At 70.2% G+C, this 229,845-nt stretch carries 201 protein-coding genes, 1 pseudogene and 2 riboswitches (1 of these 204 cut by a window edge); of the genes and pseudogenes, 77 read left to right on the plus strand and 125 right to left on the minus strand.

Annotation, left to right across the window (positions count from 1 at the left end; translation table 11 throughout):
* Positions 1-207: 207 nt before the first annotated feature.
* From pepN to J7I98_RS01220, 3 genes are all read right to left on the minus strand, one after another.
* Positions 208-2,700, minus strand: coding sequence for an aminopeptidase N (gene pepN, locus J7I98_RS01210; protein ID WP_214914672.1), 2,493 nt, complete (start codon positions 2,698-2,700; stop codon positions 208-210).
* Positions 2,701-2,824: 124 nt separating this feature from the next.
* Positions 2,825-3,130 carry a chorismate mutase gene (locus J7I98_RS01215; protein WP_214914674.1) on the minus strand — a complete coding sequence of 102 codons (306 nt, stop codon included), beginning with the start codon at positions 3,128-3,130 and terminating at the stop codon, positions 2,825-2,827.
* An 11-nt stretch (positions 3,131-3,141) separates the two neighbouring features.
* Entirely contained in the window at positions 3,142-4,029 is an 888-nt protein-coding gene (locus tag J7I98_RS01220; RefSeq protein WP_214914676.1) for an AraC family transcriptional regulator, read from the minus strand.
* Between the two features lie 164 nt (positions 4,030-4,193).
* Between J7I98_RS01220 and J7I98_RS01225 the strand changes: the two genes are divergently transcribed.
* Both J7I98_RS01225 and J7I98_RS01230 read left to right on the plus strand, forming a co-directional pair.
* The gene (locus J7I98_RS01225; RefSeq protein ID WP_214914684.1) at positions 4,194-6,071 is read left to right on the plus strand and encodes a beta-galactosidase family protein; all 1,878 of its coding nucleotides are present in this window, start codon (positions 4,194-4,196) and stop codon (positions 6,069-6,071) included.
* Positions 6,072-6,196: 125 nt separating this feature from the next.
* Positions 6,197-7,399, plus strand: a complete 1,203-nt coding sequence (locus J7I98_RS01230) for a GDSL-type esterase/lipase family protein (protein ID WP_308377648.1) — start codon at positions 6,197-6,199, stop codon at positions 7,397-7,399.
* A 65-nt stretch (positions 7,400-7,464) separates the two neighbouring features.
* Here the strand turns inward: J7I98_RS01230 and J7I98_RS01235 are convergent, their stop codons facing one another.
* Together J7I98_RS01235 and J7I98_RS01240 are read right to left on the minus strand one after the other, a co-directional pair.
* Positions 7,465-10,554, minus strand: coding sequence for an endo-alpha-N-acetylgalactosaminidase family protein (locus tag J7I98_RS01235; protein ID WP_214914690.1), 3,090 nt, complete (start codon positions 10,552-10,554; stop codon positions 7,465-7,467).
* 134 nt (positions 10,555-10,688) lie between these two features.
* A complete protein-coding gene (locus J7I98_RS01240; protein WP_214914693.1) occupies positions 10,689-11,468 on the minus strand; it encodes a trypsin-like serine protease in 780 nt (259 codons plus the stop codon).
* Between the two features lie 257 nt (positions 11,469-11,725).
* Here J7I98_RS01240 and J7I98_RS01245 point away from each other — a divergent pair, with 257 nt between their 5' ends.
* Complete coding sequence (locus tag J7I98_RS01245) at positions 11,726-12,619, plus strand: hypothetical protein (RefSeq protein ID WP_374225051.1); 894 nt, start codon at positions 11,726-11,728, stop codon at positions 12,617-12,619.
* Between the two features lie 23 nt (positions 12,620-12,642).
* Positions 12,643-14,163, plus strand: coding sequence for an ankyrin repeat domain-containing protein (locus J7I98_RS01250; protein WP_214914699.1), 1,521 nt, complete (start codon positions 12,643-12,645; stop codon positions 14,161-14,163).
* Between the two features lie 33 nt (positions 14,164-14,196).
* Here the strand turns inward: J7I98_RS01250 and J7I98_RS01255 are convergent, their stop codons facing one another.
* Entirely contained in the window at positions 14,197-14,592 is a 396-nt protein-coding gene (locus J7I98_RS01255; protein ID WP_214914709.1) for a ribonuclease domain-containing protein, read from the minus strand.
* Positions 14,593-14,733: 141 nt separating this feature from the next.
* Here J7I98_RS01255 and J7I98_RS01260 point away from each other — a divergent pair, with 141 nt between their 5' ends.
* A complete protein-coding gene (locus J7I98_RS01260; RefSeq protein WP_214914711.1) occupies positions 14,734-14,922 on the plus strand; it encodes a hypothetical protein in 189 nt (62 codons plus the stop codon).
* A gap of 108 nt (positions 14,923-15,030) precedes the next feature.
* Here J7I98_RS01260 and J7I98_RS01265 read toward each other — a convergent pair whose 3' ends face one another.
* Together J7I98_RS01265 and J7I98_RS01270 are read right to left on the minus strand one after the other, a co-directional pair.
* The gene (locus J7I98_RS01265; RefSeq protein WP_214914725.1) at positions 15,031-15,942 is read right to left on the minus strand and encodes an SDR family oxidoreductase; all 912 of its coding nucleotides are present in this window, start codon (positions 15,940-15,942) and stop codon (positions 15,031-15,033) included.
* A 1-nt stretch (position 15,943) separates the two neighbouring features.
* Positions 15,944-16,708 (minus strand): SDR family oxidoreductase, encoded by a 765-nt coding sequence (locus J7I98_RS01270; protein ID WP_214914727.1) that lies wholly within the window; start codon positions 16,706-16,708, stop codon positions 15,944-15,946.
* A 56-nt stretch (positions 16,709-16,764) separates the two neighbouring features.
* Between J7I98_RS01270 and J7I98_RS01275 the strand changes: the two genes are divergently transcribed.
* Genes J7I98_RS01275 through J7I98_RS01295 form a run of 5 tightly spaced genes read left to right on the plus strand, consistent with a single transcriptional unit; the run spans position 16,765 to position 21,146 of the window.
* Entirely contained in the window at positions 16,765-17,514 is a 750-nt protein-coding gene (locus tag J7I98_RS01275) for an enoyl-CoA hydratase family protein (RefSeq protein WP_214914730.1), read from the plus strand.
* The gene (locus tag J7I98_RS01280) at positions 17,511-18,362 is read left to right on the plus strand and encodes a CoA transferase subunit A (RefSeq protein WP_214914733.1); all 852 of its coding nucleotides are present in this window, start codon (positions 17,511-17,513) and stop codon (positions 18,360-18,362) included. The genes J7I98_RS01275 and J7I98_RS01280 overlap by 4 nt, the downstream gene beginning before the upstream one ends.
* Positions 18,359-19,102 (plus strand): CoA-transferase subunit beta, encoded by a 744-nt coding sequence (locus J7I98_RS01285; RefSeq protein WP_214914736.1) that lies wholly within the window; start codon positions 18,359-18,361, stop codon positions 19,100-19,102. Before J7I98_RS01280 ends, J7I98_RS01285 begins: the two co-directional genes overlap by 4 nt.
* A 5-nt stretch (positions 19,103-19,107) precedes the next feature.
* Positions 19,108-20,175, plus strand: coding sequence for a nitronate monooxygenase family protein (locus J7I98_RS01290; RefSeq protein WP_214915631.1), 1,068 nt, complete (start codon positions 19,108-19,110; stop codon positions 20,173-20,175).
* A gap of 29 nt (positions 20,176-20,204) precedes the next feature.
* Entirely contained in the window at positions 20,205-21,146 is a 942-nt protein-coding gene (locus J7I98_RS01295; protein ID WP_214914739.1) for a tyrosine-protein phosphatase, read from the plus strand.
* Positions 21,147-21,401: 255 nt separating this feature from the next.
* Here the strand turns inward: J7I98_RS01295 and J7I98_RS01300 are convergent, their stop codons facing one another.
* The 5 genes from J7I98_RS01300 to J7I98_RS01320 form a co-directional block, all read right to left on the minus strand.
* Positions 21,402-23,132, minus strand: a complete 1,731-nt coding sequence (locus J7I98_RS01300; RefSeq protein WP_214914742.1) for a DEAD/DEAH box helicase — start codon at positions 23,130-23,132, stop codon at positions 21,402-21,404.
* Positions 23,133-23,220: 88 nt separating this feature from the next.
* The gene (locus tag J7I98_RS01305) at positions 23,221-23,424 is read right to left on the minus strand and encodes a cold-shock protein (RefSeq protein ID WP_015607926.1); all 204 of its coding nucleotides are present in this window, start codon (positions 23,422-23,424) and stop codon (positions 23,221-23,223) included.
* 297 nt (positions 23,425-23,721) lie between these two features.
* The gene (locus J7I98_RS01310; protein ID WP_214914745.1) at positions 23,722-24,879 is read right to left on the minus strand and encodes an acetyl-CoA C-acetyltransferase; all 1,158 of its coding nucleotides are present in this window, start codon (positions 24,877-24,879) and stop codon (positions 23,722-23,724) included.
* Positions 24,880-24,915: 36 nt separating this feature from the next.
* Positions 24,916-25,527, minus strand: a complete 612-nt coding sequence (locus J7I98_RS01315; protein ID WP_214914748.1) for a TetR/AcrR family transcriptional regulator — start codon at positions 25,525-25,527, stop codon at positions 24,916-24,918.
* Between the two features lie 22 nt (positions 25,528-25,549).
* Positions 25,550-26,332, minus strand: coding sequence for an SDR family oxidoreductase (locus J7I98_RS01320; RefSeq protein ID WP_214914751.1), 783 nt, complete (start codon positions 26,330-26,332; stop codon positions 25,550-25,552).
* Positions 26,333-26,421: 89 nt separating this feature from the next.
* Here J7I98_RS01320 and J7I98_RS01325 point away from each other — a divergent pair, with 89 nt between their 5' ends.
* From J7I98_RS01325 to J7I98_RS01340, 4 genes are all read left to right on the plus strand, one after another.
* A complete protein-coding gene (locus J7I98_RS01325; RefSeq protein WP_214914754.1) occupies positions 26,422-27,567 on the plus strand; it encodes an acyl-CoA dehydrogenase family protein in 1,146 nt (381 codons plus the stop codon).
* On the plus strand, positions 27,567-28,553 hold the full coding sequence (locus tag J7I98_RS01330; RefSeq protein ID WP_214914757.1) for an acyl-CoA dehydrogenase family protein: 987 nt from the start codon (positions 27,567-27,569) through the stop codon (positions 28,551-28,553). Before J7I98_RS01325 ends, J7I98_RS01330 begins: the two co-directional genes overlap by 1 nt.
* Before the next feature lie 49 nt (positions 28,554-28,602).
* Positions 28,603-28,983: a VOC family protein gene (locus J7I98_RS01335; RefSeq protein ID WP_214914760.1), complete on the plus strand. Its 381-nt coding sequence runs from the start codon at positions 28,603-28,605 to the stop codon at positions 28,981-28,983.
* A gap of 108 nt (positions 28,984-29,091) precedes the next feature.
* Positions 29,092-30,594 (plus strand): FAD-dependent oxidoreductase, encoded by a 1,503-nt coding sequence (locus J7I98_RS01340; protein ID WP_214914764.1) that lies wholly within the window; start codon positions 29,092-29,094, stop codon positions 30,592-30,594.
* Positions 30,595-30,685: 91 nt separating this feature from the next.
* Here the strand turns inward: J7I98_RS01340 and J7I98_RS01345 are convergent, their stop codons facing one another.
* Positions 30,686-31,243, minus strand: a complete 558-nt coding sequence (locus J7I98_RS01345; RefSeq protein ID WP_214914767.1) for a HutD family protein — start codon at positions 31,241-31,243, stop codon at positions 30,686-30,688.
* A complete protein-coding gene (locus tag J7I98_RS01350) occupies positions 31,240-31,956 on the minus strand; it encodes a VWA domain-containing protein (protein WP_214914770.1) in 717 nt (238 codons plus the stop codon). The genes J7I98_RS01345 and J7I98_RS01350 overlap by 4 nt, the downstream gene beginning before the upstream one ends.
* Positions 31,957-32,144: 188 nt before the next feature.
* On the opposite strand from J7I98_RS01350, the gene J7I98_RS01355 reads away from it, so the two are divergent.
* On the plus strand, positions 32,145-32,873 hold the full coding sequence (locus J7I98_RS01355; protein ID WP_214914773.1) for an SDR family NAD(P)-dependent oxidoreductase: 729 nt from the start codon (positions 32,145-32,147) through the stop codon (positions 32,871-32,873).
* Positions 32,874-33,164: 291 nt separating this feature from the next.
* Here the strand turns inward: J7I98_RS01355 and J7I98_RS01360 are convergent, their stop codons facing one another.
* The gene (locus J7I98_RS01360) at positions 33,165-34,346 is read right to left on the minus strand and encodes a hypothetical protein (RefSeq protein WP_308377649.1); all 1,182 of its coding nucleotides are present in this window, start codon (positions 34,344-34,346) and stop codon (positions 33,165-33,167) included.
* A gap of 4 nt (positions 34,347-34,350) precedes the next feature.
* On the minus strand, positions 34,351-34,575 hold the full coding sequence (locus J7I98_RS01365; protein WP_214914775.1) for a hypothetical protein: 225 nt from the start codon (positions 34,573-34,575) through the stop codon (positions 34,351-34,353).
* 138 nt (positions 34,576-34,713) lie between these two features.
* Here J7I98_RS01365 and J7I98_RS01370 point away from each other — a divergent pair, with 138 nt between their 5' ends.
* A complete protein-coding gene (locus J7I98_RS01370; protein WP_214914778.1) occupies positions 34,714-36,249 on the plus strand; it encodes an MFS transporter in 1,536 nt (511 codons plus the stop codon).
* On the opposite strand, the gene J7I98_RS01375 is transcribed toward J7I98_RS01370, so the two are convergent.
* A complete protein-coding gene (locus J7I98_RS01375) occupies positions 36,219-42,086 on the minus strand; it encodes a TIR domain-containing protein (RefSeq protein WP_214914780.1) in 5,868 nt (1,955 codons plus the stop codon). The two genes, J7I98_RS01370 and J7I98_RS01375, sit on opposite strands and share 31 nt — an antisense overlap.
* 26 nt (positions 42,087-42,112) lie before the next feature.
* Between J7I98_RS01375 and J7I98_RS01380 the strand changes: the two genes are divergently transcribed.
* Positions 42,113-43,309 (plus strand): SLC13 family permease, encoded by a 1,197-nt coding sequence (locus tag J7I98_RS01380; RefSeq protein WP_308377650.1) that lies wholly within the window; start codon positions 42,113-42,115, stop codon positions 43,307-43,309.
* 23 nt (positions 43,310-43,332) lie between these two features.
* On the opposite strand, the gene J7I98_RS01385 is transcribed toward J7I98_RS01380, so the two are convergent.
* The 3 genes from J7I98_RS01385 to J7I98_RS01395 are packed head-to-tail and all read right to left on the minus strand — an operon-like array spanning position 43,333 to position 45,793.
* Complete coding sequence (locus J7I98_RS01385) at positions 43,333-44,181, minus strand: inositol monophosphatase family protein (protein WP_214914783.1); 849 nt, start codon at positions 44,179-44,181, stop codon at positions 43,333-43,335.
* Positions 44,162-44,821 carry a hypothetical protein gene (locus J7I98_RS01390; protein ID WP_214914786.1) on the minus strand — a complete coding sequence of 220 codons (660 nt, stop codon included), beginning with the start codon at positions 44,819-44,821 and terminating at the stop codon, positions 44,162-44,164. The genes J7I98_RS01385 and J7I98_RS01390 overlap by 20 nt, the downstream gene beginning before the upstream one ends.
* A gap of 21 nt (positions 44,822-44,842) precedes the next feature.
* Entirely contained in the window at positions 44,843-45,793 is a 951-nt protein-coding gene (locus J7I98_RS01395) for a hypothetical protein (protein ID WP_214914789.1), read from the minus strand.
* 124 nt (positions 45,794-45,917) lie between these two features.
* On the opposite strand from J7I98_RS01395, the gene J7I98_RS01400 reads away from it, so the two are divergent.
* Positions 45,918-46,880, plus strand: coding sequence for a hypothetical protein (locus J7I98_RS01400; RefSeq protein ID WP_214914792.1), 963 nt, complete (start codon positions 45,918-45,920; stop codon positions 46,878-46,880).
* Between the two features lie 100 nt (positions 46,881-46,980).
* Here J7I98_RS01400 and J7I98_RS01405 read toward each other — a convergent pair whose 3' ends face one another.
* The 14 genes from J7I98_RS01405 to hisI form a co-directional block, all read right to left on the minus strand.
* Positions 46,981-48,441, minus strand: coding sequence for a glutamate synthase subunit beta (locus J7I98_RS01405; protein WP_214914795.1), 1,461 nt, complete (start codon positions 48,439-48,441; stop codon positions 46,981-46,983).
* Positions 48,434-53,017, minus strand: a complete 4,584-nt coding sequence (gene gltB, locus J7I98_RS01410) for a glutamate synthase large subunit (protein ID WP_214914798.1) — start codon at positions 53,015-53,017, stop codon at positions 48,434-48,436. Before gltB ends, J7I98_RS01405 begins: the two co-directional genes overlap by 8 nt.
* 292 nt (positions 53,018-53,309) lie before the next feature.
* A complete protein-coding gene (locus J7I98_RS01415; RefSeq protein WP_214914801.1) occupies positions 53,310-54,041 on the minus strand; it encodes a VIT1/CCC1 transporter family protein in 732 nt (243 codons plus the stop codon).
* 191 nt (positions 54,042-54,232) lie between these two features.
* Positions 54,233-55,171 carry a prolipoprotein diacylglyceryl transferase gene (gene lgt, locus J7I98_RS01420; RefSeq protein ID WP_214914803.1) on the minus strand — a complete coding sequence of 313 codons (939 nt, stop codon included), beginning with the start codon at positions 55,169-55,171 and terminating at the stop codon, positions 54,233-54,235.
* An 81-nt stretch (positions 55,172-55,252) separates the two neighbouring features.
* Entirely contained in the window at positions 55,253-56,116 is an 864-nt protein-coding gene (locus J7I98_RS01425) for a thioredoxin domain-containing protein (RefSeq protein ID WP_214914806.1), read from the minus strand.
* A 72-nt stretch (positions 56,117-56,188) separates the two neighbouring features.
* Positions 56,189-57,013, minus strand: a complete 825-nt coding sequence (gene trpA / locus J7I98_RS01430) for a tryptophan synthase subunit alpha (RefSeq protein WP_214914808.1) — start codon at positions 57,011-57,013, stop codon at positions 56,189-56,191.
* A complete protein-coding gene (gene trpB, locus J7I98_RS01435) occupies positions 57,010-58,302 on the minus strand; it encodes a tryptophan synthase subunit beta (RefSeq protein ID WP_214914811.1) in 1,293 nt (430 codons plus the stop codon). Before trpB ends, trpA begins: the two co-directional genes overlap by 4 nt.
* Positions 58,303-58,423: 121 nt before the next feature.
* Positions 58,424-58,642: a tryptophan biosynthesis modulator TrpM gene (gene trpM, locus J7I98_RS01440; RefSeq protein WP_251019926.1), complete on the minus strand. Its 219-nt coding sequence runs from the start codon at positions 58,640-58,642 to the stop codon at positions 58,424-58,426.
* Between the two features lie 10 nt (positions 58,643-58,652).
* Complete coding sequence (trpC, locus tag J7I98_RS01445) at positions 58,653-59,462, minus strand: indole-3-glycerol phosphate synthase TrpC (RefSeq protein ID WP_214914815.1); 810 nt, start codon at positions 59,460-59,462, stop codon at positions 58,653-58,655.
* Between the two features lie 116 nt (positions 59,463-59,578).
* Positions 59,579-60,058 (minus strand): DUF2752 domain-containing protein, encoded by a 480-nt coding sequence (locus tag J7I98_RS01450; RefSeq protein WP_214914817.1) that lies wholly within the window; start codon positions 60,056-60,058, stop codon positions 59,579-59,581.
* Positions 60,059-60,125: 67 nt separating this feature from the next.
* Positions 60,126-60,374 (minus strand): HGxxPAAW family protein, encoded by a 249-nt coding sequence (locus J7I98_RS01455; protein ID WP_214915653.1) that lies wholly within the window; start codon positions 60,372-60,374, stop codon positions 60,126-60,128.
* A gap of 86 nt (positions 60,375-60,460) precedes the next feature.
* Entirely contained in the window at positions 60,461-61,117 is a 657-nt protein-coding gene (locus J7I98_RS01460; RefSeq protein ID WP_214914819.1) for a TIGR02234 family membrane protein, read from the minus strand.
* A gap of 32 nt (positions 61,118-61,149) precedes the next feature.
* Positions 61,150-62,628 (minus strand): anthranilate synthase component I, encoded by a 1,479-nt coding sequence (locus J7I98_RS01465; RefSeq protein WP_214914824.1) that lies wholly within the window; start codon positions 62,626-62,628, stop codon positions 61,150-61,152.
* Between the two features lie 11 nt (positions 62,629-62,639).
* Entirely contained in the window at positions 62,640-63,008 is a 369-nt protein-coding gene (gene hisI / locus J7I98_RS01470; RefSeq protein ID WP_251019927.1) for a phosphoribosyl-AMP cyclohydrolase, read from the minus strand.
* A gap of 105 nt (positions 63,009-63,113) precedes the next feature.
* Here hisI and J7I98_RS01475 point away from each other — a divergent pair, with 105 nt between their 5' ends.
* Complete coding sequence (locus J7I98_RS01475) at positions 63,114-63,752, plus strand: TIGR03085 family metal-binding protein (RefSeq protein WP_214914826.1); 639 nt, start codon at positions 63,114-63,116, stop codon at positions 63,750-63,752.
* Between the two features lie 110 nt (positions 63,753-63,862).
* Here the strand turns inward: J7I98_RS01475 and hisF are convergent, their stop codons facing one another.
* Genes hisF through hisD form a run of 8 tightly spaced genes read right to left on the minus strand, consistent with a single transcriptional unit; the run spans position 63,863 to position 69,624 of the window.
* Positions 63,863-64,618, minus strand: coding sequence for an imidazole glycerol phosphate synthase subunit HisF (hisF, locus tag J7I98_RS01480; protein ID WP_214914829.1), 756 nt, complete (start codon positions 64,616-64,618; stop codon positions 63,863-63,865).
* Positions 64,615-65,016, minus strand: coding sequence for a RidA family protein (locus J7I98_RS01485; RefSeq protein ID WP_214914834.1), 402 nt, complete (start codon positions 65,014-65,016; stop codon positions 64,615-64,617). The genes hisF and J7I98_RS01485 overlap by 4 nt, the downstream gene beginning before the upstream one ends.
* On the minus strand, positions 65,013-65,741 hold the full coding sequence (gene priA / locus J7I98_RS01490) for a bifunctional 1-(5-phosphoribosyl)-5-((5-phosphoribosylamino)methylideneamino)imidazole-4-carboxamide isomerase/phosphoribosylanthranilate isomerase PriA (RefSeq protein ID WP_214914835.1): 729 nt from the start codon (positions 65,739-65,741) through the stop codon (positions 65,013-65,015). The genes J7I98_RS01485 and priA overlap by 4 nt, the downstream gene beginning before the upstream one ends.
* Positions 65,741-66,382, minus strand: a complete 642-nt coding sequence (hisH, locus tag J7I98_RS01495) for an imidazole glycerol phosphate synthase subunit HisH (RefSeq protein ID WP_214914837.1) — start codon at positions 66,380-66,382, stop codon at positions 65,741-65,743. The genes priA and hisH overlap by 1 nt, the downstream gene beginning before the upstream one ends.
* Positions 66,379-66,546 carry a hypothetical protein gene (locus tag J7I98_RS01500; protein WP_214914840.1) on the minus strand — a complete coding sequence of 56 codons (168 nt, stop codon included), beginning with the start codon at positions 66,544-66,546 and terminating at the stop codon, positions 66,379-66,381. The genes hisH and J7I98_RS01500 overlap by 4 nt, the downstream gene beginning before the upstream one ends.
* A complete protein-coding gene (gene hisB, locus J7I98_RS01505) occupies positions 66,543-67,136 on the minus strand; it encodes an imidazoleglycerol-phosphate dehydratase HisB (RefSeq protein WP_214914843.1) in 594 nt (197 codons plus the stop codon). Before hisB ends, J7I98_RS01500 begins: the two co-directional genes overlap by 4 nt.
* Positions 67,133-68,278: a histidinol-phosphate transaminase gene (locus J7I98_RS01510; protein ID WP_214914845.1), complete on the minus strand. Its 1,146-nt coding sequence runs from the start codon at positions 68,276-68,278 to the stop codon at positions 67,133-67,135. The genes hisB and J7I98_RS01510 overlap by 4 nt, the downstream gene beginning before the upstream one ends.
* Positions 68,275-69,624, minus strand: coding sequence for a histidinol dehydrogenase (hisD, locus tag J7I98_RS01515; RefSeq protein ID WP_214914848.1), 1,350 nt, complete (start codon positions 69,622-69,624; stop codon positions 68,275-68,277). The genes J7I98_RS01510 and hisD overlap by 4 nt, the downstream gene beginning before the upstream one ends.
* Before the next feature lie 204 nt (positions 69,625-69,828).
* Between hisD and J7I98_RS01520 the strand changes: the two genes are divergently transcribed.
* From J7I98_RS01520 to ybaK, 4 genes are all read left to right on the plus strand, one after another.
* The gene (locus tag J7I98_RS01520) at positions 69,829-71,376 is read left to right on the plus strand and encodes an oxidoreductase (RefSeq protein ID WP_374225058.1); all 1,548 of its coding nucleotides are present in this window, start codon (positions 69,829-69,831) and stop codon (positions 71,374-71,376) included.
* Positions 71,377-71,529: 153 nt separating this feature from the next.
* Complete coding sequence (locus J7I98_RS01525; protein ID WP_214914854.1) at positions 71,530-72,567, plus strand: hypothetical protein; 1,038 nt, start codon at positions 71,530-71,532, stop codon at positions 72,565-72,567.
* Between the two features lie 5 nt (positions 72,568-72,572).
* Entirely contained in the window at positions 72,573-73,367 is a 795-nt protein-coding gene (locus tag J7I98_RS01530) for an LON peptidase substrate-binding domain-containing protein (protein WP_214914857.1), read from the plus strand.
* A 17-nt stretch (positions 73,368-73,384) separates the two neighbouring features.
* Complete coding sequence (ybaK, locus tag J7I98_RS01535) at positions 73,385-73,879, plus strand: Cys-tRNA(Pro) deacylase (RefSeq protein ID WP_214914859.1); 495 nt, start codon at positions 73,385-73,387, stop codon at positions 73,877-73,879.
* Between the two features lie 197 nt (positions 73,880-74,076).
* On the opposite strand, the gene J7I98_RS01540 is transcribed toward ybaK, so the two are convergent.
* The 4 genes from J7I98_RS01540 to J7I98_RS01550 form a co-directional block, all read right to left on the minus strand.
* Entirely contained in the window at positions 74,077-74,823 is a 747-nt protein-coding gene (locus tag J7I98_RS01540; RefSeq protein ID WP_214914862.1) for an ABC transporter permease, read from the minus strand.
* 89 nt (positions 74,824-74,912) lie between these two features.
* On the minus strand, positions 74,913-75,728 hold the full coding sequence (locus J7I98_RS01545) for an ABC transporter permease (protein WP_251019929.1): 816 nt from the start codon (positions 75,726-75,728) through the stop codon (positions 74,913-74,915).
* 68 nt (positions 75,729-75,796) lie between these two features.
* The gene (locus tag J7I98_RS40725) at positions 75,797-76,819 is read right to left on the minus strand and encodes an ABC transporter ATP-binding protein (protein ID WP_308377651.1); all 1,023 of its coding nucleotides are present in this window, start codon (positions 76,817-76,819) and stop codon (positions 75,797-75,799) included.
* Positions 76,820-76,916: 97 nt separating this feature from the next.
* Positions 76,917-78,293 (minus strand): NYN domain-containing protein, encoded by a 1,377-nt coding sequence (locus J7I98_RS01550; RefSeq protein ID WP_214914866.1) that lies wholly within the window; start codon positions 78,291-78,293, stop codon positions 76,917-76,919.
* Between the two features lie 289 nt (positions 78,294-78,582).
* Between J7I98_RS01550 and J7I98_RS01555 the strand changes: the two genes are divergently transcribed.
* Positions 78,583-78,762 carry a hypothetical protein gene (locus J7I98_RS01555; RefSeq protein WP_214914869.1) on the plus strand — a complete coding sequence of 60 codons (180 nt, stop codon included), beginning with the start codon at positions 78,583-78,585 and terminating at the stop codon, positions 78,760-78,762.
* A gap of 102 nt (positions 78,763-78,864) precedes the next feature.
* On the opposite strand, the gene dnaE is transcribed toward J7I98_RS01555, so the two are convergent.
* Positions 78,865-82,404 carry a DNA polymerase III subunit alpha gene (dnaE, locus tag J7I98_RS01560; RefSeq protein ID WP_214914871.1) on the minus strand — a complete coding sequence of 1,180 codons (3,540 nt, stop codon included), beginning with the start codon at positions 82,402-82,404 and terminating at the stop codon, positions 78,865-78,867.
* 202 nt (positions 82,405-82,606) lie between these two features.
* On the opposite strand from dnaE, the gene J7I98_RS01565 reads away from it, so the two are divergent.
* From J7I98_RS01565 to J7I98_RS01590, 6 genes are all read left to right on the plus strand, one after another.
* Positions 82,607-83,956 (plus strand): DUF2252 domain-containing protein, encoded by a 1,350-nt coding sequence (locus tag J7I98_RS01565; RefSeq protein ID WP_214914874.1) that lies wholly within the window; start codon positions 82,607-82,609, stop codon positions 83,954-83,956.
* Positions 83,957-84,009: 53 nt separating this feature from the next.
* Positions 84,010-84,708 (plus strand): hypothetical protein, encoded by a 699-nt coding sequence (locus J7I98_RS01570; RefSeq protein ID WP_214914879.1) that lies wholly within the window; start codon positions 84,010-84,012, stop codon positions 84,706-84,708.
* 41 nt (positions 84,709-84,749) lie between these two features.
* Entirely contained in the window at positions 84,750-85,568 is an 819-nt protein-coding gene (locus J7I98_RS01575; RefSeq protein WP_214914881.1) for a thioredoxin domain-containing protein, read from the plus strand.
* Between the two features lie 85 nt (positions 85,569-85,653).
* Positions 85,654-87,297, plus strand: coding sequence for an alkaline phosphatase (locus J7I98_RS01580; RefSeq protein WP_214914883.1), 1,644 nt, complete (start codon positions 85,654-85,656; stop codon positions 87,295-87,297).
* Positions 87,298-87,581: 284 nt separating this feature from the next.
* Entirely contained in the window at positions 87,582-88,589 is a 1,008-nt protein-coding gene (locus tag J7I98_RS01585; protein WP_308377652.1) for a zinc metalloprotease, read from the plus strand.
* 25 nt (positions 88,590-88,614) lie between these two features.
* Entirely contained in the window at positions 88,615-90,240 is a 1,626-nt protein-coding gene (locus J7I98_RS01590) for a serine/threonine-protein kinase (protein ID WP_214914885.1), read from the plus strand.
* A 30-nt stretch (positions 90,241-90,270) separates the two neighbouring features.
* On the opposite strand, the gene J7I98_RS01595 is transcribed toward J7I98_RS01590, so the two are convergent.
* Positions 90,271-90,840: a dienelactone hydrolase family protein gene (locus tag J7I98_RS01595; RefSeq protein WP_214914886.1), complete on the minus strand. Its 570-nt coding sequence runs from the start codon at positions 90,838-90,840 to the stop codon at positions 90,271-90,273.
* 30 nt (positions 90,841-90,870) lie between these two features.
* Between J7I98_RS01595 and J7I98_RS01600 the strand changes: the two genes are divergently transcribed.
* Positions 90,871-92,082, plus strand: coding sequence for a mechanosensitive ion channel family protein (locus J7I98_RS01600; protein ID WP_214914892.1), 1,212 nt, complete (start codon positions 90,871-90,873; stop codon positions 92,080-92,082).
* Between the two features lie 13 nt (positions 92,083-92,095).
* On the opposite strand, the gene J7I98_RS01605 is transcribed toward J7I98_RS01600, so the two are convergent.
* From J7I98_RS01605 to J7I98_RS01630, 6 genes are all read right to left on the minus strand, one after another.
* Complete coding sequence (locus tag J7I98_RS01605; protein ID WP_214914895.1) at positions 92,096-93,322, minus strand: DUF418 domain-containing protein; 1,227 nt, start codon at positions 93,320-93,322, stop codon at positions 92,096-92,098.
* A 262-nt stretch (positions 93,323-93,584) separates the two neighbouring features.
* A complete protein-coding gene (locus J7I98_RS01610) occupies positions 93,585-94,619 on the minus strand; it encodes a glycoside hydrolase family 5 protein (RefSeq protein WP_251019930.1) in 1,035 nt (344 codons plus the stop codon).
* A gap of 168 nt (positions 94,620-94,787) precedes the next feature.
* The gene (locus J7I98_RS01615) at positions 94,788-95,258 is read right to left on the minus strand and encodes a GNAT family N-acetyltransferase (RefSeq protein ID WP_214914898.1); all 471 of its coding nucleotides are present in this window, start codon (positions 95,256-95,258) and stop codon (positions 94,788-94,790) included.
* Positions 95,255-96,196, minus strand: a complete 942-nt coding sequence (locus J7I98_RS01620) for an RluA family pseudouridine synthase (protein WP_214914900.1) — start codon at positions 96,194-96,196, stop codon at positions 95,255-95,257. The genes J7I98_RS01615 and J7I98_RS01620 overlap by 4 nt, the downstream gene beginning before the upstream one ends.
* A 17-nt stretch (positions 96,197-96,213) precedes the next feature.
* A complete protein-coding gene (gene lspA / locus J7I98_RS01625; RefSeq protein WP_214914903.1) occupies positions 96,214-96,810 on the minus strand; it encodes a signal peptidase II in 597 nt (198 codons plus the stop codon).
* 67 nt (positions 96,811-96,877) lie between these two features.
* Positions 96,878-97,753 (minus strand): histone H1-like repetitive region-containing protein, encoded by an 876-nt coding sequence (locus tag J7I98_RS01630; protein ID WP_214914906.1) that lies wholly within the window; start codon positions 97,751-97,753, stop codon positions 96,878-96,880.
* A gap of 566 nt (positions 97,754-98,319) precedes the next feature.
* Here J7I98_RS01630 and ileS point away from each other — a divergent pair.
* Complete coding sequence (gene ileS, locus J7I98_RS01635) at positions 98,320-101,496, plus strand: isoleucine--tRNA ligase (protein ID WP_214914914.1); 3,177 nt, start codon at positions 98,320-98,322, stop codon at positions 101,494-101,496.
* Positions 101,497-101,568: 72 nt separating this feature from the next.
* Here the strand turns inward: ileS and J7I98_RS01640 are convergent.
* The 17 genes and pseudogenes from J7I98_RS01640 to rsmH form a co-directional block, all read right to left on the minus strand.
* Positions 101,569-102,788, minus strand: a pseudogene (locus tag J7I98_RS01640) (IS30 family transposase).
* A gap of 180 nt (positions 102,789-102,968) precedes the next feature.
* The gene (locus J7I98_RS01645) at positions 102,969-104,165 is read right to left on the minus strand and encodes a DivIVA domain-containing protein (protein WP_214914917.1); all 1,197 of its coding nucleotides are present in this window, start codon (positions 104,163-104,165) and stop codon (positions 102,969-102,971) included.
* A gap of 49 nt (positions 104,166-104,214) precedes the next feature.
* The gene (locus J7I98_RS01650) at positions 104,215-104,499 is read right to left on the minus strand and encodes a YggT family protein (RefSeq protein ID WP_214914921.1); all 285 of its coding nucleotides are present in this window, start codon (positions 104,497-104,499) and stop codon (positions 104,215-104,217) included.
* Between the two features lie 69 nt (positions 104,500-104,568).
* On the minus strand, positions 104,569-105,174 hold the full coding sequence (locus J7I98_RS01655) for a cell division protein SepF (RefSeq protein WP_214914923.1): 606 nt from the start codon (positions 105,172-105,174) through the stop codon (positions 104,569-104,571).
* A gap of 141 nt (positions 105,175-105,315) precedes the next feature.
* Complete coding sequence (locus J7I98_RS01660; protein WP_214914925.1) at positions 105,316-106,035, minus strand: YggS family pyridoxal phosphate-dependent enzyme; 720 nt, start codon at positions 106,033-106,035, stop codon at positions 105,316-105,318.
* 3 nt (positions 106,036-106,038) lie between these two features.
* The gene (pgeF, locus tag J7I98_RS01665) at positions 106,039-106,770 is read right to left on the minus strand and encodes a peptidoglycan editing factor PgeF (protein ID WP_214914927.1); all 732 of its coding nucleotides are present in this window, start codon (positions 106,768-106,770) and stop codon (positions 106,039-106,041) included.
* Positions 106,767-107,978 carry a cell division protein FtsZ gene (gene ftsZ, locus J7I98_RS01670; protein WP_214914929.1) on the minus strand — a complete coding sequence of 404 codons (1,212 nt, stop codon included), beginning with the start codon at positions 107,976-107,978 and terminating at the stop codon, positions 106,767-106,769. The genes pgeF and ftsZ overlap by 4 nt, the downstream gene beginning before the upstream one ends.
* Positions 107,979-108,253: 275 nt before the next feature.
* Positions 108,254-109,057, minus strand: a complete 804-nt coding sequence (locus J7I98_RS01675) for an FtsQ-type POTRA domain-containing protein (protein WP_214914931.1) — start codon at positions 109,055-109,057, stop codon at positions 108,254-108,256.
* 37 nt (positions 109,058-109,094) lie between these two features.
* Complete coding sequence (gene murG / locus J7I98_RS01680; RefSeq protein WP_214914934.1) at positions 109,095-110,189, minus strand: undecaprenyldiphospho-muramoylpentapeptide beta-N-acetylglucosaminyltransferase; 1,095 nt, start codon at positions 110,187-110,189, stop codon at positions 109,095-109,097.
* 6 nt (positions 110,190-110,195) lie between these two features.
* The gene (gene ftsW, locus J7I98_RS01685; RefSeq protein WP_251019931.1) at positions 110,196-111,590 is read right to left on the minus strand and encodes a putative lipid II flippase FtsW; all 1,395 of its coding nucleotides are present in this window, start codon (positions 111,588-111,590) and stop codon (positions 110,196-110,198) included.
* Between the two features lie 60 nt (positions 111,591-111,650).
* Positions 111,651-113,084, minus strand: a complete 1,434-nt coding sequence (gene murD / locus J7I98_RS01690) for a UDP-N-acetylmuramoyl-L-alanine--D-glutamate ligase (protein WP_214915665.1) — start codon at positions 113,082-113,084, stop codon at positions 111,651-111,653.
* Complete coding sequence (mraY, locus tag J7I98_RS01695; protein ID WP_214914940.1) at positions 113,066-114,136, minus strand: phospho-N-acetylmuramoyl-pentapeptide-transferase; 1,071 nt, start codon at positions 114,134-114,136, stop codon at positions 113,066-113,068. The genes murD and mraY overlap by 19 nt, the downstream gene beginning before the upstream one ends.
* Complete coding sequence (gene murF, locus J7I98_RS01700; RefSeq protein ID WP_214914943.1) at positions 114,133-115,563, minus strand: UDP-N-acetylmuramoyl-tripeptide--D-alanyl-D-alanine ligase; 1,431 nt, start codon at positions 115,561-115,563, stop codon at positions 114,133-114,135. Before murF ends, mraY begins: the two co-directional genes overlap by 4 nt.
* Complete coding sequence (locus J7I98_RS01705) at positions 115,560-117,251, minus strand: UDP-N-acetylmuramoyl-L-alanyl-D-glutamate--2,6-diaminopimelate ligase (protein ID WP_214914946.1); 1,692 nt, start codon at positions 117,249-117,251, stop codon at positions 115,560-115,562. Before J7I98_RS01705 ends, murF begins: the two co-directional genes overlap by 4 nt.
* Before the next feature lie 13 nt (positions 117,252-117,264).
* On the minus strand, positions 117,265-119,238 hold the full coding sequence (locus tag J7I98_RS01710; RefSeq protein ID WP_214914949.1) for a penicillin-binding protein 2: 1,974 nt from the start codon (positions 119,236-119,238) through the stop codon (positions 117,265-117,267).
* A 4-nt stretch (positions 119,239-119,242) separates the two neighbouring features.
* Positions 119,243-119,842: a septum formation initiator family protein gene (locus J7I98_RS01715; RefSeq protein WP_214914952.1), complete on the minus strand. Its 600-nt coding sequence runs from the start codon at positions 119,840-119,842 to the stop codon at positions 119,243-119,245.
* Positions 119,839-120,795, minus strand: coding sequence for a 16S rRNA (cytosine(1402)-N(4))-methyltransferase RsmH (gene rsmH / locus J7I98_RS01720; RefSeq protein WP_214914963.1), 957 nt, complete (start codon positions 120,793-120,795; stop codon positions 119,839-119,841). The genes J7I98_RS01715 and rsmH overlap by 4 nt, the downstream gene beginning before the upstream one ends.
* Positions 120,796-121,197: 402 nt before the next feature.
* Here rsmH and J7I98_RS01725 point away from each other — a divergent pair, with 402 nt between their 5' ends.
* The 4 genes from J7I98_RS01725 to J7I98_RS01740 all read left to right on the plus strand — a co-directional run bounded on the left by J7I98_RS01725 (position 121,198) and on the right by J7I98_RS01740 (position 126,902).
* The gene (locus J7I98_RS01725) at positions 121,198-121,761 is read left to right on the plus strand and encodes a carbonic anhydrase (protein ID WP_214914965.1); all 564 of its coding nucleotides are present in this window, start codon (positions 121,198-121,200) and stop codon (positions 121,759-121,761) included.
* A 202-nt stretch (positions 121,762-121,963) separates the two neighbouring features.
* On the plus strand, positions 121,964-123,046 hold the full coding sequence (locus tag J7I98_RS01730) for a MoxR family ATPase (protein ID WP_214914968.1): 1,083 nt from the start codon (positions 121,964-121,966) through the stop codon (positions 123,044-123,046).
* The gene (locus tag J7I98_RS01735) at positions 123,046-124,476 is read left to right on the plus strand and encodes a DUF58 domain-containing protein (protein ID WP_214914971.1); all 1,431 of its coding nucleotides are present in this window, start codon (positions 123,046-123,048) and stop codon (positions 124,474-124,476) included. Before J7I98_RS01730 ends, J7I98_RS01735 begins: the two co-directional genes overlap by 1 nt.
* On the plus strand, positions 124,473-126,902 hold the full coding sequence (locus J7I98_RS01740; RefSeq protein ID WP_214914974.1) for a DUF3488 and transglutaminase-like domain-containing protein: 2,430 nt from the start codon (positions 124,473-124,475) through the stop codon (positions 126,900-126,902). The genes J7I98_RS01735 and J7I98_RS01740 overlap by 4 nt, the downstream gene beginning before the upstream one ends.
* Before the next feature lie 129 nt (positions 126,903-127,031).
* On the opposite strand, the gene J7I98_RS01745 is transcribed toward J7I98_RS01740, so the two are convergent.
* The 3 genes from J7I98_RS01745 to J7I98_RS01755 form a co-directional block, all read right to left on the minus strand.
* Positions 127,032-127,433 (minus strand): DUF3040 domain-containing protein, encoded by a 402-nt coding sequence (locus J7I98_RS01745; protein ID WP_214914977.1) that lies wholly within the window; start codon positions 127,431-127,433, stop codon positions 127,032-127,034.
* Positions 127,434-127,716: 283 nt separating this feature from the next.
* The gene (locus J7I98_RS01750; protein ID WP_214914980.1) at positions 127,717-128,487 is read right to left on the minus strand and encodes a bifunctional 2-polyprenyl-6-hydroxyphenol methylase/3-demethylubiquinol 3-O-methyltransferase UbiG; all 771 of its coding nucleotides are present in this window, start codon (positions 128,485-128,487) and stop codon (positions 127,717-127,719) included.
* A 115-nt stretch (positions 128,488-128,602) separates the two neighbouring features.
* Positions 128,603-129,139, minus strand: a complete 537-nt coding sequence (locus J7I98_RS01755) for an SAV_6107 family HEPN domain-containing protein (protein WP_214914983.1) — start codon at positions 129,137-129,139, stop codon at positions 128,603-128,605.
* A 156-nt stretch (positions 129,140-129,295) separates the two neighbouring features.
* On the opposite strand from J7I98_RS01755, the gene J7I98_RS01760 reads away from it, so the two are divergent.
* The 4 genes from J7I98_RS01760 to J7I98_RS01775 all read left to right on the plus strand — a co-directional run bounded on the left by J7I98_RS01760 (position 129,296) and on the right by J7I98_RS01775 (position 134,790).
* On the plus strand, positions 129,296-130,147 hold the full coding sequence (locus tag J7I98_RS01760; protein WP_214914986.1) for an ATP-binding cassette domain-containing protein: 852 nt from the start codon (positions 129,296-129,298) through the stop codon (positions 130,145-130,147).
* Positions 130,119-132,287: a YhgE/Pip family protein gene (locus J7I98_RS01765; RefSeq protein ID WP_214914988.1), complete on the plus strand. Its 2,169-nt coding sequence runs from the start codon at positions 130,119-130,121 to the stop codon at positions 132,285-132,287. The genes J7I98_RS01760 and J7I98_RS01765 overlap by 29 nt, the downstream gene beginning before the upstream one ends.
* 11 nt (positions 132,288-132,298) lie before the next feature.
* Positions 132,299-132,907, plus strand: coding sequence for a TetR/AcrR family transcriptional regulator (locus J7I98_RS01770; protein WP_214914990.1), 609 nt, complete (start codon positions 132,299-132,301; stop codon positions 132,905-132,907).
* A gap of 368 nt (positions 132,908-133,275) precedes the next feature.
* Positions 133,276-134,790, plus strand: a complete 1,515-nt coding sequence (locus tag J7I98_RS01775; protein ID WP_214914997.1) for an NAD(P)/FAD-dependent oxidoreductase — start codon at positions 133,276-133,278, stop codon at positions 134,788-134,790.
* Between the two features lie 49 nt (positions 134,791-134,839).
* Here the strand turns inward: J7I98_RS01775 and J7I98_RS01780 are convergent, their stop codons facing one another.
* The 6 genes from J7I98_RS01780 to J7I98_RS01805 all read right to left on the minus strand — a co-directional run bounded on the left by J7I98_RS01780 (position 134,840) and on the right by J7I98_RS01805 (position 139,541).
* Positions 134,840-135,658, minus strand: a complete 819-nt coding sequence (locus J7I98_RS01780; RefSeq protein ID WP_251019932.1) for a hypothetical protein — start codon at positions 135,656-135,658, stop codon at positions 134,840-134,842.
* Positions 135,659-135,712: 54 nt separating this feature from the next.
* Positions 135,713-136,636 (minus strand): methylenetetrahydrofolate reductase [NAD(P)H], encoded by a 924-nt coding sequence (metF, locus tag J7I98_RS01785; RefSeq protein ID WP_214914999.1) that lies wholly within the window; start codon positions 136,634-136,636, stop codon positions 135,713-135,715.
* A gap of 99 nt (positions 136,637-136,735) precedes the next feature.
* Positions 136,736-137,392, minus strand: coding sequence for a thiamine phosphate synthase (gene thiE, locus J7I98_RS01790; RefSeq protein ID WP_214915001.1), 657 nt, complete (start codon positions 137,390-137,392; stop codon positions 136,736-136,738).
* A gap of 77 nt (positions 137,393-137,469) precedes the next feature.
* Positions 137,470-137,835, minus strand: a complete 366-nt coding sequence (locus J7I98_RS01795) for an Rv2175c family DNA-binding protein (RefSeq protein WP_214915003.1) — start codon at positions 137,833-137,835, stop codon at positions 137,470-137,472.
* A gap of 57 nt (positions 137,836-137,892) precedes the next feature.
* Positions 137,893-139,107, minus strand: a complete 1,215-nt coding sequence (locus J7I98_RS01800; RefSeq protein ID WP_214915004.1) for an NAD(P)/FAD-dependent oxidoreductase — start codon at positions 139,105-139,107, stop codon at positions 137,893-137,895.
* An 83-nt stretch (positions 139,108-139,190) separates the two neighbouring features.
* Positions 139,191-139,541, minus strand: a complete 351-nt coding sequence (locus J7I98_RS01805) for a hypothetical protein (protein WP_214915006.1) — start codon at positions 139,539-139,541, stop codon at positions 139,191-139,193.
* A 93-nt stretch (positions 139,542-139,634) separates the two neighbouring features.
* Positions 139,635-139,747, plus strand: a riboswitch (TPP riboswitch).
* Between J7I98_RS01805 and thiO the strand changes: the two genes are divergently transcribed.
* The 6 genes from thiO to J7I98_RS01835 all read left to right on the plus strand — a co-directional run bounded on the left by thiO (position 139,745) and on the right by J7I98_RS01835 (position 145,854).
* On the plus strand, positions 139,745-141,007 hold the full coding sequence (gene thiO, locus J7I98_RS01810; protein WP_214915008.1) for a glycine oxidase ThiO: 1,263 nt from the start codon (positions 139,745-139,747) through the stop codon (positions 141,005-141,007). It overlaps the preceding riboswitch by 3 nt.
* Complete coding sequence (gene thiS / locus J7I98_RS01815) at positions 141,004-141,204, plus strand: sulfur carrier protein ThiS (RefSeq protein ID WP_214915011.1); 201 nt, start codon at positions 141,004-141,006, stop codon at positions 141,202-141,204. The genes thiO and thiS overlap by 4 nt, the downstream gene beginning before the upstream one ends.
* A 3-nt stretch (positions 141,205-141,207) precedes the next feature.
* On the plus strand, positions 141,208-142,002 hold the full coding sequence (locus J7I98_RS01820) for a thiazole synthase (RefSeq protein WP_214915014.1): 795 nt from the start codon (positions 141,208-141,210) through the stop codon (positions 142,000-142,002).
* Between the two features lie 288 nt (positions 142,003-142,290).
* A complete protein-coding gene (pknB, locus tag J7I98_RS01825; RefSeq protein ID WP_214915016.1) occupies positions 142,291-144,252 on the plus strand; it encodes a Stk1 family PASTA domain-containing Ser/Thr kinase in 1,962 nt (653 codons plus the stop codon).
* A gap of 67 nt (positions 144,253-144,319) precedes the next feature.
* Positions 144,320-145,195: a deoxyribonuclease IV gene (locus J7I98_RS01830; protein ID WP_214915018.1), complete on the plus strand. Its 876-nt coding sequence runs from the start codon at positions 144,320-144,322 to the stop codon at positions 145,193-145,195.
* 89 nt (positions 145,196-145,284) lie between these two features.
* Positions 145,285-145,854: a DUF4396 domain-containing protein gene (locus tag J7I98_RS01835; protein WP_214915022.1), complete on the plus strand. Its 570-nt coding sequence runs from the start codon at positions 145,285-145,287 to the stop codon at positions 145,852-145,854.
* Positions 145,855-145,877: 23 nt separating this feature from the next.
* Here the strand turns inward: J7I98_RS01835 and J7I98_RS01840 are convergent, their stop codons facing one another.
* Positions 145,878-146,510 (minus strand): sulfite oxidase-like oxidoreductase, encoded by a 633-nt coding sequence (locus J7I98_RS01840; protein ID WP_214915025.1) that lies wholly within the window; start codon positions 146,508-146,510, stop codon positions 145,878-145,880.
* A 155-nt stretch (positions 146,511-146,665) separates the two neighbouring features.
* On the opposite strand from J7I98_RS01840, the gene bfr reads away from it, so the two are divergent.
* Positions 146,666-147,145, plus strand: a complete 480-nt coding sequence (bfr, locus tag J7I98_RS01845; protein ID WP_214915028.1) for a bacterioferritin — start codon at positions 146,666-146,668, stop codon at positions 147,143-147,145.
* A 32-nt stretch (positions 147,146-147,177) separates the two neighbouring features.
* On the opposite strand, the gene J7I98_RS01850 is transcribed toward bfr, so the two are convergent.
* The 3 genes from J7I98_RS01850 to J7I98_RS01860 all read right to left on the minus strand — a co-directional run bounded on the left by J7I98_RS01850 (position 147,178) and on the right by J7I98_RS01860 (position 149,894).
* Positions 147,178-147,438, minus strand: coding sequence for a bacterioferritin-associated ferredoxin (locus tag J7I98_RS01850; protein WP_214915031.1), 261 nt, complete (start codon positions 147,436-147,438; stop codon positions 147,178-147,180).
* Between the two features lie 158 nt (positions 147,439-147,596).
* The gene (locus tag J7I98_RS01855) at positions 147,597-148,949 is read right to left on the minus strand and encodes a class II 3-deoxy-7-phosphoheptulonate synthase (RefSeq protein WP_214915035.1); all 1,353 of its coding nucleotides are present in this window, start codon (positions 148,947-148,949) and stop codon (positions 147,597-147,599) included.
* A gap of 18 nt (positions 148,950-148,967) precedes the next feature.
* Positions 148,968-149,894: a DUF2867 domain-containing protein gene (locus J7I98_RS01860; protein ID WP_214915038.1), complete on the minus strand. Its 927-nt coding sequence runs from the start codon at positions 149,892-149,894 to the stop codon at positions 148,968-148,970.
* Between the two features lie 45 nt (positions 149,895-149,939).
* Between J7I98_RS01860 and J7I98_RS01865 the strand changes: the two genes are divergently transcribed.
* From J7I98_RS01865 to J7I98_RS01875, 3 genes are all read left to right on the plus strand, one after another.
* Positions 149,940-150,545 (plus strand): TetR/AcrR family transcriptional regulator, encoded by a 606-nt coding sequence (locus J7I98_RS01865; protein ID WP_214915041.1) that lies wholly within the window; start codon positions 149,940-149,942, stop codon positions 150,543-150,545.
* A 10-nt stretch (positions 150,546-150,555) separates the two neighbouring features.
* Complete coding sequence (locus J7I98_RS42820) at positions 150,556-150,612, plus strand: trp operon leader peptide (RefSeq protein ID WP_214915676.1); 57 nt, start codon at positions 150,556-150,558, stop codon at positions 150,610-150,612.
* A gap of 113 nt (positions 150,613-150,725) precedes the next feature.
* Complete coding sequence (locus J7I98_RS01875; protein WP_214915044.1) at positions 150,726-152,612, plus strand: anthranilate synthase family protein; 1,887 nt, start codon at positions 150,726-150,728, stop codon at positions 152,610-152,612.
* Between the two features lie 53 nt (positions 152,613-152,665).
* Here J7I98_RS01875 and J7I98_RS01880 read toward each other — a convergent pair whose 3' ends face one another.
* The 4 genes from J7I98_RS01880 to J7I98_RS01895 form a co-directional block, all read right to left on the minus strand.
* Positions 152,666-153,694 (minus strand): 6-phosphofructokinase, encoded by a 1,029-nt coding sequence (locus J7I98_RS01880; protein ID WP_214915047.1) that lies wholly within the window; start codon positions 153,692-153,694, stop codon positions 152,666-152,668.
* A 111-nt stretch (positions 153,695-153,805) separates the two neighbouring features.
* Complete coding sequence (locus tag J7I98_RS01885; RefSeq protein ID WP_214915056.1) at positions 153,806-154,480, minus strand: response regulator transcription factor; 675 nt, start codon at positions 154,478-154,480, stop codon at positions 153,806-153,808.
* Positions 154,477-155,718: a MacS family sensor histidine kinase gene (gene macS / locus J7I98_RS01890; RefSeq protein WP_374225052.1), complete on the minus strand. Its 1,242-nt coding sequence runs from the start codon at positions 155,716-155,718 to the stop codon at positions 154,477-154,479. Before macS ends, J7I98_RS01885 begins: the two co-directional genes overlap by 4 nt.
* Positions 155,719-155,740: 22 nt before the next feature.
* Positions 155,741-156,496 (minus strand): 1-acyl-sn-glycerol-3-phosphate acyltransferase, encoded by a 756-nt coding sequence (locus tag J7I98_RS01895; RefSeq protein ID WP_214915680.1) that lies wholly within the window; start codon positions 156,494-156,496, stop codon positions 155,741-155,743.
* Positions 156,497-156,687: 191 nt separating this feature from the next.
* On the opposite strand from J7I98_RS01895, the gene J7I98_RS01900 reads away from it, so the two are divergent.
* Together J7I98_RS01900 and J7I98_RS01905 are read left to right on the plus strand one after the other, a co-directional pair.
* Positions 156,688-157,467 carry a carboxylesterase gene (locus J7I98_RS01900; RefSeq protein ID WP_214915683.1) on the plus strand — a complete coding sequence of 260 codons (780 nt, stop codon included), beginning with the start codon at positions 156,688-156,690 and terminating at the stop codon, positions 157,465-157,467.
* Positions 157,460-158,119: a hypothetical protein gene (locus J7I98_RS01905; RefSeq protein ID WP_214915059.1), complete on the plus strand. Its 660-nt coding sequence runs from the start codon at positions 157,460-157,462 to the stop codon at positions 158,117-158,119. The genes J7I98_RS01900 and J7I98_RS01905 overlap by 8 nt, the downstream gene beginning before the upstream one ends.
* A gap of 40 nt (positions 158,120-158,159) precedes the next feature.
* Here the strand turns inward: J7I98_RS01905 and J7I98_RS01910 are convergent, their stop codons facing one another.
* The 6 genes from J7I98_RS01910 to J7I98_RS01935 all read right to left on the minus strand — a co-directional run bounded on the left by J7I98_RS01910 (position 158,160) and on the right by J7I98_RS01935 (position 163,190).
* Entirely contained in the window at positions 158,160-158,915 is a 756-nt protein-coding gene (locus tag J7I98_RS01910) for an endonuclease/exonuclease/phosphatase family protein (protein WP_214915073.1), read from the minus strand.
* A 63-nt stretch (positions 158,916-158,978) separates the two neighbouring features.
* Positions 158,979-159,920, minus strand: a complete 942-nt coding sequence (locus J7I98_RS01915) for an ROK family glucokinase (protein ID WP_214915076.1) — start codon at positions 159,918-159,920, stop codon at positions 158,979-158,981.
* Between the two features lie 57 nt (positions 159,921-159,977).
* The gene (locus J7I98_RS01920) at positions 159,978-160,454 is read right to left on the minus strand and encodes a DUF5304 domain-containing protein (RefSeq protein WP_214915078.1); all 477 of its coding nucleotides are present in this window, start codon (positions 160,452-160,454) and stop codon (positions 159,978-159,980) included.
* Between the two features lie 116 nt (positions 160,455-160,570).
* Entirely contained in the window at positions 160,571-161,890 is a 1,320-nt protein-coding gene (locus tag J7I98_RS01925) for an ArsA family ATPase (RefSeq protein WP_214915080.1), read from the minus strand.
* 7 nt (positions 161,891-161,897) lie between these two features.
* A complete protein-coding gene (locus J7I98_RS01930; protein ID WP_214915081.1) occupies positions 161,898-162,347 on the minus strand; it encodes an SRPBCC family protein in 450 nt (149 codons plus the stop codon).
* 93 nt (positions 162,348-162,440) lie between these two features.
* Positions 162,441-163,190: a metallophosphoesterase gene (locus tag J7I98_RS01935; protein ID WP_214915685.1), complete on the minus strand. Its 750-nt coding sequence runs from the start codon at positions 163,188-163,190 to the stop codon at positions 162,441-162,443.
* Between the two features lie 289 nt (positions 163,191-163,479).
* Here J7I98_RS01935 and J7I98_RS01940 point away from each other — a divergent pair, with 289 nt between their 5' ends.
* Entirely contained in the window at positions 163,480-165,276 is a 1,797-nt protein-coding gene (locus J7I98_RS01940; protein ID WP_214915083.1) for a long-chain fatty acid--CoA ligase, read from the plus strand.
* Positions 165,277-165,346: 70 nt separating this feature from the next.
* Here the strand turns inward: J7I98_RS01940 and J7I98_RS01945 are convergent, their stop codons facing one another.
* Positions 165,347-166,501 (minus strand): glycosyltransferase family 4 protein, encoded by a 1,155-nt coding sequence (locus J7I98_RS01945; RefSeq protein WP_214915088.1) that lies wholly within the window; start codon positions 166,499-166,501, stop codon positions 165,347-165,349.
* A 99-nt stretch (positions 166,502-166,600) separates the two neighbouring features.
* Here J7I98_RS01945 and J7I98_RS01950 point away from each other — a divergent pair, with 99 nt between their 5' ends.
* Positions 166,601-167,860 carry a glycosyltransferase 87 family protein gene (locus tag J7I98_RS01950; RefSeq protein ID WP_214915696.1) on the plus strand — a complete coding sequence of 420 codons (1,260 nt, stop codon included), beginning with the start codon at positions 166,601-166,603 and terminating at the stop codon, positions 167,858-167,860.
* Positions 167,861-168,030: 170 nt separating this feature from the next.
* On the opposite strand, the gene J7I98_RS01955 is transcribed toward J7I98_RS01950, so the two are convergent.
* The 5 genes from J7I98_RS01955 to J7I98_RS01975 all read right to left on the minus strand — a co-directional run bounded on the left by J7I98_RS01955 (position 168,031) and on the right by J7I98_RS01975 (position 173,566).
* Positions 168,031-169,266, minus strand: a complete 1,236-nt coding sequence (locus J7I98_RS01955) for a hypothetical protein (RefSeq protein ID WP_214915090.1) — start codon at positions 169,264-169,266, stop codon at positions 168,031-168,033.
* Positions 169,267-169,299: 33 nt separating this feature from the next.
* Positions 169,300-170,334, minus strand: coding sequence for an NlpC/P60 family protein (locus J7I98_RS01960; RefSeq protein ID WP_214915092.1), 1,035 nt, complete (start codon positions 170,332-170,334; stop codon positions 169,300-169,302).
* Between the two features lie 254 nt (positions 170,335-170,588).
* The gene (locus J7I98_RS01965; protein WP_214915095.1) at positions 170,589-171,617 is read right to left on the minus strand and encodes a C40 family peptidase; all 1,029 of its coding nucleotides are present in this window, start codon (positions 171,615-171,617) and stop codon (positions 170,589-170,591) included.
* 311 nt (positions 171,618-171,928) lie between these two features.
* On the minus strand, positions 171,929-173,287 hold the full coding sequence (locus J7I98_RS01970) for an NYN domain-containing protein (protein WP_374225053.1): 1,359 nt from the start codon (positions 173,285-173,287) through the stop codon (positions 171,929-171,931).
* Positions 173,288-173,323: 36 nt separating this feature from the next.
* Positions 173,324-173,566, minus strand: coding sequence for a hypothetical protein (locus J7I98_RS01975; RefSeq protein ID WP_028811405.1), 243 nt, complete (start codon positions 173,564-173,566; stop codon positions 173,324-173,326).
* A 135-nt stretch (positions 173,567-173,701) separates the two neighbouring features.
* Between J7I98_RS01975 and J7I98_RS01980 the strand changes: the two genes are divergently transcribed.
* Both J7I98_RS01980 and J7I98_RS01985 read left to right on the plus strand, forming a co-directional pair.
* Positions 173,702-174,412, plus strand: a complete 711-nt coding sequence (locus J7I98_RS01980; protein ID WP_214915098.1) for a rhomboid family intramembrane serine protease — start codon at positions 173,702-173,704, stop codon at positions 174,410-174,412.
* On the plus strand, positions 174,409-174,690 hold the full coding sequence (locus J7I98_RS01985; protein WP_005318592.1) for an Lrp/AsnC family transcriptional regulator: 282 nt from the start codon (positions 174,409-174,411) through the stop codon (positions 174,688-174,690). Before J7I98_RS01980 ends, J7I98_RS01985 begins: the two co-directional genes overlap by 4 nt.
* A gap of 13 nt (positions 174,691-174,703) precedes the next feature.
* On the opposite strand, the gene J7I98_RS01990 is transcribed toward J7I98_RS01985, so the two are convergent.
* The 6 genes from J7I98_RS01990 to J7I98_RS02015 form a co-directional block, all read right to left on the minus strand.
* Positions 174,704-176,065 (minus strand): aminotransferase class V-fold PLP-dependent enzyme, encoded by a 1,362-nt coding sequence (locus J7I98_RS01990; RefSeq protein ID WP_214915100.1) that lies wholly within the window; start codon positions 176,063-176,065, stop codon positions 174,704-174,706.
* Between the two features lie 162 nt (positions 176,066-176,227).
* Positions 176,228-176,344: riboswitch (SAM riboswitch) on the minus strand.
* Positions 176,345-176,441: 97 nt separating this feature from the next.
* Positions 176,442-177,506, minus strand: a complete 1,065-nt coding sequence (gene trpD, locus J7I98_RS01995; protein ID WP_214915107.1) for an anthranilate phosphoribosyltransferase — start codon at positions 177,504-177,506, stop codon at positions 176,442-176,444.
* A gap of 133 nt (positions 177,507-177,639) precedes the next feature.
* Positions 177,640-179,265 (minus strand): cytochrome bc complex cytochrome b subunit, encoded by a 1,626-nt coding sequence (locus tag J7I98_RS02000; RefSeq protein WP_214915110.1) that lies wholly within the window; start codon positions 179,263-179,265, stop codon positions 177,640-177,642.
* The gene (locus J7I98_RS02005) at positions 179,262-180,314 is read right to left on the minus strand and encodes a ubiquinol-cytochrome c reductase iron-sulfur subunit (RefSeq protein WP_214915113.1); all 1,053 of its coding nucleotides are present in this window, start codon (positions 180,312-180,314) and stop codon (positions 179,262-179,264) included. The genes J7I98_RS02000 and J7I98_RS02005 overlap by 4 nt, the downstream gene beginning before the upstream one ends.
* Positions 180,311-181,120, minus strand: a complete 810-nt coding sequence (locus J7I98_RS02010; RefSeq protein ID WP_214915116.1) for a c-type cytochrome — start codon at positions 181,118-181,120, stop codon at positions 180,311-180,313. The genes J7I98_RS02005 and J7I98_RS02010 overlap by 4 nt, the downstream gene beginning before the upstream one ends.
* A 67-nt stretch (positions 181,121-181,187) precedes the next feature.
* A complete protein-coding gene (locus J7I98_RS02015) occupies positions 181,188-181,808 on the minus strand; it encodes a heme-copper oxidase subunit III (protein WP_214915119.1) in 621 nt (206 codons plus the stop codon).
* Between the two features lie 178 nt (positions 181,809-181,986).
* On the opposite strand from J7I98_RS02015, the gene J7I98_RS02020 reads away from it, so the two are divergent.
* Positions 181,987-182,388, plus strand: coding sequence for a hypothetical protein (locus J7I98_RS02020; protein ID WP_214915122.1), 402 nt, complete (start codon positions 181,987-181,989; stop codon positions 182,386-182,388).
* A 16-nt stretch (positions 182,389-182,404) separates the two neighbouring features.
* On the opposite strand, the gene J7I98_RS02025 is transcribed toward J7I98_RS02020, so the two are convergent.
* From J7I98_RS02025 to coxB, 4 genes are all read right to left on the minus strand, one after another.
* On the minus strand, positions 182,405-183,661 hold the full coding sequence (locus J7I98_RS02025; RefSeq protein WP_214915124.1) for an Ig-like domain-containing protein: 1,257 nt from the start codon (positions 183,659-183,661) through the stop codon (positions 182,405-182,407).
* 129 nt (positions 183,662-183,790) lie between these two features.
* A complete protein-coding gene (locus J7I98_RS02030; protein ID WP_214915126.1) occupies positions 183,791-184,189 on the minus strand; it encodes a cytochrome c oxidase subunit 4 in 399 nt (132 codons plus the stop codon).
* A complete protein-coding gene (gene ctaD, locus J7I98_RS02035; RefSeq protein WP_214915128.1) occupies positions 184,186-185,922 on the minus strand; it encodes a cytochrome c oxidase subunit I in 1,737 nt (578 codons plus the stop codon). Before ctaD ends, J7I98_RS02030 begins: the two co-directional genes overlap by 4 nt.
* Complete coding sequence (gene coxB / locus J7I98_RS02040) at positions 185,919-186,887, minus strand: cytochrome c oxidase subunit II (protein ID WP_214915130.1); 969 nt, start codon at positions 186,885-186,887, stop codon at positions 185,919-185,921. Before coxB ends, ctaD begins: the two co-directional genes overlap by 4 nt.
* A 338-nt stretch (positions 186,888-187,225) precedes the next feature.
* Between coxB and J7I98_RS02045 the strand changes: the two genes are divergently transcribed.
* Positions 187,226-188,608 (plus strand): cysteine desulfurase/sulfurtransferase TusA family protein, encoded by a 1,383-nt coding sequence (locus tag J7I98_RS02045; RefSeq protein WP_214915134.1) that lies wholly within the window; start codon positions 187,226-187,228, stop codon positions 188,606-188,608.
* A gap of 58 nt (positions 188,609-188,666) precedes the next feature.
* Here the strand turns inward: J7I98_RS02045 and J7I98_RS02050 are convergent, their stop codons facing one another.
* Positions 188,667-189,641, minus strand: coding sequence for a carbohydrate kinase family protein (locus tag J7I98_RS02050; protein ID WP_214915136.1), 975 nt, complete (start codon positions 189,639-189,641; stop codon positions 188,667-188,669).
* Between the two features lie 181 nt (positions 189,642-189,822).
* On the opposite strand from J7I98_RS02050, the gene J7I98_RS02055 reads away from it, so the two are divergent.
* Together J7I98_RS02055 and J7I98_RS02060 are read left to right on the plus strand one after the other, a co-directional pair.
* The gene (locus J7I98_RS02055; protein WP_214915139.1) at positions 189,823-190,032 is read left to right on the plus strand and encodes a hypothetical protein; all 210 of its coding nucleotides are present in this window, start codon (positions 189,823-189,825) and stop codon (positions 190,030-190,032) included.
* Between the two features lie 131 nt (positions 190,033-190,163).
* Positions 190,164-191,654, plus strand: coding sequence for a hypothetical protein (locus J7I98_RS02060; RefSeq protein WP_214915140.1), 1,491 nt, complete (start codon positions 190,164-190,166; stop codon positions 191,652-191,654).
* A 95-nt stretch (positions 191,655-191,749) separates the two neighbouring features.
* Here J7I98_RS02060 and J7I98_RS02065 read toward each other — a convergent pair whose 3' ends face one another.
* Positions 191,750-192,106: an iron-sulfur cluster assembly accessory protein gene (locus J7I98_RS02065; RefSeq protein ID WP_214915142.1), complete on the minus strand. Its 357-nt coding sequence runs from the start codon at positions 192,104-192,106 to the stop codon at positions 191,750-191,752.
* A gap of 252 nt (positions 192,107-192,358) precedes the next feature.
* On the opposite strand from J7I98_RS02065, the gene nadA reads away from it, so the two are divergent.
* Together nadA and J7I98_RS02075 are read left to right on the plus strand one after the other, a co-directional pair.
* Positions 192,359-193,543, plus strand: a complete 1,185-nt coding sequence (gene nadA / locus J7I98_RS02070; protein WP_214915144.1) for a quinolinate synthase NadA — start codon at positions 192,359-192,361, stop codon at positions 193,541-193,543.
* A gap of 119 nt (positions 193,544-193,662) precedes the next feature.
* Positions 193,663-194,064 carry a YciI family protein gene (locus tag J7I98_RS02075; RefSeq protein ID WP_251019936.1) on the plus strand — a complete coding sequence of 134 codons (402 nt, stop codon included), beginning with the start codon at positions 193,663-193,665 and terminating at the stop codon, positions 194,062-194,064.
* Positions 194,065-194,151: 87 nt separating this feature from the next.
* Here J7I98_RS02075 and J7I98_RS02080 read toward each other — a convergent pair whose 3' ends face one another.
* The 5 genes from J7I98_RS02080 to J7I98_RS02100 all read right to left on the minus strand — a co-directional run bounded on the left by J7I98_RS02080 (position 194,152) and on the right by J7I98_RS02100 (position 200,640).
* Positions 194,152-197,304, minus strand: coding sequence for an efflux RND transporter permease subunit (locus tag J7I98_RS02080; RefSeq protein WP_214915156.1), 3,153 nt, complete (start codon positions 197,302-197,304; stop codon positions 194,152-194,154).
* A 170-nt stretch (positions 197,305-197,474) separates the two neighbouring features.
* Complete coding sequence (locus J7I98_RS02085) at positions 197,475-198,173, minus strand: response regulator transcription factor (protein ID WP_214915159.1); 699 nt, start codon at positions 198,171-198,173, stop codon at positions 197,475-197,477.
* A complete protein-coding gene (locus tag J7I98_RS02090) occupies positions 198,170-199,402 on the minus strand; it encodes a sensor histidine kinase (RefSeq protein WP_214915162.1) in 1,233 nt (410 codons plus the stop codon). The genes J7I98_RS02085 and J7I98_RS02090 overlap by 4 nt, the downstream gene beginning before the upstream one ends.
* A gap of 140 nt (positions 199,403-199,542) precedes the next feature.
* Positions 199,543-199,821 carry a hypothetical protein gene (locus J7I98_RS02095; RefSeq protein WP_214915164.1) on the minus strand — a complete coding sequence of 93 codons (279 nt, stop codon included), beginning with the start codon at positions 199,819-199,821 and terminating at the stop codon, positions 199,543-199,545.
* Between the two features lie 39 nt (positions 199,822-199,860).
* On the minus strand, positions 199,861-200,640 hold the full coding sequence (locus tag J7I98_RS02100; protein ID WP_214915167.1) for a PspA/IM30 family protein: 780 nt from the start codon (positions 200,638-200,640) through the stop codon (positions 199,861-199,863).
* Between the two features lie 262 nt (positions 200,641-200,902).
* Between J7I98_RS02100 and J7I98_RS02105 the strand changes: the two genes are divergently transcribed.
* The 3 genes from J7I98_RS02105 to J7I98_RS02115 all read left to right on the plus strand — a co-directional run bounded on the left by J7I98_RS02105 (position 200,903) and on the right by J7I98_RS02115 (position 203,494).
* On the plus strand, positions 200,903-201,502 hold the full coding sequence (locus J7I98_RS02105) for a DUF3043 domain-containing protein (protein ID WP_214915170.1): 600 nt from the start codon (positions 200,903-200,905) through the stop codon (positions 201,500-201,502).
* A gap of 71 nt (positions 201,503-201,573) precedes the next feature.
* Positions 201,574-202,326: a class I SAM-dependent methyltransferase gene (locus J7I98_RS02110; RefSeq protein ID WP_374225055.1), complete on the plus strand. Its 753-nt coding sequence runs from the start codon at positions 201,574-201,576 to the stop codon at positions 202,324-202,326.
* 82 nt (positions 202,327-202,408) lie between these two features.
* Complete coding sequence (locus J7I98_RS02115) at positions 202,409-203,494, plus strand: S1C family serine protease (protein ID WP_214915178.1); 1,086 nt, start codon at positions 202,409-202,411, stop codon at positions 203,492-203,494.
* A 314-nt stretch (positions 203,495-203,808) separates the two neighbouring features.
* On the opposite strand, the gene J7I98_RS02120 is transcribed toward J7I98_RS02115, so the two are convergent.
* On the minus strand, positions 203,809-204,018 hold the full coding sequence (locus J7I98_RS02120; protein ID WP_214915181.1) for a hypothetical protein: 210 nt from the start codon (positions 204,016-204,018) through the stop codon (positions 203,809-203,811).
* A 100-nt stretch (positions 204,019-204,118) separates the two neighbouring features.
* Between J7I98_RS02120 and J7I98_RS02125 the strand changes: the two genes are divergently transcribed.
* The 4 genes from J7I98_RS02125 to J7I98_RS02140 all read left to right on the plus strand — a co-directional run bounded on the left by J7I98_RS02125 (position 204,119) and on the right by J7I98_RS02140 (position 209,335).
* Entirely contained in the window at positions 204,119-205,318 is a 1,200-nt protein-coding gene (locus J7I98_RS02125; RefSeq protein WP_214915184.1) for a bifunctional adenosylcobinamide kinase/adenosylcobinamide-phosphate guanylyltransferase, read from the plus strand.
* Between the two features lie 399 nt (positions 205,319-205,717).
* Positions 205,718-206,782 carry a nicotinate-nucleotide--dimethylbenzimidazole phosphoribosyltransferase gene (gene cobT / locus J7I98_RS02130; protein WP_214915194.1) on the plus strand — a complete coding sequence of 355 codons (1,065 nt, stop codon included), beginning with the start codon at positions 205,718-205,720 and terminating at the stop codon, positions 206,780-206,782.
* Between the two features lie 76 nt (positions 206,783-206,858).
* On the plus strand, positions 206,859-208,625 hold the full coding sequence (locus J7I98_RS02135; RefSeq protein ID WP_214915197.1) for a phosphatidylglycerol lysyltransferase domain-containing protein: 1,767 nt from the start codon (positions 206,859-206,861) through the stop codon (positions 208,623-208,625).
* Positions 208,622-209,335 carry a hypothetical protein gene (locus J7I98_RS02140; RefSeq protein WP_214915199.1) on the plus strand — a complete coding sequence of 238 codons (714 nt, stop codon included), beginning with the start codon at positions 208,622-208,624 and terminating at the stop codon, positions 209,333-209,335. Before J7I98_RS02135 ends, J7I98_RS02140 begins: the two co-directional genes overlap by 4 nt.
* Here J7I98_RS02140 and J7I98_RS02145 read toward each other — a convergent pair.
* Positions 209,257-210,039, minus strand: coding sequence for a hypothetical protein (locus J7I98_RS02145; RefSeq protein ID WP_214915202.1), 783 nt, complete (start codon positions 210,037-210,039; stop codon positions 209,257-209,259). The genes J7I98_RS02140 and J7I98_RS02145 overlap by 79 nt on opposite strands.
* Before the next feature lie 68 nt (positions 210,040-210,107).
* Here J7I98_RS02145 and J7I98_RS02150 point away from each other — a divergent pair, with 68 nt between their 5' ends.
* Complete coding sequence (locus J7I98_RS02150) at positions 210,108-210,896, plus strand: adenosylcobinamide-GDP ribazoletransferase (protein WP_214915205.1); 789 nt, start codon at positions 210,108-210,110, stop codon at positions 210,894-210,896.
* Between the two features lie 85 nt (positions 210,897-210,981).
* On the plus strand, positions 210,982-213,612 hold the full coding sequence (locus tag J7I98_RS02155; RefSeq protein WP_214915211.1) for a hypothetical protein: 2,631 nt from the start codon (positions 210,982-210,984) through the stop codon (positions 213,610-213,612).
* Between the two features lie 15 nt (positions 213,613-213,627).
* Here the strand turns inward: J7I98_RS02155 and J7I98_RS02160 are convergent, their stop codons facing one another.
* The 5 genes from J7I98_RS02160 to J7I98_RS02180 are packed head-to-tail and all read right to left on the minus strand — an operon-like array spanning position 213,628 to position 220,116.
* The gene (locus J7I98_RS02160; protein WP_214915213.1) at positions 213,628-214,425 is read right to left on the minus strand and encodes an endo alpha-1,4 polygalactosaminidase; all 798 of its coding nucleotides are present in this window, start codon (positions 214,423-214,425) and stop codon (positions 213,628-213,630) included.
* Positions 214,422-215,054, minus strand: a complete 633-nt coding sequence (locus tag J7I98_RS02165) for a spherulation-specific family 4 protein (RefSeq protein ID WP_214915215.1) — start codon at positions 215,052-215,054, stop codon at positions 214,422-214,424. Before J7I98_RS02165 ends, J7I98_RS02160 begins: the two co-directional genes overlap by 4 nt.
* An 8-nt stretch (positions 215,055-215,062) precedes the next feature.
* On the minus strand, positions 215,063-216,520 hold the full coding sequence (locus J7I98_RS02170; RefSeq protein ID WP_214915217.1) for a hypothetical protein: 1,458 nt from the start codon (positions 216,518-216,520) through the stop codon (positions 215,063-215,065).
* Entirely contained in the window at positions 216,517-218,067 is a 1,551-nt protein-coding gene (pelF, locus tag J7I98_RS02175) for a GT4 family glycosyltransferase PelF (RefSeq protein WP_214915219.1), read from the minus strand. The genes J7I98_RS02170 and pelF overlap by 4 nt, the downstream gene beginning before the upstream one ends.
* Before the next feature lie 33 nt (positions 218,068-218,100).
* Complete coding sequence (locus tag J7I98_RS02180; RefSeq protein WP_251020039.1) at positions 218,101-220,116, minus strand: hypothetical protein; 2,016 nt, start codon at positions 220,114-220,116, stop codon at positions 218,101-218,103.
* Positions 220,117-220,438: 322 nt separating this feature from the next.
* Here J7I98_RS02180 and J7I98_RS02185 point away from each other — a divergent pair, with 322 nt between their 5' ends.
* The 6 genes from J7I98_RS02185 to J7I98_RS02210 form a co-directional block, all read left to right on the plus strand.
* The gene (locus J7I98_RS02185; RefSeq protein WP_214915227.1) at positions 220,439-222,010 is read left to right on the plus strand and encodes a leucyl aminopeptidase; all 1,572 of its coding nucleotides are present in this window, start codon (positions 220,439-220,441) and stop codon (positions 222,008-222,010) included.
* Positions 222,011-222,287: 277 nt separating this feature from the next.
* Entirely contained in the window at positions 222,288-223,676 is a 1,389-nt protein-coding gene (gene lpdA / locus J7I98_RS02190) for a dihydrolipoyl dehydrogenase (protein WP_214915235.1), read from the plus strand.
* A gap of 53 nt (positions 223,677-223,729) precedes the next feature.
* A complete protein-coding gene (gene sucB, locus J7I98_RS02195; protein ID WP_214915238.1) occupies positions 223,730-225,502 on the plus strand; it encodes a 2-oxoglutarate dehydrogenase, E2 component, dihydrolipoamide succinyltransferase in 1,773 nt (590 codons plus the stop codon).
* 99 nt (positions 225,503-225,601) lie between these two features.
* Positions 225,602-226,225: a GntR family transcriptional regulator gene (locus J7I98_RS02200; protein ID WP_214915241.1), complete on the plus strand. Its 624-nt coding sequence runs from the start codon at positions 225,602-225,604 to the stop codon at positions 226,223-226,225.
* A 236-nt stretch (positions 226,226-226,461) separates the two neighbouring features.
* Positions 226,462-229,170, plus strand: coding sequence for a pyruvate dehydrogenase (acetyl-transferring), homodimeric type (gene aceE, locus J7I98_RS02205; protein WP_214915245.1), 2,709 nt, complete (start codon positions 226,462-226,464; stop codon positions 229,168-229,170).
* A gap of 50 nt (positions 229,171-229,220) precedes the next feature.
* Positions 229,221-229,845, plus strand: partial view of a YafY family protein gene (locus J7I98_RS02210; RefSeq protein ID WP_214915258.1) — the 5' portion only. Its footprint extends 341 nt past the window's final position; only the first 625 of its 966 coding nucleotides appear in the window; its start codon is at positions 229,221-229,223; the stop codon falls past the right edge of the window.

Consider the following 229,845-nt stretch of genomic DNA (forward strand, 5'->3'; position numbering starts at 1 on the left):
CTGTGACATTTTTGCGGCTGCCGCCGCGTGGGGGCTCGGCACCGGACCCCGCTCCTCGAACTCCCCAGGACTACGTCCAGGGGACCCCCAGGGGCTGGTAATCCAGCCCCTGGGGGTCTGGGGGCTTGCCCCTCACGCGGCGGAGCCGCCCAATGGTGCAGCCGGGAAGGGGCGGGGTGGGGAAAGGGTCCGGGCCTCTAGGGCGTGTCAGTGCCCCCGTACCGCCAGCGCGCGACGCAGGTCGTCGAGTTGGTCTGCGAGTTTGCGGTGCAGGGCCGGGATCAGTTCGTTGTCGCGTACGAAGTCCTCGCCGTGGCACAGGGATTCCGGGTCGACGGCGAACGCGGGGAATGCGTAGCGGCCTGCTGCTTCGGCGATGGCAGGGCCTCGGCGGTCGGCGACCGCGGTCGCGTCGCGGTAGTAGCGGGTGACGTAGGGCCGTACGAGATCAGCCTGTTCGGGCTGCCAGAAGCCCTGGGCCGTGGCGGTGAAGAGGTAGTTGGAGAGGGTGTCGTCCTCGAACATGCGGGCCCAGGCGGCGGCTTTGGTCGCGGCGTCCGGGAGCGCGGCGCGGCAGCGGGCGGCGCCTTCCTGGCCGGTGGCACTGGGGTCGCGGTCGAGTTCGGCGGCGATGGCGGTTTCGTCGGTGGCGCCGAGGACGGCGAGGCGGCGCAGGATGCGCCAGCGCAGTTCGGGGTCGAGTTCGGGGCCGCCGGGGATGCTGCCGGAGGTGAGCCAGTCGTGGATGGCTTCGGGCTGGGTGGCGGCGTCGATGAAGTGGCGTACAGCGGTGAGGCGCAGGCCCGGTGCGTTGCCGTCCTCTGTGCGGCGGATGAGGTCGCGGCAGATGGAGGTGAGGGTGGCGAGGGCGGCGGGGCGCTCGGTGGCGTCGAGGTAGCGGTCGGTGATCTGGGTGGCGGCGAAGCCGAGGACGCCCTGGACGATGGCGAGGTCCGTCTCGTGCGGGAGGTGGGCGCCGGCGGTGGCCAGGTAGGCGGCGGGTTCGAGTTCGCCGTCGCGGACCATGTCGCGCAGGCAGTTCCATACGACAGCGCGGGTGAGGGGGTCGGGGACGCCGGAGAGGGTGCGCAGTACCCGTTCCTCGGATGCGTCGTCGAGGCGGATCTTGGCGTAGGTGAGGTCGCCGTCGTTGAGGACGACGAGGGCGGGGCGGCGGCCGGGGCGTACGGTCACGGACTCGCCCTGGGGTACGTCGATTTCGAATCGTTCGCGCAGGACGAGAGTTTGGCCGTCGACCATGTCGTGGTCGTAGGCGCCGACGGCGATGCGGTGGGGGCGGTTGCCGTCCTGGTCGACGGTGAGGTGCCAGTAGCCCTCGGATTCGACGGGCCGGGGGGTGAGGGTGTCGACGCCGGTGGTGCGCAGCCACTGCTCGGCCCAGGCGTGGACGTCGCGGTCGGTGGCGGAGGCGAGGTTGTCGATGAAGTCGGCGAGGGTGGCGTTGGCGAACTTGTGGCGGGCGAAGTGGGTGTTGATGCCGGCCAGGAAGTCCTTTTCGCCGAGCCAGGCGACGAGCTGGCGGAGGGCGGAGGCGCCTTTGGCGTAGGAGATGCCGTCGAAGTTGAGCATGGCGGACGCGGTGTCGGGGACGGCGTCCGGGTCGGGGGCGACGGGGTGGGTGGAGGGGCGTTGGTCGGCGTCGTATCCCCAGCCCTTGCGGGCGACGGCGAAGTCGGTCCAGGTGTCAGTGAAGCGGGTGGCTTCGGTGAGGGTCTGGTAGCCCATGTATTCGGCGAAGGACTCGTTGAGCCAGATGTCGTCCCACCACTGGAGGGTGACGAGGTCGCCGAACCACATGTGGGCCATCTCGTGGGAGATGACCATGGCGCGGGTCTGGCGTTCGGTGTCGGTGACGGCGGAGCGGTAGATGAATTCGTCGCGGAAGGTGACGAGGCCGGGGTTTTCCATGGCGCCCGCGTTGAATTCGGGGACGAAGGCCTGGTCGTAGGAGTCGAAGGGGTAGGGCTCTTCGAACTTCTCGTGGTAGCGGTCGTAGCAGGCGCGGGTGATGTCGAGGATTTCGTCGGCGTCGATGTTCATGTACGGCGCGAGGGAGCGGCGGCAGTGGATGCCGAAGGGCAGGCCGCGGTGTTCGGTGCGTACGGAGTGCCAGGGGCCTGCGGCGACGGCGACGAGGTAGGTGGAGATGAGGGGGGTCGGGGCGAGTGTCCAGCGGCCTGCGCCGTGGTGTTCGGCGTTGCCGTTGCCGAGGACGGTCCAGCCTTCGGGGGCGGTGACGGTCAGGGCGAAGACGGCCTTGAGGTCGGGCTGGTCGAAGGCGGCGAAGACGCGCTGGACGTCTTCCATGAAGAGCTGGGTGTAGACGTACGTTTCGCCGTCGGTGGGGTCGGTGAAGCGGTGCATGCCTTCGCCGGTGCGAGAGTAGTGCATGTCGGCTTCGATGCGCAGCTCGTGTTCGCCCGGGGTGAGTCCGGTGAGGGCGAGGCGGTTTTCGACGAGCGCTTCGGGGTCGAGCGGCTGTCCGTCGAGAGTGACGTTGCGCAGGGCGGCGGGCTTGAGCTCGACGAAGGTGTCCCCGGCGGTGTGTGCGGAGAACTGGATGACGGTGCGGGAGTCGAAGGTCTCGTCGCCGCGGGTGAGATCGAGTTCGATCGTGTACCGGTGGACTTCGAGGAGCTGGGCTCGGGTCTGCGCTTCGTCGCGCGTCAGTACGGACATGGGGACATGCTGCCTGATGGCTTGCGCGTGGCACAGCGGGCGTGTGTACGCGGTCTCTCGGCCGGGCAGTGGCGGTGCATGTCCCGTTCCGGCCCCCCCGGGTGCGCCGGTCAGGGGCCGGGATCTATGACTTCGCGATCGTTTCGTGGTGGCGGATGACCTCCGCAATGATGAAATTGAGCAGTTTCTCCGCGAATGCCGGGTCCAGTTTGGCGTTCTCGGCCAGTTCGCGCAGGCGGACGATCTGGCGGGCCTCGCGGGCCGGGTCGGCCGGGGGGAGTTTGTGCTGTGCTTTGAGGTGGCCGACCTGCTGGGTGCATTTGAAGCGCTCGGCGAGCATGTGGACAACGGCGGCGTCGATGTTGTCGATGCTGTCGCGCAGCCGGCTCAGTTCGGCGATGACGGACTCGTCGATTTCGCTGGAGGTCATGGTCAGGGAGCTTACGTCGGTCCCGTCGCGATGGTGGGCGGGTGTTCGGGATCTGGGATCTGGTGGCTCCAGCCGCCGTGGACGGTGCGTCCCTGCTGTGCGCGGAAGCGGACGGGGGCCATGCCGACGCGGCGGGTGAAGAGGCGGGAGAAGTACGCAGGGTCGTCGTAGCCGACGCGGCGGGCGACGGCCGCGACGGGGAGTTCCGTGGCGGCGAGGAGTTCCTTGGCGCGGCCGAGGCGGATGCCGAGGAGGTAGTCCTTGGGGCTGCAACCGGCACCGCGGCGTACGGCGGCGCGCAGTTCGGCGGGGGTCATGCCGTGGCGGGCGGCGTGTTCGGCGACGGTCAGGGGCTGGAAGGCGTCGCGGGCGAGGGCTTGGAGTACGGGGTCTCCGTCGGCTCCGACGTCGGCGCGGGCGCGGCGCAGGGCGACGAGGAGTTCGTGGACGGCGGCGCCGGTCTCGACTTCGAGGAGGGGGTTGCCCCGGCGTGCGGCGCGGGCGATGCGGCCGACGGCGGCGCGGGCGGCGGCGGTGTCGGCGAGGGGGACGACGGGGCGGTCGGGTTCTATGTAGCCGAGCTCGGTGTACGTCGCGGTGGCCGGGCCGGTGAAGTCGACGAAGCTCTCGTCCCAGCCGGTGGCCGGGTCGGGCCCGTAGTGGTGCGGGGTGCCGGGTATGAGCCAGATCAGTGCGGGTGCGGTGACTGCGGTACGGCGCCCGTCCGCGCCGCGGAACCAGCCGCTGCCGGCGCTGACGACGACAGCAACGTGGTGGTCGAGGGTGCGTGGGCCGACGGTGGGCAGTGTGCCGTGCTGGAGGCCCACACCGAGGCAGACCAGGCCGAGGCGGTGGTGGGCGGGGCTGGGGGTGAAATAGCGCATCCAGGTGTGATACATCCGCTTTTCTTCCTTCCCGCTCGCCCGGGTGGCATTCAGGTGGCGTCCCGTTGGCTTTCGCCGGCGTTCCGTTGCGTCCAAACAGCGCTGATCTTTGTCCATGGACCGCTCTGCCGCCAGAGGGTGAAGTGGAGACGCTGTTGGTGGAGCGAGAGGCGGGGACCGTGGCTGACTTCACGGTGGGTGAGACGGATTTTCTGCTGGACGGGCGGCCGGTGCGGCTACTGTCGGGGGCGTTGCACTATTTCCGGGTGCATGAGGGGCAGTGGGGGCACCGGCTCGCGATGCTTCGGGCGATGGGGCTCAACTGTGTGGAGACGTACGTCCCGTGGAATCTGCATGAGCCGGAGCCTGGCCGGTTCCGTGATGTGGAGGCGCTCGGCCGGTTCCTGGACGCGGCGCGGGAGGCGGGGCTGTGGGCGATCGTGCGCCCGGGTCCGTACATCTGCGCCGAATGGGAGAACGGTGGGCTGCCGCACTGGCTGACAGGGCCGCTGGGTACGCGGGTACGGACGCGCGACGCGGAGTATCTGGCGCATGTGGAGCGGTGGTTCGGGGTGTTGCTGCCGCAGGTGGTGGAGCGGCAGATCGACCGGGGCGGCCCGGTGATCATGGTCCAGGTCGAGAACGAGTACGGCAGTTACGGCTCCGACCAGGTCTATCTGCGGCGTCTGACGGGGCTGCTGCGCGAGTGCGGTGTCACGGCGGCGCTGTTCACCTCCGACGGGCCCGAGGACCACATGCTGAGCGGCGGTTCGGTGCCGGGGGTGCCGGCGACGGCCAACTTCGGTTCGGGGGCGCGGGAGGGCTTCGATGCGCTGCGGCGGCATCAACCGTCGGGGCCGCTGATGTGCATGGAGTTCTGGTGCGGCTGGTTCGATCACTGGGGCTCGGAGCATGTCGTACGGGATGCCGCCGACGCGGCGGCCACGCTGCACGAGATCCTCGAGTGCGGTGCCTCCGTCAACATCTATATGGCACACGGGGGCACGAATTTCGCGGGCTGGTCGGGGGCGAACCGGTCCGGGGTTCTGCACGACGGGGAGCTCCGGCCGACTGTCACGTCGTACGACTACGACGCGCCGATCGACGAGTACGGCCGCCCCACGGAGAAGTTCTGGCTGTTCCGGGGCATCCTGGCGCTCCACCGGGACGGCGCCGAAGACGCCCCGCTGCCCGACGTGCCGCCCGCGCCCCCCTCGCTGGGTGAGCCGGCCCGGGTGGAGTTCACCGGGTGGGCGCCGCTCGGTGACGTCATCGAGGTGCTCGGGGGTACGGAGACGGAGGGCGCGATGCCGGCGACGTTCGAGGAGCTGGGCGTGGACCGGGGGCTGGTCCGCTACCGCCTTGACGTGCCGGGGCCGCGGCAGGCGTACCCGCTGGGTGTGACGGGCCTGCGGGACCGGGCTGTGGTGTACGTCGACGGGGTGCGGGCGGGCGTACTGACCGGGGAGGCCGGGGCCGGGTCGTATACGGCGCTGGAGGAGCCGGTGGCGGGGCCCGCTTCGGTGGAGCTGTGGGTGGAGTCGCTGGGCCGGGTCAACTACGGGCCCCGTTTCGGCGAGCCGAAGGGCATCACGGGCGGCGTACTGCACGAGCGGCAGTACGTGCACGGCGTACGGGCCCGGGGGCTGAGCCTGGGCGCATTCGACGACGCGGGCGCGGTGGCGAAAGTGGCCTTCCGGACGCTGGAGGAAGGTGCGGGGGCGGGCGCCGGTACAGAGGCCGCTCCAGACGCCGGTACAGGCGGGCTTTACCGGGGCGTGTTCCAGGTTCGTGGCGTGGGGGATGCGTCGGTCGTGCTGCCGGGCTGGGAGCGGGGCTTCGTCTGGGTGAACGGCTTCTGTCTGGGGCGGTACTGGGCTGCCGGGCCGCAGAAATCGTTGTACGTACCCGGTCCTGTGCTGCGCGAGGGCGTGAACGAGCTCTGGGTCCTGGAACTGGAAGGCGGGGGCGGCGGCCGCGTGGAGCTGAGCGAGCACCCCACCCCGCCCCCCACCCCCGGCAGCAAGCCCAGCTCCGCGCTCGGCGACGTGACATAACCGAGACGTGCAGCTACCTAGCGGTAACAAACCGCGGCGTGTCAGATTCCGCATGCCACCGGCCGGCGGCCCACCCTCATCGACACGCCATACCGCCAGGCATGGCCGACCGCAGGAGTTCCGTCGTGACCGGATTCCGCACGTCCACACGCACCTCCGGCCCACTCAGACCGAGCCGCAGCAAGAGCCGCAGCAAGAGCCGCTGCCTCGCCGCCGCGGCACTCGCCCTCACCGCCCTGGTCACCACGGGCGCAGGCACCTCGGCCGCCAGCCCCACCTCCGGGCCCACCGCGATCGTCTCCATGGGCGACAGCTACATCTCCGGGGAGGCCGGCCGCTGGCAGGGCAACAGCCTCACCAACAGCGGCAGTCGTGACGGCACCGACCGGGCCTGGACCGGCAGCGGATACGACCCGAGCCGGGTGTACGGCACGACGGCCGCGAACGGCTGCCACCGTTCCGACTCCGCCGAGGTACGCAGCGCCACCGGCACCACGCAGGCGCTGGTCAACATCGCCTGCTCGGGCGCCACCACCGCGAACGTCTTCCGGTCCTCGAACGGCGGCCAGTCGTACAAGGGCGAGGCCCCGCAGGCCGACCAGCTCGCGGCCGTCGCCGCCGCGAACAACGTCAAGACGATCGCACTGTCGATCGGCGGCAACGACCTCGGCTTCGCCGACATCATCACGAGCTGCGCGACGGACTACATCGTCTGGTACTCGTACTGCCACGACGACCAGCAGCAGGCCGTGGACGCGAAGATCGACACGGCGATGGCGAATGTCGGCAAGTCGATCGACGAGATACGCGCGGTGATGTCCGGCGCCGGCTATGCGGCCGCCGACTACCGCATCGTCCTGCAGTCCTACCCCTCCCCCATCCCGCGCGCCGCCGACAACCGCTATGCCGAGTCCGGCTGGAGCCGCACGAACACCGGCGGCTGCCCGTTCTGGAACAAGGACTCCGACTGGGCGCGCGACTCACTCGTCCCGCAGATCGCCAACCGTCTCAAGGGCGTCGCCGCCGCCAAGGGGGCACAGTTCCTGGACCTTCGCGACATGCTGCAGGGCCGCGAGGTCTGCGCCAAGGCAGCGAAGCAGGTGAGTGCCACGCAGCCGGCGTCGGCGACGACCAGCGAGTGGGCGCGCTGGATCGACAGCAACGGAACCCAGGGCCCCGTACAGGAGTCCGTGCACCCCAATTACTTCGGACAGCTCGGTCAGGGCCGCTGCCTCGCCCTGATCTACGCCAAGCCGACCGGCAACTACACCTGCCGCAACACGGCGGGCTCCGGCGCATCCGGGATGTACCTGACGGCGGTCTCCTGACACCGGCCCGCACATAGCCGACGCCACGCCCCCTGTCCCGGGGGCGTGGCCGCTCCGGCCGCGAGCTACCGCTCTCGTACCTCGAAGGTGTCCAGTACGAACTCCGCCACCCCGTCGTCGCCCACCTTCCGCAGGCCGACCCATGGCTCACCCTTCGGGGCTGCCGTGAACTCGTAGGAGAACACGGTGGGTTCCGTCGCTATCGGCAACAGCACGCTGGACAGGTCCCGGTCGTCCACTCCCGTGATCCAGGCGTACTGCCCGGCCTTCTCGTTCTCGTAGCGGAAGGACACCCCGTAGCGCTTGCCCGCCTCGAAGCGGACGGTGTGCTGCACAGTCCGGTAGACCAGGCCCTTGTTCTCGCCGCGCGACTTGAGCGATTCGGAGCCGTCGATGACGTCGTCGATCGCCTTGCCGTTCCAGCCGCGCTGCGTGAAGGGGGCATGCCGTTGCGCGATGTGGGTGCGCGGGTCGGTGGAGCCGCCCGCGTCGCCCTTCACAAATACGCCCCACCCCTGCGGCACGTGCTGGAAGTCCTCGAAGGCCACCGTGCCGGCCTTGGTGGACCGCGTTGCGGCGACGATCCGTACGTTGTCGAAGCGCACCCGCGCGTCGCCCGCCTCGGCCCGCAGAGTGAGGTCGACCGGGCCCCCGCCCTCCGGCACGGTGAAGTACGTGAACATCCGCTGGAAGCGGGTGTCGTGCTTACGGTCGGCGGCGACGAGGTTGACGGCCGTGGACGTATCGGTCCAGTTCTCTGCCGTGGCTCCGTCGGCGGTCCGTACCGTGAGCGCGGCCCGTCGCCGCTCGCCCGCCTTCGCCCCCACCTCGACCTGTACGGAGGCGGCGTACGTCCCGGGCGCGAGGCGCACGAGGCGCTGGCCGACGGCTGCCGCCCCGCCGGCGCCGATGACCAGCTCGTAGTCGCCGATCCGGCTCAGCTCCACCGAGGCGGGACCGCTGACCGTCCACCCCTCCAGGGAGCCGGAGTTGAAGCCCGGGTCGTGCAACGGGGTGGCCTGCCCCCAGTCCGGGGCACCGGGCGCCGGCACCTGGGTGCGGTAGAGGACGTACGGCTGCTTCGCCTCGGCGTCGACGGTGACCTTGCCGGAGCGGACCGGCAGCTCGCGGACGTACACCCGGCCCTGGTCGGTGAGCTTGTACAGCGCCACCTTCGACGAGCCCGCCCAGCCGCGCGGCAGCTGCCAGCTGCTGCTGCCGCCCGCCGGGTTGTAGTGGTAGAGCTTCGCCGGGTCCGTGGCTCTGCGCGGCTCCCACGGCAGGAGATAGCGGCCGCCGTCGTATACGAGCCGTCCGTCGGTGGTGATGCGCCGGGTGCCGTCCGCGTCGCCCACCACCGTCCTGGTCGGCCCGAAGAAGGTGATCTCGTGTGCGCCCCATGTCTTCACCGGGTACGCCTGGAGGTACTTGGCGGGCAGGCTGTCGGTCCAGATCAGCTGGTGGAAGGTGTTCCAGTCGGTCTTGTTGACCCAGCCCTCGAAGTTCCCGGTGCGCGGAATGCCGAGCAGAGTCGGCCACTTGTCGGCGAAGACGTCCTTCTGGTGGTTGCGGATGAAGCGGATCAGCTGGGAGTTGATGCCGCGTGAGGTGTCGCCGCCGTAGTCGACCTCGGTGGCCCAGTGCGACCACAGGGACGAGCGCTCCAGGCCGTGTCCCCACTCGGTGGTGATCTGCCAGCCCTGCTCGCGCAGTGCCCGCTGGAGCCGGTCCGAGGTCCAGCCGGACTCGCGGAACACGTCGATGTAGAGCATGTTGAGGGCAGGATCGGTCTCGTCGCGCAGGTCCTTGAAGCGCTTCACGATGTCGCCGGAGACCAGGTCGCGCCGCTGGTCGATGCGGTAGCTCTGGTCGAGCCAGTCCCACTGCTCGTTCGCCTTGTCGACGAGGGTCTCGGAGAAGGCGTTGGCGACGGGGTAGGACTCGGTGGCGTTCACATGTACGCCGAAGTCGCTCCCCCACTTCCTGCCCTCCCTGACGAGGGTGTTGAGGTCGTCGAGCCCGCCCGCGCGCTTGTTGTGGTTGCCCGCGTAGTCGGGGTGGGCGGAGTCGTGTCCCTCCGACTGATAGCCCTTGAGCAGCGTGTACTGGCGCAGTCCGTCCGTCGCGAGAGAGATCCGCTTGACGTTGTCGAGCGTGGCGAGGAAGGGGTTGGTGGCCTGGCTGGCGAAATTGAAGGGGATGTGCGGGACGACGCGCAGGTGCTGTTCGTCCGCGCCCAGCGGGGTGACCATGATGTCGCGGAAGGCGATGGCTGCGTCCTGCCAGTCGACGACGCCGTCGCCGTTGCGGTCACCGGTGATGATCACGGTGGCGTACGGGAGGGGTTCGGTGGCACCGGCGGGCGCGGTCGCGGCCCGGTGGGTCCACTGGCCGCACGCCAGTTGCGCCTTTACGTAGCCGTCCGTGCGGACAGTGGTACGCCACAGGCGGCCGTTCTCCCAGGTGGTCCCGGCCGCGCTGTCGGGCTTGTCGTACGACGTGTTGGTCTCCAGCGCCCCGCCCAGCCTGTCGTGCGCGACGACGGCGTACGCACAGCCGGTCGCCGCCTCGGTGGCCGTGTCCGGGGCGACCTTGACGAGGGTGTCGCCACTCTTGGACTTGTCCAGCTGGATCCTCGCGGCGAGCAGGGCGGCGCCGGGCTGGTCGCTGCGTACCGACAGGAAGGCCAGGGAGGGGATCTGGAGGGTGCCGACGGGCAGTGCGGCCGTGTCGGCGATCCTGGTGACCCGCCAGTCGACCTGGCGGCCGGTGACCCGGATCTCCGCATGGATCTCGGTGCCGCCCTCGAAGGCCAGGACGTACGCGATGCGGTCGCCGTCGGCGCGGGCGGTCACCCGGGGCGTACGGGCGGTTCCGTCGATCAGTACCGAGGTGACCGGATCCTCCTGCCCGTACAGCTTCGCGCCGGTATACCGATCGGTGTACGAGACGATGCGCGGGAAGCCGGGGTCGACGCGCACCTCCAGCTCACGGGAGCGCAGCACTGTCACTGTCCCGGCGGCTCCGGCCGCTCCCGACGACGCGGCGCCGAACGCGGCGCCCGGTGTGGCCACGACCGCGCCGAGTCCGATCAGTGCGGTGGCAGTCGTCACGGTCCTGCGACTCGGCCCACGGCCCTGTACGTACGAATCCACGCTCGCTCCTCCTGGTGACGGTTAACCGTGACCGTCACGATGCGCCGCGTGGTGCGAGGGGGCCTATGGACAAAGAAGGGGCGGGTGTTGGACTAACGCGTCCGACGCCCGCCCCTTCACCGCTCATGCGAGGGTCAGAGACCTGCGGCAGCCGACTTGATGGCCGCGGCGAAGGTCGACACCTCGGTGTACACACCGGGGTAGTTGGGGCGTGCGCAGCCATTGCCCCAGCTGACTATCCCGACCTGGATCCAGGCGTTGTTGTTGTCCTTGCGGAACATGGGGCCGCCCGAGTCGCCCTGGCACGTGTCGACACCGCCCTGGGTGAAGCCGGCGCAGATCTCCTCGCCCGCCACGAGGTCGGAGTACGACCGCTTGCAGCTGGTGTCGGAGACGAACGGGACCTGGGCCTTGAGCATGTAGCGCTGCTGGCTGCCGCCCTCGCGGTTGGCGCCCCAGCCGGCCACGGTGAAGGTGCCCTTGTTGTACGCCGTCGTGTCGGCGATCTTCAGGGTGGGCAGGTCGATCGGCTTGGCGAGCTTGATCAGCGCCCAGTCCTTGCCGGTGCCGTTGTAGCCGGGTGCCTGAAGGACCTTGGTGGACTTGACCTTGATGGCGCTCGGGCTCTGGAGGTCGACCACTCCGGCGGTGGCGGTGATGCTCGTGTTGTTGCCCGAGCCGTCCACGCAGTGGGCGGCGGTCAGGACGATGTCCTTGGCGTAGAGCGCGCCGCCGCAGCCCATGGAGAGCCGGACCATGAACGGGAATTCACCCTGGGCGGCCTGGGTTCCGCCGACGACGGGCGGCGGTGCGGCGGAGGCGGTGGATGCGCCCGCGGGCTGGAGGCTGATCGCGGCGAGGGCCACGGCACTGGCGGCCGCACATCTCTTGAGGACACGCAGAAGGTTCTTCAACGAACTGCCTTTCGTGGGGGGTTTCGCTGGCTTGCTGCTGTGCGCGCGCACGACGGCCACCACACCGGCACACCAATGGCATGAGCCCGTCAACTCGCCGTTGGATTATGTGGAGTTGCCCGCCCGGACGACAAGGGACGCTTCCAGCCACACCCGCCACACCGAGGCCGTATTCATCCGCACCGCGGTCCGCCGGATCCGCTTACAGTGGAGATCTGTTCACCGTCGTGTGAGGACGTGTGGGGGTGAGTGCGGGCGTGAGTGGCGACAGCGCGGTCGTGCACGGCTTTCCGCACCTGACCACCGTGCGGTCCGCCCTCACGGCGCTCCACAAACGGCTCTCGTACGACGGCGTGCACACCTACGCCCCGAGCGTCTTCCCCGTCGACGTCGCCTTCTCCGACCAGGACGATCTCCACCTCGGCACCCAGCGCGTGGCGCGCGCCCTCGTCCACCATCTGCATCTGCCGGACGCCCGCATGATCGTGAGCTTCCGCGAGATGGAGCACGCCGCGAGCGTGGAGCTCGCCGCCGGTCCCGAGTACTTCATCGAGCTCAACTCACGTTTCAGGACCCACCGCAACGACATCGGGGCCGCCCTCGCCCACGAGATCACCCACGTCCTGCTGCACCGGCTCGACCTCGCCTTCGCCGGCACCCGCGACAACGAGATCCTGACCGACACCGTGACGACGTATCTGGGCGCGGGCTGGCTGCTGCTCGACGCCTTCCGCGAGGACGGCGCGTCCAGCCAGAAGCTCGGCTATCTGACGCCGGAGGAGTTCGGTTACGTCCTGGCGAAGCGGGCGATCGCCTTCGGCGAGGACCCGGCGCCCTGGTTCACCAGCGCGCAGGCGTACACGGCGTACACCAAGGGCCTGGCGCAGGCCCGCCGTGACGAGCGGCAGCCGCCGCTCACGGCCGCGGGCTGGGCGGGCCGCCGCCGGTACGCCAAGGAGCGGCGGTATGCCCAGGAGAACGGCGGCCGGACCGACCCCGGCTTCTCGTACGCCTTCGAGGGCGGCGGCCGCGAGCCGCTGCGCGTCTCCTTCCCCTGCCCGACCTGCCACCAGCGCATCCGTGTCCCGGTAAGCGGCCGGGCGCGGGTCCGGTGCGCCCTGTGCCGGACGATTCTCGAATGCGATACGTGAAGGGGCACACGTAGGGTCGAAGCATGACGAATGATCCGACAGCGGACGCGCAGGCCCTGGTCGAAGCGGTGTACAACAGCGAGGACGATGCCGTCGTACGGCTACTGCGGTCGGGCATCTCGCCGGAGACCCCCGACGAAGAGGGCACGACCCCGCTCTACGAGGCGGCCATGCAGAACCGGCCCAGCATCGTACGGCTGCTGCTCGCCGCGGGTGCCGACCCCGACCGGGCTAGCGGTCCGGAAGCCGGTGACCTGCCGCTGTGCGGCGCCGCGGTGGGCGGCCATACGGAGGTCGTGGAGGCGCTGCTCTCGGCGGGCGCGACGCCGGATCTGCGCGAGGAGTTCGAGTTCACCGCCATGGCCTGGGCCGTACGGCAGGGAAACTCGGACACCGTGGAGGCGCTTTTGGAGTACGGCGCGGACCCCGACCTGCCGGGACCCGGCACCGAGCCGCCCCTGGTGGTCGCGGCGCACCGTGGATCCACCGAGACCGTACGGGCCCTGCTGCGGCACGGCGCGTCCGCGCGCGAGGAGGCGCTGGCGGAGGCGCGGCGATGGCTCGAAGTAGACGTGGAGCAGGAGCTGCGCGAGGAGCTGCTGAAGTCCTTCGGAGCCGGGGACGGGAGCGGTGGCGCGAAGGTCGAGACCGTCACCCGCCGCATCGTGGAGGACGGCGGCGTAACGGTCGTGGTCGAGCTCGTCCAGGACGGCGTGCCGCGGGCCGGCAAGGAGCGGCAGACCGGGCACGCCGCGATCGTCACCCTCCTGGAGCAGGAGCTCGGCATCCGTACCCCCTTCGAGGAGCTCGCCGAGCGGGCCCTGCGCGGCGCGGACCCCGACCGGGACGACTGGATGGAGGCGCTGGCCGCGCTGTGGCGGCGCGGTGACGAGGAGACGTTCCAGGCGGCGGCCGCTTGGTGCACGAGCGGAGAACCGTTGCGGCAGGCCTTCGCCGCCGACGTACTGGCGCAGCTCGGTTTCGAGCAGGACGGCAAGCCCTTCGCCGCCCGCGCCCTGCCGCTGCTGCGGCAGCTGGCGCGCGAGGCGGAGGACCCCGAGCTGATCCAGGCGGCCGTCCTGGGGCTGGGGCACCACGCCGCCCCGGCCGCGCTGCCGGAGATTCTTCGCCACGCGGATCACCCCGACACGGAGGTGCGCCACCGGGTGGCGATCTCCCTCGTCGGCCTCGTCCCCGCCGGCCACGACGAGGGTGCGGCGGCCCTGATCGCGCTCAGCCGCGACACCGACGACGAGGTACGGGACTGGGCGACGATGGCGCTGGCCGGCATCGAGGCCGACACCCCGGAGATCCGCGAGGCCCTGGCGGCACGTCTGGAGGACCGCGACCCGGACACGGCGGCGGAGGCGGCCCGTGGCCTGGCGGCACGCCAGGATCCGCGCGCGGTGGAGGCGCTGGCACGCCTGCTCGCCCACGAGGACCCGGAGGGGTACGCCTACTCCACTGCCGCGGAGGCGCTCGAACACGTGACGGACGAGACGGTGAGGCGTCAGTTGGAGCAGACGCCGCCGCGCCACCGCTGACAGTGGAGTGGAGGAAGTGCGGGCAGGAGCCGTTCAGCAGTCGTAGTCGACGAGGTCGAACGACGCGTAGTGATCGGCCGTGTAGTAGTCCTCCTGTGCCGAGTCGCCGGTGACAATGCGGCGCGCGCCGCGGGTGGGGGAGCCCGGCGTGATGACGGTGTACTCGTGGTAGTACCCGGCGTTCTGGTTCGGCAGGAGCTGCTCGCGGTTCTGGAAGACGGTCCCGTCCTGTTCGTACGGGAAGGGCCCGCCGGCCTCTATGAGGTCGAGGGTGTCGTGCGCCTGGGACGGCAGGGCGGAGTAACAGATGTCGCCAACCGCGGGTACGGGGGCGGCACTTGCGACGGCCGTTACCGGGCCGCCGACGATGAGGGTAGAGACGAGAGCGGCGATGCCGCTGATGACGGAGATTCGTGGGGGGATCCGCATGGGCACCATGATGACGCGCGTAGAGCATGGCGCGTCAATGCCAACTCCCGTGAATTTTCCGTGCGTTAACCTGACCGGAGGGCGGGGGGATACGCCGCGCGGCATGTCCGGCATGGCGAGCGCGTCGAGCGCGTCGAGCGCGTGAAGCGCGTGAAGCGCGTGAAGCGCGTGAAGCGCGTGAAGCGCGTGAAGCGCGTGAAGCGCGTGAAGCGCGTGAAGCGCGTGAAGCGCGTGAAGCGCGTGAAGCGCGTGAAGCGCGTCTGCGCAGCCAGCACGTCTGCACATCCAGCACGTGAAGCACTTCTGCACGTCCAGCACGTCAGCGCGTGAAGCGCTCTCGGAGCGCTCCAGCGCCCCCCAGCAGCGCTCCCCAGCCCCTCAGCCCCCAGTGGCACTCTCCGCCCCCTCTCAGCACCCCCGCACCCAAGCGCGCCCCCGTCACCCCGCCCCGTACACCGCCCGTACCGGCCCCGCGTCCGCCAGCAGTTTCAGTGCCGCCTCCCCCGCCTCCGCCGGCGCCCACCGCGCCCCCTTGTCCGCGGTCGGCCCCGCTCGCCAGCCCTCCATGACCGTGATGCGGCCCGCCTCCGCCTCGAAGACCCGCCCGGTCACGCCCGCGCTCGCCGCCGACCCGAGCCACACGACGAGTGGCGAGACGTTCTCGGGGGCCATGGCGTCGAACTGCCCCTCCCCCGGCGCCGTCATCGTTTCGGCGAAGGTCTGCTCGGTCATGCGGGTCCGGGCGGCCGGCGCTATCGCGTTGACCTGGACCCCGTACCGCCCCATCTCCGCCGCGGCGACCAGCGTCAGACCGACGATCCCGGCCTTGGCCGCGGAGTAGTTACCCTGCCCGACGCTGCCCAACAGGCCGGCCCCCGAGCTGGTGTTGACGACCCGCGCGTCCACCGGCCGCCCCGCCTTCGCCTCCGCCCGCCAGTGCGCCGTCGCGTGCTTCAGCGGCAGAAAGTGCCCCTTCAGGTGCACCCGCATGACCGCGTCCCAGTCGTCCTCGTCCAGGTTGACCAGCATCCGGTCACGCAGAAAGCCCGCGTTGTTGACCAGGGTGTCGAGCCGCCCGAAGGTCTCCACCGCCGCCGTGACCAGCGAGGATGCCCCGTCCGTCGTAGCGATGTCGCCGCCGTGCGCGACCGCCTCGCCCCCGGCGGCGGTGATCTCGTCGACGACCTGCTGGGCGGGGCCCGAGGACATCCCCGCGCCGTCGAGTCCGACCCCCAGGTCGTTGACGACCACCTTCGCGCCCTCCGCCGCGAAGGCCAGCGCATGGGCCCGTCCGAGTCCCCGCCCCGCGCCCGTCACAATGACCACACGTCCGTCGCAGATTCCCGTCATCTCACGTCTCCTTATTGGCAGTTGCGGCGTCGAGGAAAGCGGGGCGCTCCCCACCCCCGTGCACGAGCAGCGAGGCGCCCGTGATGTACGCGGCCCGCTCGGAGGCCAGGAAGACGGCGGCGTCACCGACCTCCGAGGGTTCGGCGAGCCGCCCCAGCGGTACGGTCCGGCCGACCGCCGCGACTCCACCCTCGTCTCCGTAGTGCAGATGCGACAGCTCGGTACGGACCATGCCGAGGACCAGCGTGTTCACCCGGACATCCGGTGCCCACTCCACCGCCATGGACCGCGCCAGATTCTCCAGCCCCGCTTTGGCCGCCCCGTACGCCGCCGTGCCCGGCGAAGGCCGCGTCCCGCTGACGCTGCCGACCATCACGACTGCCCCGCCGGCCGCCCGAAGGTGCTCGTACGCGGCCAGTGAGGCGTTCATCGGCGCGACCAGGTTGAGCTCGACCACCCGCGCGTGCCGCTCGGCCTCGCCCTCTCCCAGCAACCGGTACGGCGTCCCGCCCGCGTTGTTGACCAGCGCGTCCAGCCGCCCGTACGCATCCACCGCGTCGGCGAAGAAGGCCCGTACGGCCGCCGGGTCCCGCAGGTCGACGGGCCGGAACTCGGCCTCCAGGCCGCCCACTTCCACCGGCTCCTCCGGGGGACGGCGGGCGCAGACCACCACCCGCGCCCCGGCGGCGAGGAACGCGCGGGCGATTCCGGCACCGACGCCGCGGGTGCCGCCTGTCACGACGACGACCCTCCCGTCCAGTTGCATTCGCTGCTACCTTCCCTGCCTAACAAATGTTTGGTGGAAAGGTAGCTGATCCGTCCATGGGTGTCTCCACCGCAAGCCCGGACAAGGGCATTTCCGTCGTTACGGTCGACTTCCCGCCCGTCAACGCACTTCCCGTACAGGGCTGGTACGACCTCGCCGACGCCATCCGCGGGGCCGGTCGCGACCCAGAGGTCCGCTGCGTCGTCCTCGCCGCCGAGGGCCGCGGCTTCAACGCCGGCGTCGACATCAAGGAATTGCAGCGCGACCCAGGCCACGCCTCCCTCATCGGCGCCAACCGCGGCTGCGCCGAGGCCTTCGCCGCCGTCTACGAGTGCGAGGTCCCCGTCGTCGCGGCAGTGGGCGGCTTCTGCCTCGGCGGCGGCATCGGCCTGGTCGGCAACGCCGACGCGATCGTCGCGTCCGACGACGCCACCTTCGGCCTGCCGGAGCTGGACCGGGGCGCGCTGGGCGCCGCCACCCACCTCGCACGCCTCGTCCCGCAGCACCTCATGCGCACGCTGTACTACACCTCGCGCACCGCCACCGCCGCCGAACTCCACGCCCACGGCTCCGTCTGGAAAGTCGTCCCGCGCGACGAACTCCACGACGCGGCCATGGGCCTGGCCCGCGAGATCGCGCAGAAGGACGGCTGCCTCATCCGGCTGGCCAAGGCCGCCATCAACGGCATCGACCCCGTCGACGTACGCCGCAGCTACCGCTTCGAGCAGGGCTTCACCTTCGAGGCCAACCTCGGCGGCGTCGCCGACCGTGTCCGTAACACCTTCGGCAAGGAGGCCGGGAAGTGACCGACAAGACCATGACCCCGGAGCAGGTCGTCGCCCACCTCCGCAGCGGCATGACCCTCGGCATCGGCGGCTGGGGCTCGCGCCGCAAACCCATGGCCCTCGTCCGCGCGATCCTCCGCTCCGGTCTCACGGACCTCACCGTGATCTCGTACGGCGGCCCGGACGTCGGCCTCCTCGTCGCCGTCGGCAAGGTCCGCAAGGTGGTCGCGGCCTTCACCACACTCGACTCGATCCCCCTCGAACCGCACTTCCGTACCGCCCGCCAGAGCGGCGCGGTCGAGCTCATGGAGATCGACGAGGCGATGTTCATGTGGGGGCTGCACGCCGCCGTGAACCGGCTGCCGTTCCTTCCCGTACGCGCCGGAATCGGCTCCGACGTGATGCGGGTCAACCCGTCCCTGAAGACGGTCACTTCGCCGTACGGGGACGGGGAGCGGTTCGTCGCGATGCCGGCCCTGCACATGGACGCCGCTCTTGTCCACATGAACCGCGCCGACCGCCTCGGCAACGGGCAGTACCTGGGGCCCGACCCCTACTTCGACGACCTCTTCTGCGAGGCGGCGGACGCGGCGTACGTCTCCTGCGAGCAGCTGGTCGAGACCGCCGAGCTGACGAAGACCGCCGCCCCGCAGACCCTCCTCCTCAAACGCCACTCCGTCACCGGCGTGATCGAGACCCCGAACGGCGCGCACTTCACCTCCTGTGCCCCCGACTACGACCGGGACGAGGCCTTTCAGAAGGCGTACGCGACGACTCCCTGGCCGGAGTTCGCCGAGCGCTTCCTGTCGGGCGGCGACGAGAAGGCCTACCAGTCCGCCGTACAGACCTGGCACGAGGAGCAGAAGTGACCACCGCGACGACGGTCAGCCGCGCCGAGTACTGCCTGATCGCCTGCGCCGACGCATGGCGCGACAACGGCGAGGTCCTCGCCAGTCCCATGGGTACGATCCCCGCGTTCGGCGCGCGCCTCGCCAAGCGCACCTTCTCCCCCGACCTCCTCCTCACGGACGGCGAGGCGATGCTCGTCGGTCTCGACGGGACGCCGGAAGGCTGGCTGCCGTACCGCCAGCACCTCACCATGGTCAGCGGCGGCAAGCGCCACGTCATGATGGGCGCAAGCCAGATCGACCGCTTCGGCAACCAGAACATCTCCTGCATCGGCGACTGGTCACAGCCCACCCGCCAGCTCCTCGGCGTACGGGGCGCTCCGGTCAACACGCTCAACAATCCGACCAGTTACTGGGTCCCGAAGCACTCCGCCCGGGTCTTCGTGGAGAAGGTCGACATGATCTGCGGGGTCGGTTACGACAGCGCGGCCGCCGCAGGGCCCTCCGCTACCCGCTTTCACCGCATCCCGCGCGTTGTCAGCAACCTCGGCGTCTTCGACTTCTCGACCCCGGGCCACTCCATGCGGCTTGCGTCCCTCCACCCCGGCGCCACCGTCGAAGAGGTCCGCGACTGCACCGGATTCGCCCTCGTGATCCCCGACGACGTCCCGTACACCCGGGAGCCGACCGCCGAGGAGCTCCGCCTGATCCGTGAGGTCATCGACCCCGGGGGCGTGCGCGACCGTGAGGTCAGGGCCTGATGGAGATGGAGACGGCACTCACCCGCCTTGTCGGCGTCAAATACCCCCTTGTCCAGACCGGTATGGGCTGGGTCGCGGGCCCCCGTCTCGTATCGGCGGCCGCCCGCGCGGGAGCCCTCGGAATCCTCGCCTCCGCGACGATGAGCACCGAGCAGTTACGCCGCGCCGTACGCGAGGTCAAGTCCCGTACGGACGCCCCTTTCGGGGTCAATCTGCGCGCCGATGCGGGGGATGCGCGAGAGCGTGTACGGATCGTCGTCGAGGAGGGCGTGAAGGTCGCCTCCTTCGCGCTCGCCCCGTCCAGAGACCTGATCGCGGAGCTCAAGGACTCGGGCGTCGTCGTCATCCCCTCCATCGGGGCACGCCGTCATGCCGAGAAGGTGGCGGACTGGGGCGCGGACGCGGTCATGGTCCAGGGCGGTGAGGGCGGCGGCCACACGGGCGAAGTCGCAACCACTGTGCTGCTCCCCCAGGTCGTCGACGCGGTGGGCATCCCTGTCATCGCTGCGGGCGGCTTCTACGACGGGCGGGGACTGGTCGCGGCGCTCGCGTACGGCGCGGCGGGCATCGGCATGGGGACCCGCTTCCTCCTTACGTCCGATTCGACTGTCCCGGACGCGGTGAAGGCGAAGTACCTGGCGGCGAGCGTCAAGGAGGTCACGGTCACCAGGGCCGTCGACGGCCTCCCGCACCGCATGCTCCGTACTGAACTCGTCGACTCCCTTGAGCGGGCGGGACGTACGAAGGCGCTGGTGCAGGCCGTGCGCCGGGCCGCCGGTTTCAAGAAGATCTCCGGCCTGAGCTGGGCCGGGATGGTCCGTGACGGCCTCGCCATGAAGCACGGCAAGGACCTCAGCTGGAGTCAGGTCCTGCTGGCCGCCAACACGCCGATGCTGCTCAAGGCGTCCATGGTCGACGGCCGCACCGACCTCGGGGTGATGGCGTCCGGCCAGGTGGCGGGGCTGATCGACGATCTGCCCTCCTGTGCGGAGCTGGTGGCACGGGTCATGGCCGAGGCGAACGAAACGCTCGAACGAATCCATGCGCTCGGCACCCTGCCGACACCAGGGTGATCCCCTTCTCCCTCACAGGAGTTGACCAGATGAGCCGTGCTCGAATCTGTCTGGCGACCGGAGTGGTCGTCTCGGCGCTCGCCGTCGGGGGCCTGCCTGCGGCAGCCCTGGCCGAGTCCCCGGCGAAGGCCACCGTTGCCGCTGCCGCCACCCATCCGTACCGTCACAGCGACAGCGTCCGTCAGATCCAGCTACAGGGGGCGACCAACGTCCGCGACCTGGGCGGCTATCGCACGTACGACGGGGACACTGTCCGCTACGGGCAGGTCTACCGCGCCGACGCGCTCGGCAAGCTCACGGACGCGGACGTCACCACGCTCGGCCGCCTCGGCCTCGGGAAGGTCATCGATTTCCGGGTCCCTGTGGAGGTGCAGTACGACGGCGCCGACCGCCTGCCGTCCGGTCTCACGGCGACGTCCCGTCCGGTCACCGACAACGGTCTGTACGCGCAGTTGTTGACCGCCATCGGCTCCAGGGATCCGGTCAAGCAGGAGGAGATGCTGGGCGGCGGCAAGGCGGAGGCCTTCATGAAGGACGTCTATCGGACGTTCGTCACGAACCCGGAGAACCGGGCCCGGTTCGCGGAGACTCTGCGCGACATCACAGACGGTGACCGGCGTTCGCCGCTGCTGTACCACTGCACGTCGGGCAAGGACCGTACCGGCTGGATGAGTTACGTCCTGCTGCGCGTGCTCGGCGTCCCTTCGCGCACGGCCGAGAGCGACTACTTGGCGTCCAACGACTACAGGGCGGCGTACGACGCCAAGGTCCGGGCGGGCCTGAAGCAGTCCGGGCTGATGCAGAACCCGGACCTGCTGATCCCGCTCCAGGAGGTCCGTACGGACTACCTGGGTGCGGCGCTGGCCGAGATGGAGAAGGACTACGGCAGCCTCCACGGCTACCTCAGGGAGGGCCTGGGCCTGGACTACAGGACGCTGGCGAAGCTCCGGGGGAGGCTGGTGGGGTCGTAGGGGTGCGGGGCTGGTGCCTGCGGCGCTTTCCCTTCCCGCCCTTCCCGCTGTGACATTTCGCGGCTGCCGCCGCGTGGGGGGGGCGCCCCAGACCCCGCTCCTCAAACGCCGGAGAGGCTGAACATTCAGCCCGTCCGGCGATTGAGGACACTGCCCCAGGCTTCGTCCGGGGGGACCCCGAAGGGCGTCCGGGGGGGCTGGGGGCTTGCCCCCAGTTACGGGAAGGGGCGGGTAGGGGAAACAAGCCCCACAGCGCTACGCCGCAGCGCTACGGCTTCCGCCCTGCGCACCGTTCCCAGAGCGGCCACCCCGCCCACGGCCACGGCTGCCCGGCGCACGCTCGCCCTGGCTACGACCGCCACCCTGCGCGCGAACGCCGCCCGACGCACGGCCGCCGGCCTGGGCACGCTCGCCCGACGCACGGCCACCGCCCTGCGCACGCTCACCCTGCGTACGACCACCAGCCTGCGCACGCTCACCCTGACCGCGACCGCCGCCGCCCTGGGCACGCTCGCCCTGGCCACGACCGCCCGTCTGGGCGCGCTCGCCCTGAGTACGGCCACCGCGCCCACCACCCTGCGCCGCCCGGCGCTTCGGCTTTGCGGAAGCCTGCTGCTGCTGCGGGACCTCGATCACGACGGCGACCCCCGAAGGCTCGCGTGCTCCGGTGATCCGGGTCAGTTCGTCGTCGCTCGACTTGACCCTAGCGGTCTGCGGGACGATGCCCGCGTCCGACATCAAGCGGGTCATCTCCCGCTTCTCGTCGGGCAGTACGAGCGTGACCACGCTGCCGGACTCACCCGCACGGGCGGTACGGCCGCCACGGTGCAGGTAATCCTTGTGGTCGGTCGGCGGGTCGACGTTGACGACGAGATCGAGGGAGTCGACGTGAATGCCGCGGGCCGCGACATTGGTGGCCACCAGCGCGGTGATCTGCCCGGTCTTGAACTGGTCGAGCGTACGGTTGCGCTGCGGCTGCGAACGGCCGCCGTGCAGCGCCGCCGCGTGCACACCGCTGGCCAGCAGCCGCTTGGCGAACCGGTCCGCCGCGCGCTTGGTGTCCACGAAGAGGATCACCCGGCCCTCGCGAGCCGCGATGCGCGTGGCGACGGCCTTCTTGTCGGTCTCGTCGGCGACGTACAGCACGTGGTGTTCCATCGTGGTCACCGCACCGGCCGACGGGTCGACGGAGTGGACCACGGGGTCGGTCAGGAACATCCGGACGAGCCGGTCGACGTTACGGTCCAGGGTCGCCGAGAACAGCATCCGCTGCCCGTCCGGCTCGACCTGCTTGAGCAGCGCTGTGACCTGGGGAAGGAAGCCCATGTCGGCCATCTGGTCGGCCTCGTCGAGGACGGTGATCGACACCTGGCCGAGGTCGCAGTCGCCGCGCTCGATGAGGTCCTTGAGGCGGCCGGGAGTGGCCACGAGGACCTCGGCGCCACGGCGCAGCGTGTTCGACTGCTTGGTGATCGACAGGCCGCCGACGACGGTGGCGAGACGCAGGTTCACGGCCGTCGCGTACGGCGTGAGGGCGTCGGTCACCTGCTGCGCGAGCTCGCGCGTGGGTACGAGGACCAGCGCGAGCGGCATGCGCGGCTCGGAGCGCCGGCCGGCGGTACGCGCCAGCAGTGCGAGACCGAAGGCAAGGGTCTTACCGGATCCGGTACGCCCGCGGCCGAGTATGTCGCGGCCCGCGAGCGAGTTCGGCAGGGTCGCGCCCTGAATGGGGAAGGGCTCCGTCACACCCTGTGCCGCCAGCGTCTTGAGCAGAGCTGCGGGCATGTCGAGATCGGCGAAGCTCTCGACGGCCGGCAGCGCCGGGGTAATGGTCTCCGGCATCGCGAATTCACCCTGCACAGGCGTGGCCCGGCGGCCATTGCCCTTTGCGGGGGCTTTGCCGCGGGCCTGCGACTGGGACTGTGCGGAGCGATTGCGGACGGGACGTGCTGAGCGGGCGGCGGCGGGGCGTTCGGAGCGGGTCATTCGGGTTTGCCTTCCTGAGGACAAGCACAAGCCGGGGCCCGCACCTTCACGGTGCGGGCCCCGGCCGGCGAGGTATCGCGTCGGCTGATTAGGCCGGGACGATGTTCTCCGCCTGCGGGCCCTTCTGGCCCTGCGTGACGTCGAAGGAGACCTTCTGGCCCTCCTGGAGCTCACGGAAGCCCTGGGTGGCAATGTTCGAGTAGTGGGCGAAGACGTCAGCGCCGCCACCGTCCTGCTCGATGAAGCCGAAGCCCTTTTCCGAGTTGAACCACTTCACGGTTCCAGTAGCCATGTCATTCTCCTAAAAAACTGGGGCAGATCCGGAAATCCGCACTGTACGGATTCCACGTCGCCGCAATGAGCCCCATCCGGAGAACCGGAAAACAAAATGCGCCTGAGGAAGCATTCCCGTCAGGCGCACATAATGTTTATGGGTACCAAAACTGCAACTCGCCTACTCTAACACGATGGCGCCGAAGCGCCAGCCCTTCGCGGCAGGAAGATCGTGGCCTGCGCGGGGCGTTCATGCGCGCGCCACTTCCCGTTCCCGGCGATTCCGAATTCATGGCATGGACACCGCAAGTGCGCGCTACAGCCGCTCGATGATCGTGACGTTCGCCTGGCCGCCGCCCTCGCACATCGTCTGGAGGCCGAACCGGCCCCCCGTCCGCTCCAGCTCGTGCAGCAGCGTCGTCATCAGCTTCACGCCGGTCGCACCCAGCGGGTGTCCGAGAGCGATGGCGCCGCCGTTGACGTTGACGCGGTCCGGGTCCGCGCCCGTTTCCTTCAGCCATGCGAGTACCACCGGGGCGAACGCCTCGTTGATCTCGACCAGGTCGATGTCGCCGATCGACATGCCGGCCTTCTTCAGTGCGTACGCCGTCGCAGGAATGGGGGCGGACAGCATCCGGATCGGGTCCTCGCCCCGTACCGACAGGTGGTGGATGCGGGCGCGCGGCGTCAATCCGTGCTCGGCAACGGCCCGTTCGGACGCGATCAGCATCGCCGCGGCGCCGTCCGAGACCTGTGAGGAGCAGGCGGCGGTGATCGTGCCGCCCTCCATGACCGGCTTGAGGGCCTCCATCTTCTCCAGGGTCGTGTCGCGGCGCGGGCCCTCGTCCGCCCTCACGTCGCCGTACGCGACGGTCTCGCGCTCGAAGCGGCCCTCGTCGATCGCGCGGATCGCCCGCTGGTGGGAGCGGAGTGCGAACTCCTCCATGTCGCGGCGCGAGATCCCCCACTTCTCGGCGATCAGCTGCGCGCCGTGGAACTGGTTCACGGGTGCGTCGCCGTATCGCGCACGCCAGCCCTCGGAGCCGAGGAACGGGCCGTCCGTGAGGCCCAGTGGCTCCGCCGCCTGCCTGGACGCGAAGGCGATCGGGACCTGCGTCATGTTCTGCGTACCGCCCGCGACCACCAGGTCCTGCGTGCCGGACAGGACGCCCTGTGCCGCGAAGTGCACGGCCTGCTGGGAGGAGCCGCACTGCCGGTCGATCGTGACCCCGGGCACCTCCTCGGGGAGCCCGGCGGCCAGCCACGCCGTACGGGCGATGTCACCGGCTTGCGGGCCCACTGTGTCGAGGCAGCCGAAGACGACGTCCTCGACGGCAGAGGGGTCGATACCGGAGCGGGACACGAGGGCCTTCAGTACGTGGGCCCCGAGGTCCGCCGGGTGGACGGCTGCGAGGCCTCCCTTCCGGCAGCCGACAGGGGTCCGTACCGCTTCGACTATGTAGGCCTCGGGCATAGCTGCTGCTCCTTGTACGTCCTTATAGGGATGGGGTTACGTACGTACGGCGATACCGTCCAGGACCATCGACAGGTACTGGCGGGCGATTTCCTCCGGGCTGTGCCGGCCGCCGGGCCGGTACCACGACGCGGCGACCCAGACGGTGTCGCGGACGAAGCGGTACGTGAGCCGGACGTCGAGGTCGGCGCGGAAGACGCTGGCGGCGACGCCGCGTTCCAGCGTCCCGAGCCACGCCTTTTCGAACTTCTGCTGCGAGTCGGTGAGGTAGTGGAAACGGGGCTGTGAGGACAGGTGCCCGGACTCCTTCTGGTAGATCGCGACGGCGGCACGGTGCCGGTCGATCTCCCGGAAGGATTCGGTGACGAGCGCCTCGATGGTCTCCCTCGGCCCGAGTCCGGCGGCGAGCACGGCGTCGTAGCCGTCCCACAGCTCGGTCAGGAAGGTCGAGAGGATCTCGTCGAGCATCGATTCCTTGGAATCGAAGTGGTAGTAGAGGCTGCCCGCGAGCATCCCCGCCGCGTCCGCGATCTTGCGGACGGTGGTGGCGTTGTAGCCCTGTGCGGCGAATACCTCGGCTGCGGTGCCGAGGAGTTCGCGGCGGCGCTCGGGCGAGGCGGTCACCTGGGTCTTCTTCTTGTTAGGCACCTTGCCATTGTCCGCCCGGGCACTAGGCGCGCTGGCTGCTGATGGAGACGGTTTCGCCGGTCATGTACGACGAGTAGTCGCTGGCGAGGAAGACGATGACGTTGGCGACCTCCCACGGCTCGGCGTAGCGCCCGAAGGCCTCCTTGGCGGTGAGCTCCTCCAGGAGTCCGGCGGAGGTCACCTTCGCGAGGTGCGGGTGCATGGCGAGGCTGGGGGCGACGGCGTTGACCCGCACGCCGTACTGCGCCGCCTCGACCGCCGCGCACCGGGTGAGCGCCATGACGCCGGCCTTGGCGGCGGCGTAGTGGGCCTGGCCGGCCTGTGCGCGCCAGCCGACGACGGAGGCGTTGTTGACAATCAGCCCGCCCGCGGCCGCCGCCTTCATGGAGCGCAGGGCCGCCCTTGTGCAGCGGAAGGTGCCGTTCAGGGTCACGTCGAGGACTTTCGACCACTGCTCGTCGGTCATGTCGACCAGCTCTGCCGTGCCGCCGAGTCCGGCGTTGTTGACGACGATGTCCAGGCCGCCGCGGGTGTCCTCGGTAAGCGCGAACAGGGCCTGGACCTGCGATTCGTCGGTGACGTCGCAGGGCAGGGAGGCGACGCGGTCGGCGCCGAATTCGTCGGCCAGGGCCGCCGCGCTCTCCTTGAGACGGCGGGCGTGCGCGTCGCTGATGACGACGGACGCGCCTTCTTCGAGGAACTTGCGGGCGGTGGCCCCGCCTATCCCGGCGCCTGCCGCTGCGGTGATGACGGCGCTGCGGCCGGTGAGCAGGCCGTGGCCTGGCACGTAGTGGGGAGCGTTCACGCCCGTACCTCCTTCGGAGACGGGATGTACGTTAACCTACCAAACACTTGTTAGGGAAGGATGGACGCCATGAAGAAGGCGAGCCCGTAATGGACTTGGACCACACCGGCGAAGAGGAAGCCTTCCGGGCAGAGGCGCGGGCCTGGCTCGCCGCACATGTGCCCGCCGATCCGCTCCCCTCCCTGGAGACCGAGGAGGGTTTCGCGGCGCACAGGGAGTGGGAGGCGCGGCTGCACAGCGACCGGTGGTCGGTCGTCTCCTGGCCCGAGGAGTACGGCGGGCGGGGCGCCGACATCTTCAAGTGGCTGATCTTCGAGGAGGAGTACTACGCCGCCGGGGCGCCGGGCCGGGTGAGCCAGAACGGCATCAACCTCCTCGCGCCCACCCTCTTCGACCACGCGACGGACGAGCAGCGCGCCCGCGTGCTGCCGCCGATGGCCAGCGGTGAGGTCATCTGGGCGCAGGCCTGGTCCGAACCCGAGGCGGGCTCGGACCTCGCCTCGCTGCGCTCGACGGCCGTGCGCACAGAGGGCGGCTGGCTGCTGTCCGGCCAGAAGACATGGTCGTCGCGGGCCGCCTTCGCCGACCGCGCGTTCGGGATCTTCCGTACCGAGCAGGGGACGGCGAAGCCGCATCACGGCCTGACGTATCTGATGTTCGACCTGTCGGCGCCCGGCGTGACGGTACGGCCCATCGGGCGTCTCGACGGGAAGCCGGCCTTCGCCGAGCTCTTCCTCGACCAGGTCTTCGTCCCGGACGCGGATGTCATCGGGGAGCCCGGGGCGGGCTGGAAGGTCGCCATGTCGACAGCGGGCAACGAGCGCGGACTGACCCTCCGCTCCCCCGGCCGCTTCCTGGCCGCCGCCGGCCGACTGACGGACTTGTGGCGTGCCCATGCAGACTCCGGCGATACGGCGCTGCGCGACCGGGTGGCGGACGCGGTGATCGGGGCGCGCGCGTACCAGCTCTTCACGTACGGCAATGCCTCGCGCTTCGCGGCGGGGGCGAGCATCGGCGCCGAGTCCAGCCTCAACAAGGTCTTCTGGTCCGACTACGACATCGCCCTCCACGAGACGGCGCTCGACCTGCTGGGCGCGGACGCGGAACTGGCGCAGAGCGAGTGGGCGGAGGGCTACGTCTTCTCCCTCGCCGGGCCCATCTACGCGGGCACCAATGAAATCCAGCGCGACATCATCGCCGAGCGGCTGCTCGGCCTGCCGAAGGGACGCCGCTGATGCGCTTCCTCCTCGACGACGAGCAGCGGGACTTCGCGCGCTCGCTCAGCGCGATGCTGACGGCGGCGGACACTCCGTCGGTGGTACGGGCGTGGGCGGCTGGTGACCACGGGCCCGGGCGGGCGCTGTGGTCGAAGCTGGCGGATGCGGGGGTTTTCGCGCTGGCGGTTCCGGAGGCATACGAGGGGGTGGGCCCGGGCGGGCCGTTGCCGGTGGAACTGGCCGTTGCCTTCGTGGAGTTGGGGCGGCACGCGGTGCCGGGTCCGGTGGTCGAGACGGTAGCTGCGGCCGTGCTGCTGGCGGGGGCGCCGTCGCTCGCCAAGGAGTGGCTGCCGCGGATCGCCGCCGGTGAGGCTCTGGTGTCCCTGGCGGACGCCACGCATGCGCCTGCGTCCTACGCGCTGGATGCGGACGCCGCCGATGCGGTGCTGGTGCTGCGGCCGACGGCGTCCCCTTGTGCGTTGCGAGTGGCGCCGCCCGGGCACGGCCTTCTGCACCCCTCTGCCGATCCGGCGCGGCGCCTCTTCCGGCCGCTGGACGGTGGGGAGGAGGTGACCGTCACAGTGGGGGCGGTGGGGGCGGCGCGCGACTGGGCGGCGTTCCTCACGGCTGCGCAGGCGATCGGGACCGGGGACGCGCTGCTGGCGCAGACGGTGGCGTACGTCAAGCAGCGCGCGCAGTTCGGTGCCGCGATCGGTTCCTTCCAGGCGGTCAAGCACCGGCTGGCGGACACCCTGACCGGCCTCGAATTCGCCCGCCCGCTGCTGTACGGGGCTGCGCTCTCGATGGCTCCCGGCGACATCGCGGCGGCAAAGGTGACGGCGGGCGAGGCGGCGTACGCGGCCGCCCGTACGGCACTTCAACTGCACGGCGCGGTGGGCTACACGGAGGAGCTCGACCTGTCACTGTGGCTACGGAAGGCGCGGCCGTTGCGGGATGCGTGGGGGAGGCCGTCGGAGTGCCGGGCGAGGGTGCTGGCTGCGTAGCGCGGGCGGGTGATGGGTGTGGGTGCGGAACACGGATAAGGTCCCGCGCATGATCGCCGAATTGCAGTGCGTCGTGCTGGACTGCGAAGACCCGCTCCGCCTCGCCCACTTCTACGAGTCGCTTCTCGGCGGCACGGTCAATCAGCCGGACCGCCGCTGGGGCATCGACGACAACTGGTCCACGCTTCACACCCCCACCGGCCTCGTGCTCGCCTTCCAGCGCGTGCCCGACTACCGCCCGCCCAATTGGCCGGACCCGGCCGACCCGCAGCAGTTCCATCTGGACTTCGGCGTGCCGGACCTCGACTCGGCCCACGCCCAGGTGATGCGGCTGGGCGCGAGGCTGCTGCTCGACGACGGTGGAGGCGCCCGCAGTTGGCGGATCTACGCGGACCTCGCGGGGCACCCCTTCTGTCTCGTACGCCACTGAGCAGCGACACCAACACCCGTAGGCCAACACCTGTTGACAACGCCGAGTGGTCGGCTCTACATTTGCCTACATGCGTTGACCAACAGTCGTTGGCACCAGGAGGTCGCCATGAACGGCAAGACCGGTACCACTCAGCACACCGCCACCGTCATCGTCGTCGGCTCCGGCCCCACCGGGCTGCTGCTCGCCGGGGATCTCGCCGCCGCCGGCGTCTCCGTCACCGTGGTCGAGAAGCGCCCGCAGGGCATCAGCAACCTGACCCGCGCCTTCGGCGTGCACGCCCGCACTCTGGAGCAGCTCGACGCCCGGGGGCTCGCCGACGAGCTGATCGACACCGGTCAGAAGATCACCGGGGTCCGGCTGTTCGCCGCGCTCTCGCTGGACATCTCCCACATGCCGTCGCGCTTTCCGTTCGTACTGATCACTCCTCAGTACGAGGTGGAGAAGCTGCTGTTGCAGCGTGCCGAGAAGAACGGCATCCGTTTCGTGTACGGAGCGGAGGTCACCGGTGTCGCGCAGGCCGACGAGGGGGTCACCCTGAAGGTCCGCCACGAGGACGGCGCCGCCGACACCCTGCGCGCTGCCTACGTGGTCGGCGCCGACGGCGTGCGCAGCACCGTGCGTAAGGCCCTGGGGCTGCCGTTCCCCGGGCAGTCCGTCATCAAGTCGATCGTCCTGGCCGATGTGAAGCTGACCCAGGAGCCGGAGCGCACGGTCGCGGTCAACGGTGTGGGGAACGCCTTCGGCTTCATCATCCCGTTCGGGGACGGCTACTGGCGCGTCGGCGGCTGGGACCGCACTCGTGCCGAAGTGGCCGACAGCGAGCCCGTAGAGCTGGAGGAGCTGCGCGAGATCGCCGAGCGGGCCTTCGGCTCAGACTTCGGTATGCACGACGCCCGTTGGATGTCCCGCTTCCACAGCGACGAGCGCCAGGTGCCCGACTACCGGGTCGGCCGTGTTCTGCTCGCGGGCGACGCCGCGCACACCCACTCCCCGGCCGGCGGCCAGGGCATGAACACCGGACTCCAGGACGCCGCCAACCTCGGCTGGAAGCTGGCAGCGGTCGTCAACGGTCAGGCGTCAGAAGGCCTGTTGGATACGTACAACGCGGAGCGGCATCCGGTCGGGCGGGCCGTCCTGCGCAGCAGCGGCGCGATCATCCGGCTCTCCATGGCACACAATGTGGCGCAGCGGGGTCTGCGCGCCGTGCTGGCGTTCGCCGCCGGGCATCTGCGGCCCGTGACCCGCAAGGCCATCGGCCAGATCACCGGTATCGGCTACGCCTATGGGGCGCCGCGCGGCTCCCACCCCCTGACCGGCAAGCGCGTGCCCGATGTCGAGCTCAAGGACGGGCGGCTGTACGAGGAGCTGCGCGCGGGCAAGTTCGTACTCATCACGCCGCGCGGCACGTCCGTCGACCACGATGAGGACCGCCTCACCGTGGCCGAGTGGGCGAGCGACCGCCGTACGACCCTCCTCGTGCGCCCCGACGGTTACGCGGCCTGGGCCTCCGAGTCCTCGGGCGACGGGCCCGTATCCGCGAGGATCGCGGCCGGCCAGATGCAGGTCTCCTGGACGTCCGCGATGCGCTCGTCGATACCGCGCGGCTGATCACGCGAGTGGCCGCTCATGCCCACCTCATCCGTACAGCGTCCGGAGGGGAACTATGTTGCGCTCGAAGTCGCCCTTACCGACGGGGAGTTCACGCGCCTGCCTCAAGCAGTGTGACGACCGCCGTCTGTCCCTCGGCGAGCAGAGCGACGGGCGACCGGACCACCGCCGCGTCGTACCGGCCGAGGGTTACGCCGTCGAAAGACGCGGTTCCGTCCAGGGCGACGATCACCACTGTTCCGCCGGGCGGAACCGTGACGGCCGACTCGCCCCGTACGACGGCGACGGTGGTGGACGTACGGTCCCTGCGGTACATGACGTTGAAGTTCACGACCCGACCGCCGAGCAGCCGGCAGTGTGTGGCGACATCCCCGGGGAAGTGCTGGGGGACGCAGCACGTGTCGACGAGCCGCCGCTCGCCGCCCACCGTGAGGTCCATCCCGGCGCCCTCGGCCATGGTCAGGATCCGGTCCACCCCGGGAAACGCGGAGAACGGCCCGTCCGCCGCGACCTCCGCGAGGCTGATGCGCCACGCGAAGTCGGCCATCCCGGCGTCCTGGGGCCAGGCTGCGATCTCCCGGGTGATCCCGCCGCCGTTCTTCCACGGCACGGCCTCCCGCGAGGCCGCCCGCAGTACGCGGACGCTCATCGCACGATGCCCTGTGCTCGCGCGGCCGCCAGCCAGGACGGGAACTCCCGGACGAGCCGGTCGTACAGTTCGGCGTCCGGGACCTGCCGCGGATCGGGGCCGGCATGGAAGTAGCCGGCGTTGTCTACGGGGCGCTTGGCGGGTACGGCGAGTTCGTCGAGCTTGCGCAGGAAGTTGAACTGCGAGCTACGGGTGTTGCCGAAGCCGACGAACTGCCAGAACAGCGGCAGTTTGGCGGCCTTGCAGATGTACCGCTCCGCCGCCAGCTTGTTGATGGGGCCGCCGTCGGTCTGGAAGACGACGAGTGCGGGGTGCTGCGAGCCGCTGTCGAGGTAGTGGTCGATGACCGCGTCCATGGCGAGGTGGTAGCTGGTCTTGCCCATGTGTCCGAGCCCGGCGACGATCCTGTCGATCCGGCCCGAGTGGTTCTCCAGCGCGATGTCGGCGACGGCGTCGACCTCTGTGGAGAAGAAGACGACGGGGACGGAACCGTCGTCGTCGAGATGCGCGGAGAGGCCGAGCACCTGGTCGGCGAGGGCCTGGACACTGCCGTCCTTGTAGTAGTCGCGCATGGATCCCGAGTAGTCCAGCACCAGATAGACCGCGGCACGCTGCCCGTTCAGCCCGTGCTTGCTCAGCGAGACACCGGCGCTCTTGTAGAGGCTGACGAGCGCCGGAGCGGTCTCCTCCACCTTGCGGAGGTCGATGGGCATGGGGACTCCTGGTCGGGTGCGTACGCCGTCGGGTTGCCGAGGTTACGTGATCAGGCGCACGGGGCTACGGCCATCGGCGGTAGAGCTCGCGGACCACTGGGCACGGTCAATCCCACACAGGCGTGCGGGGGCACCGTCCGCCGGCCGGGCGGGACGGTCGTCCCGCACTTCAGGGTCCTGGAGGCCGAATGAAGATTTCGCTGGACGGCAAGGTCGTCGTCATCACGGGCGCGGGGCGCGGCCAGGGCGCGGCTGAAGCCCGGCTCTTCGCCGAGGCCGGCGCGTGCGTCGTGGTTACGGACGTACGGGTGGAGGAGGGCCGGGAGGTCGCCGAATCGCTGGGCTCGCAAGGCTTGTTCGTACGTCATGACGTCTCGGCGCAGGAGAGCTGGACGGAGACGGTGGCTGCCGCCCTCGCCGCGTACGGCCGGATCGACGCGCTGGTCAACAACGCCGCGCTCTGGCGCACGGCGTCGGTCGAGGACGAGACCCTGGAGAATTTCGAGGCGCTTGTACGGGTCAACCTCCTCGGCCCCTTCCTCGGTATACAGGCCGTGGTGCCCGCGATGAAGGAGGCGGGCGGCGGCTCGATCGTCAACGTCTCGTCGACGGCCGGCCTGGTTGGCATCCCGGGGCACGCGGCGTACGGGTCGACGAAGTTCGGGCTGCGGGGGCTCACCCGCTCCTCCGCGCTCGACCTCGCGCGCCACAGGATCCGGGTCAACTCCGTGCACCCGGGGGCGATCGACACCCCGATGGTCTCGGCGGTCGCGGGCCGGGACTGGTCGCACCTGCCACTGGGGAGGATGGGCCGCCCGGAGGAGGTCGGCGAGGTCGTGCTCTTCCTCGCCTCGGACGCGTCCTCGTACATCACCGGCACGGAGATCACGGTCGACGGCGGGTCCACGACGGGGTGAGAGCGGCGCTCGAAACCATGTCGGCTGTTCTGTCGGCGGCGAAGACGGCGGTGATGGCGGCGGTGATGGCGGCGGTGATGGCGGCGGTGATGGCGGCGGTGGCCTGACGCGTCGGGGCGACGCGTCGGGGTGGCTGCCCTGCGGGGATTCCCCCGACCCGCCCCCTCCCGGCGGTGACAGGTGCGGCTCCGCCGGGAGGGCAAGCCCCCAGCCCCCGGACGCCCTTGGGGTCCCCCCGGACGAAGTCTGGGGAAGTGTCCTCACCCGCCGGACGGGCTGACGGTGTCCGGCCTACTCCGCCTGCACCTGGAATGCCGGCAGCTCGAAGATTCGCTGTTTGCCCTCGTCGTCCATCAGTTCCACCAGTGGCAGCACCAGCCCCCACAGGTCCCGCTTGTCCACCTCCCGTGCCAGCGCGTCCAGTTCGGCCTCCCCGAGCCCGGCCGCCGCGTCCGCGACCGTCTTGCGGGAGTCCGTCGGCAGCACCTCCACCAGTGGCAGGAACTCCGCCCAGAGCCCGGTCGCCACCACCGCCCGTACGACCCCTTCGAGTACTCCCGCCGAGCGCAGTGACGGCAGCCCGGCGACCGCTCGGCGCTCCTCGTGGCCGAGCAGCGCCACCAGCGGCAGTAGCGACTCCCACAGGTCCTGCTCCGCCACGACCCGTACGAGCGCGTCGAGCCGTTCCTGCGGCTGCGCCGCCGCGAGGGAGGCGATACGGGCGCGCTGCTCGTCCGGGACCATCCCTGCGATGGCCAGCGCCTCGGGCCACAGCCCGTCGGCCGCCGCTCCGACGACCGAGGCGAGCCGGTCTTCCCCCATCAACTCGATTACCTGGCCGAGTCGTTCGGGCATGTCGATGGCGAAGCCGGTGCGCAGCACCACGTCGTCGGCGATCTGCGGGATGATCCGTTCCAGTGCGGAGTCGCGCAGATGCCCGACGAACCGCCCCATCGTCAGATGGTCGCCGCGTTCCGCGAGCGCGACGGCGATCCGTACGAGCAGATTCTCGTCGAGCCGGTCGACGATCCCCGCGATCCTCCGGGGATCGAGGTGGGGGCAGGACTCGGCGGTGAACGAAACCGGCAGCTTCTCGATGATGTCGGCGGCCCGCGCAGGTTCCAGCTTGCCGGCGACCGCGGCGGCGAGCCGCGGCCCCAGCGCCTTCTGCGAAATCGCCGCGGCCACCCCGGCCGGGACCAGCTTGGTGGCCCTGGCAATCCGGTCGAGCATCTCGGGCGTGCCGTCGAAGAGCGCGGCGGTGGCCTGTTCGCGCAGGCGGCGTACGTCTTCGGCGGGCAGAGTGTGCAGGAAGGCGAGGCGTTCGCGGGCCTCGGAGGACCCGGGGGACTTGGGGGCCTCGGAGGACCCGGGGGACCCAGGGGACCCGGGACCGTCGCGGTCCTCGCCCAGCAGTGCGGCGATCTTCTCGGTCTCGGCCCTGTTGCGGAGCTTGTCCATGTCGGGGATCACCGGCTCACTTGAAGAGGATGCGGCGTACGGGACCACGGGCGAGGGCGGGGACCAGTTTGAGGGCCTCCTCCGCCGCGACGCCGAGCCCGGACGCCCGGCGCTCGCGCTCGCGGCGCAGCGCGTCGGCGAGGAGGGCGAGCTGTCCGTCCTCCAGCCGGCCGATGCTCGGCGGCGGCTGTGCGCCGCCCAGCTCCGTACTCAGTCGCGTCAGCGCTTCGGTGCTGCTCATGCTCACGGCCCTTCCGATGACGGTGGATGTTCCTACGCCGGTCCCGTCCCGACCCTGTCCCGACCCTGAAGCCGAATTGACTTTTAGTCAATAGTTGGCGCTTGACCTCAACTCCGCTTGAGGTACGAGGCTTTGGCCATGAAACCGATATGCGTCCCCCGCCCCCTTGTGACCTTGCTGATCGTCCTGCTCGGCTACCTCACCCTCCCCATGGCAATGTCCGGCACGACGATCGCCCTCCCGGAGATCGGCCGGGACCTCAATGCCTCCGGTGCGTCCCTCCAGTGGGTCGTCACCGGCTACTTCCTCACCGCCTCCGCCTTCATGCTCGTCGCGGGCTCGCTCGGCGACCTGTTCGGCCGACGGAAGGTGTACGCGACCGGAGCCGCCGTATACACAGCCGGCACCCTCGTCGCCTCCACCGCCCAGAGCATCCTGGTCCTGGACGCGGCCCGCACCCTCGCGGGTCTGGGCGCCGCAGGCGTGATGGCGGGCGGTGGCGCGATCCTCGCGTCGACCTTCGAAGGAGCCGCCCGTACCAGGGTGTTCGCGACGGTCGGTACGGTCGCGGGCATCGGCATCGCGGCCGGACCGACGGTCTCCGGCGCGGTCGTCGGGGCCTTCGGCTGGCGGACGACGTTCCTCCTCTTCGGGGTCGCCGGAATCGTCATCCTGTCGGCGACCCTCTTCATGACCGAATCCAGGGCGGCGGCCCGGCCCAGGGTCGACGTACCCGGCGCGGTCACCTTCATCGCCGGGCTCGCGATGGTCATGTTCGCCATCACCCAGGGCGGTCGGGCGGGCTGGGGCAGCGCCCGCGTTCTTGTCCCGCTGGCCGCCGGCTTCGCGCTGCTCGCCCTGTTCGTGGCGATCGAGCGGCGCAGCGACCACCCGATGCTGGACCTCGCCCTGGTGCGCAACCGGCGCTTCATGGGCTGGATCGTCGGTGCGACGGCCATCGCGATCGGCTCGTCCGGCGTCATGGTCTTCTTCCCCACCTATCTTCAGGGAGCGAACAGCCTCTCCGCCGGTGACGCGGGTCTGGTCATGCTGATGCTGACCGCCCCCATCTTCGTCGTCCCCCAGATCGGCGGCCGCCTGGTCACCCGGGGCCTCCCGGCCCGCCACATCGTGGCCGCGGCCCTGCTGCTGTCAGCCGCGGGCAACGCCTGGCTGGCCCTCACTCTGCGCCCGGGCATGGGCGCCGCCGGGCTCGCCGTACCGCTGATCCTGATCGGCACGGCGAGCGGCCTGACCCTCGGGCTTGTCGACGCCCAGGCCATGAGCATGGTCGACCAGGAGCACGTGGGCATGGCTTCGGGCCTGCTGAACACGATCCGGGCCGGTTCCAACTCCCTGATGCTCGCCGTCTTCGGCGCCGCCCTGATCACCCTGGTCCAGTCCCGCGTGGGCGACGCCGCCGTCGCGGCGGACGTGGCGGCGGGCAACCTGGCCGGCCCCCGGCAGGCCGAGCTGGCCGGGCAGTTCACGTACGCCTGGCAGTTCGCCCTGACGGTCGCGGCGGTGGCTATGACGGCGGCGGCGGTCCTGGTCCACCGCATGCTGACCCCGCCGAACGAGCGGCGTACGGACCGGATCGAGCCGAAGCGCACGGTCCCGGAGCCCGTCCGACGCGAGACGCCCTACAGCTCCTCCCCCAGCGGCAGCCGGTGAACCCCCGGAAGGTACTCGTCGAGCTCGCCGGGCACGAACCGCGACATCCCCACGACATGCCAGAACTCACCGGCCACATCGCCCTCGTACTTGTAGCCGCCGGCCGGCGTCAGGGCCGCCCACCCGCCCGGTACGCCGATCAGCGTCGCCCGCAGCGAGGGCTGCCCGTCGGTCGGGAAGTTCCAGAGCCGCACGGTGCCGTCCTCGCTGCCGCTGGCCAGGGCCGTACCGTCCGGGCTGAATGCGACCGACAGGATCCGGCCCGCGTGCCCGGTCAGTTCGGCGATCTGCTCGCCGGTGTCGGCATTCCACAGCCCGATCGTGCGGTCGTCACCGGCCGCCGCCAGCAACGGACGGCTCGGATGGGCGGCGACCGTCCACAGCCTGCCGCCGCGCCCGCGCAGTCGCAGGCACGGGTCGTTGTCCCGCCAGACGATGGCCGTACCGTCCCAGCTCGCACTGGCCAGCCACTGGCTCCCCGGCCCGAAGGCCACCCCGTACACCCGGTCGTCATGGGCGTCGAGTTCCGCGACGAGGCCGCCGGAGCGGGCGTCCCACAGCCGTACGCGGCTGTCGTCGCACCCGGTCGCGAGGACATCGCTGTCGGACCTGAAGGTGATGGAGCGGACCCTGCCGCGGTGCTGGTCCAGGTTGGCCACCTGCGCGCCCGTGGTGCGGTACCAGAGGCGGACGGTGTCGTCGTCGTTGGCCGTGGCGAGCAGTTGACCGTCGCCGCTGAACGCCTCGGCCCAGATGTGCTCGGTCTCGATGTCGAGCTCTCTCAGGTACTGGCCGCCGGCCGGGTTCCAGAGGTAGATGTCACCGTCGTTGCTGGCGGTCCCGAGGACCGGTTCGACGGGGCTGAACGCCACGGAGACGAGCCGGTTGCCCCGTCCGATCAGCTCCTCGGTACGCCGTCCGGTGCGCGTCTCCCACAGCCGTACGACACCGTCGTTGCCGCAGGTGGCAAGGTGGGCGCCGTCGGCGCTGAAGGCCAGGTCGCTGACCCGGCGTCCGTGGCCACGCAGGATGCGCTTGCCCTGGCCGGTGGCCGCCTCCCAGATCTGCGCGCCTCCGTCGTTCCCGACGGTGAGCAGCTGGCTGTCCTGCGGCCGGAAGGCCAGGGCCCATGCGGAGCCCCGGTGTTCGGCGGGCTGCTGGCCGTGGAGGGTCACCGTGTGTCCGTGCCGCTGGGTGGTGACGTTCCACAGCCGGACCGTGCCGTCGCTGTCGCAGGCCGCGAGGAGCTTGCCGCCGTGCCCGAAGAGGACGTGGTAAACGGCTCCTGTGCACCGCTCCAGGATCCCCGCCTGCGTGCCCACCACCGGGTCCCACAGCCGCACTTGTCCGTCGGTGTCGCCGCTGGCCAGGAGGTTGCCGTCGGGGTGGAAATCGAGGGCGTACACACGTCCGGTGTGGCCGGTGAACTCGTGCAGCAGCCGCGGCCTGCCCGACCCGTCCGCCCTGCCCGACCCGTCCACCCCGTCCGCCGTCCAGATCCGTACGGCTCCGCCCTGCCCCTCCGCGCCCTGGTCGGCGGTGGCGAACACCGTGCCGTCCGGGCTGAACCTGACGCGGTAGACGGCCCCTTGATGGCCGCCGAGTTCCCCTGTGCAGTGTCCGGTACGGATGTCCCACAGCCGTACGTCGGCAGCCGCGTCGCCGGTGATCAGGGTGCGGCCGTCCGGGCTGAAGACCGCGCTGTAGACGGGGGCGGTGTGGCCCGGAAGGCGGTGTACGGGTTCCCCCGTGGCCACGTCCCAGAGCGTGACCAGGCCTTCGCCGTCCCCAGTGGCGAGCAGCGTGCCGTCGCCGTCGAGCGCGACCGGCCACACCCCGTCGGGGTGGACCTCCAGCCGGTGCCGGCACTCCCCGGACACCGGATCCCACAGCCGTACGGTGCCGTCGGAGCCTCCGGTGGCGATAACGTCGGCGCCGAACTTGACGGCGTACACCCGCCCTTGGTGCCCCTGGAGGGTGCGCAGCGCCCTGCCCGTGTCCGCGGCGCAGATCAGAATGCCGCCGTCCTCGCTCCCGACCGCGAGGAGCTCCCCCTCGGGGCTGTACGCGATGGGTTCGGGGAGTCTGCTGGTGCGCATGTCGAAGCCGTACGGAACACCGACGGACGAGGGCCGGAATCCCGCGTCCACCGCCATGCCGGGCGCGATGGCGGCGGTGCGCAGCTCGGGGGCAGACCGCACGGCCGCGTCCGTGAGCGAGTCGATGAGGGCGGCCCGGTGCCAGCGGCTTCCCACGAGCCGCGCACCGCGCAGATCAGCCCGGGTCAGGTGCGCTCTGCGCAGGTCGGCTCCAGTGAAGTCGGCCCGGTTGAGGTCCGCGCCGTCGAGCCGGGCGCCGACGAGACGGGCGTTCCTGAGGACGGCGCCGGAGAGATTCGTGCCGATGAGCCGGGCGTCGGTCAGGTCGGCGCCGGTGAGGTCGACGCCGGAGAAGTCGCGGTAAGAGAGGTCCTCCCCGGCCAGCCGGGCTCCGCGCAGGTCCGCATTGGCGGGCACCCGGAGCCGGTCGCTGATCCGTACGGCGTTCGCGCGCGCCGCGTCGTTCGCCCCCCGACCGGAGGGTCCGGAGGGTCCGGAGGAGCCCAGGACGTCGTAGACCCAGCGGACGCACAGCTCGTGGTCGGCGAGGTCGCAGAAGAACCCCACCGCCAGCTGGCTCAGCGGGCGCGCGAAAAGCAGTCCGTACCGCCCCCTGGCGAGCTCTCGGGCGGCTTCCTTGGCGACCAGCCACTCCACGATGGAGCCGTGGACGAACTGGAAGAGACCGTCGTCGTTGCGCACCAGCAGACTGCCGGCGCCGACCGCCTGCGCCGACTCCTGCGTGGACAGCGTGCTTTCGGCAAGCTCACTGAGGGTGTCGGCCACCGTCTCGGTGAGCTCGTCGAGCCGCAGCGCACTGTGGCCGCTCTCCCACAGCCGCTGGGCCAGCGCGGTCACCGACGACCACAGCTCGGCGAGGGTCAGGCCGGGCGGTGCGCCGGGCCCGCCCTGCCCACGGCGCTCCTCGTGGGTGAGCCAGGAGGTCAACACGTCCTCGTAGATCCGGGCGGGGCTCAGGGCCCGTCCCGCGCCGGCGACCGCTCGCAGCTGGTCCTGGCTGAGATCGGCGATGAAGGAGAGCAGCCGGGGGTTGCGGCACAGCGTGAGCAGGTCGGGGATGTTACGCAGCAGCTGGAATCTCTGGTCGGCGATGTTCTCGTCGCCGTAGCTGTTGACCAGATACGACCGGATCTGCACGGGAGTGAAGCCTTCGACGGACACGATCCTGCGCTGCGGGAGCAGTCCGACGCGCTCGCCGAGAGCGGTGAGGATCTGCTCGTGGGATTTGAAGTGCTGGGTGCGGCTGCTCACCAGGATCTTGGCGTTGTCGACGGACGCGTCGAGAAGCACCTGCAGATGGTCGGCCGCGCGGTCGTAACTGACGCGGTTGACCAGCTCGTCGAAGCCGTCGAAGAGCAGGACGACTCTGCCCTGGGCCAGCATGTAGCGCAGGGCGCGCAGGTCTATGGTGTCGACCTCGTGGCCCGCCAGGTGGGCGGCGACCAGGCCCTCCAGGCTGTGCGCCCGGTCGAGGGTGCGGAGCGGGATGAACAACGGCGTGAGATGCGGCAGCTGTTCGGGGATACGGCGGGCCAGCTCGCGCAGGGCGAACGTCTTGCCGTGCCCGAACTCGCCGAGGAGCAGGACGAAGCGGCCGTGGTCGGCCTCCAGCAGCTCCAGCAGCTCCTCTACCAGGCCGTTGCGTTCCTCTCCGTCGGGGCGGTCGGCGTCGCGGTACCGCTGGGGGAGATAGAGGCCCGGGGCGTACTGGTCACTGCTCTGCAAGCGGGCGGTCTGGGCGGACACGTAACCGCGCAGGTCGAGCAGGCCTTGGAATTCGAGGAAGCTGCGCACCCTGATTCCCCGGCGCACCGCGCGCTCCCGCAGTCCGCTCCGGGGCGCGGGCCCGTCGTACACCAACTCGGCCTCGGATCCCGGGTCATGGGCGTGGACGTGAGTGATGAAGCGGTCGAGTTCCTCCTCGGTGGGCGTGCCGGGGCGGACCGCGATGCGTTGCTGGCGCACCACGCCGTCCTCCCGCCAGGTGGCCATCAGCTGGGCCATGTCATCGGGTGTACGCCGTGGGATGTCGCGCAGCCGGACGCCTTCTCTGCGGGCCTGGCAGACCTCCTTGACTCGCTCGACGAGCAGGTCAACGGGCTCGTCGGCCGTAGACCTGTCGTGCGGCGCCTCCGTGGAGGGGAAGGCGGTCCTGGCCGGTTCGGGGAAGACGCGTCGGGTCCGGCTCCACGTACCGGGGAAGGTTTCCGGCCCCTTCGCGCCCCGGTCGCTCCAGCGGGTGACGCCGTCGGCGGTGACCTGGAGCAGCTCGAACCTGGCGGGCGCCGCGGCGCCGAACAACGGCAGGTCACCGGTGGCGGTGGAAAGCCGGGCGTGGGTCGGGTCGTCGGCGGTGCTGCGGGGCCCGCCCGCCGGGCCGTGCAGCAGCATGTGCAGCCGGGGGGCGGCGAGCCGCTCCAGCGTGTCGGCGTCCCGCAGCACCCCGGGGCCGCCGACGGCGTCGCCGGGGCGGCGGCGTTCGGTGAACGGGTGGCGGACGATGCCGATGCGCAGCCAGCCCTCCTCCTCGTACGGCCGCAGGGCCTCCGCGAACCAGGCCGCCTGGTCGCGTCCGACGAAGCCGTACTGGTCCTCCAGGCGGTGGCTGTAGGCGACGGAGAAGTTGAACCCGGCGACGACCGTGCTCAGTTCGGGCACGGGAAAGAGGGTCCAGGGCTGATCGCTGTCGAAGACGGTGTCGAGGCCGTGGTAGAGGTCGCGGAAGAGCCGTGTGTAGTGGCGCCACTTGGGCCAGTACGGCGGCTGTGGCGCGACCTCGTCCGCCTCGCAGGTGCTGAAGTACGCGCGGCAGGCGGCCAGGCTCACGTCCTGCGCGCCGGGCACGACCATGACGCGCTGCGGCGGAAGGTCGAGCTGGGACCGTACGGCGGTGAGGAAGCTGAGGGCCTGGTCGCACTCGCGCGGGCTGCCGGATGCGGTGAGGTCGCCGGTCACCACCAGCAGGTCGGGGGTGGGCGCACCGGCGTTCCTCAGCTCGACGAAGTCCCCCCTGAGCTGCCGGCTCAGGGTGTCCGGCTCGCGTCCGCGCCCGAAGTCCGGACCGGCCAGGTGCAGGACGGTCACCGCGTCCTTGGCGCTGCCGCCGGTGGAGTCCGGCGGGTAGAGGGGCGCCCGTACGGGCCGTCGCCGCCCTGCCCAGCCGGCGCCGCCGATCCTGCTCGGCCCCTGCTGTACGGGAAAGGGCGTCTGGCCGGCGCCGCCGCGCGATCCCAGGGTGCTCCCCGGGTAGCCGGGCCGCCTGTCCGGGCGCGCATGCCCGTCCAGGGCCTGGCCGACCCGGGTGAGCAGCATGCCGCGGGCGGCGTCGTGGTCCGCTACGCCGACGAGGTCGACGTACGTGATCGTGGCGAGCAGGCCTTCGACGGGGATGTCGTCCACGCGGACCGTCAGGAGGCGTCGCTCGGGCGATTCGGGGGAGGCGCGCAGAGCGGCCTGCCACTCCATGCGTCCGTAGGTGGAGCGCTCATAATGGCGGCTGAGCACCGCGATGACGGCGGCCGATTCGCTCACTCCACGGTCCATGAAGTCAATGAAGTTGGTGCCAGGAACGAAGTCCCACGCCTGGACCACGGTGCGATATCCGGCCTCCTCCAGGGTCCAGGCAATCCACGACGCCCATTGCTCGTCGGCCGGTGAGTAGCTGATGAAGAAGTCCAACTCGCCTGCTTGACCGCTCAGTTCCCCGTCCGTCAACATGACGACCATCGTAGGAGGTCTTTCCGGTGAGCGCTGGAGTGCGACAAGGCCTGCATCCGCTGGACTGGCTGGCCGCCGGACTGCTCGCCGTCGGCCTGCTCAGCGTGGCCACAGGTCTGCTGCCGACGGCTCCCGCCGGGGATGCGATGGAGCGCATCGGGCCTCTGCTGGTCTTCCTCGGTTCGGTCATCGTCCTCGCGGAGTTGACGGGCAAGGCCCAGGTCTTCGACGTCGTCGCCACCTGGGTGGCCCGCGCGGGGCGCGGCAACTACCTGCTGCTGTTCGGGCTCTGTGTGCTGTTCGCCTCCGTCACCACCATCACGCTGAACCTGGACACCACGGCGGTACTGCTGACCCCGGTGATGCTGGCACTCGCCACGCGTGTCGGCATCGCCGCCGTACCGCTGGCGATGACCACGGTCTGGCTGGCGAACACGGCCAGCCTACTGCTGCCCGTGTCGAACCTGACGAATCTGCTCGCCGCGGACCGGGTCGCGCTGTCGCCGGCCGAGATGGCCGTAACGATGTGGGCGCCTCAACTGGCCTCCATCGCCGTCACCATGGCGTGCCTGTGGGCTTTCTACTGGCGGCGCGGGCGCCGGGACGAGGTCCGTTACACGCCACCGCCGGCGCCGAAGACGGACGACCCGGTGCTGTTTCGTGTCTGCGCGCTGGCGTGTGCGGGTTTCCTGCTGGCGATCCTGCTCGCCGACGTACCGCTGTGGTCGGCGTCCCTGACGGCCGCGCTGATCGTGGTGGTGGCGTTTGCGCTGCGGAGCAGGGCGGATCTGAGGCTGTCCCTGATGCCGTGGCGGCTGCTGGTGCTGGTGCCGGGGATGTTCCTGGTGGTGGAGACGGTCAACTCCAACGGGCTGCACGCCCTGCTGACGGCGGCGATCGGATCCGACAACGGCATCGTCGGCATGCTGCGCTCGGCAGGCGTCGGCGCGGGCGTGTCCAACGTCCTCAACAACCTGCCCGCCTACATGGCGGGCGAGGCGGCCGTACCGGAGGCCAATCACCACCAGCTGCTGGCCCTGCTCATCGGCGTCAACGTGGGCCCGGTGGTCACGCCGTGGGCCTCGCTGGCGACGCTGCTGTGGTTCGAACGCTGCCGCTGGCACGGCACGAGCATCGACCTGGGCCGTTTCCTGGGCACCGGCCTGGTCCTCGCGGTCTCGGCCACGCTGGCGGCCACGACGACGCTGGCACTGGTCGCCTAGGGCGGTCGGCCGGGCCGGTTTCTCTACGGCGTGCGCGGCAGCGCCGCCGCCACCTCCCTCAGTACGTACTCCAGCGCCGCGCCCTTCGCCGCGACAAAGCTGCGGCCTTCGTCGGGCCCCGCGAAGCCCGGCCGGAAGGGCTCCCCGGTCAGCGTGCGCAGCTCCACTCCCGCCTCGGCGGCGAGCAGCGCCCCGGCGGGGAGGTCCACGCCCTCCGCGCGGTAGCCGACGAACCCGTCGATCGTTCCGCGGGCCAGCATGCTCCAGCCCAACAGCGGTGCCCACAGCTGCAGTACGCGCCGGCAGCGCCGCTCCAGCGCCCCCCGCAGGGTCACCAGCCGTGTGTCGCCGCGGTCCACGGCGTGCCCCTGGGTCCAGGCCAGCACGGGCCCCGACTCCGGTACGCCGCCGCCCGGCCCGGTCAGCCGGCCCCTGGGGCCGTACGCGCCCTGCCCGGCGACGGCGCGCCAGGTGTGGCCTGTGACCGGTTCGTGCACGACCCCGACCACCGGTGTGTCACCGATGCACAGCCCGATGCCGACGACGAACGACGCGAGGCCGATCGCGATGTTGTTGCTGCCGTCCAGCGGGTCGACGAGCCAGGTGCGGCTTCCGTCGGCGCCCAGCAGCCCGGCTTCTTCGGACAGGACGCGGTCGTACGGGAAGTGGTGCTGCAGCCGAGTGAGGACGATCTTTTCGGCCGCCAGGTCGAGATCCGTCACGACATCGCCGTTCTCGCCCTTCGTACGCACCTGGAACACGTCGGGGAAGCGGCCCCGCAGCATGCCTCCCGCCTCTTCCGCCGCCGCGACGGCCACCTTCAGCTCGCGGGCGAAGGCCTCTCCGGAGGGGTCAGGCACGCTGTTCGGCATGGATCCTCCTGAGAGCCCGGCGGACGGTCCGCTCGGTCTGTCCGGTGTCGCACAGTTTGCGGGTGGTCCGTGCCGGGCGGCCGTCGAGCGGCCCGAGCGAGAGATCCACCCGTCCCGGCAGCGACAGCCCGAGCACCAGGGTGGCCGCGGGCCGTTCGGGCGCCACCACGGTGGCGTGGAACTCACCCGCTTCCAGGGTGTACGACTCCCCGCCGGAGCTGACGAGCTGCGGCCCCGGCTCGCTGCGCACGAGCCAGGACGTGGGACGGACCTCGTCGACCCCGTCCGGCCCGCTGTGCACTTCGAAGACCCGGTGTGTCGGGGACGATCCCCCGTCGCGCACCCGTACCGGAAGGTTGGCCACCCTCCCGTACAGCACATGACTGCGCAGCTCCCAGCTGTGTGCGTGCATGGGCGCCGCGCCCGGCTCGGCACGAGTGCCGGGCTCGAAGAGGTGTACGCAGATGCCGCGCGGGCCCTCCCTCAGCAGAGGCAGGCACAGAAAGCCGAGCGGGTGCCGCACGGCACGCAACTGCCGCTTGCCCGAGACGATTTCCTCCAGGGCGGCGGAAGCACTGACGCGAGGGGCGAGGGTTGCTCCACCCTCCGCGAGGGCCTGTTCGAGCTCGTCGTAGTCCATGGGGCCGCGCCTGTCGGCGCCTCACCTCCGGTAAGGGTCCTCCGCGTGCAGGGCCTTTTCGATGATCTCGCCGATGTCGCCGTCGGAGAAGACGCGAGGGAGCTGCAGCCTCAAGTCGTCGAAAAGCACACGTACTTCGTCGACCGTGGGCTCCAGTCCGAGCGGTGAGGCGACACGCAGGTCGAGCACAGTGGCCTGCTCCCTGCTCTGGTGCAACTCGGTTACGTAGTAGTCGTAGAGCGGCTGCCCCCGCTCGATCAGAAGGTTGACCCGGGACGTGTCGTCCTGGGTGACGATCAGGCAGGATTCGGACAGGTCGAACCGCAGGGTCGGCACGGCGGACGACAGATGCACGCTCATTTCGAGCGTGGTCAGCTGCCGCTGGTACCAACAGGCGGCCAACACCGTCGCGTACGACTCCTTGCGCACCCGGTCCGCCGTCCAGGCACCGGCCGTGCCGGCGCTTCTCTGCCCGGCGAACATCTGCCGGAAGCGGGCGTACGCGGCGCACGCCCTCTCGTCCGCCGGGTTCACGATGTCGATCTTCACATTCAGCTGTGAGCGCTGCTCCTTGGCGGCGGCCACGCACTGCGGAAGCGTGACGGCCCGCAGAAACGTGCCGGTGCCGCCCTTGAAGTACCAGAGGTTCGTACGCTGGCGGGCCTTGCGCAGGGCCTCGCCCACCTCGTTGCCCGACAGGGAACGCACCATGGCGAGGTCTTCGAGCGCGCGCCGGGTCCCCGCCATCGCCTCGTGAATGCTGGCGGGCTGACGGACCCGCTCCACGATCGACCCGAGCGCCAGGGCGCCGAGCACGACCAGGGTGGCCCCGGAGGCGACATCGTCGGTGATGACGTCGCCGAAGATGTCCAGGAACCCGATCGTCAGGGCAACGGCCGCCGCGACGACCACATCCATGTTCTTCAGGACCCAGGCAATGGACCGCTCGAGACGGCCCACGCGCGCTGCCATATGCGTACCTCTCCCCCGTGGTGCTCCGATGGTAGGAGACACACCTGCGGACCCGCCAGAGCACTCGATGGCCAGTACCGTCAACTACCGATCATCTGCGGGCAGTTGGTCCTAGACTCGACGCATGAGAGTCGGACTGCGCTGGGCCTGGCAGAACATCGACGGAACCCTCTCGGTACTGCTCGCGGCAGCGGTCAGCGTGCTCGGAGTCACGGAAACCGTCTCCGACGGCATGCTGCAGAACGCCATCGCGCTCACCCTTGCCGTACTCGCCTTCACCATGCTGCGCGACCGCTCGAAGGCACAGCGGCAGACGGCGGCGCTGGAACAGCTGACCCGCATGGAACCTGAAATCGCCCGCATTCGCGGCACCTTGGAGGAGCTTCCGGAGGTCACGATCCTGACGGGCCAGGAGATCACCCAGGCCCTGCGCGCGGCCAGGGACAACACCGACCGCTGGTACTTCAAGGGCTCCACGGCGACGTACGTCCGCGCCGTCACGCTCCCGGAATGCGTGGACAGCGCGCGCCGGGCGCAGCGCAAGCTGGATGTGGGGCTGGAGATCCTTGACCCGACGGACCTCGCGCTCTGCCAGCAGTACGCGGATCTGTTCCGCTCGCTGTCCACGGGGCCGGACTCCGACCAGCATTCCTGGACGGCGGACGGCACACGCAGGGAGCTGTACGCGACGATCCTCGCGGCCTGCTGGCATCTGCACCGCTACCGGCTGCTGGACATCCGTATCGGCCTGACTTCGTCGATCAGCACGTTCCGCTGGGAACTGTCGTCCAGCGTCCTGATCATCACCCAGCGGGGGCCGCAGTTCCCGGCGATGATGATGCGCCGCGGCCGGGCGCTCTACAACTCCTGGAGCACGGAGCTGGACCAGAGCCTCAACCAGGCCCGCGCGGTGCCGCTGCGGGAGGCCCGGCATCTGCCACTGTCCGCCGTGCCCACGCCGGAGGAGGTCCGGGCGCTGTTCCTGACACTGGGGATGGCACTCCCGGACACGTACACGGACGACGACCTGCGCGACCTGTCCAGCAAGGCCGTCAGGGAACCGGACCCGTACCGCCAGCCGGCGTAGGCCGAACGTGCCGCGGCGCCTGCCGTCGTCCGGTCGGGGACAAGGCAGGCGCCGCGTTCTTCCGTACAACGCTGTACGGACGTTCTTTGGGGTGTGTACGTCAGACCGTCAGCGCACGGTCCGTCGGCTTCACCGGGGCCGGCAGTTCGCTGGCCCCCGTCAGGAACCGGTCCACGCCACGCGCCGCCGAGCGGCCCTCGGCGATCGCCCACACGATCAGCGACTGGCCGCGGCCCGCGTCGCCCGCGACGAAGACGCCGTTGACGTTCGTCGCGTACTCCGCGTCGCGCGCCACGTTGCCGCGCGCGTCGAGCTCCAGGCCGAACTGCTGGACCAGGCCGTTCTCCTGGTCCGTGCCCGTGAAGCCCATCGCCAGGGTGACCAGCTGGGCGGGGAGCTTGCGCTCGGTGCCCGGCTTCTGCTCCAGCTTGCCGTCCTTGAACTCCACCTCGACGAGGTGCAGGAACTGGACGTTGCCTTCCTCGTCGCCCTCGAAGTGGGTGGTGGAGACGGAATAGACCCGCTCGCCGCCCTCCTCGTGCGCGGAGGTGACCTTGTACAGCATGGGGAAGGTCGGCCACGGCTGGTTGGCGTTACGGTCCTCGCCCGGCCTGGGCATGATCTCCAGCTGGGTGACGGAGGCCGCGCCCTGGCGGTGGGCGGTACCCACGCAGTCCGCGCCCGTGTCGCCGCCGCCGATGACCACGACGTGCTTGCCCTCGGCGGTGATCGGGGAGACCGTCAGGTCGCCCTCCTGCACCTTGTTGGCGAGCGGCAGGTACTCCATCGCGAAGTGGATGCCGTTCAGGTCGCGGCCCGGGACGGGCAGGTCGCGGGAGACCGTCGCACCGGCGGCGATGACCACCGCGTCGTAGCGACGCCGCAGCTTCGCGGCGTCGATGTCGCGGCCGATCTCCACCTCCGTACGGAACTTGGTGCCTTCCGCACGCATCTGCTCGATGCGCCGGTTGATGTGCACCTTCTCCATCTTGAACTCGGGGATGCCGTAGCGCAGCAGCCCGCCGATGCGGTCGGCGCGCTCGTACACCGCGACCGTGTGACCGGCCCGCGTGAGCTGCTGGGCGGCGGCCAGACCCGCCGGGCCCGAGCCGATGACCGCGACGGTCTTGCCCGACAGACGCTCGGGCGGCTGCGGCGTGACGTCGCCGTTGCCCCACGCCTTGTCGATGATCGAGACCTCGACGTTCTTGATGGTGACGGCCGGCTGGTTGATGCCGAGCACGCACGCCGACTCGCACGGAGCCGGGCACAGCCGCCCGGTGAACTCCGGGAAGTTGTTCGTGGCGTGCAGGCGCTCGGACGCCGCCGCCCAGTCCTCGCGGTAGGCGTAGTCGTTCCACTCGGGGATGAGGTTCCCGAGCGGGCAGCCGTTGTGGCAGAACGGAATGCCGCAGTCCATGCAGCGCCCGGCCTGCTTGCTGATGATCGGCAGCAGGGAGCCGGGAACGTAGACCTCGTTCCAGTCCTTGACGCGCTCACCGGCGGGGCGGGTCTTGGCGACCTCGCGTCCGGTGGTCAGGAAGCCCTTGGGGTCAGCCATTGGTCGCCGCCTCCATCATCTTCTCGGTGGTCTCCTGCTCGGAGAGACCGGCGAGCTCAGCGGCGTCCTTGGCGGCGAGCACTGCCTTGTACGTGGACGGGATGATCTTGCTGAAGCGGGTCACCGCGGTGTCCCACTCGGCCAGCAGCTTTGCGGCGACCGTGGATCCGGTCTCCTCCTGGTGGCGGCGCACCACGTCGTGCAGCCACACCTTGTCGACGGGGTCGAGTTCCTCGACCGCACCGGCGTTGCCGGAGTTGACGTTGTCCGGGTCGAGGTCAATGACGTACGCGATGCCGCCGGACATGCCGGCCGCGAAGTTACGTCCGGTCTCGCCCAGGACGACCGCCTTGCCGCCGGTCATGTACTCGCAGCCGTGGTCGCCCACGCCCTCCGAGACGACCGTGGCACCGGAGTTGCGGACGCAGAAGCGCTCACCCGTCCTGCCGCGCAGGAAGAGCTCGCCACCCGTAGCGCCGTAGGCGATGGTGTTGCCCGCGATTGTCGAGTACTCGGCGAGGTGGTCGGCGCCACGGTCCGGGCGGACGATGACGCGGCCGCCCGAAAGGCCCTTGCCGACGTAGTCGTTGGCGTCGCCTTCGAGCCTGAGCGTCACACCGCGCGGGATGAAGGCGCCGAAGGACTGGCCGGCCGACCCGGTGAAGGTGATGTCGATGGTGTCGTCGGGCAGGCCCGCACCGCCGAACTTCTTCGTCACCTCGTGGCCGAGCATGGTGCCGACGGTCCGGTTGATGTTGCGGATCGCGACCTGCGCGCGGACCGGCTCTGCGGCCTCCGCGCTGTCGGCGGCCAGGGCGTCGGCGGCGAGCTCGATCAGCTCGTTGTCCAGCGCCTTCTCCAGCGCGTGGTCCTGGACCGTGATCTGGTGGCGGACCGCGCCTTCCGGAAGCTCGGGGACGTAGAAGAGCGGCTCCAGGTCGAGGCCCTGCGCCTTCCAGTGGTCCACGGCCGCGTCGGTGTCGAGGAGTTCGGCGTGACCGACGGCCTCTTCGAGCGTACGGAAGCCGAGCTCGGCCAGCAGCTCGCGCACTTCCTCCGCGATGAACTGGAAGAAGTTGACGATGTACTCGGCCTTGCCGGAGAACCGGTCGCGCAGGACCGGGTTCTGCGTGGCGATGCCGACCGGGCACGTGTCCAGGTGGCAGACGCGCATCATGACGCAGCCGGAGACGACGAGCGGCGCGGTCGCGAAACCGAACTCCTCGGCGCCGAGCAGCGCGGCGATGATGACGTCGCGGCCGGTCTTCAGCTGGCCGTCGGTCTGGACGACGATGCGGTCGCGCAGGCCGTTGAGCAGCAGGGTCTGCTGGGTTTCGGCGAGGCCGAGCTCCCAGGGACCGCCCGCGTGCTTCAGCGACGTCAGCGGGGAAGCGCCCGTTCCGCCGTCGTGGCCGGAGATCAGCACGACATCGGCGTGCGCCTTGGACACACCCGCCGCGACCGTACCGACACCGACCTCCGACACCAGCTTCACGTGGATACGCGCGGCCGGGTTGGCGTTCTTGAGGTCGTGGATCAGCTGAGCCAGGTCCTCGATGGAGTAGATGTCGTGGTGCGGCGGCGGCGAAATGAGCCCCACACCCGGAGTCGAGTGCCGGGTCTTGGCGACCCACGGGTAGACCTTGTGGCCGGGCAGCTGGCCGCCCTCGCCGGGCTTGGCGCCCTGCGCCATCTTGATCTGGATGTCGTCCGCGTTGACCAGGTACTCACTGGTCACGCCGAAGCGGCCGGAGGCGACCTGCTTGATCGACGAGCGACGCGCCGGGTCGTACAGACGCTCCGGGTCCTCGCCGCCCTCGCCGGTGTTGGACTTGCCGCCCAGCTGGTTCATGGCGATCGCGAGGGTCTCGTGCGCCTCCTGGGAAATGGAGCCGTACGACATGGCGCCGGTGGAGAAACGCTTGACGATCTCGGATGCCGACTCGACCTCGTCGATCGAGATGGCCTCGCGACCGCTCTTGAAGCCAAAGAGCCCGCGGAGCGTCATGAGGCGCTCGGACTGCTCGTTCACGCGCTCCGTGTACTGCTTGAAGATGTCGTACCGGCGGTTGCGCGTGGCGTGCTGGAGACGGAAGACCGTCTCCGGGTCGAAGAGGTGCGGCTCGCCCTCGCGGCGCCACTGGTACTCGCCACCGATCTCCAGCGCGCGGTGCGCGGAGGGGACACCGGAGGCGGGGTACGCCTTGGCGTGCCGGGCGGCGACCTCCTTGGCCACCACATCGAGACCGGCTCCGCCGATCTTGGTCGCCGTGCCGTTGAAGTACTTCTCGACGAAGGCCTCGTCCAGGCCGACGGCCTCGAAGACCTGCGCGCCCCGGTAGGAGGCGACGGTCGAGATGCCCATCTTCGACATGACCTTGAGGACGCCCTTGCCGAGGGCGTAGATCAGGTTGCGAATGGCCTGCTCGGGCTCGGCGCCCTCGATGAACGTGCCCGCGCGGACCAGGTCCTCGACGGACTCCATCGCCAGGTACGGGTTGACGGCGGCCGCACCGAAACCGATGAGCAGCGCGACATGGTGCACCTCGCGCACATCGCCGGCCTCGACGAGCAGCCCCACCTGGGTGCGCTGCTTCGTACGGATCAGGTGGTGGTGCACGGCGGAGGTGAGGAGCAGCGACGGGATCGGCGCGTGCTCGGCGTCCGAGTGCCGGTCGGAGAGCACGATCAGGCGGGCGCCCGCCTCGATGGCGGCGTCGGCCTCGGCGCAGATCTCCTCGATACGGGCGGCCAGCGCGTCGCCGCCACCGCTGACGCGGTAGAGACCGGCGAGGGTGGCGGCCGTCAGACCCGGCATGTCGCCGTCGGCGTTGATGTGTATGAGCTTGGCCAGCTCGTCGTTGTCGATCACCGGGAACGGCAGCGCGACATTGCGGCAGGTCGCCGCGGTCGGCTCCAGGATGTTGCCCTGCGGGCCGAGCGCGGAACGCAGCGAGGTGACGAGCTCCTCGCGGATGGCGTCCAGCGGCGGGTTGGTGACCTGCGCGAAGAGCTGGGTGAAGTAGTCGAAGAGCAGCCGGGGCCGCTCGGAGAGGGCTGCGATCGGCGAGTCCGTACCCATGGAGCCGAGCGGCTCGCCGCCGGTACGGGCCATCGGCGCGAGGATGACGCGCAGCTCTTCCTCGGTGTAGCCGAAGGTCTGCTGGCGGCGGGTGACGGAGGCGTGCGTGTGCACGATGTGCTCGCGCTCGGGGAGGTCCTCGAGCTCGATCTCGCCGGCTTCCAGCCACTCCTTGTAGGGCTTCTCGGCGGCGAGACCGGCCTTGATCTCGTCGTCCTCGATGATGCGGTGCTCGGCGGTGTCGACGAGGAACATCTTGCCGGGCTGCAGGCGGCCCTTGCGGACGACCTTCGCGGGGTCGATGTCGAGGACACCGACCTCGGAGGACAGCACGACGAGCCCGTCGTCGGTCACCCAGTAGCGGCCCGGACGCAGACCGTTGCGGTCGAGTACGGCACCGACCTGGGTGCCGTCGGTGAAGGTGACGCAGGCCGGGCCGTCCCAGGGCTCCATCATCGTGGAGTGGTACTGGTAGAAGGCGCGGCGGGCCGGGTCCATGGAGTCGTGGTTCTCCCACGCCTCGGGGACCATCATCAGCACCGCGTGCGGCAGCGAGCGTCCACCCAGGTGGAGCAGCTCCAGTACCTCGTCGAAGGACGCGGAGTCCGAGGCGTCGGGCGTACAGACGGGGAAGATGCGCTCCAGCTTCTCCGCACCGCTGTGTCCATTGTCGGCAGAGCCGAACGCGTCGGAGGCCAGCTGGGACTCACGGGCACGCATCCAGTTGCGGTTGCCCTTGACCGTGTTGATCTCGCCGTTGTGCGCGACGAAGCGGTACGGGTGGGCGAGCGGCCAGCTCGGGAAGGTGTTCGTCGAGAAACGCGAGTGGACGAGCGCGACGGTCGTGGCGCAGCGGCGGTCCGACAGGTCGGGGAAGAACGGCTCCAGCTGCCCGGTGGTGAGCATGCCCTTGTAGACGATCGTCCGGGCGGAGAGCGAGGGGAAGTACACCCCGGCCTCACGCTCGGCGCGCTTGCGCAGTACGAAGGCCTTGCGGTCCAGGGCCAGGCCCGTGTTCGTACCGTCCGCCACGAAGATCTGGGAGAAGGCCGGCATCGTGGCGCGGGCGCCGTTGCCGAGCAGGGAGGGCGTGACGGGGACCTCGCGCCATCCGAGGACGTTCAGCCCTTCCTCGGCGGCGATCGCCTCGATCTGCGCGACGGCCTGTGCGGAGCCGTCGGCAGGGAGGAAGGCGATACCGACGGCGTACGCCCCGGCCTCGGGGAGGTCGAACTCGGTGACCTCGCGCAGGAAGGCGTCGGGCACCTGGAGCAGGATTCCGGCACCGTCGCCGGAGTCGGGCTCGGAGCCGGTGGCACCGCGGTGTTCGAGGTTGCGCAGCACGGTCAGCGCCTGCTCGACCAGCTCATGGCTGGCCACCCCGGTAAGGGTGGCCACAAAGCCGACGCCACAGGCGTCGTGCTCATTACGGGGGTCGTACATCCCCTGCTGGGCGGGGCGACCGTCCATGGGCGACCAGGCGTCGGAACGCATCGGCACTCCCGTCGTCGTCGTGGCATAAAGAACTACCGAGGGACGACGTTGGCCCTCCGCGAAATTTCGTGCAGGTTACATGATGGCTGGCTTCTCGCGAGGTGGATAGCTCATTCCAGCATGCGGACACCGCCCATAGCGGTGGAGGTGGGGCAAGGCGGACAGACCGACATCCGTCCGGTCGTCACAGAAGCAGGCTTCATTGCCTGCGGTGTTGTGGGCTCTTTCCCGGCGGTTAAGGAATCAAAACCACCGGGTAACAGACTAATTATGTGGAGCCCTGCATAGGGTCTCACCCTACGGCGGTTCCGAACAGTGCTCCAAGGGCGTAAGTCACACCGGCGGCGGCCCCGCCGAGCGCCAGCTGCCGCAGTCCGCTGAACCACCAGGACCGCGCCGTCACCTTAGCGACGAGCGCCCCGCAGGCAAAGAGCCCGACGAGCGCGAGCAGCACGGCCGGCCACAGTGAGGCGGCCCCGAGAAGATACGGCAGTACGGGCAGAAGGGCGCCCAGCGCGAACGCCCCGAACGACGATACGGCGGCGACCAGCGGCGAGGGAAGGTCGCTCGGGTCGATGCCGAGCTCCTCGCGGGCATGTATCTCCAGCGCCTGCTCCGGGTCCTTCGAGAGCTGCGTCGCGACCTCGCGCGCGAGCGCCGGTTCGACGCCCCGCGACCGGTAGAGCGCGGCCAGCTCCTCCAGCTCGTCCTTGGGGTGCTTGCGCAACTCGCACCGCTCGACGTCGAGTTCGGCCTCGACGAGCTCGCGCTGCGAGGCCACGGAGGTGTACTCGCCGGCCGCCATGGAGAAGGCACCGGCGGCGAGACCCGCGAGCCCCGTGATGACGATCGTCTGCTGCGACACGGCCCCGCCCGCGACGCCGGTCATCAGGGCCAGGTTGGAGACCAGGCCGTCCATCGCCCCGAACACCGCCGGGCGCAGCCAGCCGCCGTTCACGTCGCGGTGCGTGTGATTGTCGCGGTGCGCCTCGTGGAGCGTTGCCTCGGTCTCGATGATGGCCATGCTGTCCGGTTCCCCTCTCGCCGGAGCCGGTCCCTGTACGGGCCCCGGCTCCCCCCTCTCAACGTCTCCGAAAATACGCAGGATTTATTGCTCCCGCCAGCAAGGAAGGCCGTACTTACCAGGGCTCGGAGCACGCGAAAGGGCCGCCGGACCATGAGTGGTCCGGCGGCCCTGGGAGGCTGTTTCGGCGGTCAGGCCTTGTCGGCCGAAGCCCCGTCCTTCACGTCGGAATCGCCGTCCTCCGGGTCGGGGGCACCGTCCTGCGTGTCCTGCGTGTCGGGCTCGGCGTCATGCGCATCGCCCTTGGCCGCACCGTCGGTCTTCGGCTCGACGATCTCCTCGCGGCCCGGCCGGAGCTTCGCGGAGATCACGATGTACACGACCGCGAACACGAATACGACGATCGAGGTCCATACGTTGAGCCGCAGGCCCAGCACGTGGTGCGCCTCGTCGACGCGCATGTACTCGATCCAGCCGCGGCCGGCGCAGTACAGGGCGACGTACAGGGCGAAGACGCGGCCGTGGCCGAGCTTGAAGCGGCGGTCGGCCCAGATGACCAGCAGTGCGGCGCCGATGCACCACAGCGACTCGTACAGGAAGGTCGGGTGGTACAGGCCCGCCTCACGGTTCACGCCCTCGGAGATCTTGAGCGCCCAGGGCAGATCCGTCGGCTTCCCGTAGAGCTCCTGGTTGAACCAGTTGCCCCAGCGGCCGATGGCCTGCGCGAAGGCGAGGCCGGGGGCCAGCGCGTCGGCCCAGGCCGGGAGCGGGATTCCGCGGCGGCGGCAGCCGATCCAGGCGCCCACCGCACCGAGCGCGACGGCGCCCCAGATGCCGAGGCCGCCCTCCCAGATCTTGAAGGCGTCGACCCAGTTCTTACCCTCGCTGAAGTACAGCTGGTAGTCGGTGATGACGTGATAGAGACGTCCGCCGACGAGGCCGAAGGGCACCGCCCATACGGCGATGTCGGCCACGGTGCCGGCATTGCCTCCCCGGGCGACCCACCGCTTGTTGCCGTACCAGACGGCGACGAAGACGCCAATGATGATGCAGAACGCGTAGCCGCGGAGCGGGATCGGTCCGAGCTCGATCACACCGGTCGACGGGCTGGGAATGTAGGCAAGGTCCATGGCAGGGTCGACGCTACCCTGCCGGGCGGGGCGTACGGCAACCCACCCGGCAACGTCTGGGTAACGAGCCAGGTGCGCGGCCTATGGCGTGGCTGCCGGGCTCGGAGTCGGCGGCGTCGGGGGCGGGGTCGGGGTCGGGGTCGGGGACACCCTCCCCGGCTTCTTGCCCTTGTTCGCCTCGGCGACCCACTTCTTCAGGTTCTCGGGCGAGATCTGCTCATTTCCCTTCCGCGGGAAGATCGGCTCCCCGTTGAGCTGCACTGTCGGCGTCCCGCTGAAGTTGCCCTTCTGGAAGGCCTCATTGGACTTGCGCACCCAGCCGTCGTGCGTCCCGTTGTTCACGCACTGCCTGAACGTATCCGTGACGAGTCCGTCGACCTTGCCGGCCAGCTCGATCAGACGGGCGTTCTTGCCGAAGGCGTCATCGGTCTCGGGCGGCTGGTTCTGATACAGCACGTCGTGATACGGCGCGAACTTCCCGGCGTCCTGCGCGCACCCGGCGGCATTGGCGGCCCGCAGGGATCCGGTGCCGCCCAGGTTCCCGTCGATGAGCGTGGCCAAGTGGTAATCGGTCTTGATCTGGCCCGCCGCCTCCAGCTCATGGATCGTGTCCCGGAAGGCGTTCTCGAACTGGGCGCAGGCCGGGCAGCGGAAGTCCTCCCACACCGTGAGCGTGGACGGCGCGTCCTTCGCCCCCACGGGAATCGTCGGATCGCCCTTGGCGTCCGTGCCCTCGGGCGTCACGACAGGGCCCGCACTGTCGCCTCCGTCCGAGCCCGCGTTGGCGGCGATGAGCCCCACCACGGCTGCCAGGCCCAGCGCGGCGATCACGGCGGCGGCCACGATCAGTGTCCGCCTGCGCTTCTCGCGGGCCTTGTACGCCTCGCGCTCCTGAATGAGCCGCTCGCGGGCGGTTCGTTTTTCCTCACGGTTCTTGTCACTCACACCCGCAGCAACGAACCGGGGAGGCACCAGCGTGCCTCCCCGGTCCAGGTCCACCCATTCGGGCTACACCGTTCAGTTGTTCCCGCGACCCCCGCGTACGCCTTCGGCCAGCTCCGCCGCGAGCGCCCGCACGGCTTCGAGACCGGCGGCCTCGTCCGGTGCGTCCAGCAGGCGCTGGACGAAGGCCGAGCCGACGATCACGCCGTCCGCGAAGGCGGCGACCTCTTTGGCCTGTACGGCGTTGGAAACGCCGAGCCCGACGCACACCGGCAGTCCGGTCGTCGCACGCGTCCTGCGCACCAGGTCCTGCGCCTGCTCGCCGACCGACTCGCGGGTGCCTGTTACGCCCATCAGCGACGCGGCGTAGACGAAGCCCGAGCCCGCCGCCGTAATCGTGGCGAGCCGCTCGTCCTTGCTGCTCGGCGCGACCACGAAGACCGTGGCCAGGCCGTGCTTCTGGGCGTGCTCACGCCACAGCGCCGACTCCTGCACCGGCAGGTCGGGCAGGATGCAGCCCGCCCCGCCCGCCTCCGCCAGCTCCGCGGTGAAGCGCTCGACGCCGTACCGGTCGATCGGGTTCCAGTACGTCATGACGAGCACCGGCGCACCGGTCGCCTCGTACGCCTCACGGACCGTGCGCATCACGTCGGCGATCTTCACGCCGCCGCGCAGCGCGATGTCGTCGGCGGTCTGGATGACCGGGCCGTCGAGCACCGGGTCGCTGTGCGGCAGCCCGATCTCGACGACGTCGGCGCCGCCCGCCAGGACCGCCTTCACGGCTTCGATGCCGCCGTCCACGGTCGGGAATCCGGCCGGGAGGTAGGCGATGAGGGCGGACCGGTCCTCGGACTTGGCCCGCTCCAGGGTGTCGCTCAGCAGCTGAATGTTCCCGCTCACTTGGTGTCCCTCTGGATCTCGGCGGCGCCGTTGGTGGCGGAGGCGTCGGCCTCGACCGCGGCGTCGGTGTCGTACAGGCCGAAGTAGCGGGCGGCCGTGTCCATGTCCTTGTCGCCGCGCCCGGACAGGTTGACCAGGATCAGCCCGTCCTTGCCCAGTTCCTTGCCGACCTCCAGCGCACCGGCGAGCGCGTGCGCGCTCTCGATGGCCGGGATGATGCCCTCGGTGCGGGACAGGAGCAGCAGCGCCTGCATCGCCGCGTCGTCCGTCACGGCGCGGTATTCCGCGCGCTGGCTGTCCTTGAGGTACGCGTGCTCGGGGCCGATGCCCGGGTAGTCGAGGCCCGCCGAGATCGAGTAGGGCTCGGTGATCTGGCCCTCCTCGTCCTGGAGGACGTACGACCGCGAGCCGTGCAGGATGCCGGGCTCGCCCGCGGACAGGGTGGCCGCGTGCTCGCCGGTCTCGATGCCGTGCCCGGCGGGCTCGCAGCCGATGAGGCGTACGTCCGCGTCCGGGATGAAGGCGTGGAAGAGACCGATGGCGTTGGACCCGCCGCCGACGCAGGCGACCGCCGCGTCGGGCAGCCGTCCCGTGCGCTCCAGGATCTGGCGCCGTGCCTCGACACCGATGACCCGGTGGAAGTCGCGGACCATGGCGGGGAAGGGGTGCGGGCCGGCGACCGTGCCGAAGAGGTAGTGCGTACGGTCGACATTGGCGACCCAGTCGCGGAACGCCTCGTTGATGGCGTCCTTCAGGGTGCGGCTGCCGGACTTCACGGCGACGACCTCGGCGCCGAGCATCCGCATCCGGGCGACGTTGAGCGCCTGGCGCTCGGTGTCGATCTCGCCCATGTAGATGGTGCATTCGAGGCCGAAGAGGGCGCACGCGGTGGCGGTGGCGACACCGTGCTGGCCGGCGCCGGTCTCCGCGATCACGCGCGTCTTGCCCATGCGCTTGGTGAGCAGCGCCTGGCCGAGCACATTGTTGATCTTGTGCGAGCCGGTGTGGTTGAGGTCTTCGCGCTTGAGGAAGACCCGTGCCCCGCCCGCGTGTTCGGCGAACCGGGACACCTCGGTGAGGGAGCTCGGGCGGCCCGTGTAATTGACCATCAGGTCGTTCAGTTCGGCCGCGAAGGCCGGGTCGCTCTTGGCCTTGTCGTACTCGACCGCGACCTCGTCGACCGCGGCGACCAGCGCCTCGGGAATGAACTTGCCGCCGAACGCGCCGAAGTAGCCCTCGGTGCTGGGTACTTGACCGTCCGGGTCCGGGATGAAGAAGTCGGAAGACATCCGGGTACTCCTCAGGAGGGGCTGACGCCCCATTAAGAATCAACGGGTGGACTTCACCGTGTGCGCCGCGCGCGCAGAGCCGCAGCGGTACGCATTTCGGGCGTACCGGGGCATGGCAGTGCTACAGGGCGCCCTTTGCGCGCCATCGCATGCCGTTGATCTGGCCGGGCTCGGAGCCGATGTGGTACCGCACCCGCCGTCCCAGCACCCGCCGCGCCGGAGCCCTGCACCCACGCGGACGGCACCCGCGCGCCAGCGGCGCATGCGGGTCGCGCGTCGGCGCACCGGACAGGCTCAGAGCCTGCCGGGTGAGTGCGGCGGTGCGGCGGAGTGGGGTCATGTCGGCGGGGTCAGCTCCGTCCGTGCCGCAGCGCCGGGTGGGCGCCCGCGGCGACCAGGTCGGCGACGGCGGCCTTCGGGTCGCGTCCGGTGACCAGGGACTCCCCCACGAGCACCGCGTCGGCGCCCGCGTTGGCGTACGCGATGAGGTCGTGCGGGCCGCGGACGCCGGACTCGGCGACCGTGACGATGCCTGCGGGGACCTCGGGGGCGACGCGCTCGAACGTGCCGCGGTCGACCTTGAGCGTCTTGAGGTTGCGCGCGTTGATTCCGATGATCTTCGCGCCGGCCTCGACCGCGCGCTCGACCTCTTCCTCGTCGTGCGCCTCGACCAGCGGCGTGAGCCCGATGGACTCGGCCCGCTCGATCAGGGAGACCAGGGCCTCCTGCTCCAGGGCGGCCACGATCAGCAGCGCCAGGTCGGCGCCGTACGCCCGCGCCTCCCACAGCTGGTAGGCCGTGACGATGAAGTCCTTGCGCAGCACCGGAATGTCGACCTTGGCGCGTACGGCCTCGAGGTCGGCCAGCGAGCCGCCGAAGCGGCGCTGCTCTGTCAGTACGGAGATGACGGCCGCGCCGCCCGCTTCGTAGTCGGCGGCGAGCCCTGCGGGATCCGCGATCGCGGCAAGCGCGCCCTTCGACGGGCTGGAGCGCTTGACCTCGCAAATGACCTTGACGCCGTCGCCGCGCAGTGCGGCGACTCCGTCCTTGGCCTGCGGCGCCTTGGCCGCGCGGTCCTTGAGCTCGTCGAGGCTGACGCGTTCCTGCCGCTCTGCGAGGTCGGCGAGGACGCCTTCGATGATCTCGTCGAGCACACTCACGCGAGCGGCCCCCTTCCGGGACTGTGATGGTGGACCAGGATCAGCCATTACCGATGTTATCCGCAGGAGGCCTCAGGTCTCGCATCGAGCTGACCTCTGTCCCACTACCTGGGACTTTACGGCGCCAGGGCCGAGCCGAACGGCAAATTCCGGATAACGCTGAAGATCGCCGCCACGGCGCCGATGCTCCACCAGTACACGGGCCTGAGAGTGATCCTCATCGGGATCCCCTTGGTGGCGCGCACGACCCAGACGGCCCACAGCACGGCGAAGACCCCGTAGCCGACGACGGCCATGGCGTTGGCCCCCAGTGCGGCGGCCAGATCACCGGTGGCGACACCGTGCGCGCTGCGCAGTCCGCCGCAGCCCGGGCAGTAGATCCCGGTGATCTGGAGCAGCGGGCAGACCGGGTAGTGGCCCGGCTCGTTGGGGTCGACCGCTCCGACGTACGCGAAGGCCGCGGCGACGCCCGCCAGCGTGGCCACCGGTGCGGCGAGCCGCCTGGCAAGCGGCGCCCCGGCGGGTGTGACCGGGGGCGGCGGCGGGGCGGGGGCAGGAGAAGGCAAGGCGTCCACGGGCCGATTGTCCACGCTCATGAAGAAAGGCGCAGCCCTGTTCGGGCTGCGCCTCAACATCCAGGCCGGCGAAGGGCCGGCCAGGGGCTCAGTGGGCCTGCAGCTGCCCGGCCTCCGCGCGCGCCCGGCGCAGCTCCTCGGACTCCTTCGGCATGCCGAGACCCGCGGCGTTCATGGCCATACCGACAACACCACCGAGCAGTACGACCGCGCAACCGGCCCAGAAGCCGAGCGGTTCGGCCAGGACCATGAAGGCGCCCGCGATGCAGAAACCGATGAAGGAGATGGTGACACCGGTCCAGGCGGCCGGGGTGTGTCCGTGGCTGTTGCCCGCCATGTGCTGCTCCTCGTTGCTGTTGCTCTGTGGTGGTCGTACGTCGTTGCCCATTGTCCCGTACCCGGCCAGGTGCTCCGAGTCGGGGGTCACCCGTCGCGCGTCGGGTCCTCACCCCGGTCCAGGGCCTTCCAGAGGTCCTCGGGCCGGTCCGGGTCAGGGGCGGCGGCCGCCTTGCGGGGGCGGGGGGTGCCGTCGCGCTCGTAACGGCCGGACATGGCGGGCCAGGTCCGGCCGTACCGCAGGGCGAGGAGCCCGGCGATCAGGAGCAGCAGGCCGCCGACGGCGGTCACGTACGGCCAGGCGGTGTGGGTCAGCGACTCAGCCGTCGCGGCGGTGTCGCCGGTCATCTCGGCCGCCTTCTCGTCGAGCGCGCCGCTGTCCGAGGCGCCCAGGAAGGCCGTGGCGGCGGCGCCCGCGCCGCTCAGTGCGAGCAGCACGGAGACCAGCAGTCTGCCGCCGCTGCGGACGGCGAAGACGGCGACGAGCGCGGCGAGGCCGACAATGGCCAGCGCGGCGGGGGCGCCTGTGACGTCCCGCCCCTCGGCGTCGAGCGGCAGCGTGCCGCCCCCGACGGCAGCCGCACCCTCGGCCCAGGTCTGTCCCGAGGCGAGGAGCACGACGGCGGCGCCGAGGGCACCGAGCAGCAGGGCGGCGGCGAGACTGCGGCGGCCGGCCGAAGCGGCGGGCCCTGCCTGGCCGTCGCTTCGCGGAATCGGAAGGGGTACGGGGGATGCGGCACTCACGTGTCCCACTATCCCTTACGTCCCGTTCGCGGTCAGAGGCGGTTCGCCGTGTGCACCGCGCGCAGCACCGCGGCCGCCTTGTTGCGGCACTCGGTGTCCTCGGCGACGGGGTCGGAGTCGGCCACCACACCAGCCCCGGCCTGCACGTATGCCGTGCCGTCGCGCAGCAGGGCGGTACGGATGGCGATGGCGGTGTCCGAGTCGCCCGCGAAGTCGAGATAGCCGACACAGCCGCCGTACAGCCCGCGCCGGGAGGGTTCGAGCTCCTCGATGATCTGCATCGCGCGCGGCTTCGGGGCTCCGGAGAGGGTCCCGGCCGGGAAGCAGGCGGTCAGCACGTCGAAGGCGGTCCGTCCCTGCGCGACCCGCCCGGTCACGGTCGAGACGATGTGCATGACGTGCGAATAGCGCTCGACGGACATGAAATCGACGACCTCGACGCTGCCCGGCTCGCAGACCCTGCCCAGGTCGTTGCGGCCGAGGTCGACGAGCATCAGGTGCTCGGCTCGCTCCTTGGGGTCGGCGAGCAGCTCGTCGGCCAGTGCCTGGTCCTCCTGCGGCGTCGCGCCACGGTGCCGGGTGCCCGCGATGGGGTGCACCATCGCGCGCCCGTCCTCGACCTTGACCAGCGCCTCGGGGCTGGAGCCGACGACGTCGAAGCCGTCGAAGCGGAAGAGGTACATGTACGGGGAGGGGTTGGTGGCGCGCAGGACCCGGTAGACGTCCAGTGCGCTCGCCGTGCAGGGCGTCTCGAAGCGCTGGGACGGTACGACCTGGAAGGCCTCGCCCGCGCGGATGCGCTCCTTGATGTCGACCACGGCGTCCTGGTAGGCCTCGCCGCCCCACAGCGCGGTGTACGGCGGCAGTTCGGACGGGGGCAGGGCGGCGGGCGCGGTCGGCACGGGACGGCTGAGGTCGGCTTCCATGGCGTCGAGCCGGGCGACGGCGTCCGCGTAGGCCTCGTCGACGCCGGTGTCGAGGTCGTTGTGGTTGATCGCGTTGGCGATCAGCAGGACGGTGCCGTCCCAGTGGTCGAGTACGGCGAGGTCCGAGGTGAGGAGCATGGTCAGCTCGGGGAGCCTGAGGTCGTCGCGGCCCTGCTCGCCGATCTTCTCCAGGCGGCGCACGATGTCGTACCCGAGATAGCCGACCATGCCGCCGGTGAAGGGCGGCAGGCCGCGCGCGAGGTCGTGCGGGGTGTGCAGCGTCTCGATGGTGACGCGCAGTGCGTCCAGCGGGTCACCGCCCACCGGTACGCCGACGGGCGGCGTACCGAGCCAGTGCGCCTGGCCGTCGCGCGCGGTCAGGGTGGCGGCGCTGCGTACACCGACGAAGGAATACCGGGACCAGGAGCGGCCGTTCTCGGCGGACTCCAGGAGGAACGTGCCGGTCCGCTCGGCGGCGAGCTTGCGGTAGAGGCCGACGGGGGTGTCGCCGTCCGCGAGCAGCTTGCGGCTGACGGGGATGACACGCCGGTCTACGGCCAGCTTGCGGAAGGTCTCGATATCCATGGCCGGTGACCTTACTTCGCGAGTGGGAGGAGTACGCCGGAGTCGAAACAGGTGCGGTCGCCCGTGTGGCAGGCGGCGCCGACCTGGTCGACCTGGACGAGGACCGTGTCGGCGTCGCAGTCCAGAGCGACGGACTTGACGTGCTGGAAGTGCCCGGAGGTGTCGCCCTTGACCCAGTACTCCTGGCGGCTGCGCGACCAGTACGTGCAGCGGCCCGTGGTGAGGGTCCGGTGGAGCGCCTCGTCGTCCATCCAGCCGAGCATCAGCACCTCGCCGGTGTCGTACTGCTGGGCGATGGCCGGGACCAGGCCGTCGGGGCTCCGCTTGAGGCGGGCGGCGACGGCGGGGTCGAGGTTGCTTGAGCGGGGCGTACTGGTCATGTCCGCCATTGTGCCGCGCTCGGGGCGCCGGGCATTCGACCGGTCCGGCCGTTGGACGCGCGGCGCCGTGGCCGTGGCGGGGGTTGCGGTCGTACGCTGGCCGTCATGTCGACCCATGCCAAGCGTGAACGGCTCCTCCTCGCCGACCTGCTGGAGGCTGCCGGACCCGATGCCCCGACGCTGTGCGACGGCTGGAGCACCCGTGAACTCGCCGCCCATGTGGTGGTCCGCGAGCGCCGCCCGGACGCTGCGGGCGGGATAGTGCTGGGGGTGCTGAAGAGCCGGCTGGAGCGGGTGCAGGCGGAGTTCGCCGCCAAGCCGTACGAGGAGCTGATCCAGCTCATTCGTACGGGGCCGCCGCGGATGTCTCCGTACGCCCTGAAGCAGCTCGACGAGGCCGCCAACACCGTGGAGTTCTACGTCCACGCGGAGGACGTGCGGCGGGCGCAGCCGGACTGGACGCCGCGCGAGCTCGACGCGGTCTTCGCCAATGTGCTGTGGTCGCGGATCGAGAAGGTCGCGCGGCTGCTGGGCCGGAAGTCGCCGGTGGGCGTGGTACTGCGGCGGCCCGACGGGCAGACGGCGGTGGCTCACCGGGGGACACCGGTGGTGACGGTTACCGGGGAGCCGGGGGAGCTGGTTCTTTTCGCCTTCGGGCGGCAGGACGCGGCGAAGGTGGAGCTGGAGGGGGACGAGGCGGCGATCGCGCGCCTGGCCGAGGTCAAGCTCGGTATTGCCATGTGACCGGCGAGTTTCTCGAACGCCGGAGGGGCTGATCTTTCAGCCCCTCCGGCGTTCGAGGCCCGCGGCGGAGCCGCACATGTCACAGCGGGAAGGGGCGGGCAGGGGAATCCCTACCGCACCGGGTGGCCCGCCTCGCGCAGTGTGTCCTTGACCTGGGAGATGCGCAGGTCGCCGAAGTGGAAGACCGACGCCGCGAGCACCGCATCCGCCCCCGCCTCGATCGCCGGCGGGAAGTGTTCGAGGCGCCCCGCGCCGCCGGACGCGATCACGGGCACCGTGACGTGCTTGCGTACCGCCGCGATCATCTCGGTGTCGTAGCCGTCCTTCGTACCGTCCGCGTCCATCGAGTTGAGCAGGATCTCCCCCGCGCCCAGTTCGGCCGCGCGGTGCGCCCACTCGACGGCGTCGATGCCGGCGGACTTGCGGCCGCCGTGCGTGGTGACCTCGAAGGACCCGGACTCGGTACGGCGGGCGTCGACCGAAAGCACCAGCACCTGGCGCCCGAAGCGCTCCGCGATCTCGCGGATCAGATCGGGGCGGGCGATCGCCGCGGTGTTGACGCCGACCTTGTCCGCGCCGGCCCGCAGCAGCTTGTCGACGTCCTCGGTGGTGCGTACGCCGCCGCCGACCGTCAGCGGGATGAAGACCTGCTCGGCGGTGCGGCGCACCACGTCGTAGGTGGTCTCCCGGTTGCCGGACGAGGCGGTGATGTCCAGGAACGTCAGCTCGTCGGCGCCCTCGGCGTCGTACAGCTTGGCCATCTCGACGGGGTCGCCCGCGTCGCGGAGGTTCTGGAAGTTGACACCCTTGACGACCCGGCCGTTGTCCACGTCCAGGCAGGGGATCACTCGGACCGCGAGAGTCATGACGTCACGTCTCCCCGATAGGCCTCGACCTCTACCTCGACCACCAGGCGGGGGTCGACGAAGCCGGAGACGATGAGCATGGACGAGGCGGGGCGTGCGGCGTCGAACAGCTCCTTGTGGGCGCGGCCGACCTCCTCCACGTCCCGGGCGTGGGTGATGTACATCCGCGTACGCACCACGTGCTCGCTGCCGAGGCCGAGCTGCTTCAGCGCGCCGATGGCGACGTTGAAGGAGTTGACCGCCTGCTCGTAGGGGCCGCCGTCGGCGAGGTGACCGTCGATCATCGACGTGCAGCCGGCGACCAGGACCAGGCCGTTGGGCAGCTCCACGGCGCGGGAGTAACCGAAGGTCTCCTCCCACGGGGCTCCGGTGCTCACCCGGCGTACGGAGTCGGTCATGAAGCCACCGCCGCGAGCGCCTCTTCCAGCGTGAACGCCTTCGCGTACAGCGCCTTTCCGACGATCGCGCCCTCCACGCCCTGCGGGACGAGCGCTGCGATGGCGCGCAGGTCGTCGAGGGAGGAGACGCCGCCGGAGGCGACGACGGGCTTGTCGGTCGCGGCGCAGACGTTCTTCAGGAGCTCCAGGTTGGGGCCCTGGAGGGTGCCGTCCTTGGCGATGTCGGTGACGACGTAACGGGCGCAGCCCTCGGAGTCGAGGCGGGCGAGCGTCTCGTAGAGGTCGCCGCCGTCGCGGGTCCAGCCGCGGCCGCGCAGGGTCGTGCCCCGTACGTCCAGGCCGACCGCGATCTTGTCGCCGTACTCGGCGATGACCTTGGCGACCCACTCGGGGGTCTCCAGCGCGGCCGTACCGAGGTTGACGCGGGTGCAGCCGGTGGCGAGGGCGGCGGCGAGCGAGGCGTCGTCGCGGATGCCGCCGGACAGCTCGACCTTGATGTCCATGGAGCGGGCGACCTCGGCGATCTGCGCGCGGTTGTCGCCGGTGCCGAAGGCCGCGTCGAGGTCGACGAGGTGCAGCCACTCGGCGCCCGCCTGCTGCCAGGTGAGGGCGGCCTGGAGGGGATCGCCGTACGACGTCTCCGAGCCGGACTCGCCATGGACGAGGCGGACGGCCTGGCCGTCGCGGACGTCGACGGCGGGGAGCAGTTCGAGCGTGTGGGACATCAGAGGGTTCCGATCCAGTTGGTCAGCAGCTGGGCTCCGGCGTCGCCGGACTTCTCGGGGTGGAACTGGGTCGCCCACAGCGCACCGTTCTCGACGGCGGCCACGAAGCGCTCGCCGTGCGTGGACCAAGTGACGTGCGGGGCACGGATCTTGGCGTTGGTGACTTCCAGGCTCCAGTCGTGCACGGCGTACGAGTGCACGAAGTAGTAGCGCGCTTCGGCGTCGAGTCCGGCGAAGAGCTCGCTGTCCTCGGGGGCTTCGACGGTGTTCCAGCCCATGTGCGGGACGACCGGTGCCTTGAGCGGGCCGACCGTGCCGGGCCACTCGTCGAGGCCTTCGGTCTCCACGCCGTGCTCGATGCCGCGCTCGAAGAGGATCTGCATGCCCACGCAGATGCCCATGACCGGGCGGCCGCCGGAGAGCCTGCGGCCGACGATCCAGTCGCCGCGCGCCTCGCGCAGCCCCTTCATGCAGGCGGAGAAGGCCCCGACGCCGGGGACCAGCAGTCCGTCGGCGTTCATGGCCTTGTCGTAGTCGCGGGTGATCTCGACGTCCGCGCCGACACGGGCGAGGGCCCGCTCGGCGGAACGGACGTTGCCGAAGCCGTAGTCGAAGACGACGACCTTCTTCTGTGCGCTCATGCCCAGAGTCCTTGAATTCGCATGACACCGGCGACCAGGCACATCACGGCGCCGATACCGAGCAGCGCGATCACGCCCTTGGGCAGCTGCTGCTTCCAGAAGGAGTACACACCGCCGAGCAGGAAGAGTCCGACGACGATCAGGATGGTGGAGAGGCCTGTCACAGTGCGCCCTTGGTCGAGGGAAGAATGCCGGCGGCGCGCGGGTCGTGCTCCGATGCGTACCGCAGGGCCCTGGCGAGGGCCTTGAACTGGCACTCCACGATGTGGTGCGCGTTGCGTCCGTACGGGACGTGCACGTGCAGGGCGATCTGGGCCTGGGCGACGAAGGACTCCAGGATGTGCCGGGTCATCGTCGTGTCGTACTCGCCGATCATCGGCGCCATGTTCTCCGGCTCGGTGTGTACGAGGTACGGGCGCCCGGAGAGGTCGACGGTGACCTGGGCGAGCGACTCGTCCAGCGGGACCGTGCAGTTGCCGAAGCGGTAGATGCCGACCTTGTCGCCGAGCGCCTGCTTGAAGGCGCCGCCGAGCGCGAGGGCGGTGTCCTCGATCGTGTGGTGCGAGTCGATGTGCAGGTCGCCGTCGGTCTTCACGGTGAGGTCGAAGAGGCCGTGGCGGCCGAGCTGGTCGAGCATGTGGTCGTAGAAGCCGACGCCTGTCGACACATCGACCTTGCCGGTGCCGTCGAGGTTGATCTCGACGACGACCGAAGTCTCCTTGGTGGTGCGCTCGACGCGCCCTACGCGGCTCATGAGCTGTGCTCCTTCGGGGGTGTGGGGGTGTCCCCCACATAACTCAGTAGTGCGCGAACCGCATCCAGGAACGCGTCGTTCTCTTCGGGCGTGCCTGCGGTGACCCGCAGCCAGCCCGGTACGCCGTTGTCACGGACCAGGACGCCCTGGTCGAGGATCTTCTGCCACGCCTCGTGAGAGCCTGCCGCGCCGTCGAAGCGGCCGAACTGGACGAAGTTGGCGTCCGATTCGGTGACCTCGAAGCCGATCGCGCGCAGCTCGCTGACCAGGCGGTCCCGCTCGGTCTTGAGCTGCTCCACGTACCCGAGCAGCGTATCGGTGTGTTCGAGCGCGGCGAGCGCGGTGGCCTGGGTGACGGACGACAGGTGGTACGGCAGGCGCACCAGCTGTACGGCGTCGACCACCGCGGGGTCCGCGGCGAGGTAGCCGAGGCGCAGGCCCGCGGCGCCGAAGGCCTTGGACATGGTGCGGGAGAGCACCATGTTCGGCCGGCCCTCGATCAGCGGCAGGAGGGAGGGGTGGTGGCTGAATTCGGCGTACGCCTCGTCGACGACGACCAGGGACGGCTTGGCCGCCTGGGCCGCTTCGTACAGCGCGAGGACGGTGTCCGAGCCGACCGCCGTGCCCGTGGGGTTGTTGGGGGAGGTGATGAAGACGACGTCGGGGCGGTGCTCGGCGATGGCCTTCTCGGCCGCCGTGACGTCGATCGTGAAGTCCTCGTTGCGCGGCCCGGAGATCCAGCCGGTGCCGGTGCCGCGCGAGATGAGGGCGTGCATCGAGTACGACGGCTCGAAGCCGATGGCGGTGCGGCCGGGACCGCCGAAGGTCTGGAGCAGCTGCTGGAGGACCTCGTTGGAGCCGTTGGCCGCCCAGACGTTGGCGACGCCGACCTCGTACCCGGCGGTGCGGGTGAGGTAGCGGGCCAGCTCGGTGCGCAGCTCGATGGCGTCCCGGTCGGGGTAGCGGTTGAGCTCGCGGGCGGCGTCGCGGACGCGCTCGGCGATGCGGTCGACGAGCGCGTCGGGGAGCGGGTACGGGTTCTCGTTGGTGTTGAGGCGTACGGCCACGTCCAGCTGGGGGGCGCCGTAGGGGGACTTGCCGCGGAGCTCGTCGCGGATGGGGAGGTCGTCGATGCGGGTCATTGCGTCGGCACCTTCCATCCACTGTGCTGGTCCAGTTCGCCTTCGGCAAAACGCGCCTTGAGCGCAGCCCCGTGCGCCGGGAGGTCCTCCGCCTCCGCCAGCGTCACCACGTGGTGCGTGACGTCTGCGAGGGCTTCGCGCGTGTAGTCCACGATGTGGATGCCGCGCAGGAAGGACTGGACGGACAGGCCCGAGGAGTGGCAGGCGCAGCCGCCGGTCGGCAGGACGTGGTTCGAGCCGGCGCAGTAGTCGCCGAGCGAGACCGGGGCGTACGGGCCGACGAAGATCGCGCCCGCGTTGCGCACCCGCCTGGCGAGCGCGGCGGCATCGGCGGTCTGGATCTCCAGGTGCTCGGCGCCGTACGCGTTGACGACCTTGAGGCCCTCTTCCATGCCGTCGACGAGGACGATGGAGGACTGCTTGCCCGCGAGCGCCGGAATGATCCGGTCCGCGCTGTGCTTGGTGGCCTCGACCTGCGGTCCGAGTTCCTTCTCGACCGCGTCCGCGAGTTCCTCGGAGTCGGTGACCAGGACGGCGGCGGCCAGCGGGTCGTGCTCGGCCTGGCTGATCAGGTCGGCGGCGACGTGCGCCGGGTCCGCGGTGTCGTCGGCGAGGACCGCGATCTCGGTCGGGCCGGCCTCGGTGTCGATGCCGATCAGGCCGGTGAAGTAGCGCTTGGCCGCGGCGACCCAGATGTTGCCGGGGCCCGTGACCATGTTGACCGGCGCGCACTCGTCCGTCCCGTACGCGAACATCGCGACGGCGGTCGCACCGCCGGCGGCGTACACCTCGTCGATGCCGAGCAGTGCGCAGGCGGCCAGGATCGTCGGGTGCGGCAGGCCGCCGAACTCGTTCTGCGCGGGGGAGGCGAGGGCGATCGACTCGACGCCGGCCTCCTGCGCCGGGACCACGTTCATGATCACGGAGGACGGGTAGACGGACCGGCCGCCGGGCGCGTACAGCCCCACCCGCTCGACCGGCACCCACCGCTCGGTGACCGAGCCGCCGGGCACGACCTGGGTGGTGTGCTCGCTGCGGCGCTGCTCGCGGTGGACGATCCGCGCACGGCGGATCGACTCCTCCAGGGCAGCCCTGACCTGGGGGTCGAGCTGTTCCAGGGCGCTGCTCAGCGCCTCGGCAGGCACCCGGACCCGCTCAAGCGTCACGCCGTCGAATTTCTCCGCGTACTCGATCAGCGCGGCCGTGCCCCGATGATGTACGTCCTCGCAGATGGGACGCACCTTTTCCAGGGCGGCCTGTACGTCGAAGTCGGCACGGGGCAGCAGGTCGCGCAGGTCGGCGCCCTCGGGGAGGGCATCGCCGCGCAGATCGATTCGGGAGATCACGCGTCAATTCTCTCAGACCCCATCCGGCCGTCGAGCGCCCGTATCACTGGCTGATACACGCCCCACCGGTCATTCCTCACCACTAGCGTTCAGCCCGTCACCCAGAGGGAAGAACTGCTGTACGAATCGGCGAAAGGGGCGGCCTTGACCGAGCCGCAGCAAGACGTCGAAGCGCCCGGCTGGCTCAGTGCAGCGGAGCTGGGCATGTGGCAGGCGTTCCGCAACGGAAGTACCTACGATCTTCGCACCCGCAATCCCGTCCTCGACGATCCCATGTCCACCAGACCCTGGGCTCCCGAGCGCACCGTGCGCGCCCGCGTCGTGGCGCTGCTGCTGCTGAGCGGGCCGCCCGCGCTGGCCGGGCGTGTCGCCGCGCTCAAGCTCAACGGCGTACAGATCACCGGCACCCTCAAGCTCGCCGGCGGCCGTGTCGAGCCGTACGTCGAACTGAACAACTGCCGTTTCGAGAAGGAGGTGTTGTTGCCGGAGTGCCGCTTCGTGACGCTGCGCATGGTGGGCTGCGCCATCCCCCGCCTCGAAGCCGCCCGGCTGCAGACCGAGGGCGACCTGCATCTGCCGCGTTGTCAGGTCCCTGGCGGCATCCGGCTCACCGACGCGCAGATCGGCACGGACCTGCTGATCAACCAGATCGTGGTCCACCAGGACCGCATCGGCCGCTCGATAGCCGCCGACGGGCTGTCCGTCGCGCAGGACCTGCAGGCCGAAATGATCGAATCGCACGGCGAGTTCAGCATGCGCGGAGCGACCGTCGGAGTCTCGCTGAGCCTGCGCGGCAGCCGGCTGCGCGGCCCGTACGGCGTGGAGGGACGGCGCGCGCTGAACGCCCCGCAGCTCACCGTGGGGCGGACGCTCTACCTGACGCCGGCCGGGATCAGCCCCCGCGGCCTCGGCCCGGGCACCACCCCGCCGTACGGCATCGGGAACACTCCGGTGCGCGGCACCCGCGTCCAGCGGTTCGAGTGCGACGGCGGGATCCGGCTGGACGACGGGCGGTTCGGCGACGCGGTGGACCTGGGCAGCGCGAGGTTCATGATGTCGCTGGGGCAGGAGGTGTCGCTGCGCCGGATCCAGACACCCGAGCTGCGGTTCCTCGGCGAGCGGCCCGAGCAGGGGAAGTTCGTGCTGTCCGGCGCGAAGGTGGGCAACCTCGTCGACAAGGCGGACAGCTGGCCGGGCCCGGGCGGACTGACCATGGACGGCTTCGGCTACGAGAAGCTCGTACCGCGCGGGCCGTTCCCGCTGTCCCGGCGGCTTGCGTGGGTGACGGCCGCGACCCCGGAGTACGCCCCCGAGCCGTACGAACGTCTCGCCACCGTCCTGCGCGGCAGCGGCGAGGACGCCGACGCCCGCGAAGTACTGCTCGCCAAGCACCGCAGGCGCCGCGAGACGCTGCCCCTCGCCGGGAAGCTGTGGGGCGTCATCCAGGACTGGACGGTGGCGTACGGCTACCGGCCCGGGCGGGCGGCGGTGTGGATGACCGTGCTGTGGGCGGCGGGGGCGGTGGCCTTCTCCCGGCTCGACCCGGCCGCCATCAAGCCGGAGGAGCATCCGAAGTGGAACGCGTCCCTCTTCGCCCTGGACCTGCTGCTGCCGGTGATCAACCTGGGGCAGGACGGGTACTGGCGCCTGGAGAGCGCCTGGCAATGGGCGGCGGCCGCGCTGATCCTGCTCGGCTGGGTGCTGGCCACGACGGTCGCGGCGGGGGCGTCACGGCTGCTGCGGCGGGGATGACGCGGGGGGCGGGTCCCGGGGCTCGCCCCCCGCCTCACGTGCCGGATTTGCATCACTTCTTTACCGCCCCTTGACTTACTGGCGCACAACCTTTCAGGCCGATGCGAAAGTTTCACAGCCACCTCTTGGCACGCCCCCCACCTGCGGCTTTCAATGGTCCGCACCATGCCATTCCTCCGCGCACTGATCAGCACCGCGCGCATGATCCGCCACACCCCCGAGCTCGCCGCCGGCCTTGTCGCCGACGACGAAGTGCTGCTCGACGTCCCCGACGAGCGGCTGGGTCCGACGCTCGTCGCCGCCGCCATCGGCGACTACGGCCCCGCGGCGAAGCTCCTCGCCACGACCCGCGAGGCCGCCGAGTGGGAGAACCGCGACCGGTACACCACGCGCCTCGCCACCTTCGCGCACAGCCGCCAGGACTGGCTCGACGACTGGCTCGCCGTCGCCCCGCGCGACCCCGACGCCCTGCTGGTCAAGGCCGAGCTCGCGGTGAGCCGGGCCTGGGCGTCACCGGCCAGGGCCGAGCGGCTGCGCGAGGTCGGCCCGCTCATCGACGCGGCCGCCGATGGCGCTCCGCGCGACCCGGTGCCGTGGCGCATCGCCCTCGACCATGCGCGCGGTACGCATACCTCGCACACCGCCTTCGAGGAGCTGTGGGGGGAGGCGGTGGCGCGTTCCTCGCACCACTACGGCTGCCATGTCTCGGCCCTCCAGTACCTCTCCGCCCAGTGGTACGGCTCACACCGCGAGTGCTTCGACTTCGCCGAACAGGCCGCGGAGGACGCGCTTCCGGGATCGCTGGTGCAGGCGCTGCCCGTACGCGCGGCCTTCGCCCACCTGCTGAGCGGTGACAGCACGGTGATCCCGCACGAGCGCGTCGATGCCGCCGCCGACCTCGCGATCGTGCTCTCCGCCGAATACGAGGCGGGCGACCCGTGGCCGGCCGAGGTGCGCAATCTCCTGACGTACGTCCTGGTCACGCGGGGGCGCTGGGCCGATGCGCTGGAACAGTTCCGGCTGATCGGGCCCTACGCGACGTCGTTCCCCTGGACGTACCTGAGTGACGACGCGCTTGGCCAGTTTCTGGAGTTGCGCGACGGCGCGAGAATCCAGGTCGCCTCCGCAATGCCTTTGCGGCCTTTGCGCAGGACGGCCCGTCGTATCGGCTCCGACGGCCATTACGCTTGAGCGCTGTGACCACCGCTCGCCTTCCCCTCTTCCCGCTGAACTCGGTGCTTTTCCCCGGACTCGTGCTGCCGCTGAACATCTTCGAGGAGCGTTATCGCGCCATGATGCGCGACCTGTCGAAGGCCTCGGAGTCGGCCGACTCCGCAGACCCGGCCGGCGCCGACGGCTCCTCCGACGCGTCCGCGGACGATCCGCGCCGCTTCGTGGTGGTCGCCATCCGCGACGGCCGCGAGGTCGCGCCCACCGCCCCCGGCATGCCGGACGCCACGAGCATGACCGAGCGCGGCCCCGCCGCGGGCTTCGGCTCCGACCCCATCCAGGCCTTCCACCGGGTCGGGTGCATCGCGGACGCGGCGACGATCCGCGAGCTCGAGAACGGCAGTTACGAGGTCCTGGCCACCGGCACGAAGCGGGTGAAGCTGCTCTCGGTCGACGCGAGCGGCCCGTACCTCACCGCCGAGGTGGAGGAGCTGCCCGAGGAGCCGGGCGACAGCGCGGGCGCGCTCGCCGAGGGCGTACTGCGGGCCTTCCGCAGCTACCAGAAGCGGCTCGCGGGGGCGCGGGAGCGCTCGCTGACAACAGGCGCGGAGCTGCCGGACGAGCCGTCCGTGGTGTCGTACCTGGTCGCGGCCGCGACGGTACTGGACATCCCGGCGAAGCAGCGCCTGCTGCAGGCCCCCGACACGGCGACGCGGCTGCGCGAGGAGCTAAAACTCCTGCGCGCCGAGACGGCCGTCATCCGCCACCTCCCCTCACTCCCCGCCGTCGAACTGACCCGGGACCCCACCAGCCCCAACTGACCGGAGGCAGAGCCCCAGTGGCCAAGAAGAAGCACCCGTCCGCAGGCACGCCCGCAACGGTCGCGCTGACCGCGACGGGGACGGCGTACACCCTCCACGCGTACGAGCACGACCCGGCGGTCCCGTCGTACGGCGAGGAGGCCGCCGAGGCCCTGGGCGTCACACCGGACCGCGTCTTCAAGACCCTGGTGGCCGACGTCGACGGCAGTCTCACGGTGGCGGTGGTCCCGGTGGCGGGCTCGCTGGACCTCAAGGCACTGGCGGCGGCGGTCGGCGGAAAGCGGGCGACGATGGCGGACCCGGCGGCGGCGGAACGCACCACGGGCTACGTCAGGGGCGGCATCTCCCCGCTGGGCCAGCGCAAGAAGCTCCGTACGGTCCTCGACGCGTCGGCCTCGTCGCACGAGACGGTGTGCATCTCGGCGGGCCGCCGGGGCCTGGAGGTCGAACTGGCGCCTGCGGACCTGGCAACGCTCACGGAAGCGGTAATCGCCCCGATCGGGCGCGCGTAGCGTCTCGACGGGGGCGGGTCCTCGGGCGCGAGGCGGCGTACGAATTCTTTCCCCACCCCGCCCGTCCCGCTGTGACACTTTGCGGCTGCCGCCGCCTGGGGGGGGGCTCCGCCCCAGACCCCGCTCCTCAAGCGTGGGTCTGGGGGCTTGCCCCCAGTTCGGGAAGGGGCGGGGTGGGGAAAAAGACCCCACCCACGTCAAGGCATACGGTCCCCGGCCCCCGGCCCCGCCCCAGGACCAGGCCCCGCGTCGGGACCAGGCGCACCCGCCGCAGGGCCGGGCGGCGGCCCGTACGCCGGCACCCCCCAATGCGGCGACTCCGGCTCCGGATCCCGCGCCCCGAACAGCGCCGTAAGCGCCAGATGAACCAGCAGCGCAGCCAGCGGCCACGCCAGCAGCGCACCCTTCGCACCGAGTTCGAGCGGCGCGTCGAAGGTGACCCCCTCGCCGACCTCCCGCGCATGCGCGACCACGTCGTCCGTAGGGCCGAACCAGACGCCGATACCCCACGCCAGCAGCGAGCCGAACAGCCCGCCCAGCGCGAGTCCCACCACCAGCGGGATCCCCCCGCGCCGGTTGAACCAGAAGGCCAGGGCCGCACTCACGGCGCCAAAGGCCAGAGCCAGCAGCGCGAACGTGCTGTCCGCGCCCACCGCCTCCTCACCCTCGGTGTCCTTGAGGAAGACCGCCTTGTCGGTGGAGACCAGCGGAACGTTCGGCGCCAGCCACAGCCACAGCAGCCCCAGGGCCACACCCATGACCGTCGACGCCAGGACGACCACGGAGGCCCTGACCACCTCCATCGACAGACTGGTGTCGTCGTCCACAGCGGGATAGGGCGAACCCGCAGGGTCGGAGTGGGCGTGGGAAACGGCCCCGGCGTCGGACTTCTGCCAGGGGTCGTTCGGCGGCTGCCGGTGAGGCGGCGTCAGAGGAGCAGTCACCCTGCCATCGTGCCAGGCCCACCCGCCCCACGCCTCACCGGACTGCTGCCGGGCCTGCGCCGGACCGCCGGCGGACCTGCACCGGGCCCCTAGCGGACCGCGGCCCGCCGGTACGCCCACGTGGCGACGGCCAGCGAGACGACGCCGACGGCAGCGCAGACAGCAAGGTTGAGCGCGACGGCGAGCCAGTCCGGCTGCGCGTCGAAGGTCCTGGCGAAGGCCTCGACTCCGTACGTCGACGGCAGCAGATCACGCACGTACGAAATCGGCCCGGGCAGCCGCTCCGCCGGCAGCACGCCCAGCAGCAGCGCAGCGGACATCCCCAACTGGCCGAGCAAGGTTGCCAGTTCCTGCCGGGGCGCGAGCAGCCCGAGTGCCGCTCCGAGCCCCGCGAGCGCGGCCCCGGCCAGCGGGATCACCGCGAGCAGGACCCACAGATGTGTGAGCGGCAGCTGGAAGAGGGTGCAGCCGATGACGGCCGTGACGAATGTGCCGGGCACGGTGAAGGAGGCGTAGGCGGCAGCCGCGCCCAGCACCACCGCGGCGGGCGGGACCGGCAGGGTGGCGTAGTGGTCGAGCCCGCCGCTCGACCGCATCTGCCCGAAGTACTGGGCGAGCAGATTCAGCGCGACGAAGGCCACGACAAGCACGCTCGACCCGGCGACGACCGCCCGCGCCTCGCCGCCCCCGTCGACGACTCCGCGCATCAGAACCATGATCCCGACGGACTGGAAGGTCGCCACGAAGAGCAGCGGGATACGAGCCACCCGCGCCCGGGACAACTGCGCCCGGTAGACGGCGGCGAGCGACGGCAGCAGCCGGGCACGCGGAGCGAGAGGCCCGGGCCCCTCGCAAGCACCAGCCACGGGAACGGGTCCCGTACCGGTGGCGGTACTGCCACCCATACCGGCACCAGCACCGGTCACAGACCAGGGCGCCGCCCCGCCACGCACCTTGGGCACGTCACTCACACTCACGCCTTGACCAGCCCCTTCGTACCCTTCGCGCTGCCGCCGAGCGCCAGATAGACGTCTTCGAGACTCGGTGTCGCCAGCGTGAAGTCGTCGAGCGCCGCGAACGCCGCGCCGCCCGTCACGGCGGCCACGGCCGCCCGAGCCTCGTCGGGGGCGAGCCGGAGCACCCAGCGCCGCCCCGACTCCTGCGCGGACTCCCGCAGCGCGGCGACCTCGGGCACGTCCAGCGGCGCCCGCTCCCGCCACAGAAGGTCGAGCCGCACCTCACCGGCGACGTGCGCCTTGAGCCCGGAGGGGCTGTCGCACGCTATGACCTTGCCGCGCTCCAGCACCGCGACCCGGTCCAGCACGGTCTCGGCCTCGATGACGTTGTGCGTGACGAGCAGCACGGTCGCGCCGTTTTCCGCCCGCCGCCGGTCGACCGCGGCCCAGACAGCGCGCCGCGCGACGGGGTCCATGCCGGTCGTGGGCTCGTCCAGTACGAGTACGGGCCGCTCCCCCACCAGCACGGCGGCGAAACAGGCGAGCCGCCGCTGCCCGCCGGACAGCTTCTTCAGCGGACGCCCGGCGATCTCGGTCAGCCCGAGCTCTTCGAGTACGTCGTCGCGCTCGGCCCTCGCCGCCTTCGCGGTGAGCCCGCGCAGCCGTCCCGTCGTCTCTGCGGCAAGTGAGACGGTCAGCTCGTCGAGCGCGGTGGATTCCTGCCCGAGGTACGCGACGAGCCGCGAGGCCCGTTCGGGATGCCGCACCAGATCGTGGCCGAGGAGCTCGACGCTTCCGGAATCCGGCCGCATGAGCCCGGTCAGCTGGCGTACGAGGGTGGACTTGCCGGCGCCGTTGGGCCCCAGCAGTCCGAAGATCTCGCCGCGCCGTACGTCGAGGGAGATCTCGTCGGTGGCGCGCACAGCGGGGGTGCCGGGCGTTCCGCGGCGGCCCCGGGCGGCGGGATACGTCTTGACCAGCTCACGCACGGCACAGACGACTCCCGTGCCGCGTCCCGCCTGTGCTGTGCCCGTACTCACGAGGGACGAGCCTACGGGGTTCCGGACCCCGCACCGTCCCCGGGGCCGCTTCCCCCACCGCCGCGCGCGTCCTGCCCCGCACCGTCCCCGGGACGGGCTACTCCCCCGCCGTCACATGCTCCGCCGCTGCCCGCACATCGATCTCGCGCCAGAATCCCGCCCTGATCGCGTACCGGTCGTGCTCGTCGATCTGGTCGTCCTTGTGCGCCAGCAGCCCGAACCGGGCGGCGTACCGGAGCAGTTCGCCGTCGATACGGTGCGGGATACGCGGGTACATCGTCGAGAGCTTCTGCGTGTGGCCCGGGTCCGGCAGCCGTTCCATCCAGCGCCGGGCGAAGACCTGGCCGACCTCGAACGGGTCACCGCCGACCGTGGTGATGTCCTCCTCGCGGTCGGCCCAGCGCTGCTCCGCGCTGGTCAGCTGGGCCAGGGTGGGCAGCGAGGCGGTCTCGGCCGGTTCGCCGAGCGTGCTGCTGCCGCCCGGGCGTTCGGCCCAGCCCTTGTCGGAGGACCAGCGCAGCGTCGCCCCGGCCGCGCTGGTCGCCGCCGTGCCGCTCGGATGCTGCGCCGCCTGCGTGCCGGGTCCGCGCAGGCTCGCGAGGTCCTTCGGGGTGGGTACGCCTTTGGGGCCCTGCCCACTGTGCGTCTCCGCGGACCCGTTGTCGCCGGAGGCGGAGGCCTCGGCCGGGGCGGAGCCGGGGCCGGATCCGTCTACGGAAGGGGTGTCGCCCTGGGCGCCCGCCGACGACCCGTTCCTCGCGGCCGCCGCCTCGGCTTCGGCGTGCGCCTGCGCGTGTGCTTGCGCCTGCGCCGCCCGCTCCGCCGACGCGGCGAGCGCCGACTCGGGCAGCGGGGCCGACAGAATCGCGGCGATTTCCGGCCGCGGCGCCGGAGGCGGGGCGCAGATCCCGGTGAGGTCCTTCGCGCGTACGGCCTTGGTGATCCACGCCCGGTCCAGGACGCGGCGCTCGTCGGCCTCGGCGACCAGGTCCTCGGACTGGTTGTAGTCGCCGTCCGCCGCCTGCACGGCCCACAGGTGCACCGCTACGCCGTGCTCCTTGGCGGACATCAGTCCCGGTAGCAGATCCCCGTCCCCGGTCACCAGGACGATGTCGGAGCAGGCGCGATTTCTGGCCAGTTCGGTCAGCTCCGCGTGCATCGCGGCGTCGACGCCCTTCTGCGCCCAGCGCCCGTCGCTGCGGGTCAGAGCACCCAGCCGGACCGTCACGCGCGGCATGACCCTGAGCCGCCGGTGCTCGGGCTGCGGCACGCGGTCGGGGGCGCCGTCGAACCAGTAGATGCGGAGCAGCGGTTGTTCCGTATCGGCTTCTGCCCGCTCTCGCAGGCCCTGGATCAGGGCTGCGTGATCGACGGTGATGCGGGAACGGGCCGGTTCTCCGGCGAGCAGGCTCGCGGCGGCGCCCAGCAGATATCCGGCGTCCACCAGGACGACGCAGCGGTCCACGCGTTCCACCCTCTTTCGGGAACCTCGGGATCGGAAGGTATTTCAGGAGGCGTTTCGGGCTTCAGTTTCGCGGTTCGGTTTCGCGGTTCAGTTTCGGGCTTCGGATTCAGGCTTCCTTCGAGTCTGCCCGACTACGTGAGGGTTAACGGCCGGAACTCGATCATCGGCGTGGCGGATGCCGAAGTTGCTTCACAGCGGCCTCAATTACGCACGGTAATGATCCAAAATGCGCGGTTTGTCGGTCTGTGTGAGTCTGGTCCCGGCCCTGGCCCCTAGACCCCACACAGGAGGCAGCACCATGGCCAAGAACAAGAATCGCAAGGGCGGCGCCCAGCAGGAGCGCGCCTCGGCGGCGGAGCGTGGAGCAGAGCAGGCGAAGGACCGTGCCTACGAATCCCAGGCCCAGCCGCAGACGCAGGCGCAGGGCAGTCCCGCCGATGTTGCCCGTAAGCACCAGCGGCGCTTTGGCCACAACTGATCACGCCGCGCACAGCACCAGAGGTACAGCGCAAAAGAAGGGGCGCACCCGTGACGACGGGGGCGCCCCTCAGTGGTTGTCCGGCTCTTTTCCCTGTGCCCGTCAGCCCGCCAGGCAGGACGGACCGAGCAGCACCTTCAGGTCGCCGAAGAGCGCCGGGTCCGGCTGAACGCGGTGCCGGTCGAGCCGCAGCACCGTCGTCTTGCGCGCCCCCTGGAGCTTGATCCGGACCTCCGTGTTGCCCCGGTGGTGGTTCAGGATCTCGCCGAGCTTGGTCACCATCGGCGGCGTGACCTTCACCGTCGGGATGGTGAGGACCACGGGCGCGTTCGTCCCGGCCGAGGACACGTCGGGGACCATCAGCTCCATGGCGACGAGCCGCGGAATGTCCTCACGCTTGTCGAGGCGGCCTTTGACGAAGACCACGGTGTCCTCGACGAGCTGGGTGGACACCAGTTGATACGTCGCCGGGAAGAACATGCACTCGATGGAACCGGCCAGGTCCTCGACGGTGGCGATGGCCCACGCGTTGCCCTGCTTGGTCATCTTGCGCTGGAGGCCGGAGATGATGCCGCCGATGGTGACGATCGCGCCGTCGGAGTGCTCGCCGCCGGTGAGCTGCGAGATCGCGGCGTCGGCCTTGTCGCTCAGAATGTGCTCGATGCCGAAGAGCGGGTGGTCGGAGACGTACAGGCCGAGCATCTCCCGCTCCTGCGCCAGCAGGTAGGACTTCTCCCACTCGATGTCGGAGAACTCGACGTCCAGCCCGAAGCCCGGCTCGTCGCTGTCCTCCTCGCCCATCCCGCCGAAGAGGTCGAACTGGCCCTCGGCCTCCTTGCGCTTGACCGCCACCACGTTGTCGATCATCGGCTCGTGGTGGGCGACGAGGCCCTTGCGGGTGTGCCCCATCTCGTCGAAGGCACCGGCCTTGATCAGCGACTCGACCGTGCGCTTGTTGCAGACGACGGCCTCGACCTTGTCGAGGAAGTCGGGGAACGAGAGGTACTTCCCCTTCGCCTTGCGGCACCGGATGATCGAGTCGACGACGTTCGTACCGACGTTGCGCACGGCGGTGAGGCCGAAGAGGATCACGTCGTCGCCCTGGGCGGCGAAGTTCGCCTGGGACTCGTTGACATTGGGCGGCAGCACCTTGATGCCCATGCGCCGGCACTCGTTCAGATAGACGGCCGACTTGTCCTTGTCGTCCTTGACCGAGGTCAGCAGCGCGGCCATGTACTCGGCGGGGTGGTTCGCCTTGAGATACGCCGTCCAGTACGTGACCAGCCCGTACGCCGAGGAGTGCGCCTTGTTGAACGCGTAACCGGCGAAGGGCACCAGGACGTCCCACAGCGCCTGAATGGCCTGGTCGCTGAAGCCGTTCTTGCGGGCGCCGGCCTGGAAGAGCACGAAGTTCTTCGCCAGCTCCTCAGGCTTCTTCTTGCCCATCACGCGGCGGAGGATGTCGGCCTCACCGAGCGAGTACCCGGCGACGATCTGGGCGGCCTTCTGCACCTGCTCCTGGTACACGATGAGGCCGTAGGTGAGGCCCAGGATCTCCTTGAGCGGCTCCTCCAGCTCCTTGTGGATCGGGGTGATCTCCTGGCGGTTGTTCTTGCGCTCCGCGTAGTTCGTGTGCGAGTTCATGCCCATCGGGCCCGGCCGGTAGAGGGCCGAGACGGCGGAAATGTCCTCGAAGTTGTCGGGCTGCATCTGGCGCAGCAGCGAGCGCATCGGACCGCCGTCGAACTGGAAGACGCCGAGCGTGTCACCGCGGCAGAGCATCTCGTACGTCTTGGGGTCGTCCAGCGGGAGGTCGAGCATCTCCAGCTTGATGCCCTTGTTGGCCTCCACCATCTTGACGGCGTCGTCCATGATCGTGAGGTTGCGCAGCCCGAGGAAGTCCATCTTCAGCAGGCCGAGCGACTCGCACTGGGGGTAGTCCCACTGCGTGATGGTGACGCCGTCGGTGTGCCGCACCCAGATCGGGGCGTGGTCGACGATGGGCTCGCTGGACATGATCACGCCGGCCGCGTGCACGCCCATCTGCCGGACCAGGCCCTCGACGCCCTTGGCGGTGTCGATGACCTTCTTGACGTCCGGCTCGTTCTCGTACATCCCCCGGATTTCGCCCGCCTCGTTGTAGCGCGGGTGCTTGGGATCGGTGATGCCGGAGAGGTCGATGCCCTTGCCGAGGACGTCGGCGGGCATGGCCTTGGTGAGGCGGTCGCCCATGGCGTACGGATAGCCGAGGACTCGGGCCGAGTCCTTGATGGCGTTCTTCGCCTTGATCTTTCCGTAGGTGCCGATCATGGCGACCTTGTCGGCGCCGTACTTCTCCGTCACGTACCTGATCACTTCGACGCGCCTGCGCTCGTCGAAGTCGATGTCGACATCGGGCATGGAGACGCGCTCGGGGTTGAGGAACCGCTCGAAGATCAGTCCGTGCGTGATCGGATCGAGGTCGGTGATGCCCATCGCATACGCCACGATCGAACCGGCCGCGGAGCCTCGGCCGGGGCCGACCGCGATGCCGTTGTTCTTGGCCCACATGATGAAGTCGGCGACGACCAGGAAGTACCCCGGGAACCCCATCTGGATGATGATGTCCATCTCGTACTCGGCCTGCTTCTGCCGGTCCTCGGGGACACCGCCCGGGTAGCGGCGGTTCATGCCGACCCGGACTTCCTCCTGGAACCAGGTGATCTCCGTGAAGCCGTCCGGGATGTCGAACTTCGGCATGAGGTTCTTCGCCTCGAACATGCCGGTGGTGTCGATCTGCTGCGCGACCAGAAGGGTGTTGCGGCAGCCTTCCTGCCAGGCGTCGGAGGAGTCGACGGCGTACATCTCGTCGGTCGACTTCAGGTAGTAGCCGGTGCCGTCGAAGCGGAAGCGGTCCGGGTCCGAGAGGTTCTTGCCGGTCTGGATGCACAGCAGCGCGTCGTGCGCGGTCGCCTCGTTGGCGTACGTGTAGTGCGAGTCGTTGGTGACCAGCGGGGGGATGTCGAGCTTCTTGCCGATCTCCAGGAGTCCGTCACGGACGCGGCGCTCGATCTCGATGCCGTGGTCCATCAGCTCCAGGAAGTACTTGCCCTCGCCGAAGATGTCCTTGTAGTCGGAGGCCGCCTGCACCGCTTCGTCGAACTGACCGAGCCGCAGCCGCGTCTGCACCTCGCCCGACGGACAGCCGGTGGACGCGATGAGCCCTTCCGACCACTGGGCGATGGTCTCCTTGTCCATGCGCGGCCACTTCGTCAGCCAGCCCTCGGCGTACGCGTCGGAGGACAGCCGGAAGAGATTGTGCAGCCCTGTCTTGTTCGCCGCCCAGATCGTCTTGTGCGTGTAACCACCCGAACCCGACACGTCGTCGCGCTTCTGGTGCGGCTGGCCCCACTGGATACGGCGCTTGTTGCGCCGCGACTCCGGGGCGACGTACGCCTCGATGCCGATGATCGGCGTCACCCCCGCCTTCTTCGCCGAATGGAAGAAGTCGTAGGCACCGTGCAGGTTGCCGTGGTCGGTCATCGCGATGTGCGACATGCCCATCTCGTTGCACGCCTCGAACATGTCCTTGAGCCGCGCAGCACCGTCCAGCAGCGAGTACTGGGTGTGAACGTGAAGGTGCGTGAAGGGCGGCTTGGTCACGGTGATGGCCTCCGGCAAAACGGTCGGTGACAGGTCGGGTGGACAGCGCTGAAGTCTACTTCGGCAGACTGACAACGACGGGGCACTCACGGGTACGGTCGAGCGTTGGACGGGGCGGAACCAGTCCCTCGCCCAGTCCCTTGCCCAGCCCAGTATTCAGTCCCAATCAGCCATGTAAGCCATGCACCAGGAGGCCCCGGCGATGTCGGTCCAGCAGACAGACGCTGCTCAGCGCGGCGAGCAGATTCTCGCCGTTTTCGACACCGCGTTCGGAGAGCTCCTGGCGGCCGACCCGGCCGCCTTCCGGGTCAAGTTCCGCAAGATGGCCGCCTCGGCCTTCGCCTTCTACCGGGGCACGGCGTGCCTGTTCTACGCCGACCTGGAGCAGGATCACGCCGGGTGGGGTGGCGGGAACAAGCACAGCGGCCCGTACCTGGACGAGCGCACCGGCCGGGTCTGGATCCACGGCGATCTCCACGCCGAGAACTTCGGCACGTACATGGACTCCCAGGGCCGGCTGATCTTCAACGTCAACGACTTCGACGAGGCGTACGTCGGCCCCTTCACCTGGGACCTCAAGCGCTTCGCCGCCTCCGTCGCGCTCATCGGCTACACCAAGGCGCTCGGCGACGCACAGATCACCGAGCTGGTGCGGACGTACGCCGCCGCCTACCGCGAGCGCATCCACGCCCTGGCCGCCGGCGCCAAGAATGACGAGGTCCCGCCCTTCACGCTGGACACGGCCGAGGGGCCGCTGCTCGGCGCGCTGCGCTCCGCACGCTCGCTGACCCGCTTCGGTCTGCTGGAGACCATGACCGAGATCCGCGAGTTCGAGCGCCGCTTCGCGCCGGACGGCGGCACCATCGACCTCGACGCCGCCACGCGCTACAAGGTGCTGGCGGCCTTCGACGGGTACCTGGAGACGCTGCCCGAGTCCAGCCTGACCCGCCCCGACTCGTACCGGGTGAAGGACGTCGTCGGACGCCGCGGCATCGGTATCGGATCCGCGGGCCTGCCGTCGTACAACATCCTGCTCGAAGGCAACAGCGACGCCCTGGAGAACGACGTCGTGATCTACATGAAGCAGGCGCAGACCCCGGCCGTCTCCCGGCACATCACCGACGGCGCCGTCCGCGAGTACTTCCAGCACGAGGGCCACCGCACGGTGATCTCCCAGCGGGCGCTCCAGGACCATGCCGACCCGTGGCTGGGCTGGACCGAGCTGGACGGCCGCGGGCAGCTGGTGGCGGAGGTCTCGCCGTACGCCGTGGACCTGGACTGGTCGGACATCGACGACCCGGACGAGATCGCGGCGGTCGTGGCCGACCTCGGCCGGGCCACCGCGACGATGCACGCGGCGGCGGACGACCAGAGCGGTCACTCGCTGGTGCCGTTCTCCACCGAGCGGGCGATCGACGCGGCGATCGCGGCCGACGAGGACAGCTTCGGCGACCTGCTCGTGGACTTCGCGCACTCCTACGGGGCGCGGGCACGGGCCGACCACCAGATCTTTGTCGACTTGTTCCGCAATGGCCGGATTCCCGGTCTCTAGTCTCAGCGGACTTTAAGAGTCTCTTACGGGCGCACGTGGGAAACTCACGAGCTATGGACATCTCGGGGACGCGGCTCAGGGCGGCACGCGCGGCGCTTTTCACAGCGCTCGTCGTGACGCTCTCCGCCGCGTCCCATGTGCTGCTCTCCCGGGTCCCGCTGCCCCTGACCGTCGTCGCCGCGCTCGCGGCCGTCGTGTTCACCGTGGCGTATGCACTGGCGGGCCGGGAGCGCGGCTTCGGGGCGATCGCCGGTCTGCTCGTGCCACTGGAGCTGGCCGCCGACACCGTGTTCACCACCGGACAGCACGTCTGTTACGGGCCCGCGGGCGGGCCGGTGGCAGGCTCCCTGCGCTCCGTCGGCCTGGACGTACTGTGCGGCGGCAGCGCCAGTAGCGGGCTGGGATCCCCGCTCGTACGGGTCACGGGCCCCCGGGAGAGCGTCGCCGCCCTCCTCAACTCCCCCGATCCCGCCCTGCCCTGGCTGCTGCTCGCCGCCCACGTGACGGTCGGGCTGCTCGCCGCGGCCTGGCTGCGGCGCGGTGAGGCCGCGCTCGCCGGGCTGGTGCGGACGGTTGCCGCGTTCGCCTTCCGGCCGCTGCTGCTCGTGGTCGCCGTGTCGGCCTCGGCCCACCGGTTCGTACGGCGCGTGGTCCGCCCCGCGCGCCGTGCCCGTACCGCTTTCCACGCCCGTCTGTTCGTGAACTCCGTCGGACGGCGGGGGCCGCCGCGCTCGGCATTCGTTTCTGCCTGAGCCCAGCCCCCCTTTCCTCGCCCCACACGGAGAAAACGATCATGAGTGCACGCAACAACCAGGCCAACAAGGCAGCGGCCCGCGAGCGGCTGCGCATCGAGCGCGAGCGCCAGGCCAAGAGGGACCGGACGCGCCGTCGGCTGATCGTCGCCGCGTCGATCGTCGGAGTCCTCGCGATCGCCGGCGGCGTCGGATACGGCGTCATGCAGGCGAACAAGCCCTCCCAGTGGGAGGCCGCCAAGAACGAGAAGCAGATCACCGCGCCCGCGAACACCACGGGCAAGAACGGCACGACTCTCGTCATCGGCAAGAAGGACGCCAAGAAGACGCTGGAGCTGTACGAGGACTCCCGCTGCCCGGTCTGCGCGACCTTCGAGCAGGCCAACGGCGAGACCATCAAGAAGGACGTCGACGCCGGCAAGTACAAGCTCCGGTACGTCGGCGCCGCCTTCATCGACCGGACCATCCCGGGCGAGGGCTCGCGGAACGCGCTGAGCGCGCTGGGGGCGGCGCTCGATGTCAGCCCCGAGGCATTCCTGGAGTACAAGGGCGCGCTGTACGCCCAGAAGAACCACCCGGCGGAGCAGGACGACAAGTTCGCCAAGGACGATTACCTGCTCAAGATCGCCGACGAGGTCGACGCCCTCAAGGGCAACAAGAAGTTCCAGAAGGACGTGCAGGACGGCACCTTCGACGCGTGGGCGCTGAAGATGGCGGACACCTTCCAGAAGAGTGGCGTGAGGGGCACTCCGGCGCTCAAGATGGACGGCAAGACGCTCACCGGTTCGGGCGGCAAGGGCAGCCCGCCGATGACCGCCGAGGAGTTCAAGACCGCCATCGACAAGGCCCTCAAGGGGTAGTCGGCACACGGCACTTCACCCAAGGGTGGGCGAACATTCTTGCGTTTGCCCACCCTTCGGCCGTACTGATCAGTAATGTACGGCCGTGACCAGTCGATTTTCTTCATCTCCCAGCCGCCGCACGGTCGTCAAGGCCGCTGCTGCCACCGCTGTTGCCGTCCCTGTCGTCGCCGGTACGAGTGCCGCCGCCGCTGCCGTACAGAGACCCGAATTCCTCCATGGCGTCGCCTCCGGCGACCCGTTGTCCGACGGCGTACTGCTGTGGACCCGTATTACGCCGACCCCCGACGCCGTACCGGGCTCCGGCAAGGGGCCCGATGTGACCGTGAGTTGGGAGGTCGCGGAGGACAAGGGATTCGCCAAGACCGTCGCCCGCGGCACGACCACCGCGCGGGCCACGACCGACCACACGGTCAAGGTCGACGTAAGGGGCCTGCGCCAGGCCACCGCCTATTACTTCCGCTTCACCGCCGACGGCGCGGTCTCCCCCGTCGCCCGCACCCGCACCGCTCCCGCCGCCGACGCCGCCACGCCCGGTGTGCGCTTCGGTGTCGTCTCCTGCGCCAACTGGGAGTCGGGCTACTTCTCCGCCTACCGCCATCTCGCCGCCCGCACCGACCTCGACGCGGTGCTCCATCTCGGCGACTACATATACGAGTACGCAACGGGCGGCTACCCGGAGCCCAAGTACGTCGTACGTCAGCACGAGCCGGCGCACGAGATCGTCAGCCTCGCCGACTACCGCACCCGGCACGGCAAGTACAAGACGGACGCCGATCTCCAGGCGCTGCACGCCGCGCACCCGGTCATCGCGATATGGGACGACCACGAGTTCGCCAACGACGCCTGGTCGGGAGGCGCGGAGAACCACACGCCGGGCACCGAGGGCGAGTGGGCCGCGCGCGTGGCTGCCGCCAAGCAGGCGTACTTCGAGTGGATGCCGGTCCGTGCCTCCACCGAAGGCACCGTCTACCGCCGCCTGCGCTTCGGCAAGCTGGCGGATCTGCACCTCCTCGACCTGCGGTCGTTCCGCTCCGAGCAGGCCAAGGTCGGCAGCGGCTCAGTGGACGACCCGGAGCGTACGGTCACGGGCCGCGCCCAGCTGGACTGGCTGAAGTCGGGGCTCGCCTCGTCGGACGCCGCCTGGAAGCTGGTCGGTACGTCGGTGATGATCTCGCCGGTGGCCTTCGGCTCCGTACCGGCCCATCTCCTGGAGCCGATAGCCAAGTTGCTCGGCCTGCCCAAGGAGGGTCTCGCGGTCAACGTCGACCAGTGGGACGGCTACACGGACGACCGCAAGGAGCTGATCACCCACCTCAAGGACAGGGCGATCAAGAACACGGTCTTCCTCACCGGCGACATCCACATGGCGTGGGCCAACGACGTGCCGGTCAAGGCGGCGACGTACCCGCTGTCGCAGTCCGCCGCGACCGAGTTCGTGGTCACCTCGGTGTCGTCGGACAACCTCGACGACATCCTGCATGTCGCGCCGCAGACCGTCTCGCTGGTGGCGTCGGCGGCGGTCAAGGCCGCCAACCGCCATGTGAAGTGGCTGGACATGGACTCTCACGGCTACGGCGTCCTCGACGTGACCGCTGAGCAGTCGCAGATGGACTACTACGTCCTGTCCGCCAAGGAGAAGCAGGACGCGACGGCGGAGTGGACCCGCTCGTACCGCACGCTCAGTGGAACGCAGAAGGTCGAGCGGGTGAACCAGCCGGTTCGCTGATAGGCGATTTTCAGCCATGCGGGGCCTGTTACCAACAGATCACGCCAAGAGGTGGGTGGTGTTAATTCGCCATCCCGAATGCGGACACACCACCCGCCTCGGTAACCCCAGCAGTTACCTCTGGATCTCAAAGTCTGGACCAGGCCGAAAGTTTTCGCCCCGATGCCCCAATTGATCTGAGGATTGATTGGGCTTGATCGCCACTGATCAACATCTGACATGCGCACGTAATCTCCCGGCAGCGGCGAGGAAGTCACCCTCGCCCACCCCCGCGAGGAGTCAACGTGCGAGCTGTTGCCCGTATATCCCCCCTTCTGCGCAAGCGCTTCATCGGTACCGCCGTCATGGCCGGAACTCTTGCCCTGTCCACGCTCTCCGCACCCGCCGGAGTCGCCGTGGCCAAGGCCCCCAAGGCCTCCACGGAGAAGTGCGTCGAGGACACGCACGCGAGCGCCACGGCCCGCGAGGCACGCCCCTCGGGCGAGCAGCACGCCCACGAGCCCAACGAGGTGACCGCCGCCAAGGCCAAAGCCATGGACGCGGACCTCCAGAAGAGACTCGACAAGCTCCGATCGTCCGGCGCCGCCACCGGCAGAGGGTTCTCGGCCACGGCCGTGACCAACATCCCGGTGTACTTCCACGTCATCCACAGCGGCACCACCGGCAAGCTCTCGGCGACCGACATCAACAACCAGATGGCGGTCCTCAACTCGGCCTTCGGCGGCCAGGGCACCGGGAACGTCAACTCCAACTTCCAGTTCACGCTGGCCGCCACGGACTACACGGACAACGCCTCCTGGTACAACCTGGCCTCCGGCTCGACCGCCGAGAAGGAGATGAAGTCCACCCTGCGCCAGGGCGGCCCCGGCGCCCTGAACTTCTACACCGCCAACCTCAGCGGCGGCCTGCTCGGCTGGGCGACCTTCCCGAGCTCGTACAACTCCAACCCGGGCATGGACGGCGTCGTCGTCCTCGACAAGTCGCTGCCCGGCGGCTCCGCCGCCAACTACAACGAGGGCGACACCGCCACCCACGAGGTCGGCCACTGGATGGGCCTTTACCACACCTTCCAGGGCGGCTGTAACGGCAACGGCGACTACGTCACCGACACCCCGGCCGAGAAGAGCGCGGCGTACCAGTGCCCGACCGGCCGTGACTCCTGCGCCAGCAAGACCGGCACCGACCCGATCCACAACTTCATGGACTACACGTACGACAACTGCATGTACCAGTTCACCCAGGGCCAGGTGACGCGTATGAGCGACAGCTGGACGGCGTACCGCGCCGGCTGACCGGACGGTCCTCTACCCTGACGCCATGAGCGGGCCGGGGGACATCGTAGACGGGCGTTTCGAGCTGCTGGAGCGGCTCGGCAGCGGGGGAATGGGCACGGTATGGCGTGCTCGCGACACCGCCCTCCACCGCGAGGTCGCCCTCAAAGAAGTCCGTCCCTCCGGCCCCGCGTCGACGGGTGATGCCGAGGCCTCGCGTGTCCTGCGGGAGCGGGTACTGCGCGAGGCCAGAGCACTGGCCAGGATCAACCACCCCCATGTGGTGACGATCCATCACATCATCGACGAAGAGCCTCACCCCTGGCTCGTGATGGAGCTCGTGCCGGGCCACACCCTTCAGCACCGCCTGGAGCAGGGCCCCTTGCCGCCCCAGGAGGCGGCGCGCACCGGCCGTGAGGTCCTCTCCGCCCTGCGTGCCGCTCACACCGCCGGGATTCACCACCGCGACGTAAAACCGGCCAACGTCCTCCTGCGCGCGGACGGCAGCGCCGTCCTGACCGACTTCGGCATCGCCGCGCTCCAGGACTCGGCCTCCCTGACGATGACCGGAGAAGTGATCGGCTCCCCCGAGTACATGGCGCCCGAGCGCCTGCGCGGCGCGGCCGACACCGCGATCCTTCCCCTGGGGGCGTCCGACTTCTGGTCGCTCGGCATGATGCTGTACGTCTGTGTGGAGGGCGTGAGCCCAATGCGCCGGGGCAGCACGCTCGCCACCCTGGCGGCGGTGCTCGACGACCCCATTCCGCCGCCCCGTCAGGCAGGGCCGCTCGGGCCCGTACTGGCCGAGTTGCTGGTACGCGATCCCACTGCGCGGCCCGATGCGGACCGGCTCGACACGCTGCTGGCGGGCGCTGCGGCGGGTCACTGCCCGGCCCCACCTCCCCTGCCCGTACCGCCGTCGCCGACGCATTTCGACCCCTCTCGGCCTGCCGCGTACACGCCGCCCCTCCCGCCGCAGTCACAGCAGACCGTGCAGTCCGTACGGTCGGTGCCGTCCGTTCGGCCCGAGGGGCAGCACCGCAACCGGGCTCCCTTCGCGGCAGCAGCCGCCGTTGTCGCGCTCGCGCTGCTGGGCGCCGGGGCGTACGCCGTGCTGAAGCCGGAGGGCGAGGCGAGCACGACGGCAGGGCAGGGCGGCAGTGGCAGCACCACGACGGTCACCGCGAGCGCCACGCCGGACACCAAGGGCCCGGAGACCTCCCCCGCCCCGTCCACGCCGGCCCCGACCGCACCGCCGCCGACCACACCGCAGTCGGCACCACCGCCTTCGGCACCTCCCACGAAGGCCTCCGCCACGCCGCCGCAGCAGCCGCCCGCCGTGGCCGACAGCTGGGTCGCGCAACTCCACTCCGAGCCGCTGTCCTCCGGCAGCGCCGCGCTCGACCGCCGCCTCGCGACCGTCCGTCTGCAGGTGCCGGGGGCCCAAGTCCTGCGCAGCGACGACTTCTCGTCGCTGCGGTCGGGCTACTGGGTCATCTACGCCCCCGGGCCGTTCACCGACGGCCGCCAGGCGCTGTCCTTCTGCGCCGAGCGCGGCCGTACGACGGCCAATGAGTGCGTGGGCCGCTGGGTGAGCGACAGCACGGCCGACCGGACCTACCTGTGCCGCCCGCCGGCAAGCGCCCCGACCGGCCGCTGCACGCGCCCGTAACCGCCAGAGCGCACACAGCGCCCAGAACCTCTAGAGCGTAGCCAGGAACCCGATCGCGACCTTCCACGTCTGCTTGGCGGCCGCAGCGTCGTAGTCCGGCAGGTCCGGGTCGGTGTAGACGTGCCCGGCCCCCGGATAGCGGTAGATCTCCACATCCGCGCCGATCCGCTGCATCCGCAGATACCAGGTGTTCAGCCAGTCGTCCGACTCAAAGGGGTCGGGCTCCGCGACATGCAGCTGTACGGGCAGATCGGGCGCCGAGGCGTTGTCCGCGATGTCCGAAGTCCCGTGCAGAAGCAGCAGGCCGCGTGCCCTCTCGTCGCCGAGCGCCAAGTTCTGCGCGACGGAACCGCCGAAGGAGAAACCGGCGTACACCAGACCGCTCTCGGAGTGCGGGGCGGCGGCCTGAACGGCCCGCTTGAGCAGCTCGTCGCGGCCGATGCTGTCCTTGAGCGCCATCCCCTCCTCCACGGTTTCGGCAGTTTGCCCCTCGAAAAGGTCGGGCACGTGCACCTGGTGCCCGGCGGCACGGAGCCGTTCAGCGGCAGCGTGCACCGCCGGCCGCAGACCGTAGACGGAATGGAAGAGCATGATGTCCATGCCGTCATCCTGCCAGTTAGCGTCGGAGTCATGGAGAACGTACTGCGCCCGTTGACCGTCATTGGTGGCTCGGTCGTGCTCACGCTGCTCGTCGGCTGGGCCGCCGACCTTCTGCTGCGCCGTACCGATGCCCGCCACCACGAGACCCCGTTGTGGGACCTGCTGCGCCGCTGCCGCCTGCCGCTTCAGGTCGTCCTCCTCACCGCCATGCTGAGAGGGATGTACGAGCAGACGGACCTGCGGGTCGTCCGGGAGCACAGGGACGGCATCGGCCAGGTTCTTTCCCTGGCGCTGATCGGCGCCGGTGCGTGGCTGGTGGTACGGATCACGTCCGCCGTGGTCGAGTCGTCGTACGCCCGCTACGCGTCCACCACACGCGATCCGGCCCGGGTACGGCGCGTCCGTACCCAAGTCACGCTCATCATGCGGATCGTGACCGCGGTCGTGGCCGTGGTTGCTGCCGCCGCGATGCTGCTGACCTTCCCCGGCATGCAGACGGCCGGGAAGTCGGTACTGGCCTCGGCCGGAATCATCGGCATCGTCGCCGGTGTGGCCGCCCAGTCGACCCTCGGCAACCTCTTCGCGGGCTTCCAGATCGCCTTCGGCGACATGGTGCGGATCGGGGACACGGTGGTCGTGGCCGGCGAGTGGGGTGTGGTGGAGGAAGTCACGCTGACGTTCCTGGCCGTACGGACCTGGGACGAGCGGCGGATAACGATGCCGGTGTCGTACTTCACCAGCAAGCCGTTCGAGAACTGGTCGCGCGGCGGCGCCCAGATGACCGGCACGGTCTTCCTTCAGCTGGACCACAGTGCCCCGGTGGGCCTGATGCGGGAGAAGCTCCGGGAGATCCTGGCCGCTTGCGAGGAGTGGGACGGCCGCGACTGGAGCCTCGCCGTCACCGATACGACGCCGAGCACGATGGAGGTACGGGCCGTCGTCACCGCCAAGGACGCGGACGACGTGTGGACGGTGCGGTGTGTCGTACGGGAGCAGCTGATCGCCTGGCTGTACGAGCACCATCGGTACGCACTGCCTCGCATCGCCACGTCCGCGGCCGCGCCGGCGCCGGACGGCCAGTGGCCCGAACTGGGCAAGGCCGACAGGCGTCCGCCGCGTGCCGAGGAGGTCCTCACCAACAAGGCCGACAACCCGGACGGCACGGACGACGCGGACCGCGTGGACCGCACCGACCGCACCGACCGCACCGACGACGCGATCCCGCGCACCGGCCGGGGCTAGGGCATCCCCGGCGTCACCGCCGCAGCGCCCACCTCTGCACCGCCTCCAGCGGCCCGTGGGAGAACCGGCGCAGCCACAGCACGGATCCGGCCATCAGTGTCAGACACACCGCCGCCCACAGGCCCATGACCCACCATGGTCCGCTGCCTTCGAGGCGGGCGGCCAGGCCGAGACCGAAGCCGTAGGAAACAACCACGCAGAGCACGTTCTGGGCGACGTAACACGTCAGCGCCGTACGGCCGACCGAGGTGAGTCCCAGCGTGAGCAGGCCGGTCTTGCGCACCCGGTCCGACAGTACGCCGATGAGCCCGATGTAGCCCACCGCCATCACCGGAGCCGCCACATAGCGGCCGAACAGGAAGAAGTCCGGGCCTCCGAGGGCTGCCGCCGCGTTCAGCGGCAGCCCCACACCCAGACCCCAGCCGAGCATGCGGGCCCTGATGCGCCGCCCGCGCTCGTCGGCGGAGAACGCGCCCGCGCGGAACAGCCGTACGCCCAGCAGGAAGAGGAAGACCAGCAGCGCGAACGACAGCACCGGCTCGATGCGCAGGACCGCGGCGTGCTGGAGGCGGAACGTGACTTGCTCCAGATAGCCGCCGTCGGCGTACAGGGCTACGACGTCACTGTCCACGCCACTGTCCACGCCGTCGGAAGCGTCCCCGTCAGAGCCGGCGGCGACGAGCGCCAGCGTGAGCAGGGACATGCCCGCGAGATGCAGTCCCGCTGCGCCCCACATCACCACCCTCCTGAACCGGTCGGAGCGGGTGAGCAGCCAGGCCACCAAAAGCGCGGTGACGGCGTACCCCATGAGTACGTCCCAGGCGAAGACCAGGACGAAGTGCAGGGTGCCTTCGGCGAACAGGAACAGTGCCCGCCACCGGTAGCGGCCCGGCCACGGCTGTCCGCGCTTGGCCGCCGACCCGAACTGGATGGCAAGTCCGACGCCGAACAGGATGGTCAGCATGGCCAGGAACTTGCCGTCGGCGAGGAACCTGAAGGTGCCTTCGGCCACCACCGGCAGAGAGAAGCCGGACGCCCGGTCGGCGGTTCCCGAGAGGATGCCCCACTCCGCACCCGGGCTCGTGAAGATCCACACGTTGGTCATGAGCGTGCCGAGGATCGCCGCGCCGCGCAGTACATCGAGGAGTGGCAGCCGCCCCGCCTGCCGGGCACCTGTGCCCGCGTCCTCGCCCTCACCCGTAACAGGCGGGCGCCCGACCGCACTTGCGCTCTCCGTCATCGCTGTTCCCCCAGGATTCGTCATAGCCTCCATCGTCGCGACGCAGAGTGCTCAAATCCTCCTGAGCGGTGATGAATCCGCGCTACATCCTTCGATGTAGCGGGCGGAAGTCAGGGGAGACTGCGCACATCCAGGTGATCCACGGTGCACCATCCGACGGTTCGGAGCCTCGGCGATCAAGAGTCCAAGACTGCCGCTCGCCCTCCCGACAGCGCTGTGCCCCCGCTGTCCGGAACGGCGGGGGCACGACCACGCGTGGCTGCTACTGGCGGATCTGCTGCCGGATCCAGACCCCGGCCTCCTTCAGGACGCCGGTCCCCGTCCAGTTGCTGCCGTTGCAGGTACCGGGCTTGAAGACCGCTCCGGACCGGTTGTCGTCGGAGTAGTTCCAGTTGGTCCAGGAGATCTTCTTGCGCTTCATCAGGTCGAGGAAGCGCTGGGACTGGGCGAAGTCGTTGGCGCCCTCGCCGGCGTAGTCCTGGGTGCCGAACTCGGTGACGAACACGGGGAGTCTGTCGGACGCCCGGTTGAGTGCGTCCAGGTATTCGCGCTGGTGGGAAGCGGCGTAGAAGTGGAACGTGTACATGATGTCGGAGGCATCGACCGGATTGCGGACCACCTCCTGCTCGTCCGCGCCCTCGGAGACGCCGAACGACGACCAGGCGCGCGTGCCGACCAGGACGACGGCGTCGGGGTCCTGCGCCCGGATGACCGGGATGATCTTCTCGGCGTACGACTTGATCTTGGACCAGCCGACCCCGGACGGCTCGTTGGCTATCTCGTAGAGAACACCGGGGTTGTCCTTGTACTTCTTCGCCATCGCGGTGAAGAAGGTCTTGGCGCGCGAGAAGTTGTAGTTGGGGTCGCCCGGGTCGAGCATGTGCCAGTCGATCACGGCGTACATGCCGCGCCTGTTGGCCCCGTCGACGAACTTCTGGGCGAGGGCGGTGAAGCGCTGCGGGTCCGTCTCGTAGCCGTCCTCCTGGACGTACGTCGAGACGCGCAGCACGTCGGCACGCCAGTCGCCGGCGAGCGCGTCGAGCGATCCGTCGGTGACGCACTGGGAGTACCACTGGGTGCCGTGCGTGCTCATGCCGCGCAACTGGACGGCCTGGCCCTGGTCGTTGCAGAGCTGCAGGCCGCAGACCTTGAGCCGGCCGTTCGCGGAGAGGGATGAGGTGGGCGATGCGGGGGGTGCGGGGGGTGCGGCCCCGACCGGCGACTGCAGTGCGATCACGGCTCCGAGTGCCATGGCGACGAGCAGGGTGTTGCGGGGGCGCATCGTGCGTCGATGCATGGATGGTGCTCCCTTCGGGTGGGGGTTCCGGGACGGGAGTTCGCGTGAAAGTTAGGGTTGTTTCCAGTTGCCGTCAAGAGTGTTGGGAAACTTTCCTAACGATTGAGGAGACAGCAAAACGGGGCCACAGCCCTGAGCTGTGGCCCCGCCTGTCCTGCTGAGCTGCGATTACAACGCGCGCCGCATCGCCTGGTGCGGAATACCCGCGTCCGGGAATTCCGGTCCGTAGACGACGTACCCGAGGCGCTCGTAGAAGCCCGTCGCGTGCGTCTGCGCATGCAGATCCACCGCGCTCAGACCGCGCTCCCGCGCCGCGTCCTCGATCGCCCGCACCAGCGCCGCCCCCACGCCGAGCCCGCGCGCCGCGCGGCTCACCGCCAGCCGGCCGAGCGAGCCGACCGACTCGTCGCCGCCGGTCTTTCCTACCGCGGCAGCGCCGTACAGGAGCCGCCCCGTCCCCAGCGGAAGGCCCTCGCCGGTCACGGCCAGGACGTGCACTGCCTCGGCGTCGTACGCGTCGTACTCGATATCGGCAGGCACCTCCTGCTCGACGACGAAGACCTCTTTGCGGACCGCGAAGCAGGCTTCGAGATCCGCCGGGCCCGCCGCGATACGGACCGCGTAAGAGGCCGGATTCACTCGCTCTCGGCCCGGATCGCGTCCAGCGCCTGCTGGAGGTCGTCCGGGTACGTGCTCTCGAACTCGACCCACTGCCCGTCGGACGGGTGCTCGAAGCCGAGGCGCTTGGCGTGCAGCCACTGCCGCGTCAGGCCGAGGCGCTTGGCCATCGTCGGGTCGGCGCCGTAGGTCAGGTCACCCACGCAGGGGTGGCGGTGGGCGGACATGTGCACACGGATCTGGTGCGTGCGCCCCGTCTCCAGCTTGATGTCCAGCAGCGACGCGGCCCTGAAAGCCTCGATCAGGTCGTAGTGCGTGACGGAGGCCTTGCCCTCGGCCGTCACGGCCCACTTGTAGTCGTGGTTGGGGTGACGCCCGATCGGGGCGTCGATTGTCCCGCTCATCGGGTCGGGGTGGCCCTGCACCAGCGCGTGGTACTTCTTCTCGACGACCCGGTCCCGGAACTGCGCCTTGAGCAGCGTGTACGCCCGCTCCGACTTGGCCACGACCATGAGGCCCGACGTACCGACGTCGAGGCGGTGCACGATGCCCTGCCGCTCGGCGGCGCCCGAGGTCGAGATCCGGTAACCGGCGGCGGCGAGCCCGCCGATCACGGTGGTGCCGGTCCAGCCGGGGCTGGGGTGCGCGGCGACTCCGACCGGCTTGACGATCACGACGATGTCGTCGTCGTCGTGCACGATCTCCATGCCCTCGACGGGCTCGGCGACGATCTGCACAGGCGCGGCGGCCTGCGGCATCTCCACCTCGAGCCACGCCCCGCCCCGGACCCGCTCGGACTTCCCGACCACCGACCCGTCGACCTGAACCTTCCCGGCGGCGGCAAGCTCGGCCGCCTTCGTACGGGAGAACCCGAACATCCGGGAAATGGCGGCGTCGACGCGCTCGCCCTCAAGGCCATCGGGAACGGGCAGGGTGCGGAACTCGGGAATGGTACTCACCCGTCGAGTATGCCTTGTCAGTCCTTGTGCACGGTCCCGTCAGGGTCCAGGCCCCGGAACGACAGGATCACAATGAGGATGCCGCCGCACACAATCGAGGAATCGGCGAGGTTGAAGACCGCGAAGTTCGCCGGCGCGATGAAGTCGACGACGGCACCCTCGAAGACGCCGGGCGAGCGGAAGATCCGGTCGGTGAGATTGCCCAGTGCGCCGCCGAGCAGCAGGCCCAGCGCGATGGCCCAGGGCAGGCTGTAGAGCTTGCGCGCGAGCCGGGCGATCACGACGATCACGGAGGCCGCGATGATCGTGAAGATCACCGTGAAGGCCTCGCCGATCCCGAACGCGGCGCCCGCGTTCCGTGTCGCCTCGAACCTCAGCAGATCACCGATGATCTCGATCGGCTCGTGGTGCTCCAGCTTGGCCACCACGAGCATCTTGGTGCTCAGGTCCAGCAGATAGGCCACGACGGCCACCGCGAAGAGCACAGCGATCTTCCGCTTGCCCTTGGACGCGGGCTGCTCAGCCCGGCCTGCCGCGTCGGAGGACTCCTCCGGCTCGGCTGCCCCCGCCCCGGGGGTATCCGGCGTACCGATGATGCGCTCCGCCTCTGCCACGTGAGTCCCTCAACCTAGGTGCCTGACTGAGCACGAGGGTACGGCACACACGTACGGACTCCGAGGCTCAGTACCGGCGCTCCTGCTTCTGCTTGTCCTCCACACACAGTGTGGCGCGCGGGAAGGCCTGCATGCGCGCCTTGCCGATCGGCTTGCCGCAGATCTCGCAGAGCCCGTACGTACCGGAATCGAGCCGGCCCAGAGCCCTCTCGGTCTGCTCCAGCCGCTCGCGGGCGCTGGCGGCCAGCGCCAGCTCGTGCTCGCGGGAGATGTTCTTGGTGCCGGTGTCGGCCTGGTCGTCGCCCGCGCCGTCCCCGGAGTCCCGCATCAGCCCGGTGACCGCCTGCTCCGACGCGGCGATCTCCGCCTTGAGCTCGGAGACCTCGCCCATCAGCACGGCCCAGGCCTCGGCGACCTCCTCCGGGGTCCATGGCTCCTCCCCCGGCCGGACGGCGAGCTCGCCCGGCGGGGCGGCCTCGACTGCTCCGGTACGGGACGGGGGGACCGCCGTCGCGGTGGCCGCGGTGGCTTTCTTGGCGGCCGAGGTCCTGCTGGGAGTCTTTTTCGCAACCACCGTCTGGGCTCCTGTCTCTTCCGCGGCCTGAGCCGCCCCCTTGGCCGCGGGAGCGGCCCTCTTCGCAGCCGCCTTCTTGGCAGGTGCCTTTTTGGCCGGCGCTTTCTTGGCCGGTGCCTTCTGGGCCGGTGCTTTCTTGGCAGGCGCCTTGGTGACCGGTGCCTTGGTGGCCTGTGCTTTGGTGACCTGTGCGTTGGTGACCGCTGCTTCGGTGACCTCTGCCGCCTTCTTCGCGACGGTCTTCTTTGCGGTCCTCTTGGCGGCGGTCGTCTTGGCGGCGGACTTCTCGGCCGTGACCTTCTTCGCGACGTCGGCCTTCTCCGTGTCAGCCCCGTCGGCTTGCTGTGCGGCGGTCTTTTTAGCCACCATGGCCGCGACCCCTTCACATTTTGTGATCTTGCGCGCAAATCGTTCTGGGACGATAAGTCGACCCCAGCCCCGCGGCAACGGGGCACGCCGCCGGTTCGGCCCGCCCGCGCGGGTGGCGCGGCGAGCCTGCATCCGTTGTGCCCAGCTCTCCGCCCGGTAATCCGCCCCGCGGGCGCGGCACGGAGTCCGTCGGGGCGCGTATGGCCATTCGGGTTATCGGCGCAGGCTCCCGCGCCGCGCGAAAACCGGGCGGCCGTCCTGCCGCACGGCCCGTACACTGGGGCCCAGCGAAAGGCCACGATGGGGACGAGTAGCGTCGTACGCAGCCAAGAGCGACCCGGGGACGGTGGAAGCCCGGGGGCAGGCGCGGCGTGAAGCATCACCCCTGAGCCGCCGGAAGAAAGCTTTGAACAGTGGGCTCCGCCCACGGGCGCAAGGCCAGTAGAACCGGCATCGCTGCCCCAATGAGGGGGTCACGGGCACCGCCCGGGGCCAAGGAGGGTGGTACCGCGGGAGCACAGCGCTCTCGTCCCTCCGACGGAAGCCACAGTCCGCCGGAGGAATCGATGTCGCAGTACCGCCAGGTGCCCGCCCAGGTCGACCTGCCCGCGCTCGAGCACGCAGTGCTCGATTTCTGGCGCGAGAGCAAGGTCTTTTCGAAGAGTCTCGAGCAGTCCGAGGGACGCCCCGAGTGGGTGTTCTACGAGGGCCCGCCGACCGCCAACGGCATGCCCGGCGCGCACCACATCGAGGCCCGCGTCTTCAAGGACGTCTTCCCGCGCTTCCGCACGATGCAGGGCTACCACGTCGCCCGCAAGGCCGGCTGGGACTGCCACGGCCTGCCCGTCGAGCTCGCCGTCGAGAAGGAACTCGGCTTCAACGGCAAGAAGGACATCGAGGCGTACGGCATCGCGGAATTCAACGCGAAGTGCCGCGAGTCGGTCGGCCGCCACACCGACGCCTTCACCGAGCTCACGAACCGCATGGGCTACTGGGTCGACCTCGACGACGCGTACTGGACGATGGACCCGTCGTACGTCCAGTCGGTCTGGTGGTCGCTCAAGGAGATCTTCAACAAGGGCCTGCTGGTCCAGGACCACCGCGTCGCCCCCTGGTGCCCCCGCTGCGGCACGGGCCTGTCCGACCACGAGCTGGCACAGGGGTACGAGACGGTCGTCGACCCGTCCGTCTTCGTCCGCTTCCCGCTGACCTCGGGCCCCCTGGCTGGCGAGGCGGCGCTCCTGGTCTGGACGACCACCCCGTGGACCCTGGTGTCCAACACGGCGGTCGCCGCGCACCCCGACGTCACGTACGTCGAGGCGACGAACGGCGAAGAGAAGCTCGTCGTCGCCCAGCCGCTCCTCGAAAAGTCGCTGGGCGAGGGGTGGGAGACCACCGGCCGGACCTTCACGGGCGCGGAGATGGAGCGCTGGACGTACGACCGTCCCTTCGCACTCGTCGACTTCCCGAGCGCCGGCGAGGGAACCAATGGGCACAGTCCGTCGGAAGCCCACTTCGTCGTCAACGCCGACTACGTCACCACGGAAGACGGCACCGGGCTGGTCCACCAGGCCCCCGCGTTCGGTGAGGACGACCTCAGGACCTGCCGCGCGTACGGCCTCCCGGTCGTGAACCCGGTCCGCCCCGACGGCACCTTCGAGGACGAGCTCGACCTCATCGGCAGCCAGTTCTTCAAGAAGGCCGACGAGGCGCTCACCGAGGACCTCGGCAACCGCGGTCTCCTCTTCCGCCACGTCCCGTACGAGCACAGCTACCCGCACTGCTGGCGCTGCCACACCGCGCTTCTCTACTACGCACAGCCGTCCTGGTACATCAGGACCACCGCGGTCAAGGACGCGATGCTGCGCGAGAACGAGAAGACGAACTGGTTCCCGGACTCGGTCAAGCAGGGCCGCTTCGGCGACTGGCTGAACAACAACATCGACTGGGCGCTGTCCCGCAACCGCTACTGGGGCACCCCGCTGCCCATCTGGCGCTGCGAGGACAACCACCTGACCTGCGTGGGCTCGCTCGCCGAGCTCACCGATCTGACCGGCACGGACCAGTCGTCCCTGGACCCGCACCGCCCGTACATCGACGACGTCACCTTCACCTGCACCGGCGAGGGCTGCTCGCTGACCGCGACGCGCGTGCCCGAGGTCATCGACGCCTGGTACGACTCGGGGTCCATGCCCTTCGCGCAGTGGGGCTATCCGTACCAGAACAAGGAAGTCTTCGAGAAGCGCTACCCGGCGCAGTTCATCTCGGAGGCCATCGACCAGACACGCGGCTGGTTCTACACGCTGATGGCCGTCGGCACGCTGGTGTTCGACAAGTCCTCGTACGAGAACGTGGTCTGCCTGGGCCACATCCTCGCCGAGGACGGCCGCAAGATGTCCAAGCACCTCGGCAACATCCTGCAGCCCATCCCGCTCATGGACCAGCACGGCGCCGACGCGGTCCGCTGGTTCATGGCGGCCGGCGGCTCTCCGTGGGCGGCGCGGCGCGTGGGCCACGGCACGATCCAGGAGGTCGTCCGCAAGACGCTCCTCACGTACTGGAACACGGTCGCCTTCCAGGCCCTGTACGCCCGTACGTCCGGCTGGGCCCCGTCCGCGGCCGACCCGGCCCCGGCGGACCGCCCGGTCCTCGACCGCTGGCTGCTGTCCGAGCTGCACGCGCTGACGGACCAGGTCACGCAGTCCATGGAGGCGTACGACACGCAGCGGGCGGGCAAGCTCCTCTCCGCCTTCGTGGACGACCTCTCCAACTGGTACGTACGCCGCTCGCGCCGCCGCTTCTGGCAGGGCGACAAGGCCGCGTTGCGCACCCTGCACGACGTGGTCGAGACGGTCACCCGTCTCATGGCGCCGCTGACCCCCTTCATCACCGAGCGGGTCTGGCAGGACATGATCGTCCCGGTCACGGCGGACGCCCCGGAGTCGGTGCACCTGTCCACCTGGCCGAAGGCCGACCTGGCCGCCATCGACCCGACGCTGTCCCAGCAGATGGCGCTGGTACGCCGCCTGGTCGAGCTGGGCCGCGCGACGCGCGCGGAGTCGGGCGTCAAGACCCGCCAGCCCCTGTCGCGCGCGCTGGTGGCGGCGTCGGGCTTCGAGACGCTGACCCCCGAACTGCACGCCCAGATCACGGAGGAGCTGAACGTCTCCTCCCTGGCCTCCCTCTCCGAGGTGGGCGGCTCCCTCGTCGACACGACCGCCAAGGCGAACTTCCGCGCCCTGGGCAAGCGCTTCGGCAAGGGCGTCCAGGCGGTGGCCAAGGCGGTGGCGGAGGCCGACGCGGCGGCCCTGTCCCTGGCACTGCGCGAAGGCACGGCAACGGTCAGGGTCGACGGCGCCCCCGTCTCCCTCTCCCCGGACGAGGTGATCATCACCGAGACGCCGCGCGAGGGCTGGTCGGTGGCCTCCGACTCGGGCGCGACGGTCGCCCTGGACCTGGAGATCACCCCCGAGCTGCGGCTGGCGGGCCTGGCCCGTGACGCGATCCGCCTGATCCAGGAGGCCCGCAAGAACAGCGGCCTGGACGTCGCGGACCGCATCGCCGTCCGGTGGACCGCGTCCGACCCGGCGACGACGGAGGCCCTCACGGAGCACGCCGCGCTGATCGCCGACGAGGTCCTGGCGGTGGACTTCGCGGCGTCCGAGGCGGACGACACGTACGGCGCCCCGTTCACGGACGAGTCCCTGTCCCTGACGTTCCGCCTCCGCAAGACGGAGGCGTAACCCGCCGAAAGCGAAAGCCCCGGTCGACTTTGGGCGGTTTCTAGGGATCGTCGCAACACGTGATCGTTTGTGTTAGGCGGCGAGCAGTTTATGCAGGCGCTCGGCTGGGGTTTCCCAGTCGAGCGTTTTGCGTGGGCGGCCGTTGAGTTGGGCTGCGACGGCGTCGAGGTGGTCGCGGGTGTGGACCGACAGGTCAGTGCCCTTGGGGAAGTACTGCCGCAGCAGGCCGTTCGTGTTCTCGTTCGAGCCGCGCTGCCAGGGGCTGGCCGGGTCGCAGAAGTAGACCGGAACGTCGGTGACGATGCTGAAGGCGTGGTGGGCGGCCATTTCGGAGCCCTGGTCCCAGGTCAGCGAGCGGACCAGATGACCGGGCAGGTCTTCACGGTGGTGACCAGCGCGTCGCGGACGTCTTCGGCGCTGCGGCCGTCGGGCAGGTGTACCAGCATCACGTAGCGGGTTGCGCGCTCGACGAGGGTGCCGATCGCTGAGCCGTTGTCCTTGCCGATGATCAGGTCGCCTTCCCAGTGGCCGGGCACCGCCCGGTCCTCTGCCTCGGCGGGACGTTCGCTGATCATGACCATCGGGTGCGTGAAGCGCGGCTGACGACAGGCTGCCTGGCGGTGCGGGCGGCGGCGGGTGCGTCCCGATCGCAGGGCCCGGGCCAGCTCCCGGCGCAGTTCGCCGCGGCCCTGGACGTAGAGGGCCTGGTAGATCGTCTCGTGCACCACGTGCATCTCCGGCTGATCGGGGAAGGTCCGGCGCAGACTCTCGCAGATCTGCTCCGGGCTCCACTTCAGGTCCAGGCCGTCCTGGATGAGGTCCCGCAGCGCGGTGTTCCGGCCGATCTTGCCGGGCTTGGGGCGGGTCCGGCGGGCATCCGCCCGGGCCTGGGCGGCATGTGGCCGGTAGTGCCACTGGCCACGAGGGTCCACGGTCCGGTTGCGGCGGATCTCCCGGCTGACGGTGGACGGGCTGCGGCCCAGCTCGGCGGCGATCGCCCGGACCGTGGCCTTCTCCCGCAAACGGTCGGCGATGTGGATGCGCTCCGTCTCGCTCAAGTACCGAGACGGTGCGGCAGCGGGCGCCCGCTCGATGTGAGCGGGCGCCCGGTACCTCCGCGGATCCGTCCGGCCATTACGCCACTCGCGACCAGTCCGCTCATGCACCCCGACGAGCCGGGATGCCTCTTTGTTGCTGTAGCCCTGTTGCACGAACCGGAAGTATTCCGCCCACTCACCACGGAGCTTCCTGGGCCCCTGCGCCGTCCGGACCTTACGGATCTCGAAGTCCATCGCACCCCTTGAACTGGGGTGTTGCGACGACCACTAGAACCCAAGTTGTCGGCCGGGGCTTTCGCTTTCCCTGCCCCCACCTCACCGCCGCGCCGCACGCAAAAGGGCCGGGCCCCGGGGAAACCCCGGGGCCCGGCCCTCAGCCTGCCGACGGCTACGCGCTCAGCGCGCGCACCGCCGTCAGTTGTCGTCCTCGTCGATGAGGAATCCGCGCATCGGCGAAGGAGCCTGCTGCATCGGCTGCGGAGCCTGCGGCCGCACCGGAGCCATCGGCTGGGTCATAGCCGGCGACATCTGCTGCTGGCCGCCGTACGACGGACCGTTGGAGGACGGGCCACTGTGGCCGCCCATCGACGGGTTGCCACCCATGGAGTGCCCCATCGCACCCGCACCGGCCGGCGCCATCGAACCGCTCATCTGCGGAGCCGGCGGCAGCGACGCGGTCGCCGGGGTCCGCGGCGGAGCCAGCGAGTCGTCCGACTGGGTCTCCAGCTGACGCAGCTGGCTCTCCAGGTAGGACTTCAGCCGGGTCCGGTACTCGCGCTCGAAGCCGCGCAGGTCCTCGACCTTGCGCTCCAGCGTGGCGCGGGCGGACTCCAGCGAGCCCATCGCGACGCGGTGCTTCTCCTGCGCGTCCCGCTCCAGCGCGTCGGCCTTCGCACGGGCGTCCCGCTCCAGACCCTCGGCACGGCTGCGCGCCTCACCGACGATCTTGTTGGCCTCGGAACGGGCCTCCGCGATCGCCTGGTCGGCCGTCTGCTGCGCCAGCGAGAGCACACGCGCGGCGCTGTCGCCGCCGGGGCCCTGACCGGGCTGCGGGAGCTGCGGACCGTGGCCACCCATGGGTCCGCCCATGGGGCCACCCATCTGGCCCTGGCCCATCTGACCCATTTGGCCCTGCATCTGGCCCTGGCCCATCTGCCCCTGGCCCATCTGACCCTGACCCATGGGCCCCTGACCCATGGGCCCCTGGCCCATCGGGCCGGGACCGTGCTGGCCCTGCGGACCCGGACCGTGCTGGCCCTGGCCGTGACCGCTGGGACCCGCGGGCAGCTGCGGAGCCCCACCGGGCAGCTGGGGCGGACCCATCTGCGGCGGCTGCTGCTGGACCGGCGGGCCGGATATGGCGGCAGGCACGGGTGCGCCGGGACGATCCTGCTGCTCGGGCGGCTTGCGCATACCCTGCTGCTGGTTCTGCGCGGCGGCACGCGTCGCGGCAGCCAGCTTGGCGCGCAGGTCCTCGTTCTCGCGGAGCAGGCGGGTCAGCTCGGCTTCGACCTCGTCGAGGAAGGCATCGACCTCGTCCTCGTCATAGCCTTCTCGGAGGCGCACGGTCGTGAACTGCTTGTTCCGCACGTCCTCGGGGGTCAGCGGCATCTCTTCTTCACCTCTACGTAGTCGTCGGCAGTCGGCAAGACCGTATCGCTCACAACCTGACCACGATGCTGATCAGGATGTAAACGATGATCATCAGAACGAAGAAGGACAGGTCGAGTGCCACGCCCCCGAGACGCAGCGGCGGAATGAACCGCCGCAGAAGCTTGAGCGGTGGATCGGTGACAGTGTAGGTGGCCTCCAGAACGACCACCATCGCCTTGCCGGGTTCCCATGAGCGCGCGAACTGGAAGACGTAGTCCATGACCAGCCGGAAGATCAGGATGATCAGGAAGCACATCAGCGCGATGTAGATCACCTGTAGTGCGACGCTCATCTCGCGCTTCCCTCTCCCCGTGCTCTCGTGGGTCCGGCCTCCCGGCCGGGGTTGTTCCGGTGTCGTATCTCAGCTCTGGTTGAAGAACCCGCCCTCTGCAATACGGGCCTTGTCCTCCGCCGTGACATCGACGTTAGCAGGCGACAACAGGAACACCTTCTGCGTCACTCGCTCAATGCTGCCATGCAGACCGAAGACGAGTCCTGCCGCAAAGTCGACAAGTCGCTTCGCGTCCGTGTCGTCCATCTCGGTCAGGTTCATGATCACCGGGGTGCCCTCGCGGAAGTGTTCCCCGATGGTACGGGCCTCGTTGTAGGTCCGCGGGTGAAGTGTGGTGATGCGGTAGGGCTCCCGCTCGGACACAACCTTGGGCATGATCACCGGCGCGTTCTTCTCCAGGTTCGGACGTTCAGGTGTGATGGATGCCACGGGGGCGATTCGTGCGGGTCGTCCGCTTTCCGCCGGGAGCGGAACCGGTTCGCGCTGTGCGGGCGGCTGCACCACGCGCACGGGTTCTTCGTGCCGCTCCTGGTGCGGGGGCTGGTGCCGGCGGTGTTCCCGCTCGGGCTCCGGCTCGGGTTCGAAGTCGTCATCGGGATCGAAACCCCGGCCGTCGTAACCATCGTCCTCCACGAGGCCGAGGTAGACCGCCATCTTGCGCATCGCGCCGGCCATTCTCTGAGTCCTCCGCTCTGTGGTGGATCGCCCTTGTTGCCAATGCCGCAGCGTCACAAAGAGCCCGCGATCCACTCGGCCTGCCCACCTATTGGCGGGAATGACCATATTTTCTACTGTGGTCCGACTTGCTTCGCGACGTTACCGGAGCCTGGGTCGGACTCCGAGCACCGCAGTACCGACGCGTACATGTGTCGCTCCGGCCGCCACCGCCTGCTCAAGGTCCGCACTCATACCCGCGGAGACCATGTTCGCAGCAGGATGAGTCGCGCGCAGGCTTGATGAGAATTCCATCAGCCGCTCGAAAGCCGCCTGTTGGCGCCCCGCGTACGGGCCGGCGAGCGGTGCGACAGTCATCAGTCCGTCGAGCCTGAGGCCGGGCGCTTCAGCAACCTTCGCCGCCAACTCCTCGATACCGTCCGGCGCCACGCCGCCGCGGTCCCCCCGCTCACCCGACTCCGCGTCGAGTGCGACCTGGACGAGGCAGCCGATCTCGCGTTCCGCGCGTACCGCCGCTGTCGAGAGCGCCGTGACGAGCTTCGCCCGGTCAACAGACTGCACAACATCGGCATAACTCGCTACAGAACGGACCTTGTTGGTCTGAAGCTGTCCGACGAAGTGCCAGCTGATGGGCAGGTCCGCACACTCGGCCGCCTTGGGCGCCGCGTCCTGGTCCTTGTTCTCCGCGACATGGCGTACGCCGATCTCGGAGAGCAGCCGCACATCGCTCGCGGGGTACGTCTTGGTGACCACGATCAGGGTCACTTCCGATCGCTTGCGTCCGGCGGCCGCACAGGCGGCGGCGATACGTTCCTCCACCTGTGCAAGATTTGCGGCGAGTTGAGCTCTACGGTCCGTCATGTCCTACCTATCCAGCCAGACATATCCGGCGAGCCGCCCCGTGGTGCGCTCGCGGCGGTACGAGAAGTGGTCGTCCGATTCCAGGGTGCAGACCGGCGACCGCTGCCGCCGGCGTACGCCCAGCGCTTCGAGCTGGGCGTGCACTCCGGCGGTCACATCGACGGCCGGTGTCCCCCAGCTCGTCTCCGACCAGGCCTCGGGCACGACTTCCGCGACCTCGGCCCGCATCTGTGCCGGCACTTCGTAGCAGCGCCCGCAGACGGCGGGCCCCGTACGCGCGGTGATACGGGAAGGATCGGCGCCCAGTGCGATCATCGCCTCGACGGCGGCCGGGACGACTCCCGCGACCATGCCGGGGCGTCCGGCGTGAGCGGCGGCCGCAATTCCGGCGACGGGGTCGGCCAGCAGAACGGGCGTGCAGTCCGCGGTGAGTACCGCGAGTGCGAGCCCGCGGCGCACGGTCACGACGGCGTCGACCGCCATGACTTCCCCCGCTCCCCACGGCCCTTCGACCACGGCCACATCCGGCCCGTGCACCTGGTTCATCCAGACGACCCGGGCCGGGTCGAGGCCGAGCGACTTCGCGGCGAGGTCACGGTTGTGACGTACGGCAGCCGGGTCGTCACCGACCGCACCGCCGAGATTGAGCGCTTCGTACGGAACGGCGCTCACCCCGCCCCACCTGTCGGTGAAGGCGAAGTGCGCGCCGTCCGTGTTGTCGTGCTGCCCTATCACTTCAAGAAGTCCGGGACATCCAGCTCTTCGGCCTGACTGTCCGCGTACGGACGAGCCGTCGGTACGTGCGCCGGCGAGGCCGACGTAGCCGGGGCCTCGTTCGCCGGCGCGGTCTCGGCCGGGACCGGTGCCTCTTCGCGTACGGGCACAGTGCCCATCGAGCCGGCCGGCCGCGAGGTCTCCGCGGGGCGGACCGGTGCGGGCTCCTCGCGCTTGGCGGTGGCGCCCGCGCCGAGCACGTTCTCGCGGCGGGCCGGCGGCTGTCCGCCGTCGAAGCCCGCGGCGATGACCGTGACCCGTACCTCGTCGCCGAGCGCGTCGTCGATGACCGCGCCGAAGATGATGTTCGCCTCGGGGTGGGCCGCCTCGCTCACCAGCTGCGCGGCCTCGTTGATCTCGAAGAGACCGAGGTCGCTGCCGCCGGAGATGGAGAGCAGTACGCCGCGTGCGCCGTCGATGGACGCCTCGAGGAGCGGCGAGGAGATCGCCATCTCGGCGGCGGCCACCGCACGGTCGTCGCCGCGCGCCGAGCCGATCCCCATGAGGGCAGAACCGGCCTCGGACATGACCGACTTGACGTCGGCGAAGTCGAGGTTGATCAGACCCGGAGTCGTAATGAGGTCCGTGATGCCCTGCACACCGCTCAGCAGGACCTGGTCCGCCGACTTGAAGGCGTCCAGCACGCTGACCTGGCGGTCCGAGATGGACAGCAGCCGGTCGTTGGGGATGACGATGAGCGTGTCGACCTCTTCGCGGAGCTCGGCGATGCCGTCCTCCGCCTGGTTCGCGCGACGTCGGCCCTCGAAGGTGAACGGGCGGGTGACCACACCGATCGTGAGGGCGCCGAGCGAGCGCGCGATGTTGGCGACGACAGGTGCGCCGCCCGTTCCGGTGCCGCCGCCTTCGCCGGCGGTGACGAAGACCATGTCGGCCCCCTTGAGGACCTCCTCGATCTCCTCGCGGTGGTCCTCTGCCGCCTTGCGGCCGACTGCCGGATTGGCTCCGGCGCCGAGGCCGCGGGTAAGTTCGCGGCCGACGTCGAGCTTGACGTCGGCGTCGCTCATCAACAGGGCTTGCGCATCGGTGTTGATCGCAATGAACTCGACGCCCTTGAGACCGACCTCGATCATCCGGTTGATGGCATTGACACCACCGCCGCCGACACCGATGACCTTGATGACTGCGAGGTAGTTCTGCGGTGCTGCCACGTCGAAGGCCTCTCGCCTCGAGTTACGTGTCGCCGCCTCGCGGGCCGCGCTGCGACGACTGATGCCGATATGGGACGGTCCGAACGCCGACCCGAACCCTAACGCTGAAGTTTAGGGTTACCAGTGTGTCTGTTCCTTGGACTCTTCCGAACAGGACACTAAGTCGACAAGTGGCGCACGTTCAACGAACACGCCGAACCTCCCGTTTTTCTTTTCACCCTATGTGATCACCCATATCGCTGGCCAACCAGGGTGCTGGCCAGCACGTATGACCGTCAACTCCCTGATGCGGCGGGGGCGGTGGGCGCACTCACATCGAAGTGCTGGGCACTCGGTGCTGCTTTCATGAGAGCTCTCAGTGCGCGTGCCTTCGCCGCGCCCTGTTCGCCGCTTCCCCACATGACCGTACGTTCCCCGCTCAGCTCCAAGGTGATGGAGTCGTACGAACGGACCCGGACCGACCGCAGGTCACGGCCGACGGATTCGGGGACCTCCCGGGTGACCCGTACCGCTTCCTCCAGCAGTCGGCCTGCCCCGAAGCGGCGCAGACTTGATGACTCCTCAGGCGCCAATTCCAGGAACGGTACGCCCTGGGGCGCCTCGGCGACCGTGGCGAACCGCACACTCTTGTCGTCCACTTCGACGAACTTTGCGCCCTTTTTCATGACCAGTACGGGCTTTCGCTCGGTCACTTTCAGAGCGATGCCGTGCGGCCACGAACGAACGACATCCACCGAGTCGATACGCGGCAATTTCCTGCCGATCCGGTCCTCAATGGCATCCGTGTCGACAGAAATCAGCGGCGCCCCGATCGGAACGGCCGCCGCCGCACGTACCTCACCGGGCGTCAGAACCTTTGTCCCGGACGCCTTCACCTGCTCCACCCGCAGCCAGGAGGAGCCGTAAAACAACCAGATTCCGCCCGAGACGAGCAGCACGGAGGCGGCCAGCTGCAGAATCAGCCGGGCGCGGCCGGGAAGCCGGAACCGCCCGCCCACCCGCTTGCCGCCCGGCGGGCGGGCCGCCGACGATCCCTGCGCCTGTCGTTCACCGCGCTGGGCGGTCGTCGGTCCGGCCACTCCCTGTCGCCTCCTGGGTCCTGCGTATGGGGACCGTTCAGCCGGCCCTGCGTGCGGCAATCGCCTCGTACACCATGCCGACGAGCAGGTCGTCGGCATCCCGGCGTCCGAACTCGGCGGCCGCGCGGGACATCTCGTACAGCCGGTGCGGGTCCGCGAGGACGGGGATCACCTGGCTCTGCACCCACTCGGGGGTGAGCTGGGCGTCGTCGACCAGCAGGCCGCCTCCGGCGTTGACCACCGGCTGGGCGTTGAGCCGCTGCTCTCCGTTGCCGATGGGCAGCGGGACGTAGGCGGCCGGCAGCCCGACGGCGGAGAGTTCGGCGACGGTCATCGCGCCCGCGCGGCAGAGCATCATGTCGGCCGCGGCGTACGCGAGGTCCATCCGGTCCACGTACGGTACCGGGATGTACGGCGGCATACCGGGCATGTTGTCCACGCGCGGCAGTTCGTTCTTGGGGCCGACCGCGTGCAGGATCTGGATCCCGGAGCGCTGCAGGACCGGCGCGACCTGCTGGACGACTTCGTTGAGGCGCCGCGCGCCCTGCGAGCCGCCGGAGACGAGCAGCGTCGGCAGGTTGGGGTCGAGACCGAAGGCGGCGCGCGCCTCGGGGCGGACCCTGGCCCGGTCGAGGGTGGCGATGGTGCGGCGCAGCGGGATGCCGATGTAGCGGGCGCCGCGCAGCTTGCTGTCGGGCGTGGAGACGGCGACAGCGGCCGCGTAGCGCGAGCCGATCTTGTTGGCGAGGCCGGGGCGCGCGTTGGCCTCGTGGACGATGATCGGCACGCCGAGGCGCTTGGCCGCGAGGTAGCCGGGCAGGGCGACGTAGCCGCCGAAGCCGACGACGCAGTCCGCCTTCGTACGCTCCAGGATCTGCTCCGCGGCCTTGATGGTGCCGCGCAGCCGCCCGGGGACGGTGATCAGTTCGGGGGTGGGCCTGCGGGGCAGCGGGACGGCGGGGATGAGCCCGAGTTCGTAACCACGCTCGGGTACGAGCCTGGTCTCAAGTCCGCGCTCCGTGCCCAGGGCTGTGATGCCCACGCTCGGGTCCTGCCTGCGCAGGGCGTCCGCGAGGGCGAGCGCGGGCTCGATGTGGCCGGCGGTCCCCCCACCGGCGAGTACGACATGCACCGAAATTCACCGCTCTCCGGACGGACGCTTCTTGACGCGCCGTCCCATCGTCTTCCATCTCACCCCGGCCCCTTTGCCAAGGACCGTTCTTCGCATGGCCAGGGCGGCCTTCGCAGCGGGATCCTCTCGCGCGAAGGCGATCAGCAACCCTACGGCGAACATGGTCGGCAGCAGGGCTGAGCCCCCGTAGGAGAACAGCGGGAGCGGGACACCGGCGATCGGCAGCAGGCCGAGCACCGCACCGATGTTGACCACGGCCTGAGCCGTGATCCAGGTGGTCACACCTCCCGCGGCGTACCTCACGAAGGGGTCCTCCGTGCGTCCGGCCACGCGGATACCCGCATAGCCTAGAGCCGCGAACAGGGCGAGTACCGACAGCGTCCCCGCCAGACCCAGTTCCTCACCGGTGATGGCGAAGATGAAGTCGGTGTGGGGTTCGGGGAGTTGGCCCCATTTCTCCACACTTGCACCGAGCCCGGAACCGAACCATCCGCCTGACGCCAGAGCATAGATCCCGTGCACTGCCTGCCAGCACTCGCCCTGGGGGCCGAGGTCGGTCGCGCCGATGCACTGGAGCCGCGACATCCGGTTCGCGTTGCTGCTGATGAGGATGAAACCGACGAGGGCGGCGAAGCCGAGCACGCCGCCGAAGAGCCTGGTGGGCGCCCCGGCGAGCCAGAGCAGTCCGAAGAGGATCGCGGTGAGGATGATCGCCGTGCCCATGTCGCCGCCGAGCATGATCAGGCCGAGGAGCAGGAAGGCGACGGGGACGAACGGCACCAGGATGTGTTTCCACTGGGTCAGCAGCCGCTTGTCGTGCTTACGGGCCAGCAGGTCGGCGCCCCACAGGATCAGCGCGAGCTTGGCGAACTCGCTGGGCTGGAGCATGAAGGGGCCGCCCAGCGAGATCCAGTTCTGGTTGCCGCCGATCGAGACCCCTATCCCGGGGACCTGGACCAGGACCATCAGGACGATGGTGCCGGCGAGCAGAGGATAGGAGAGCGCGCGGTGCAGCTTGGCGGGCATCCGGGAGGCGGCCAGCAGCAGAACCGTTCCGATGACGGCGGCGAGGAACTGCTTGCCGAAGAAGTACGAGGCGGGCAGTGACAGCTCCAGCGCCTTGATCATCGAGGCGGAGTAGACCATCACGAGGCCGAGCACGGTGATCAGGAGGGCGCTGCCCAGGATGAGGTAGTACGCCGTGAGCGGCCGGTCCCAGGCCCGGCGGATCTGCTCGTACAGCCGCCGCAGATTGCTTCCGCCTTTACTGCCGGTCCCGCGCGGCGGCCTCGGCACGGTCGTACCGCGCCGGCGCACCGCGGCGGGGCGACGTGCCGTCCCGGTCGCTGCGCGGCCGCGCAGCACGAGACGGCCGCGCAGGGCACTGTCGTCGGCCAACATCTCGGTGTCCCCTCCACTCATGTGCGGCGCCGACCGGTCCACGGCGCGGGGACCGGTCCGCTAGTCGCGCTCCGAAGCCAACTCGCGTACGGCGTCGGCGAATGCCTCGCCACGCTTGATGTAGTTGGTGAACATGTCCATGGAGGCGCAGGCCGGGGCCATCAGCACCGTGTCCCCGGGCCGCGCGAGCCGCGCCGCTTCCCGGACCGCCGCCGACATCGCCCCAGTGTCGGTCCGGTCGAGGTCGACGACCGGTACCTCGGGCGCGTGTCGCGCGAGGGCTTCGCGGATGAGCGCACGGTCGGCGCCGATGAGGACGGCGCCGCGCAGTCGCTTTGCCGACTTCCCGACGAGTTCGTCGAAGGTGGCGCCCTTGGCGAGGCCGCCCGCGATCCACACGATCGGGTCGTACGCCGCCAGCGAGGCCTCGGCGGCGTGGGTGTTGGTGGCCTTGGAGTCGTCGACGTACGCGACACCGGCAACGTCCGCGACGTGCTCGATGCGGTGGGCGTCGGGGCGGAACGCCCGCAGTCCGTCGCGTACGGCGGCGGGCTCGACGCCGAAGGCGCGGGCGAGGGCCGCGGCCGCGAGGGCGTTGGCGATGTTGTGCGGGGCCGGCGGATTGATGTCCGAGACCTCGGCGAGCTCCTGGGCGTTCTTCTGTCGGTCCGCCACGAAGGCCCGGTCGACCAGGATGCCGTCGACGATGCCGAACTGGGAGGGACCGGGGGCGCCGAGGGTGAAGCCGATGGCGCGGCAGCCCTCCTCGACGTCGGCCGCGCGGACCAGGTCCTCAGTGGCCGGGTCGGCCACGTTGTAGACGCAGGCGACCTGGTTGCCCTCGTAGATACGGCCCTTGTCGGCGACGTACGCCTCCATGGAGCCGTGCCAGTCGAGGTGGTCGGGGGCGAGGTTCAGCACAGCCGCGGAGTGGGCGCGCAGCGAGGGCGCCCAGTGCAGCTGGTAGCTGGAGAGCTCGACGGCCAGGACGTCGTACTTCTCCTCGCCGAGGACGGCATCGAGGAGGGATACGCCGATGTTGCCGACGGCGGCGGTCCTGAGACCGGCCGCCTCCAGGATCGAGGCCAGCATCCGTACGGTCGTGGTCTTGCCGTTGGTGCCGGTGACCGCGAGCCAGGGAGCGGCGTCGGGGCCGCGCAGGCGCCACGCCAGTTCTACGTCGCCCCAGATCTCCACGCCCGCCTCGGCGGCGGCCAGGAAGAGCGGCTTGTCGGGCTTCCAGCCGGGTGCGGTGACGATGAGCTCGGTGCCCTCGGGGAGGGTCGCGCCGTCGCCGAGGCGCACGGTGACGCCGAGGGCTTCGAGTTCCGCGGCCTGGGTGCGGGCGCGCTCGTCGTCGCCGTCGTTGACGACGGTGACGTGAGCGCCGAGACCCCGCAGCACACGTGCTGCGGGGATCCCGGAGACACCGAGACCCGCCACGGTTACCCGCTTGCCGGTCCAGGTCACTTCTGTCACTTGTCGGCCGCCCAGCCCGCGTAGAAGAGGCCAAGACCGATGATCACGCACATGCCCTGGATGATCCAGAAGCGGACCACCACAAGGACTTCGGACCAGCCCTTGAGTTCGAAGTGATGTTGCAGCGGCGCCATCTTGAAGACGCGCTTGCCGGTCATCTTGAAGGAGCCGACCTGGATCACGACGGACATGGTGATCAGGACGAACAGGCCGCCAAGGAGCGCCATCAGGAACTCGGTGCGGGAGCAGATCGCCAGACCCGCGAGCGCGCCGCCGAGCGCGAGCGAGCCGGTGTCGCCCATGAAGATCTTGGCGGGCGAGGTGTTCCACCACAGGAAGCCGAAGCACGCGCCCATCAGGGCGGCGGCGACGACCGCGAGGTCGAGTGGATCTCGTACTTCGAAACAGGCCTCGGGGTTCGTCAGGCTCGGCGCGTCGGCGCAGGACTCCTGGAACTGCCAGAGACCGATGAAGGTGTACGCGCCGAAGACCATCACGGAGGCGCCGGTGGCGAGTCCGTCGAGGCCGTCGGTGAGGTTCACACCGTTCGACATCGCCAGGATCATGAACAGCGCCCAGACCACGAAGAGCACGGGGCCGATCGACCAGCCGAAGTCCTGGACGAAGGAAAGCTTGGTGGAGGCCGGGGCGTTGCCGCGGATGTCCTTGAACTGCAGGGCCAGGACGGCGAACGCGATGCCGACGATGAGCTGTCCGGCCATCTTCGCCTTGGCCCGCAGGCCCAGCGAACGCTGCTTGACGATCTTGATGTAGTCGTCGAGGAAGCCGACCAGGCCCATGCCCGCCATGAGGAAGAGCACCAGCAGGCCGGAGACGCTCGGCTTCTCGCCGGTGATGACCTTCGCCAGGGCGTACGCGATGAGCGTGGCCAGGATGAAGGCGATGCCGCCCATGGTGGGGGTGCCGCGCTTGCCGTGGTGGCCGCGCGGACCGTCGTCCCGGATGAACTGCCCGTATCCCTTGCGGGCCAGCAGTTTGATGAGCAGCGGGGTGCCGATCAGGGTCAGAAAGAGCCCGATGGCTCCCGCGAAGAGGATCTGCCTCATCGGCCGGTGACCTCACCCTCGGTGCGGGGATCGAGCAGTGCCTGGGCGACCCGCTCGAGACCGACCGACCTGGAAGCCTTCACCAGCACGACGTCTCCCGGACGCAGTTCACTGCGCAACAGGTCGACCGCCGCCTGCGCGTCGGACACGTGCACCGACTCCTCACCCCACGAACCCTCGTTGTAAGCGCCCAGCTGCAGCCAGGACGCTTCCCTGCCCCCGACTGCCACGAGCTTGCTGACGTTGAGCCGGACGGCGAGCCGTCCGACCGCGTCGTGCTCGGCGAGCGAATCGTCACCCAGCTCGGCCATCTGGCCGAGCACCGCCCACGTACGGCCTCCCTTTGTCTGGGAGGCCCGACCCATTGCCGCGAGCGCGCGCAGGGCGGCTCGCATGGATTCGGGATTCGCGTTGTAGGCGTCGTTGACGACCGTCACGCCGTCAGGACGCTCGGTGACCTCCATGCGCCAGCGGGAGAGGGTGCCCGCCTCGGAGAGCGCGGTGGCGATCTCGTCGACAGACATGCCCAGCTCATGGGCGACGGCGGCCGCGGCGAGCGCGTTCGACACGTGGTGCTCACCGTACAGCCGCATGGTCACGTCACTGCACCCGGTGGGGGTGTGAAGGCTGAAGGCCGGCTGCCCATTCTCTGTGAGACGGACATTCTCGGCGCGTACGTCGGCATCCTCGGCCTCGCCGAAGAGCAGGACGCGGGCCTTCGTGCGGGTCGCCATGGCGCGTACGAGCTGGTCGTCGGCGTTGAGCACGGCCACACCGCCCTCGTGGGACGGCGGGAGGGCCTCGACCATCTCGCCCTTGGCCTCGGCGATCTGCTCACGGCCGCCGAATTCGCCGATGTGGGCGGTGCCGACGTTCAGTACGAGGCCGATGCGGGGCGGGACCAGGCCGGTGAGATAGCGGATGTCGCCGACGTAGCGGGCGCCCATTTCGAGCACGAGATGCTGGGTGTCCTCGGCGGCCCGCAGGGCGGTGAGCGGCAGGCCGATCTCGTTGTTCAGATTGCCGGCCGGCCAGACCGTGGGGCCCTTGCGTTCGAGAAGCTGGGCGATCAGGTCCTTGGTGCTGGTCTTGCCTGCCGATCCGGTGAGGGCGACGGCGGTGGTGCCGAGGCGCTCGACGACGGCGCGTGCGAGGGCACCGAGCGCCCCCACGACGTCGTCCACCACGATGGCCGGTACGCCGACGGGGCGGGCGGCCAGCACGGCTGCAGCGCCCGCGTCGACCGCGCGCCGCGCGTAGTCGTGGCCGTCGACGCGTTCGCCGGCGAACGCGGCGAAGAGGCTGCCCGGCTGCACTTCGCGGGAGTCGATGACGACGGGGCCTGTCACCTGGAGGGTCAGGTCCGGTATGTCGTACGACTGCCCGCCGACGATTTCGGCGATCTCGGCGAGGGAGAGGGCGATCACTGGGTCATCCCACTGTTCTGGAACATCGCAGCGCTCTGAATCGCGGCGCGAAGGACCTCACGGTCGTCGAAGGGGCGTACCACTCCCGCGATGTCCTGGCCCTGCTCGTGGCCCTTGCCCGCGACGAGCACGGTGTCACCGGGTTTGGCGCGGGCCACGGCCGCCGCGATGGCGGCGGCCCTGTCGGCGTCGACCAGGACGTCGCCGCGCTCGTGCACGGGCACCTCCGCGGCGCCCGCGAGCATCGCGGCGAGGATCGCGAGGGGGTCCTCGGAACGGGGGTTGTCGGAGGTCAGTACGGCGGTGTCGGCAAGGCGGGCGACGGCGGCGCCCATCGAGGGCCGCTTCTGCTTGTCGCGGTCCCCGCCGCAGCCGAGCACGACGTGAAGCTCTCCCTCGGTGACCTTGCGCAGGGCGCGCAGGACCGATTCGACGGCGTCCGTCTTGTGCGCGTAGTCGACGACCGCGAGATACGGCTGCCCGGCGTCCACGCGCTCCAGGCGGCCCGGTACGCCGGGGACGGCGGCGATGCCGTCGGCGGCGGTCTGCGGGTCGATGCCCGCCACGGCGAGCGTGACGATCGCGGCGAGCGTGTTGGCGACGTTGAAGGGCCCTGCCAGCGGTGCGGTGGCGGCGATGCGCTCGCCCTTGGGGCCGATCGCCGTGAACGTACTGCTGAACGGGCCGACTTCGACGCTCTCGGCCCGCCAGTCGGCGTCGGGGTGGCCCTCGGCGGAGAAGGAGGTGACGGGGACGCCGGACTCGGTGACGAGCCTGCGGCCGTAGTCGTCGTCGAGGTTCACGACGCCGACCTTGCTCCGCTCCGGGGTGAAGAGACGTGCCTTCGCCCGGAAGTAGTCCTCCATGTCGGAGTGGAATTCCATGTGCTCGGGGCTCAGGTTGTTGAAGACCGCCACGTCGAAGACGCAGCCGTCGACCCGGCCGAGCACCAGGGCGTGGCTGGAGACCTCCATGGCGACCGCCTCGACGCCGCGCTCGCGCATGACGGCGAACAGCGCCTGGAGGTCGGTAGCCTCGGGGGTGGTGCGCTCGGACTTGATGCGCTCGTCGCCGATGCGCATCTCGACGGTGCCGATGAGACCGGTGAGTCTCCCGGCTGCCCGCAGCCCGCCCTCGACGAGGTACGCCGTGGTGGTCTTGCCGGACGTACCGGTGATGCCGAGCTGGAGCAGGTCCTCGCCCGGGCGGTCGTAGATCTCGACGGCGAGCTCGCCCATCCGGCCGCGCGGATCGTCGACGACCAGGGCCGGCAGGCCCGTCTCCGCGGCGCGCCCGGCGCCCGCGGGGTCGGTGAGGATGGCGGCCGCGCCGAGACCCGCCGCCTGGGCGGCGAAGTCGGCGCCGTGGAAGCGTGCGCCCGGCAGGGCGGCGTACAGATCGCCCGGCCTCACCGCACGGGAGTCATGGGTGATGCCCGTGACCTCCGCCGTACCCGGACTCTCGATACCCAGCCGTTCGGCCAGCTCCCCGAGGGGTGTCGGGCGGACCTGGACCGGCCGGGGCGCTCCGGGGTAGGTCACCGGGGCGTCCTTCTGGGTGGTTTGTGACTGATCAGCGTGTGGCACGGCGGTGAGCGTACCGGGCGCACCCGGCCCGCCGCGAAACGAGGGGGGCCTGGGTGCGGCCGGGTCTTCGTGGTTCCCGGCATTCGGGGTGATGGTTGTCACTGATGGTCCTGAATCACTGGCCGGGACTGAAGGACACCGGCAGCCGGGCTGGCTTGCTGCCGGTCGGTGCGACCTGGAGGGTCTTGAGGGCGAACTCCATGACCTGCTTGTAGATGGGACCGCAGATCTGGCCGCCGAAGTAGCTGCCCCTGGTCGGGTTCTGGATGGCGCAGTAGACGGTGATCCGCGGGTTGTCGGCGGGTGCGAATCCGGCGAAGGACGCGGTGTAGCCCTTGTAGCGTCCGGTGGCCGGATCCACGCGGTTGGACGTGCCCGTCTTGCCGCCGACGCGATAGCCGGGGATACGGGCCTTGGTGCCCGTACCCTCCACGTCGTCCACGACGGACTCCAGCATCGTGGCCAGGGTCTTGGCTGTCGCCTCGCTGACCACACGGGTCTTCTTGGGGGCGGGGGCCGGGGTGAAGCGGCCGTCGGGGCCCTTCATGCCGCGGACGAGCGTTGGCTGGATCCGTACGCCGCCGTTGGCGATCGTCGAGTAGACGGAGGCCGCCTGCATGGCGTTGAGCGACAGGCCCTGGCCGAACGGGATCGTGTACTGCTGCGAGGTGCTCCAGTCCTTGGGCGCGGCGAGGATGCCCGCTGTCTCGCCGGGGTAGCCGAGGCCGCTGGGGCTGCCTAGGCCGAACTTGCGCAGGTACGAGTAGAGGACCTGGTTGGCCTGCGGCCGGGTCTTGCCGAGCTGCTCGGTCGCCAGGATGGTGCCGATGTTGCTGGACTTGGCGAGTACGCCGTTGAGCGTCAGGTACCAGGTGGGGTGGTCGATGTCGTCCTTGAACAGCCGGTCGCCGCGGTGCAGCCGGTTCGGTACGACGACATGGGTGCCCGGCGTGGCGGCGTTCTCCTCCAGCACCGCGGCCATGGACATGACCTTGGCTGTGGAGCCCGGTTCGTACACGTCCTGGAGGGCGGCGTTGCCCATGGCTGCCGCGTTGGCCTGCGAGAGGTTGTTGGGGTCGAAGCCGGGGGCGTTGGCCATGGCCAGGACCTCGCCGGTGCGGTTGTCCTGGACTATCACGTAGCCGCGGTCCGCCTTGGACTTCTGCACCTGCTCGGCGATGGCGCTCTGGGCGGCGAACTGGATGTCGCGGTCGATGGTCAGCTCGATGTCCGAGCCGGGTACGGCGGGGACCTCGCGGGCGCCGACGGTGGGAACCCGGCGGCCGCCGGACTGGGCGTAGGTGATCTGCCCGTCCGTGCCCGCCAGGTCCTTGTTCAGCTGGGTCTCCAGGCCGCCCGCGCCCTTGCCTTCGGCGTTGACGTAACCCAGTATCCCGGCGGCGAGATCGCCATTGGGGTAGACGCGCTTGCTGCTGGGCTCCTGGAAGACGCCGAGCAGCACATTGGCGCCCGGGCCGCCCTTGGCCTTGTCGGCCCTGGCCTTCTCGGCGAAGACGCCCTTGAGGTCCTTGATCTGCTTCCAGATCTGCGGGGTCTGGCGGCGGGCCAGGACCGCGTACCTGCTCTTGGGCGTGCTGAGCTGCTTGGCCAGGTCGCCGGCGTCCTTGCGGAGGATGGGGGCGAGGAGCGCGGCGGCCTGCTGGGGCGCGTCGTGCGTCTTGCTGAACTTGGCGGTGAACATCGACGGGTCGGCCGTGATGTCGTGCGCGTCGACACTGGTGGCGAGAGCGATACCGCCTCGGTCGGTGATCTCCCCGCGCTCGGCGGCCAGTGTGGCGCTGGAGTACCGGTTCTTCTCCGCCTTGGCGGCGTACGCACTCGCGTCGACGGCCTGCACCTGGAGCAGTCGTACGACGAAGGCCAGCATGACCAGCGTCAGACCGAGGCTGACCAGGCGCAGCCTGGGCTTGGGGCTGCCGAGGCGCAGGGCGGGAGCGGCCTTGGGCCCGGAGCGTGCGGAGAGGCGCGGGCGTCCCACGGAAGGGTGCGCGGCGGGCTTGGGGCGCCCCCCGCCCTGCGGACGACCGGGGCCGGGCACACGGCGGCGCGGCGGTTCCTTGGGGGGCACTGCGTCACCTGCCGGGGGTAGGGGCGGGTCGGTACGCCGGCGCGGAAGTCGGCGGCGCCGGGGCCGGGATCGTCGGCGTGGAAGCGGGCGGCGCCGGGGGCGGGGCGGACGGCGCCACGGGGGCGGGTGCCTGGGGCGCGGCCGACGGCGCCGCCCCGGGCGGGGCCGACGGCCCGGCGGGCGTGGGCGCCGGGGCGGGGAAGTTCAGCGGGGTCGCGACGGCGGCGGGTTCGGCGGACGCCGGGGAGGGGACGCCGCGGACCGTTCCGTCCGGGTCGAGGAAGGCGGGGGTGCCGCCGGGCACCATGCCGAGTTCGCGGGCCCGGCGCTCCAGCGCGCCGGGCGCGGACCGGTCGTCGACGTCCTGCTGGAGCGCCTGCTCCTGGTCGGTCAGTTCGGTGGTCCGCTTCTTGAGTTCGCTCAGCTTGAACGAGCCCTCGTTGAGCGAGGAGTTCAGCAGCAGGAGGGTGATGAGACCGCCGCCGAGCAGCAGCACGACCAGCAGAACGAAGGGGGTCCTGGCCGCCGTACTGGGGCCGCCCGACGGCAGCAGCCGCGACAGCCGCGCGGCCCGCCCCTTCAACTGCTTGGCCGGCTTGGTCACAGCACGTCCTCCCGGATGCGCTCAGCGCCCCGGAGCCTGGCCGGGGCGGCACGCCGGTTCTCGGCCACCTCTTCCTCCGTCGGCAGTTCCGCGCCGCGCGTCAGCAGCTTCAGCCTCGGCTGGTACTGCTCGGGTACGACCGGCAGGCCGGGCGGCGCCGTATTGGCGGCGCCTGCCGCGAAGACCTGCTTGACCAGTCGGTCTTCGAGCGAGTGGTACGACAGGACAGCGATCCGGCCGCCCACGGCGAGCGTCCTGACCGCCGCCGGGATCGCCTTCTCCAGCACGCTGAGCTCGCCGTTGACCTCGATGCGCAGCGCCTGGAAGGTGCGCTTGGCGGGGTTGCCGCCGGTGCGCTTGGCGGCCTGCGGCAGGGCGTCGCGGATCAGCTCGACGAGGCGGGCGCTGTTGCTGAAGGGCTCCTTCTCGCGTTCGCGCACGATCGCCGAGACGATCCGCTTGGCCTGCTTCTCCTCGCCGTACTGGCGCAGGATCCGCACCAGCTCGCCCGGCGGGTAGGTGTTGAGGACCTCGGCGGCGCTGACGCCCGTCGTCTGGTCCATGCGCATGTCGAGGGGGGCGTCGTGGGCGTACGCGAATCCGCGCTCGCGCTCGTCGAGCTGCATCGACGAGACGCCGAGGTCGAACAGGATGCCCTGTACGCGCGGGACGGAGAGCCGCTCCAGGACCTCGGGCAGCTCGTCGTAGACGGCGTGCACCAGGGTCGCCCGGTCACCGAACGGGGCGAGCCGTTCGCCGGAGAGCCGCAGCGCCTCCTTGTCCCGGTCGAGTGCGATGAGCCGCGCCGAGGGGAAGGCGGTCAGCAGCGCCTCGCTGTGTCCGCCGAGGCCGAGGGTGCAGTCGACGACCACCGCTCCCGGCTGCTCGAGCGCCGGGGCCAACAGGTCCAGGCATCGCTGGAGCATCACCGGGACGTGTCGGGTCTGGCTCATGCGCCCTCTCAGGTACCGGCGCGGTCATTCGTACGTACGGCCTGGTCCCCCTCCGCTCACAAGGGGAAGCGGCCTACCGGCGCCGGGGAAGTGGCGTCGGCCGACCGGCGAGCGGGAGGAGGCCGGGCCGTACGTACGCCGCGCACGCGGGGAAATTCACGATGGATGTGCGAGATGTGTCCGTAAAGCGATGACGGGTGCGTCACGCCACCCACTTCGCGTCACTTTAGTCCACGGGCCCTTCCGGTCAATCAACCGGCCAGCGCGTCGCCCGGCGTTGTTTTCACTCGTACGGAGGAGACTCTCGGCCACGTGTGGGTTACCTCACAACAAGCCTTGTTGACGTTCTTTGTCCCTTCTCACAGCGAGCCCGCACCCCCCGTGGCCATTAACGTCTGAAGCATGTCGACTCCCGCAGATCTTCCCGCCGAGCCCACCGCAGCGCAGCCCGTCGCGGCGCGCACCGGCGGTACGGTCACCGACCGCCTCGTAGAGGCGAACCGGGCGTACGCCGCAAGTTTCGACGACCCGGGGATGGATGCGCGGCCCGTGCTGCACGTCGCCGTGGTCGCCTGCATGGACGCGCGGCTCGACCTGCACGACGCCCTCGGGCTCTCACTGGGCGACTGCCACACCATCCGCAACGCGGGCGGTGTGGTCACCGACGACGTCATCCGGTCGCTGACCATCAGCCAGCGTGCGCTGGGCACCCGCAGCGTCATACTCATCCACCACACCAACTGCGGTCTCGAAAGCCTCACCGAGGACTTCCGGCACGAGCTGGAGGACGAGGTCGGGCAGCGTCCGTCCTGGGCCGTGGAGGCCTTCCGGGACGTCGACCAGGACGTACGGCAGTCGATGCAGCGGGTGCGGACCTCGCCCTTCCTGCCGCACACCGACGATGTGCGCGGCTTCGTGTTCGAGGTGGCCACCGGCCTGCTGCGGGAGATCGACCCTGCGAAGTGACGCGAACCGAGCGGACAAAAACGCGGCAACCCCCGACATATCCCACACAGTTGTCCACAGGCGAGTGACACGACGCGGTAACGGCAACAAGAATGCGTGTGTGACATCCCGTCCGAACATTCCAGGCGTGGTGTCCGTATTTCGGGGTGGGCCGGTCCGTCGTCGTGGCGTCGGCCTGTAGAACGGGGCCGAGGAGGGCCGGGTGACGACCTATGACGATCGAGCGAGCCTCACAGATCTGACCACCACAGCGGAGCGAGTCCGCAGGTCGGTGGAGGGTGTGATCGAGGGCAAGCCGGAGGTCGTACGGCTTTCGCTGACTGTGCTCCTCGCCGAGGGGCATCTGCTCATCGAGGATGTGCCGGGCGTGGGCAAGACGATGCTCGCCAAGGCACTGGCCAGATCCATCGACTGCTCCGTGCGGCGCATTCAGTTCACGCCCGACCTGCTGCCTTCGGACATCACGGGCGTCAGCATTTACGACCAGCAGCGGCGCGACTTCGAGTTCAAGCCGGGTGCGATCTTCGCCCAGATCGTGATCGGCGACGAGATCAACCGCGCGTCGCCGAAGACCCAGTCCGCGCTGCTGGAGTCGATGGAGGAGCGCCAGGTCACCATGGACGGGCAGACGTACGAGCTGCCCACCCCGTTCATGGTGGTCGCCACGCAGAACCCGGTGGAGATGGAGGGCACGTATCCGCTGCCCGAGGCGCAGCGCGACCGCTTCATGGCGCGCGTCTCCATCGGCTACCCGAGCGCGGAGGCCGAGCTCCAGATGCTCGACGTGCACGGCGGGGTGTCGCCGCTCGACGACCTCCAGCCCGTGGCGCACGCGCACGAGATCGTGAAGCTGATCGACGCCGTTCGTACGGTCCATGTGGCCGAAGCGGTCCGGCGGTACGCGGTGCAGCTGGTCTCGGCCACGCGCAGCCACCCCGATCTGCGGCTCGGCGCTTCGCCGCGCGCCACGCTGCATCTGCTGCGCGCCGCCAAGGCCTCGGCCGCGCTGAGCGGGCGTGACTACGCGCTGCCCGACGACGTACAGGCACTCGCTGTGGCGGTGCTCGCGCACCGGCTGCTGCCGACGGCCCAGGCGCAGCTGAACCGGCGCACCTCCGAGCAGGTGGTCCTGGAGATCCTCCAGCGCACCCCCGTACCGACCTCCGCCGCACCCGCCGCCGCACCCATTGCTGCCGACGGCGGCCGCGCGGCGGCCCGGGTGACACCGCCTCCCGGCGCTCCGCTGTACGGCCATCAGCAGCAGCCCGGCGTACGGCGACTGTGATGGCGGGCGGGGGGCCCGCCGCAGCGGACGACGGCAGGGACAACAGCAGGGACGACGGCAGTGACGGCGACGAGAAGGGCGGCCTGCGGTCGGCGCTGTCCGGCCTGACCACGCGCGGCCGCTCCTTCCTGGCGGCCGGCATCGCCGCCGCGGTGTGCGCGTATGTCCTGGGACAGGCCGATCTGCTGCGCGTCGGGCTGCTGCTCGCGGTGCTGCCACTGGTGTGTGTGGCCGTGCTGTACCGCACGCGCTACCGGGTCGCGGCCAGCAGACGGCTCTCGCCGTCACGCGCGGCGACGGGCTCGGAGGCGCGCGTACATCTGCGGATGGACAACGTCTCGCGGCTGCCCACAGGGCTGCTGATGCTCCAGGACCGGGTGCCGTACGTGCTGGGGCCGCGCCCCAGGTTCGTCCTGGACCGGGTGGAGGCGGGCGGCCGGCGCGAGGTGTCCTACCGGGTCCGCTCCGACCTGCGCGGACGCTATCCGCTCGGGCCGCTGCAACTGCGGCTGACCGACCCGTTCCGGATGTGCGAGCTGACCCGGTCCTTCAGCGCGTACGACACGCTGACCGTGATCCCGCGCGTCGAGGCGCTGCCCGCGGTGCGGTTCTCGGGCGAGGCGTCGGGGTACGGCGACGGACGCAACCGCTCGCTCGCGCTGGCCGGCGAGGACGATGTGATCCCGCGCGGCTACCGGCACGGCGACGACCTGCGCCGTGTCCACTGGCGCTCCACCGCGCGCTACGGCGAGCTGATGGTGCGCCGTGAGGAGCAGCCGCAGCGGGCCAGGTGCACAGTGCTGCTCGACACCCGGCAGGTGGCCTACCAGGGGGCCGGGCCCGACTCGGCCTTCGAGTGGGCGGTGTCGGGGGCGGCTTCCGCGCTGGTGCACATGCTCGAACGGGGCTTCTCGGTACGGCTGTTGACGGACACGGGGAACTCGGTGCCCGGTGAAGGGGCCGGTGGTTTCGCCGGGGCCACGCAGGAGACGGCCGATTCCGCCGGTCTGATGATGGACACGCTGGCCGTCGTCGGCCACTCGGACGGCGCCGGGCTTTCCCGGTCGTACGACGTCCTGCGCGGCGGAAACGAGGGTCTCCTGGTCGCCTTCTTCGGTGACCTGGACGACGAGCAGGCTGCCGTGGCGGCGCGCATGCGCCAGCGCAGCGGCGCCGCCGTCGCCTTCGTCCTGGACAGCGCCACGTGGGTGCGGGGGCACGAGGCCCCGGATGCCGGGCGGCCCGCGGGCGAGGCTGCGGCGGAGGTCGAGGAGCGGGTCAGGCCGCTGCGCGAGGCGGGGTGGACGGTGCTCGCCGTGCCTCCGGGCACGCCGCTCGCCGATCTGTGGCGGACTGCGGAACGACAGCGCACCGGCGCGGGGGCCTCCCCTGCGGGCGGCGCGGCAGGCACATCTGGGGGTTGGTCATGAGTGGTCGCGGACGGCTGGCGCTGTGCGCCATGGCGGCCACGCTGATGGCGGCGGGCGCGCTGCTGCCGCTGGTCGACAAGGCGTCATGGTTTCTGACGGCCGTGCTGCTGGTGGCGATCCAGGCGGGCGTGGGGGCGCTGGCCCGGCGGGTGCCGCTGGCCCGGTCCCTGACCGTCGCGGTCCAGGCCTTCGTGGCTCTGGTGATGCTCACCGTGGTGTTCGCCATGGACGCGGCGATCGGCGGCGTACTGCCGGGGCCCGAGGCGTTCCGGGAGTTCGGCCGGCTGTTCACTTCGGGCGCGGAGGAGGTCGGGCGGTACGCCATCCCGGCTCCGGCGACCGAGGGCATCAGGCTGATGCTGGTCGGCGGTGTGCTGCTGATCGGGCTTGCCGTGGACGCGCTCGCCGTGACGTTTCGCAGTGCGGCTCCGGCGGGGCTGCCGCTGCTCGCGCTGTACTCGGTGGCCGCAGGTCTTTCGCAGGGCGGAGCGGGCTGGCTGTGGTTCCTGCTGGCGGCCTCCGGCTATCTGCTGCTTCTGCTGGCCGAGGGCCGGGACCGGCTCTCCCAGTGGGGCCGCGTCTTCGGCGGCGCACCGCGCACCGGGAGCCGTACGGCAGCGGCCGGATTCGAGACGGCGGGCGGCTCCGCGCTGGCCCCGGTCCGTACGGGCCGGCGCATCGGCGTACTGGCGCTGGGCATCGCCCTGGTGGTCCCCGCCGCGCTGCCGGCGCTGGACGGGGGGCTGCTGGCGGGCACGGGCGCCGGTAAGGGGTCCGGTTCCGGGGGCGGGACCATTTCGGCGGTGAATCCGCTGGTCTCGCTGCAGAACAGCCTGAACCAGCCCGAGGACCGCGAGGTGCTGCGGTACCGCACGAACACGGACAGCACGCGGGATCTGTATCTGCGGATCGTCGCGCTGGACCAGTTCGACGGTTCCGCGTGGAAGTCGTCGGAGCGTCGGATCGAGGACGTACCCGACCGGCTGCCCCGTCCGCAGGGGCTCAGCCCCGACGTCCGTGCGACCGAGATCAACTCCAGTGTCTCGGCAGCCGGCTGGTACTCCCAGAGCTACCTCCCGATGCCGTACCCGGCGACGCAGGTGGACATCGGCGGCCGCTGGCGTTACGAACCGGCCGGGCGGACGCTCGTGGGCGACCGGGGCCAGACCACGCGCGGTGTCCGCTACACGGTGAGCAGCCTGATAGTGCGGCCGACCGCGGAGCAGCTGGCCGCGGCCTCGCCGCCGCCTGCCGCGATGCTGCGCGAGTACACCAAGGTGCCCGATTCGCTGCCCGAGGTGGTGAGTTCGACGGCGCTCGACGTGACGAGGGGTGCGTCGAACGACTACGAGCGGGCGGTCAAGCTCCAGGACTGGTTCGCTGCGGAGGGCGGTTTCACGTACGACACGCAGGTCCAGTCGGGCAGCGGCACTGCCGCGATCGCCCGCTTCCTCAGGGACAAGGAAGGCTTCTGCGTCCACTTCTCGTTCTCGATGGCTGCGATGGCAAGGACGTTGGGCATCCCGGCCCGGGTGGCGGTGGGTTTCACGCCCGGCACGGGGCAGTCGGACGGCACCATGTCGGTCGGCCTGCGCGATGCGCACGCGTGGCCGGAGCTGTACTTCGAGGGCGTGGGCTGGACCCGGTTCGAGCCCACGCCGACCCGTGGCTCGGTGCCGGACTACACCCGCGCACAGACGCCGTCCGGTGAGGCGTCCAACCCGGCGGAGGCGGAGCCCAGCACGTCGTCGGTGCCGTCGGCCGCGCCCAGCGCCACGGACAGCTGCCCGGCGCAGAGCAGGAAGCTGGGCGACTGCGGCGGTCCGGCGCAGCAGGGTGGGGCCGGCCCCACCGACCCCGGGGTTTCCGCCGGGTTCGTGATCCTGGTGGCGCTGGGCGTGGCCCTCGCGGTGCTGGTTCCCCTGGTGCCGCTGCTATTGCGGAGCCGGACGCGCTCGCGACGGCTCGGCTCCGGCGGACGCACGTCCGCGGATGCGGCCGCCCGTACGCTGGCCGGCTGGCGTGAGATCACGGACTCGGCCTGGGACTACGGCATCGCGCCGGACGAGTCGCAGACGCCGCGCAAGGCGGCTGCTCGGATCGTGCGTCTCGGCGGGCTCGAAGGCGCGTCCGCCGAGGCGGTGCACCGGGCGGCGGGGGCGGTGGAGCAGGTGCTCTACGCCCCTCGGCCCTCGGACGCGGGCGGTCTCGCCGAAGAGGCCCAGCGGGTACGGGCGGGTCTGCGGGCAGCCGCCGGGCGGAGGGCACGTCTGCGGGCAGTGCTCGCGCCCCGCTCGGCTGTCCGCGTGGTGTGGGCCATGTCGGAGCGCTGGGCCGCGGTGTCGAACCGCTGGGGAGCGAGCCGCTGGAACCTGAACCGGTGGGCCGGTGCCCTGCGGCGCCGCCCGTCCCGTCAGGGCGGCTGACGGGGGCACCCGGATACCGATACGCCCGGATGCGAATACGAGTGAGGGGTGACCGCCTTGAGGCGGTCACCCCTCACTCGCAGCAAGTGTTGGATGCGATCGGGTGCGATCAGTGTGCGTGGCCGGTGCTCAGCGCCCCTGGCCCTCGTCGCGGCGGCGCTGCCACCGCTGCTCGATACGGTCCATGAACGACCTGCGCTGCCTGGTGCGGCTGCGAGCGGTCGTGCCAGGAGTGCCGGGTGCCGGTTGCTCACCGGGCTTCGGGGCCTTGCGCCAGCCGGTGACCGCGAGCACCGCGCAGCCGAGCATCACAAGGAAGCCGACCACGCTGATCCAGATCTGCTGTGCGACCATTCCGGCCATGAGGAGCGCGATACCCACCAGAAAGCCTGCGACCGCCTGGTAGACCCGTCGCCGGGTGTACGTACGCAGCCCGCTTCCCTCAAGCGCTGTCGCGAACTTGGGATCTTCGGCGTACAGCGCTCGCTCCATCTGCTCGAGCATTCGCTGCTCGTGCTCCGAGAGCGGCACGGAGTCCTCCTAGTCGTCGGTCGCGGGGGGCGACCGTATGCGGCCCTTTCAGAATAGGCAGGGAATCGCCCCCGTGAAACCCGCCCTCTACGCCAATTCACAATCCGGGCCGCCATGCCGTGTCAGCTGCCTGAGGCGTCCATTCCCCATTGGCCGATCCGCCATGCCGGACGGTGTGCTCCGATCATACGGGGCGAGACGGCCGATCGGGTGGCCTGTGGCGCACTCCATGTGCCACTGCGTTGCTGATCAGCCGCGTCCGGCGCCCCGTTCGGCCGGTGCCTCAGGCCTCGCCGGGCTCCTGCTTCTCGCCCAGTACGTGCAGCTGGGTCGCGACGGCGTGGAACGCGGGGAGCTCGGCGGCCGCCGCTTCCAGCTTGAGCAGGGCGTCCAAGGCGCCGGGCTCGGTGTCCACCAGCACGCCGGGGACGAGGTCCGCGAAGACCCGCACGCCGTGGACGGCGCCGACCTCCACACCGGCCGCGCCGACCAGTTCGGTGAGCTGGTCGGCGGTGAAGCGCCTGGGTACCGGATCGCCTTCGCCCCAGCGGCCCGCCGGGTCAGTGAGGGCATGCCTTGCTTCGGTGAAGTGGCCGGCCAGGGCCCTGGCCAGGACCGCGCCGCCGAGCCCGGCGGCGAGCAGGCTGAGCGTGCCCGACGGGCGGAGTGCCTCGACGGCGTTGCGCACACCCTCGGCAGGGTCGTCGACATATTCGAGGACGCCGTGGCACAGGACGACGTCGAAGCCGCCCCGCTCGACGACGTCGAAGAGGCCGTGGATGTCGCCCTGCACGCCCCGGACTCGGTCGTCGACCCCTGCTTCGGCGACTCGGCGCTCCAGCGCGAAGAGCGCGTTGGGGCTCGGGTCGACAACCGTGGCGCGGTGGCCGAGGCGGGCTACGGGCACCGCGAAGTTGCCCGTGCCGCCACCGGTGTCGAGGACGTCGAGGGTGTCTTTGCCGGTCGCCTTGACCTTGCGGTCGAGGGCGTCCTTGAGCACCTCCCAGACCACGGCGGTACGGAGGGAGGCGCGGGGGCGCATCGGGTCCGACACGGCAGTTGACTCCTCGGCGCGGTGCCGCCGCGTGCGGCGGGGCGGTGAATGTTCGAGCGACGCATCGTTCTCGTAAAGGCCCTACCACCCTATTGCCTCCGGGGAGCAGCTCCGATCACCCCGCGTCAGGCTGCTCCGTCCGGTCCGTACGGGGCTGTGGCAGCACCGGATCGAGCACGAGCAGCCGCTCGACGAGGCGCAGGAACATGGCCGCGTCGCGCAGCAGATCGTCGGCGTCGCGGGTGGTCACCGCTCCCTGTATGCCGGCCTCGGCGCGCGCCCGGCGACGGGCTCCGGAGGCGAACAGGGCACTCCACTCCGTCAGCTCCGGTGCGATCTCCGGCAGGACTTCCCAGGCGCTGCGGATCCGTTGGCGACGGCGCGCTGTTGTCTCGGGGCGTGCGCGGGCGGCTAGGACCGCGGCCGCTGTACGCAGGGCGGCGAGGTGGGCGGTGGCGTATCGCTCGTTCGACGTTTCGAGGGTGGCCGCCTCGTCCAGTCCGGTGCGTGCCTGGGCGAGCAGGCTGAGGGCGGCGGGCGGGGCGCCGGCCCTGCGCAGCACGGGATGGACGTCGCCGGCGGGGCCGGTCAGTGAGGGTGCAGGGCCGGTGGCGCGGCGCCGCTGGGCGGCGGCTGCGGGTGTGCGAGCCATGACGAACCTCCTGTCGTCGCGTGACGGCTCTGTAGCCGTATGTGTCCATCGTGAGGGCCCCCACTGACAATCGGCTCTGACCTGGGGTTTTGCCTCGATCGCGAGTTCGGGATAGCTTTTGTACTGACCGGTCAGTTCAAAAGTGGGGAGGGGCTCGTGGACAGCCCGCACGGGGCAGCTGTGACCGCCGAGAACTTCGGGCTCAAGGGCCCGCGCGGCTGGGCCTTCCGCGGCGTACGCGTCGACGCAGAGCCCGGCACACTCATCGCGATAGAGGGCCCGTCAGGATCCGGCCGCACCTGTCTGCTGCTCGCCCTCACCGGCCGCATGCGCGCCACCGAGGGCCACGCGGAGGTGGGGGGCCTGCGCCTGCCGAAGAAGATGGCCGCCGTACGCCGTATCACCGGGCTCGGCCCGGTCGCGGGCGTGAGCGAACTCGACCCGGCCCTCACGGTCGCCGAGCACCTGCACGAGCGCGCGCTCCTCCAGCGCCGGTTCGACAGCGCGCTGCGCACGGTGTTCACACCGCGCGCCGAACGGGCCGCCGAGGCAAGGGCCAGGATCGACGCAGCGCTCGACGCCGTGGGCCTGGACCTGGAATCACTGCCCAAGGGGCCGCGTACCTCCGTACGGGATCTGGAGCGTCTGGAGGCGCTGCGCCTGTCGGTCGGGCTCGCGCTGATGGGCCGTCCGCGGCTGCTCGCCGTGGACGACGCGGACCTCAAGCTCTCCGACACCGAACGGGCCCTGGCCTGGGAGCTGCTGCGCTCTGTCGCCGCGGCAGGGACGACCGTCGTCGCGGTGTGCAGCGAGGCGCCCGACGACGCACTGCGGGTCACGACCGCGGGGGACCCGGCTGACAGGGCCGGCACCGCCGACGCTGTCGATGCCGGAGACGCCGCTGACGCCGACGACGACGCAGCTGACGCCAACAAGACCGACGAGACCGACACGACCGACGACGAAAAGGGGGCGGACGATGCGCTCGCCGAAGCTGGCCGCGCTTGAGCTGAAGCGGTTCGGCAGGGGGAAGCTGCCGCGCGCCGCGCTCGTCGCGCTGCTGCTGCTTCCGCTGCTGTACGGCGCGCTGTACCTGTGGTCTTTCTGGGACCCGTACGGCAAGCTCGACCGCATTCCCGTAGCCCTCGTGAACGACGACAAGGGCGCGACCGTCTCCGGCAAGAAGATCGCCGCAGGTGACGAGATCACCGGAAAGCTGCACGACAGCGACGTCTTCGAGTGGCACGAGGTGAGCGCCGACGACGCCCGCAGGGGCGTGGAGGACGGCGCGTACTACCTGTCCCTGACCATGCCGTCGGACTTCAGCGAGCGGATCGCGTCCAGCTCCGGCGACGTGCCCGAGACGAGCGCCCTGCAGGTGCGCACGAACGACGCCAACAACTACATCGTCGGGCAGATCTCGAAGACCGTCTTCTCCGAGGTGAGGACCGCCGCGTCGAAGAACGCCTCCCGTTCATTCCTCGACCGGATCTTCATCTCCTTCTCCGACATCCATGACGCCACGCAGACGGCGGCCAAGGGCGCCGACGACATCAAGGGCGGGATCGGCAAGGCCAAGAAGGGCTCCGGCGACCTCAAGAGCGGTCTCGGCAAGGCCAAGGACGGCTCCAAGAGCCTCGCGGACGGCCTGCAGAACGCCAAGAAGGGCAGCGGCGACCTCGCGGCCGGCCTCAAGCGGCTGAACAAGGGCTCCGGCGACCTGAAGAGCGGCTCCCAGCAGGTGGCGGACGGCACGCAGAAGCTGGCCGACAAGGTCAACGGAATCGCCGGCACAGTAAGGCCGTACCTCAAGGACAACGGCAAGACGATCGGCGACACGGCGAAGCTCGTCGCCGACAGCACCCGGATCGTCCGCGAGAATCTCGGCACGCTCGTGAAGGCCGCGCCCGTCCTGGCCGAGGGCTCCCGCGAGGCCGCCGACGAGCTGCACACCGTCTACCAGGCGCGCTGTGTGGACCAGCCGCTCCCCGACCCCGCCTGCCCGCAGCTGAAGAAGGCCGACAAAGCAGCGGCGGACACGGCGCTCATCTCCGCCGACGTCAACAATCTCGTCAAGAACCAGCGCGGCGACCTGACGCAGCTGGACAAGGACCTGGCCCAGCTCCAGACGAAGGCGCGCGAGCTCTCGGTCCGCGCTCCCCACCTCGACGAGGACCTGAGCAGCGCCGTCAGCAAGGTCAACGCGCTCAACACCGGCGCCAACAAGGTCGCCCGGGGCGCCGCGAAGCTCGACACAGGACTGACCGACGCCAGGACCGGCGCCGTGAATCTCGACCAGGGCATCGGCAGGCTCAACAACGGCGCCGCCGACCTGGACGGTGGAGTCGGCAGGCTGAAGAACGGCGCCGGGGAGCTGAACGGCGGCCTGATCAAGCTCGTCGACGGCTCCGGCGAACTCGCCACCGGCTTGCACAAGGGCGTCACCAAGATCCCCGACTACGACAAGAACGACCGCGACCAGCGCACCGAGGTGATGGCCGACCCGGTCCAGCTCGCCTCCCAGTCGATGCACAAGGCGCCCAACTACGGCACCGGCTTCGCCCCGTACTTCATCCCGCTGTCCCTGTGGGTCGGCGCGATGGTCGGATACATGCTGATCCAGCCGCTCAACCGGCGCGCGCTGTCGGCCGGAGCCTCCGCCTGGCGGATCGCCCTGGCGGGCTGGCTGCCGGTGGCCGCCATCGGCGTACTGCAGGTCGGCATCCTGATGTCCGTACTGCACTGGTCTCTCGGCCTCAAGATGGAGCACGCCGCAGGGACGATCGGGTTCCTGGCGCTGGTGACCGGCTGCTTCGCGGCGATCGTGCAGTGGCTCAACGCCCGCTTCGGCGCTGCGGGCCGGATCCTCGTCCTGGCGGTGCTGATGCTCCAGCTCACATCGGCCGGCGGCACCTACCCCGTACAGACCAGTCCGGGCTTCTTCAACGCCATCCACCCCTTCCTGCCGATGACTTATGTCGTGGAGGGCCTGCGCAGGCTCATCACGGGCGGCGGCCTGGAGCCGGTCTGGACGGGCAGCCTGGTACTGCTCGCCTTCACCGCCGGGGCCCTCGCACTGACGGCCGTCTCCGCGCGACGCAAGCAGGTGTGGACGCTCGACCGTCTGCACCCGGAGCTCAGCCTGTGAGAATCGAGCCCATGGAAAGCAGCAGAACGCGCCGCGAGACCACCAGGCAGAAGCTCTACGAGGCGGCCGTCACTCTCATCGCGGAGCAGGGTTTCTCCTCGACGACGGTGGACCAGATCGCCGAGCGCGCCGGGGTCGCCAAGGGCACGGTCTACTACAACTTCAAGAGCAAGACCGAGCTCTTCGAAGAGCTGCTGCGGCACGGCGTCGGCCTGCTCACCGCCTCCCTCCAGGCCGCGGCCGACGAGACGGACGAGCGCGGCGGGACCAAGGTGGAGGCCCTCGACGCGATGATCAGGGCCGGTCTCGGGTTCATCGACCGCTACCCGGCCTTCACCCAGCTGTACGTCGCCGAACTGTGGCGCACCAACAGGGCCTGGCAGTCGACCCTCCTGGTGGTACGGCAGGAAGCCGTCGCCGTCGTCGAGACGGTGCTGCGGGAGGCCGTCGGGAACGGTGAGCTCAGCGAGGAGATCGACATTCCGCTGACGGCGGCCGCGCTGGTCGGGATGGTGCTGGTCGCGGCGCTCGACTGGCAGGCGTTCCAGCGGGAGCGGACGATCGACGACGTGCATTCGGCGCTGTCGCGGCTGCTGCACGGCCGGGTGAGCGGCCACTAGAAGCACCGCCCGGAGCCCCCGCACAAGCGGCCCGGAGCCGCGAACAAAAGCGCCGGTCCGGCGAAGCTCGATCCCCCCGAGCTTCGCCGGACCGGCGTTCTTTCGTGTCCCCCCGTGTTCCCCCGGCGGTCCCCCGACCCCCGTGGTACACCCCCGTTCCGTCAGGGGAGCCGCGCCGCTCCGCCGCCCCGTGTCGGCGGTATCGGCGCTGCGCCCCTTCCGTGGTCACCACTCTTCCGTCTGCGCAGGTGAGAGCCCATCCGCGAATCTACTCATCTCCCGTACTAGGTACGGATACTCAGCCCTGCGTGCTCGACCCCACTCCGGCCGGGCGGCCGTTGTCAGAGGCGGCCGATAAAGTCCCTGGCATGGCACGGATTGTGGTGATCGGCGCCGGCATGGGCGCGATGGCGACCGCTGCCCGGCTGGCCGTCGCGGGCCACCGGGTGGCGGTGTACGAGCGCGCGGCGACGTACGGCGGCGCGGTGGACCGGTTCGAGCGGGACGGCTTCTCCTTCGACACGGGGCCGGGTCTGCTCCACCTGCCCGCCGTCTACCGCGACCTGTTCGCGAAGACCGGCAAGCAGTCGCTGGAGCAGTGCGTCGAGCTGATGCCCGTGGACCCCGCGAGCCGGCACATCTTCGCGGACGGGACGGCCGTGTCCCTGCCCAATGCCTCGCGAGCCGGTGTCGTGGCGGCACTGGACGCGGCGCTCGGCGACGGCGCCGGTGAACGCTGGGGCGATTTCATGAACCGGGCCCGCGACGCCTGGGACCGGACCAGACGGCCGCTCCTCGAGGAACCGCTGCGCCAGGACTGGCAGGTGCTGGGCCGCGATCCGTACCCGTCGGTGCGCCAGCGCAGGATGCTCCGGCGGGACCGGCAGGCGACCACGCTCGCGGAGATCGGCGAATGGGAACTGGCCGAGCCCCGGCTGGCCGCCCTGCTGGACAGTTACGCCCTGTCGTACGGGCTCGATCCACGCAGCGCGCCCGCCGCGGCCGCCGTGCTGCCGTACATGGAGCAGACCTTCGGAAGCTGGTACGTGCGAGGCGGGATGCGCGAGCTGGCGCGTGCGCTGTACGAACGGTGCCTGGCGCGCAAGGTGGAGTTCACCTTCGGCGCCGAGGTGACCGGGGTTCTGGAGAAGGACGGCCGCGCGGTGGGCGTGGAGCTCGCGGGCGGTACGGTCGCCGACGCGGACTCGGTGGTCTTCGCGGCCGACCCCCGCTCCCTCGCACGCATGGTGGCGGGACGTGAGGTGTGGTCCGGCGAAGACGTCCGGCCGGTGCCGGATCCGACGCCCCCCGGGCGGCTCACGGTCCTGCTCGCGCTGCGCGGAGGCCGCCCCGCCGACGCCGTCCACCGGACAGTGGTCCACTCCCCCGACGCCGGCGCCGAGGCCGCAGCGGCTTTCGGCGGCTCACACGCCGAGCGCCCCACCGTCACGGTGCTGCGTCCCGGCGACCCGCTGACCTGCCCCGACGACGGGCACGAAGCGGTGACGCTGACGGTCACCGTCGCTCCGCAGGGGCCCGTCGACTGGACGGACGAAGCGCTGGCCGGGCGGTACGCGGACGACGTGGTCGAGGCGGCGCTGCGGGCCGTGCCCGACCTCCGGGAGCGCATTCTGTGGCGCGAGATACGGACCCCGGCGGACACAGCTGCTGTTACGGCCGCTGCGGGGGGCTGCGTACCGCCGCCGGCGCTGGCGGGAGCGGGGGGACGCTGCCTGTACCCGTCGAACAGCACCCGTCTCGCCGGTCTTCACCTGGCCGGAGGCTGGGCGCACCCCGGCGGCGGACTGGCGCACGCCGGGATGTCGGGGGCCCTTGTCGCGGGGCTCATCGTCGAGGGGGACGGCTTCCGCGGCTCGCAGTAGGGGCCGCCGCTCAGCGGGGCTCTCAGGGGGCTCGCAGGGAGCAGGGCCGTCAGTAGCGGTACTGCTCGTTGTAGCCGGTGGTGTTGCAGCCCGTGGTGTCGTAGCCGTTGGCGTCGTAGCGGTTCGCGTCGTAGCCGTTCTGGTACGGGTCCTGGACCGGCTGCTCGCCGCCGAACTGCTGCTCGCCGTCGCGCTGCTGCGGGACCCACACCCCACCCGGCGGCGTCTCATTGCCGTACTGCTGGGTGCCGTACGGCTGAGTGCCGATGTACGGGTCGGAGTACGCCGCGTACTGCTGCTGCTCGGGCGCGTAGCCGTACTGGCCCGCGTACGCGTCCTGACTCGGCTGGTCGTAGCCGGTGTACGTCGTGTCGTACTCGCTGTAGCCGCCGAACGCATTGGCCTGGGGCTGCTGTTCGGCGGCGTACGCCGCAGCGTCGTAGACGCCGTACTGGCCGGTCTCGTCCGGCAGCGGCTGAGGTGCGTACACCGGCTCCGGCGGGGCGGCCGGCTCGTACTCGGCGCCGGACACGTACTCCAGGTCCGACACCTCCAGCGTCGGCTCCTGCTCGACGGCCCGCGCACCACCCCTGCGGCGACGGCTCTCGCCCGGCTTACCCCCTATGGCCCAGCCCGTCGAGAACCCGCGGCGGAAGGACAGCGTGACGTACGTCTGGCCGATCGCGAAGGCAATGGCGCCCGCCCCGATCACGAGCACGGACGGCAGCAGCACACCGAGGACCACGCCCACGAAACCGGCGAAGGCCAGCAGCCGCCAGCGCAACCTCGCCTTGTACTGCAGCAGCACTTCGCCGAGCAGCCACAGCGCCACGACTCCGAACGCGATGTAGAGGACCGCCCAGCCCATGTACGCCCCTCTCCTACGCCGCCGCGCCCCAGGAGGCAACAGCAAGCACAGCCGTCAGGACTGCGCGTGCTCGTGCAGTCCGAGATTCTCGTAGATCTCGAGCGTCGCCGTGGAGTTGTTCAGCGTGATGAAGTGCAGTCCGGGTACGCCCTCGGACAGCAGCCTCGAGCAGAACTCCGTCGCGAACTCGATGCCAATGGAGCGTACAGCCGCCGGATCGTCCTTGACCGCGAGGATCCGCTCTTTCAGAGCCGGCGGGAACGATGCGTTGCTGAGCTGCCCGAACCTTTCGATCTGCTTCACGCTGGTCACCGGCATGACCTCGGGGATGATCGGCGTCTCGCAGCCCGCCGCCGAGACCCGGTCCCTCATCCGCAGATAATCCTCTGGGTCGAAGAACATTTGTGTGATGGCGTAATCGGCGCCCGCCCGGCACTTGTCGACGAAGTGCCGTATGTCGTCGTCCCAGTTGTCCGAGCGCGGGTGCATCTCGGGGAAGGCGGCGACGCCCACGCAGAAGTCACCCGACTCCTTGATGAGCCGGACCAGGTCCGCCGCGTATGTCACGCCCTGCGGATGCGGGACCCACTCGCCCATGGGGTCGCCGGGCGGGTCGCCTCGCACCGCGAGGATGTTCCGGATCCCGCCGTCGGCGTACTGGCCGATCATGTTGCGCAACTCGGCGATCGAGTGGTCGACGGCGGTGAGGTGCGCGACCGGCGTGAGCGTGGAGTCGTCGGCGATCTGCTGGGTGGCCTTGACGGTGCCCGCACGCGTGGAGCCGCCGGCGCCGTAGGTCACGGAGACGAAGCTGGGGGCCACCGCCTCGACCCGGCGCAGCGCGTTCCACAGGTTCCGCTCGCCCTTCTCGGTCTTGGGCGCCCAGAACTCGAAGGAGTACGAAGTTTTACCGGTCGCGAGCAGGTCACGCACGGTTCGGGCGTGATCAGTCCTGGTGGAAGCAGTGCCAAGGGCCATATCGGCAGGTTAGCCAGAGCAATGCGGAGCCCCAACAAAACGGGTGCAATTTATCCGTTTTGCCGGCTTTCCGTCCACCCATCGGACAATCTTGGACACCTACGTGTCGCGGCTCCTGACGCGCTTCGCGAGATCGGCCGTCGCGGCCGCCGGATCGTCGGCCTCGGTGATCGCCCGTACAACCACGACCCTGCGGGCACCCGCGTCCAGCACCTCGTCGAGGTTGCCCGCGTCGATCCCGCCGATCGCGAACCACGGCCGGTCCTGGCGCAGGGCGGCGGTGTACCGGACAAGGCCGAGGCCCGGGGCGTAACGGCCGGGCTTGGTGGGGGTGGGCCAGCAGGGGCCCGTGCAGAAATAGTCCACGCCGGGCTCGGCGGCTGCCGCGTCCACCTCGGACTCGGAGTGCGTCGAGCGGCCGGTCAGCACGTCGTCCCCGAGGATCGCGCGCGCGGCCGGGACGGGCAGGTCGCCCTGTCCCAGGTGCAGCACATCGGCGCCGATGGCGTGCGCGACATCGGCCCGGTCGTTCACGGCGAGCAGCTTGCCGTGCCTGCGGCAGGCGTCGGCGAAGACCTGGAGGTGCTCCAGCTCCTCGGCGGCCTCCATGCCCTTGTCACGCAGCTGCACGATGTCCACGCCGGAGGACAGGACGGCGTCCAGGAACTGCGCGAGGTCGCCCTGGCGCTTGCGGGCGTCCGTACACAGATACAGCCGGGCGTCGGCGAGCAGTGCGCGCTTCGTGGACGTGGGCATGGTGGCGCTCCCCCGTTGCTTGGCGGTGCACGGGCCGCCGGGGGCCCGTGCACCGCATGCGGTTATGTCGTCAGTGGTCAGACGGCGAGCGCCTGTGCGCGCCGCTTCACCTCCGTGCCGCGATTCTCACTCAACGCCTGCGCGGGGGTGCCGGGCAGGGTCGGGTCGGGAGTGAAGAGCCACTCGAGCATCTCTTCGTCGGTGAAGCCGTCGTCCCTCAGGAGGGTCAGGGTCCCGGCGAGACCCTTGACCACTTTGTCGCCGTCGATGAAGGCGGCAGGTACCTGAAGCACCCGGTTCTCGCCACGGCGTACGGCGATCAGCTGGCCTTCCTTGACCAGCTGCCGGACGCGCGTCACCTCGACACCGAGCTTTTCAGCGATGTCGGGGAGGTTGAACCAGGCAGGGACGAGAGCATCGATGTTTGCGTCAATCTCGGTCACGGGACAAGCGTGCCACCTGGGACTGACAGTCGGTAGTCGGGACCCCGTCGTGTGCCGCTAAAGCGTCGCCGACTTGAGCGGAACGGACGGGTCCGCGGCCCGCTCCGGGTCCACCGGGGCGCCCGATTCGATCAGTCTGCGGCCCTGTGCGAGATCGCGCGGACGGGCGACGGCGAGCAGCGCGACCAGCGCCCCTTCGCGCAGCCAGCACACGGTCCAGGCCGCGCCGCCCGGGTCCCCGCGCCACACCAGCGTGTCGGCCGCGGCGTGATGCCCCGCGTACTGCACGAAGCGGCCGAACTGCTCGGACCAGAAGTACGGGACGGGGTCGTAGTCCTGCGGTGTCTCGCCGACGATGTTCGCCGCGACCGTACGGGGGCCCTGGAGCGCGTTGTCCCAGTGGTGCACGAGCAGGCGTTCGTCGTAGCGGTGCGAGGGGAAGGAGGCGCAGTCCCCGACGGCGTACACATCGGGGAGCGAGGTGCGCAGGCGGCTGTCGGCGGTGACGGAACCGTCGGGTCCGAGCTGCATGCCGGAGCCCACGAGCCAGTCCGTCGCGGGCCTGGCGCCGATGCCCACGACCACCGCGCCGGCCGCGAGCCGCCGCCCGTCGGCGAGGACGACCGTGCCGGACTCGATCTTCGCGACGCGCGCCCCGGTCAGCAGCCCGGCGCCGCTCTCGGCGTACCAGTCGGCCATCGGGACGGCGACCTCGGCGGGCATGGTGCCCGCCAGCGGCCGGTCGGCGGCCTCCACGACGGTCACGGCGCAGCCCGCCTCGCGGGCGGCCGTGGCGAACTCCGCGCCGATCCAGCCGGCCCCGACGACCACGATGTCGTGCTTCTCGTCGAGTACGGGCCGCAGCCGCGCGGCGTCGTCGAGCGTGCGCAGCAGATGGACGCCGGGGACGCCTTCGCTGCCGGGCAGGGTGATGGGCTGCGCGCCGGTCGCGACGACCAGTACGTCGTACGGAACGGGGCCCGAGGGCGTGTCGATCTCGTGCGCCAGGGGGCGTACGCCCATGACTTCGCGCCCCAGCTGGAGCTCGATCCCGAGCGCTTCGAAGTCCACGTCGAACGCCGACCCCTCGGCCTTGCCGAGCAGCACCGCCTTGGACAGCGGCGGTCTGTCGTACGGCTGGTGCGGTTCGGCGCCGATCAGCGTGACGGGGCCGGTCCAGCCCTGCTCGCGCAGTGCCACAGCGGTCTGTACGCCGGCCATTCCCGCGCCGACGATGACGACGCGCTGCCCTGTCTGCCTCTGCTCGCTCACCCGATCACTGTAGGGCGGCTTGTCCGGCCGCCCCGAGGGCCGCGAGGGGAGATCTCTGACACACCGTCACAGAGGCAATGGTGTCACAGAGGCAGCTGTTCGACGACGCTCGTCCCGCTGCCCTCCTGGGACTCCCACTCCCAGGTCTCTTCCAGCCGTACGCGCCCGTCGGGGAGGACCGTGACGGTGGACCGGCAGTGCCCGGAGGAGGTCGTGCCGTCCTGCTTCAGCTGTACGTACCGGAAGTCCAGCGCGTCGCCCTCGCGCGTGCCGACGAGATGGCCGCGTACGACGTCGCCGCCCGCGTAATCGGCCCAGATCCGGCCGTTCTCCTCGTGGTACGAGAAGCGGGTCCGGGTGCCGACCTGCCCCGGCGCCTGGTCGGCGACCGGCGAGAGGACGAGTCCGTCGAGCGAGGGGACCGAGCGGGCCACAGGAGTTGCTCCCTTACTGCGCGTTGGGGACGGGCGTTAGGGTGGCCACCGTACTGCTGGCTTCCGAGGGCTACCCCGGGACCCCCAGCAGGCGAAGACAACCGCGGGAGCCCGGGCGGACCGGGCTGAGAGGGAGGCTGGGCGGCCTCCGACCGTACGAACCTGATCCGGGTCATGCCGGCGAAGGGAGGGGCTGGACGCCTATGCATTCACGTAATTCTTCGGATTCTCCGGAGGCAGTGCCGCACGCGCGGTCGGACGCACGGCCGGACGTTCTGGTCGTCGGAGGCGGGATCATCGGTCTCGTGACGGCCTGGCGGGCGGCGCAGCGCGGGCTGCGGATCGCTGTCGCCGATCCGGATCCGGGCGGTGGGGCCGCCCAGGTCGCGGCCGGGATGCTCGCCGCCGTCACCGAACTGCACTACGGCGAGGAAACACTCCTCGGCCTGAACCTTGCCTCCGCCGGACGCTATCCGGCGTTCGCCGCCGAGCTCGAAGCGGCCAGTGGGCAGGACATCGGATACCGCGCGTGCGGCACACTCGCGGTCGCGCTGGACTCCGACGACCGTGCCCACCTGCGCGAACTCCACGCCCTGCAGAGCCGCTCGGGGCTCGAATCCGAGTGGCTCACGGGGCGCGAGTGCCGGCGCCTGGAGCCGATGCTCGCGCCGGGCGTGCGCGGGGGCCTGCGCGTGGACGGCGACCACCAGGTCGATCCGAGGCGGCTGGCCTCGGCGCTGGTGACGGCGTGCGAGCGGGCCGGGGTGGTTTTCCACCGCACCTGGGTGGACCGGCTCTGTGTCGTACGCGACCGGGCCACCGGCGCCGTACTGGCGGACGGGACGGAGGTCTCCGCCGGCCAGGTCGTGCTGGCGGCGGGCAGTCTCAGCGGCAGGCTCGCGGGCGTACCGGACGACGTCCTGCCGCCCGTACGTCCTGTGAAGGGACAGGTGCTGCGGCTGTCCGTACCGCGGGCGTACGCGCCCTTCCTGAGCCGCACGGTGCGGGCCGTCGTGCGCGGCAGCCACGTCTACCTCGTACCGCGCGAGAACGGCGAGCTGGTCGTCGGCGCGACGAGCGAGGAGCTCGGCTGGGACACGACCGTCACGGCGGGCGGGGTGTACGAGCTGCTGCGCGACGCGCACGAGCTGGTGCCGGGGCTTACCGAGCTGCCGCTGGTGGAGACCCGTGCGGGACTGCGGCCCGGTTCGCCGGACAATGCGCCGCTACTGGGGCCGACCGCGCTGGCGGGGCTGCATCTGGCGACCGGGCACTACCGCAACGGAGTGCTGCTGACGCCGGTCACGGGGGATGCGATGGCGGCCGTGCTGGCCACGGGGGAGCTTCCCGAAGAGGCCCGTGCGTTCAGTCCGCGCCGTTTCGCGCCCGGAGGCGTGGCCGTGGCCGCGCCCTCTTCCGTACCCGCATCCGCATCCGTAGCGACCGCGCAGGAGCAGCCCGTATGACCATCTCCGTGAACGGCGAGAGCCGCGAGGTCGGCGCCGGTACGACGCTGGACGCTCTCGTCGCCACCCTCACCCGTGCCCCTTCCGGCGTGGCCGCCGCTGTCAACGAAACCGTCGTACCGCGCGGACAGTGGGCAGCCACCACGCTCGGCGACGGCGACCGTATCGAAGTCCTCACCGCAGTCCAGGGAGGCTGAATCATGGCCGACGATCTGCTCACCATCGGCGACACCACGTTCTCGTCCCGGCTGATCATGGGCACGGGCGGGGCGCCGAGTCTCGACGTGCTGGAGCGCTCACTTGTCGTTTCGGGGACCGAGCTGACGACCGTCGCGATGCGGCGGCTCGATCCGACGGTTCAGGGATCGGTGCTGTCCCTCCTCGACAAACTGGGCATCCGTGTCCTGCCGAATACGGCGGGGTGCTTCACGGCCGGAGAGGCGGTGCTTACGGCGCGGCTGGCGCGGGAGGCGCTCGGCACCGACTGGATCAAGCTGGAGGTCATCGCCGACGAGCGGACGCTGCTGCCCGATCCGATCGAGCTGCTCGACGCGGCGGAGGCGCTGGTGGACGACGGCTTCACGGTCCTTCCGTACACGAACGACGACCCGGTCCTCGCGCGGAAGCTGGAGGACGTCGGGTGCGCGGCGATCATGCCGCTGGGGTCCCCGATCGGGTCGGGGCTCGGCATCCGCAACCCGCACAATTTCCAGCTGATCATGGAGCGGGCGAAGGTCCCGGTGATCCTCGACGCGGGGGCCGGGACCGCCTCCGACGCGGCGCTGGCGATGGAGCTGGGGTGCGCGGCGGTGATGCTCGCCTCGGCGGTCACGCGGGCGCAGGAGCCGGTGCTGATGGCGGAGGCGATGCGGCACGGGGTGGAGGCGGGACGGCTGGCGTACCGGGCCGGGCGGATTCCGCGCCGCCATTACGCGGAGGCGTCGTCGCCGGGGGCGGGACGCGCGGCCCTGGATCCGGAGCGCCCGGCGTTCTGAGCGCGCACGGGGCCCGGCATTCCGACCGCACGGGGCCCTGCGTTCCGACCGCGCGAGAGGCCCGGCGTTCCGACCGCAAGGGGCCCGGCGTGCGGACCTCGCGAGAGGCCCAGCATTCCGACCGCACGGGGCCCGGCGTGCGGGCCGCGCGGGTGACCGGCGTTTCTGACCGCGCGGGGGGAATCGAAGGCCCCCCGCGCGTGCCGTGCGTCACAGGTCGGCTTCAGTACCGCTGCGGGGGCGGGCTGACCGGCAGCGGTGTCCGTGGCGGCTCGTAGACTCCCCTGCGTGGATACGACCCTTCAGGACCCTCTCGTCGGGCAGGTGCTCGACGGCCGCTACCGCATCGATGCGCGCATCGCCGTCGGCGGCATGGCCACGGTCTACCGGGCCGTCGACACCCGGCTCGACCGGATTCTCGCCCTCAAGGTGATGCACCCGACCCTCGCCGCCGACGCCTCGTTCGTGGACCGGTTCATCCGGGAGGCCAAGTCGGTCGCCAGGCTCGCGCACCCGAATGTGGTCGGGGTGTTCGACCAGGGCACGGACGGTGCCTATGTGTACCTCGCGATGGAGTACGTCGCCGGGTGCACCCTGCGCGACGTACTGCGCGAGCGCGGCGCTCTGCAGCCCCGTGCCGCCCTCGACATCCTGGAGCCGGTACTGGCCGCGCTCGGGGCCGCTCACCGCGCCGGGTTCGTCCACCGGGACATGAAGCCCGAGAACGTCCTGATAGGGGACGACGGGCGGGTCAAGGTCGCCGACTTCGGGCTCGTACGGGCCGTGGACACGGTCACCAGTACCACCGGCTCCGTCCTCGGCACCGTCTCGTATCTCGCGCCCGAGCAGATAGAGCACGGCACCGCAGACACCCGGGCCGACGTCTACGCCTGCGGTGTCGTGCTGTACGAAATGCTCACCGGCAGCAAGCCGCACTCCGGCAGCACCCCTGCCCAGGTGCTCTACCAGCACCTCCACGAGGACGTGCCCGCCCCCTCCGCCGCCGTCCCCGGGCTGGCGGCCGAGCTGGACGAGCTGGTCGCCGCCGCCACCGCGCGCAACCCGGAGATCCGTCCGTACGACGCTGTGGCGCTCCTCTCGCAGGCCAGGGAGGCGCGCTCCGCGCTCAGCGACGAACAGCTCGACGTGGTGCCGCCGCAGGCCCAGCCGGAGGCCCAGCCGGAGGCCGAGGGACAGGGCAGGGCCGAGGACCGTACGAGCGTCATTCCCCGCGCCCTCGGGACGCCTGTGCCACTGCCCGCCGACGGCAACGGCGGCGAGCCTCTCAACCGCACCAGCAGGCTCCAGATGCCTCCGCCGGACGCGCCGCCGCAGCCAGCGCCGCGCGGGCGCACCGTGGTGCCCAGGCGCGGGGTGCTCGCGATCGTCACCGCGCTGCTGCTGGTCCTCGGCGTCGGCGCGGGCGTCTGGTACATCAACTCGGGGCAGTTCACCCGCGTGCCCTCCCTCCTCGGCCAGACGGAGAAGGAGGCCGGGAAGCGGCTGTCCGCGGCCGGGCTCGACATCAAGAAGGTCGAGCGGAAGTTCAGCGAGGCGTACGAGCGGGGCACCGTCATGGACAGCGCCCCGAAGTCCCGGGCCCGCATCCGCAACAACGGCTCCGTGACGCTGGTTGTGTCGCGCGGCCCGGAGATCGTGGAGGTCCCCGATGTCGAGCGGCTGCCGCTCGACAAGGCCAAGCGCGAGATCGAGAAGGCCGGTCTGGCCCCCGGCATCATCACCAAGGCGTTCAGCGAGGCCGTCCCGCAGGGCTCCGTCATCAGTACGGCCCCGGGCGCCGGCACCAAGCGGCAGCCGGACTCCGCGATCGCCATGGTCGTCAGCAAGGGCTCGCCCATCGAGGTGCCCGACGTGACCGGCGAGAGCGTGGAGGACGCCACCTCGGAGCTCGAAGACCTCGGATTCGACGTAAAGGTCGCGGCCGGGCGGGTCTCGTCCCAGGAGGAGGCCGGGTCCGTCGCGAAGCAGTCGGCCGCCGAGGGCGACCGGCTCGCCGAGGGCGACACCATCACGCTGACGGTGTCCAAGGGGCCGCGCATGATTCCCGTGCCCGATGTGGTCGGTGAGAACGTCGACGACGCGACGATCGCGCTGGAGGACGCGGGCTTCGACGTCGACGTGGACCGCCCGTTCCTGTCCTTCAGCGACGAGATCGCGAGCCAGTCGGTCGAGGGCGGCGAAGGCGCTCCCGAGGGCAGCACGGTCACCATCAAGACGAAGGGTCTGTAAGCCCGCCCCCACAGGACGCCCGGGGCCGGTCGGTGGCACCGTCCGGCCCTGGCATCCTGTGAGGACGATGAGCAACGCACCTTTCCCCTCCCGAAACCCCGTCGGCGGCCATGTGCCCGTGGCCGGAGGCCTCGCCACGACCGGTCTCGCGTACGCCCGTGAGATCGGCGCCGAAACCGTGCAGGTCTTCGCCGCCAACCCGCGCGGCTGGGCGACGCCCACCGGAAATCCGGCCCAGGACGAGCTGTTCCGCGCGGCCTGCGCCGCCGAGCGGATCCCTGCGTACGTGCACGCGCCCTACCTGATCAACTTCGGCTCGCACACCGAGGCGACCGTGGAGAAGTCCGTGGAGTCGCTGCGGCACTCACTGCGCCGCGGCCGCGAGATCGGCGCGCTGGGCGTGGTGGTGCACACCGGCTCGGCGACCGGAGGCCGCCCGCGCTCCGAAGCGCTCGCACAGGTACGCACCCACCTGCTGCCGCTCCTCGACGAGCTGACCCACGACGACGACCCGTTCCTGCTGCTGGAATCGACGGCCGGCCAGGGCGCCTCCCTCTGCTCGCGCACCTGGGATTTCGGCCCGTACTTCGACGCGCTCGACGCCCACCCCAAGCTGGGCGTCTGCCTCGACACCTGCCACATCTACGCGGCCGGACACGACCTCGCGGGGCCCGGCGGGATGAAGCAGACCCTCGACCTCCTGGTGGACACGGTCGGCGAAGGCAGGCTGAAGCTGATCCACGCCAATGACTCCAAGGACGTCGTCGGCGCCCACAAGGACCGCCACGAGAACATCGGCTCCGGCCACATCGGCGAGGAGCCGTTCCGCGAACTGTTCTCGCATCCGGCGACCGAGGGCGTACCGCTGACGATCGAGACGCCGGGCGGCAAAGAGGGACATGCGGCCGATGTGGCACGGCTCAAGGAGCTGCGCGACTTCTGACCTGATCCAAAGCCATTGAGGAATACCCCTGGGGGGTATACGGTGTCTGCTGTCGGCAGGAACCGCTATCTGGCATGGGGAGCCACGCGATGGACCACGAAACACACACGCACGCCACGCACCACGAGGACCAGGAGGACCACGAGCACCTCGCGCATGAGGAGCACGCGGGTCACGAGGGGCACGGATCAGCCCATCACGGCAGCCACGGAAGCCACGGCAAGGTCAGCTGGCGCATGGCCGCCCAGGCCACGCTCCACTGCCTCACCGGCTGCGCCATCGGCGAGGTCCTGGGCATGGTGATCGGCACCGCGCTCGGCTGGGGCAACATGGAGACGATGATCCTGGCGATCATCCTGGCCTTCTTCTTCGGTTACGCCCTGACCCTGCGCGGCATCCTCAAGGCCGGCGTCGGCTTCAGGACAGCGATCCGGGTGGCCCTCGCCGCCGACACGCTCTCCATCGCCGTGATGGAGCTGATCGACAACGGCGTGCTCGCCCTGTGGCCGGGCGCGATGGACGCGCACCTGTCCGACGCGATGTTCTGGGGCGTACTCACCTTCGCCCTCGCGGCCGCCTTCGTGATCACCACTCCGGTGAACAAGTGGATGATCGGCCGCGGCAAGGGCCACGCGGTGGTCCACCAGTACCACCACTGATCCGGCCGCACCGTAAGGCGGCGCTAGAGCTCCGGGCCGTCCCCCGGCTCCTCCTGATAGGAGTAGCGCTGCTCACGCCAGGGGTCGCCGACGTTGTGATAGCCGCGCTCCTCCCAGAAGCCGCGGCGGTCCGCCGTCATGTACTCGACGCCGCGGACCCACTTGGGCCCCTTCCAGGCGTACAGATGCGGCACGACCAGGCGCACCGGGAAACCGTGCTCGGCGGTGAGCAGCTCGCCACCTTTGTGCGTGGCGAAAACCGTACGTTCCGAGGTGAAGTCCGCCAGCCGAAGATTCGCGCTGAAGCCGTATTCGGCCCAGACCATGACGTGGGTGACGTTGGGCGCGGGCGGCGCGAGTTCGACGAGAGTACGGGCGAGCACCCCACCCCATTCGGCCCCAAGCATGCTGAACTTTGTGACGCAGTGCAGATCGGCCACGACCGTGGAGAACGGCAGGGCCGAAAACTCCTCGTGATTCCAGCAGCGCTTTTCACCGTCGGCCGTCGCGCCGAAAATCCTGAACTCCCAGCGGTCCGGCTTGAACTTGGGCACAGGGCCATAGTGGGTAACCGGCCAGCCGCGCTGGAGACGCTGCCCCGGCGGAAGCTCGGGCTGCTCTGATTCGCGACGTTCCCGGCTTTCCGGCTGACCCATGACTCCATGGTGACAGACGGCGAAGGGTGGTCATGACCAGGTCTGACTCTATTCGGGGCAACTCCTAATAAGCCTGCACTTACTGGACGCCCCCCACCCACGGTGCAAAGATGCGCGAAACCTGCCCAGTTCCACGCCTGGAAGGAGCCTCTGCGATGCAGGGCGACCCCGAGGTCCTCGAATTTCTCAACGAGCAGCTGACCGCCGAGCTGACTGCCATCAACCAGTACTTCCTGCACGCCAAAATGCAGGACAACTTCGGCTGGACGAAGCTCGCGAAATACACCCGGGCCGAGTCCTTCGACGAGATGCGGCACGCGGAGACACTGACCGACCGGATCCTCTTCCTGGAAGGCCTGCCGAACTATCAGCGTCTCTTCCACGTACGAGTCGGCCAGACCGTCACCGAGATGTTCAAGGCCGACCGGGAGGTCGAGGTCGAGGCGATCGACCGCCTCAAGCGCGGCATCGACGTCATGCGGAACAAGGGCGACATCACGTCGGCCAACATCTTCGAGGACATCCTCAAGGACGAGGAGCACCACATCGACTATCTCGACACCCAGCTGGAGCTGGTCGAGAAGCTCGGTGAGTCGCTCTACATCGCCCAGCTGATCGAGCAGCCGAGCAGCTGATCAAGCAAGCAGCCGGGTCGCCGGTCAGCCGGTCAGGCAGCTTCGGACAGGGTGGTCCCGGCCATCGGTGACTCGGCCGGAGCGTTCTCGGACATCGCCGACTCGCTCTGTTCGATCAGCGCGCGGCGCGGGCACGCACCGCGCCCGAGCAGCCCCTGGATCGTGCGTACGCACGAGCCGCAGTCCGTCCCCGCCTTGCTGACGGACGCTATCTGGCGGGGCGTGCAGGCACCGGCGTCCGCATGCTCCTTGATCTGCTTGTCGGTCACGCCGAAGCAGGAGCAGACGAACATGCGGTACACCTCCTGACAGGGGCCGAGGGTGGATTCTCGGTAAGGTCAACCTAACCTTACCCGCCACTTCCCGCTCGCAAAAGCCCCGGGTACGACCGTGGGGCGCGGATCACATTCGATCCGCGCCCCACAGTCATTTCCTGCCGTATTGGTGATCTTTACTGGTCGCGGTACATCTCGGCGACCAGGAACGCCAGGTCCAGCGACTGGCTCCGGTTGAGCCGCGGGTCGCAGGCCGTCTCGTAGCGCTGGTGCAGGTCGTCGACGAAGATCTCGTCGCCGCCGCCCACGCACTCCGTGACGTCGTCACCGGTCAGCTCGACGTGGATGCCGCCCGGGTGCGTGCCCAGGCCCTTGTGCACCTCGAAGAAGCCCTTGACCTCGTCCAGTACGTCGTCGAAGCGACGCGTCTTGTGGCCGGAGGCCGCCTCGAAGGTGTTGCCGTGCATCGGGTCGGTCACCCACACCACGGTGGAGCCGGACGCGGAGACCTTCTCGACGAGCTCGGGGAGCTTGTCCCGGACCTTGTCGGCGCCCATGCGGACGACAAACGTCAGCCGGCCGGGCTCGCGGTCCGGGTCGAGCTTGTCGATGTACTGCAGGGCCTCGTCGACCGTGGTCGTGGGGCCGAGCTTCACACCGATCGGGTTGCGGATCTTCGAGGCGAACTCGATGTGCGCGCCGTCGAGCTGACGGGTGCGCTCACCGACCCAGAGCATGTGGCCCGACACGTCGTACAGGTGGCCCGTACGCGAGTCGACCCGGGTCAGGGCGGTCTCGTAGTCCATGAGCAGCGCCTCGTGGGAGGCGTAGAACTCGACCGTGCGGAACTCCGCGGGGTCGGTCCCCGCTGCCTTCATGAAGTTCAGCGCGTTGTCGATCTCGCGGGCGAGCTGCTCGTAACGCTGCCCGGACGGGGACGACTTCACGAAGTCCTGGTTCCAGGCATGCACCTGGCGCAGGTCGGCGTAACCGCCGGTGGTGAAGGCGCGGACCAGGTTCAGCGTCGACGCGGACGCGTTGTACATCCGCTTCAGGCGCTCGGGGTCCGGGATCCGGGACGCCTCGTTGAACTCGAAGCCGTTGACGGAGTCGCCGCGGTAGGTCGGCAGGGTCACGCCGTCGCGGGTCTCGGTCGGCTTGGAGCGCGGCTTGGAGTACTGACCGGCGATCCGGCCCACCTTGACGACGGGCACGGAGGCGGCGTACGTCAGTACCGCGCCCATCTGGAGGAGCGTCTTGAGCTTGTTACGGATGTGGTCGGCGGATACGGCGTCGAAGGCCTCGGCGCAGTCGCCGCCCTGCAGCAGGAACGCCTCGCCCTTGGCGACGGCTCCCAGTCGGGCGCGCAGCTGGTCGCACTCGCCCGCGAAGACGAGCGGCGGATACGACTCGAGGTCCGCGATCACATCGCGCAGAGCCTCGGCATCGGGGTACTCAGGCTGCTGCGCCGCGGGAAGGTCTCGCCAGGTGTTGCCACCGTTAAGGGTGGTCTTAGCGTTCACGGTCACCCCACCAACATTACGGGGTCAGGCCGGTAGTCCATCCCCTGGCTCAACCAGTGAGACAGTCCTGTTCCGCGCACCCGCGCTCGGCGCCGCCAGCGCCAGCCCGCGATGGGCGCGGCGCAGCATGGTGCGGGCCATGAAGGGATGCACCCGCTCGACCGCTCCCCAGTAGAGCCGCCCGCGCAGGCTGCCGGTCTTCACGACCGTACTGAGGACGATGTGGCCGGCCTCCTCGTCGACGAGGATCGAGGCCCGGGCCCGCAGGCCCGCCGTGTCCACCCTGAGCAGCAACTCGCCGCCCTCCTGCGCGATTACGGGAAAGGAATCGCGCAGGATTCCCGTCCAGGCGCGCGGATCGCGCGGCATGCCCGGCAGCAGGTCCATCTGCCAGGCGTCCCGGAAATCGGGCCGCTCCAGTGCGGTACGGATCAGCCGGGCGGTGGCCGGGATCTCGACCGCGACCGGCTTGTCCCAGTCGAGCCGGTTGAGCAGTGCGACCCGGGGCGACCAGCGGACGGGGCGTGCGACTGTGCCGGTTGCCGCCCGCTCGATGTTGTCGAAGAGCTCCTCGATCACGGTGCCGTGCACGGCTCGTACCGCCGTCAGCCAGGCGATTCTGGCCACGCCGCGCTGGTCCTGTTCCAGCACGTGGCGCACGACGCACCGGTCCTCCCCCACGGGCTCGACGGTCAGCTCGTGGAAGCCGTTGTCCGGCGGTGAGAACGCGAAGCGGATACGTCGCCCCGGTTCGTAGGCCACGACCGTGTAGCGCACCGGGCCGTGGCCTCCGTCGGCGCCGACGCCGAGCGGCCGGTCGAGGCGTATCGGGGCCCAGGCGGGGGCCGGAAAGACGGGGTCGTCGTCGCTGGAGAGCCGGTCGACGAGGGCCCCGACCACCTGGGCGGAAGCCTGGACATGACGTTCGTGGACGTTGCGGACCTTGGTCATCACGTGCCTCCATACGCTGGCGTATGGTCTACCATACGGTACCGTATGGCCATGGTGCAACGGCAGGAGAAAGCACAGGAGAAGAAGCGGCGGCTGACCGCGCAGGACTGGGCCGATGCGGCCCTGGCCGCCATGCGCGAGGGCGGTCTCGCGGCGGTCGCCGTCGAGCCGCTCGCCACCCGGCTCTCCACCACCAAGGGCAGCTTCTACTGGCACTTCTCGGGCCGCGACGCCCTCGTCGAGGCCGCGCTCGTCCGCTGGGCGGAGACCGAGACCGAGGCGGCCATCACCGAGCTCGAAGCCGAGCCCGACCCGGAGAAGCGGCTGCGGTGGCTCTTCACGGAGGCCGTCGGGTCGGCCGCGAGCGACCCGCTGGAGGTGTCGCTGCTCGCGACGGCGGACGACCCGCGGGTGGCAGCGGCGCTGCGCCGGGTGACCGACCGGCGGGTCGCGTACGTGTCACGGCTCTTCGCGGAGCTGGGTTTCCCCGAGGCGGAGGCACGGCGCAAGGGGCTGCTCGCGTACAGCGTCTACCTGGGGCACACCCAGCTGATGCATGCCGTCCCCTCGGCGCTCCCGGTGGGAGCCGAGCTGACCGGCTATCTGGAATCCGCGCTCGATTCGCTGCTGCTGCGTCCCGAGATCGGGTAGGGTGCCGGACATGTTCACGCAGACGACCCAGAACTGGTGGTGGCCCGCTCTTCCGGCGGCCCACTGACTGCGCGTACACCGATACCGCGAAGGCCGCCCCGAGGGGCGGCCTTTGGTGTTTCCCAGGGGCTGTTCCTCTCCACCCGGATCGACCGGATCTCCCCGGAAGGAACACCTCCGATGCTCATCAGCACCCTCCTCGACGACACCCGCCCCTTCGCTCTCCTGCGCAGGCGCACCCCCGGCCACGACCACGACACCGTCGAGCTGCTGATCGGGGACGTGCACGAGGCCGCGCGCCTCGCGGACATCCCGGTCGGCGACACACCGGTGCTCGCGCTGGTGCCGTTCCGGCAGATCAGGGAGCGCGGGTTCGACGTACGGGACGACGGGACGCCGCTCAGTGTGCTGGTCGCCGACGAGACGTACGTACTGCCGCTCGGCGAGGTCCTGGAGCAGTTGCCCGCGCACCATGTACGGGTCGACGGCGGGGCATTCGACGTCGATGACGAGGAGTACGCCGGCATCGTGCGGCGCGTCATCGAGGACGAGATCGGCCAGGGCGAGGGCGCGAATTTCGTCATCCGCCGCACCTTCGAGGGCGACATCCCCGGCTTCGGGCGGGCCGACGCGCTCGCCCTCTTCCGGCGGCTGCTCGCCGGGGAGCGGGGCGCGTACTGGACGTTCGTCGTGCACACCGGGGAGCGCACGCTGGTCGGGGCCAGTCCCGAGGTACATGTGCGGATGTCCGGCGGGACGGTCGTGATGAATCCGATCAGCGGGACGTACCGCTATCCGGCGGACGGGCCGAGCGCCGAGGCGCTGCTGGAATTCCTGGGCGACCGCAAGGAGACCGAGGAGCTCTCCATGGTCGTCGACGAGGAGCTCAAGATGATGTGCACCGTCGGCGACATGGGCGGGGTCGTCGTCGGGCCCCGGCTCAAGGAGATGTCCCACCTGGCGCACACCGAGTACGAGCTCAGGGGCCGCTCTTCGCTGGATGTACGGGAGGTGCTGCGGGAGACGATGTTCGCGGCGACGGTCACGGGCTCGCCCGTACAGAACGCCTGCCGTGTCATCGAGCGCCACGAGGTGGGCGGGCGCGGCTACTACGCGGGTGCGCTGGCCCTGATCGGGCAGGACGAGGCGGGTACGCAGACCCTGGACTCGCCCATCCTGATCCGTACGGCCGACATCTCCCCGGACGGCCGTCTGCGGGTGCCCGTCGGGGCGACGCTGGTCCGCCACTCCGACCCGCACAGCGAGGTGGCGGAGACGCACGCCAAGGCGGCGGGCGTACTGGCGGCGCTGGGTGTACGTCCCGGTCGGCCGCAGGACACGGCCGTACGGCCCGCCCTGGCGGACGATCCGCGCGTACGGGCCGCGCTAGACGCACGGCGGCTGGACCTGGCTCCCTTCTGGCTGAAGATGCAGGAGCGGGGCGCCGACCTTGCCAGCCACGCTCTGGTGGTCGACGGCGAGGACACCTTCACGGCGATGCTCGCGCATGTGCTGCGGGCGTCCGGTCTTGAGGTGACGGTACGGAGGTACGACGAGCCCGGGCTGCGGGAGACGGCCCTCGGTCACCAAGGGCCCGTGGTGCTGGGCCCGGGCCCCGGAAACCCGGCCGACACGGCCGACCCGAAGATGCGGGTCCTGCGGGAGCTGGCGGCGGAGCTCGTGGGCTCGCATCCGTACGGGGTGCTGGGGGTCTGCCTCGGGCATGAGCTGATCGCGGCGGAGCTGGGGCTTGCGATCGTACGGAAGGACGTGCCGTACCAGGGTGCGCAGGAGCGGATCGACTTCTTCGGGCGGGAGGAGGTTGTGGGGTACTACAACAGCTTCACCGCGCGGTGTGATGACGCCGGGGCGGCTGAGTTGGCTGCGCACGGCGTCGAAGTCGCCCGCGACCTGGGGACGGGCGAGGTGCACGCGGTGCGGGGGCCGGGCTTTGCTGGGGTGCAGTTCCATCCGGAGTCGGTGCTGACGCTGCGCGGGGCGGCGATTGTGGGGGAGCTGGTGGGGAGCGTTGTTGCTGGTGCTTCGCGGGCCGGGGCCGGGGCCTGAGCGGTGGGGCGAAACGCCGGACGGGCCGCTTTTCCGGCCCGTCCGGGCTCCGCTCAGCCGAAGAAGACGCCCACCTCCTCGTACAGCTTCGGGTCGACCGTCTTCAGGCGGGACGTCGCCTCCCCCATCGGCACCCGCACGATGTCCGTCCCCTGGAGGGCGACCATCTTGCCGAAGTCGCCGTCCCGTACCGCCTCGATCGCGTGCAGCCCGAAGCGGGTCGCCAGCCACCGGTCGAAAGCGCTCGGCGTGCCGCCGCGCTGGACGTGGCCGAGAACCGTGGTCCTCGCCTCCTTGCCCGTGCGCTTCTCGATCTCCTTGGCCAGCCACTCGCCGACGCCCGACAGACGGACGTGCCCGAAGGAGTCCAGCGTGCCGTCCTTGAGCACCATCTCGCCGTCCTTGGGCATCGCGCCCTCCGCGACGACGACGATCGGGGCGTACGACGCCTTGAAGCGGGAGGTGATCCAGCCGCAGACCTGCTCGATGTCGAAGCGCTGCTCGGGGATGAGGATGACGTTCGCGCCGCCCGCGAGCCCGGAGTGCAGGGCGATCCAGCCCGCGTGCCGGCCCATGACCTCGACGACGAGGACGCGCATGTGCGACTCGGCGGTGGTGTGGAGGCGGTCGATGGCCTCCGTCGCGATGCCGACCGCGGTGTTGAAGCCGAAGGTGTAGTCGGTGGCGGACAGGTCATTGTCGATGGTCTTGGGTACGCCGACGCATTTGATGCCGTACTCGTCGGACAGGCGCGTGGCGACACCGAGCGTGTCCTCGCCGCCGATCACGATGAGCGAGTCGACCTCGTACTTGGCGAGGTTGTCCTTGACGCGGCGGATGCCGTTCTCCGCCTGGAGGGGGTTGGTGCGCGAGGAGCCGAGGACGGTGCCGCCGCGGGGCAGGATGCCGCGGACGGCCGGAATGTCGAGCCGTACGGTGTCGCCTTCGAGCGGCCCGCGCCACCCGTCCCTGAAGCCGGTGAAGTCGTAGCCGTACTCCTGCACGCCCTTGCGGACGACAGCGCGGATGACCGCGTTGAGACCGGGGCAGTCGCCTCCCCCGGTCAGTACTCCGACCCGCATGGAATTGTCCCTTCGCCGCATCCAGCTGTGCCGTGTGCGGCCACGCTAGCGGTGAGCCAGGTCACAGCGACACGGCGCGGGAGGTCGATCCGGGGTCGCACCGGGGTCCAACTAGGCGTCGTCGAGGCCGCGTTCGATCGCGTACCGCACGAGCTCCACGCGGTTGTGCAGCTGGAGCTTGCCCAGGGTGTTCTGCACATGGTTCTGGACGGTGCGGTGCGAGATCACCAGGCGTTCGGCGATCTGCTTGTACGAGAGCCCCTTGGCGACCAGCCGCAGCACTTCGGTCTCGCGGTCGGTGAGCTGCGGAGCCTTCGGCTCGTCGGACGCGGCGGGCGCCGGGTCGGAGGCCAGTCGGCGGTACTCACCGAGGACCAGGCCGGCCAGACCCGGCGTGAAGACCGGGTCCCCGGCGGCCGTGCGGCGTACCGCGTCGATGAGCTCTTCGGGACTGGCCGACTTCAGCAGATAGCCCGTCGCACCGGACTTCACCGCTTCCAGTACGTCGGCGTGCTCACCGCTCGCGGACAGGACGAGGACCCGCAGTGCCGGGTCGGCGCCGACGAGCTCCTTGCAGACCTGGACGCCGGGCATGGAGGGCAGGTTGAGGTCGAGTACAAGGACCTGGGGTGCGGTGGCCTGGGCTCGGCGTACCGCCTGCGGGCCGTCGCCGGCCGTGGCGACGATGTCGAAGCCGGCCGCCTCCAGGTCGCGGGCGACCGCGTCCCGCCACATCGGGTGGTCGTCGACCACCATCACCTTGATCTTCTGCTGCTCGTCGCTCATCGCGCCTGTCCTGCCTTCCCCCGTGGAACCTTCAGTTCGACTTCTGTGCCCTGCCCCGGTACCGAGATCAGCTCCGCCGTGCCGCCGATGTCCCGCAGCCGCCCGCGGATCGACAGGGCCACCCCGAGGCGCCCCTCCCCCTCGGCCTGGGCGAGCCTGCCGTCCGGGATGCCGGGACCGTCGTCCCGTACCGTCACGATCACTTCCTCCGGCCAGTCCTCGACCAGGATCCAGGCCTGGGCGTCCTCGCCGGCGTGCCTGCGGACATTGTCCAGTGCGGCACTGACAGCCGCCGCGAGCTCCATGGCCGCCGCCGGTTCGAGCAGGACCGGGGCGCCGGGCTCCGCGAAGCAGACCTTCGAGCCGGCGTGCGGGGCGAGCAGGGAGCGCAGGTCGCAGACACGCCCTCCGCCTTCGCCGTCCTCGTCGTCCTCTTCGGCGTCGACTTCGACCGTACGGACCACCGCACCCAGCGACGCGTCCTCCGAGGCGCGCGTCGCCGGCACCAGGCCGGTGGAGACCAGGGTGCGCAGGGCGACTTCCTGCTCCCCGGCCATCCGGCCCAGTTCGGCGGCCTCGCCGCCGAGGGAGGCGCCGCGCCGCTGCACCATGGCGAGGACCTGGAGCACGCTGTCGTGAATGTCGCGGGCCAGGCGCTCGCGCTCGCGGGTGGCGGCCTCGATCTCCAGGGCGCGGGCGAGGGTGCGCTCGGAGGCGCGGGCGACCTCGACGACGTAACCGATGGCGATGGAGGCGACCCACACCAGCAGGACGTTGTGGAAGGTGTCCCTGCTGGGCTCGCCGCGCTCGACGATGTTGGCGACGGCGACGAAGGACGAAGCGAAACCGGCCCAGCGCCAGCCGCCCTTGATGGCGAACGCGAGGACGGAGCCCGCTGTCCATATCGTCGGCAGGGTGGGGCCGTCGATCTGCTGCGCCTGGGCGTCGGCGAGCGGGGTGAGCATGATGCCGGTGAGGGCGATCGTCAGGTCGGCGACGAGGAAACGCTTGGTGCAGCTCGCCGCGTTCGCCACCTTGGGGAGCGTGGCCAGCGTCCAAACCGCCAGCACCGCGAGGAAGGCGACCGCCACCCACGGGCGCTCGAACTTCTCCCGCGAGAACACGAAGAGGAGCACCGCGTAGATCATCGTCATGATGCGGTAGCCGGTCAGCGCACGCCACAGCGGCTGCTCGACCGACATACGTACGACGCGCTCGCGCCGGGTCTTGGCCATCATCCCCACCCCTGGACGGACGCCGTTACGCGTCTGACCGTTCCGCCGTTCCGGCCTTCTCGGCCTTCGCAGCCTTCTCGGCCTCCGCCCTCTCGGCCTTGGCCGCCTTCTCCGCATCGGCGATCTGGCGCTTCGCCGCCGTCGCGTAGACGTCGACGTACTCCTGGCCGGAGAGCTTCATGATCTCGTACATGACCTCGTCGGTCACCGAGCGCAGGATGAACCGGTCGCCGTCCATGCCGTGATAGCGGCTGAAGTCGAGCGGCTTGCCGATCCTGATCCCCGGACGCATAAGCTTCGGTACGACCTTGCCGGGCGGCTGGATCTTCTCCGTGTCGATCATCGCGACCGGGATCACCGGCGCCCCGGTGGCGAGCGCCACGCGCGCCAGGCCGCCGGGCTTGCCCCGGTAGAGACGGCCGTCGGGCGAACGGGTGCCCTCCGGGTAGATGCCGAAGAGGCCACCGCCCTCGATGACCTGAATGCCGGCCTTGATCGCCGCCTCACCCGCGCCGCGCGCGCCCGAACGGTCCACGGGCAGCTGGCCGACGCCCTTGAAGAAGGCCGCCGTCAGCTTTCCCTTCACGCCGGGCGAGGTGAAGTACTCGGCCTTGGCGATGAAGGTGACCTTGCGGTCGAGGACCGCGGGCAGGAAGAAGGAGTCCGAGAAGGACAGGTGATTGCTCGCGAGGATCGCCGGTCCCTCGGCGGGAATGTTCTCGAGGCCCTCCACCCAGGGTCTGAAGGCAACCTTCAGTGACCCTCCGATGGAGAACTTCATTGCGCCGTAGATCAACTCGAGTGCCTCTTCTTCCTTTGTCTGTCGAACAGACCTTAACCCGTGCGAGACCTGCGCTCTCGCTCACAAGGCCCCGGCGGACCTGGTCCGTGTCAGTCCGGTCGCGTACGGTGAAGTACATCTTGAGCACCCCCTTTTTCTCGTCGTCCGAGACTCATGAACAGGAGACCCCGGTGCCGGTCCTTCCTGGAGCCGAGCCGTTCCGCCACGAGGGCGGAGAGGTCGGCGTCCTCCTCTGTCACGGCTTCACCGGTTCCCCGCAGTCGCTGCGCCCCTGGGCCGAGCATCTGGCCGAGCGCGGACTGACCGTCTCCCTGCCGCTGCTCCCCGGGCACGGCACCCGCTGGGAAGACATGCAGGTCACGACCTGGCAGGACTGGTACGCGGAGGTCGACCGCGAGCTGCGCGTCCTCGTCGACCGGTGCAGCCAGGTCTTCGTCTTCGGCCTCTCGATGGGCGGCGCTCTGACGCTGCGCCTGGCCGCCAAGCACGGGGACGCGATCTCCGGAATCGTCGTGGTCAACCCGGCGAACAAGGTGCACGGCCTGTCGGCGTACGCGCTGCCGGTGGCCCGCCATCTTGTCCGTACGACAAAGGGGCTGCGCAGCGACATCGCGAAGGCGGGCGGGGAAGAGGTCGGCTACGACCGGGTCCCGCTGCACGCCGCACACTCCGTGCGGAACTTCTTCAAGATTGTCGACACCGAGCTGCCGCAGGTCACGCAGCCGATGCTGCTCCTGCACAGCCCGCAGGACCATGTGGTGCCGGCTGCCGACTCGGCCCGGATCCTCGGCCGGGTCTCCTCGACGGACGTCACCGAGATCCTGCTGGAACAGAGCTACCACGTCGCGACGTTGGACCACGACGCGGAGCGGATCTTCGACGAGAGTTATGCGTTCATCGGCCGCCTCGCTCCGAGTGTCGGGACGAAGGGGAGCACGACCGGTGGCTGAGCACGACGCGGAGCCCGCGGGCCGCGAGGAGGAACGGGAGCCGGAGGAGACTGCGGCGGACGGTGGCAGTGGTGCTGCCGAGAAGCCTGTCGACGAGCAGGCTCTCTGGGCGGAGATCGTCGCCGGGTACGGCGAGGAGCCGCCGGACCCTCCGGGCGCGAAGCCGTTCAAGTCGGTGGAAGACCTGTCCCTGCTGGACGGCGACCGGAACAGTGAGGGGGACGGCGACCGGCCGAAGAAGTCGCTGAAGAAGGACCCCGAGGCGGACGGGGCCGGTCAGGACGATGCCGAGCCGGACAGACCGCTCGGCAGCTCCGTCGTCTTCGCTCCCGGTGTCGGCGGTCCGCGCGACTACTCCGTGGAGGAGCCGAGCGACGACGACCTCGACGAGAGCGACGAGGGCCACTTCGTCCCGCCGGAGCCCCCGCCGCTGCCGGCCGCCGACACCACGGCCAAGTTCGCCTGGCTCGCGGTCATCGGCGGACCGCTGCTGCTGCTCGCGGCGGTGCTGTTGCAGTGGGACATGACGTGGTGGCTGACGACGCTGGGGGTCGGTGGCTTCCTGGGTGGATTCGCCACGTTGGTAGGGCGAATGTCGCACGACGACGAGGACGGCGACGGCGACGACCCCGGGCGGGGTGCGGTCGTTTAGCGCGCGTCGAGGTGCGCGGCGCGGCGGGCTTGGGGAAAAGCTACTTCGCCGGAACCCGCAGCGCCGCCAGCACCGGCAGGTGGTCCGTGGCCGCCTTGACGTCCGCTTCCGGCAGGCCCAACGGGACCCCGCAGCCCAGGACTTCGATGCCCTCGGTCGCGAAGATCGCGTCGATACGCTGATGCGGACTGTCCGGCGTCGACGTGTATTCGCCGCCCCACGGCTTCACCGCCCAGCAGTCCTGAAGCTCGCCCGCCAGCCGCCGGAAAGTACGGCTGTCCGGGCGGTCGTTGAGATCGCCGCCCGCGATCGCATGCGGTACGCCCATCGCCGCGAGGCGGTCCAGCAGCATCCCGCCCTGCGCGTACCGCTCCTCGGCCTGGAGGCTCAGGTGGCAGCTCAGTACGCCGAACCTCGCGCCCCCCATCCGTACCACCGCCGTCGCGAACCCCCGCTGATGCAGCCCCGGCGTACGCGGCAGCAGTACGTCCTCCGTACGCTCCACCGTCGCCCGCAGCGAGCACAGCAGCATCGGCCCCGACGCCGTGGCCCCACCGCTCAGCATCACCAGCTCCGTCTTGGCGGCGAGCCGCGCCGCGTGCTTGCGCCAGCGGAAGAACCGCGGGGCCTCCTGTACAAGCACGAGGTCCGGCTCGCAGGCCCGGATGACGCGGGCCAGCGCGTCCTCGTCGTCGCGCATCGAGCGGATGTTGTAGCTCAGCACCCGGATCACGGCGGAACCGTCCGGCTCGGTACGGGAGTTGGGGAGCGTACTCGTCACGTCACTCGTCGCCATGCGGATCAAGATACGACGATGCCCGCCGCACCCCCAGAGGGCGCGGCGGGCAAAGAAGCATGGCTAGCCCTGGCGGGCCAGGTCCGCCGCGCCGACCAGACCGGCCTTGCCGCCCAGCTGGGCCGCGAGAACCTGGGCGTGCGGGCGGTACTGGCCGCCCACGAGCCAGCGGCGGAACGACTTGCGGATCGGGTCGAGGACCAGCTCGCCCTCGTCCGAGACGCCGCCGCCCACGATGAACGCCGACGGGTCGAACAGCGAGGCCAGGTCGGCCAGGCCCGCGCCGGCCCAGCGGGCCAGCTCGCGGAAGGAGTCGATCGCCACCGGGCAGCCCTGCCGGGCGGCGTCGCTGATGTGCTTGCCTTCGATGCCGTCGGGCGTGCCGTCGCCGAGGCCCAGCAGGATCGTCGCGTTCTCGGGCGTCGCGTTGGCGCGCTGCCTGGCGTACCGCACGAGGGCGCGTCCCGATGCGTACTGCTCCCAGCAGCCCTGGCTGCCGCAGCCGCAGAGCAGGCCGTCGGGGACGACCCGGATGTGGCCGAACTCGGCCGCCACACCGAAGCGTCCGCGGCGCAGCTTGTTGCCGATGATGATGCCGCCGCCGAGGCCGGTGCCGAGGGTGATGCAGATGACGTCCTCGTGGCCCTGGCCCGCACCGAACCTGTACTCGCCCCAGGCTGCCGCGTTCGCGTCGTTCTCGACAACGACCGGCAGGCCGACGCGCTGCTCGACCTTGTCCTTGAGCGGTTCGTGCCGCCACTTGATGTTCGGGGCGAAGAGGACGGTCGCACGCTTGTCGTCGACGTAACCGGCCGCACCGATGCCGACCGCCTCGATGTCGTGGCCCTTGCCGGCCTCGGAGACGGCCGCGCAGATCGCGTCGACGATGCCTTCGGCGGTCGGCGGCGTGGACACCTTGTGCGTGTCGAGAATGGTGCCCTCTTCGTCGACCACGCCTGCCGCGATCTTCGTGCCGCCGATGTCGACGCCGATGGTGAGTCCCATGTGTCCCTCAGTTTTCGGTCGAGCCCCGCTAAGGCCCAACCGTACCCGAGGCGCAGCTCAGTCCAGGTCGATGTGCTCGCTGGACGAGGGGCCTTCGGGACCGTCGTCGCCGTCGTCCTTACGGCCTCCGGGGCGCCCGGGCTCGGATGCCTCGCGGGTCCAGCGGCGCTCCTGGCCCTCGACCGCGGAGCGGTAGGCGGCGAGCAGCTCGTTGCCGGCCGCGGCGAGGTGGTCGAACACCTCCGGGTTGCGTTCGATGACCGGCTCGACGGCGGACTTCGCCTGGTTGATGAGCTGGCTGACCGTGCCCTGCGCGGCCATGCCGGGCAGCGACGACTGGAGCGACGAGACCTTGTCGGCGACCGCGTCGACGAGCTTGCGCAGCTCCTCCGCGGCCGATCCGGGAGGCGCCCCCTGACTGCTTCGACGGCGGGCCTTCTCGGCGGCGAGGTCCTCGGCGCATGCCTTCGCCCAGGCATCGGCGTCGGTGGCCTCGGCGGACTCGGGCCGGGGGCCCTCGGTGGCATCGCTCATGGCGGACACTCCTGCGGCAGGGAGGCGGTTCCTACGGTACGTACGCCTCGTACGACCGACGTTACCCGAACGGCGGTACGGCATTCACTGGAGTCCGCCTCACGAAGGAGGTTCGGTCAGCGGTCCGACCTGCTTGTCCGGCCGGGGGGCCGGGACTTGTCGGGGCTGTCCCCGGGAGACGCAGTCCGGCGTCGCGGCCACAGCTGGGGGTCGGGCGTGAATCGGACGCGCAGGACGCCGTCGGTGAGGCCCGCGCCGGAGACGGTACAGCGGCGCAGGGCCGAGGGGAGGGTCAGGATGCGGCGGAACGGGCCCGCGTCGAGTACCAGTTCGTCACCCCTGCGGACCAGGCCGAGCTCTTCCTTGACGGCGCCCGGCAGGGGCAGGTGCCAGACGAGGACGCCGTCGTCGGCGATCCGGTCCTCCACGGGCCACGGGTCGCGGGCGGGCCCGGCTTCCTCGACCGCCAGGTCATTGCCGTCGCCCCCCTCGGGCAGGGCGGACGGGTCGGACAGGGCTGCCAGGTCGTCCAGGCCGCGCGGGTCCCGGCCCAGGTGGCGGACCTCGCGCAGCGTCGCCGCGGGCTGCCACTCGCCGGCCCACTCGGTCAGGCACTTCTGCTGCTGCGCGGCCAGCGTCGCGAGCCAGGTGTCAGGGGTGTCCTGCGGCAGCACCCGGTTCGCGGCGACGGTGTCGACGCTCAGGCCGAAGAGGGCGAGTCCGGTACGGGCGGTGCGCAATGCGTCGGCTCCGGCGGGCCCCGGCTCGGCGACCAGGCGTACGGTCGTCTCGCTGTCGTCCAGCAGTGCCTGTACGGCGGCCAGTTCCACATCCCAGCGGGCCGCCGTCTCGTACAGCCACTGCGCGGGCATCGGCACCCCGGCGAGCTGGGCGAGCATGGGGCGCAGCGCGCGGGCCGCCTGGCGTTCGGGCGGGAGCAGGCGGCGCAGGTAGCGGCGCAGCTGTTCGGGGAGGGCGAGCGCGGCGAGGGTGTCGGGCAGCGGCGGCAGGTCGACGACCACGACGTCGTACGTCTGTGCCGCCTCGGGGCCCGCGCAGGCCCGCAGGGCACGCAGCAGCGCGAACTGCTCGCTGCCGGGGAGCTCGGTCAGTTCCTCGCCGTCCAGCCGGTTCGCGCCGAGCAGGTCGAGCACGGATCCGGCGCGGTCCTGGAGGGACAGCAGCTCCCTGCGGAAGTGGGCGCCGGAGTCGATCCTCGCGGCCCACAGGCCGGGGGCGGCCTCGACCGGCGCGGAGCCGGGGCCGGAGCCCGTGCCGCTGCCGGTGGTTATGCCGAGCGCGGCGCCCAGCGTGTCCGCCCGGTCGGTGGAGAGCGCCAGTACGCGCTGCCCCCGCCGCGCGGCGGCGAGGGCGGTCGCTGCGGCGACGGTGGTGCGGCCCGCGCCGCCGGGGCCGGTGACGAGGACCGTACGCATCAGGGCATCAGGCCTTCGGGTTGCTTTCGACGCGCTTCTTCAGACCGGCCAGGGCCCGGTCGATGATGACCTTCTCGGCCTTGCGCTTGATCATCCCGAGCATGGGGATCTTGACGTCGACGGTCAGCTGGTACGTGACCTCGGTGCGGTCGCCGTCGCCGAGCGGGGCGAGGCTGTACGAGCCGTCGAGGGCGCGCAGCATCTGGGACTTGACCAGCGTCCAGCTGACCTCGTTGTCACCGGTCCAGGTGTACGCGAGGGTGTGGTCGTCCTTGATCGCGCCCGCGTCCAGCAGCAGGCGTACCTGCTCGGCGCGGCCCTTGGCGTCGGAAGCCAGTACCTCGGCCTCCTTCACCTCGCCGGTCCACTCGGGGTAGCGGGCGAAGTCGGCGATCACGCCCATCACGTCGGCCGGTGCCGCCTCGATCGTGATGCTCGAGCTGGTGTGTTCCGCCATCGCTGTGGCTCCTCCAGTGCGGTTCCGGTCAGGGGGCAGGTACTCAGGGGGCACTGTCCGCGTGAAGGCTACCGCGACCGGTCGGGCCGCCGATCACCACTCCAGGGTCCAGGGGCGGCCGGTGGAGGCGAAGTGCCCGACGTTCACGCACTCCGTCGCACCGACGCGCATGCGGCGGGCCAGCGGCTGGTGGACGTGGCCGAAGAGGGCGTAGCGGGGGCGGGTGCGGTGGATCGCGTCGAGGAGGGCCCGGCTGCCGCGTTCGAACCTGCGCGCCACGGTGTCGTACACGAGCTCGGGGACCTCGGGCGGGATGTGCGAGCACAGCACGTCCACCTCCCCGAGGGCCTCGACCTTGGCGGCGTACTCCGCGTCGTCGATCTCGTACGGCGTGCGCATCGGGGTCCTGAGGCCGCCGCCGACGAAGCCGAAGACGCGGCCGCCGATCTCGACGCGCTCGCCGTCGAGGACGGTGGTGCCGGGGCCCGCGAAGTCCCGCCACAGGGTCGGCATGTCGACATTGCCGTACGTGGCGTACGTCGGCGTGGGGAAGGCGGCGAACAGTTCGGCGTACTGCTTGCGCACCGCCGCCTCCGTCGCGGCCGCCCTGTCGACGCCCGCCCACAGCCTGCGACCCAGCTCGCGGGCCTCCTCGAAGCGGCGGGCGGTGCGCAGCTCGACGATCAGATCGGCGTTCTCGACGCCGAAGAGGTCGGGAAAGATGCCGCGCGAGTGGTCGGCGTAGTCGAGGAAGAGAACCAGGTCGCCGAGACAGATCAGCGCGTCCGCACCGTCACCCGCCCTGGCCAGGTCCTTCGCGTTCCCGTGTACGTCGCTGACCACATGCACTCGCATGGCGATCACCCTAGGGCGCCTCACTCGCTGCGGGTAGAGGGGGCCGGACCTGCGGTTACTTTCGACACGATGCAAGGGTGGACTACTGTGCGCGGAGCACCGCCATGACATGTGACGCAGCGAACATCTGGCCAGACCCCCCTATCCGGAACCGAGTACTGGTGGGTAACGTCCGGGCAGTCCAAACGTGCTCACCCCACTGAGCACCTGCCCGGTCTTGGACCGCAGCCGACGCGCACATCGACGTGGCGCCGGCGCCCGATGAGGAGCAGCAGTCTTGCGCGAGTTCAGCCTTCCGGCCCTGTACGAGGTCCCCACGGACGGCAACCTGACGGATCTCATCCGCCGCAATGCCACGCAGCACCCCGATGTGGCGGTCATGAGCCGCAAGGTCGGGGGTGTCTGGACGGATGTCACCGCCACCGAGTTTCTCGCCGAGGTCCGCGCCGCCGCCAGAGGCCTGATCGCCGCCGGCGTGCAGCCGGGCGACCGCGTCGCCCTGATGTCCCGTACCCGCTACGAGTGGGTGCAGATGGACTTCGCGATCTGGAGCGCCGGCGCGGTGACCGTGCCCGTGTACGAGACCAGCTCCGCCGAACAGGTCCAGTGGATCCTGGGCGACTCCGGCGCCGTCGCTGTGATCGTCGAGAGCGCGGCGCACGCCGATGCGGTCGCGTCCGTACGGGACGGGCTGCCCGCCCTCCAGCACGTCTGGCAGATCGACAAGGGCGCGGTCGCCGAGCTGGCCGAGGCCGGCGCCGATGTCTCGGAGGAGACGGTCGACGAGCGCAGCGCCGCTGCCAAGGCCGACGACCCGGCGACGATCGTCTACACCTCGGGGACGACCGGCCGCCCCAAGGGCTGCGTGCTGTCCCACCGCAACTTCTTCGCGGAGTGCGGCAATCTGGTGGAGCGGCTCAAGCCGCTGTTCCGCACCGGCGAGGATTCGGTGCTGCTGTTCCTGCCGGCGGCGCATGTCTTCGGGCGGATGACCGAGTTGGCGGCCGTACTGGCGCCGATCAGGCTCGGCTGCGTACCGGACATCAAGAACCTCACCGACGAGCTCGCCACCTTCCGGCCGACGCTGGTCCTCGGCGTGCCGCGCGTTTTCGAGAAGGTGTACAACTCGGCGCGCGCCAAGGCGCAGGCCGACGGCAAGGGCAAGATCTTCGACAAGGCGGCGGACACGGCCATCGAGTACGGCCGCGCCCTGGCCACGCCCGGCGGTCCTTCCCTGGGCCTCAGGCTCAAGCACAAGGTCTTCGACAAGCTGGTGTACAGCAAGCTGCGCGCCGTCCTCGGCGGACGCTGCAAGTTCGCGATCTCCGGCGGCGCCCCGCTGGGCGACCGGCTGGGCAACTTCTACAGCGGCATCGGCTTCACGGTGCTCGAGGGGTACGGCCTCACCGAGTCGTGCGCGGCCACCGCGTTCAACCCGTGGGACCGGCAGAAGATCGGCACGGTCGGTCAGCCGCTGCCGGGTTCCGTGGTGCGGATCGCGGACGACGGCGAGGTGCTGGTCCACGGCGAGCACGTCTTCAGCGGGTACTGGAAGAACGAGGCGGCGACGGCCGAGGCGCTGGCCGACGGCTGGTTCCACACCGGTGACATAGGCACGCTCGACGAGGACGGCTACCTCGCGATCACCGGCCGCAAGAAGGAGATCATCGTCACGGCGGGCGGCAAGAACGTCGCCCCCGCGGTGATCGAGGACCGCATCCGGGCGCACGCGCTGGTCGCGGAGTGCATGGTGGTCGGCGACGGGCGGCCGTTCGTCGGCGCGCTGGTCACCCTCGACGAGGAGTTCCTGGCCCGCTGGGCGGCGGAGAACGGCAAGCCGGCCGGGTCGACCGCCGCGTCGCTGCGCGAGGACGCGGATCTCCTCGCGGTCATCCAGCAGGCGGTGAACGACGGCAATGCCGCGGTGTCCAAGGCGGAGTCGGTGCGGAAATTCCGCGTGCTGCCGAGCCAGTTCACCGAAGAGGCCGGGCACATCACGCCGTCGCTGAAGCTCAAGCGCAACGTCGTCGCGAAGGACTTCGCCGACGAGATCGAAGCGATCTACCGGGGCTGATACGGGCAGGTACCGATGGAGCCCAGAACCCGGGCTCCATCGGTGACGTATATCGGTGACGTACAGGAGATCAGAGAAGCGCCTTCAGCTTCTCCGCGAGCAGGTCCCAGCGCCACTTCTCCTCGACCCACTCCCGCCCGCGCTCCCCCATCCGCCGCCGCAGCTCCGGATCCTGGAGCAGCGTGACGATCCGGTCCGCCGACTCGTCGGCAGCGGCTGCCGCAGGCCCACCGCGCACCACCCACCCCGTCTCCCCGTCCAGTACGGCGTCGGGCGCCCCGCCCGAGTCACCTGCCACTACGGGCAGCCCGGTCGCCGACGCCTCCAGGTAGACGATGCCGAGCCCCTCGACGTCGAGCCCGCCCCGGCGCGTACGGCACGGCATGGCGAACACGTCACCGGCGCCGAAGTGGGCCGGCAGCTCCTCCCACGGCACAGGCCCGGTGAAGCGCACGGAGTCCGTGACGCGGGTCTCCGCGGCCAGCTTCTTCAGTTCCTTGGCGTACGGGCCGCCGCCCACGATCAGCAGTACCGCGTCCGGCACCTCGCGCAGTATCCGGGGCATCGCCAGGATCAGCGTGTCCTGGCCCTTGCGCGGCACCAGCCGGGACACGCACACCACCACGGGCCGGTCGGCGAGCCCGAGCCGCTCACGGACGGCGTCGCCGCCCGAGGCGGAGTGGAAGGTCTTCTCGTTGACGCCGGGCGGCAGTTGGACCATGCGCGCGGCGGCTTCGGGCGTGAGCGCGGCGGCTATCCGTGAGCGCGTGTACTCACCGAGATAGGTGATCGTGTCCGTACCCTCGCCGATCCTGCGGAGCAGCTGACGGGCGGCGGGCAGCTGTGCCCAGCCCGCCTCGTGACCGTGCGTGGTGGCGACGATCCGCGTCGCGCCCGCCTTGCGCAGTGCGGGGGCCATCAGCCCGAGCGGCGCCGCCGCCCCAAACCACACGGACGTACAGCCGTGCTCGCGCAGCAGCCCTGCCGCGCGGCGCGTGACGCGCGGGGTCGGCAGCAGCATCGTCGTCGGGTCGCGTACGACGGTGAACGGCTGCTCGGCATCGAACGCGGCCGTGGCGGCGGCACCTTCGGCGCCCCGCTTCCACGTGGACGCGTAGACGACGAGCTGCTCGGGGTCCAGGCGCAGCGCCATATTATGCAGAAATGCCTGGATGCCGCCGGGACGGGGCGGGAAGTCATTGGTCACGATCAAGGTCTTGTGCATCGCCGCCGACAGTACCGAACGGCCCCGCTTCTTGGCTCTGGCGCATCCCCGCCCGGCATCATGTCTCCCGCACCCCTGCGCGAAACGGACGAGGTGGTCATGGCGGGCACAGGCGAAGCCGGCGGCACAAGGCGCCCTGTCGCGCTGTGGGTTGTCACCCGGACCGTGCTGCTGCTGTGTGTCTTCAAGGTGTTCACCGTGCCGGGTCCCGACGTCACGAGCGACGTCTCGGTGATCTATCAGGGCTGGTACGAGGTGCTCCGGACCGGCACCTTCCCGCTGGACGACATCACCTGGCAGTACCCGCCCGCCGCCGCCCTCGCGCTCCTCTCCCCCGCTCTGCTGCCCTTCCTCGGCTACACGTCCGCCTTCTTCGTGCTGGCCTTCCTCGCGGACGCGGTCGTCATGGGTCTGCTCCTGTACGCCGGCCGGCGCCCCGGCAAGCGGCTCGCGGGGGCGTGGGTCTGGGTGGCGGGGGTGCCGCTGCTCGGCCCGACGGCGTACGCCAGGTACGACGTGATGGTCACGGCGGTCGCGGTGGCGGCCCTGCTGGCCGGGGCGCGCAGGCCGCGCGTGCTGGGGGCGCTGGCGGCCTTCGGGGCGCTCCTGAAGGTGTGGCCGCTGCTGCTGCTTGTGGGGGCGCCACGCGGGCGCGGGGCCCGGTCCGCGGGCATGGCGGCGGCCGCGGGGCTCGCGGGCCTGATGGTGCTGTTCTGCGCCACGATGCCGGGGGCGCTGGCCTTCCTGACCTTCCAGCGCGAGCGGGGCACGGAGATCGAGTCGCTCGGCGCGCTCGTCTTCCATGCCGCCCGGCACTTCGGCTGGCAGGGGCAGGTGCTGCTCAACTACGGCTCCGTGGAGTTCCTAGGGCCGTACGTCCCGCTGGTCAGCACGGTTGCGATGGCGCTGACGGCGCTGGCTTTCGGCTGGCTGCTGCTGTGGCGGGTCAGGGCGGTCGAGTTCGCGGCGTCGACGCCGTGCGATGCGGCTTTCGCCGCGCTCCTGCTGTTCACGACCACCAGCCGGGTGATCAGCCCGCAGTACATGCTGTGGCTGGTCGGGCTTGCCGCCGCGTGTCTGGTCTTCCGGGGCAGCCGGATGGGCGCTCCGGCGCGGCTGGTGCTCGCCGCGACCGGTGTCACCTTCCTGGAGTTCCCGATCTGGTTCTCGCACGTGGTGAGCAGTGACTGGCTGGGGGTGCTGCTGCTGGCCGTACGCAATGGGCTGCTGGTCGCCGCGACGCTGATGGCTTGCCGCCGGCTGTGGCAACAGACGGTCTCGGGTCCGCGAGCGCGGGCGCAGCGTGCGGTGCCGGCGCAGCGTGCGGCGGACGCGGAGCGGGAGCTGCTGGCGTCGTAGGGGGGGGTGGGCGCGGGTGCCTGCGGCGCTGTTCCCCTCCCCGCCCCTTCCCCCTGTGACATTTTGCGGCTGCCGCCGCGTGGGCGGCTCCGCACCGGACACCGCTCCTCGAACTCCCCCAAGGACTACGTCCAGGGGGACCCCCAGAGGCTGAAAACACCCAAGCGGTCTCAGGCGAGCCGCTCCCCCACGTACTCCCGCCACCTCACCGTGAAGTCCTCCAGCGTCGTGCTCAGCTCCGACCGCATCGCCTTCTCGACCGCGCCCTCGCGCTGCCGCTGCGCGCCCACCGCCCGGTAGAACGCGGTCAGCTTGTCCTCGTCCCACCGCTCCGCGATCAGCTCGCAGGCCAGCCAGCCGCTCTCGTACGCCCGCCCGAGGCCCTCCGCGTCACTGCCGAAGCCGAAGTCCTTGTCGGCCGGCAGCGCGGCGTCGGCGGGGACCTCTCCCGCGTGTACCGCGCGGCGCAGTTCGGGGGCGGCCTGGGCCGCGGTGCGGCCGATGTCGCGGTACGCCACCCAGTCCGCGAAGCCCTCCGAGAGCCACATCGGGGTGGCCGCGGACGTGTGGGCGCGGGTGGCGACGTGGGTGGACTCGTGGGTGAGGACGAGCCGGCGGCCGAAGTCGCCGAGGACTTCGTACGCCTCGGGGTTGACGATCACCCGGTCCGCGGGCGCCCGGCCCGATCCCCCCGCCTCCCCCGTGGTGACAGCGGCGATACCCCGGTACGCGGCAGCCGGAGTGCCCAGCAGCAACCCCATCGCGTCGACCGAGGAGGGCACCAGAACGACCAGGCGCCTGGCCCACTGTTCCGGCCACGCCCGGTCGACCGCGGGCACCGCGCGGTCGGCGGTATCCGCTATGGCGCGCAGCCGGCCCGCGTCCTGGCCGGTGCCGAGGACCAGGCTGCGTGCGCCGCGTACGACGGTGACCTTGCCCTGCTCCCAGAGGTGGCGCGCGCTGCCCTCGGCCGTACGGTCGGCCGCGACGTACCAGCGCCCGTCCCGCTCGGCCAGTTCCACTTCCGTGGCGGCCTTCACCGGCGCCCCGTCGTACCCGGCGAACCGGTAGCGCAGCTCGACCTGGGCGGTGGCCCGCCCCGCGCCCGTACGGTCGAGGCCGGTCAGCCGGTACTCCCAGGAGCGCAGCGGCACGTCGGCCAGATTCCGGAACTCACGGCGCTCCGCCGCGCGCAGCGTGCCCGCCCGGGGGTCGAGGACGTCCAGGTAGCCGGCCTCGTCGCGGTCGACGACGGCGGCGGCTCTGCGGTCCAGGGTCCGCTGGATGTCCCGGGCGGCGACGTCCGCGGGCTGTCCGGGGGTGGAGCACGCAGGGGCGAGAAGGAGAGCAGCGACGACGGGCCCCGCCCACCGTCTCCGCCGTGTTCCGCACCGCCGACCTGCCACCCAGCGATCGTACGGGCCGGGGGCGCGGGCCCGTCAGACCCGGGTCACCGACGAGACGGGCATCATGCCGACGGGGTCGTAGCGCACCGGGGCGCCGGGGTACGGCGCGTGCACCACCTGGCCGTTGCCCATGTACATCCCGATGTGGCTGGCATCGTCCCGGTAGGCCACGAGGTCACCGGGCTGCGCCTGGTCGAGGGGGACCTGCTGCCCGGCGTAGCGCTGCGCCTGCGAGGTGCGTGGCAGGGCGACGCCCGCCTGCGCGTACGACCACTGGGTGAGCCCGGAACAGTCGAAGCCGTACGGGCCATTGGCGCCCCAGATGTACGGCTTTCCGACGGCCTGCTGAGCGGCTAGCACGGCGGCTCCGGCGCGCGCGGAGGCCGGCGCTCCGGCCGGCATGGGCAGCGTCTCGCTGCGGCCCGCACCGGAGCGGGAGGACCGGTCGTACTCGTCACGCTCGTCGGGCGGCAGCGAATTGAGCAGCTGCCGCGCCTCGGCGAGCTTGCGCTCCACGGTGCGCTTGTGGCGGGCGACGGTGGCCCGGCTGCGCTCCAGCTCGGTGAGCTTGCGCGAGGCCTCGGAGCGATGCTGCGCCAGCTTGCGCTGCGCGGCCCTGAGTTCGTGCAGATCGCTCGCCTGGCGGGCGCTGATGCGGTCGAGGGCCGCGGCCTTGTCGAGGTAGCTGTCGGGGTCCGCGGACAGCAGCAGGGCGAGCGCCGGGTCGATTCCGCCCGACCGGTACTGGGCACCCGCGACCGAACCGAGCGCTCCGCGCATCTGATTGATGCGCTCCTGGCCGCGGGCGGCCTCGTCCTGGGCCTGGTCGACCTCCGCGCGCAGCTCGTCCGCACGCTCGTCGGCCTTGTTGAACCGCTCGGTGGCCTGCTCGGCCTGCTCGTACAGCTGGTCGACCCTGGCCTGGGTGGCCGCTTGGGTGTCCTGAGGATCGGCGCTCGCCGGGGAAGCGACGAGCGCTGCCGCCGCCGTTGCCGCGGCCGCTGACAGAACCGTGACCCGGGCGCTCTGCGTGAGGCCGGACGGTGAGGGACGCCGATGGGTCACCACAGGAAGCCGCACTCCCTTCTACTGCGTGCAGCCCCCTGCCGCCCTGGGCGGGCGGACCATGGACCGGGGAGCTGCGCGAGCAGACAGTAGCCGCGCGAACACACCCCGACCAAAGACCTCGCCGGGCGCAGACGGGGCGCAAACAGCGACGCCCCGCCGGAGAAGCAGGTCACCGGCGGGGCGGACAGTCAGCGGGAGTTGCCGGAATTCGCCCGAATGGGCGGTGTCGGCAGCATCCTCAAGAAAGGCGTTTGTCAGATACGCACACCGAACTGGAAGGTGCCCATGTAGTCCATCGACTCGTAGCGCACATTGGCGCCGGGCTTCGGAGCGTGCAGAATCTGGTTGTTTCCGGCATAAAGGCCCACGTGCGCCAGGTTGTTGAAGAACACCAGGTCGCCCGGCTTGAGCTGGCCCTTGCTGTAGAGCTTCTGGCCGTCGTTGTGCTGGGTGTACGTGGTCCGGGTGATCGAGACACCGGCCTGCGCGTACGCCCACTGGGTCAGCCCCGAGCAGTCGTAGGAGTTGGGCCCGGTCGCGCCGGAGACGTACGGCTTGCCTATCTGGGTGGCCGCTGCGCTGAGCGCGGCACTGCCGCGCTGGGAGGCCGCCACCTCGTTGCCGAGGCTCACTCGGTCGCTGGCCGCGCGGCTGGCGCGCTGCTCCTTCTCCCGCATCTCTTCACGCTCGGCGGCGGTCAGCGAGTTCAGGAGGCGCTGCGCCTCGGCGAGCTTGCCCTGGAACTTCTTCTTCTTCTCGCCCAGTTCCTTGCGTACGTCTTCGAGGTCGTCGAGCTTGTCCGTCGCCTCGGCGCGCTGCTGGGCAAGGGTGCGCTGCTTCGCCTGGATCTTCTGGAGCGACTCGGCCTGCTTGGCGCTCAGCTGGTCGATCGCGCCGGCCTTGTCCAGGTAGTTGTCGGGGTCGGCGGAGAGGAAGAGCTGCACGGAGGGGTCGATGCCACCGGTGCGGTACTGGGCGCTGGCCACCGAACCGAGCTCACCACGCAGGTCGTTGAGGTCCTCCTGGCCGCGGGCGACCTTGTCCTGGAGGTTTTCGACCTCTTCCTTGAGCTTGTCCTGCCGCTCCTTGGACTGGTTGTACTTCTCCGTGGCCGCCTCGGCCTCGTGGTAGAGCTTGTCGACCTTCGCCTTGACCTCGCTCTTGGTCGGCTTGGGGTCGGCCTGAGCGGTCTGGGACGTGAGTGCGACGGCTGCGGCTGCGGTCGCGGTGAGCACAGTCACACGAGTACGGCTCGGCTGCTTGGGACGACGGTGGGACGCCACGAAGGCGAGCTCCTTCTTCCTCGAGCCGCCTACCGGGCTAGTGGGGGGATGCGATCCCCGGCTCCACGATTCGGTTCCCCCGCGGAACTGGACCGAACTGCATGGACTCGGCGGTACCTTCACTGCCACCCCGGATGGGCGATCAACTGTGCGAAGGTTCGAGGGCAGACCTTAGTGACCTTCTTGTGATCAGTTCAAATCCCCACAGGGAAAATCTTAAACCCAGGTCACAATCTTTACTTTCATCACACGTGCAGTAACGGCAACTTGACGGTACGTTCCGTGAATTCGGGCATTAAGCCCACGAGTTACTAGACGCGCGAAAGCCGCTTCAGCAGCAAGGCGGACGCAACCGGCCTCGCCCCCGCCTTCGCGACCCCGTCGGCCACCTCACGGTCGGTCGACGCCACCACCACGGGCCGCCCGGCCGGCTCCGCCCGTACGAGCTGCCTGATGAGCTCGTCCGCGGTCACCCCCGGCTTGCTGAACAGCACCCGGACCCCGCGCGGCGGCGCGAGCAGCACGGGCGCCACCAGCTCGGCCCCGTCGAAGACGCACGTCACCTCGGCGCCCGACTGCGCCGCGAGCATCGAGAGGCCGCCGAGCAGGCGCAGCCGCTGCTTGTCCAGCGGCATCTGCGGATAGCCGGTCTTGGTGACGTTGTAGCCGTCCACGACCAGGTGCGCCTGCGGCAGCGCGAGCAGCTGGTCGAGCAGTGCGGGGTCGGTCTCGGAGAGCGCCCTGGCCGCGATGTCCTTGGGCGTCATACGGCCCGGCTCGACGGCGTCCACCATGTCGGCGGGGTGCAGGGACGCGGGCGGCAGAGCCAGTTCGCGGCGCAGTCCCTGGGCGGCCTCCAGCACCGTGTCGAGCAGCAGCCGTACCCGCATGTCCTCGATGCTGCGGCCCTCGCGCACCGCCCTGCGGCTCGCCTCCAGGCCCGCCTCCACCTCGGCGAGGCGGGCCTTCAGGCGCCGCGTCTCGCTCTCGGAGGCGGTGACCTGGGCGGCGGCCTCGGCCTTGAAGGTCTCGGCCTCGGCGTTCGTACGGCGCAGGGCCGCCTCGCCGCGCTTCACGTCGCTCAGCGCGCTGCGCAGCTTGCGCTGGAGTACGTCGGCTTCCTTGCGGGCCGCTTCCAGTTCCGTACGGAGCCGCTCGGTCTCGCTCTTGGTGTGCTCGCGCGCGTGCGCGAGCTCTTCGCGCAGCCGTTCCAGCTCGCGCTGGGCGGCCTCGTCGGCGCGCTCGGCGTCCGCCCGCAGCGCCTCTTCGCCCGCGGCGGCCACCAGCTTGACCCAGCCGACGGGACGCAGCACGTACGCCGCCGCCGCCACGTCGACGGGATCGGCGGCGGCGGGCGGCGAACCCGACTCCAGCGCCGTCGCCAGCTCGGGCTGCGCCTCGCGCAGCCGCTCCCCGATGCGCTGGCGGAACAGCGGGTCGCCCTCCAGGGCAGCGGCCATCGCGTTGCCCGCGAACTTGGCACGCCTGGTCGGGGTGAACCGGGCGTACTGCCTCAGCTGGGCGGGCAGTTCGGCGACGGTGAGCCCGCCGAACGCGTCCGAGACCAGCGCGACGACCTTGCGCCGTACACCTTCGGGCAGCGGGCGGTCGAGCACCTCGGCGGCGTCACCGGCCGATTCGGCCGGTTCAGCGCCGCTTGCATGCTCCACAATCCGTCACCCCACTACCCTTTCGGGCCGGTCCTGTCAGGAGCCGGCACCCGGCCTGTCCACCAGTTCGATCTGGTCCACCGCGTTGCACCAGCGGCAGCGCACTGACTCGATGGTCTCACTGACCACCTCACGTTCTTCGACCTTGGACTCTCCGGCCAGGTCGAGATGTACGTACTCGATCACCTTGGACGACCGGGTCACGTCGAAACGCGTGAGATTGCCGCACAGGGCGCAGCGCCACCGGGTCTCGGCAGTCGGCAGGGGAACCGTCGTCATCGTGCCGTCCTTATTTCATCGTGCCTACTGCCCGTAACCCTACGGCCTCACGGGTACCCGCGTGGCGGGGAGCCGACCCGTGGGATCCGGCGAGGCGGTCTGTCCACCTGGGTCCCGTTACGACATGCTCTGGTCATGATCGGTTGGCGGGAAGCGGCCCGGGGCCCCGTGGTGACGTACGGCGCGATCGGCGTGTGCTGCCTGATCTTCGTCCTCGGCCCGCTCTCCGGCCTCAATCCGGAGTACGGCACGGGCGACAACCTCCTCGCGGCGCAGAGCGCGTACTTCGAGCGCTGGGGTGTGATCCCGAACGAGCTGCTGAGCGGTTCGGCCGCCGCCCTGGTCACCCCGGCCACCGCCCTGTTCGTCCATGGCAGCTGGCTCCATCTGCTGGGCAACATGCTGTTCCTGTACGTCTTCGGGGCGATGGCGGAGGAACGGATGGGCCGCGTCCCGTTCGCGCTGTTCTATCTGAGCTGCGGCTACCTGGCCCTGCTCTTCTACGCCGTCGCCCATGCCGCGTCCGACCAGACGCTGGTGGGGGCCTCCGGCGCGATCGCCGCGGTGCTCGGGGCTTTCCTCTATCTCTTCCCCAGGGCGCGCGTCACCAGCCTGTTCCCGTTCCTCTTCTTCCTGCCGCTGCGCTTCCCCGCCTGGATCGTGCTGATCTTCTGGTTCGTACTCCAGTGGCTGGCGGCGCAGAGCGCGGGCTCGGGGCCCGGCGTGGCCTATCTGGCACATGTGGCGGGCTTCTGCGCGGGCTTCCTCTTCGCCTGGGGGCGATACCGGCGTACGGATAGAGTGAAGGTCTCAGCGTCGGCCACCGAGGGAGAAAGCCAACCGTGATCACCGCGATCGTGCTCATCAAGACCAGCGTGGACCGGATCCCCGAGATCGCGGAGTCCATCGCGGCGCTCGACAGCGTCAGCGAGGTCTTCTCGGTCACCGGTACGTACGACCTGATCGCCATGGTGCGTGTGGCCAAGCACGACGACCTGGCCGATGTCATCCCGGGCCGGATCAGCAAGATCCCCGGCGTCGAGGGCACCGACACGCACGTGGCCTTCCGTACGTACTCGCAGCACGACCTGGAAGCGGCCTTCGCGATCGGCCTCGACGCCTAGGGATGTCCGGCGGTCAGACCGCCGGGACGCAACGGCCTTCCTCGGTACGGTAGTTCCACTTCGCCCCGTCCTGAACGAGCTCCTTGACGGCGCGTACGAACCGCTCCACATGCTCGTCGGGCGTACCGGCGCCGAAGCTGACGCGGATGGCGTTGAGCGACTTCTCGCCGGGCGCGGCCTCGGGGGCACCGCACTCGCCCTGGGTCTGCGGGTCGCTGCCGAGCAGAGTGCGGACCAGCGGGTGCGCGCAGAAAAGTCCGTCCCGTACGCCGATTCCGTACTCGGCGGACAGGGCGGCCGCGAAGTGCGAGCTGTTCCAGCCCTCGACCACGAATGAGATGACGCCCACGCGCGGGGCTTGGTCGCCGAAGAGCGACAGCACCTTGACCGCGTCCACATCGGCGAGGCCGTCGAGGACCTTCGTCACGAGCTGCTGCTCGCGCTCGACCAGCGAGTCGAAACCGGCCTCGGTGAGCGCCTTGCAGGCGGACGCGATCGAGTAGACACCGATGACATTGGGCGAACCGGCCTCGTGGCGGGCGGCCGTGGTGTGCCAGTCGACGTCCACGCCACCGTCGTCGCGGCGGGCGACCTTGCGCGACGCGCCCCCGCCCGCGAGGTACGGCTCGGCGCTCTGCAGCCAGTCGGCGCGGCCCGCGAGCACGCCCGAGCCGAACGGCGCGTACAGCTTGTGCCCGGAGAAGGCGACCCAGTCCACGTCCAGCTCCGCGATGTTCAGCGGGTGGTGCGGCGCGAGCTGCGCGGCGTCCAGCACGATCCGGGCGCCGTGGGCGTGCGCGGCGGCGGCGAGCTCCTTGACCGGCCACAGCTCACCGGTGACGTTCGAGGCTCCGGTCACGCAGACCAGGGCGGGCCCGTAGGGGTCGCGGTCGGCGAGGGCGCGCTCCAGGGTGGCGACGGCCTCGTCGGCGGTGCGCGGCGCGTTCAGGTACGTCACGCGGGCGTCGCGCCAGGGCAGGAGCGAGGCGTGGTGCTCGGTCTCGAAGACGAAGACCTGGCAGTCGTCGGGCAGCGCGGCGGCCAGCAGGTTGAGCGAGTCGGTGGTGGACCGCGTAAAGACGACCTGGTCGCTCTCGCGGCAGCCGAGGAACTCGGCGACGGTGGCGCGGCTGTTCTCGAAGAGGTCGGTCGACAGCTGCGAGAGGTAGCCGGCGCCGCGGTGCACGCTGCCGTAGTACGGGGCGTACGCCGCCACGTCGTCCCACACCCGCTGGAGGGCCGGGGCACTTGCCGCGTAGTCGAGGGCGGCGTAGGTGACCTCGCCACCGGTGACGAGCGGCACGAGAACATCCCTGCCCAGAACGGGCAGCGGGGTACAAAGAGTCTGGTCGGCGGCAGCGGTGGAGACAGACATGGCGAACTCCCGTGAAAGGCATGCGAATTCCGTGCGCCGGCGGATACGCGGCAGCGCAGGAACAAAGAGAAAAGGGTGCGCGGAAGTGGGGCTTCGAGCCCTATCGCATTCGCTTACTCACGAGACTGCTCCCTTGAGGACCAGGACCCCAGGGTGTGCAGGGGTCCGCGCTTGCCGCAGACCTTTCTGTCTGCGGCCTGGTCTTCACCCGGGGCACCCCGCCACGGACGGAGGGTTGCCGGACAGCAAGCCGGGGCCAAAACGCTGTCACTCATGACCTGCCAAGCATCCTGCCACACGATCAAGAAGACGCAAGCCGTAGTCCAGCGTTTGAGATAAACGGGGCTGGACTACGGCTTGCGTCGGACAACTGCGCTCACTTGTTGCTGGCGGCGACCCATCGTTCGAGCACCCTGCGCGCCGCACCCGAGTCGATCGACTCGGCCGCCCTGACGATCCCCGCCGCGAGCTGGTCGTTCAGGGATGCGTCGGCCGGGTCCAGGGCGACGAGCGCCGCCGCCGTGTTGAGCAGCACCGCCTCCCGTACCGGCCCGGTCTCACCGGCGAGGAGCCGTCGCGCGACATCCGCGTTGTACGACGCGTCCGCTCCGCGCAGCGCCTCGACCGGCACGATCTCCAGGCCCACGTCACGCGGGTCGAAGGCCTCTTCCCGGACCGTCCCGTCCCGTACGATCCACACCCGCGAGGTCGCGGTCGTGGTCAGTTCGTCGAGCCCGTCGTCGCCGCGGAAAACCAGCGAGGAGTTCCCCCGTTCGGCCAGGACACCCGCCACGATGGGGGCCATCCGGGCGTCGGCGACACCGACCGCCTGCGCTTTGACCTGGGCCGGGTTCGTCAGCGGGCCGAGGATGTTGAACGTCGTCTGCGCGCCCAGCTCCTTGCGTGCCTTCGCGGCGTACCGCAGCGCGGGGTGGAACTTCACCGCGAAGCAGAAGGTGATGCCCGCTTCCTCCGCGACCTCGGCGACACGCTGCGGCGTCAGCTCCAGGTTGACGCCCAGCTTCTCCAGGACGTCGGAGGCGCCGCTCGCCGACGAGGCGGCGCGGTTGCCGTGCTTGACGACCTTGGCGCCGGTGCCGGCGACGACGATCGCCGACATGGTCGAGATGTTGACCGTCTTGGCCAGGTCGCCGCCCGTACCCACGATGTCGACCGTACGGCCGGGCACCTCAATGGTGTTGGCGTGCGCGTACATCGCCCGTACGAGACCGGACACCTCGTCGACCGTCTCGCCCTTGGCGCGCAGCGCGACCGCGAAGCCGGCGATCTGGGCGTCGGTCGCCTCGCCGCTCATGATGCGGTGCATGGCCCAGGCGGTGTCGTCCGCCGACAGGTTCTCGCCGCGCAGCAGGGGATTCAGCACACCCGGCCAGGAGCCGGCCGCCACGCTGTCGCCGCCAACCGGGGTCACAACGTTCATGGTCCGCTCCAGGGTCCACAGCCGATAAGGATGCTTCCTACCCTATCCAGCCCCGGGGACAGCGAAGAGCCCCGTCCGACGAATGGACGGGGCTCCTGCTGTGGCGACCTGTTCAGGTCGGAGACTCGGACGATCAGTGCTGGCCGTGGCCGCTGGTGATCTCCTTGTACTCCTCGGTGGTCGGCTTGGGGACCTGGTTCCCCTCGCCGAAGTAGCCCTTGCTGAGCTTGGCCCTGAGCTTCTCGCCGCGCGTCACCTTGCGCTCGACACCGTTCTCGTCGACCAGCGGGCCGATCTCGTGCGGCTCGTACTGCTCGTGGGCGGTGAGCTTGTGCAGATCGCTCTGGCCGAGCGGCTCGTGGACCTCGACGAACTCACCGTGCGGCAGGCGCTTGATGATGCCGGACTCACGTCCGTGCAGCACCTTGTCCTTGTCGCGGCGCTGGAGGCCGAGGCAGATCCGCTTGGTGACGATGAAGGCGAGGACCGGTCCGACGAAGTAGCTGATCCGGACGAACCAGGTGATCGCGTTGATCGACAGGTTGAAGTGCGTGGCGAAGATGTCGTTTCCGCCACCGAGCAGCATGATCACGTACCCGGTGATCCAGGCGACGCCCAGCGCGGTCCTGGTCGGCGCGTTGCGCGGCCGGTCCAGGATGTGGTGCTCGCGCTTGTCGCCGGTGACCCAGGCCTCGATGAACGGGTAGGCCGCCAGCACGACGAGAACCAGGCCGAAGAGCATCAGCGGGATGAACACGCCCAGGGCGAGCGTGTGGCCCCAGAAGTTGATCTCCCAGCCGGGCATCACACGGATCAGGCCCTCGGCGAAGCCCATGTACCAGTCGGGCTGGGCGCCGGTGGACACCTGGTCCGGACGGTACGGGCCGAGCGCCCACACCGGGTTGATCGTGAACGCCGCCGAGATGATCGCGATGACACCGAAGACCAGGAAGAAGAACCCTCCGGCCTTGGCCATGTAGACCGGCAGCAGCGGCATGCCGACGACGTTCTTGTTCGTACGGCCCGGACCCGCGAACTGCGTGTGCTTGTGGAAGAACACCAGGATGAGGTGCGCCACCACGAGCCCGAGCATGATGCCGGGCAGCAGCAGGATGTGGATGGAGTAGAACCGGGCCACCATGTCGTGGCCGGGGAACTCCCCGCCGAACAGGAACATCGAGATGTACGTGCCGACGATCGGCGTCGCCAGGATCGCGCCCTGCGTGAAGCGGACGCCGGTGCCGGAGAGCAGGTCGTCCGGGAGCGAGTAGCCGGTGAAACCGGTGAACATGCCCAGCACGAACAGCAGGAAGCCGAACAGCCAGTTGATCTCACGCGGCTTGCGGAACGCGCCCGTGAAGAACACGCGCATCATGTGCACGAACATCGCGGCGAGGAAGATCAGCGCGGCCCAGTGGTGGATCTGCCGGATGAGCAGACCACCGCGGACGTCGAAGCTGATGTCCAGCGTCGAGGCGTACGCCTCGGTCATCCGGATGCCCTGCATGGGCACGTACGAGCCGTGGTACTCGATCTCGTTCATGCTCGGGTGGAAGAACAGCGTCAGATACACACCCGTGAGGATGATGATGATGAAGCTGTAGAGCGCGATCTCACCCAGCATGAAGGACCAGTGGTCCGGGAAGATCTTGCGCATGTTGGACTTGGCGAGGGTGAAGATGCCCAGTCGGCCGTCCGCCCAGTCGGCGACCCGCTCACCTGCGGGTGCCTTGCGCTTTTCGTCGGTCACGGTGCTCATCCGCGCTCCCAGAAACTAGGACCGACGGGCTCTTCGAAGCCGTTGAGCGCTTCGAGGAATCCCTCGTCATTCACGCCGATCTGCAGCTGCGGAAGGGCGTGACCGGCCGGGCCGAAGATGACGCGGGCACCGTCGGAGAGGTCAAAAGTGGACTGGTGGCACGGGCAGAGCACGTGATGCGTCTGCTGCTCGTACAGGCTGATCGGGCAGCCGACGTGGGTACAGATCTTCGAGAACGCCACGATGCCCTGGTGGGACCACTCGAGCTCGCGCTTGTCCTTGATGTCCTCCGGCTGAAGCCGGACGATCATCAGGGCGGCCTTGGCGATCTCGTTGTTGAACTCGTGGTTGTCCTCTTCCAGGCCTTCCGGCATGGCGAAGGTCAGCGAACCGACGGCAACGTCCTCGGGACGCAGCGGCTCCATCGTGTTCTGGTTGATCAGCAGCTTGCCCTTGGCCCACAGCGTCTTGCGGAGCTTGTCCTCGGGCAGCGGACCGAGTTCACGGAGCAGCACCACACCGGAGAGCGGCACCATCGCCAGCGCGCCGAACATCGTGGTGCGGATCAGCTTGCGCCGGCCGATGACCGACTCCTCGGCGCCCGCCTTGAAGTCGGCCATGACCTTGGCCCTGACCTCGGGCTCGGCCTCGATCGGGTGACGGTCGTCGGCGACCTCGACGTCGGACATCAGGGTGCGGGCCCAGTGGACCGCACCCGCGCCGATGCAGAACAGCGCGAGACCGAGGGTCAGACCCAGCGAGAGGTTGATCGCGCTGACGTGGCCGAGCGGCCAGACGTACACGATCTTGTCCACCGGGAAGGCCACGAAGGAGGCGATGAAGCCGACCGTGGACAGCATGGACAGCGTGAACAGGAGTGCCACCGTGCGCTCGGAACGCTTGGCGGCCCGCTCGTCGATGTCCTGGATGCGCGGCTTGTGGGCCGGCAGCCCCGGGTCGGCGAACGGATCGTCCGCCACTGCTACCGCGGTGTGCGCGGTGCCCTGCTCGCTCGGCAGGTTCTCTTCTGGAATCTCTTGGCTACTCATGACTTCTTGGCCTTAGCGGTGTGGGCCGCGACCCAGACGGCAACAGCGATCAGCGAACCCAGACCGAAGATCCAGCCGAACAGGCCCTCGCTGACGGGGCCGAGGCCACCCAGCGCAAAGCCACCGGGAGTCTCGGTCTCATCGCCGTTCACGGTCTGGATGTACGAGATGATGTCCTTCTTTTCCTTCTCCGGCAGCGTCGTGTCGGGGAAGGACGGCATGTTCTGCGGGCCGGTCTGCATGGCCTCGTAGAGATGCTTCGGGTCCACGCCTTCGAGGCTCGGGGCGTACTTGCCGTTTGTCAGGGCACCGCCCTCACCCGTGAAGTTGTGGCACTGGGCGCAGTTGGTACGGAACAGGTCGCCACCCTTGGCGATGTTCGCACCCTCGGTGTTGTACTGCTCCTCGGTCGGCGTCATCGGGCCGGGGCCGAGCGAAGCGATGTACGCGGCAAGCTGGTCGATCTCTGCCTGCGAGTAGACCTTCTTCTTCTTCGGCACCTGGGCGCCGGGCTGCTGCGCCGGCATACGGCCGGTGCCGACCTGGAAGTCCACTGCGGCCGAGCCGACGCCCACGAGGGGCGGACCGTCGGAACCACCCTGACCGCCGGTGCCGTGGCAGCTGGAGCAGCCGACGGCGTAGAGCTTCTTGCCCTCCTCGATGGCGAGGGACTGGGCGGTTTCATCGGCCTGCGCCTTGCCCGCGGGCGCGAACGCGGCGTACAGCCCCCCAGTGGCCGCCAGCGCGAGGAGTAGGACGACGACCGCCGCCAGCGGATGGCGTCGTCGTGCGGAGAGCTTTTTCACGGATTACCCCGGTGTCAGGATCTTCTGCGTCGATGCTTGCTGGATGTAAGTCGGGTGCGGACCCGAGTTACTTGATCATGTAGATCGTGGCGAAGAGGCCAATCCAGACGACATCGACGAAGTGCCAGTAGTAGGACACGACGATGGCGGCGGTTGCCTGCTCATGGGTGAATCTCTTGGCCGCGTATGTACGGCCGAGGACCAGCAGGAAGGCGATGAGTCCGCCCGTCACATGCAGTCCGTGGAAGCCGGTGGTCAGGTAGAACACCGAGCCGTACGGGTCGGACGAGAGCGAAAGGCCCTCGTGCTTGACCAGCTCGGTGTACTCGAAGACCTGGCCTCCGATGAAGATCGCACCCATCACGAACGTGAGAATGAACCACGCTCGGAGCTTCTTCACATCGCCCTTCTCCGCGGCGAAGACGCCGAGCTGGCAGGTGAGGGAAGAGAGCACCAGGATCGTGGTGTTCGTCGCCGAGAACGGGAAGTTCAGCGTTGACGCCATTTCCTCCCAGTGCTCGGGTCCCGTCACCGATCGCAGGGTGAAGTACATCGCGAAGAGGGCCGCGAAGAACATCAGCTCGGAACTCAGCCAGATGATGGTTCCGACGCTGGTGAGGTTCGGTCGATTGACCGACGGGTGCGCGTGCCCGGTATCTACTGTCGTTGCTGTCGCCACGACCGACATTATGTCGGTCGCTTATCCCGCCCTCACTCCCGGGGGTGCCATTCGGCGCGTCAGTGGTCCGTGTGCTGCTCGAACGGCCCATCGAAGCCCTGTCCGAACCCCTGCTGACAGGCTGTCGGACGGAGTAGCATCCGCGCATCGGTTCCGGATCCCATGCCCGCGACGTATCGGAGGAACAATGCAGTCGACCGCCAGGGTCCTGGTGTACAGCGACAACGCGAACACCCGCGAGCAGGTGCGGCTGGCAGCGGGTCGCAGGCCTGCCGCGGACCTGCCGCCGGTCGAGTACGTCGAGTGCGCGACGCTGCCCGCCGTCCTCACGACGCTGGAAGCGGGCGGCATCGATGTCTGCGTGCTGGACGGCGAGGCCGTACCCGCGGGCGGCATGGGCGTCTGCCGGCAGATCAAGGACGAGATCTACGACTGCCCGCCCGTGCTGCTGCTGATCGGCCGCCCCCAGGACGCCTGGCTGGCCACCTGGAGCCGTGCGGAGAGCGCCGTGACCCTCCCGATCGACCCCGTGGAGTTCCCGGACGCGCTGGCCTCTCTGCTGCGCGGCAGGCTCGCCATAGACGCATGACACCCGCGAAGCCCCGTCAGACCTCCGGCCGCAGCCGCGCCGCGTCGACGGGGCTTCTGCCGTCCGAGGTACCGGCCATCAGGGCGCTGCCCCTGCGCCACTTGTTCCAGGGCAGGTTCCAGTCGCCGAAGCCGTTGCCGAAGGGGGCCATCGTCTCTCCCTCGCTGTTGACGACCCTGACGATGTCGCCCTGGCGGACGGTGTCGTAGAACCACTCGGCGTTGCTCGTGCTCATGCCGGTGCAGCCGTGGCTGACGTTGGCGGCTCCCTGCGAGCCGACCGACCAGGGTGCGGCATGGACGTACTCGCCGCTCAAGGTGACGCGCGTCGCGTAGTAGACGGGCAGGTCGTACGAGTCCGCCGAGCCCGCCGGGATGCCGATGCTCGTACCGCGCATCCGTACGAAGTACTCCTTGCCCAGCACGACCTTGACGCCGTTGCGGGTGGAGAAGCCTGGCTTGCCCGTGGTGACCGGAATGGTGTTGATCACCTTGCCGTTGCGCTTCACCGTCATCTGGTGCGAACCGGCGTCCGTGATGGCCTCGATCCGGTCGCCGATGCTGATCTCCAAGGGCTTCGCAGGGGCGCCGTAGAGCTTGTTGGCGACCTTGATGCCGTCGAGGTTGCTGCGCACCTTGACCGAGGCATTGGCGGGCCAGAAGTCCTTGGGGCGGAAGTGCAGCGTCTTGCTGTCCACCCAGTGCCAGGAGCCTTCCACTGCGGGACTTGAGCTGACCTTCAGTCCCCGTTCGACGACCGCTCGCGCCGCCGCGCCCTTGACGGGGGCGTTCAGCTTGGCGGTGACGGGCTGACCGACGCCGTACTTGCCCGGCTCGGGGCCGAAGGAGACCTTCAAGCCCCTCTTGGCCGGGGCGGTTTCGAAGGTGAGCATGCGCAGGCCGGGTGCGCCGTCCTCGTCCTCGGTACTGACCTTGACGGTATAGCGCGCTCCTGCGGCCAGCGGGGCGATGCTGTGCCACCAGGCGCCGTCGGCGGAGAGTTCGCCCGCCACGTAGCGCCCTGCGGCGTCGGCGGCCGTCACGTCCGTGATCCGGCCGTCCTTGCTCCTGGCGATGATCTCCAGAGGCTTCTCCGGGTTCGCCTTGGCCGTGCCCGCGGTCCCGTTGAAGGTGATCTGGCTCGCCGCGTCGTACGGCTTCGCCGACAGCGGATGACCGTCCGGCCCGCCGCTGCACGCGGTGGCTCCTGCCGCGACGGACGCGACCAGCAGGGAGCAGCTCATTACCGTCCGGGATCGAGGTGAGTAGCTCATGATCACACGTTATGAACATTCGTCCGATCCAGCGCGCTCAGTGACTGCAAAAGAGGGACCCGGCCAACCTGACGTGCAGGTGGACCGGGCCCCTCTGGTTACGGCGAATGCCGCTGTGGTGCTTGCGTACTACTGGTTCTGGTTCTCACCGCGGTAGTACTCGAAGACCCAGCCGAAAAGACCGACCAGGATCAGCGGCATGGAGAAGTACAGCAGCCACCAGCCGAGCGCGACCGCCAGGAAGGAGAGCGCGCCGCCGATGCCGAGCGAGAGCGGCTGCCAGCTGTGCGGCGAGAAGAAGCCCACCTCACCTGCCTCGTCCGCCACATCGGCCTCGGTGTTGTCCTGAGCCATGACGTCGGCACGCTTGGCCGTGAAGGCCAGGTAGAAGCCGATCATGATGCTCAGGCCGAAGGCGAGCACAAGTGCCGTGGTTCCGGCGGGCTCCTTCGACCACAGGCCATAGGTGATCGCCATGGCGAGGATGAAGACGCTCAGCCAGATGAACATCTTGCCTTGGATCTTCACTTGCCGGCCTCCTTCTCACCGGCGAGAACGCCGGCACCCGCGCCGACTTGCTCAAGCTGGTCGAGCGCGGCGATCTCCGGGTGGTGCAGGTCGAACGCCGGGGATTCGGAACGGATCCTCGGCAGGGTGAGGAAGTTGTGCCGCGGGGGCGGGCAGGACGTCGCCCACTCCAGCGAACGGCCGTAGCCCCAGGGGTCGTCGACCTCGATCTTCTTGCCGTACTTGGCGGTCTTCCACACGTTGTAGAAGAACGGCAGGATCGACAGGCCCAGCAGGAACGAGCTGATCGTGGAGATGGTGTTCAGCGCGGTGAACCCGTCGGCCGCGAGGTAGTCCGCGTAACGACGCGGCATGCCCTCGGCGCCCAGCCAGTGCTGCACCAGGAACGTGCCGTGGAAGCCGATGAACAGCGTCCAGAACGTGATCTTGCCGAGCCGCTCGTCCAGCATCTTGCCCGTGAACTTCGGCCACCAGAAGTGGAATCCGGCGAACATCGCGAAGACCACGGTGCCGAAAACGACGTAGTGGAAGTGCGCGACGACGAAGTACGAGTCGGAGACGTGGAAGTCCATCGGGGGCGAGGCCAGGATGACGCCGGTCAGACCACCGAAGGCGAAGGTGATCAGGAAGCCGACGGTCCAGAGCATCGGTGTCTCGAAGGACAGCGAGCCCTTCCACATGGTGCCGATCCAGTTGAAGAACTTCACACCGGTCGGTACCGCGATCAGGAAGGTCATGAACGAGAAGAACGGCAACAGCACGCCGCCCGTGACGTACATGTGGTGCGCCCACACCGTGACCGAGAGGCCGGCGATCGCGATCGTCGCGCCGATCAGGCCGATGTAGCCGAACATCGGCTTGCGGCTGAAGACCGGGATCACCTCGGAGACGATTCCGAAGAATGGCAACGCGATGATGTAGACCTCTGGATGGCCGAAGAACCAGAAGAGGTGCTGCCACAGAATCGCTCCGCCGTTGGCCGAGTCGAAGATGTGCGCACCGAACTTGCGGTCCGCCTCCAGCGCGAAGAGCGCCGCGGCCAGCACCGGGAAGGCGAGCAGGACCAGTACACCGGTCAGCAGCACGTTCCAGGTAAAGATCGGCATCCGGAACATCGTCATGCCGGGTGCGCGCATGCAGATGATCGTGGTGATGAAGTTGACCGAGCCGAGGATCGTGCCGAAGCCGGAGAAGGCCAGACCCATGATCCACATGTCGGCGCCGACGCCCGGCGAGCGGACCGCGTCCGACAGCGGGGAGTAGGCGAACCAGCCGAAGTCGGCCGCACCCTGCGGGGTGAGGAAGCCGGCCACCGCGATGAGCGAGCCGAAGAGGTACAGCCAGTACGCGAACATGTTCAGCCGCGGGAACGCCACGTCGGGCGCGCCGATCTGCAGCGGCATGATCCAGTTCGCGAATCCGGCGAACAGCGGCGTCGCGAACATCAGCAGCATGATCGTGCCGTGCATCGTGAACGCCTGGTTGAACTGCTCGTTCGACATGATCTGCGTGCCGGGACGGGCGAGTTCGGCGCGCATGAAGAGCGCCATCACACCGCCGATGCAGAAGAACACGAACGACGTGATCAGGTAGAGCGAGCCGATGGTCTTGTGGTCAGTGGTGGTCAGCCACTTCACCACCACATTTCCCGGCTCCTTGCGCCGTACCGGCAGCTCGTCCTCGTACGAGTCGTCTGCTGCCGCGGCACCCTGGGGTTGATTGAGGATGCTCACAGTTTGTTCGTCTCCGCATTCCTGGCCGGGTCGGTCTGCTCGATACCGGCCGGGATGTAGCCGGTCTGGCCCTTCTCCGCCAGCTCCTTGAGGTGCTGCTGGTAACGCTCCGGGGAGACGACCTTGACGTTGAAGAGCATCCGGGAGTGGTCGACACCGCAGAGCTCGGCGCACTTGCCCATGAAGGTGCCCTCACGCGTGGGGGTCACCTCGAAGACGTTGGTGTGGCCGGGGATGACGTCCTGCTTCATCAGGAACGGCACCACCCAGAAGGAGTGGATGACGTCGCGCGAACTCAGAACGAAGCGGACCTTCTCGCCCTTCGGCAGCCACAGGGTCGGACCCGGGTTGCCGTTCTGCGGGTTCCGCTCGCCCGGAGTACCGACCGCGTAGACGCCTTCGGCACCTTCGGGGAACTGCTTGGTGTACTTGTCCGGAAGTACGCTGAGCTCCTTGGCGAGCTTCGCGCCCGTGGCGGCGTTGCCGTCCACGTTCTCCACGTAGTTGAAGCCCCAGCTCCACTGGAAGCCGACCACGTTGACGGTGTGGGCCGGCTTGTCATCGAGCGCGAGGAGCTTCGTCTCGTCGCGCGCGGTGAAGTAGAAGAGGACCGAGACGATGATGAGCGGGACCACGGTGTACAGCGCCTCGATGGGCATGTTGTACCGGGTCTGCGGAGGTACCTCCACCTTGGTGCGGCTACGCCGGTGGAAGATGACGCTCCACAGGATCAGGCCCCAGACCAGGACGCCCGTGATGAGCGCTGCCGCCCACGAGCCCTGCCAGAGGGAGAGAATCCTGGGAGCCTCTTCGGTAACCGGGGTAGGCATCCCGAGGCGGGGGAAGTCCTGCCATGTGTACGAGCAACCAGAGGCGGTCGCCAGGACCACGCCCGCGGTCAGCACCTGGAGCAGCTTCCGCCGCATCGGGCGCCGCGACGAGCGGTCGGAGCCGTTGGGACTCACGTAGCGCCTTCCCGAGAGTCTCGCCCGCGCGGTCGGTTGCGGCCGTCACGCTGGTCGGTCGCCGGCCCTGACGCGGGCAGGGGTTTGGATGTTTATGCGGACCAAACCCTACTGGACGCTATTTGGGGTCGCGCGGGGAGGGTGCCCAACGCGCCGTGCCGCTCCCCGAACGAATGGAATCTTGGTGGAATAGGCGCCTCCGCCCGCCTTCTGACGGCCCTTCCCCTGGTGAACGCGAGGGTGCGGGAGGGCGGCGGGGGCTGGCGGGCGGATGGCTCGGCGAATGCCCGGGCGGATGCGGGGAGCCCGGTTCGCGGGTGCGGGGTTAGCGTGGCGATGTGCCCTACTTCGACGCAGCTTCCTCCGCTCCGCTCCACCCCGTCGCCCGGCAGGCCCTGCTGGCCTCGCTCGACGAGGGGTGGGCCGACCCTGCCCGCCTCTACCGCGAGGGGCGGCGTGCCCGGATGCTGCTGGACGCGGCACGGGAAACCGTGGCCGATGCGGTGGGCTGCCGCCCCGACGAGCTGGTCTTCACCTCTTCGGGCACGCGCGCGGTGCACTCCGGGATCTCCGGAGCCCTCGCCGCGCGGCGACGTGTCGGGCGCCACCTGGTCGTATCCGCCGTCGAGCACTCCTCGGTGCTGCACTCGGCGGCCGCCCATGAGGAACAGGGCGGTACGTCGACCGAGGTCGAGGTCGACCGGGCGGGCCGCGTGGCCCCCGGGGCGTACGCCCGGGCCCTGCGCGACGACACCGCGCTCGCCTGCCTCCAGTCCGCCAACCACGAGGTCGGCACGGAGCAGCCCGTGGCCGAAATCGCACAGGAGTGCCGGGCGGTAGGTGTGCCGCTTCTGGTGGACGCGGCGCAGTCGCTGGGGTGGGGGCGGGTGGAAGGGGACTGGTCACTGCTCACCGCGAGTGCGCACAAGTGGGGCGGCCCCGCGGGCGTCGGGCTGCTGGTCGTACGGAAGGGCGTGCGGTTCGCGGCCCAAGGGCCCGCCGACGAGCGGGAGTCGGGACGCGCGGCCGGTTTCGAGAACCTCCCCGCGATCGTGGCGGCAGCGGCATCACTGCGCGCCGTGCGGGCGGAGGCGGCCGACGAGGCGGCGCGGCTGCGGGCGCTGGTGGACCGGATCCGGACTCGGGTGCCCGGGCTCGTACCGGATGCCGAGGTGGTGGGCGATCCGGTGCGGCGGCTGCCGCATCTGGTCACGTTCTCGTGTCTCTATGTCGACGGGGAGACGCTGCTGCATGAGCTGGACCGGGCCGGTTTCTCGGTTTCGTCCGGATCATCCTGTACAAGCAGCACGCTGACGCCCAGCCATGTGCTGCGGGCGATGGGTGTGCTGTCGGAAGGAAATGTGCGGGTTTCGCTGCCGCTCGGGACGACGGAGGAGGACGTCGACCGCTTCCTGGAGGTGCTGCCGGGCACGGTGGCGGGGGTGCGGGAGCAGCTGGGTGCGCCGCCGGTCGCGGCTTCGGGGACCGGAGAGACGCCGTCCCTCGTCGTGGACTCGCTCGGGAAGCGGTGTCCGATCCCGGTGATCGAGCTCGCCAAGGTGATCGGGGATGTGCCGGTCGGGGGGACGGTCACCGTTCTGTCGGACGACGAGGCGGCGCGGCTGGACATTCCTGCGTGGTGCGTGATGCGCGGGCAGGAGTACGTGGGCGAGCGCGCGGCCGAGCGGGGCGTGGCGTACGTGGTGCGGCGGGTGGGGTAGGGGGTGTGCGGCCGCTGCGCGGGGAGAGCCCCGCGCAGCGGCCGCACACCCACACCACTCACACCAGGTGAGTCTGGACCTCTGCGGCTGCGTCGTGGCCGTAAGCCTTCGTGAAGCGGTCCATGAAGTGGGCGCGGCGCAGCGTGTATTCCTGGGTGCCGAGCGTTTCGATCACCAGGGTCGCCAGCATGCAGCCGACCTGTGCCGCGCGCTCCAGGCCGACGCCCCAGGCGAGGCCCGACAGGAAGCCGGCGCGGAAGGCGTCGCCGACACCGGTCGGGTCGACCTTGCCGTCCTCCTCCGGGCAGCCGACCACGATCGGCTCGTCGCCGACGCGCTCGATGCGGACCCCGCGGGAGCCGAGGGTGGTGACGCGGTGGCCGACCTTGGCGAGGATCTCGGCGTCGGTCCAGCCCGTCTTGGACTCGATGAGCCCCTTCTCGTACTCGTTGGAGAAGAGGTACGTCGCGCCTTCGAGGAGCGTACGGATGTCATCGCCGGACATGCGGGCGATCTGCTGCGAGAAGTCCGCCGCGAAGGGGATGGAGCGGGTCTTGCACTCCTCGGTGTGGCGGAGCATCGCCTCGGGGTCGTCCGCGCCGATCAGGACGAGGTCCAGGCCGCCGACGCGCTCGGCGACCGCCTGGAGCTCGATCTGGCGGGCCTCGCTCATCGCGCCCGTGTAGAAAGAGCCGATCTGGTTGTGGTCGGCGTCGGTGGTGCACACGAAGCGTGCCGTGTGCAGGACCTCGGAGATGCGGACGGATCCGGTGTCCACGCCGTGCCGGTCGAGCCAGGCGCGGTACTCGTCGAAGTCCGAGCCGGCGGCCCCGACCAGGATCGGCGCCGTGCCGAGCTGACCCATGCCGAAGCAGATGTTGGCACCGACACCGCCCCGGCGTACGTCGAGGTTGTCGACCAGGAAGGAGAGCGAGACCGTGTGCAGCTGGTCCGCGACCAGCTGGTCGGCGAAGCGGCCGGGGAAGGTCATGAGGTGGTCGGTGGCGATGGAGCCGGTGACTGCGATACGCACGGCGAGGACGCTCCTGTGGAGGGGTGGCGTTTGACAGTTCACGCTACCTGGTCGTAGCCCCACGCACGAAGGGCCAAAACTACCCGATAGTAGGTCTTTTTTCCGGAGGGCCCAGCTGCCTACGGTGCCAGCATCGCGGGACCGCGGACATGCGGCCCCCAGAGCCACGGGAGCAGCCCGCATGCACAAGCACAGTGTCATGGCACCCGCACCGGCCGAGCACGACGGTGGCCTGGAAGAGCTGCAGGGAGACTGCGCCCGTATGGTCCCGCACTGGGCGGTGCCCGCGGCGGCCGCTCCCGCGCCCGTACCGGCGTCTCTCATCCACGGCATCACCGTGTCGCCGGCCTCCGCGCGCCTGGTACGCGGTATGTCCGAATATGGTGGCTGAGCGGCGGCTGAGCAGCGCCCGATAGGCGCACACGGGGAACCGTGCGCTCCCCCGCTCCGTCCCACCGGTGTCCCCCGCAAAGGGGATGCGGCATACGGCATGGGACGGCAGTGCAGTCGAAGGAGCGAACGGTGAACACCGAGGGACCGGAGAAGGACGCAGTCGGCGCCCGAGAGCGGCGTTCCCCGCTGGTCGCCGCCTCCGTGGCGGCAGCGGTGCTGCTGGCCGGGGGCGGCGGCGCGTACTGGGCATCGACCGCCGGGGACGGCGGCGGCAGCGGCAGCGGTACGAAGAGCGGGAGCGGGGCGCCGGGGGCCAACGGCAGTCCGCCGCCGCTCGCCCTCGACGGCTATACGGACGGCTCCTCGCGGGGTGTGGCGCCCGGCGAGCCCGACCCGAACGGCGTGGTCTACCGCGCCGAGGGCAAGCTGCCCGACGGGCCCGATTCCGCCCCTGTGTACCGGGCGTCGGGCGCGATCACCGAAGCCGAGGTGGCGCGGCTGGCCAAGGCGCTCGGTGTGGCGGGCAAGCCGCGTATCGAGGGCGGGGCCTGGAAGGTCGGCGTCACCAAGGACGGCGCCGGGCCGGTGCTCCAGGTCAACAAGCAGGCGCCGGGCACCTGGAACTTCGCGCAGTACGGCCCCGGGGGCGGCGACAACTGCGAGAAGGGCAAGCCGTGCCGCGATGCGGCCTTCGGGCCCGGCGGCGGTGGGCAGCCGGTGAGCGAGAAGGCCGCCAAGGAGGCCGCGGCGCCCGTACTGAAGGCGCTGGGCCAGGACGACGCGAAGCTCGACGCGCGCCAGTTGATGGGCGCGGTACGGGTGGTGAACGCCGATCCGGAGGTGGGCGGGCTGCCGACGTACGGCTGGGCGACCGGACTCCAGATCGGCTCGGACAGCCAACTGGTCGGTGGCAGCGGGCAGTTGAAGGGCCTGACGAAGGGCGCCGAGTATCCGGTGATCGGCGCGGACGAGGCGCTGAAGCAGCTGAACAAGGCGGGCGAGGCCGCGGGCCGCATCGGCATCGGCGGCTGCGCCACGCCCGTACCGCACGGTGACAATCCCGACAACAAGCCCGCCAAGCAGGACGACAGGGCCCAGGCGCCCTGCGAGCCGGGCGCCGGAAAGGTGCCGGATGCACCGGACCCGGTGACCGTCGGCCGTGCGACCTTCGGACTCGCGGCGCAGTACGTCGGGGGTCGGCAGGCGCTCGTACCCTCATGGCTCTTCGAGGTGAAGCCGGGGGGCGACGCACAGCCGTTCACGATCACGCATCCCGCGGTCGACCCCGACTACCTGGTCAAGCCGTCGGTGCCGCCGAAGGAGAGCGCTCCGCCGGAGAGCGACACCGATACGCCGTCGATGCGCCACGTCCAGTCGTACGCCGCTGACGGGCGTGAGCTCACCGTGCACTTCTGGGGCGGCGCGTGCAGCACGTACGACGCGAAGGCGAACGAGGAGAACGGGGTGGTGAAGGTGAAGATCGTCGAAACCAACCCGGACCCGGAGCGCGTCTGCATCTTGATCGCCAAGGAGCTGTCAGACAAGGTGACGCTCGACAAGCCTCTGGACGGCCGCAAGGTCGTGGATCAGCGGAGCGGCGAGACCGTGCCGAAGAAGTAGGCCCGTACACCCCGTACACGCGGAAAAGGCGGCGGCCCCTGGTCGGGGGCCGCCGCCTTCTTCGCGTTCGCGCGGTCGGGCTTGCGCGCTCAGGCCTAGCTGAACGAGTCGCCGCAGGCGCAGGAGCCGGTGGCGTTCGGGTTGTCGATCGTGAAGCCCTGCTTCTCGATGGTGTCGACGAAGTCGATGGAGGCGCCGCCCAGGTACGGGGCGCTCATGCGGTCGGTGACGACCTTGACGCCGTCGAAGTCCTTGATGACATCGCCGTCGAGCGAGCGCTCGTCGAAGAACAGCTGGTATCGCAGACCGGAGCAGCCGCCGGGCTGAACGGCGACGCGCAGGGCCAGGTCCTCACGGCCTTCCTGGTCCAGCAGGGCCTTGACCTTGGCCGCGGCGGCGTCGGACAGGAGAATGCCGTCGCTCACGGTGGTCTTGTCGTCCTGAACGGACATCTACATCTCTCCCGGGTTGTACGGACTGCTTGCCGACCTTTGCAACCGGCGCGGCCGCGGATTCATTCCGGGCCTGAGCGCTTGCCTTGCCCTTTCATGCTCGCACACCCGATTCGACGGGGGCACGTGGCTGGGCACCGGCAGAATTCGTCACATGGACGACATGGGCATCGTCAAAGTGACGTGAAGCAGTTATGATAGATAGCGTCAAATCGACGAAAAGGCTTTGCAGAGAAGAAAGGGTGCGTGTTCGTGACCACCGCCCAGCCACTGGACGTCCAGCCGACGCCTCTCGCCCTGCTGCTGCTCGGCCGCGAGGCCGACGCCAAGAGCGAGCGCGGCGTCGACTGTCCCGGCGACCTGCCCTCCCCCTCCGACCCGGACCTGGTGGAACGCGCCCGCGCGGCCAAGGAAAAGCTCGGGGACAAGGTCTTCGTCCTCGGCCACCACTACCAGCGTGACGAGGTCATCCAGTTCGCCGACGTCACCGGGGACTCGTTCAAGCTGGCCAAGGACGCGGCCGCCAGGCCGGAGGCCGAGTACATCGTCTTCTGCGGTGTGCACTTCATGGCCGAGTCCGCGGACATTCTGACCTCCGACGACCAGAAGGTCGTCCTGCCCGACCTGGCGGCCGGCTGCTCGATGGCCGACATGGCCACCGCCGAGCAGGTCGCCGAGTGCTGGGACGTGCTGACCGAGGCCGGAGTGGCCGAGCAGGTCGTCCCCGTCTCGTACATGAACTCCTCCGCCGACATCAAGGCGTTCACCGGCAAGCACGGCGGCACGATCTGTACGTCGTCGAACGCGAAGCGGGCGCTGGACTGGGCCTTCGAGCAGGGGGGGCCACGGCAGAACAAGGTTCTTTTCCTGCCCGACCAGCACCTCGGGCGCAACACCGCCGTGCGGGACATGGGCATGTCGCTGGACGACTGTGTCCTGTACAACCCGCACAAGCCGAACGGCGGCCTGACCGTCGAGCAGCTGCGCAACGCGAAGATGATCCTGTGGCGCGGGCACTGCTCGGTGCACGGGCGCTTCTCGCTCGACTCCGTCAATGACGTGCGCGAGCGCATCCCGGGCGTCAATGTGCTCGTACACCCCGAGTGCAAGCACGAGGTCGTGGCGGCTGCGGACTACGTCGGTTCGACGGAGTACATCATCAAGAAGCTGGAGGCGGCTCCGGCCGGCTCGAAGTGGGCCATCGGGACCGAGCTCAACCTGGTCCGGCGCGTCGCGAACGCACACCCGGACAAGGAGGTCGTCTTCCTCGACAAGACGGTCTGCTTCTGCTCGACGATGAACCGGATCGACCTGCCGCACCTGGTGTGGGCCCTGGAGTCGCTGGCCGAGGGCAACCTGGTCAACCGCATCGAGGTCGACCGCGAGACCGAGCAGTTCGCGAAGCTCGCGCTGGAGCGGATGCTGGCGCTGCCGTAGCTGCGAAGCTCCTGAGCCTTTCTCGTACGTCGTACATCGCACCCCCTGACGCCCGCCGCGTCAGGGGGTGCGGTACGTCGGCTCAGCTGCCACCGTGGAGACGAGAAAGGGTGAGGCCTATGCAGTACATGATCCAGATGAACGTGCCTGCCGATGAGTGGGACGGCATGATGGCGTCGTTCTCGAAGGACGACATGCTGGCGATGTTCGCGCACATGGACGCGCTCAACCAGGAGCTCGGCGCGGCGGGTGAGCTGGTGGAGGCCCGTGGTCTCGGCGGGCCCTCGATGGTCAAGACGGTACGGGCGACGGACGACGGCCGGGCGAAGGTGACGGACGGGCCCGCGGAGCCGGGGCGCATTCTGGCCGGCTACTGGGTGGTCGACGTCAAGGACGAGGACCGCGCCCTCGAAATCGCGGCGAGGGCGTCGGCCTGCCCCGGCCCGGGCGGGAAGCCGGGCAACGATCCGGTCGAGGTGCACGCCGTACCGGAGGGGCCGCCGGAGGTTCCCGAGGGCTGAACGGGCGGCTGAACGGGCTGGCTGAACGGGGCGAGCCCCGGCCCCCTGAAGAGGGGACCGGGGCTCGCTGCCGTTCTGTCGTACGGATCAGACCGTCGCCGGCTCCGGCTCTTCCGACGCCGAGTCCGACTGCGCCGGGACGCCCGCCTTCGCCGCGCGCTTGGCCGCCTTCTTCTTGGCCCGGCGCTCCTTGCGGAGCTCCACCATCGCGTACAGCGTCGGCACCAGCAGCAGCGTCAGCAGCGTCGACGTGATCAGACCACCGATCACCACGATCGCCAGCGGCTTCGATATGAAGCCGCCCTCGCCCGTGATGCCCAGTGCCATCGGCAGCAGCGCGAAGATCGTCGCCAGTGCCGTCATCAGGATCGGGCGCAGACGGTGACGCCCGCCCTCCAGGACCGCCTCGACCACGCCCAGGCCCTGTGCCCTGTACTGGTTGATCAGGTCGATCAGCACGATCGCATTGGTGACGACGATGCCGATGAGCATCAGCATGCCGATCATCGCCGGTACGCCCATGGGCGTACCGGTGGCGAGCAGCAGGCCGATCGCGCCGGTCGCCGCGAACGGGATCGAGACCAGCAGGATCAGCGGCTGGATCAGCGAGCGGAACGTCGCGACCAGCAGCATGAAGACGATCGCGATGGCCGCAAGCATGGCCAGGCCGAGCTGGACGAACGCCTCGCTCTGGTCCGAGGACACGCCGCCGATCTCGACGGTCGCGCCCGCGGGCAGCTTCTTCTCCAGCGCGTTGATCTCGCTCTGGAGGGCGGCGGTCACCGCGCCCGTGTTGTCCGCGGTCGGCTTGGCCGTGATCGTCGCGGCGCGGGCGCCGTCGATCCGGGTCATGGAGACCGGGCCCGCCACCAGCTTCACGTCGGCGATCTCACCGAGCTCGGCCGGGCCGAGCTTCAGGTGCTTCAGCTCGTCCAGCGTGGTGGCCGGCCTGGCCGACTTCACGACGACATCGCGCTCGGTGTCGCCAAGGATCGCCTTGCCCGACGTGGTGCCGCGCACCGCCTGGGTGACGGCCGCGCCGAGGGTGGCCTGGGCGAAGCCCGCGGCGGCCGTCCTGTCGTTGGCCTTGACGGAGATCCGCGGCACGCTCTGGGCCAGGTCGCTCTGTACATCGGTGACGTCGTCGAGCTTCGCGACCGCGTCCCGTACCTGCTCGGACGCCTTCTTCAGTACGTCGGCGTCACCGGCCTTCACCACGACGCTCAGGTCCTGGGTGCCGAAGCCGCCGCCCGCGCCGATGGTGGTGTCGCCGATGCCCTTCAGCTTGCCGAGCTCCTCCTCGATGCGGTCCTGGGTGACCTCGGCGTCGGAGGCGTCGTTCAGGGTCAGCTGGTACGTCGCCTGGTTGGCGCCCGTACCGCCGCCGAAGGCTGCGGCGAAGCCGGAGGAGCCGACCGTGACCTGGTAGTCCTTGATCGTGTCGATGCCGTCGAGCGCCTTCTCGACCTTCAGGGCGGCCTCGTCGGCGGCCTCCAGGCTGGTGCCGGGCTTCAGCTCCTGGGTGACCGACAGGGTGTCCTGCTCGCCCTGGTCGAAGAAGTTCGTCTTGAGCAGCGGCGCCATGGCGAACGTACCGATGAGGACGACGACCGCGATGGCCAGGCTGGTGAAGCGGCGGCGGGTCGCGAAGCGCAGGACCGGGACGTACATCCGCTGAAGCGGGCTGCGCGCCTCCTTCTCCTCCGCCTTGCGGCGCAGTTCCTCGGGGTCGACGCCCTCCGAGCCCTTCGGGGCGCGCAGGAACCAGTACGAGAAGACCGGTACGACCGTGAGGGACACCAGCAGCGAGGCGAGCAGGGCCGCCGTGACGGTGAGGGAGAAGGAGCCGAACAGCTGGCCCACCATGCCGCCGACCAGGCCGATCGGCAGGAAGACGGCGACGGTGGTCAGGGTCGACGAGGTGACCGCGCCCGCGACTTCCTTCACCGCGGTGATGATGGCCGCCTGGCGCTCCTCGCCGTATCCGAGGTGACGCTTGATGTTCTCCAGGACCACGATCGAGTCGTCGACGACGCGGCCGATCGCGATCGTCAGCGCGCCGAGCGTGAGGACGTTGAGCGACAGGTCGCGGGTCCACAGCACGATCAGGGCGAGGACCACCGACAGGGGGATGGAGATGGCGGTGACGAGCGTCGAGCGGACCGAGGCCAGGAAGACCAGGATCACGATGACGGCGAAGACCAGGCCGAGGGCGCCCTCGGTGGTCAGGCCGGAAATCGACTTGGAGACGGCCGGGCCCTGGTCGAAGACGACCGCGATCTCGCTGTCGGTGCCGAGGCTGTCGCGCAGCTCGGGGAGCTTGTCCTTGACCGCGTCGGAGATGGCGACGGCGCTGCCGTCCTGGTCCATCGTGATGGCCAGCGACAGGCTGGGCTTGCCGTTGGTGCGGGTGATGGAGACCGCGGTGGCGGGCTGCTCCTTGACGGTGGCGACGTCACCGAGGCGTACCGGCTTCGGCGGCTTGCCCTGGCCGGTGGGGGTCGCGGTGACGCGCAGGTCCTCGATCTGCTTCAGCGACGTGTAGCCGCCGCCGACCTGGACCGTACGGCTCTTGCCGTCCTCGGAGAAGGAGCCTGCCGGGACGGTGGCGCCGCCCGACTGGAGGGCCTGGCCGAGTGCGCCGGCGTTGAGGCCGGCGGCCGCGAGCTTCTTGTCGTCCGGGGTGACGGTGACCTGGAGGTCCTGCACACCGTCGACGCTGACCTGGCCGACGCCGTCGATGTCCTCCAACTCGGGTACGACGGTACGGTCCAGCCGGTCGGCCAGCGCCTGCTGGTCCTGGCCGGAGGTGACGGCGAGGAGGACGGTCGGGATGTCGTCCGTCGAACCGGCCACGACCTGGGGGTCGACCTCGTCGGGGAGCTGGGCTCGGGAGCGGTTCACGGCCTGCTGGACGTCGGCGACGAGCTGCTTGGTGTCGTTGCCGTAGTCGAACTGGGCCATGATCACGGCGTTGCCCTCGCTCGCCGTGGAGGTGACGCCGGTGATGCCGTCGACTGCCTTGATGGTGCTTTCGAGCGGTTCGACGACCTGCTTCTCGACCACATCGGGGGACACACCCTGGTAGGGCGCCAGCACCGACACCATCGGGAACTCGATGGTGGGCAGCAACTGCTGCTTGAGCTGCGGTATCGCGATCGCGCCGAAGACGATCGCGATGATCGACATCAGACCGATCAGGGCCCGTTGAGCGAGGCTGAATCTGGACAGCCAGGACATGGGTGGGTCTCTCTTCTGTGGCTTACGCGGCAGGCGGGCACGGTGGCCCCTCTATACGATCAGCCATTCGAAGAGGAGATCCGTCGGCCCCAGGTCCCCTTCCTTATGCGGCGCATACCGCAGTTGGAGTAGGCGCCACTACACCTTCACTCCACCCTGCGCTCTGCCCTTCACTCCGCCCTTGGCCGGACAAGTCCCGATTCGTAGGCGATTACCACCAGTTGGGCGCGGTCGCGGGCGCCGAGTTTCGCCATCGCCCTGTTCACATGTGTCTTGACGGTGAGCGGGCTGACGACCAGCTGCTCGGCGATTTCGTCGTTGGAGTGGCCGCCCGCGACCTGGACGAGGACCTCGCGCTCGCGCACGGTCAGCGCCGACAGCCGCTCGGTGCGGGCCGCCGCGCTCTCGTCGTCCTCCGAAGTGCCGCCCTGCGCGAGGAACTTGGCGATCAGGCCCTTGGTCGCCACGGGGGAGAGCAGTGCCTCGCCCGCGGCGGCGATCCGGATGGCATTGAGCAGTTCCTCCGGCTCTGCCCCCTTGCCGAGGAAGCCGGAGGCACCGGCGCGCAGCGACTGCACGACGTACTCGTCGACCTCGAAGGTCGTCAGCATCACCACGCGTACGGCGGCCAGTTCGGGGTCTTCGCTGATCATGCGGGTGGCGGCGAGGCCGTCCGTACCCGGCATGCGGATGTCCATCAGGACGACGTCGGCGCGGAGCGTGCGGGCGAGCTCGACGGCTTCTGCGCCGTCGGCGGCCTCCCCGACGACCAGCATGTCGGGCTCGGAGTCCACCAGGACCCGGAACGCACTGCGCAGCAGCGCCTGGTCGTCGGCGAGCAGCACCCTGATGGTCGTGGCGGTCGTCATGCGGTCTCCCCCGTACGTACCTTGAACGGCAGGATCGCATGGACGCGGAAGCCGCCGCCGTAGCGGGGGCCCGCGGTGAGGGTGCCGCCGAGGGCGGTCACGCGCTCGCGCATGCCGGTGAGGCCGTGGCCGCCGCCGTCGTGCCCTTCGCCGGTGCCGTCCCCCGGCCCGGCGCCGTTGTCGATCACGGTGACCTCGGCGGACGAACCCACGCGGACCACGCTGACCTCGGCCTTCGCGTCCGGGCCCGCGTGCTTGCGCACATTGGTCAGGGCCTCCTGGATGATCCGGTACGCCGCGAGGTCGACGGCGGCGGGCAGCGGTGCGGCCATGTTGTCGGGCCTGGCCACCTCCACCGGGAGCCCCGCGTGCCGGAAGGTGTCGAGGAGCGCGTCGAGCACGGCGAGGCCGGGAGCGGGCTCGGTCGGCGCCTCGGGGTCGCCCGACTGGCGGAGCAGGCCGACGGTGGCGCGAAGCTCGTTCAGCGCGGAGCGGCTGGCCTCCCGTACATGCGCGAGGGCTTCCTTGGCCTGGTCGGGGCGCTTGTCCATGACATGGGCGGCCACTCCCGCCTGGACGTTGACCAGTGCGATGTGGTGTGCGACGACGTCGTGCAGGTCGCGGGCGATGCGCAGCCGCTCCTCGGCGACACGGCGGCGGGCCTCCTCCTCGCGGGTGCGCTCGGCGCGTTCGGCACGCTCGCGTATCGCGTCGATGAAGGCGCGACGGCTGCGTACGGCGTCGCCCGCGGTGGCTCCGATGCCGGTCCAGGCGAAGATCCCGATGTTCTCCTGGGCGTACCAGGGCCCTGTGCCGAAGCACATCGCGCCGGCCGTCAGGCCGGTCATCGTCAGCAGGCCGACGCGCCAGGTGGTGGGGCGGTCGGTGCGGGACGCGACGGTGTACAGCGCGATGACCGCGCTCATCGCGACGGGCGCGGGCGGGTCCCCCGCGATGAGCTCGCCGAGCGTGACCGCGCCGGTGAAGGCGAGTACGGCCATGGGCTTGCGGCGCCGGAACACGAGGGCGGCCGAGCCGAGCACCATCAGGACGATGCTGCGGGGGCCGGGCGTGCGCGTGAAGGTGGGGCCGTTCGGGCCGTGGGGGTCGGCGAAGGAGCTGACGACGATCGTCACGAGTACGGCGAGCGCCAGCGCGGCGTCCATGGCGAGCGGGTGAGCGCGCAGCCAGTCCCGGGACCGGGCGAGCCCCGTACCGAGGGCATTCATGTCACGCAACGGTACGGCGTACGCCCACACCGGGGCACCGCCGGGCACGACCGTTCGGCGGCCGGGACGGTGGGCACCCTCGCCGGCCGGAGGCCGGCGCAGCGGGGCGAAGCCCGCGCGGGGCCGCGTCAGGGAAGGCTTCAGCCTGGGATCAGGCCGTCGTCGCTGAGCAGTTCGCGGACTTCTTCGAGTGTGGCGTCCGGGGACGGCAGGATCAGTTCGGAGGGCTCCAGGGCGTCGTCCGGCAGCGGTTCCCCGAGGCGGCGTACCGCGTCGAGGAGCGCACCGAGCGTCAGTCTGAAGCCGGGCCCGTCGCCGCTCTCCATTTCGCGGAGCAGCTCGTCGTCCAGCTTGTTCAGTTCGGCGAAGTGGCTGTCGGCCAGCTTCACCTGCCCCTCCCCCATGATCCGTACGATCACGACGCTCTCCTTCGTGGAGTGAGTGAGGGCCCGGCTGAGTTACTGCTTGTCGAACTTGTTCTGGGTCTGCGACTGCTGCGCCGCGTCCTGCTGGCCGCCTTCGAGAGCCTGCTGCTGCGACGAGGGTCCGCCCGCCAGCTCGGCCTTCATGCGCTGCAGCTCCAGCTCTACATCTGTACCACCGGAGATGCGGTCCAGCTCGGCGGCGATGTCGTCCTTCGCCATCCCGGACGGGTCGTCCAGGGCGCCGGAGGCCAGCAGCTCGTCGATCGCGCCGGCCCGGGCCTGCAGCTGCGCGGTCTTGTCCTCGGCACGCTGGATCGCCAGGCCGACGTCGCCCATCTCCTCGGAGATGCCGGAGAAGGCCTCTCCGATGCGGGTCTGCGCCTGCGCTGCGGTGTACGTGGCCTTGATGGTCTCCTTCTTCGTACGGAAGGCGTCGACCTTGGCCTGGAGGCGCTGCGCGGCAAGCGTCAGCTTCTCCTCCTCGCCCTGGAGCGTCTGGTGCTGCGTCTCCAGGTCGGTGACCTGCTGCTGCAGCGCGGCACGACGGGACAGCGCCTCGCGAGCGAGGTCCTCCCGGCCGAGCGCGAGCGCCTTGCGTCCCTGGTCCTCCAGCTTGGAGGACTGGCCCTGCAGCTGGTTCAGCTGCAGTTCGAGCCGCTTGCGCGACGTCGCCACGTCGGCGACACCGCGGCGTACCTTCTGAAGCAGCTCAAGCTGTTTCTGGTACGAGTAATCGAGGGTCTCGCGCGGATCCTCGGCCCTGTCAAGGGCCTTGTTTGCCTTCGCGCGGAAGATCATTCCCATACGCTTCATGACACCGCTCATGGGCTTCGCGCGCCCCCTTCTGACGGACTACGGACTCCAGCTCCAGCACTTGAACCCACACTACGGGCCCTGCCTCTATTACCGCACTGTTCGGAGACGGATGCGCTCCTCCTCCAGAACGACTGTGGAGCGGCGGGCTCCGGCCTAGGGAGTAGGTGACGGCCGGGGACACGGCCTCGACACCGACTGTTGCGGGATCGTTCCCCTCCGGACTGGGGTCCATGCCGCGTACCCCGTACCCTTGGGCTTTGTGTTCCGTAGCCGTTCCTCCAAGGAAGAGAAGGCCCCCACCGACAAGGTGCAGGTGGACCTCTCCAAGCAGACCCGTGACCCCCAGGCCCCGAAGGGCCGCCCCACACCGAAGCGCGCTGTCGCACAGTCGCAGCGCCGCAACGGGGCGGCGGCGCCTTCGAACCGCAAGGAGGCGATGAAGCGTCAGCGCGAGGCCCGCCGTGCCGACCTGGCCAGGCAGCGGGAGGCGCTGGCGAGCGGCGACGAGCGCTATCTGCCGGTCCGGGACAAGGGTCCCGTCCGTCGGTTCGTGCGCGACTTCGTCGACTCCCGCTTCTGCGTGGCCGAGTTCTTCCTGCCGCTCGCGGTGGTGATCCTCGTCCTCAGCATGATCCGTATGAGCAACATCCAGAACATCGCGCTGCTGCTGTGGCTCGGTGTCATCGTGATGATCGTCATCGACTCGATCGGCCTGGTCATCCGGCTCAAGAAGCAGCTGAACGAGCGCTTCCCGAACGAGCCGAAGCGCGGCGCCGTGGCCTACGGCCTGATGCGTACGCTCCAGATGCGCCGCCTTCGACTGCCGAAGCCCCAGGTCAAGCGCGGGGAACGGCCCTGAGCACGGAAGCCCCCCAGGTCTCCGGATTCGACGGCGCTTCGGAGAACGGCGCTTCGGAGAAGTGGCTGAAGGTGGTCGGCAGTCTGCGTGACACCGTCCGCCAGGAGCTCGTCGCCCGCCAGCTCGACGAGCAGATATCGGCCCGTTTCCCGGTGGGCCGGCGGCTCGCGATACTCGACGTCGGGACAGGCCAGGGCACACAGTCCCTGCGCCTGGCCCGGGCCGGTCACAAGGTGACCGGCCTGGAGTCCGACCCGACCATGCTGTCGGCGGCGCGCGAGGCGCTCGCCCGTGAGCCCGAGGGCATCCGCGAGCGGGTTCGCCTGATCGAGGGCGACGGCCTGGCCACGGGGGTGCACTTCCTGCCCGGCAGTTTCGATGTGGTGCTGTGCCACGGCGTGCTGATGTACGTCCAGGAGCCCGACGCGATGGTGGCGGGCCTGGCCCGGATGCTGGCGCCCGGCGGCCTGCTCTCCCTGCTCGTCCGGAACGCCGACGCGCTCGCGATGCGGCCGGGGCTCGCCGGGGACTGGTCCGCGGCGCTCGCCTCCTTCGACTCGGACACGTACACCAACCGGCTCGGCCTGCCGGTGCGCGCCGACCGCCTCGCCGCGCTGACGGCGACACTCGAAGGCATCGCCGCCCCGCTGCACGCCTGGTACGGCGTGCGGGTCTTCACGGACACCATCGAGGTTGACGCCAACGAGGCGCAGCTTCCGGCGGCGGAGCTGGAGCGGGTCCTGGCCCTGGAGGACCGCGCGGGCCGGACGGACCCTTACCGGCAGGTGGCGGCGCTGCTGCATCTGTGCGGCGTACGCGGCTGAACCGCCGTCCGGTCCCGACCCCCGCCCCCTGATCGGACCTTCCCCGCAGGCCGGGAGTTCCCCCAAAAGGGACACTCCAGGCATGGATGGATCCCGTAACCACAGCCGCCGTGACCGTCGGCTCCCGCTGCTCCTGCTGCCCCTGACCGCCGGCGCCTGCGCGATCGCCCTGCTGAGCGGGTGCTCCGGCTCCGGTGCCGGTACGTCGTCCGCGGCGGCCGTCGACGCGGGTGCGCCGAAGGTGGACACCGAGCTGGAGGACGACTACCAGAGGGTGATCAAGGGGGTACTGCCGTCGGTCGTGCAGATCGACGCGGGTGAGAGCCTGGGTTCGGGCGTCGTCTACAACGACCGGGGCCATGTCGTCACCAACGCGCATGTGGTGGGCGGGGAGAAGAGCTTCAAGATCACGACGGCTACCGGCGGAGCGCCGCTCAGCGCGGAGCTGGTCGCCACCTACCCCGAGCAGGACCTCGCCGTCATCAAGCTCGACAACGTCCCCGACGGCCTGAAGGCGGCGAAGTTCGCGGACTCGTCGAAGGTCGAGGTCGGCCAGATCGTGCTGGCGATGGGCAGTCCGCTGGGGCTCTCCAGCAGTGTCACGCAGGGCATCGTCTCGGCAGTCGGCAGGACCGTGAGCGCGAGCCCCCGGGACGGCGGCCCCGGCGCGACCATCGGCAACATGGTGCAGACCTCGGCGGCGATCAACCCCGGCAACAGCGGCGGCGCGCTGGTCAACCTCGACAGCGAAGTCATCGGCATCCCGACGCTGGCTGCGACCGACCCGCAGATGGGCGGCGGCGCGGCCCCCGGCATCGGTTTCGCGATCCCGTCCTCGATGGTGAAGCACGTCGCCGGCCAGATCATCAAGGACGGCAGGGTCACCGACTCGGGCCGGGCGGCGCTGGGCATCACGGGCCGTACGGTCGTGAACGACGAGTTCGAACCGGCCGGTGTGGCCATCGTCTCGACCCAGGAGAACGGCGCTGCGGAGAAGGCGGGCCTGAGGGCCGGCGACGTCATCACCCAGCTCGACGACACGGAGATCACCACGATCACCTCGCTGCTGGAGGCACTCGCGTCGGACCAGCCGGGGGACAAGGTGCGGGTGACGTACGTGCGGGGTGGCGAGACGCGGACGGCCGAGGTCACGCTGGGCGAGATCTAGGGCACGTTCGCGGCCGTGCCGGCGGGGCTTGCCCTCGCTGCGGCCACGGCTGCGCCCGCGACCCCTGGGATGGGGACGCGGGCGCAGGTTGTACCGGCTTCTGCGGCCCCTTTCGAGGGACGCGGGCCAGGCGTACCAGCTCCGCGGCCCTTCCCAGGGACGCGGGCGCGGGCTTACCGGCTTCCACGGCCCTTCCCAGGGACGCAGGCCCCGGCGTACCAGCTCCGCGGCCCTTCCCAAGGACGCAGGCCCCGGCGTACCAGCTCCACGGCCCTTCCCAAGGACGCAGGCGCAGCCGCTTCAAGGCACCGGCTTCAGGCCTGTTCGGCGTGCAGGCTCATCGGGCCGTAGATCTTCGTGCCGTCGTCGAACAGCACCACCTGGTCCGCACCCCCGTCGACCAAGTCCTTCCAGACCTCGCCGATCCAGGACTCCGCGTCTCCCTGCGTGGTGAACTCCTCCGGCACCACCGCCGGCTGGACCTCCGTACCGTCGGCCTTCTCGAACCGCCACGTCCACGCCATGTTCGCCTCCCGGGTCCCACCCGTGCTTTTGTCCAGCACAGCCTGCCCCGCAGACTAGCCGGGCGCGCAACACCGGCGGGGACGCGGGAGGATCGTCATCGTGGAACTCACTCTCCTCGGCACCGGGGCCCCGGCAGGCCTGCCCCGCCCCGACTGCCCCTGCGCCTCGTGCGCCACCGCCCGCGGCGACCTGGCCCGTGCGGCAACCGCGCTGCTCGTCGACGGTGCGCTGCTGCTCGACCTCACGCCGGGGGCCGCGCTCGCCGCCGCCCGCGCCGGGCATTCGCTCGCGGCCGTACGGCAGGTGCTGCTGACGCATCCGCACGACGGGCCGCCCGTCGAGCTGCCCGTCGGGCTGCCGACCGCCGGGCGGGTGCCGGACGGGCGGGAGTTGACGCTGATCAGCGGGCACCGGGTGCGGGCCGTACCGATGGACTCTCCGGGTACGGGGTACGAGGTGACCTCGCCGGAGGGCAAGGTGCTGCTGTATCTGCCGCCGGGCGGCGCACTCGCCGGGCACGTCGCGGTCGGCCGTACGTACGACATGGTGGTCGCCGATGTCGTGGGGCGGCCGGACGGGCTCGCGCGGCTGCGTGCGGGCGGTGCGGTCGGTGCCACGACGGATGTCATCGCCGTACACATCGACCACGACGTGCCGCCCGGGCCCGAGCTGGACAGGCGGCTCTCGGCGGCGGGGGCGCGGGCCGTGCCGGACGGGACGACGCTGATCGTCGGGGAGTACCACGCGGTGCCGGACGTGCCGCGCCGCACGCTCGTGCTCGGCGGCGCGCGGTCCGGGAAGTCGGTGGAGGCGGAGCGGCGGCTGGAGACGTTTCCCGATGTTCTGTACGTCGCCACGAGCGGCAACCGCGCCGACGACGGCGAGTGGGCGTCGCGGGTCCGGCTGCACCGGGAGCGCAGGCCGGGGTCGTGGCGTACCGAAGAGACGTGCGAACTGGCGCCCCTGCTGGCCGAGGAGGGGCCGCCGCTGCTGATCGACTGCCTCGCGCTCTGGCTGACCGACGCGATGGACCGGGTCGGGGCGTGGGACGACGCGAAGTGGGCGTCGGACGGTCAGCGTGCGCTGGGCGAGCGGACGGCGGAGCTGGTCGCGGCGGTACGGGCGACCGCGCGCACGGTTGTCGCGGTCAGCAACGAAGTGGGCTCGGGAGTTGTGCCGGCCACGGCGAGCGGGCGGCGGTTCCGCGACGAACTGGGGCGGCTGAACGCGGCGTTCGCGGCGGAGTGCGAGCAGGTGGTGCTGGTGGTGGCGGGCCAGGCGCTTACGCTGCGCGGCTGAGGTGGGGTGGGGGTTCGCTGCCGGTGCGCGGTGCGGTGCGGTGCGGTGCGGTCGGTTCACGGTGCACGTGCGCGGTGCCGTGCGGTGCGGTGCGGTGCGGTGCGGTCGGTTCACGGTGCACGTGCGCGGTGCGGTGCGGGTTGCCTGCGGCGCAGTTCCCCTACCCTTCCCCAAGCTCTCAACTTCGTTCGAGCAGGGGAGACCCCACTCTTCCCGGCTGTGACATTTGCGGCTGCCGCCGCGTGGGGGCACGCCCCGGACCCCGGACGCCCTTCTGGGGGTCCCCCACGCCCACAGGGCGTAGGGGGAGTGTCATCAAACGCCGGACGGGCTGCAGATGCCCGAAGGACCGGGGTCCGGGGCCGAATGCTCCCCCGGACTCCCGGTACTGTTCGGCGAATGAGCTCGCTTAACCTCGACGACTTCTCCGACCTGATCGAGCGCCCCCACGGCGACGTGCGGCGCGACGCCGAAGAGCGCCGGGAGCGGCTGGTCGTGCCGGCCGGTGCGCTCGGCCGGCTCGACGAGCTGGGCGAGTGGCTCTCGGCCGCGCAGGCCTCCGTGCGGGTCAAGCCCATTGAGCGGCCCCGCGTCGTGCTCTTCGCCGGTGACCACGGCGTGGCGGAGCTCGGTGTGTCCGCCCGCCCCGCCGCCACCGCGCACGAGCTCGTGCGGGCCGTGCTGGACGGCGCGAGCCCCGTCGCCGTACTGGCCCGCCGCCTCGGCGCGTCCGTACGGATCGTCGACGCCGGACTCGACTGCGATCCGGAGCTGCTTCCCGAGGACGTCGTACACCACCGCGTGCGCCGCGGTTCCGGGCGTATCGACATCGAGGACGCCCTCACCGCCGAAGAGGCCGAGCAGGCCGTCCGGCTCGGTATGGCCATCGCCGACGAAGAGGCCGACTCCGGTACCGATCTGGTCGTACTGGGCGACCTGAGCGTCGGCGGTACGACCGCCGCCGCCACCCTCATCGCAGCACTGTGCGGTACGGACGCCTCCGTCGTGACCGGCCGCGGCGGCGTCGCCATCGACGACCTCGCATGGATGCGCAAGTGCGCGGCCATCCGGGACTCGCTGCGCCGGGCGCGGCCGGTCCTCGGCGACCAGCTGGAGCTGCTGGCTGCCGTCGGCGGCGCCGACATCGCCGCGATGACCGGGTTCCTGCTCCAGTGCGCGGTACGGCGTACTCCGGTGATCCTCGACGGGGTCGTTTCGGCCGCCTGCGCCCTGGTCGGCCAGCGGGCCGCGTTCCGGGCGCCGGACTGGTGGCTCGCGGGCCAGGTGAGCGGCGAGCCGGGCCAGGCCAAGGCACTGGACCGGATGGCACTCAACCCTCTCCTCGATCAGGGCGTCACTGTGGGGGAAGGAACTGGGGCATTGCTCGCACTCCCCCTCGTGCAGGCCGCCGCCGCCCTGGCGGCAGAGCTGCCCGAGCGGGAGCCCGAGCCGGAGAAGGTCTGACCTTGGCTACGGCCGGCTTCCGCCGGCCGCATTCGCACGCTCTCCGCAAATGCGATGCCCCATATCATCGCATTTCATGGGAGAAGTCCGATTGGCCACCGAAGGAACGAACCGGCACACCCCCCGGTCGCGACGCAGCGCCGCATTCGCCGTCTGGTACCTACGCGTCGTCACGTTCATCAACTTCCTGAGTGCCGTCTGGGTTTCCCTCGGCCAGGACGTGCGACGCCACAACACCGAGAACTACTTCACCCCGTACCTGCTGACAGCGGGCTTCGCCTCCGGCGTCTTCACGCTCTTCCTGGCCATCACCATGCGCCGCCGCAAGCGCGCCGCATGGATCCTCAACTTCGTACTCAGCGGGCTCTTTCTGCTGCTCTTCACCCTCGTGATGCTCCTCCCCGAGGTGCGGCAGTACTGGCAGAACTGGGTCTCCCTCGCCCTGACCGCCGCCTTCGTCGTCTCCCTGCTGCTCGGCCGCCGCGAGTTCTACGCGAAGGGTGACCGCTCCAACCCCCGGCTGGCCGCCGTCGTCGCCGTCGGCGGGCTGCTGGTCACCTCACTGATCGCCGCCCTCCTCGTCACCGTCACCAACACCGCGCACGACGACTACCGGTCGACCTTCCTCGACCGCTGGCGTTACGGCGTGATGCGTCTGGTGTCGCTGGCCGCCGACGACTCCCGCTTCCCCGGCATCGATACGCCGGGATGGGTCAACGTCACCATCAATGTGCTGAGCACGCTGCTGCTCCTCGCCGTCCTGTACGCCGCCTTCCGCTCGCGCAGGACCGTCGACCCGATCACCGAGGAGGACGAGGCGAAGCTGCGCGCCCTCCTCGACAAGTTCGGCGAGCGCGACTCCCTCGGCTACTTCGCGCTGCGCCGCGAGAAGAGCGCCGTCTGGTCCCCCACCGGCAAGGCCGCCGTCACCTACCGGGTCGTCGGCGGCGTATCGCTCGCGTCCGGCGATCCGATCGGCGACCCCGAGGCCTGGCCGGGCGCGATCGAGCCGTGGCTGACCGAGGCGCGCGAGCACGGCTGGATCCCGGCCGTGATGGGCGCGAGCGAGGAGGGCGGCACTATTTACGCGCGGCACGGCCTGGACGCGCTGGAGCTGGGTGACGAGGCGATCGTCGACACGGAGGAGTTCACGCTGGACGGGCGCGCGATGCGCACGGTCCGCCAGGCGTACAACCGGGTCAAGCGGGCCGGTTACGAGGTCCGCATCCGCCGCCACGAGGAGATCCCCGACGACGAGATGGCGGAGCTGCTGCGCAAGGCCGACGACTGGCGTGACGGGGCGACCGAGCGCGGCTTCTCGATGGCGCTCGGGCGGCTCGGCGACCCGGCGGACGGGCGCTGCGTCATGCTCGAATGCACGGACGGCCAGGGGGAACTGCGGGCCGTGCTGAGCTTCGCCCCGTGGGGGCCGAACGGGCTGTCCCTCGACCTGATGCGGCGTGACCGCGACTCCGAGAACGGCCTGATGGAGTTCATGGTCATCGAGCTCCTCCAGCGCGCCAAGGAGATCAAGATCACCCAGGTCTCGCTGAACTTCGCGATGTTCAGGTCGGTCTTCGAACGTGGCTCGAAGCTCGGTGCGGGGCCGGTGCTGAGGTTGTGGCGTTCGCTGCTCAGCTTCTTCTCGCGCTGGTGGCAGATCGAGTCGTTGTACCGCGCCAACGCCAAGTACCGGCCGATCTGGGAGCCACGGTTCATGCTGTTCGAGAAGAGCGCCGACCTGCTGCGCATCGGCGTCGCGGCGGCGCGCGCCGAGGGCTTCCTGGAGGCGCCGGGCCTGCCCAAGTGGATGCACCGCAAGCATCTGGAGACGAAGCGGTGAGCGCACCCGTGCTGCGCGGGTTCGCCCGCCGCGAGTGGGGGCCGCTGCTGACGACCGTACGGACCGCGCTCGTCGGCAGGAAGTGGCGGGCCCTGCCGCTGACGCTCGGGGCGGTCTGCCTTACGGCGCTCTTCCAGGTCGTACAGAACCAGTCCTGGGGTTACGGCCCGGTCCAGGACATCGGATCCGTGCGCGCCGAGGATCCGCTGTGGCTCGCCCTCCTGCGCACCCCGCTGTCGCTGTTCGTACCCGCGCTGGATCTGCCGGTGTGGGGTGCGCTGGCACAGGTCCTGCTGGTCTTCGGCATCGCCGAGATCTGCCTCGGGCGGCTGCGCACGCTGGTGATCGCGTACGCGGCGACACTGGCCGGGACGCTGTACGCGCGCGTCGGCATCGCACTGGGCCCCGGCAACCCGCTCGGGCTGCCCGCCTCCGACGCCCAAGTCGTCGACACCGGGCCTTCGGCGGCGGTCGTCGGCCTCGCCGTGTACGTGTGCTGGCGGTACCGGGCGTACTGGACGGCGGCCGTGGTGGTCGTGGCGATGGTCGTCGAGGTGTTCGTCAAGAGCAACCTCGCGGGCAAGGAGCACCTGGCGGCGATCGCCGCGGTCCTGGTCGTGTGCGCGGTCGTTCACTTCCGGTCGCGCGGGGGCGCGGGAAGGGACTCCGGCGCGGGCTCGCGGTCGGGGGCCCCGCCGATCAGGTCCTGAAACTTGCGGCTGAGGGGAGCCCAGCGGCGGTCGTGGTGCCAGGCCCGCAGCGTCGCCCTGGCGCGGGCCTTCGGCCGCCGGCCGTAGAGGTGCCTGGCCCAGGGCGAGCCCGGCTTGGCCAGCCGGATCGCGCCGACGAGGCCCACAAGGGGCACGACAGCACCGAACAGGGCAGTGCGGAGCTTGCCCTTGCTGAGCGCGACGAGCGCCAGAAGGAAGTTGAAGATCACGGTCAGGACGAGCACTCCGCGGCTCTGCCGTTCCCCCGTCGACAGCTCGTTGACGCCGAACGGCACGGATCCGCTGAGCACCAGGGCCACCAGGGCCGCGGTCACGACAACGATCTCGACGCTCTTGCGGCCCTCTTCGGTCCAGTAGACGTCGTCGAGATGGAGAATCAGCGCGAACTCGTCGAGGACCAGACCCGCGCCGAGCCCGAAGATCACCGCGAAGACCGCCGCACCGACGTCGTGCCGGCCGCTCGCCACCCCTCCGAAGCCGCCGATCGTCGTCAGGATGACGCCGGGGACCACATGGTGGATGTGGAGACCGCCGGGCGAGATGTTCCTGAAGGGGCCCCGGCCCGCCCGGATCAGGCGCGTGATGGTGCGGGTGGCCAGGAAGGCGAAGACGAAGGAGAGGAGAGCCAGCAGCAGCGGGAGCTTCCCCGGCTCGACGATGTTCCGGTACCACCAGTGACCCATGCCACTCCCTTCCCATTTGTGCGTTATGCGCAACTTACCGGCCGACGGCAGCGACTACCGTGCGCGCGGTGACCTCCTCCCTCAACAGCGACGGCATCCGCTTCGCCTTCGGCACCCTCACCGTGCTCCCCGTACGCGTCACCCGGTGGGACCGCGAGGCGGCGCGCGCCGGGATGCTGTGCGCGCCGCTGGCCGGGCTCGTCGTGGGCCTGTGCGCGGCGGCCGTCGGCGGCGTACTGCTGGTGCTCGGCTCGGGGCCGCTGCTCGCCGCCGTGGCGAGTGCGGCCGTACCCGCGGCGCTCACCCGCGGCCTCCACCTCGACGGTCTCGCGGACACCGCCGACGGCCTGGGCAGCGGCAAACCGGCCGACGACGCGCTGCGCATCATGAAGCAGTCCGACATCGGGCCCTTCGGCGTCATCACGCTGCTGTTCGTCCTGTTCGCCCAGGTCGCCGCCCTCCATGAGCTGTACGCCGCCGGCTGGGCGCACGGCGCGGCCGCAGCGGCCGTCTCGGCGGTCGCGGCCCGCCTCGCCCTCACCCTCGCCTCCCGCACCGGCGTTCCCCCGGCCCGCCCCGACGGCCTGGGCGCCGCGGTCGCGGGGGCAGTTCCGGTGCGCGGGGCAGCGGCCGTCGCGGTCGCGGTGACCGCCGCTTGCGCGGGCGCGGCGGGCGCGCTTTTCGGCCCGTACGCCGCCCTGCACTGCGCCGCCGCCGTCCTGGCCGCACTCGCCGCCGCTCACCTGCTGCTGCGCCACTGCGTGCGCCGCTTCGGCGGGGTCACGGGGGACGTCTTCGGCGGTATCGCGGAGACGGCGGCGACGGCCGCGCTGGTGGCGCTGACGCTGGGGCGATGAACAACAGGGTTCATATGTAAGCCAGTTGACTCCCCGTCACTCAGCGGTGCACGCTCGTTGCCCACAGCTGTCGGGGGGACCGAAGATGCAGGAGTTTCCTGGCTGGGAGCAGAGCGGCGAGTTCGTCGAGGCCTACCGCAAGGCGGTGCGTACACGGTCGCGGCTGTCCAAGCGCGGCCCCAAGCACCCGCCCGTCGTCCTGCGCACAGGACCGGACGAGGCCCAGCAGGCCCTGGAAGCCCTGGAGCTGGGACTCCAGCGCTCGTCGCGGGCGCGGGGCATCGTGCCGTGCACGCCGTACGCCCATGTCGACTGGCGCGGCGGATCCAGGACCGAGCTGATCGCGAAGATCGTCGACGAGCTGGGAAAGAACACCCCCGACGAGGCGGGCAGGCTCCGGCTGCCCGCCTACGACCTGCTTCAGTGCGTCGCCGACAACCGCGCGGGAACCGACGTCCAGCTGCCGGACCGGGTGTTCGCCAGGCACCGGGGCCGTGCGACCGCCGTGCTCCCGGCCCGGGACAACAGCGGCCCCGTGATCAACGCGGGCGTCTTCACCGTCCCGGTCCGTTCCGTGTGGTCGGTGGCGGAGCGTGCGTATCTGAAGTGCTGGGAGTGGCGCTGGGGATGGCGGCTCGCACAGCGTCGGCGCTACCGGCGCCTGTGGCCTGCGGAGTACCGCGGCAAGCGCACGTACGCCGCCGCGCTCAGCGAATTCAGCAGCGCGTGGGAGGCCGCCGCCCTGCCGGACAGCACACGGCGGGACACCGACCGGTGGGACGGGCTGCTCCTTACGGCTCTCATGACCGACCTGTACGGCTACGCGCGTCAGGGTCTGCTGCACCCCGGCCGCCGGCGCCGCCGCTCCCGCCACGCCCTGCTGCTCAACGGCACGCGCGGCGCCGGCGCGGCAGCCGTGGCCGAGTTCGTCGCGCTGTACGGCGCGCAGCAGAGACCCAGCCCCAACGCGGCCACGGTGCTGGTCGCCGCGCTGCCGGACGCACCGGATGCGGCGCCTCCGCCCGGCCCGGCCCCCGGCACGCTCGCCGACGCGGCGGCGAAACTGGCCCCGGCGAAGGGCACGATCCCGGCGCCTTTCGCCGTACGGCTGCCGTCGCCGGCAGGGAGCCGTACGGTGGCGGTCCTTCCGGTGTGGACGCCCTGGGTGCGGCTGCGCCCCCGTACCGAGCTCGGCATCGAGGCGGTGGCGCTCGCCGTCGCCCTCTACCTCACCGGACAGCTCGCCTTCGTCCCGTGGCTGGACAGCCCCATCTCCAGCACCTACACGCAGTGCCTCAGCGGCTCCGACTACGTGAAGCAGGGGCAGGTGGGCAGGCGCACCCCGGCCGATCAGTACGCCGACGCGCTGAGGATGATCGCCGATCAGAACAAGATCGCGGAGACCGAGGGCAAGCCCGACCGGACCGTGACCATCGCGCACGTCCGCGCGTCGATGGCGCCGAACGAGGCCGAGCGGCGCTCCGGCGGAGCGATCCCCGAACTCCGCGGCCTGGCGCTGGCGCAGCAGTCTCTGCACCGTCTCGCGCCCGCCAATGACGACGGGGTCTGGGTACGGATCAAGACGTACGACGCCGGTGTGCAGTTCAAGGACGCCCGCAAGGTGGCGACGCAGATCGTCCGTGAGGCAGGGAAGAACGATCGTCTCATCGGCGTGACGGGGTTCACCGAAAGCCGGAAAGAGACGGTCGAGGCTTTGCGCCTGCTCAATTCGGCCCGGATTCCCATTGTGAGCTCCACGGCCACGGCGAAGGCCATGGAGATCGGACGCTATTACCACGGCGCCGCGCCGAACAACAGGCGGGAAGCTCGCGTCATGTCGGAGTTCGCCAAGGAGGCGAACACGGTCCGTACCGGCGAGGATTCCTGCGCACCGGCCGAAAGTGTCGCGGTGGTGACCGACCCGACGGATGTGTACAGCGACGACCTGGGCAAGGAGTTCGCCGCGAACTTCCCCTCCACGGGAAACCGAATCGGCTACATCCCCGGCGGAAGCAACGGAGTTGTCGTCCCGAACGAGCCGGACCTCGATATGAAATTCAGCATGCCCGAGGTCGCCGAGGCGGTGTGCAGCAGGGTCGCGGCGAACAAGAGGACGCTGGTCTACTGGACTTCCCGGGTAAGGGAGTTCGACAACTTCCTGGAGACTTACCAGACCGTCAGCAAGTGCGCGAACAAGGACCTCACCGTGGTGGGCGGAAATGAACTCACCAACGCCGCGCTCTCCGGCGGATTCAAGGGAAAGGCATGGCTGCGCCTCTACCACACGGCCCATACGCTGCCCTCCGGGCATCCGGACCGCAGCGCCACGGCCAAGGCATTCAACGACGCGTACACCCGCGAATTCACCACGGAAGACCTCTGGCGGAACGACGGGCACGCGTCGCTCGCGCACGACTCGGTGCAGGTACTCGCCCAGGCCACCAGCCAGGCCAATGCGGCAGGCGTGGAACTGACGCGCCCCAATGTCCAGCAGATCATCAACAGCGGCCAGTTCGACCTGGAGGGAGCCAGCGGACGTCTGCGGTTCGCCGCAGGCTCGCTGCAGAGGCCGCTCAATAAAATGCTGACCGTGCTCCACCACGACGAGCGCGGATCGGCCCCTGTCCTGATGTGCGGGGATCCCGGCAGGAATATCGACGCCGGGACGCAGTGGCAGCAGGGCGAAGAGAAGCACGACTGCCCCAAGGACGAGTGAGCAGGGACGGGAGAGTTACGAACAGGGCTTGCGCCACACCCCCAGTTCGTACTTCTTCAACATCGAGCTGAGCTTCAGCTTGCGCGCCTCGGGGCAGAAGCGGCCCACCGGCAGCTCGTACTCCACATGAAAGACCGCCTTGCCCGCCTTGATGAACGGCACGAGTTTCCCGCACTCGCTGTACTCGGCGCACTGTTCATTGACCGCGAAGTCGAAGTCCCGCACCAGCTGCGGAATCTGGTCGAGGTCGTTCTTGAGCCCGACCGCGAGGCCGCGCTCGTGGGCGAGGCGGGCGATCAGGCGGTTGTAGCGGAGCTGGTCGGCAGCGGTGAGGGGGAAGCCGGTGCGATTGCGGTAGCCGTCCATGTTGTCGGGCTCGACCGCGTCGAAGCCCTTCTCGCGGCACATGTCGATACGCCGCGCCATCAGCGGCTCCAGAACGTCGGTACGGCGGATGTCGAGCCAGCGCTCGCCCTTCCATCCATTGCCGCGTCCCAGTACGGACTTGGGGAACTTCGCGGCGTCCGGCCTGAACTCCTCCCACGCGCCGGTCGACAGGTAGCAGATGACCTTGCGGCCCCGGCGGTGCAGGTCGGCGACGGCGGAGGCGGGCTGGTCGAAGCCGTCGATGTCGTAGACCGGGACGTCGACGGTCGGGTCGAGTCTGCCGCTGAGCTGCCACTGCCAGGTGAGACCGGGCTTCGGCTGCCAGCGCGGCTGTTCCGACGGCCCGTCGTCGGGCGGAGCCGGGGGTTCGCTCGTACAGCCCGCCAGCAGCAACAGCAGCGCCAGGCACGCGAGTACGCGTCTCACCGGGCCGCCTCCAGCGCGTGCGGCAGCGTCCCCCACGGGTGCGGCCGGTCGCCGGGCACGGCGCACCGGATCCGGGCGGCGACCACCGCGTCGGCCGGCGCCGCGTACACCAGATGGCAGAAGCGGTCCGCCGCGTACGCCGCCGTCCAGGGCGGGACGTCCAGGTCCTGGTACGTCGCCCAGGTGCCCTCGAAAGTGACGAGTACGTCGGCGAACCGGAGGTAGCCGGGGTCGGGGTGCACGCCGTGGTTGAGCACCAGCGTCGCCGCGCCCGCCTCCCGTGCGGCCACCGCGAGGCGCCGGTAGTGCGTCAGCGCCTCGGGCCCCGAGCTCACCTGGTCGAGGAATGCCCCGTCGGCGGCGTACCAGTCGCGGTGCCGCAGCAGATCCTGGACCACGGCGGCGTGCGGGCGCCGCGCGTAGTCGGTGTCGACGTATCCGAGGACGCGTACGCCGGCGGTGCGCAGCCGCGCCGCGACCGCCGCGAAGGCGGGGTCGGGCGCGGCGCCGGGGCCGCTGTCGGGGTTGAGGACGACCCCGTACAGGCGGGGGGCCGCCCGGATGACGGCCTCCCAGGCTTCGGGGCGGTCGGCGGGGTGCTCGTAGAGCGGGACGAGCAGGTTTTCCACGGGGATCCTTAGTAGCGGTGGGCGGTCGCGCGCCCCAGCCTGACGCAGACGACTGCGGCCAGCACGACGGACGCGCTGCCGGGCACGACCAGCGTGGACAGCGCGGAGTGGTACGGGCCGCCGGTGAACAGCACCAGCGTCTGGGCCAGCGCGGCCGCCCCGCACACCGTCGCCGCCGCCGTCACCGCACCGAACGCCTGGAGCAGCAGCCCCGACCACAGCATGACGCCGATCAGCAGCAGCCCGGCGCCACGGGTGGCGTCGAGCGCGGGAGCGCCGGGCCACAGCAGCGTCGCGGCGAGGGTGAGTGCGAGCAGCGCGGCGAGGTAGCCGGTGAGGCACTTGGTCAGCGTGACGGCGGTGGCCCTGCGGAAGGCGCGGGGTGTACTGCTGGCCCGCAGCCCGGCGTTGCTCCCGCTCCGGAACCGGTGCAGCAGCCATTCGGCGGGCCCCATGCTGAGCGTGAGCGCCACGGCTCCGGGCGCCGTGATGCCAGCGCCCGTGCCTCCGGCCGGCGCCTCCGCGAGCACGGCGTGCAGTATCAGCACGCCGCAGGCGAGGCCGAAGATGCCGTACGGCACGGAACGCAGCAGCGACGGGCCCCGCCCGCCGGACGGTTGGGCGCGGAGCAGTTCGCGGCCCGCCAGGGTCAGGACCGCCAGCGAGGACAGCACCAGCAGCGCCGCCCTGGCCCGGGGCGGGACGTCGTACAGCGGGGTCAGCAGGGCGCCTGCGGCCATGGGGACGAGCGCGTGGAGGAGCAGGCGTTCGCGGCCGAGGACCAGCAGGGCCGTCGCCGCGCCCTGGTACAGCGCCTGGGCCGCGGCGAACACCACCGCCCCGCCGTCGCCGGGGCCCGCGGCCGCGACGGAGACGGCGGTGCCGAGGAAGGCGCCCGTGGGGGCGCCGGCGAGCAGGGCGCGGGCGGCGGCGGGGCGGTCGCCGAAACCCAGCCAGGTGTAGGCGCGGTGGGCGAGAGCCTGGTTCCACGCCCAGCCGGTCAGCGCGCCGGCGAGCAGGACGGTCGTCCCGGCGGGCAGACCCCGCCCACCGTTCTCCCCAACGGGATCGTCGGCGACGAACGGCGCCCCCAGGACGTACGCGAGTCCCGGCAGTGCGAACACCAGGCCGCGTAGGAGGCAGGCGAGGAGGCCCGCGTGCCAGGGGGCGGCCGCCGGTGCGGCCTCCGGTTCGGGGAAGTCGCGCGGAACGCGTGCGTAGAGCTCCTCGGCCAGGGCGAAGGAGCTCTCGCGGCCGTACGTCAGGCGGATGTGCTCGTCCGTCATGCCGTCGGATTCGAGCACTGCGGCTATCTCGTCGGGGTGGACGGCGGCGGCCGTCAACTCCCGCAGCCGGTCGGTCAGTTCGTCGAGCGGATCGGCGGCGGCCCAGCGCGGGCGCTGCCTGGGTATGCGCGGCAGGGTGTCCCGGCGCACGTCCGGCGCCACCCACAGGGGCCCGCTCACGAGCCCGCCCCGTGCAGGGAAAGGTCGCTCCACCAGGGGTCCCTGAGCTCGGTCGTCCAGTCCGACGGCAGCACGGTCGCCTCCTCCTGTTCGGGTACGCCGTCCAGCTCCGCGTAAATCCGGCGGAAGCCGTCCACCGACCGCCGCAGCGTGAACAGGTCGATGACCCGCTGCCGGGCCAGCTGCCCCAGTTCCACCCGCCGGGCGTCGTCGCCCATCAGGTCGAGCACTGCCCGCGCCATCGCCTCCGGTTCGCGCGGCGGGACCACGACTCCCGTGTCGCCGACGGCTTCCCGTACGCCGCCCACATCGGTCGAGACGGTCGTACGCCCGCAGGACATGGCTTCGATGATGCTGAAGGGGAAGCCTTCGCTGATGCTGGAGAGCATCACGACATGGCCCGCCGCATAGGCGCGCGCCACGTCCGCGACGCGTCCCTCGAAGGTGATCCCGTCCGTCACGCCGAGTTCGGCGGCCAGCTTTTCCAGCTTCGTCCGGTACGCCTCGCCGCCCTCCGGCACCCCGCCGAACAGCCTCAGCCGTAACGCGGGCATGCGGACGCGGGCCAGTGCGTAGGCCCGTACGAGCGTCTCCAGGTCCTTGATCGGGTCGATGCGGCCCGCCCAGGTGAGGGTGGGGATGCCGGGCTCGGCTCCGGCGTGCGGGAAGAGGTGCGGGTCGACGCCGTTGTAGACGGTGCGGATCCGGTCGGCCGGGGCGCCGCCCCGCTCCTCCCAGCGGCGGTTGTACTGGTTGCAGGGGGTGATGAGGTCGGCCTCGCGGTAGCCCAGCGAGTTGAGTTCGCGGTAGAAGCCGAGCAGCAGTGCCTTGACCGGCCAGCGCTGGGCGCCCGAACGGTAGCCGAGGTAGCGCTCGCGCAGGTAGATGCCGTGTTCGGTGAGGAGAAAGGGGGCGCCGTCGAAGTACTTGGCGGCGAGCGCGGGGAGGGTGGCGAGGCCACTGCTGACGGCGTGCGCGACGCTGTCCGGGGGTACCTGGGCGCCCAGTGGGCGCAGCAGGTGCTCCAGGAGGTCGGTTGCGGTGAGCGCGTCGTGGAGGGTGGGTTCGGCGCGGGCGGTGGGCAGGTGGCGCATGGTCCAGACGCTGATGAGGGTCCGCAGGGCCGCCTCCGAGCGCATGGCGGTGGTCAGCCGGCCCTGCCGGGAGAGTGCGGCGAGTGCGTACAGCTCACGGCCGAAGTCGCAGCCGGCCGCCGGGTCGAGGACGGCCAGCAGGAAGCGTTCGTAACCGGCGAGAAAGCGGCGGCGCTCGCGCCCGACGAGGAGGCGCGGGATGCGGCGTACTCCCGAGCCGCCTCCCGCGCCCCCTCCCCCGTCGGCGCCCCACAGGGGGACCGTCGTGTGCCGGTAGACATTGCGCGGCAGCTCCCAGGTGACAGGCTCACGGCCGCTGCCGGTCAGCGAGACGATGTGGAAGTCGACCTCCGGCATTCCGCGGACGAGCTGGTCGCACCAGGTGCTGACGCCTCCCTGGACATGTGGATAGGTGCCTTCGGTGAGCATGCTGACGTGGAGCCCGCGGCTCATTCGTGTCCCCCCAGGACGAGTTCCAGGTGCTGGTCAGGCAGGAAGCTGCAGGGTGACGGCCTGCTGGAGCGCGTCGGGTGCGGTCCACGCCGAACGCTGTCCCGCATAGGCCGTGCCGAACACCGCCGTGCCGAGGAACAGTTGCTTACGTGTCCCCTCCGGCGCGCTCACCGGAGCCACGACCCCCGGCGCCTTCACGGTGACCGTCCTGCCGATGCGGTACGCCGTGACCCTGCCGTCGGCGAGCGCCTTGTCCCAGGCGGCGCGGCGGGCGAGCTCGGTGCCGGTGTCGCGGTGGCGCGGGTTGACGACCGGCGTGTTGTCGGCGAACAGCGCGCGGTAGTCGCCGAGGACCTGGTCGAGCACGGGGTAGAGGATCCGCTCCTCGGCCAGGTTGGACTGGTGGACGTAGTGCGGGCGCGGGTCGTTGGCCATGACATGGCCCAGCGCCGTGCGTGCCTCCTGCGGCACGATGTAGTCGGCGTAACCGGTGTCCGTGTCGAGCGGTTCTTCCAGGCAGGTCGAGCCGGGGTTGGTCTCGCAGACGCCGCTGCCCCCGTCGGCCTCTCTGCTGTAGATCCAGTTGTACTCGTCGGCCATCTCGGCGGCGGTGCCGACGTTGTAGTAGACGTTCATGGGGTGGCGCGGCACGGTGCGGGCGCTGCCGACGGCCCGCTGGACCGGCTCGCGCGAGTTGTCGCTCGCGACCCACTTCACTCCGTTGTCGGCCAGCGCGGGCCCGAGGTTGGGATTGTCGACGGGCTGCTGCGGCAGGGTCTTGAGACCCGAGTGCTCACCGGTGACCAGCTCGGTCCTGTCGACGGAGAGGCCCTTGCCGGCCGCCCAGTTGTGGTTGTCGCGGATCTGCGCGGAGATGTCGGCGCGGCTCATCCACAGGGTGGCGCCCGCCGCGTCCTTCGCGCACTGCCACGGCACGGTCGAGGTGTCCTGGACGCATCCGAGGAAGGGGTGCGTGTAGGTGTGGTTCACCCAGCGGTACGCCGCCTTGTCGGCGAGCAGTTGCGTGGTGAGCGGGTCGCTGCCGCCGTTCTCAGCCTTCCACTCCTCGCCGGCGCCCGCGTTGTAGACCATGTCGAGGGTGAAGTCGCTGCTGCGCTGCCACTGGGCGGCGAACTGCGCGTCGGCCGCGGTCATCCGGACCGGCACGGTCCCCGCGCCCTCGCCGTCGCCGCAGTCGAAGTCGCCGGGGGTGCAGTTGAGTTCGGTGTCCCAGCGGCTGTCGGGCGCGAAGACGTCGTCGATGTGCACGGAGAAGTAGTTGCGGCTCTGTCCGAGGTGGACGCCCTGGGTGAGCCATTCGACGATGCCGCGGGCCAGCAGCCGGAACTGCCGCTGGTGCCGGTTGTAGGCGAAGGTGACGACCAGCTCGCGGCGCCCGTCGTGGGCGTACTCGCCGACGAGGCTGGCCCGCCCGCCGCCGTCTCCGGCGACCGGCATGTCGAGGTAGCTGGTGAAGCCATCGCGGGGCCGGCCCGCGTACCCGTAGCTCTCGCCGACGGACGGCGAGTTGTCCTCGAACTCGACGGCCCCGTCGAGATAGCCGAAGGGCCCCGCTTTCCCGGCCGGTGTCACGGCCGCGTCCACGCCGTCGAGCGTGCCCGCGTACCCGCCGTCACTCGTGTAGTCGAGCCCGACACCGGGATGGGCCCAGCTGTACGCGTCGACCTGGCGGACGCCGAAGGTCTGCTCGTACAGGGCGAGCGCGGCCATCTCGGCGGACCCGGCGCCGAACGGGTCGGCGCTCGGCAGGACGACTCCCTGGTACTTCGCGCGCGGCCGCCCGTCAACGGTGTCGTGGAGGAACGCCGCGTCGATGACCGGTCGCCCCGGCTTGTCGAGTTCGACCACGGTGTACGGGACACCGCTGCCCTTCAGCTCCGACTCCACCGCGTCGACCGCCCCGCCGCCGTCGTCCACGACGAGCACCTTCAGGTCGATGCGCGGCACGGCCGCCGCCCCGGCCACGGTCGGCGGTGCGGTCACCGCCAGCAGTCCCGCGGCCAGCAGCAGGGCTCCGCTTCTGCCCATACGCGTCTTGTACGCCACCGCGCACCCTCCCCCTCGGTAGACCTTCCTGCGGAGGACGCGCGGAAGATCTGTGGAAATCATGCAAAGCAATGTCATGGCCACTTGCGTGATTTCCCCGAGTGTGACGCAGGCCTCATTCGGCACGCCGTAAACCTGAAAAGGACACCTCTGATGAGTGAACGGGTCGCTGCTGTGAGCGAAGGAGGCAACCGCGCGTAGGCTCACTGATGGTGCGGCCGGGCCACCAGGTACCGGCGGCGCCGGGCACGGCCGACCCCACCCCATCGGCCGAAGAACTCAACGGAAGCGAGATTTCACCACCGTGACTGCTCTCACTCTCAGCACTTCCGGCGCGGCGACGCTGCGCGCCGACGCCATCGTCGTCGGTGTGGCGAAGGGCGCTGGATCCAAGGCTGCATCCAAGTCCGGGGACTTGGTCGTCGCGCCCGGCGCCGAGGCCGTGGACAAGGCGTTCGACGGAAAGCTCGCGTCCGTCCTGGAGACCCTCGGCGCTTCGGGTGCCGAGGGCGAGGTGACCAAGCTGCCCGCCCCTTCGGGCCTCAAGGCGCCGGTCGTGGTGGCGGTCGGGCTGGGCTCGGTTCCGGAGAAGGACGAGATGTACAGCGCCGAGGCGCTGCGCCGCGCGGCCGGTGCCGCCGCCCGCGCGCTGAGCGGCTCCAAGAAGGCCGGTTTCGCGCTGCCCGTCGAGGCGGTCGAGGACGCGGAGGCCATCGCCGAGGGCGCCCTGCTCGGTGCGTACGCCTTCACGGAGTACCAGGGCACGAAGGCCGACAAGACCGAGAAGCCGGGCAAGGCCGCGGGCAACGGCGCCAAGCAGCCCCTCGCCGAAGTCGCCCTGCTCGGCACCAAGCCGCGCGACAAGGCCTTCAAGGCCGCCACGGAGCGCGCCCTCGCGCTGACCGAGGAGATCAAGCGCGCCCGCGACCTGATCAACATGCCGCCGAACGACCTCTACCCCGAGTCCTTCGCCGCCGTGGCCACGGCCGCCGGCAAGGAGCACGGCATCAAGGTGCAGGTGTTCGACGAGAAGGCGCTCGTCAAGGGCGGCTTCGGCGGCATCCTCGGCGTCGGCCAGGGCTCGGCCCACGGCCCGCGCCTGGTGAAGCTCGCCTACACGCACCCCAAGGCGGAGAAGACCCTGGCCTTCGTCGGCAAGGGCATCACCTACGACTCGGGCGGCATCTCGCTGAAGCCGGCCGGCCACAACGAGACGATGAAGTGCGACATGAGCGGCGCCGCCGCCGTGTTCGCCGCCGTCGTCACGGCCGCCCGCCTCGGCCTGAAGGTCAACATCACCGGCTGGCTGGCGCTCGCCGAGAACATGCCGTCGGGCAACGCCGTCCGCCCCGGCGACGTACTGCGCATGTACAGCGGCAAGACCGTCGAGGTCCTCAACACCGACGCCGAGGGCCGTCTCGTACTCGGTGACGCCCTGACCCGCGCCTCCGAGGAGAACCCGGACGCGATCGTCGACGTGGCGACGCTGACCGGCGCGATGGTCCTCGCGCTCGGCAACCGCACCTTCGGGATCATGGGCAACGACGAGTCGTTCCGTACCGCGATCCACGAGATCGCGGAAGAGGTCGGCGAGCAGTCCTGGCCGATGCCGATGCCCGCCGAGCTGCGCAAGGGCATGGAGTCGTCCACCGCCGACATCGCCAACATGGGTGAGCGGATGGGCGGCGGCCTGGTCGCCGGTCTGTTCCTCCAGGAGTTCGTCGGCGAGGACATCGCGTGGGCGCACCTGGACATCGCGGGCCCCGCCTACAACGACGGCAGCCCGTTCGGCTACACCCCCAAGGGCGGCACGGGCTCCGCGGTGCGCACCCTGGTGCGTCTCGCCGAGCACACCGCCGCGGGCGACCTCGGCTGACCCGCCCCGGAGTCGTCGGTACGGCCCCGGGCAGTCGTCCGGGGCCGTATGTATGCCTACGCCCGGTTTTCTGGTCTTCGACGAAATCCGTACGTCCGTACGCCCGGGTAACGTCTCAGACCCCGGCCCCGCGTCCCGCCGTCCGTCAACAAGTGCGAAGATGGGTTCTCGGCAGGACAGGGCCCCCACCACAGGGCCGAATACACAAGCGGCCGAACACCAGCCGCCGCCCGGTCATCGAAGACCGCGCCCGGCGCACATGCATGGAGGACGTGACGTGGCGAACGACGCCAGCACCGTTTTCGACCTAGTGATCCTCGGCGGTGGTAGCGGCGGTTACGCCGCGGCACTGCGCGGAGCGCAGCTGGGCCTGGACGTCGCCCTGATCGAGAAGAACAAGCTCGGCGGCACCTGCCTGCACAACGGCTGCATTCCGACGAAGGCGCTGCTGCACGCGGGCGAGGTCGCCGACCAGGCGCGCGAGGCCACGCAGTTCGGCGTCAAGGCCACCTTCGACGGCATCGACATGGCCGGCGTCCACAAGTACAAGGACGACGTGATCTCCGGCCTGTACAAGGGCCTCCAGGGCCTGGTCGCCTCGCGCAAGGTGACGTACATCGAGGGCGAGGGCCGGCTCTCTTCCCCGACTTCCGTCGACGTCAACGGCCAGCGTGTCCAGGGCCGCCACGTCCTGCTGGCGACCGGCTCCGTGCCGAAGTCGCTGCCGGGCCTGGAGATCGACGGCAACCGCATCATCTCCTCGGACCACGCGCTGGTCCTGGACCGTGTGCCGAAGTCCGCGGTCGTCCTCGGCGGCGGCGTCATCGGCGTCGAGTTCGCTTCCGCGTGGAAGTCCTTCGGCACCGACGTCACGATCGTCGAGGGCCTGAAGCACCTCGTACCGGTCGAGGACGAGAACAGCTCCAAGCTCCTGGAGCGCGCGTTCCGCAAGCGCGGCATCAACTTCTCGCTCGGCGCCTTCTTCGAGAAGGCCGAGTACACCGCCGACGGCGTCAAGGTCACCCTGGCCAACGGCAAGGAGTTCGAGGCCGAGGTACTGCTCGTCGCGATCGGCCGCGGCCCCGTGTCGCAGGGTCTCGGTTACGAGGAGCAGGGCGTCGCGATGGACCGCGGCTACGTCCTCGTCGACGAGTACATGCGGACGAACGTGCCGACGATCTCCGCCGTCGGTGACCTCGTCCCGACGCTCCAGCTCGCGCACGTCGGATTCGCCGAGGGCATCCTGGTGGCGGAGCGTCTGGCCGGTCTCAAGACCGTTCCGGTCGACTACGACGGTGTGCCGCGCGTGACGTACTGCCACCCCGAGGTCGCTTCCGTCGGCATCACCGAGGCGAAGGCCAAGGAGGTGTACGGCGCGGACAAGGTCGTCGCTCTCAAGTACAACCTCGCGGGCAACGGCAAGAGCAAGATCCTGAAGACCGGTGGCGAGATCAAGCTCGTCCAGGTCAAGGACGGTGCCGTGGTCGGCGTCCACATGGTCGGTGACCGTATGGGCGAGCAGGTCGGCGAGGCTCAGCTGATCTACAACTGGGAGGCGCTGCCGGCCGAGGTCGCGCAGCTCATCCACGCACACCCGACGCAGAGCGAGGCGCTCGGCGAGGCCCACCTGGCCCTGGCCGGCAAGCCGCTCCACTCCCACGACTAGTTCAGTCCGGGCGCGACGACCACTTCCGCAATTCGTAAGGAGCAACAGAAACCATGCCGGTTTCCGTAACCCTTCCGGCGCTCGGCGAGAGCGTCACCGAGGGCACTGTCACCCGTTGGCTGAAGGCCGAGGGCGAGCGCGTCGAGGCTGACGAGCCGCTGCTCGAGGTGTCGACCGACAAGGTCGACACCGAGATCCCGGCCCCCGCCGCGGGCATCCTCTCGTCCATCAAGGTCGCCGAGGACGAGACCGTCGAGGTCGGCGCCGAGCTGGCCATCATCGACGATGGCACGGGCGCGCCCGCTGCCGCTCCCGCCCCGGCTGCTGCCGAGGCCCCCGCCGAGGCTCCGGCCCCGGCTGCCCAGCCTCAGCCCGAGGCCGCCCCGGCGCCCGCCGCCGAGGCCCCGGCCCCGGCTGCCGCCCCGGCCGGTGGCGCCGCCGGTACTGACGTCGTGCTGCCCGCACTGGGCGAGTCGGTCACCGAGGGCACCGTCACCCGCTGGCTGAAGCAGGTCGGCGAGGAGGTCGCGGAGGACGAGCCGCTGCTCGAGGTCTCGACCGACAAGGTCGACACCGAGATCCCCTCCCCGGCCGCGGGCACGCTGCTGGAGATCCTGGTCGGCGAGGACGAGACCGCCGAGGTCGGCGCGAAGCTCGCCGTCATCGGCGCCGCGGGCGCAGCCCCGGCCGCCGCCCCGGCTCCGGCCGCTGCTGCTCCGGCTGCCGCTCCGGCTCCGGCCGCTGCTCCGGCGCCCGCCCCGGCTCCGGCTCCTGCCGCCGCCGCTGTTGAGGCTCCGGCTCCGGTCCAGGCCCCGCCCGCCGCTCCGGCTCCGGCTCCCGCTGCCGCCCCTGCGGCTCCGGCTCCCGCCCCCGTCACCCCTGCGGGCGAGGCGGACGGCGCGTACGTGACCCCCCTGGTCCGTAAGCTCGCTGCGGAGAACGGCGTGGACCTGTCCACGGTCAAGGGCACCGGCGTCGGTGGCCGCATCCGCAAGCAGGACGTCGTAGCCGCCGCGGAGGCCGCCAAGGCCGCCGCTGCCGCTCCGGCTCCCGTCGCCGCCGCCCCCGCGGCCGCCTCGAAGGCTCCGTCCCTCGAGGTGTCCCCGCTGCGCGGCCAGACGGTCAAGATGACCCGCATGCGCAAGGTCATCGGCGACAACATGATGAAGGCCCTGCACACGCAGGCCCAGCTGACCTCGGTCGTCGAGGTCGACATCACCAAGCTGATGAAGCTGCGCAACCAGGCGAAGGACGCGTTCGCCGCCCGCGAGGGCGTCAAGCTGTCCCCGATGCCGTTCTTCGTCAAGGCCGCGGCCCAGGCACTGAAGGCCTACCCGGTCGTCAACGCCCGGATCAACGAGGACGAGGGCACCATCACCTACTTCGACACCGAGAACATCGGTATCGCGGTGGACTCCGAGAAGGGTCTGATGACTCCGGTCATCAAGGGTGCGGGCGACCTCAACCTGGCCGGTATCTCGAAGAAGACGGCGGAGCTGGCCGGCAAGGTCCGCGGCAACAAGATCACCCCGGACGAGCTGTCCGGTGCGACCTTCACCATCAGCAACACCGGCTCGCGCGGTGCGCTGTTCGACACGGTCATCGTGCCGCCGAACCAGGTCGCCATCCTGGGCATCGGTGCCACGGTCAAGCGCCCGGCGGTCATCGAGACCGCCGAGGGCACCGTCATCGGCATCCGTGACATGACGTACCTGGCTCTCTCCTACGACCACCGTCTGGTGGACGGCGCCGACGCGGCCCGTTACCTGACGGCCGTCAAGGCGATCCTGGAAGCGGGCGAGTTCGAGGTCGAGCTCGGCCTGTAACACTCGTCTCACCAGCGAGCGCGCCCCCGTCCGGAGACCTCTGGACGGGGGCGCCGCCGTATTGTCTAGGAGACTCAACACGGCTTGAAGGAGCGCTTCATGACCCCGCCCGTCGTCCACTCGCTGCGCGAGCAGATCCGCGAGCACATCGTGGAGGGGATCGTCAGCGGGCGCTGGAAGCCGGGCGAGCGGATCGTGGAGCGCCGGATCGCGACCGAGCTGGAGGTCAGCCAGACGCCCGTACGCGAGGCGCTGCGCGAGCTCGAGTCCCTGCGCCTCATCGAGTCGGCGCCCAACAAGGGCGTACGGGTGCGGAATCTGACGGCGGCGGACCTGGAGGAGAGCTACCCGGTACGGGCGGGCCTGGAGCAGATCGCGGCGGAGCTGGCGGCGTCCGCCCTGGCGGACGACTGCTCGGCGCTGGAGCCCCACGTAGCGGCCCTCTACGAGGCGGACCGCGCGGCGGACGGCACGGCGCAGGTCCGCCACACGGTCGGGTTCCACCGCGAGCTGGTCCGGGCGGCGAACAACAGCGTGCTGCTGCACACCTGGGAGGGCCTGGGCATCGAGGTCTTCACGGCGCTCTCCATCCGGTGGCTGGGCACGGTCCAGAAGTCGTACGCGGAGGAGCACGAGGCACTGGTGCAGGCCTTCCGCCGCCGCGACCCGAACATCGGCAACCTGGTCAAGGCCCACGTCCTGGGCTGCGCACCGCGCGCGTAACGACGCGGCACCACCCATCCGCGCCCGAATTGCCGCATAAGCCCCCGGCACCCCGTGCCCCATTTCGCGGCACGGAATGCCAATTTCGGCCTGCGGACAAGTTTTTCGCCGCCAGGCTTTGATCGATCATCGATCAGCCGCTTACAGTCGACGGCGGGTCCACCAACCCACGCCCTGTCCTGCCAGGCACGGCACCCCTTTTCTCCACCCCCCCTCCTGTCCGGAAGGCGGCCATCATGACCGACCCCGTAGGCATTTCTCCGAGCGAGCTCGACCAGCTCCCGGACCGTGACACCGAGGAGACCGCCGAGTGGGCGGCCTCCCTCGACGCCGTCACCAAGGCCGCAGGCCCGCAGCGGGCGGCATACCTGATGCGCCGCACCCTCCAGCACGCCGAAGGCGCCGGGCTCGCCCTGCCCAAGCTGCTGGAGACCGATTACGTCAACACCATCCCCACCTCCGCCGAGCCCGCGTTCGACGGCGACGAGGCGATGGAAGCCCGGATCACCGCCTGGAACCGCTGGAACGCGGCCGCGATGGTCACCCGCGGCTCCCGCTTCGGCGTCGGCGGTCACATCGCCACCTTCGCCTCCGCGGCCTGGCTGTACGAGACCGGCTTCAACCACTTCTTCCGCGGCAAGGAGGGGGACGGCTCCGGCGACCAGCTCTACATCCAGGGCCACGCCTCCCCCGGCATCTACGCCCGCGCCTTCCTGGACGGACGCCTCAACGAGGGCCAGCTGGACCGCTTCCGGCAGGAGTCCGGCGGCGACGGCCTGCCGTCGTACCCGCACCCGCGGCGCCTGCCCTGGCTCTGGGAGTTCCCGACCGTGTCGATGGGCCTCGGCCCGCTCTCCGCGATCTACCAGGCGCGCTTCAACCGCTACCTCGAGAACCGCTCCATCAAGGACACCTCCAACTCCCACGTCTGGGCCTTCCTCGGCGACGGCGAGATGGACGAGCCCGAGGCCACCGCGGCCCTCGCACTCGCCGCCCGCGAGCAGCTCGACAACCTGACCTTCGTCATCAACTGCAACCTGCAGCGCCTCGACGGGCCGGTCCGCGCCAACTTCCGCGTCGTACAGGAGCTGGAGGGCCAGTTCCGCGGCGCCGGCTGGAACGTCGTCAAGTCGCTGTGGGGCTCCGCCTGGGACGAGCTGTTCCAGCTCGACACCAAGGGCGCGCTGATACGCCGCCTGCGCGACGTACCGGACGCACAGTTCCAGACGTACGCGACCCGCGACGTGGCGTACATCCGCGAGCACTTCTTCGGCGCCGAGCCCGCGCTGGCCGAGCTGGGCAAGCTGCTCACCGACGCCAAGATCGCCGAGTGCTTCCACACCTCCCGCGGTGGCCACGAGGCCCGCAAGGTGTACGCGGCGTACAAGGCGGCCGTGGAGTTCAAGGGCGCCCCGACGGTGATCCTCGCGCAGACCGTAAAGGGCTACACCCTCGGTCCGGGCTTCGAGTCGAAGAACGCCAACCACCAGATGAAGAAGCTCTCCGGCAAGGAGTTCCGCGCCATGCGGGACCTGCTGGAGCTGCCGATCCCGGACGCGAAGCTGGACGAGGAGCTCGTACCGTACGGGCACCCCGGCGCCGACTCCCCCGAGGTCCGCTACCTCCAGGAGCGCCGCGCCGCTCTCGGCGGCCCCGCCCCGGCCCGCCGGGTGCACGCGGTGGCCCTGCCCGAGCCCGCCGACCGCGCCTTCAGCGCCCTCCTCAAGGGATCGGGCAAGCAGGAGATGGCCACCACCATGGCCTTCGTACGCCTGGCGAAGGAGCTGATGCGGGACAAGGAGACCGGCAAGCGCTGGGTGCCGATCGTCCCGGACGAGGCCCGCACCTTCGGCATGGAGTCGCTGTTCCCGTCGGCCGGTATCTACTCGCCGCTGGGTCAGACGTACGAGCCGGTCGACCGCGACCAGCTCATGTACTACAAGGAAGCCAAGAACGGCCAGATCCTCAACGAGGGGATCACCGAGGCCGGTGCGATGGCCGACTTCATCGCCGCGTCGACGTCGTACGCGACGCACGGCGAGCCGATGATCCCCTTCTACATCTTCTACTCGATGTTCGGCTGGCAGCGCACGGCCGACCAGATGTGGCAGCTCGGCGACCAGCTCGGCCGCGGCTTCATCGTCGGCGCGACGGCCGGTCGTACGACCCTGACGGGCGAGGGCCTCCAGCACGCGGACGGCCACTCGCACCTGATCGCGTCCACGAACCCGGCGTCGCTCAACTACGACCCGGCCTTCGCGTACGAGATCGCGGTCATCGTCAAGGACGGTCTGCGCAGGATGTACGGCCCCGAGGCCGAGAACGTCTTCTACTACCTGACCGTCTACAACGAGCCGAAGCAGCAGCCCGCGATGCCGGCCGGCGTCGAAGAGGGCATCGTCAAGGGCCTCTACCGCTTCAGGGAGGCCGCGAACTCCCCCAAGCTCTCGACTTCGCTCGAGCAGGGAGGTGCCCCCACCTCCGAGACCCCGCGCATCCAGCTGATCGGCTCCGGCACGGCGATCCACTGGGCACTGGAGGCGCAGGAACTCCTCGCCGCCGACTGGGGCGTGGCGGCCGACGTCTGGTCCGCCACCTCGTGGGGCGAGCTGCGCCGTGACGCGCTGGAGTGCGACGAGGCGCTGCTGCGCGGTGAGATGCGTACGCCGTACGTCACCCGCGCGCTCGAAGGCGCCGAGGGCCCGGTCCTCGCGGTCAGCGACTGGATGCGTCAGGTCCCGGACCAGATCAGCCAGTGGGTCGAGCAGGACTACTCCTCGCTCGGTACGGACGGCTTCGGTCTCTCCGACACGCGTGAAGCGGCCCGCCGCCACTTCGGCGTCGACCCGCAGTCGATCGTGGTCGCCGCACTGGCCCAGCTCGCCCGCCGCGGCGAGGTGCCCGCCTCGGCGGTGAAGGAAGCCCGCGAGCGTTACGGGCTGTAGGGCTCAGGCCGTAGCGGCCGTCTGTCGGTGGCAGCGTGCATGATGACGTCATGCGCGCTGCCCGGCTGATCAAAATGGTCCTCCTGCTCCAGTCCCGGCCCTCCATGACCGCGGGCGAGCTGGCGCAGGAGCTCGAAGTCTCCGAGCGGACCATCACACGGGACGCGCAGGCCCTTTCCGAGGCGGGCGTTCCGGTGTACGCCGACCGGGGGCGGGCCGGTGGTTTCCGGCTGATCGGCGGGTACCGGACCCGGCTCACCGGCCTCGCCCGCAGTGAGGCCGAGGCGCTGTTCCTGTCCGGACTGCCTTCCGCGCTGCGGGAGATGGGGCTTGAGGACGCCGCGTCCGCCGCCCGCCTGAAGGTGTCGGCGGCGCTCATGCCGTCCCTGCGGGACGCGTCCGACTCGGCGGCGCAGCGTTTTCATCTGGACGCGCCCGGCTGGTACCAGGAGCCGGAGACACCCGACCTGCTGTCCGCGATCGCGGAGGCGGTCTGGGACGACCGGATTATTACGGCCAAGTACGGGCGGCCGGACCGTGAGGTGGAGCGGGAGCTGGAACCGTACGGCCTCGTGCTCAAGGCCGGTGTCTGGTATCTGTGCGCCCGCGCGGACGATGACTTCCGGGTCTACCGCCTGGACCGGTTCGCCGCTGTGGCCGTCGCGGAGGAACGTT

This window comes from Streptomyces sp. ISL-98 (assembly GCF_018614055.1).
Classification (GTDB): domain Bacteria; phylum Actinomycetota; class Actinomycetes; order Streptomycetales; family Streptomycetaceae; genus Streptomyces; species Streptomyces spiramyceticus.

What these genes read in the sequence shown, in the direction of transcription:
- pepN (WP_214914672.1), bottom strand. Translation starts at nt 2,700, where the DNA reads ATGTCCGTACTGACGCGCGACGAAGCGCAGACCCGAGCCCAGCTCCTC.
- J7I98_RS01215 (WP_214914674.1), bottom strand. Translation starts at nt 3,130, where the DNA reads ATGACCTCCAGCGAAATCGACGAGTCCGTCATCGCCGAACTGAGCCGG.
- J7I98_RS01220 (WP_214914676.1), bottom strand. Translation starts at nt 4,029, where the DNA reads ATGTATCACACCTGGATGCGCTATTTCACCCCCAGCCCCGCCCACCAC.
- J7I98_RS01250 (WP_214914699.1), top strand. Translation starts at nt 12,643, where the DNA reads ATGACGAATGATCCGACAGCGGACGCGCAGGCCCTGGTCGAAGCGGTG.
- J7I98_RS01255 (WP_214914709.1), bottom strand. Translation starts at nt 14,592, where the DNA reads ATGCGGATCCCCCCACGAATCTCCGTCATCAGCGGCATCGCCGCTCTC.
- J7I98_RS01265 (WP_214914725.1), bottom strand. Translation starts at nt 15,942, where the DNA reads ATGACGGGAATCTGCGACGGACGTGTGGTCATTGTGACGGGCGCGGGG.
- J7I98_RS01270 (WP_214914727.1), bottom strand. Translation starts at nt 16,708, where the DNA reads ATGCAACTGGACGGGAGGGTCGTCGTCGTGACAGGCGGCACCCGCGGC.
- J7I98_RS01275 (WP_214914730.1), top strand. Translation starts at nt 16,765, where the DNA reads ATGGGTGTCTCCACCGCAAGCCCGGACAAGGGCATTTCCGTCGTTACG.
- J7I98_RS01290 (WP_214915631.1), top strand. Translation starts at nt 19,108, where the DNA reads ATGGAGACGGCACTCACCCGCCTTGTCGGCGTCAAATACCCCCTTGTC.
- J7I98_RS01295 (WP_214914739.1), top strand. Translation starts at nt 20,205, where the DNA reads ATGAGCCGTGCTCGAATCTGTCTGGCGACCGGAGTGGTCGTCTCGGCG.
- J7I98_RS01300 (WP_214914742.1), bottom strand. Translation starts at nt 23,132, where the DNA reads ATGACCCGCTCCGAACGCCCCGCCGCCGCCCGCTCAGCACGTCCCGTC.
- J7I98_RS01305 (WP_015607926.1), bottom strand. Translation starts at nt 23,424, where the DNA reads ATGGCTACTGGAACCGTGAAGTGGTTCAACTCGGAAAAGGGCTTCGGC.
- J7I98_RS01310 (WP_214914745.1), bottom strand. Translation starts at nt 24,879, where the DNA reads ATGCCCGAGGCCTACATAGTCGAAGCGGTACGGACCCCTGTCGGCTGC.
- J7I98_RS01325 (WP_214914754.1), top strand. Translation starts at nt 26,422, where the DNA reads ATGGACTTGGACCACACCGGCGAAGAGGAAGCCTTCCGGGCAGAGGCG.
- J7I98_RS01330 (WP_214914757.1), top strand. Translation starts at nt 27,567, where the DNA reads ATGCGCTTCCTCCTCGACGACGAGCAGCGGGACTTCGCGCGCTCGCTC.
- J7I98_RS01335 (WP_214914760.1), top strand. Translation starts at nt 28,603, where the DNA reads ATGATCGCCGAATTGCAGTGCGTCGTGCTGGACTGCGAAGACCCGCTC.
- J7I98_RS01340 (WP_214914764.1), top strand. Translation starts at nt 29,092, where the DNA reads ATGAACGGCAAGACCGGTACCACTCAGCACACCGCCACCGTCATCGTC.
- J7I98_RS01345 (WP_214914767.1), bottom strand. Translation starts at nt 31,243, where the DNA reads ATGAGCGTCCGCGTACTGCGGGCGGCCTCGCGGGAGGCCGTGCCGTGG.
- J7I98_RS01350 (WP_214914770.1), bottom strand. Translation starts at nt 31,956, where the DNA reads ATGCCCATCGACCTCCGCAAGGTGGAGGAGACCGCTCCGGCGCTCGTC.
- J7I98_RS01355 (WP_214914773.1), top strand. Translation starts at nt 32,145, where the DNA reads ATGAAGATTTCGCTGGACGGCAAGGTCGTCGTCATCACGGGCGCGGGG.
- J7I98_RS01365 (WP_214914775.1), bottom strand. Translation starts at nt 34,575, where the DNA reads ATGAGCAGCACCGAAGCGCTGACGCGACTGAGTACGGAGCTGGGCGGC.
- J7I98_RS01370 (WP_214914778.1), top strand. Translation starts at nt 34,714, where the DNA reads ATGAAACCGATATGCGTCCCCCGCCCCCTTGTGACCTTGCTGATCGTC.
- J7I98_RS01375 (WP_214914780.1), bottom strand. Translation starts at nt 42,086, where the DNA reads ATGTTGACGGACGGGGAACTGAGCGGTCAAGCAGGCGAGTTGGACTTC.
- J7I98_RS01385 (WP_214914783.1), bottom strand. Translation starts at nt 44,181, where the DNA reads ATGCCGAACAGCGTGCCTGACCCCTCCGGAGAGGCCTTCGCCCGCGAG.
- J7I98_RS01390 (WP_214914786.1), bottom strand. Translation starts at nt 44,821, where the DNA reads ATGGACTACGACGAGCTCGAACAGGCCCTCGCGGAGGGTGGAGCAACC.
- J7I98_RS01395 (WP_214914789.1), bottom strand. Translation starts at nt 45,793, where the DNA reads ATGGCAGCGCGCGTGGGCCGTCTCGAGCGGTCCATTGCCTGGGTCCTG.
- J7I98_RS01400 (WP_214914792.1), top strand. Translation starts at nt 45,918, where the DNA reads ATGAGAGTCGGACTGCGCTGGGCCTGGCAGAACATCGACGGAACCCTC.
- J7I98_RS01405 (WP_214914795.1), bottom strand. Translation starts at nt 48,441, where the DNA reads ATGGCTGACCCCAAGGGCTTCCTGACCACCGGACGCGAGGTCGCCAAG.
- gltB (WP_214914798.1), bottom strand. Translation starts at nt 53,017, where the DNA reads ATGCGTTCCGACGCCTGGTCGCCCATGGACGGTCGCCCCGCCCAGCAG.
- J7I98_RS01415 (WP_214914801.1), bottom strand. Translation starts at nt 54,041, where the DNA reads ATGGCCATCATCGAGACCGAGGCAACGCTCCACGAGGCGCACCGCGAC.
- lgt (WP_214914803.1), bottom strand. Translation starts at nt 55,171, where the DNA reads ATGGACCTTGCCTACATTCCCAGCCCGTCGACCGGTGTGATCGAGCTC.
- trpB (WP_214914811.1), bottom strand. Translation starts at nt 58,302, where the DNA reads ATGTCTTCCGACTTCTTCATCCCGGACCCGGACGGTCAAGTACCCAGC.
- trpM (WP_251019926.1), bottom strand. Translation starts at nt 58,642, where the DNA reads ATGACCCCACTCCGCCGCACCGCCGCACTCACCCGGCAGGCTCTGAGC.
- J7I98_RS01450 (WP_214914817.1), bottom strand. Translation starts at nt 60,058, where the DNA reads ATGAGCGTGGACAATCGGCCCGTGGACGCCTTGCCTTCTCCTGCCCCC.
- J7I98_RS01455 (WP_214915653.1), bottom strand. Translation starts at nt 60,374, where the DNA reads ATGGCGGGCAACAGCCACGGACACACCCCGGCCGCCTGGACCGGTGTC.
- J7I98_RS01465 (WP_214914824.1), bottom strand. Translation starts at nt 62,628, where the DNA reads ATGGATATCGAGACCTTCCGCAAGCTGGCCGTAGACCGGCGTGTCATC.
- hisI (WP_251019927.1), bottom strand. Translation starts at nt 63,008, where the DNA reads ATGACCAGTACGCCCCGCTCAAGCAACCTCGACCCCGCCGTCGCCGCC.
- J7I98_RS01475 (WP_214914826.1), top strand. Translation starts at nt 63,114, where the DNA reads ATGTCGACCCATGCCAAGCGTGAACGGCTCCTCCTCGCCGACCTGCTG.
- hisF (WP_214914829.1), bottom strand. Translation starts at nt 64,618, where the DNA reads ATGACTCTCGCGGTCCGAGTGATCCCCTGCCTGGACGTGGACAACGGC.
- J7I98_RS01485 (WP_214914834.1), bottom strand. Translation starts at nt 65,016, where the DNA reads ATGACCGACTCCGTACGCCGGGTGAGCACCGGAGCCCCGTGGGAGGAG.
- priA (WP_214914835.1), bottom strand. Translation starts at nt 65,741, where the DNA reads ATGTCCCACACGCTCGAACTGCTCCCCGCCGTCGACGTCCGCGACGGC.
- hisH (WP_214914837.1), bottom strand. Translation starts at nt 66,382, where the DNA reads ATGAGCGCACAGAAGAAGGTCGTCGTCTTCGACTACGGCTTCGGCAAC.
- hisB (WP_214914843.1), bottom strand. Translation starts at nt 67,136, where the DNA reads ATGAGCCGCGTAGGGCGCGTCGAGCGCACCACCAAGGAGACTTCGGTC.
- J7I98_RS01510 (WP_214914845.1), bottom strand. Translation starts at nt 68,278, where the DNA reads ATGACCCGCATCGACGACCTCCCCATCCGCGACGAGCTCCGCGGCAAG.
- J7I98_RS01520 (WP_374225058.1), top strand. Translation starts at nt 69,829, where the DNA reads ATGTGGCAGGCGTTCCGCAACGGAAGTACCTACGATCTTCGCACCCGC.
- J7I98_RS01525 (WP_214914854.1), top strand. Translation starts at nt 71,530, where the DNA reads ATGGTCCGCACCATGCCATTCCTCCGCGCACTGATCAGCACCGCGCGC.
- J7I98_RS01545 (WP_251019929.1), bottom strand. Translation starts at nt 75,728, where the DNA reads ATGGGTGGCAGTACCGCCACCGGTACGGGACCCGTTCCCGTGGCTGGT.
- J7I98_RS01555 (WP_214914869.1), top strand. Translation starts at nt 78,583, where the DNA reads ATGGCCAAGAACAAGAATCGCAAGGGCGGCGCCCAGCAGGAGCGCGCC.
- J7I98_RS01565 (WP_214914874.1), top strand. Translation starts at nt 82,607, where the DNA reads ATGTCGGTCCAGCAGACAGACGCTGCTCAGCGCGGCGAGCAGATTCTC.
- J7I98_RS01570 (WP_214914879.1), top strand. Translation starts at nt 84,010, where the DNA reads ATGGACATCTCGGGGACGCGGCTCAGGGCGGCACGCGCGGCGCTTTTC.
- J7I98_RS01575 (WP_214914881.1), top strand. Translation starts at nt 84,750, where the DNA reads ATGAGTGCACGCAACAACCAGGCCAACAAGGCAGCGGCCCGCGAGCGG.
- J7I98_RS01590 (WP_214914885.1), top strand. Translation starts at nt 88,615, where the DNA reads ATGAGCGGGCCGGGGGACATCGTAGACGGGCGTTTCGAGCTGCTGGAG.
- J7I98_RS01595 (WP_214914886.1), bottom strand. Translation starts at nt 90,840, where the DNA reads ATGGACATCATGCTCTTCCATTCCGTCTACGGTCTGCGGCCGGCGGTG.
- J7I98_RS01600 (WP_214914892.1), top strand. Translation starts at nt 90,871, where the DNA reads ATGGAGAACGTACTGCGCCCGTTGACCGTCATTGGTGGCTCGGTCGTG.
- J7I98_RS01605 (WP_214914895.1), bottom strand. Translation starts at nt 93,322, where the DNA reads ATGACGGAGAGCGCAAGTGCGGTCGGGCGCCCGCCTGTTACGGGTGAG.
- J7I98_RS01610 (WP_251019930.1), bottom strand. Translation starts at nt 94,619, where the DNA reads ATGCATCGACGCACGATGCGCCCCCGCAACACCCTGCTCGTCGCCATG.
- J7I98_RS01630 (WP_214914906.1), bottom strand. Translation starts at nt 97,753, where the DNA reads ATGGTGGCTAAAAAGACCGCCGCACAGCAAGCCGACGGGGCTGACACG.
- ileS (WP_214914914.1), top strand. Translation starts at nt 98,320, where the DNA reads ATGTCGCAGTACCGCCAGGTGCCCGCCCAGGTCGACCTGCCCGCGCTC.
- J7I98_RS01645 (WP_214914917.1), bottom strand. Translation starts at nt 104,165, where the DNA reads ATGCCGCTGACCCCCGAGGACGTGCGGAACAAGCAGTTCACGACCGTG.
- J7I98_RS01650 (WP_214914921.1), bottom strand. Translation starts at nt 104,499, where the DNA reads ATGAGCGTCGCACTACAGGTGATCTACATCGCGCTGATGTGCTTCCTG.
- J7I98_RS01655 (WP_214914923.1), bottom strand. Translation starts at nt 105,174, where the DNA reads ATGGCCGGCGCGATGCGCAAGATGGCGGTCTACCTCGGCCTCGTGGAG.
- J7I98_RS01660 (WP_214914925.1), bottom strand. Translation starts at nt 106,035, where the DNA reads ATGACGGACCGTAGAGCTCAACTCGCCGCAAATCTTGCACAGGTGGAG.
- ftsW (WP_251019931.1), bottom strand. Translation starts at nt 111,590, where the DNA reads ATGTTGGCCGACGACAGTGCCCTGCGCGGCCGTCTCGTGCTGCGCGGC.
- mraY (WP_214914940.1), bottom strand. Translation starts at nt 114,136, where the DNA reads ATGAGGCAGATCCTCTTCGCGGGAGCCATCGGGCTCTTTCTGACCCTG.
- rsmH (WP_214914963.1), bottom strand. Translation starts at nt 120,795, where the DNA reads ATGAGCCAGACCCGACACGTCCCGGTGATGCTCCAGCGATGCCTGGAC.
- J7I98_RS01725 (WP_214914965.1), top strand. Translation starts at nt 121,198, where the DNA reads ATGTCGACTCCCGCAGATCTTCCCGCCGAGCCCACCGCAGCGCAGCCC.
- J7I98_RS01735 (WP_214914971.1), top strand. Translation starts at nt 123,046, where the DNA reads ATGGCGGGCGGGGGGCCCGCCGCAGCGGACGACGGCAGGGACAACAGC.
- J7I98_RS01740 (WP_214914974.1), top strand. Translation starts at nt 124,473, where the DNA reads ATGAGTGGTCGCGGACGGCTGGCGCTGTGCGCCATGGCGGCCACGCTG.
- J7I98_RS01755 (WP_214914983.1), bottom strand. Translation starts at nt 129,139, where the DNA reads ATGGCTCGCACACCCGCAGCCGCCGCCCAGCGGCGCCGCGCCACCGGC.
- J7I98_RS01765 (WP_214914988.1), top strand. Translation starts at nt 130,119, where the DNA reads ATGCGCTCGCCGAAGCTGGCCGCGCTTGAGCTGAAGCGGTTCGGCAGG.
- J7I98_RS01770 (WP_214914990.1), top strand. Translation starts at nt 132,299, where the DNA reads ATGGAAAGCAGCAGAACGCGCCGCGAGACCACCAGGCAGAAGCTCTAC.
- J7I98_RS01775 (WP_214914997.1), top strand. Translation starts at nt 133,276, where the DNA reads ATGGCACGGATTGTGGTGATCGGCGCCGGCATGGGCGCGATGGCGACC.
- J7I98_RS01780 (WP_251019932.1), bottom strand. Translation starts at nt 135,658, where the DNA reads ATGGGCTGGGCGGTCCTCTACATCGCGTTCGGAGTCGTGGCGCTGTGG.
- metF (WP_214914999.1), bottom strand. Translation starts at nt 136,636, where the DNA reads ATGGCCCTTGGCACTGCTTCCACCAGGACTGATCACGCCCGAACCGTG.
- thiE (WP_214915001.1), bottom strand. Translation starts at nt 137,392, where the DNA reads ATGCCCACGTCCACGAAGCGCGCACTGCTCGCCGACGCCCGGCTGTAT.
- thiO (WP_214915008.1), top strand. Translation starts at nt 139,745, where the DNA reads ATGCATTCACGTAATTCTTCGGATTCTCCGGAGGCAGTGCCGCACGCG.
- thiS (WP_214915011.1), top strand. Translation starts at nt 141,004, where the DNA reads ATGACCATCTCCGTGAACGGCGAGAGCCGCGAGGTCGGCGCCGGTACG.
- J7I98_RS01820 (WP_214915014.1), top strand. Translation starts at nt 141,208, where the DNA reads ATGGCCGACGATCTGCTCACCATCGGCGACACCACGTTCTCGTCCCGG.
- J7I98_RS01830 (WP_214915018.1), top strand. Translation starts at nt 144,320, where the DNA reads ATGAGCAACGCACCTTTCCCCTCCCGAAACCCCGTCGGCGGCCATGTG.
- J7I98_RS01835 (WP_214915022.1), top strand. Translation starts at nt 145,285, where the DNA reads ATGGACCACGAAACACACACGCACGCCACGCACCACGAGGACCAGGAG.
- J7I98_RS01840 (WP_214915025.1), bottom strand. Translation starts at nt 146,510, where the DNA reads ATGGGTCAGCCGGAAAGCCGGGAACGTCGCGAATCAGAGCAGCCCGAG.
- bfr (WP_214915028.1), top strand. Translation starts at nt 146,666, where the DNA reads ATGCAGGGCGACCCCGAGGTCCTCGAATTTCTCAACGAGCAGCTGACC.
- J7I98_RS01850 (WP_214915031.1), bottom strand. Translation starts at nt 147,438, where the DNA reads ATGTTCGTCTGCTCCTGCTTCGGCGTGACCGACAAGCAGATCAAGGAG.
- J7I98_RS01860 (WP_214915038.1), bottom strand. Translation starts at nt 149,894, where the DNA reads ATGACCAAGGTCCGCAACGTCCACGAACGTCATGTCCAGGCTTCCGCC.
- J7I98_RS01865 (WP_214915041.1), top strand. Translation starts at nt 149,940, where the DNA reads ATGGCCATGGTGCAACGGCAGGAGAAAGCACAGGAGAAGAAGCGGCGG.
- J7I98_RS01875 (WP_214915044.1), top strand. Translation starts at nt 150,726, where the DNA reads ATGCTCATCAGCACCCTCCTCGACGACACCCGCCCCTTCGCTCTCCTG.
- J7I98_RS01880 (WP_214915047.1), bottom strand. Translation starts at nt 153,694, where the DNA reads ATGCGGGTCGGAGTACTGACCGGGGGAGGCGACTGCCCCGGTCTCAAC.
- J7I98_RS01885 (WP_214915056.1), bottom strand. Translation starts at nt 154,480, where the DNA reads ATGAGCGACGAGCAGCAGAAGATCAAGGTGATGGTGGTCGACGACCAC.
- macS (WP_374225052.1), bottom strand. Translation starts at nt 155,718, where the DNA reads ATGATGGCCAAGACCCGGCGCGAGCGCGTCGTACGTATGTCGGTCGAG.
- J7I98_RS01895 (WP_214915680.1), bottom strand. Translation starts at nt 156,496, where the DNA reads ATGAAGTTCTCCATCGGAGGGTCACTGAAGGTTGCCTTCAGACCCTGG.
- J7I98_RS01910 (WP_214915073.1), bottom strand. Translation starts at nt 158,915, where the DNA reads ATGGCGACGAGTGACGTGACGAGTACGCTCCCCAACTCCCGTACCGAG.
- J7I98_RS01915 (WP_214915076.1), bottom strand. Translation starts at nt 159,920, where the DNA reads ATGGGACTCACCATCGGCGTCGACATCGGCGGCACGAAGATCGCGGCA.
- J7I98_RS01920 (WP_214915078.1), bottom strand. Translation starts at nt 160,454, where the DNA reads ATGAGCGATGCCACCGAGGGCCCCCGGCCCGAGTCCGCCGAGGCCACC.
- J7I98_RS01925 (WP_214915080.1), bottom strand. Translation starts at nt 161,890, where the DNA reads ATGCGTACGGTCCTCGTCACCGGCCCCGGCGGCGCGGGCCGCACCACC.
- J7I98_RS01930 (WP_214915081.1), bottom strand. Translation starts at nt 162,347, where the DNA reads ATGGCGGAACACACCAGCTCGAGCATCACGATCGAGGCGGCACCGGCC.
- J7I98_RS01945 (WP_214915088.1), bottom strand. Translation starts at nt 166,501, where the DNA reads ATGCACAAGACCTTGATCGTGACCAATGACTTCCCGCCCCGTCCCGGC.
- J7I98_RS01950 (WP_214915696.1), top strand. Translation starts at nt 166,601, where the DNA reads ATGGCGGGCACAGGCGAAGCCGGCGGCACAAGGCGCCCTGTCGCGCTG.
- J7I98_RS01975 (WP_028811405.1), bottom strand. Translation starts at nt 173,566, where the DNA reads ATGACGACGGTTCCCCTGCCGACTGCCGAGACCCGGTGGCGCTGCGCC.
- J7I98_RS01980 (WP_214915098.1), top strand. Translation starts at nt 173,702, where the DNA reads ATGATCGGTTGGCGGGAAGCGGCCCGGGGCCCCGTGGTGACGTACGGC.
- J7I98_RS01990 (WP_214915100.1), bottom strand. Translation starts at nt 176,065, where the DNA reads ATGTCTGTCTCCACCGCTGCCGCCGACCAGACTCTTTGTACCCCGCTG.
- trpD (WP_214915107.1), bottom strand. Translation starts at nt 177,506, where the DNA reads ATGAACGTTGTGACCCCGGTTGGCGGCGACAGCGTGGCGGCCGGCTCC.
- J7I98_RS02000 (WP_214915110.1), bottom strand. Translation starts at nt 179,265, where the DNA reads ATGAGCACCGTGACCGACGAAAAGCGCAAGGCACCCGCAGGTGAGCGG.
- J7I98_RS02005 (WP_214915113.1), bottom strand. Translation starts at nt 180,314, where the DNA reads ATGAGTAGCCAAGAGATTCCAGAAGAGAACCTGCCGAGCGAGCAGGGC.
- J7I98_RS02015 (WP_214915119.1), bottom strand. Translation starts at nt 181,808, where the DNA reads ATGTCGGTCGTGGCGACAGCAACGACAGTAGATACCGGGCACGCGCAC.
- J7I98_RS02020 (WP_214915122.1), top strand. Translation starts at nt 181,987, where the DNA reads ATGCAGTCGACCGCCAGGGTCCTGGTGTACAGCGACAACGCGAACACC.
- J7I98_RS02025 (WP_214915124.1), bottom strand. Translation starts at nt 183,661, where the DNA reads ATGAGCTACTCACCTCGATCCCGGACGGTAATGAGCTGCTCCCTGCTG.
- J7I98_RS02055 (WP_214915139.1), top strand. Translation starts at nt 189,823, where the DNA reads ATGCACAAGCACAGTGTCATGGCACCCGCACCGGCCGAGCACGACGGT.
- J7I98_RS02065 (WP_214915142.1), bottom strand. Translation starts at nt 192,106, where the DNA reads ATGTCCGTTCAGGACGACAAGACCACCGTGAGCGACGGCATTCTCCTG.
- J7I98_RS02075 (WP_251019936.1), top strand. Translation starts at nt 193,663, where the DNA reads ATGCAGTACATGATCCAGATGAACGTGCCTGCCGATGAGTGGGACGGC.
- J7I98_RS02080 (WP_214915156.1), bottom strand. Translation starts at nt 197,304, where the DNA reads ATGTCCTGGCTGTCCAGATTCAGCCTCGCTCAACGGGCCCTGATCGGT.
- J7I98_RS02085 (WP_214915159.1), bottom strand. Translation starts at nt 198,173, where the DNA reads ATGACGACCGCCACGACCATCAGGGTGCTGCTCGCCGACGACCAGGCG.
- J7I98_RS02090 (WP_214915162.1), bottom strand. Translation starts at nt 199,402, where the DNA reads ATGAATGCCCTCGGTACGGGGCTCGCCCGGTCCCGGGACTGGCTGCGC.
- J7I98_RS02100 (WP_214915167.1), bottom strand. Translation starts at nt 200,640, where the DNA reads ATGAAGCGTATGGGAATGATCTTCCGCGCGAAGGCAAACAAGGCCCTT.
- J7I98_RS02115 (WP_214915178.1), top strand. Translation starts at nt 202,409, where the DNA reads ATGGATGGATCCCGTAACCACAGCCGCCGTGACCGTCGGCTCCCGCTG.
- J7I98_RS02120 (WP_214915181.1), bottom strand. Translation starts at nt 204,018, where the DNA reads ATGGCGTGGACGTGGCGGTTCGAGAAGGCCGACGGTACGGAGGTCCAG.
- cobT (WP_214915194.1), top strand. Translation starts at nt 205,718, where the DNA reads ATGAGCTCGCTTAACCTCGACGACTTCTCCGACCTGATCGAGCGCCCC.
- J7I98_RS02135 (WP_214915197.1), top strand. Translation starts at nt 206,859, where the DNA reads ATGGGAGAAGTCCGATTGGCCACCGAAGGAACGAACCGGCACACCCCC.
- J7I98_RS02145 (WP_214915202.1), bottom strand. Translation starts at nt 210,039, where the DNA reads ATGGGTCACTGGTGGTACCGGAACATCGTCGAGCCGGGGAAGCTCCCG.
- J7I98_RS02155 (WP_214915211.1), top strand. Translation starts at nt 210,982, where the DNA reads ATGCAGGAGTTTCCTGGCTGGGAGCAGAGCGGCGAGTTCGTCGAGGCC.
- pelF (WP_214915219.1), bottom strand. Translation starts at nt 218,067, where the DNA reads ATGAGCCGCGGGCTCCACGTCAGCATGCTCACCGAAGGCACCTATCCA.
- J7I98_RS02180 (WP_251020039.1), bottom strand. Translation starts at nt 220,116, where the DNA reads ATGGGCAGAAGCGGAGCCCTGCTGCTGGCCGCGGGACTGCTGGCGGTG.
- sucB (WP_214915238.1), top strand. Translation starts at nt 223,730, where the DNA reads ATGCCGGTTTCCGTAACCCTTCCGGCGCTCGGCGAGAGCGTCACCGAG.
- J7I98_RS02200 (WP_214915241.1), top strand. Translation starts at nt 225,602, where the DNA reads ATGACCCCGCCCGTCGTCCACTCGCTGCGCGAGCAGATCCGCGAGCAC.
- aceE (WP_214915245.1), top strand. Translation starts at nt 226,462, where the DNA reads ATGACCGACCCCGTAGGCATTTCTCCGAGCGAGCTCGACCAGCTCCCG.